The 228208-nt window shown below is 72.7% G+C and carries 204 protein-coding genes, 2 tRNA genes and 4 pseudogenes (1 of these 210 cut by a window edge); 92 read left to right on the forward strand and 118 right to left on the reverse strand.

Annotated elements, in window-relative coordinates; all coding sequences use genetic code 11:
• Both ABZ937_RS15775 and ABZ937_RS15780 read right to left on the reverse strand, forming a co-directional pair.
• Positions 1-4836: condensation domain-containing protein (locus ABZ937_RS15775; protein WP_361691658.1), on the reverse strand; the 4836-nt coding region annotated here is incomplete at its 3' end.
• 131 nt (positions 4837-4967) lie between these two features.
• Positions 4968-5183: an MbtH family protein gene (locus ABZ937_RS15780; RefSeq protein WP_361691661.1), complete on the reverse strand. Its 216-nt coding sequence runs from the start codon at positions 5181-5183 to the stop codon at positions 4968-4970.
• 319 nt (positions 5184-5502) lie between these two features.
• Between ABZ937_RS15780 and ABZ937_RS15785 the strand changes: the two genes are divergently transcribed.
• The gene (locus ABZ937_RS15785) at positions 5503-5862 is read left to right on the forward strand and encodes a hypothetical protein (protein ID WP_361691664.1); all 360 of its coding nucleotides are present in this window, start codon (positions 5503-5505) and stop codon (positions 5860-5862) included.
• Positions 5863-5950: 88 nt separating this feature from the next.
• Here the strand turns inward: ABZ937_RS15785 and ABZ937_RS15790 are convergent, their stop codons facing one another.
• The 4 genes from ABZ937_RS15790 to ABZ937_RS15805 form a co-directional block, all read right to left on the reverse strand.
• The gene (locus ABZ937_RS15790) at positions 5951-6928 is read right to left on the reverse strand and encodes a TauD/TfdA family dioxygenase (protein ID WP_361691667.1); all 978 of its coding nucleotides are present in this window, start codon (positions 6926-6928) and stop codon (positions 5951-5953) included.
• 1 nt (position 6929) lies between these two features.
• Positions 6930-9521: an amino acid adenylation domain-containing protein gene (locus ABZ937_RS15795; RefSeq protein ID WP_361691670.1), complete on the reverse strand. Its 2592-nt coding sequence runs from the start codon at positions 9519-9521 to the stop codon at positions 6930-6932.
• A 124-nt stretch (positions 9522-9645) separates the two neighbouring features.
• Positions 9646-11565, reverse strand: coding sequence for a BTAD domain-containing putative transcriptional regulator (locus ABZ937_RS15800; RefSeq protein ID WP_361691673.1), 1920 nt, complete (start codon positions 11563-11565; stop codon positions 9646-9648).
• Between the two features lie 143 nt (positions 11566-11708).
• Entirely contained in the window at positions 11709-12884 is a 1176-nt protein-coding gene (locus tag ABZ937_RS15805; RefSeq protein WP_361691676.1) for a cytochrome P450, read from the reverse strand.
• Positions 12885-13225: 341 nt separating this feature from the next.
• Between ABZ937_RS15805 and ABZ937_RS15810 the strand changes: the two genes are divergently transcribed.
• From ABZ937_RS15810 to ABZ937_RS15825, 4 genes are read left to right on the forward strand one after another with little or no spacing between them, the layout of a single operon-like run.
• Complete coding sequence (locus ABZ937_RS15810; RefSeq protein ID WP_361691679.1) at positions 13226-13474, forward strand: acyl carrier protein; 249 nt, start codon at positions 13226-13228, stop codon at positions 13472-13474.
• On the forward strand, positions 13471-14700 hold the full coding sequence (locus ABZ937_RS15815) for a beta-ketoacyl-[acyl-carrier-protein] synthase family protein (protein ID WP_361691682.1): 1230 nt from the start codon (positions 13471-13473) through the stop codon (positions 14698-14700). Before ABZ937_RS15810 ends, ABZ937_RS15815 begins: the two co-directional genes overlap by 4 nt.
• Positions 14701-14751: 51 nt before the next feature.
• A complete protein-coding gene (locus ABZ937_RS15820; RefSeq protein ID WP_361691685.1) occupies positions 14752-15600 on the forward strand; it encodes a phytanoyl-CoA dioxygenase family protein in 849 nt (282 codons plus the stop codon).
• 29 nt (positions 15601-15629) lie between these two features.
• On the forward strand, positions 15630-16832 hold the full coding sequence (locus ABZ937_RS15825; RefSeq protein ID WP_361691688.1) for a cytochrome P450: 1203 nt from the start codon (positions 15630-15632) through the stop codon (positions 16830-16832).
• Between the two features lie 319 nt (positions 16833-17151).
• Here ABZ937_RS15825 and ABZ937_RS15830 read toward each other — a convergent pair whose 3' ends face one another.
• Both ABZ937_RS15830 and ABZ937_RS15835 read right to left on the reverse strand, forming a co-directional pair.
• The gene (locus ABZ937_RS15830) at positions 17152-17910 is read right to left on the reverse strand and encodes an SDR family oxidoreductase (RefSeq protein ID WP_361691691.1); all 759 of its coding nucleotides are present in this window, start codon (positions 17908-17910) and stop codon (positions 17152-17154) included.
• A gap of 102 nt (positions 17911-18012) precedes the next feature.
• Positions 18013-18621, reverse strand: a complete 609-nt coding sequence (locus ABZ937_RS15835) for an arylmalonate decarboxylase (RefSeq protein ID WP_361691694.1) — start codon at positions 18619-18621, stop codon at positions 18013-18015.
• A gap of 353 nt (positions 18622-18974) precedes the next feature.
• On the opposite strand from ABZ937_RS15835, the gene ABZ937_RS15840 reads away from it, so the two are divergent.
• The 4 genes from ABZ937_RS15840 (at position 18975) to ABZ937_RS15855 (ending at position 23636) form a co-directional block, all read left to right on the forward strand.
• Positions 18975-20255: a pyridoxal phosphate-dependent aminotransferase gene (locus tag ABZ937_RS15840; protein ID WP_361691697.1), complete on the forward strand. Its 1281-nt coding sequence runs from the start codon at positions 18975-18977 to the stop codon at positions 20253-20255.
• 41 nt (positions 20256-20296) lie between these two features.
• Positions 20297-21538 (forward strand): MFS transporter, encoded by a 1242-nt coding sequence (locus tag ABZ937_RS15845; RefSeq protein ID WP_361691700.1) that lies wholly within the window; start codon positions 20297-20299, stop codon positions 21536-21538.
• Between the two features lie 16 nt (positions 21539-21554).
• Positions 21555-22448, forward strand: a complete 894-nt coding sequence (locus ABZ937_RS15850) for a fumarylacetoacetate (FAA) hydrolase (protein ID WP_361691703.1) — start codon at positions 21555-21557, stop codon at positions 22446-22448.
• Positions 22449-22544: 96 nt separating this feature from the next.
• Entirely contained in the window at positions 22545-23636 is a 1092-nt protein-coding gene (locus ABZ937_RS15855) for an LLM class flavin-dependent oxidoreductase (protein WP_361691706.1), read from the forward strand.
• An 80-nt stretch (positions 23637-23716) separates the two neighbouring features.
• On the opposite strand, the gene ABZ937_RS15860 is transcribed toward ABZ937_RS15855, so the two are convergent.
• From ABZ937_RS15860 to ABZ937_RS15900, 9 genes are all read right to left on the reverse strand, one after another.
• A complete protein-coding gene (locus tag ABZ937_RS15860; protein WP_361691709.1) occupies positions 23717-25384 on the reverse strand; it encodes an AMP-binding protein in 1668 nt (555 codons plus the stop codon).
• Positions 25381-26499: a Glu/Leu/Phe/Val dehydrogenase dimerization domain-containing protein gene (locus ABZ937_RS15865; protein WP_361691712.1), complete on the reverse strand. Its 1119-nt coding sequence runs from the start codon at positions 26497-26499 to the stop codon at positions 25381-25383. The genes ABZ937_RS15860 and ABZ937_RS15865 overlap by 4 nt, the downstream gene beginning before the upstream one ends.
• 73 nt (positions 26500-26572) lie before the next feature.
• The gene (locus ABZ937_RS15870; RefSeq protein ID WP_361691715.1) at positions 26573-27136 is read right to left on the reverse strand and encodes a gamma-glutamyl-gamma-aminobutyrate hydrolase family protein; all 564 of its coding nucleotides are present in this window, start codon (positions 27134-27136) and stop codon (positions 26573-26575) included.
• 11 nt (positions 27137-27147) lie between these two features.
• Complete coding sequence (locus ABZ937_RS15875; protein WP_361691718.1) at positions 27148-27945, reverse strand: acetylglutamate kinase; 798 nt, start codon at positions 27943-27945, stop codon at positions 27148-27150.
• Positions 27942-29000 carry an N-acetyl-gamma-glutamyl-phosphate reductase gene (argC, locus tag ABZ937_RS15880; protein ID WP_361691721.1) on the reverse strand — a complete coding sequence of 353 codons (1059 nt, stop codon included), beginning with the start codon at positions 28998-29000 and terminating at the stop codon, positions 27942-27944. Before argC ends, ABZ937_RS15875 begins: the two co-directional genes overlap by 4 nt.
• Entirely contained in the window at positions 28997-29845 is an 849-nt protein-coding gene (locus ABZ937_RS15885; RefSeq protein ID WP_361691724.1) for a RimK family alpha-L-glutamate ligase, read from the reverse strand. Before ABZ937_RS15885 ends, argC begins: the two co-directional genes overlap by 4 nt.
• A gap of 1 nt (position 29846) precedes the next feature.
• Positions 29847-30032 (reverse strand): lysine biosynthesis protein LysW, encoded by a 186-nt coding sequence (locus tag ABZ937_RS15890; protein WP_361691727.1) that lies wholly within the window; start codon positions 30030-30032, stop codon positions 29847-29849.
• 58 nt (positions 30033-30090) lie between these two features.
• Positions 30091-31242 (reverse strand): isopropylmalate synthase, encoded by a 1152-nt coding sequence (locus ABZ937_RS15895; protein ID WP_361691730.1) that lies wholly within the window; start codon positions 31240-31242, stop codon positions 30091-30093.
• A 285-nt stretch (positions 31243-31527) separates the two neighbouring features.
• Positions 31528-32268 carry a 3-oxoacyl-ACP reductase family protein gene (locus ABZ937_RS15900; protein ID WP_361691733.1) on the reverse strand — a complete coding sequence of 247 codons (741 nt, stop codon included), beginning with the start codon at positions 32266-32268 and terminating at the stop codon, positions 31528-31530.
• Between the two features lie 102 nt (positions 32269-32370).
• On the opposite strand from ABZ937_RS15900, the gene ABZ937_RS15905 reads away from it, so the two are divergent.
• Positions 32371-32793, forward strand: coding sequence for a MerR family transcriptional regulator (locus ABZ937_RS15905; protein ID WP_361692305.1), 423 nt, complete (start codon positions 32371-32373; stop codon positions 32791-32793).
• A 349-nt stretch (positions 32794-33142) separates the two neighbouring features.
• Here ABZ937_RS15905 and ABZ937_RS15910 read toward each other — a convergent pair whose 3' ends face one another.
• Positions 33143-36445, reverse strand: a complete 3303-nt coding sequence (locus ABZ937_RS15910; RefSeq protein ID WP_361691736.1) for a BTAD domain-containing putative transcriptional regulator — start codon at positions 36443-36445, stop codon at positions 33143-33145.
• Positions 36446-36667: 222 nt separating this feature from the next.
• On the opposite strand from ABZ937_RS15910, the gene ABZ937_RS15915 reads away from it, so the two are divergent.
• From ABZ937_RS15915 to ABZ937_RS15935, 5 genes are all read left to right on the forward strand, one after another.
• A complete protein-coding gene (locus ABZ937_RS15915) occupies positions 36668-37912 on the forward strand; it encodes an MFS transporter (protein ID WP_361691739.1) in 1245 nt (414 codons plus the stop codon).
• A gap of 396 nt (positions 37913-38308) precedes the next feature.
• Positions 38309-39568 carry a transposase gene (locus ABZ937_RS15920; RefSeq protein ID WP_361691742.1) on the forward strand — a complete coding sequence of 420 codons (1260 nt, stop codon included), beginning with the start codon at positions 38309-38311 and terminating at the stop codon, positions 39566-39568.
• Positions 39565-40254, forward strand: coding sequence for a response regulator transcription factor (locus ABZ937_RS15925; protein ID WP_361691745.1), 690 nt, complete (start codon positions 39565-39567; stop codon positions 40252-40254). Before ABZ937_RS15920 ends, ABZ937_RS15925 begins: the two co-directional genes overlap by 4 nt.
• Positions 40255-40354: 100 nt before the next feature.
• Complete coding sequence (locus ABZ937_RS15930) at positions 40355-41719, forward strand: NtaA/DmoA family FMN-dependent monooxygenase (protein ID WP_361691748.1); 1365 nt, start codon at positions 40355-40357, stop codon at positions 41717-41719.
• Positions 41716-42924 (forward strand): LLM class flavin-dependent oxidoreductase, encoded by a 1209-nt coding sequence (locus ABZ937_RS15935; RefSeq protein WP_361691751.1) that lies wholly within the window; start codon positions 41716-41718, stop codon positions 42922-42924. Before ABZ937_RS15930 ends, ABZ937_RS15935 begins: the two co-directional genes overlap by 4 nt.
• A gap of 23 nt (positions 42925-42947) precedes the next feature.
• On the opposite strand, the gene ABZ937_RS15940 is transcribed toward ABZ937_RS15935, so the two are convergent.
• A complete protein-coding gene (locus ABZ937_RS15940) occupies positions 42948-43409 on the reverse strand; it encodes a MarR family transcriptional regulator (protein WP_361691754.1) in 462 nt (153 codons plus the stop codon).
• Between the two features lie 151 nt (positions 43410-43560).
• A complete protein-coding gene (locus ABZ937_RS15945) occupies positions 43561-45030 on the reverse strand; it encodes an MFS transporter (RefSeq protein WP_361691757.1) in 1470 nt (489 codons plus the stop codon).
• 180 nt (positions 45031-45210) lie between these two features.
• On the opposite strand from ABZ937_RS15945, the gene ABZ937_RS15950 reads away from it, so the two are divergent.
• A complete protein-coding gene (locus ABZ937_RS15950; protein ID WP_361691760.1) occupies positions 45211-45534 on the forward strand; it encodes a helix-turn-helix transcriptional regulator in 324 nt (107 codons plus the stop codon).
• Here ABZ937_RS15950 and ABZ937_RS15955 read toward each other — a convergent pair.
• From ABZ937_RS15955 to ABZ937_RS16010, 12 genes are all read right to left on the reverse strand, one after another.
• Positions 45494-46450 carry a Gfo/Idh/MocA family oxidoreductase gene (locus tag ABZ937_RS15955; RefSeq protein ID WP_361691763.1) on the reverse strand — a complete coding sequence of 319 codons (957 nt, stop codon included), beginning with the start codon at positions 46448-46450 and terminating at the stop codon, positions 45494-45496. The genes ABZ937_RS15950 and ABZ937_RS15955 overlap by 41 nt on opposite strands.
• A 30-nt stretch (positions 46451-46480) precedes the next feature.
• Entirely contained in the window at positions 46481-46981 is a 501-nt protein-coding gene (locus ABZ937_RS15960) for a flavin reductase family protein (protein ID WP_361691766.1), read from the reverse strand.
• Between the two features lie 56 nt (positions 46982-47037).
• Positions 47038-47949: a UTP--glucose-1-phosphate uridylyltransferase GalU gene (gene galU / locus ABZ937_RS15965; protein ID WP_361691769.1), complete on the reverse strand. Its 912-nt coding sequence runs from the start codon at positions 47947-47949 to the stop codon at positions 47038-47040.
• Entirely contained in the window at positions 47946-49457 is a 1512-nt protein-coding gene (locus tag ABZ937_RS15970; protein WP_361691772.1) for a trehalose-6-phosphate synthase, read from the reverse strand. Before ABZ937_RS15970 ends, galU begins: the two co-directional genes overlap by 4 nt.
• Before the next feature lie 87 nt (positions 49458-49544).
• Positions 49545-50606: an alcohol dehydrogenase catalytic domain-containing protein gene (locus ABZ937_RS15975; protein WP_361692308.1), complete on the reverse strand. Its 1062-nt coding sequence runs from the start codon at positions 50604-50606 to the stop codon at positions 49545-49547.
• A gap of 60 nt (positions 50607-50666) precedes the next feature.
• Entirely contained in the window at positions 50667-51866 is a 1200-nt protein-coding gene (locus ABZ937_RS15980; protein WP_361691775.1) for an acyl-CoA dehydrogenase family protein, read from the reverse strand.
• A 348-nt stretch (positions 51867-52214) separates the two neighbouring features.
• Positions 52215-52361, reverse strand: a complete 147-nt coding sequence (locus tag ABZ937_RS15985; protein WP_361691778.1) for an LxmA leader domain family RiPP — start codon at positions 52359-52361, stop codon at positions 52215-52217.
• Between the two features lie 120 nt (positions 52362-52481).
• Complete coding sequence (locus tag ABZ937_RS15990) at positions 52482-53465, reverse strand: T3SS effector HopA1 family protein (RefSeq protein ID WP_361691781.1); 984 nt, start codon at positions 53463-53465, stop codon at positions 52482-52484.
• A 92-nt stretch (positions 53466-53557) separates the two neighbouring features.
• The gene (gene lxmK / locus ABZ937_RS15995; RefSeq protein WP_361691784.1) at positions 53558-54655 is read right to left on the reverse strand and encodes a class V lanthionine synthetase subunit LxmK; all 1098 of its coding nucleotides are present in this window, start codon (positions 54653-54655) and stop codon (positions 53558-53560) included.
• 8 nt (positions 54656-54663) lie between these two features.
• Entirely contained in the window at positions 54664-55695 is a 1032-nt protein-coding gene (locus tag ABZ937_RS16000) for a ParB/RepB/Spo0J family partition protein (protein ID WP_361691787.1), read from the reverse strand.
• Positions 55696-55749: 54 nt separating this feature from the next.
• Positions 55750-56946: a transposase gene (locus tag ABZ937_RS16005; RefSeq protein ID WP_361691790.1), complete on the reverse strand. Its 1197-nt coding sequence runs from the start codon at positions 56944-56946 to the stop codon at positions 55750-55752.
• Positions 56947-57100: 154 nt separating this feature from the next.
• Complete coding sequence (locus ABZ937_RS16010) at positions 57101-58075, reverse strand: LLM class flavin-dependent oxidoreductase (RefSeq protein WP_361691793.1); 975 nt, start codon at positions 58073-58075, stop codon at positions 57101-57103.
• A gap of 267 nt (positions 58076-58342) precedes the next feature.
• Between ABZ937_RS16010 and ABZ937_RS16015 the strand changes: the two genes are divergently transcribed.
• Positions 58343-58969: a TetR family transcriptional regulator gene (locus ABZ937_RS16015; protein ID WP_361691796.1), complete on the forward strand. Its 627-nt coding sequence runs from the start codon at positions 58343-58345 to the stop codon at positions 58967-58969.
• Here ABZ937_RS16015 and ABZ937_RS16020 read toward each other — a convergent pair.
• The 3 genes from ABZ937_RS16020 to ABZ937_RS16030 all read right to left on the reverse strand — a co-directional run bounded on the left by ABZ937_RS16020 (position 58902) and on the right by ABZ937_RS16030 (position 61953).
• Complete coding sequence (locus ABZ937_RS16020) at positions 58902-59672, reverse strand: HAD-IB family hydrolase (protein ID WP_361691799.1); 771 nt, start codon at positions 59670-59672, stop codon at positions 58902-58904. The two genes, ABZ937_RS16015 and ABZ937_RS16020, sit on opposite strands and share 68 nt — an antisense overlap.
• Positions 59669-60754, reverse strand: coding sequence for an oxidoreductase (locus ABZ937_RS16025; RefSeq protein WP_361691802.1), 1086 nt, complete (start codon positions 60752-60754; stop codon positions 59669-59671). The genes ABZ937_RS16020 and ABZ937_RS16025 overlap by 4 nt, the downstream gene beginning before the upstream one ends.
• 131 nt (positions 60755-60885) lie before the next feature.
• Complete coding sequence (locus ABZ937_RS16030) at positions 60886-61953, reverse strand: ScbA/BarX family gamma-butyrolactone biosynthesis protein (RefSeq protein WP_361691805.1); 1068 nt, start codon at positions 61951-61953, stop codon at positions 60886-60888.
• Positions 61954-62089: 136 nt separating this feature from the next.
• Here ABZ937_RS16030 and ABZ937_RS16035 point away from each other — a divergent pair, with 136 nt between their 5' ends.
• Positions 62090-62767, forward strand: coding sequence for a ScbR family autoregulator-binding transcription factor (locus ABZ937_RS16035; RefSeq protein WP_361691808.1), 678 nt, complete (start codon positions 62090-62092; stop codon positions 62765-62767).
• 139 nt (positions 62768-62906) lie between these two features.
• Here the strand turns inward: ABZ937_RS16035 and ABZ937_RS16040 are convergent, their stop codons facing one another.
• The 9 genes from ABZ937_RS16040 to ABZ937_RS16080 form a co-directional block, all read right to left on the reverse strand.
• Positions 62907-64157, reverse strand: coding sequence for a sulfite oxidase (locus tag ABZ937_RS16040; protein ID WP_361691811.1), 1251 nt, complete (start codon positions 64155-64157; stop codon positions 62907-62909).
• A 328-nt stretch (positions 64158-64485) separates the two neighbouring features.
• Positions 64486-66669 (reverse strand): SWIM zinc finger family protein, encoded by a 2184-nt coding sequence (locus tag ABZ937_RS16045; RefSeq protein ID WP_361691814.1) that lies wholly within the window; start codon positions 66667-66669, stop codon positions 64486-64488.
• Positions 66666-69521 carry an SNF2-related protein gene (locus ABZ937_RS16050; protein WP_361691817.1) on the reverse strand — a complete coding sequence of 952 codons (2856 nt, stop codon included), beginning with the start codon at positions 69519-69521 and terminating at the stop codon, positions 66666-66668. Before ABZ937_RS16050 ends, ABZ937_RS16045 begins: the two co-directional genes overlap by 4 nt.
• Before the next feature lie 97 nt (positions 69522-69618).
• A complete protein-coding gene (locus tag ABZ937_RS16055; protein ID WP_361691820.1) occupies positions 69619-70200 on the reverse strand; it encodes a sugar kinase in 582 nt (193 codons plus the stop codon).
• On the reverse strand, positions 70197-71342 hold the full coding sequence (locus ABZ937_RS16060; RefSeq protein WP_361691823.1) for an ROK family glucokinase: 1146 nt from the start codon (positions 71340-71342) through the stop codon (positions 70197-70199). The genes ABZ937_RS16055 and ABZ937_RS16060 overlap by 4 nt, the downstream gene beginning before the upstream one ends.
• Before the next feature lie 141 nt (positions 71343-71483).
• Positions 71484-72254, reverse strand: coding sequence for an ATP-binding cassette domain-containing protein (locus tag ABZ937_RS16065; RefSeq protein ID WP_361691826.1), 771 nt, complete (start codon positions 72252-72254; stop codon positions 71484-71486).
• A complete protein-coding gene (locus ABZ937_RS16070) occupies positions 72251-73291 on the reverse strand; it encodes an ABC transporter permease (RefSeq protein ID WP_361691829.1) in 1041 nt (346 codons plus the stop codon). Before ABZ937_RS16070 ends, ABZ937_RS16065 begins: the two co-directional genes overlap by 4 nt.
• A complete protein-coding gene (locus ABZ937_RS16075) occupies positions 73288-74292 on the reverse strand; it encodes a sugar ABC transporter substrate-binding protein (RefSeq protein WP_361691832.1) in 1005 nt (334 codons plus the stop codon). Before ABZ937_RS16075 ends, ABZ937_RS16070 begins: the two co-directional genes overlap by 4 nt.
• A 193-nt stretch (positions 74293-74485) precedes the next feature.
• Positions 74486-75223, reverse strand: coding sequence for a GntR family transcriptional regulator (locus ABZ937_RS16080; RefSeq protein ID WP_361692311.1), 738 nt, complete (start codon positions 75221-75223; stop codon positions 74486-74488).
• Between the two features lie 130 nt (positions 75224-75353).
• On the opposite strand from ABZ937_RS16080, the gene ABZ937_RS16085 reads away from it, so the two are divergent.
• On the forward strand, positions 75354-76376 hold the full coding sequence (locus tag ABZ937_RS16085; protein WP_361691835.1) for a Gfo/Idh/MocA family oxidoreductase: 1023 nt from the start codon (positions 75354-75356) through the stop codon (positions 76374-76376).
• A gap of 148 nt (positions 76377-76524) precedes the next feature.
• Here ABZ937_RS16085 and ABZ937_RS16090 read toward each other — a convergent pair.
• The 3 genes and pseudogenes from ABZ937_RS16090 to ABZ937_RS16100 form a co-directional block, all read right to left on the reverse strand.
• Positions 76525-77297 (reverse strand): annotated as a pseudogene (locus ABZ937_RS16090) (hypothetical protein).
• 80 nt (positions 77298-77377) lie between these two features.
• On the reverse strand, positions 77378-78061 hold the full coding sequence (locus ABZ937_RS16095) for a response regulator transcription factor (RefSeq protein WP_361691838.1): 684 nt from the start codon (positions 78059-78061) through the stop codon (positions 77378-77380).
• 61 nt (positions 78062-78122) lie between these two features.
• Entirely contained in the window at positions 78123-79385 is a 1263-nt protein-coding gene (locus ABZ937_RS16100; protein WP_361691841.1) for a histidine kinase, read from the reverse strand.
• A gap of 201 nt (positions 79386-79586) precedes the next feature.
• On the opposite strand from ABZ937_RS16100, the gene ABZ937_RS16105 reads away from it, so the two are divergent.
• The gene (locus ABZ937_RS16105) at positions 79587-79787 is read left to right on the forward strand and encodes a hypothetical protein (protein ID WP_361691844.1); all 201 of its coding nucleotides are present in this window, start codon (positions 79587-79589) and stop codon (positions 79785-79787) included.
• Between the two features lie 51 nt (positions 79788-79838).
• On the opposite strand, the gene ABZ937_RS16110 is transcribed toward ABZ937_RS16105, so the two are convergent.
• The 4 genes from ABZ937_RS16110 to allB all read right to left on the reverse strand — a co-directional run bounded on the left by ABZ937_RS16110 (position 79839) and on the right by allB (position 83771).
• On the reverse strand, positions 79839-80234 hold the full coding sequence (locus ABZ937_RS16110; protein WP_361691847.1) for a ribonuclease domain-containing protein: 396 nt from the start codon (positions 80232-80234) through the stop codon (positions 79839-79841).
• 104 nt (positions 80235-80338) lie between these two features.
• Positions 80339-81151 carry an AIM24 family protein gene (locus ABZ937_RS16115; RefSeq protein WP_361691850.1) on the reverse strand — a complete coding sequence of 271 codons (813 nt, stop codon included), beginning with the start codon at positions 81149-81151 and terminating at the stop codon, positions 80339-80341.
• A gap of 127 nt (positions 81152-81278) precedes the next feature.
• Positions 81279-82394 carry an allantoicase gene (alc, locus tag ABZ937_RS16120; RefSeq protein WP_361691853.1) on the reverse strand — a complete coding sequence of 372 codons (1116 nt, stop codon included), beginning with the start codon at positions 82392-82394 and terminating at the stop codon, positions 81279-81281.
• Between the two features lie 39 nt (positions 82395-82433).
• Entirely contained in the window at positions 82434-83771 is a 1338-nt protein-coding gene (allB, locus tag ABZ937_RS16125) for an allantoinase AllB (protein ID WP_361691856.1), read from the reverse strand.
• 272 nt (positions 83772-84043) lie between these two features.
• Between allB and ABZ937_RS16130 the strand changes: the two genes are divergently transcribed.
• Together ABZ937_RS16130 and ABZ937_RS16135 are read left to right on the forward strand one after the other, a co-directional pair.
• Positions 84044-84838 carry an IclR family transcriptional regulator gene (locus tag ABZ937_RS16130; RefSeq protein ID WP_361691859.1) on the forward strand — a complete coding sequence of 265 codons (795 nt, stop codon included), beginning with the start codon at positions 84044-84046 and terminating at the stop codon, positions 84836-84838.
• Between the two features lie 151 nt (positions 84839-84989).
• A complete protein-coding gene (locus tag ABZ937_RS16135) occupies positions 84990-85292 on the forward strand; it encodes a hypothetical protein (protein WP_361691862.1) in 303 nt (100 codons plus the stop codon).
• 109 nt (positions 85293-85401) lie between these two features.
• Here the strand turns inward: ABZ937_RS16135 and ABZ937_RS16140 are convergent, their stop codons facing one another.
• Positions 85402-85716 carry a DUF5955 family protein gene (locus ABZ937_RS16140; protein ID WP_361691865.1) on the reverse strand — a complete coding sequence of 105 codons (315 nt, stop codon included), beginning with the start codon at positions 85714-85716 and terminating at the stop codon, positions 85402-85404.
• Between the two features lie 145 nt (positions 85717-85861).
• Between ABZ937_RS16140 and ABZ937_RS16145 the strand changes: the two genes are divergently transcribed.
• Positions 85862-86470, forward strand: a complete 609-nt coding sequence (locus tag ABZ937_RS16145) for a nucleotidyltransferase family protein (RefSeq protein ID WP_361691868.1) — start codon at positions 85862-85864, stop codon at positions 86468-86470.
• A 184-nt stretch (positions 86471-86654) separates the two neighbouring features.
• Positions 86655-88280 carry a malate synthase A gene (aceB, locus tag ABZ937_RS16150; protein WP_361691871.1) on the forward strand — a complete coding sequence of 542 codons (1626 nt, stop codon included), beginning with the start codon at positions 86655-86657 and terminating at the stop codon, positions 88278-88280.
• Between the two features lie 42 nt (positions 88281-88322).
• Here aceB and ABZ937_RS16155 read toward each other — a convergent pair whose 3' ends face one another.
• Genes ABZ937_RS16155 through ABZ937_RS16170 form a run of 4 tightly spaced genes read right to left on the reverse strand, consistent with a single transcriptional unit; the run spans position 88323 to position 94636 of the window.
• A complete protein-coding gene (locus ABZ937_RS16155; RefSeq protein ID WP_361691874.1) occupies positions 88323-91898 on the reverse strand; it encodes an NACHT and WD repeat domain-containing protein in 3576 nt (1191 codons plus the stop codon).
• A 21-nt stretch (positions 91899-91919) separates the two neighbouring features.
• Complete coding sequence (locus ABZ937_RS16160; RefSeq protein ID WP_361691877.1) at positions 91920-92198, reverse strand: SelT/SelW/SelH family protein; 279 nt, start codon at positions 92196-92198, stop codon at positions 91920-91922.
• A complete protein-coding gene (locus ABZ937_RS16165; RefSeq protein ID WP_361691880.1) occupies positions 92195-93109 on the reverse strand; it encodes a HipA family kinase in 915 nt (304 codons plus the stop codon). Before ABZ937_RS16165 ends, ABZ937_RS16160 begins: the two co-directional genes overlap by 4 nt.
• Before the next feature lie 27 nt (positions 93110-93136).
• Positions 93137-94636 (reverse strand): IucA/IucC family protein, encoded by a 1500-nt coding sequence (locus tag ABZ937_RS16170; protein WP_361691883.1) that lies wholly within the window; start codon positions 94634-94636, stop codon positions 93137-93139.
• Positions 94637-94770: 134 nt separating this feature from the next.
• On the opposite strand from ABZ937_RS16170, the gene ABZ937_RS16175 reads away from it, so the two are divergent.
• Genes ABZ937_RS16175 through ABZ937_RS16185 form a run of 3 tightly spaced genes read left to right on the forward strand, consistent with a single transcriptional unit; the run spans position 94771 to position 98357 of the window.
• Positions 94771-96285 carry an IucA/IucC family protein gene (locus ABZ937_RS16175; protein WP_361691886.1) on the forward strand — a complete coding sequence of 505 codons (1515 nt, stop codon included), beginning with the start codon at positions 94771-94773 and terminating at the stop codon, positions 96283-96285.
• A gap of 9 nt (positions 96286-96294) precedes the next feature.
• Entirely contained in the window at positions 96295-97557 is a 1263-nt protein-coding gene (locus ABZ937_RS16180) for a VWA domain-containing protein (RefSeq protein WP_361691889.1), read from the forward strand.
• Complete coding sequence (locus ABZ937_RS16185; protein WP_361691892.1) at positions 97557-98357, forward strand: hypothetical protein; 801 nt, start codon at positions 97557-97559, stop codon at positions 98355-98357. Before ABZ937_RS16180 ends, ABZ937_RS16185 begins: the two co-directional genes overlap by 1 nt.
• Before the next feature lie 97 nt (positions 98358-98454).
• Here ABZ937_RS16185 and ABZ937_RS16190 read toward each other — a convergent pair whose 3' ends face one another.
• Positions 98455-99081 carry a winged helix-turn-helix transcriptional regulator gene (locus ABZ937_RS16190; protein WP_361691895.1) on the reverse strand — a complete coding sequence of 209 codons (627 nt, stop codon included), beginning with the start codon at positions 99079-99081 and terminating at the stop codon, positions 98455-98457.
• Between the two features lie 80 nt (positions 99082-99161).
• Between ABZ937_RS16190 and ABZ937_RS16195 the strand changes: the two genes are divergently transcribed.
• From ABZ937_RS16195 to ABZ937_RS16215, 5 genes are all read left to right on the forward strand, one after another.
• On the forward strand, positions 99162-100370 hold the full coding sequence (locus ABZ937_RS16195; protein WP_361691898.1) for a pyridoxal phosphate-dependent aminotransferase: 1209 nt from the start codon (positions 99162-99164) through the stop codon (positions 100368-100370).
• A 90-nt stretch (positions 100371-100460) separates the two neighbouring features.
• Positions 100461-102287: a trypsin-like serine protease gene (locus ABZ937_RS16200; protein ID WP_361691901.1), complete on the forward strand. Its 1827-nt coding sequence runs from the start codon at positions 100461-100463 to the stop codon at positions 102285-102287.
• A 93-nt stretch (positions 102288-102380) separates the two neighbouring features.
• Positions 102381-102980 (forward strand): histidine phosphatase family protein, encoded by a 600-nt coding sequence (locus ABZ937_RS16205; protein WP_361691904.1) that lies wholly within the window; start codon positions 102381-102383, stop codon positions 102978-102980.
• A gap of 135 nt (positions 102981-103115) precedes the next feature.
• On the forward strand, positions 103116-103736 hold the full coding sequence (locus ABZ937_RS16210) for a hypothetical protein (protein ID WP_361691907.1): 621 nt from the start codon (positions 103116-103118) through the stop codon (positions 103734-103736).
• A 52-nt stretch (positions 103737-103788) separates the two neighbouring features.
• Entirely contained in the window at positions 103789-104211 is a 423-nt protein-coding gene (locus tag ABZ937_RS16215; protein WP_361691910.1) for an acyl-CoA thioesterase, read from the forward strand.
• Between the two features lie 12 nt (positions 104212-104223).
• Here the strand turns inward: ABZ937_RS16215 and ABZ937_RS16220 are convergent, their stop codons facing one another.
• Complete coding sequence (locus ABZ937_RS16220) at positions 104224-104625, reverse strand: helix-turn-helix domain-containing protein (protein WP_361691913.1); 402 nt, start codon at positions 104623-104625, stop codon at positions 104224-104226.
• 101 nt (positions 104626-104726) lie between these two features.
• Here ABZ937_RS16220 and ABZ937_RS16225 point away from each other — a divergent pair, with 101 nt between their 5' ends.
• On the forward strand, positions 104727-106175 hold the full coding sequence (locus tag ABZ937_RS16225; protein ID WP_361692314.1) for an MFS transporter: 1449 nt from the start codon (positions 104727-104729) through the stop codon (positions 106173-106175).
• On the opposite strand, the gene ABZ937_RS16230 is transcribed toward ABZ937_RS16225, so the two are convergent.
• Positions 106162-107016 carry an SDR family oxidoreductase gene (locus ABZ937_RS16230; RefSeq protein ID WP_361691916.1) on the reverse strand — a complete coding sequence of 285 codons (855 nt, stop codon included), beginning with the start codon at positions 107014-107016 and terminating at the stop codon, positions 106162-106164. The two genes, ABZ937_RS16225 and ABZ937_RS16230, sit on opposite strands and share 14 nt — an antisense overlap.
• Before the next feature lie 95 nt (positions 107017-107111).
• Between ABZ937_RS16230 and ABZ937_RS16235 the strand changes: the two genes are divergently transcribed.
• Both ABZ937_RS16235 and ABZ937_RS16240 read left to right on the forward strand, forming a co-directional pair.
• Positions 107112-107909 (forward strand): helix-turn-helix domain-containing protein, encoded by a 798-nt coding sequence (locus ABZ937_RS16235; protein ID WP_361691919.1) that lies wholly within the window; start codon positions 107112-107114, stop codon positions 107907-107909.
• A 45-nt stretch (positions 107910-107954) separates the two neighbouring features.
• Positions 107955-108575, forward strand: coding sequence for an exonuclease (locus tag ABZ937_RS16240; protein ID WP_361691922.1), 621 nt, complete (start codon positions 107955-107957; stop codon positions 108573-108575).
• A gap of 16 nt (positions 108576-108591) precedes the next feature.
• Here ABZ937_RS16240 and ABZ937_RS16245 read toward each other — a convergent pair whose 3' ends face one another.
• The 8 genes from ABZ937_RS16245 to ABZ937_RS16280 form a co-directional block, all read right to left on the reverse strand.
• The gene (locus tag ABZ937_RS16245) at positions 108592-109959 is read right to left on the reverse strand and encodes a nucleobase:cation symporter-2 family protein (RefSeq protein ID WP_361691925.1); all 1368 of its coding nucleotides are present in this window, start codon (positions 109957-109959) and stop codon (positions 108592-108594) included.
• Between the two features lie 229 nt (positions 109960-110188).
• Positions 110189-111574 carry an 8-oxoguanine deaminase gene (locus ABZ937_RS16250; RefSeq protein WP_361691928.1) on the reverse strand — a complete coding sequence of 462 codons (1386 nt, stop codon included), beginning with the start codon at positions 111572-111574 and terminating at the stop codon, positions 110189-110191.
• A 78-nt stretch (positions 111575-111652) separates the two neighbouring features.
• Complete coding sequence (locus tag ABZ937_RS16255) at positions 111653-113065, reverse strand: nucleobase:cation symporter-2 family protein (RefSeq protein WP_361691931.1); 1413 nt, start codon at positions 113063-113065, stop codon at positions 111653-111655.
• A gap of 64 nt (positions 113066-113129) precedes the next feature.
• Positions 113130-114053 (reverse strand): factor-independent urate hydroxylase, encoded by a 924-nt coding sequence (gene pucL / locus ABZ937_RS16260; RefSeq protein WP_361691934.1) that lies wholly within the window; start codon positions 114051-114053, stop codon positions 113130-113132.
• A 3-nt stretch (positions 114054-114056) separates the two neighbouring features.
• Complete coding sequence (uraH, locus tag ABZ937_RS16265; protein ID WP_361691937.1) at positions 114057-114449, reverse strand: hydroxyisourate hydrolase; 393 nt, start codon at positions 114447-114449, stop codon at positions 114057-114059.
• Between the two features lie 4 nt (positions 114450-114453).
• Complete coding sequence (gene uraD, locus ABZ937_RS16270; RefSeq protein ID WP_361691940.1) at positions 114454-114966, reverse strand: 2-oxo-4-hydroxy-4-carboxy-5-ureidoimidazoline decarboxylase; 513 nt, start codon at positions 114964-114966, stop codon at positions 114454-114456.
• Between the two features lie 151 nt (positions 114967-115117).
• Positions 115118-115480, reverse strand: coding sequence for a helix-turn-helix domain-containing protein (locus ABZ937_RS16275; RefSeq protein WP_361691943.1), 363 nt, complete (start codon positions 115478-115480; stop codon positions 115118-115120).
• Positions 115477-115740: a hypothetical protein gene (locus ABZ937_RS16280; protein WP_361691946.1), complete on the reverse strand. Its 264-nt coding sequence runs from the start codon at positions 115738-115740 to the stop codon at positions 115477-115479. Before ABZ937_RS16280 ends, ABZ937_RS16275 begins: the two co-directional genes overlap by 4 nt.
• Positions 115741-115890: 150 nt before the next feature.
• Here ABZ937_RS16280 and ABZ937_RS16285 point away from each other — a divergent pair, with 150 nt between their 5' ends.
• The 5 genes from ABZ937_RS16285 (at position 115891) to ABZ937_RS16305 (ending at position 120755) form a co-directional block, all read left to right on the forward strand.
• Positions 115891-116712 (forward strand): TIM barrel protein, encoded by an 822-nt coding sequence (locus ABZ937_RS16285; RefSeq protein WP_361691949.1) that lies wholly within the window; start codon positions 115891-115893, stop codon positions 116710-116712.
• A gap of 25 nt (positions 116713-116737) precedes the next feature.
• Entirely contained in the window at positions 116738-117631 is an 894-nt protein-coding gene (locus tag ABZ937_RS16290; RefSeq protein ID WP_361691952.1) for a 2-hydroxy-3-oxopropionate reductase, read from the forward strand.
• Between the two features lie 172 nt (positions 117632-117803).
• Complete coding sequence (locus ABZ937_RS16295; protein ID WP_361691955.1) at positions 117804-119267, forward strand: catalase; 1464 nt, start codon at positions 117804-117806, stop codon at positions 119265-119267.
• A gap of 396 nt (positions 119268-119663) precedes the next feature.
• Positions 119664-119897, forward strand: a complete 234-nt coding sequence (locus ABZ937_RS16300; protein ID WP_361691958.1) for a hypothetical protein — start codon at positions 119664-119666, stop codon at positions 119895-119897.
• 162 nt (positions 119898-120059) lie between these two features.
• Positions 120060-120755 (forward strand): TIGR04222 domain-containing membrane protein, encoded by a 696-nt coding sequence (locus ABZ937_RS16305; RefSeq protein ID WP_361691961.1) that lies wholly within the window; start codon positions 120060-120062, stop codon positions 120753-120755.
• 121 nt (positions 120756-120876) lie between these two features.
• Here the strand turns inward: ABZ937_RS16305 and ABZ937_RS16310 are convergent, their stop codons facing one another.
• The 5 genes from ABZ937_RS16310 to ABZ937_RS16330 form a co-directional block, all read right to left on the reverse strand.
• On the reverse strand, positions 120877-121569 hold the full coding sequence (locus tag ABZ937_RS16310; protein WP_361691964.1) for a hypothetical protein: 693 nt from the start codon (positions 121567-121569) through the stop codon (positions 120877-120879).
• A gap of 5 nt (positions 121570-121574) precedes the next feature.
• Positions 121575-122042: a matrixin family metalloprotease gene (locus tag ABZ937_RS16315; RefSeq protein WP_361691967.1), complete on the reverse strand. Its 468-nt coding sequence runs from the start codon at positions 122040-122042 to the stop codon at positions 121575-121577.
• 190 nt (positions 122043-122232) lie between these two features.
• Positions 122233-122778 (reverse strand): hypothetical protein, encoded by a 546-nt coding sequence (locus ABZ937_RS16320; RefSeq protein ID WP_361691970.1) that lies wholly within the window; start codon positions 122776-122778, stop codon positions 122233-122235.
• 122 nt (positions 122779-122900) lie between these two features.
• Positions 122901-123848, reverse strand: a complete 948-nt coding sequence (locus ABZ937_RS16325) for a hypothetical protein (RefSeq protein WP_361691973.1) — start codon at positions 123846-123848, stop codon at positions 122901-122903.
• Between the two features lies 1 nt (position 123849).
• Positions 123850-124407, reverse strand: a complete 558-nt coding sequence (locus ABZ937_RS16330; protein ID WP_361692317.1) for a sigma-70 family RNA polymerase sigma factor — start codon at positions 124405-124407, stop codon at positions 123850-123852.
• Positions 124408-124736: 329 nt separating this feature from the next.
• On the opposite strand from ABZ937_RS16330, the gene ABZ937_RS16335 reads away from it, so the two are divergent.
• Positions 124737-125756 carry an aspartate-semialdehyde dehydrogenase gene (locus tag ABZ937_RS16335; protein ID WP_361691976.1) on the forward strand — a complete coding sequence of 340 codons (1020 nt, stop codon included), beginning with the start codon at positions 124737-124739 and terminating at the stop codon, positions 125754-125756.
• A gap of 81 nt (positions 125757-125837) precedes the next feature.
• On the opposite strand, the gene ABZ937_RS16340 is transcribed toward ABZ937_RS16335, so the two are convergent.
• Positions 125838-127025, reverse strand: coding sequence for an MFS transporter (locus ABZ937_RS16340; protein ID WP_361691979.1), 1188 nt, complete (start codon positions 127023-127025; stop codon positions 125838-125840).
• A gap of 99 nt (positions 127026-127124) precedes the next feature.
• On the opposite strand from ABZ937_RS16340, the gene ABZ937_RS16345 reads away from it, so the two are divergent.
• Together ABZ937_RS16345 and ABZ937_RS16350 are read left to right on the forward strand one after the other, a co-directional pair.
• The gene (locus ABZ937_RS16345) at positions 127125-128009 is read left to right on the forward strand and encodes a LysR family transcriptional regulator (protein WP_361691982.1); all 885 of its coding nucleotides are present in this window, start codon (positions 127125-127127) and stop codon (positions 128007-128009) included.
• A 327-nt stretch (positions 128010-128336) separates the two neighbouring features.
• Positions 128337-128573 carry a hypothetical protein gene (locus ABZ937_RS16350; protein WP_361691985.1) on the forward strand — a complete coding sequence of 79 codons (237 nt, stop codon included), beginning with the start codon at positions 128337-128339 and terminating at the stop codon, positions 128571-128573.
• Positions 128574-128653: 80 nt separating this feature from the next.
• On the opposite strand, the gene ABZ937_RS16355 is transcribed toward ABZ937_RS16350, so the two are convergent.
• The gene (locus ABZ937_RS16355) at positions 128654-129130 is read right to left on the reverse strand and encodes a DUF1203 domain-containing protein (RefSeq protein ID WP_361691988.1); all 477 of its coding nucleotides are present in this window, start codon (positions 129128-129130) and stop codon (positions 128654-128656) included.
• Positions 129131-129242: 112 nt separating this feature from the next.
• Between ABZ937_RS16355 and pepN the strand changes: the two genes are divergently transcribed.
• Positions 129243-131813 carry an aminopeptidase N gene (gene pepN, locus ABZ937_RS16360; RefSeq protein WP_361691991.1) on the forward strand — a complete coding sequence of 857 codons (2571 nt, stop codon included), beginning with the start codon at positions 129243-129245 and terminating at the stop codon, positions 131811-131813.
• 43 nt (positions 131814-131856) lie between these two features.
• Positions 131857-131943: pseudogene (locus tag ABZ937_RS16365) on the forward strand (GntR family transcriptional regulator); the annotation flags it as partial.
• Here the strand turns inward: ABZ937_RS16365 and ABZ937_RS16370 are convergent.
• Genes ABZ937_RS16370 through ABZ937_RS16380 form a run of 3 tightly spaced genes read right to left on the reverse strand, consistent with a single transcriptional unit; the run spans position 131939 to position 134783 of the window.
• The gene (locus ABZ937_RS16370) at positions 131939-132832 is read right to left on the reverse strand and encodes a LysR family transcriptional regulator (protein ID WP_361691994.1); all 894 of its coding nucleotides are present in this window, start codon (positions 132830-132832) and stop codon (positions 131939-131941) included. The pseudogene ABZ937_RS16365 and the gene ABZ937_RS16370 sit on opposite strands and share 5 nt — an antisense overlap.
• A 21-nt stretch (positions 132833-132853) precedes the next feature.
• Positions 132854-133792 (reverse strand): EamA family transporter, encoded by a 939-nt coding sequence (locus tag ABZ937_RS16375; RefSeq protein ID WP_361691997.1) that lies wholly within the window; start codon positions 133790-133792, stop codon positions 132854-132856.
• A 40-nt stretch (positions 133793-133832) separates the two neighbouring features.
• Positions 133833-134783 carry an EamA family transporter gene (locus tag ABZ937_RS16380; RefSeq protein ID WP_361692000.1) on the reverse strand — a complete coding sequence of 317 codons (951 nt, stop codon included), beginning with the start codon at positions 134781-134783 and terminating at the stop codon, positions 133833-133835.
• Between the two features lie 119 nt (positions 134784-134902).
• Between ABZ937_RS16380 and ABZ937_RS16385 the strand changes: the two genes are divergently transcribed.
• On the forward strand, positions 134903-135403 hold the full coding sequence (locus ABZ937_RS16385) for a MarR family transcriptional regulator (RefSeq protein WP_361692003.1): 501 nt from the start codon (positions 134903-134905) through the stop codon (positions 135401-135403).
• Here the strand turns inward: ABZ937_RS16385 and ABZ937_RS16390 are convergent.
• Positions 135396-136931 (reverse strand): FAD-dependent monooxygenase, encoded by a 1536-nt coding sequence (locus ABZ937_RS16390; protein WP_361692006.1) that lies wholly within the window; start codon positions 136929-136931, stop codon positions 135396-135398. The two genes, ABZ937_RS16385 and ABZ937_RS16390, sit on opposite strands and share 8 nt — an antisense overlap.
• 145 nt (positions 136932-137076) lie before the next feature.
• Between ABZ937_RS16390 and ABZ937_RS16395 the strand changes: the two genes are divergently transcribed.
• Positions 137077-137685 carry a TetR family transcriptional regulator gene (locus ABZ937_RS16395; protein ID WP_361692009.1) on the forward strand — a complete coding sequence of 203 codons (609 nt, stop codon included), beginning with the start codon at positions 137077-137079 and terminating at the stop codon, positions 137683-137685.
• A gap of 112 nt (positions 137686-137797) precedes the next feature.
• On the opposite strand, the gene ABZ937_RS16400 is transcribed toward ABZ937_RS16395, so the two are convergent.
• The 3 genes from ABZ937_RS16400 to ABZ937_RS16410 are packed head-to-tail and all read right to left on the reverse strand — an operon-like array spanning position 137798 to position 140526.
• Positions 137798-138058: a hypothetical protein gene (locus ABZ937_RS16400; RefSeq protein WP_361692012.1), complete on the reverse strand. Its 261-nt coding sequence runs from the start codon at positions 138056-138058 to the stop codon at positions 137798-137800.
• Positions 138059-138117: 59 nt separating this feature from the next.
• Positions 138118-140280 carry a 4-alpha-glucanotransferase gene (gene malQ / locus ABZ937_RS16405; RefSeq protein ID WP_361692015.1) on the reverse strand — a complete coding sequence of 721 codons (2163 nt, stop codon included), beginning with the start codon at positions 140278-140280 and terminating at the stop codon, positions 138118-138120.
• Complete coding sequence (locus ABZ937_RS16410) at positions 140281-140526, reverse strand: hypothetical protein (protein ID WP_361692018.1); 246 nt, start codon at positions 140524-140526, stop codon at positions 140281-140283.
• 157 nt (positions 140527-140683) lie between these two features.
• Here ABZ937_RS16410 and ABZ937_RS16415 point away from each other — a divergent pair, with 157 nt between their 5' ends.
• The 5 genes from ABZ937_RS16415 (at position 140684) to ABZ937_RS16435 (ending at position 145052) form a co-directional block, all read left to right on the forward strand.
• Positions 140684-141301, forward strand: coding sequence for an RNA polymerase sigma factor (locus ABZ937_RS16415; RefSeq protein ID WP_361692021.1), 618 nt, complete (start codon positions 140684-140686; stop codon positions 141299-141301).
• Positions 141298-142218, forward strand: a complete 921-nt coding sequence (locus ABZ937_RS16420; protein WP_361692024.1) for a zf-HC2 domain-containing protein — start codon at positions 141298-141300, stop codon at positions 142216-142218. The genes ABZ937_RS16415 and ABZ937_RS16420 overlap by 4 nt, the downstream gene beginning before the upstream one ends.
• Positions 142219-142339: 121 nt before the next feature.
• A complete protein-coding gene (locus ABZ937_RS16425) occupies positions 142340-143113 on the forward strand; it encodes an ABC transporter ATP-binding protein (protein ID WP_361692027.1) in 774 nt (257 codons plus the stop codon).
• A complete protein-coding gene (locus ABZ937_RS16430) occupies positions 143110-144453 on the forward strand; it encodes a hypothetical protein (RefSeq protein WP_361692030.1) in 1344 nt (447 codons plus the stop codon). The genes ABZ937_RS16425 and ABZ937_RS16430 overlap by 4 nt, the downstream gene beginning before the upstream one ends.
• On the forward strand, positions 144450-145052 hold the full coding sequence (locus tag ABZ937_RS16435; protein WP_361692033.1) for a hypothetical protein: 603 nt from the start codon (positions 144450-144452) through the stop codon (positions 145050-145052). Before ABZ937_RS16430 ends, ABZ937_RS16435 begins: the two co-directional genes overlap by 4 nt.
• Positions 145053-145097: 45 nt before the next feature.
• Here ABZ937_RS16435 and ABZ937_RS16440 read toward each other — a convergent pair whose 3' ends face one another.
• A complete protein-coding gene (locus ABZ937_RS16440; protein WP_030608086.1) occupies positions 145098-145634 on the reverse strand; it encodes an HNH endonuclease in 537 nt (178 codons plus the stop codon).
• A gap of 316 nt (positions 145635-145950) precedes the next feature.
• Here ABZ937_RS16440 and ABZ937_RS16445 point away from each other — a divergent pair, with 316 nt between their 5' ends.
• Together ABZ937_RS16445 and ABZ937_RS16450 are read left to right on the forward strand one after the other, a co-directional pair.
• Entirely contained in the window at positions 145951-147063 is a 1113-nt protein-coding gene (locus ABZ937_RS16445; protein WP_361692036.1) for a mechanosensitive ion channel family protein, read from the forward strand.
• Between the two features lie 135 nt (positions 147064-147198).
• The gene (locus tag ABZ937_RS16450) at positions 147199-147819 is read left to right on the forward strand and encodes a Uma2 family endonuclease (protein WP_361692039.1); all 621 of its coding nucleotides are present in this window, start codon (positions 147199-147201) and stop codon (positions 147817-147819) included.
• Here the strand turns inward: ABZ937_RS16450 and ABZ937_RS16455 are convergent.
• On the reverse strand, positions 147809-148408 hold the full coding sequence (locus ABZ937_RS16455; RefSeq protein ID WP_361692042.1) for a hypothetical protein: 600 nt from the start codon (positions 148406-148408) through the stop codon (positions 147809-147811). The genes ABZ937_RS16450 and ABZ937_RS16455 overlap by 11 nt on opposite strands.
• A gap of 215 nt (positions 148409-148623) precedes the next feature.
• Between ABZ937_RS16455 and ABZ937_RS16460 the strand changes: the two genes are divergently transcribed.
• The 14 genes from ABZ937_RS16460 (at position 148624) to ABZ937_RS16525 (ending at position 167299) form a co-directional block, all read left to right on the forward strand.
• Complete coding sequence (locus ABZ937_RS16460) at positions 148624-149451, forward strand: hypothetical protein (RefSeq protein WP_361692045.1); 828 nt, start codon at positions 148624-148626, stop codon at positions 149449-149451.
• Between the two features lie 207 nt (positions 149452-149658).
• The gene (locus tag ABZ937_RS16465) at positions 149659-150870 is read left to right on the forward strand and encodes an ROK family transcriptional regulator (RefSeq protein ID WP_361692048.1); all 1212 of its coding nucleotides are present in this window, start codon (positions 149659-149661) and stop codon (positions 150868-150870) included.
• Between the two features lie 44 nt (positions 150871-150914).
• Positions 150915-152261 (forward strand): ABC transporter substrate-binding protein, encoded by a 1347-nt coding sequence (locus tag ABZ937_RS16470; RefSeq protein WP_361692051.1) that lies wholly within the window; start codon positions 150915-150917, stop codon positions 152259-152261.
• A complete protein-coding gene (locus tag ABZ937_RS16475) occupies positions 152258-153199 on the forward strand; it encodes a sugar ABC transporter permease (protein ID WP_361692054.1) in 942 nt (313 codons plus the stop codon). The genes ABZ937_RS16470 and ABZ937_RS16475 overlap by 4 nt, the downstream gene beginning before the upstream one ends.
• 3 nt (positions 153200-153202) lie before the next feature.
• Positions 153203-154036: a carbohydrate ABC transporter permease gene (locus ABZ937_RS16480; RefSeq protein WP_361692057.1), complete on the forward strand. Its 834-nt coding sequence runs from the start codon at positions 153203-153205 to the stop codon at positions 154034-154036.
• A gap of 7 nt (positions 154037-154043) precedes the next feature.
• Positions 154044-155309, forward strand: coding sequence for a 6-phospho-beta-glucosidase (locus ABZ937_RS16485; protein ID WP_361692060.1), 1266 nt, complete (start codon positions 154044-154046; stop codon positions 155307-155309).
• A complete protein-coding gene (locus ABZ937_RS16490; protein ID WP_361692063.1) occupies positions 155300-156292 on the forward strand; it encodes a BadF/BadG/BcrA/BcrD ATPase family protein in 993 nt (330 codons plus the stop codon). Before ABZ937_RS16485 ends, ABZ937_RS16490 begins: the two co-directional genes overlap by 10 nt.
• 241 nt (positions 156293-156533) lie before the next feature.
• Positions 156534-157859 carry a hypothetical protein gene (locus tag ABZ937_RS16495; protein WP_361692319.1) on the forward strand — a complete coding sequence of 442 codons (1326 nt, stop codon included), beginning with the start codon at positions 156534-156536 and terminating at the stop codon, positions 157857-157859.
• A 14-nt stretch (positions 157860-157873) separates the two neighbouring features.
• On the forward strand, positions 157874-158902 hold the full coding sequence (locus ABZ937_RS16500; protein WP_361692066.1) for a glutamate ABC transporter substrate-binding protein: 1029 nt from the start codon (positions 157874-157876) through the stop codon (positions 158900-158902).
• 41 nt (positions 158903-158943) lie between these two features.
• Positions 158944-160224, forward strand: coding sequence for a hypothetical protein (locus tag ABZ937_RS16505; protein WP_361692069.1), 1281 nt, complete (start codon positions 158944-158946; stop codon positions 160222-160224).
• The gene (locus ABZ937_RS16510) at positions 160221-162695 is read left to right on the forward strand and encodes a tetratricopeptide repeat protein (RefSeq protein WP_361692072.1); all 2475 of its coding nucleotides are present in this window, start codon (positions 160221-160223) and stop codon (positions 162693-162695) included. Before ABZ937_RS16505 ends, ABZ937_RS16510 begins: the two co-directional genes overlap by 4 nt.
• 3 nt (positions 162696-162698) lie before the next feature.
• Positions 162699-164069, forward strand: coding sequence for a protein phosphatase 2C domain-containing protein (locus ABZ937_RS16515; protein WP_361692075.1), 1371 nt, complete (start codon positions 162699-162701; stop codon positions 164067-164069).
• 131 nt (positions 164070-164200) lie between these two features.
• Positions 164201-165580: a VWA domain-containing protein gene (locus ABZ937_RS16520; RefSeq protein ID WP_361692078.1), complete on the forward strand. Its 1380-nt coding sequence runs from the start codon at positions 164201-164203 to the stop codon at positions 165578-165580.
• A 57-nt stretch (positions 165581-165637) separates the two neighbouring features.
• On the forward strand, positions 165638-167299 hold the full coding sequence (locus ABZ937_RS16525; protein WP_361692081.1) for an FHA domain-containing protein: 1662 nt from the start codon (positions 165638-165640) through the stop codon (positions 167297-167299).
• A gap of 14 nt (positions 167300-167313) precedes the next feature.
• On the opposite strand, the gene ABZ937_RS16530 is transcribed toward ABZ937_RS16525, so the two are convergent.
• The gene (locus tag ABZ937_RS16530) at positions 167314-168291 is read right to left on the reverse strand and encodes a methyltransferase domain-containing protein (RefSeq protein ID WP_361692084.1); all 978 of its coding nucleotides are present in this window, start codon (positions 168289-168291) and stop codon (positions 167314-167316) included.
• 98 nt (positions 168292-168389) lie between these two features.
• Here ABZ937_RS16530 and ABZ937_RS16535 point away from each other — a divergent pair, with 98 nt between their 5' ends.
• From ABZ937_RS16535 to ABZ937_RS16550, 4 genes are all read left to right on the forward strand, one after another.
• Entirely contained in the window at positions 168390-168794 is a 405-nt protein-coding gene (locus ABZ937_RS16535; protein ID WP_361692087.1) for a globin, read from the forward strand.
• Between the two features lie 176 nt (positions 168795-168970).
• Positions 168971-172291: an ABC transporter permease gene (locus tag ABZ937_RS16540; protein ID WP_361692090.1), complete on the forward strand. Its 3321-nt coding sequence runs from the start codon at positions 168971-168973 to the stop codon at positions 172289-172291.
• Between the two features lies 1 nt (position 172292).
• On the forward strand, positions 172293-175016 hold the full coding sequence (locus ABZ937_RS16545; RefSeq protein ID WP_361692093.1) for an FtsX-like permease family protein: 2724 nt from the start codon (positions 172293-172295) through the stop codon (positions 175014-175016).
• A gap of 20 nt (positions 175017-175036) precedes the next feature.
• The gene (locus ABZ937_RS16550) at positions 175037-175987 is read left to right on the forward strand and encodes an ABC transporter ATP-binding protein (protein WP_361692096.1); all 951 of its coding nucleotides are present in this window, start codon (positions 175037-175039) and stop codon (positions 175985-175987) included.
• A gap of 28 nt (positions 175988-176015) precedes the next feature.
• Here the strand turns inward: ABZ937_RS16550 and ABZ937_RS16555 are convergent, their stop codons facing one another.
• From ABZ937_RS16555 to ABZ937_RS16575, 5 genes and pseudogenes are all read right to left on the reverse strand, one after another.
• Positions 176016-176693, reverse strand: coding sequence for a hypothetical protein (locus tag ABZ937_RS16555; protein WP_361692099.1), 678 nt, complete (start codon positions 176691-176693; stop codon positions 176016-176018).
• Positions 176690-177106 carry a thioesterase family protein gene (locus ABZ937_RS16560; RefSeq protein WP_361692102.1) on the reverse strand — a complete coding sequence of 139 codons (417 nt, stop codon included), beginning with the start codon at positions 177104-177106 and terminating at the stop codon, positions 176690-176692. Before ABZ937_RS16560 ends, ABZ937_RS16555 begins: the two co-directional genes overlap by 4 nt.
• Before the next feature lie 6 nt (positions 177107-177112).
• Positions 177113-178777 carry an energy-dependent translational throttle protein EttA gene (gene ettA / locus ABZ937_RS16565; protein WP_361692105.1) on the reverse strand — a complete coding sequence of 555 codons (1665 nt, stop codon included), beginning with the start codon at positions 178775-178777 and terminating at the stop codon, positions 177113-177115.
• Between the two features lie 172 nt (positions 178778-178949).
• The gene (locus tag ABZ937_RS16570; protein ID WP_361692321.1) at positions 178950-180338 is read right to left on the reverse strand and encodes a Cys-Gln thioester bond-forming surface protein; all 1389 of its coding nucleotides are present in this window, start codon (positions 180336-180338) and stop codon (positions 178950-178952) included.
• A gap of 301 nt (positions 180339-180639) precedes the next feature.
• Positions 180640-180945, reverse strand: a pseudogene (locus ABZ937_RS16575) (single-stranded DNA-binding protein); the annotation flags it as partial.
• 90 nt (positions 180946-181035) lie between these two features.
• On the opposite strand from ABZ937_RS16575, the gene ABZ937_RS16580 reads away from it, so the two are divergent.
• On the forward strand, positions 181036-182004 hold the full coding sequence (locus tag ABZ937_RS16580) for a helix-turn-helix domain-containing protein (protein WP_361692108.1): 969 nt from the start codon (positions 181036-181038) through the stop codon (positions 182002-182004).
• Positions 182005-182575: 571 nt separating this feature from the next.
• On the opposite strand, the gene ABZ937_RS16585 is transcribed toward ABZ937_RS16580, so the two are convergent.
• A complete protein-coding gene (locus tag ABZ937_RS16585) occupies positions 182576-182797 on the reverse strand; it encodes a hypothetical protein (protein ID WP_361692111.1) in 222 nt (73 codons plus the stop codon).
• 119 nt (positions 182798-182916) lie between these two features.
• On the opposite strand from ABZ937_RS16585, the gene ABZ937_RS16590 reads away from it, so the two are divergent.
• Positions 182917-183180 carry a winged helix-turn-helix domain-containing protein gene (locus ABZ937_RS16590; RefSeq protein WP_361692114.1) on the forward strand — a complete coding sequence of 88 codons (264 nt, stop codon included), beginning with the start codon at positions 182917-182919 and terminating at the stop codon, positions 183178-183180.
• 36 nt (positions 183181-183216) lie between these two features.
• On the opposite strand, the gene ABZ937_RS16595 is transcribed toward ABZ937_RS16590, so the two are convergent.
• The 10 genes and pseudogenes from ABZ937_RS16595 to ABZ937_RS16640 all read right to left on the reverse strand — a co-directional run bounded on the left by ABZ937_RS16595 (position 183217) and on the right by ABZ937_RS16640 (position 194531).
• On the reverse strand, positions 183217-183540 hold the full coding sequence (locus tag ABZ937_RS16595) for a hypothetical protein (protein WP_361692117.1): 324 nt from the start codon (positions 183538-183540) through the stop codon (positions 183217-183219).
• Entirely contained in the window at positions 183537-183995 is a 459-nt protein-coding gene (locus ABZ937_RS16600) for an HNH endonuclease signature motif containing protein (RefSeq protein WP_361692120.1), read from the reverse strand. Before ABZ937_RS16600 ends, ABZ937_RS16595 begins: the two co-directional genes overlap by 4 nt.
• A 167-nt stretch (positions 183996-184162) precedes the next feature.
• Positions 184163-185338: a phage major capsid protein gene (locus tag ABZ937_RS16605; RefSeq protein ID WP_361692123.1), complete on the reverse strand. Its 1176-nt coding sequence runs from the start codon at positions 185336-185338 to the stop codon at positions 184163-184165.
• 991 nt (positions 185339-186329) lie between these two features.
• Entirely contained in the window at positions 186330-186548 is a 219-nt protein-coding gene (locus ABZ937_RS16610; RefSeq protein ID WP_361692126.1) for a hypothetical protein, read from the reverse strand.
• A gap of 763 nt (positions 186549-187311) precedes the next feature.
• Positions 187312-187749 carry a hypothetical protein gene (locus ABZ937_RS16615; protein ID WP_361692129.1) on the reverse strand — a complete coding sequence of 146 codons (438 nt, stop codon included), beginning with the start codon at positions 187747-187749 and terminating at the stop codon, positions 187312-187314.
• Between the two features lie 78 nt (positions 187750-187827).
• The gene (locus ABZ937_RS16620; RefSeq protein ID WP_361692132.1) at positions 187828-188181 is read right to left on the reverse strand and encodes a hypothetical protein; all 354 of its coding nucleotides are present in this window, start codon (positions 188179-188181) and stop codon (positions 187828-187830) included.
• A gap of 201 nt (positions 188182-188382) precedes the next feature.
• The gene (locus ABZ937_RS16625) at positions 188383-190011 is read right to left on the reverse strand and encodes a recombinase family protein (RefSeq protein WP_361692135.1); all 1629 of its coding nucleotides are present in this window, start codon (positions 190009-190011) and stop codon (positions 188383-188385) included.
• Positions 190012-190042: 31 nt separating this feature from the next.
• A pseudogene (locus tag ABZ937_RS16630) lies at positions 190043-190222 on the reverse strand (single-stranded DNA-binding protein); the annotation flags it as partial.
• Positions 190223-190544: 322 nt separating this feature from the next.
• Positions 190545-192920, reverse strand: a complete 2376-nt coding sequence (locus ABZ937_RS16635) for a YfjP family GTPase (RefSeq protein ID WP_361692138.1) — start codon at positions 192918-192920, stop codon at positions 190545-190547.
• Between the two features lie 3 nt (positions 192921-192923).
• On the reverse strand, positions 192924-194531 hold the full coding sequence (locus ABZ937_RS16640) for a dynamin family protein (RefSeq protein ID WP_361692141.1): 1608 nt from the start codon (positions 194529-194531) through the stop codon (positions 192924-192926).
• A 320-nt stretch (positions 194532-194851) separates the two neighbouring features.
• On the opposite strand from ABZ937_RS16640, the gene ABZ937_RS16645 reads away from it, so the two are divergent.
• The 4 genes from ABZ937_RS16645 to ABZ937_RS16660 all read left to right on the forward strand — a co-directional run bounded on the left by ABZ937_RS16645 (position 194852) and on the right by ABZ937_RS16660 (position 198192).
• A tRNA-Arg gene (locus tag ABZ937_RS16645) sits at positions 194852-194927 on the forward strand.
• Between the two features lie 336 nt (positions 194928-195263).
• The gene (locus ABZ937_RS16650; protein ID WP_361692144.1) at positions 195264-195617 is read left to right on the forward strand and encodes a hypothetical protein; all 354 of its coding nucleotides are present in this window, start codon (positions 195264-195266) and stop codon (positions 195615-195617) included.
• Positions 195593-196411, forward strand: coding sequence for a GntR family transcriptional regulator (locus ABZ937_RS16655; protein WP_361692147.1), 819 nt, complete (start codon positions 195593-195595; stop codon positions 196409-196411). The genes ABZ937_RS16650 and ABZ937_RS16655 overlap by 25 nt, the downstream gene beginning before the upstream one ends.
• A gap of 1693 nt (positions 196412-198104) precedes the next feature.
• Positions 198105-198192: transfer RNA gene (locus tag ABZ937_RS16660), tRNA-Gly, on the forward strand.
• A gap of 147 nt (positions 198193-198339) precedes the next feature.
• Here the strand turns inward: ABZ937_RS16660 and ABZ937_RS16665 are convergent.
• Positions 198340-198540, reverse strand: a complete 201-nt coding sequence (locus ABZ937_RS16665; RefSeq protein ID WP_361692149.1) for a hypothetical protein — start codon at positions 198538-198540, stop codon at positions 198340-198342.
• A gap of 439 nt (positions 198541-198979) precedes the next feature.
• Between ABZ937_RS16665 and ABZ937_RS16670 the strand changes: the two genes are divergently transcribed.
• Positions 198980-199939 (forward strand): D-2-hydroxyacid dehydrogenase family protein, encoded by a 960-nt coding sequence (locus tag ABZ937_RS16670; RefSeq protein ID WP_361692152.1) that lies wholly within the window; start codon positions 198980-198982, stop codon positions 199937-199939.
• A 7-nt stretch (positions 199940-199946) separates the two neighbouring features.
• On the opposite strand, the gene ABZ937_RS16675 is transcribed toward ABZ937_RS16670, so the two are convergent.
• The gene (locus ABZ937_RS16675; protein WP_361692155.1) at positions 199947-200501 is read right to left on the reverse strand and encodes a DUF2087 domain-containing protein; all 555 of its coding nucleotides are present in this window, start codon (positions 200499-200501) and stop codon (positions 199947-199949) included.
• 189 nt (positions 200502-200690) lie between these two features.
• On the opposite strand from ABZ937_RS16675, the gene ABZ937_RS16680 reads away from it, so the two are divergent.
• Positions 200691-200966: a chaplin gene (locus ABZ937_RS16680; protein ID WP_361692158.1), complete on the forward strand. Its 276-nt coding sequence runs from the start codon at positions 200691-200693 to the stop codon at positions 200964-200966.
• Positions 200967-201058: 92 nt separating this feature from the next.
• On the opposite strand, the gene ABZ937_RS16685 is transcribed toward ABZ937_RS16680, so the two are convergent.
• The 8 genes from ABZ937_RS16685 to ABZ937_RS16720 all read right to left on the reverse strand — a co-directional run bounded on the left by ABZ937_RS16685 (position 201059) and on the right by ABZ937_RS16720 (position 206636).
• Positions 201059-201925: a tyrosinase family protein gene (locus tag ABZ937_RS16685; RefSeq protein ID WP_361692162.1), complete on the reverse strand. Its 867-nt coding sequence runs from the start codon at positions 201923-201925 to the stop codon at positions 201059-201061.
• Positions 201909-202394 (reverse strand): tyrosinase family oxidase copper chaperone, encoded by a 486-nt coding sequence (locus tag ABZ937_RS16690; RefSeq protein WP_361692165.1) that lies wholly within the window; start codon positions 202392-202394, stop codon positions 201909-201911. The genes ABZ937_RS16685 and ABZ937_RS16690 overlap by 17 nt, the downstream gene beginning before the upstream one ends.
• Before the next feature lie 100 nt (positions 202395-202494).
• Positions 202495-203010, reverse strand: a complete 516-nt coding sequence (locus ABZ937_RS16695; RefSeq protein WP_361692169.1) for a hypothetical protein — start codon at positions 203008-203010, stop codon at positions 202495-202497.
• A gap of 116 nt (positions 203011-203126) precedes the next feature.
• Positions 203127-203711 carry a vitamin K epoxide reductase family protein gene (locus ABZ937_RS16700; RefSeq protein WP_361692172.1) on the reverse strand — a complete coding sequence of 195 codons (585 nt, stop codon included), beginning with the start codon at positions 203709-203711 and terminating at the stop codon, positions 203127-203129.
• Positions 203711-204202, reverse strand: a complete 492-nt coding sequence (locus tag ABZ937_RS16705; protein WP_361692175.1) for a DUF5949 family protein — start codon at positions 204200-204202, stop codon at positions 203711-203713. The genes ABZ937_RS16700 and ABZ937_RS16705 overlap by 1 nt, the downstream gene beginning before the upstream one ends.
• A 236-nt stretch (positions 204203-204438) precedes the next feature.
• On the reverse strand, positions 204439-204729 hold the full coding sequence (locus tag ABZ937_RS16710) for a hypothetical protein (protein WP_361692323.1): 291 nt from the start codon (positions 204727-204729) through the stop codon (positions 204439-204441).
• Between the two features lie 132 nt (positions 204730-204861).
• Positions 204862-206226 (reverse strand): hypothetical protein, encoded by a 1365-nt coding sequence (locus ABZ937_RS16715; RefSeq protein WP_361692178.1) that lies wholly within the window; start codon positions 206224-206226, stop codon positions 204862-204864.
• 170 nt (positions 206227-206396) lie between these two features.
• A complete protein-coding gene (locus tag ABZ937_RS16720; RefSeq protein ID WP_361692181.1) occupies positions 206397-206636 on the reverse strand; it encodes a chaplin in 240 nt (79 codons plus the stop codon).
• A gap of 213 nt (positions 206637-206849) precedes the next feature.
• Here ABZ937_RS16720 and ABZ937_RS16725 point away from each other — a divergent pair, with 213 nt between their 5' ends.
• Genes ABZ937_RS16725 through ABZ937_RS16765 form a run of 9 tightly spaced genes read left to right on the forward strand, consistent with a single transcriptional unit; the run spans position 206850 to position 216776 of the window.
• Positions 206850-207269: a hypothetical protein gene (locus tag ABZ937_RS16725; protein WP_361692184.1), complete on the forward strand. Its 420-nt coding sequence runs from the start codon at positions 206850-206852 to the stop codon at positions 207267-207269.
• A gap of 53 nt (positions 207270-207322) precedes the next feature.
• Positions 207323-208492 carry a glycosyltransferase family 4 protein gene (locus ABZ937_RS16730; protein ID WP_361692187.1) on the forward strand — a complete coding sequence of 390 codons (1170 nt, stop codon included), beginning with the start codon at positions 207323-207325 and terminating at the stop codon, positions 208490-208492.
• Entirely contained in the window at positions 208489-209910 is a 1422-nt protein-coding gene (locus tag ABZ937_RS16735; RefSeq protein ID WP_361692191.1) for an exopolysaccharide biosynthesis polyprenyl glycosylphosphotransferase, read from the forward strand. Before ABZ937_RS16730 ends, ABZ937_RS16735 begins: the two co-directional genes overlap by 4 nt.
• Before the next feature lie 3 nt (positions 209911-209913).
• The gene (locus tag ABZ937_RS16740; RefSeq protein WP_361692194.1) at positions 209914-211275 is read left to right on the forward strand and encodes an O-antigen ligase family protein; all 1362 of its coding nucleotides are present in this window, start codon (positions 209914-209916) and stop codon (positions 211273-211275) included.
• A gap of 10 nt (positions 211276-211285) precedes the next feature.
• Complete coding sequence (locus tag ABZ937_RS16745; protein WP_361692196.1) at positions 211286-213088, forward strand: lipid II flippase MurJ; 1803 nt, start codon at positions 211286-211288, stop codon at positions 213086-213088.
• Positions 213072-213833, forward strand: coding sequence for a polysaccharide deacetylase family protein (locus ABZ937_RS16750; RefSeq protein WP_361692199.1), 762 nt, complete (start codon positions 213072-213074; stop codon positions 213831-213833). The genes ABZ937_RS16745 and ABZ937_RS16750 overlap by 17 nt, the downstream gene beginning before the upstream one ends.
• Positions 213830-214984: a glycosyltransferase gene (locus ABZ937_RS16755; RefSeq protein WP_361692202.1), complete on the forward strand. Its 1155-nt coding sequence runs from the start codon at positions 213830-213832 to the stop codon at positions 214982-214984. Before ABZ937_RS16750 ends, ABZ937_RS16755 begins: the two co-directional genes overlap by 4 nt.
• Positions 214981-215637 carry a lipopolysaccharide biosynthesis protein gene (locus ABZ937_RS16760; RefSeq protein WP_361692205.1) on the forward strand — a complete coding sequence of 219 codons (657 nt, stop codon included), beginning with the start codon at positions 214981-214983 and terminating at the stop codon, positions 215635-215637. The genes ABZ937_RS16755 and ABZ937_RS16760 overlap by 4 nt, the downstream gene beginning before the upstream one ends.
• Before the next feature lie 23 nt (positions 215638-215660).
• Entirely contained in the window at positions 215661-216776 is a 1116-nt protein-coding gene (locus tag ABZ937_RS16765) for a GNAT family N-acetyltransferase (RefSeq protein ID WP_361692208.1), read from the forward strand.
• On the opposite strand, the gene ABZ937_RS16770 is transcribed toward ABZ937_RS16765, so the two are convergent.
• Complete coding sequence (locus tag ABZ937_RS16770) at positions 216773-218188, reverse strand: glycosyl hydrolase (protein ID WP_361692211.1); 1416 nt, start codon at positions 218186-218188, stop codon at positions 216773-216775. The genes ABZ937_RS16765 and ABZ937_RS16770 overlap by 4 nt on opposite strands.
• Positions 218189-218358: 170 nt before the next feature.
• Here ABZ937_RS16770 and ABZ937_RS16775 point away from each other — a divergent pair, with 170 nt between their 5' ends.
• A complete protein-coding gene (locus tag ABZ937_RS16775) occupies positions 218359-219660 on the forward strand; it encodes an ATP-grasp domain-containing protein (RefSeq protein ID WP_361692214.1) in 1302 nt (433 codons plus the stop codon).
• On the forward strand, positions 219660-220916 hold the full coding sequence (locus ABZ937_RS16780; protein ID WP_361692217.1) for an FAD-dependent oxidoreductase: 1257 nt from the start codon (positions 219660-219662) through the stop codon (positions 220914-220916). The genes ABZ937_RS16775 and ABZ937_RS16780 overlap by 1 nt, the downstream gene beginning before the upstream one ends.
• Before the next feature lie 71 nt (positions 220917-220987).
• Here ABZ937_RS16780 and ABZ937_RS16785 read toward each other — a convergent pair whose 3' ends face one another.
• The 3 genes from ABZ937_RS16785 to ABZ937_RS16795 all read right to left on the reverse strand — a co-directional run bounded on the left by ABZ937_RS16785 (position 220988) and on the right by ABZ937_RS16795 (position 222926).
• Complete coding sequence (locus tag ABZ937_RS16785) at positions 220988-221926, reverse strand: chaplin family protein (protein ID WP_361692220.1); 939 nt, start codon at positions 221924-221926, stop codon at positions 220988-220990.
• Between the two features lie 122 nt (positions 221927-222048).
• Entirely contained in the window at positions 222049-222285 is a 237-nt protein-coding gene (locus ABZ937_RS16790; protein WP_361692223.1) for a chaplin, read from the reverse strand.
• Between the two features lie 242 nt (positions 222286-222527).
• Entirely contained in the window at positions 222528-222926 is a 399-nt protein-coding gene (locus ABZ937_RS16795; RefSeq protein WP_361692226.1) for a rodlin, read from the reverse strand.
• 244 nt (positions 222927-223170) lie between these two features.
• Here ABZ937_RS16795 and ABZ937_RS16800 point away from each other — a divergent pair, with 244 nt between their 5' ends.
• The gene (locus tag ABZ937_RS16800) at positions 223171-223569 is read left to right on the forward strand and encodes a rodlin (RefSeq protein ID WP_361692229.1); all 399 of its coding nucleotides are present in this window, start codon (positions 223171-223173) and stop codon (positions 223567-223569) included.
• A gap of 51 nt (positions 223570-223620) precedes the next feature.
• Here the strand turns inward: ABZ937_RS16800 and ABZ937_RS16805 are convergent, their stop codons facing one another.
• The 4 genes from ABZ937_RS16805 to ABZ937_RS16820 all read right to left on the reverse strand — a co-directional run.
• The gene (locus ABZ937_RS16805; RefSeq protein WP_361692232.1) at positions 223621-225540 is read right to left on the reverse strand and encodes an AMP-binding protein; all 1920 of its coding nucleotides are present in this window, start codon (positions 225538-225540) and stop codon (positions 223621-223623) included.
• 109 nt (positions 225541-225649) lie between these two features.
• Complete coding sequence (locus ABZ937_RS16810; RefSeq protein WP_361692235.1) at positions 225650-227140, reverse strand: von Willebrand factor type A domain-containing protein; 1491 nt, start codon at positions 227138-227140, stop codon at positions 225650-225652.
• Positions 227141-227300: 160 nt separating this feature from the next.
• Positions 227301-228155 carry an ABC transporter permease gene (locus ABZ937_RS16815; RefSeq protein ID WP_361692238.1) on the reverse strand — a complete coding sequence of 285 codons (855 nt, stop codon included), beginning with the start codon at positions 228153-228155 and terminating at the stop codon, positions 227301-227303.
• Positions 228152-228208 carry the final stretch of a CocE/NonD family hydrolase gene (locus tag ABZ937_RS16820; RefSeq protein WP_361692241.1) on the reverse strand. 2592 nt of this gene lie beyond the right edge of the window, so only the last 57 of its 2649 coding nucleotides appear in the window; the start codon falls outside the window, past its right edge — the gene reads right to left on this strand; it ends in the stop codon at positions 228152-228154. Before ABZ937_RS16820 ends, ABZ937_RS16815 begins: the two co-directional genes overlap by 4 nt.

Here is a 228208-nt window from a genome sequence, read left to right on the forward strand (position 1 = left end):
CACCGGCCGCGCGTCATCGAGCATGTAGGCGATCCGCTCCGCCGGATACTCCGGATCCACCGGCAGATACGCCGCACCCGACTTCACCACCGCCAGCAACGCCACCGGCAACCACTCCGAACGCGGCAGCATCAACGCCACCACCCTCTCAGGCCCCGCCCCACGCTCCACCAGCAACCGCGCCAACCGGTTCGCCCGAGCATTCACCTCCCCGTACGACAGCTCCACACCCTCGAACACCACGGCAGACGCCTGGGGATCGACCGCCACCCGCGCCTCGAACGACTCCGGCAACGACACCCACGGCACCACCACACCCGTGTCGTTCCAGCCGTGCAGTACCTCCCGGCGCTCCCCCTCCAGGAACACATCCAGCCGGCCGATCCGCGCATCCGGATCCGCCACCACCGCCGACAGCAGTCGGCCCAGCCGCTCCACCAGGCCCTCGACCGTCGCCCGGTCGAAGAGGTCGACGGCGTACTCCAGGAATCCCGTCAGACCGGTGGGCTCGCCGTCGGCGTCGTGCTGTTCGGTGAGGTTCAGGAGCAGGTCGAACTTCGATGCCCCGGTGTCGAGTTGCTCGATCTCGGTGGTGATGCCGGGGAGTTCGAAGCGGGGCGCTTCGTTGTTCTGGAAGGCGAGCATCACCTGGAAGAGCGGGTGCGCGGCCATGGAGCGGGCGGGGTTCAGCGTCTCCACGAGGTGCTCGAACGGCACGTCCTGGTGCGCGTAGGCGGCCAGGTCGGCCTCACGGACCCGGTCGACCAGTTCACGGAACGTCGGGTCACCCGACACGTCCGTCCGCAGCACCAGTGTGTTCACGAAGAACCCGACCAGCTCGTCCAGCGCCTCGTCCGTGCGGCCGGCCACCGGCGAACCGATCGGGATGTCCGTACCCGCACCCATGCGGGACAGCAGTGCCGCGAACGCCGCCTGGACCACCATGAAGAGGCTGGCGTCGGTCTCCTGTGCCAGCTCGGCCAGGGCCTGGTGCAGGGCGGGGCCGAGGGTCACCGGGAGGCTCTCGCCCTGGTGCGAGGCGACGGCCGGGCGCGGCCGGTCGGCCGGCAGTTCAAGCTGCTCGGGCAGTCCGTCCAGCGTCCGTGCCCAGTAGGCGAGCTGGCGGGCGAGCGGGCTGTCGTGGTCGTTCTCGTCGCCGAGGGCGCGGCGCTGCCACAAGGAGTAGTCCGCGTACTGCACGGGCAGCGGCTTCCAGTCCGGGGTGGCGCCTGCCGTGTGTGCCTCGTACGCGGTGACCAGGTCGCGCGCGAGGGGGACCATCGACCAGCCGTCGCCGGCGATGTGGTGCAGTACGACGAGCAGTACGTGCGAGGTGTCGTCGACGGTGAACAGGACGCAGCGCAGGGGCAGGTCGCGGGTCAGGTCGTAGCCGCGCCCGGCGGCCTGGCCGAGGAGCAGCGGCAGCTCGTCGGCGCTGGTGGGCACGGTGTCGAGCGGGGTGGCGGGGACCCGGTCGGCGCTGAGGATCTCCTGGTGGGGGGCGCCGTCGGGGCCTTCGGGGAAGACGGTCCGCAGCGACTCGTGCCTCTCGACGGTGTCCCGCAGGGCGGCGGCCAGGGCGTCCCGGTCCAGGGTGCCCGTGAGTCGTACGGCGAACGACATGTTGTACGCCGACGAGGTGGGCCCTTCGAGGCGGTTGAGGAACCACAGGCGGCGCTGCGCGAACGAGAGGGGGATCACCTCGGGACGCTCGGCGGGGACCAGGGCGTGGTCGGCGGCGCGCTCGGCCGCGTCGAGCCGCTGGGCGAACTGGGCCACCGTGGGCGCCTCGAACAGGGCGCGCACGGGGATCTCGGCGCCGAACTCCTTGCGGACCCGGCTCAGGAGCCGGACGGAGGTGAGGGACTGGCCGCCGAGGTCGAAGAAGCTGTCGTCGATGCCGGGGGTGTCGACGCCCAGTACCTCCGCGAAGAGGCGGCACAGCGCCGCTTCCCTGGGGTTGCGGGCGGTGCGGCGGGCCGGTGCCGCGGCCCCGGCCGGAAGGGGCAGGGCCGCGTGGTCGAGCAGGTGGTGCGGGGTGACGGGCAGCGCGTCGAGGACCACCAGTGCCGTCGGGGCCTGTGCTTCGGGCAGCCGTTCGGCGGCGTGGCGCCGGATCGTGTCCGGGTCGACGGTGGCGCCGGAGCGCGGCACCACGTACGCCACGCGGAGCGGGGTGCCCGACGCGTCCGCGCGGTCGAGGACGGCCGTCTGGGCGACGTGGGGGTGCGTCAGTACGGCGGCTTCGACGGCGGCGAGGTCCCCGCCCGGGCCGGGGACGGCGGTCCGGGCCGCGGAGCCGGCCTGTTCGAGGGTGCCGTCGGCGCGCCATCGGGCCGGCTCCCCGGTGCGCCGCAGTCGCCCGCCGGGCCGACCGTGCGGGTCGGCGACGAGGAATGCGGCGGTGCGGGCCGGCCGGGCGGGGAGGCCGAGGGCGGCCGCCTCCTCCGCCAGGTACAGCTCGCCGGTCGCGCCGGGCGGAACCGGGCGCAGCTGTGCGTCGAGTACGTAGGCGCGGGTGCCGGGCATGGGGCGGCCCAGGGGGGCGCCGCCGGTGCCGGTGTCGCTGTCGGCGGCCCAGAAGAGGGCGGGGACGCCGGCTCCGGCCGGGGTGTGGGCGGCGTACAGGGCCGCCTGGTGCAGGGTGTCGTGGAAGCGGGGCGGCAGCCAGGCCGGGAGGGGTTCGCCGGCGCAGACGACGGCGCGCAGGGAGGTGCACGCGTCCGCGTGCTCGGCGAGGAGTGCGGCCAGCACCGTGGGGGTGGTGTGCAGGGTGGTGACGCCGTGCGTCCTGATGTCCGCGGCGAGGGCGGCGGCCGTGCGCGTCGCGTCACGCTGAGGTGCGCCGGGGGTCGGGTGGGGCGCGTCCGGGTGCGGGATCACCAGGGTCGCCCCGCTGCTGAGCGCCCGGAAGAACGCCCACAGGGATGCGGTGCCGTGCAGGGCGCGGTCGCCGGGGCGTTGCGGGTGGGCGGTGCGCAGCCAGGCGAGCCGGCTGGTGAGGGCCGCGTGGGAGGTCGTCTCGCCCGCCGGGTGGCTCGTCTGCGCCGGGTGCGCGGGCAGCAGGGTGGCTGTGCGGTCCTCGTCGGTGACGTCCGTGTCCGCGTACCGGGCGAGGGCCTCGGCCGTGTCCGGTGCGTCCGGGGTGACGCGTGGCAGGGTGCGCGGGAGCGGGGTGAGGGTGTGGCCCGATGTCACCGCGCACACGGGTCGGGGGGCGTCGTCGGAGACGGCCGGTGCGTCGGGGTGCTGGAGCAGGCAGGCCGCGCCGGTCTTGGCGACCGCGAGCGCGGCCACGGCCCACTCCGGGGACCGCGGCAGGGCGAGGGCGACCGTGTGCCCCGGGCCCGCGCCGTGGTCGATCAGCAGCCGGGCCAGACGGTTCGCGCGGGCGTTCAGCTCACGGTACGAGACGTCGCCCGCGGTGCTGGTCACGGCGGGGGCGTCGGGGGTGCGCCGGACCTGCTCCTGGACCAGCTCGGGTACCGTCGTCGCGGGCGGCGTGTCGTCGGCGGGGGTGCTCCACGTGCCGAGGATCAGTTGCCGCTCGCGCGGCGGCAGCGGGTCCAGCTGGGCCACGGTCCGGCCGGGGTCGGCCAGGGCCGCGCCCAGGATGTGCTCGAATCGCTCCAGGTGTCCGCCGAGTTCCTCGGCGGTGTAGAGGGTGTCGTTGCCGTCGAGGTGGATGACGAGGCTCTCGCCGCGGGCGGTGCCGTACACGTCGAAGGCCAGGTCGTCCAGGGGCCCGTTGCCGAGGTTGACGAGTCGGGCGGGGTACTCGCCGAAGGTGAGCCCGTCGTCCACGGTCATGATGTTGACCAGCGGGCCGAAGGAGCCGGAGCCGTCGGCGGCGGTGGCGAAGTGACGCTGCAGGTCTTCCTGGCGGTAGCGCTGGTGCCGCAGCGCGTCCTGCACGACCTGGCCGGTCCGCCGGACGAGGCCGGCGAAGTCGTCGTCGGCGGAGACGGCCAGGCGCAGGGGGACGACGTTGGCGGTCATGCCGGGGGTGCGCCGGGCCGCGAGGCTGACGCGGGCGGTGACGGGGAAGCCGAGCGTGATGTCGTCGGCGCCGGTCATGCGGTGCGCGTACAGGGCGACGGCGGCGGTGAGGAGCACCGACCAGTGGGTGCGGGCGGTGCGGGCGGCGGCGATGAGCGCGTCGTTGAGCGGTGCCGCGAGGTGGGTGGTGGCGCGCAGCGAGGAGGCGCGGGATGCGGCGGTGCGCCGCGACAGGCTGAACCTGGCCGGCCGGTCGGCGAGTCGGTTCTCCCAGTAGGCGCGGTCCGTGGCGAAGTCCGCCGACGCCCGGTACTCCTGGTCCTCGGAGACGAGGGTGGCGAAGGTGCCGAACGGCGAGTCACCGAGGGGATCGCCCTGGGCGAGGGCCGTGTAGATGTCGGCGACGCGGCGGGTGAACAGGGTGGCGCCGTGGCCGTCGATGACGGCGTGATGGGCGCGGGTGTACCAGAAGAAGTGGTCCGGTGCGAGGCGGAACAGGGCCAGGTCGTACAGCCGCTCGGCGAGGAGGTCGACGGGGCGGGCGCGGTCCTCGCGCATCCGGCGCAGCGCGGTCTCGGCGGGGTCCGGGTCGGCCGACACGTCGTGGAAGGACAGGACGCCGTCGGGGACGGGCATGGGTGTCTGCCACACGCCGTCCGCGTCCTCGGTGAAGCGGACGCGCAGGGCGTCCGCCTCTTCGAGGGCCGCGCGGGTGGCCGCCGCCAGCAGCTCCGCGTCGATGGTGCCGCGGATCTCCACGCACTGGGCGAGACTGAAGTCCAGGTCCGTCACGCCCATCTGGTGGGCGAACCAGACGCCCGACTGCGCAGCGGACAACGGCCGGCGAGCGGTTCCAGTGCCAGACACCTGCTACCTACCCCATGAGTTGCGAATCCGGAAAAATGAAGGGGAAAGCAAGCCAGGGCGGGGCGTCCTCCGCGGCGGCCCGCCCTGGCTCGAAGGCTTTCTCAGACGTGTGCGTCCATGGCGTCGCGCAGCGACTTGGGGCGCATATCGGTCCAGTTCTCCTCGATGAAGTCGACGCACGCCTGCCGGTCCGTCTCCTCAACGACGACCCGCCACCCCTCGGGCACTTCGATGGAGCTGGGCCACAGCGAGTACTGCTCCTCCTCGTTGAGCAGGACGAGGAACTTTCCCTCTGTGTTCTCAAAGGGGTTCGTCACACCACAACCTCGATTTCGATAATGGGGCCGTCGGCAGCGTGAGAAGCCGATGCGTCCAGTTCATCATGGGCTTGCATCACTTCGATATCGCTGCGCCATCTGCCTTTATCGGTCGCCGAGTTGGCTCCCCTGAACGGTCTCGGCAGGCGCTATCCTTTCGCTCACCGTCACGTAAACTGCCCTGCCACCGAGGGGAGCATCAGTGGAACTGCACGACGTCCTGGAAACCTCAGACGGGTACGCAGTCGCCGATTCTTTCGCGTTGTACCGGATTGCGACCGGACACTCTTCGGCCGCGTCTTCCGTGAAAGCCGCCGTCATGTCCAAGGACATTCACCTCGTCATACCCGCCGTCACCTTCGCGGTGGCCTGTGCAATGCGCACCTGCTGGGACGACTACTGCACGAAGGAGCATCCATTCGGTACGGGCTCAGCGGTGCAGAACCTCTTCGACCGCGGGGGTGTCGACATCCTCGAACTCTCCCCGCAGGACGCCGTGGCCGCGGGCAGGCTGTACGCCCGGTGCGCGGACCAGCGCATCGAGGGCCCTGAGGTGCTCGCCGCCTGTCACGCGTCGCATGTGGCGCATGCCCGGGGCGTGCCGCTGCTCTCCGCCTCGCGTGCCGCGTACTGCTATCCGGCCGCCGTCGAGCGTGCCGGCCGGATGCGGCTGATCTGACGCTCCGTCGTTTCGTCCGGTGGATGGTGTCGGGGCGCCGCTCGCCCGGGTCCGGCGCCATCGCCACGACGACGCCGTCGTCGGCGACTCAGTCGGGCCACACGTGCCCGGGAAGGCGCACCGGGTCCCCGAACAGCGCGACGATCTCGCGCTCGCCCTGGTACGCCTCGCGGCTGTGGGCCATCCGCAGGTTGTCCAAGACCAGCACGTCGCCCGCCTGCCACGGCTCGCTGACCGTGGCCGCGGCGTACGTGTCGTTGATGGCCTGGACCGCCTGCTCCGGCACGGGCGTCCCGTCGCCGTGGAAGGTGGTGAAGGGCAACGCGTCCGGGCCGTACAGGGAGACCAGGTACTCCCTGACGGTGGCGTCCATGGTGAACTCGTTCAGGAACGCGATCTGGTTGAACCACAGGCGCTCGCCGAGGGCGGGGTGGTCGACGACCGCGGCCCGGCGCTGGAGCGTGCGCAGTGATCCGTCCGGGAGCCACCGGTGCGACACGGCGTGGTCGCGGCAGTACGCGGACACCGCCTCGCGGTCCTCGGTGCCGAAGGCTTCCGCCCAGCTCACCCCCACCTCGCCGTAGTGCCGGGCGAGCAGCCAGCCGTGTCGCGCGAACGGGTCCACGAGTTCCGCGGGCAGGGCGGCGAGGACGCGTGCCGCGTCGGCCAGGGCCGTGCCGCCACCGTGCCGTGGTGCCTTCAGACAGCCGAAGAGCGCGATGCCCGGCACCTCGTCGGCGTAGCTCAGCTCGTGGTGCATGCACATCGGCTCGTCGGCGGGCCACCGCGACGCCGAGTACACCCCCTGGCCGAAGTCGTCGCGGGCCGCGAAGCCCTCGCGTTCCGGCACGGGTGTCACCCCGAGGGTGTGTGCCGCTCTGGCCAGGTCCGCCGGGGCGGTGAGGCCGAGCCCGCGCAGGAGGACCGCGCCGTGCCGGGTGAGCAGCTGCCGTACGGCGGGCGCGGGCAGTTCCTGGTGCGGGAGCTGGAGGAGTGGGGTGCGTCCCGGCTCCAGGACGAGGCGGGAGCCGTCGGGGAGGACCTCGGACGTCGAGGTTGTCGTCACGTCAGTCACGCGTGTCAGCCGCCGTGGTCGTAGGTTCGGTGGTCACCGCCGCGGTCTTGGCGTCGACGAGCGCGGCCAGGTCCGCCAGCAGCGGGGTGTCCCGCAGCTCACGGGGTGACACCGCGCGGTCGAGCCCGATGGCCAGGCGGACGAGGGAGAGGGAGGTTCCGCCCAGGGCGAAGAAGTCGGATTCGCGGCGGATCCCGGCGGCCGGCACCTTGAGCACGTCGGCCCACAGTCCGGCCAGTCTGCGCTCGGTCTCGGTGCGCGGGGGCTCACCGCCGGGTTCCCGCGCCGGCGAGCGGCTGTCGTGGGCGGCCGGACCGTCGGCGATGCGGGCCAGTGCCTTGCGGTCGGTCTTGCCGTTGCCGGTCAGCGGAAGCTCGGGCAGGTGGTGGAAGTGATCCGGCACCATGTACGCGGGCAGTACCTCGCGCAGGGCCGCCGCGAGGCGGTCCGGGGGCACCTCGGCGCCCGTGCAGAAGGCGGCGAGCTGCCGGTGTTCCCCGGTGCCCGTCACGACGACGGCGCTGTCGCGTACGCCGTTCACCTTGAGCAGGGCGTTCTCGATCTCGCCGATCTCGATCCGGAAGCCCCGGATCTTGACCTGCGCGTCCCGGCGTCCGAGGAACTCCAGGCGCCCGTCGGGCAGCCAGCGTCCGAAGTCTCCCGAGCGGTACATCCGCTCCCCCGGTACGAGCGGATCGGGCACGAAGGCGGCACGGGTCCGCTCCTCGTCGTTGACGTAGCCGCGGCCCACGCACACCCCGGAGAAGGCGATCTCTCCCGGTGAGCCGAGCGGGACGGGCCGTAGCGCCGGGTCGAGGACGTACACCCGCACGTTGGCGACGGGCCTGCCCAGCGGCACCGCGGCCTGGTCCGGTACGTGCCGCATCACCTCGTGGTTGGTGTCGTCCGACGTCTCGGTCAGTCCGTACGCGTTGACGAGCGCCACCTCGGGGCATGTCGCGAACCAGCGCTCGACCAGTTCCTTCTTCAAGGCCTCGCCGGTCGCCGACACACAGCGCAGGTGGGGCAGGCGCCGCTGCTCGCGGTCCAGTTCGGCGAGCATCGTCTCCAGGTAGGACGGCACCACCTGCGCGACCTCGACGCGTTCCCTGGCGAGGGTGTCGACGAGCAGCGCCACGTCCTCGACGGCCGCCTGGTCCACGATGACGGTACGACCGCCGACGGCGAGGGCCGCGACGAGCTGCCACAGGGAGATGTCGAAGCACTGGGGTGCGGTCTGCGCCACCACCGTGCCGGCGGTGACACCCAGGTCCTCGATCTTGGCGAGGAGGTGGTTGAGGAAGCCCGCGTGCTCGCACACCGCGCCCTTGGGCGTGCCGGTCGAGCCGGAGGTGAAGTAGAGGTACGCGCTCTGTCCCGCCGCGACCGGCACCTTCGGATCCGTCACCGGTCCCGGCGCGGCGAGCACCTCCTCGACGTGGTCGGTGCGCACGCCGGGCAGCCGCGCCAGGGCTGTGCCGAGACCGGGAGAGACGCCACGGCGGGTGAGGACGTGCCGGCAGCCGGCGCGTCGCAGCATGTCACCGACCCGGTGGGCGGGGAACTGCGGTTCCACCGGCAGGTAGACGCCGCCCGCCTTGAGGACGGCGAGCACGGACGCGAGCCACTCCAGGTCGCGTTCCATGACGACGCCGACCACGTCCTCGGCCGCCAGTCCGGCGTCCAGCAGGGTGTGCGCCAGCCGGTTGACGCGCTGGTTGAGCTGCGCGTACGTCCACACCGTGGCGTTGTGCACGGCTGCGACGTCGTCGGGACGCAGCCGGGCCTGCTCCTCGAAGAGTTCGTGCACGCGGCGGTCGGGCAGCTCGCGCCGCGGACCGGCCAACGCGTGGGTCTGATAGCTGACTTCGTCGTCCGAGACCGGGCTCCACTCGTGGTGGAGGGCTTCCGGTGTCTCGGTGAGCGCGCGCAGCGCGGCGAGCAGGTACCCGGCGAAGCGTCCCGCCTGGTCGCCGCCCACCGCCTCCGGTCGGTGGCGGAGCACCAGCGTCAGCGCGTCACCGTCCCGGGACAGCCCCGCCGCGAGGACGGCGTCGGCCGGAAGGTCGGTGGTGAGGGGCGCGTGGCCCGCGACGAAGAGTGCGTCGAAGAAGGGACCGCGGAGGCCGGGTTCCGCTGCCGGGAGGGCTCCCAGTGCTTCGGAGCGGGCCGGGAGGTGCCGGACGAGCTCCGACTCGGCGCGAGCCACGTCGCCGAGGAGCGCGGCCCAGGAACCGTCGGCGACGGACACCGGGCAGGGCACCGGACCGTCACCGGCGGGCGAGCGATAGCCGCAGGTCACGGCCGGTTCGCCGGTGACCTGCGCCAGTACCTTGACGTACGCGGCGAGGACCGCGGTGTCCAGTGCCACCGCGGAGCGCCGGCACAGGTGCCGCAGCGCGTCCGCGGTCCGTGGTGGCACGCCGGCGTACACCGCGGCCGGCGTGCCCGGGGTTTCGGGCGGCACGCGGCGGCCGACGGCTCCGGCGGGACGCGGCGCGTTCGCCGGCCATCGGGGCAGCGGCGTGTACCTGCTGCCCGTGAGCACACGGTGCCAGAACGCTCCCGGCGGCCCAGTCTCCACACCCGTACCTTTCGTGCGCCGAGTTGTCCGGGCCCCACTGACCCCTTCAGCTGATACGCCGAACGTTAAGCGGGCGGCTTATCAGCGGAATATCGATCGGACGCCCTGCGTGATTTCCCTGTGTTCAGCAGCGGGCCAGTTGTGCGACGGAAAGGCGGGCGAGCGCGGCGTATCGTTCCTCCTCGGTCACTTCCGTGAGCGCTTTCTCCCGGGCGCACAGCCGCACCAGTTCGTGGAAGGCGTAGCGGAGCGTTCCCTCGGCCCCTACGCCGGCCACTCGCACGAGATGCATGTCGAAGAGTTGCTCCATGGCGTCCTCGGCTTCGGCCCGGTCGACAGCGAGCAGCGCGGCACCCGTGTACGCGGTGAAGTGCGCAGTGTCGAGGAGTCCCAGCATGCGGCACATGTGGGCCGCTGCGGCGGTCAGGCCGCGGTAGCCGCGCTCGAATCCGGCTCGCAGTTCCACGCCGCCGGCACCGAGTTCTTCGAGGCGCCGGTCCTCTTCGGAGATGCGGTAGACGAAGTGCCGTACGGACCAGTGGGGTTTGGCGAGGAGACGGCCCGCGGCGGCGCGCAGCGCGAGGGGCAGCCCGCCGCACAGCCGGCACAGCTCGCGCATGGCCAGCGGGTCGTCCAGGACGCGTCGCTCGCCGACCAGCCGCGTCACCAGGTCGGCGGCCTCGGGCAGGGGCAGGGCGTCCAGGTCGACGCGGACCGTTCCGCGTCCGACGGCCAACGGGTCCTGCCGTCCGTCGGTGGTGACGAGGATCCGTGAGTCGCCGTACCCGGGCAGGAACGGCTGGACGTGCGCGAGTGTCCGCGCGTTGTCGAGCACCACCAGGACGCGACGCTCGGCGAGCAGGCTGCGGTAGAACGAGACGCATTCGTCGAGCCCTTCGGGCACGTTCTCCGCGGTGACCCCGAGGACGCGCAGGAAGCGCTGGAGCAGGCAGTGCACGGTGGCCGCCTCGTCGCTCCACTCGTACTGGGAGAGGTCCGCGTAGAGCAGCCCGTCGGGGAAGGATTCCCAGGCGCGGCTCGCCCAGTGCACCACGAGGCTCGTCTTGCCCACCCCGGCGGTGCCGGCGACGACGCCCGTGCGGGCCGGCGGCCGACCGGGCGTGCGGTCCAGCAGGGCGTCCAGGGCGGCGAGCTCCTCGCCGCGTCCGGTGAAGTCGAGGACGTCGGCGGGCAGTTCCACCGGAGTGGTGCGGCGGTCCGTGGCGGGTGCCGCCTCGGCGCTCAGGGCGAGTTCCGGCGCGTCCTTGAGGATGGCGTTGTGCAGCCGGTGGATCGACGCGCTGGGCTCCATGCCGATCTCGTCGACGAACCGCCGGCGCCAGCTCCGGAAGCCCTCCGCCGCCTCCGCCCTGCGCCCGGAGCGGTACTGGGCCAGCATCAGGCTGTGCCGCAGCTTCTCGTGCAGGGGGTGGTCGTCGGCGACCGCGGACAGTTCGGGCAGCACCTCGTTGTGGCGGCCGAGGGACAGCTCCGCGTCGAACAACGCCTCGTACACGGCGAGGCGTTCGGCCTCCAGGCGGGTGGCCTCGTCCTCGACCATCTGCCCGGCGACTCCGCACAGGGCGGGCCCGGTCCACAGGTCGAGGGCCTTGCGGTACAGGCCGACGCCCTCTTCGAGGCGCCCCTGCCGGACGTTGTCGGCGGCGTCGCACGCCATGGCGGCGAAGTCACGGACATCAAAAGAGCAGGAGTCGGTCAGGAGCTGGTATCCCGGATGCGTGGTCAGAATGACCGGTTCACTGACATGAGCCGCCCGGAACGCCTTGCGCAAGGCGCCGATGCAGATGGCCACTTGCGTGCGGGCGGTGGTGGGCGGTCTGACCCCCCAGACCGCGTCGACCAGACTGTCCACGGATACGACCCTGCCCCAGGCAAGGACGAGCATCGCGAAGATGGTGCGCTGCCGCGGGCCGGCAATCGTCACCGGGCGGCCGTTGACGGTCGCCAGCAATGTCCCTAAAGCCGAAATCGCGATCCGGTCGCTGTCAGTCTCTCGTGCTTGGTCGGCATCACAAGAGGTCATGCCAGATTTCCCCCGTTATCCCGCCTGTTTTCCCCGTAGCAAGTGGAACTGTGAATCACTATAGGCACACGTCTCACCGTGTGGGCCGTTGCCGTGGCCGCCCCGTCGGGCGGGCGCGGCCGGCGTGCGGTGACCGCCGTCGTTCACCAGCGCACGCGGAGCGCGGTGAGGCCCCGGGTCGCCGCGGCTGGCTTCCAGCGCAGGCCGGCGACGTCCTCCGCGAGCGCGAGGCGAGGGAAACGGTCCAGCGTCAGGCGGATCACCGTGGCCAGCTGGAGCCGCGCCAGAGGTGCGCCGAGACAGCGGTGCACCCCGTGCCCGAACGCGAGATGGGCGCCGGCCTTCGTGCCCTCGCGCGCACGCAGCGAGCGATGGGCGCCCATGAGGAAGACCAGGACCGGCTGCCCGGGACGGATGGTCACGTCCGCCACCTGTACCGGCTCGGTCACGGCGCGGCTGAAGCAGATCGGGGCCGAGGGATTGGTCTGCAGCACCTCTTCCACCTCGGCGGGGACGAGGTCCGGGTCGGCGCGCAGGGCGTCCGCGCGCGCCGGTTCGTGCAGGAGGCTCAGGAAGGCGAGGGTGATCTGGTCCGCGGTGGAGTCGTACCCGGCCATCAGCAGCGACAGCGACAGGGTGACCAGCTCACCGTTCGTCAGCTTCCCCTCGGCGTCGGCCGCCTGGATGAGGGCGCTGATGAGGTCGTCGCCGGGCTCACGTCGCTTCTGCTCGATGAGCTTGGCCATGTAGAGGGTGATACGGAAGGCGCGGGCCCGGCTTTCGGGGCCCGCGCTGTCCAGGTCGAAGAGGACCGGCACCCACGCGCGGAAGCTCTCGTGGTCGGTGACGGGGATGCCGAGCATGTGACAGAGCACGCTCAGCGGCAGCGGCGCGGCGAGCCCGGCGACCAGATCGGCCGGCTGCTCCCCCGCCGCCAGCTCGTCCAGGAGTTCCCGCACGCGGCCTTCGATCATCGGGCGCAGCGCGTCGACACGGTGCTCCGTGAAGGCCCCGGCCACGATCCTGCGCAGCCGCGCGTGCGCCTTGCCGTCCAGGCTGATGATGGAGTCGGGTGACGGGTCGATGCTGGCGAGGCTGGGCATGTCCGGCGCCAGGGTGGCCGCGCGGCTGAAGCGCGGGTCGGCGAGGACCTGGCGGGCGAGCCGGTAGTCGGACACTGCCCAGCAGCCGGTGCCGTTCGGCATCCGCACCCAGCGGATGGGTGCCGGATCGTCGGGGTCGCAGGGGATCGGCAGCGGGCCGATCGGCAACTCCTCCGGTACGTCCGGCTCTTTGAGCGCGGCTCGCGAATTCTGCATCGGCAACTCTCCCCGTCATAATGTGCCGCGGTCCACCATGCGCATGCTGTTTATCGCTTCGTTTTCACTCATATATCGCGGTGCGCGCCGGGGAGTTGGCGCTTGCCACGGCGGAGATCCTGGCCTAGGGTCCGGATTCATCACGTACACGGCCGGGCCCCTGCCGGGCTCACCCCTCGGCCGTTCGTGCACACTATCGTCGAAAATGCCGCGAGCGGCCCGCTTTCGCCGCCGACCACGCCCGCGGCGGTCTGTTCGCGGTTCACGGTGAATTTGCTCGGATCACCGCTGCGGTAAACCGATGGCATACGCCTGACCGGTCATTCCTGGAAGGACGTCCGATGTCCGATCTTCACGACGAGGTAGCCCAGCGGCTTTCGGAGACGCTGGGCATCGACAAATCGCTCATCACCCCCGATGTGACCTTCGTCGAACTCAAGATCAACTCGCTGGCTCTTGTCGAGTTCTCGGTGGTCCTGGACGAGGAGTACGGGGTTCCGCCCCTGGAGCTGACGCCGGACAGCACCATCGGTGAGGCGGTGGCCCTCGTGGCCGCCGCCATGAACGGCCCCTCCGAGGCCACGGCGTGAGCGCCCGGCCCGCCGTGTCGGTGACCGGCCTCGGCCTGGTCTCCCCGTTGGGCATCGGCATCGAGGCCACCTGGGCCGGCCTGCTCGCGGGTGTCTCGACGGCTGCCCCGGACAGTCTGCTGGAGGGGCTGCCCGTCGACTTCTGCTGTGCCGTGCCGGGCTTCGACGGGGACGCCCTGCTGGGCCGCGGGCTGTCGTGGCGGCTCGAACCGTACGCGCAGATGGCGCTCGTCGCGGCCCGGGAGGCCGTCGCCGACGCCGGCCTCGACCCCGCCACCTGGGACGGTGCCCGGGTCGCCGTCGTGCTGGGCGTGGGCGGGACGAGCACCCGCCACTTCGACAAGCAGTTCAAGCAGTTCGCCGCGGAGCGCCACGACCGTGTCTCGCCGCTGTTCATACCGCGCTGTCTCACCAACCTGGCGGCGGGTGAGATCAGCACCGATCTGCGGGCGTTCGGCCCGAGCCTGAGCGTGAGCACGGCCTGTGCCTCCGGTGCCACGGCCATCGGTCTGGGCCGCGATCTGCTGCTCTCCGGCGGCTGCGACATCGCGGTCGTCGGCGGCGCCGAGTCGGCCCGGTCCCGGGCCACCAGCGTCGGCTTCAGCCGCATGGGGGCGCTGTCGACCCGCGTGTCGGCTCCGGCCGAGGCGTCCCGTCCCTTCGACGCCGACCGGGACGGCTTCGTGCTCGGCGAGGGCGCGGGCATCCTCGTGCTGGAGCGCGGCGAGGACGCGCGGGCGCGCGGCGCCCGCGTCCACGGCCGCGTCGCCGGCTTCGGCGCCTCCGCCGACGCCTACCACTTCACCACGCCCGATCCCGAAGGACGGGGCACGGAGCTGGCCACGCGCACGGCCCTCGCCGACGCGGGCATGGCGGCGTCCGACATCGGGCACGTCAACGCCCACGGCACCGCGACCCCGCTCGGCGACGTGGCGGAGGCGGCCATGCTCGGCCGGGTCTTCCCGCACGCTCCCGCGGTGACCGCCACCAAGAGCCTGACGGGACACGCCCTGGGTGCGTCGGGTGCCCTGGAGGCGGCCTTCACGCTCCTGGCGCTCCAGCACCAGCGGGTGCCGGCCACGGCGAACCTGGACCGCGTGGACGAGGCGGCGAGCGAGCTGGACCTGGTCGTGGAGAAGCCCCGGGACGTGGTCGCGGGAGCCGCGCTCAGCACGTCCTTCGGCTTCGGCGGCCAGAACGCGGCCCTCGTCCTGACGGCCGCCTGACCCCGCCGCCCCGACTCTTCCCGTTCCCGCCCACACAGGAGGTTCCTGTCCATGGCCAGCATCGGCGCCGCCTCGCACGTCGGCCTTGCATCCGCGTACGAGAAGGAGGGGTGGTGCGAGCCGCCCTACCGCTTCAGCGACGCGGCCGTGGCGCTGCTCCGGGAGCGGGCCCTCGCCATCAGCGGCGAGCGCAGGCCGGAGGTGGTGCACGAGAAGGGCAGCGGGATCGTCCGGGCCATCCACGGCTGTCACGCGTTCGACGAGGTGTGCGCGGCACTCGTACGCCATCCGTACCTCGTGGAACTCGCCGAGCAACTCGTCGGCGGGCCCGTGTACGTCTACCAGTTCAAGGTCAACCTGAAGCAGGCCCACGAAGGGGCGGCCTGGCCGTGGCACCAGGACTTCGCGTTCTGGCACGAGGAGGACGGCATGCCCCGCCCGGACGCCGTGAACATCGCCGTCTCCCTGGACGACGTCCACGAGGACAACGGGCCGCTCATGGCCATCCCCGGATCGCACCGCCTGGGCCTGCTCGACCTGCCGGAGGGCCGAGCGGACGGCGAGGAGTCCGACTGGCACAGCCATGTCTCCGCCGACCTCGCGTACACCGTGAACGCCGACCGGGCCCGGGCCCTCGCCGAGCAGAGCGGGCACAAGCTGTTCACGGGCCCCCAGGGCTCCATCCAGGTCTTCCACCCCAGCATCGTCCACTCGTCGTCGAACAACGTGTCGGCGGACCGCCGCGCGCTGCTGCTCATCACGTACAACGCGGTCGCCAACGCCCCGAAGTGCCCCAGCCGTCCTGCGTTCCTGGTCTCGCGCGACACCACTGCCGTCGAGCCGCGCGCCGACGCGCGTCTGGACCTCCAGGCCCTTCCCGACCCCGCCGTGTCCCTCTGAGACGCTGAGCAGAAGTGCGAGACACCCGCATGCCGACCGAGTCCGCCGAGCAGCCGCCGCTCATCAACCTGGTGGATCCCGAGCTGTACGCGAAGGGCGACCCCTTCGTCCAGTGGCGCTGGCTGCGCGCCCACCAGCCCGTGTACTGGCACGAACCGACGGAGTACCCGGGCTTCTGGGTCCTGACCCGGTACGACGACATCCGGACGGCCTACCGTGACGCGGCCGGGTTCAGCTCCGCGCAGGGCATTCTGCTGCGACCGGAGAGCCACGGCGCCGACCCCGGCGGCGGTCGTACCCTCGCCCTGACCGACGCGCCCCGGCACCGTCAGCTGCGCGGGCTGATCGACGGCTGGTTCTCCGTGCGGTCGGCCCGGGCCATGGAGCAGGACGTCCAGGATGTCGTACGGCGTGTGGTGGACGACGCGCTGGAGCGGGGCGCGTGTGACTTCGTCACGGATGTCGCCGCCCGTGTCCCGCTGTACGTGATCTGCAAGATGATGGGGATTCCCGACGCCGACTGGGAGAAGCTCTTCCTGCTCACCAGTGACGCCTTCGGCGCCGGTGACCCGCTCACCCGGCGCCTCGCGCACCTGGACATCCTCGGCTACTTCGAGGCGCTCCAGGCGGACAAGGCCAAGAACCCGGCCGACGACCTGGTCAGCGTGCTGGCGACGGCCAGCGTGGACGGTGAGCGCCTCTCGCCGGACGACGTGATCCTGAACTGTGACAACCTCCTCGTCGGCGGCAGCGAGAACACGCGTATCGCGACGGCCGGCGGCATGCTCGCGTTCCTGCGCCACCCCGACCAGTGGGAGATCCTCTCGGAACGCCCGGACCTGCTGCCGTCGGGGGTGGAGGAGGTGCTGCGGTGGACCTCGACCGCCACCCACATCATGCGCACCGCGACCCGCGAGGTGGAGATCGACGGCCGCCGGATCGCCGCCGGTGATCGCGTCACCTTCTGGCTGCCCTCGGCCAACCGGGACGAGTCGGTCTTCCAGGACCCCGACCGGTTCGACGTCCGGCGGCAGCCGAACCGGCACCTGGCGCTCGGCTTCGGCGAGCACTTCTGCGTCGGCAGCGTACTGGCCCGCGTCGAGATGCGGCTCCTGTACGGCGAGCTCCTCAGCCGGTCGATCCGGGTCACCCTGGACGACGAGCCGACGCTCCTCAGCTCCATCGTCGTCAACGGCCCCGAGCGGCTGCCCGTGCGCATGACGGCGTCCTAGGATCCGGGCCCGGGCGGCTCGGCAACGGCTACCGGGACTCCACCGAGGACGACGTACGTCTCGTGCGGGAGATCAAGGTCCTCCACCGACTGGGCACCCCCGTCGAGCGCATCGAGGCGCTGAACGCCCGCCGCTCCACGCTGATCGCCGACCCGCGGGCCGCGGCGCACCGGGGCAGCGGCGTCGTACGGTCCCACGCGGGCCGGGCGGTCCGCCTGGACGCGGTCGGGCCCCGCCGCACGGTGATCTACGTCAACCCGCTCACCGGCCGCCCCGGCACCGACCTGGCGGAAGGCTGCGCGAGAACCCCCTGTAGGGCCTACAGGCGCAGATCGTGGATGCCGCCGTCGACGGCGAGGATCGTGCCCGTGGTGCCGGAGGAGGCGGGTGTGGCCAGGAAGGCGATGGCCTCGCCGACCTCCTCGGGCCGGGCCAGACGGCCCAGCGGGTGACGGTCGTTCAGCGCGTCCCGCGCCGCGTCCGGGTCGGCGTTCCGCGCCAGCATGCGCTGGATCCACGGGGTGTCGACGGCGCCGGGGGCGACGGCGTTGACCCGGATGCCCTCCCGGACGTGGTCCGCGGCCATGGCCAGGGTCAGCGAGTGGACGGCGCCCTTGGACGTGGAGTAGAGGACACGCCCCGGCACCCCCATCGAGGCGAAGACGGAGCAGGTGTTGACGATCGCGGCGGCCGGGGACTTGCGCAGGTGGGGCAGCGCGGTGCGGGCGAGGCGCACCATGCCGATGACGTTCACGTCGAGCACGCGCCGCCACTCGTCGTCGTCGTTGTCGGCGACGGTGCCCTGTGCGGCGATGCCGGCGTTGTTGACGACGATGTCGATGCGGCCGAACCGGGCGGCGACCTCGGCGACGGCGCCGCGCACGGAGGCGTCGTCGCAGACGTCGCAGGCGATGCCGACGGCGGGGGCGGCGACCTCGTCGGGTTTCAGGTCCAGGGCGGCGACGCGCACGCCGCGGGCGGTGAGTGCGGCCGCGGCGGCCGCCCCGATTCCGGAGGCGCCGCCGCTCACCACGGCCACGAGGGGATCGGACGTCTGTGCTTCGCTGTCGGTGGCCACGGCTGGCGTCTCCTTGACGGTGGGTGCGGATCGAAGGGAGGTCGGAGAGGAGAGGAGGTCCGACTCCGGGAGGGGCGAGGTCGCCTCACGGCGCAGCGGGTCTCAGCGCCTCGCGCCGCGTTCCAGCCGCTCCAGCAGCGGGTGCGCCTCGGCGCCGGCGGCCCCCACCGCGCGCCGCGCCCACCAGGCCGACGCGAGGTTGGACGTCAGGAGCGTGGTCCGGCCGAACTCACGGTCGAGTTCGGCCAGGGCGGCCAGCGTGCCCATGCCCGTACCGGTGAACAGCACGGCCCCTTCGTCGGGGAGGCCGGCTTCCCGCACGCCCTTCAGGATGGTCCTGGTCGTCACCCGGTACGGATCGAACTCGTGCTCCTCCTCCGTCCGGCCCGGCACGGCCGGGGCGAGGACGACCTGGTCGATCGTGACGCCGGCCTCCTCCCAGAAGGAGCGGGACGTCTCCGTGAGCCACTGCCAGTAGGGCGTGACCAGCGTCATGCGGGTGATGCCGAACGCCTCGCAGACGGCGAGGATCGCCTGCGTCGACGACTGCACGGGGAACCCGAAGCGTTCCGACAGCTCGGCGACGAAGGCGCGGTCGCCTTCGGGACGCAGCAGGTAGTGCGACGCGTTGCACGCCACCACGGCGGCATCCAGACGCATACGGCCGAAAGCGCCGATGATATCGGGAAGCACGTCGTTGTAGCTCAGCATCGTTTCCTTCACTCCCATTCCGGGAGTCAGCGGGAAACGCGAGGTGTACACATTCATCTCGGAGCCGATCAGGCGATGGAACTCCGGCTCCGCTATGGGGTTTTCCGGCGGAACCACGAGCCCGAGACGGGGCAGCGGGAAAATGTCCATGGCAGCACGTTAGTGGGCGTCCGAGGCACGGGAGGCCGCATTCTTCCCAACTTGACGTTCCGCCAGGCCGATTTTGCAACTCCGCCCGGTCTTGACATTCCTTGACAATCCACTACAGAGATTTGACGGGACCGCCTTTACTCTTTCCCGCGGCTCATTGGAAGGTTGTGGATCGATACGAACCACACGAATGGAGTCGAGCCATGTCCGGTGCCGCGCCCATTCCCATGTCGGCGACGCTGGCCGCCGACGAGGCCCTGGCCCGCAGGCAACGGGCCGGAGAGCAGGTGCTGTACATGGCCGGCGGGGAGATCGGGCTGCCGGTGCTCCCCGCGCTGCGCCGGCAACTGGCCGCCGCGGCCGACCGTAACGCGTACGGCCCCGTACCCGGCAGCCACGCGCTGCGTGCCGCCGCCGCCGGGTACTGGGGGCGGCGCGGCCTCGCCGTCGATCCCGGGCTGGTCGTGGCCGGGCCGGGCAGCAAGCCCCTGCTGTTCGCGCTGCTGCTCGCCATCGGCGGGGACGTGGTCGTGCCCGTGCCCAGCTGGGTCAGCTACGTCGCACAGGCCCGGCTCGTGGGGGCCCGCCCGATCCCGGTGCCGATCGCTCCGGGCCAGGGCGGGGTGCCCGACCCGGAGCGGCTGCGCGCGGCCGTCGTCGCGGCGCGTGCCGCCGGCCGGGATCCCCGGTGCGTGGTGGTGACGCTGCCGGACAACCCGACCGGCACCGTCGCCTCGCCCGGCACGGTGCGGCGCCTCGCGGCCACGGCCCGGGAACTCGACCTCGTCATCGTCTCCGACGAGATCTACCGCGACCTCGTCTACGACACCTCGGTGCCGGCCGAGTCCCCCGCGCTGCACGCCCCGGAGCGCACCGTCGTCACCACCGGGCTCACCAAGAACCTGGCCGTCGGCGGCTGGCGCACCGGTGTGGCCGGGCTGCCCGACAGCGACACCGGGCGCGCCCTGCACGACCGTCTCGTCTCGGTGGCCAGCCAGATCTGGTCCAGTCCGCCGGCGCCCATGCAGGCCGCGGCGGCGTACGCGTTCGGCGAGCCGACGGAGATCACCGAGCATGTCGCGGCCTGCCGCAGACTGCACGAGAGCGTGGCGCGTGCGGTCGCCGACCGCTTCACCGGCGCCGGGGCGGCCCTCGCCCCGGTGCGGGCGACGTGCTACCTGTACCCCGATTTCGGGCCGCTGCGCGACCGATTGGCCCGGGACCACGGCGTGCGCGGCGGGGAGGACCTGGTCCGGTTCCTCGTCGAGCGCCATGGCATCGGACTGCTCGCGGCCGGTGCCTTCGGCGAGCCCGGCGACCCCTTGCGGATCCGGGCCGCGACCAGCCGGCTCTACGGCGAGGACGACGAGCGGCGCACCGCCGCGCTCACGGCGCCGGCCCCCCTCGAACTGCCGTGGATCCGCAAGAACCTGGAACAGATCGACACCGCGCTGACCGACCTCACCGGTGCCCCCGTCCCCTAGGCCCCGTCGTCCACCTCCCTCTCAAAGGTTCAGCAACGATCATGACAAGCGCCGAGCCGTCCACCGGCACCGCCGCCCCTTCGCCCGCCACCTCCGACGCGGCGTCAGCCGCCGGGCAGAAGCTGCCTCTTTCGGCTCTGCTCGCGCTGGCCGTCGCGGTGTTCATCACCAGTCTCACCGAGACCCTGCCGGCCGGGCTGCTGCCCGACATGAGCGCCGGCCTGCACACCAGCGAGTCGGCCACCGGGCAGACCGTGACCATCTACGCGCTGGGGACGGTGCTCACGGCCATCCCGCTGTCCGCGGCCACCGCGTCCTGGCCCCGCAAGCGGCTGCTGCTGACCGCCATGGCCGGTTTCGCCGTCGCCAACACCGTCACCGCCCTCTCGGCGAACTACCCGCTCACCCTGGCCGCCCGGTTCCTCGCCGGTGTCGCCGCCGGGCTGGCCTGGGCGCTGCTGGCCGGCTACGCCCGCCGGATGGTCGCTCCCCACCAGGAGGGCCGCGCCATAGCCATCGCCATGGCCGGCATCCCCGTCGCCCTGTCCCTGGGTGTCCCGGCCGGCACCTTCCTGGGTCAGGTGGTCTCCTGGCAGGCCGCCTTCCTCGCCATGACCGCCCTGACCGTGGTGCTGCTGGTGTGGATCACGGCCGTCGCGCCCGACCACCCCGGCCAGGAGACCGCCGGCAAGATCCCCCTGCGCCGGACGCTCCGGGTGCCGGGCGTCACCCCGGTGCTCATCGTCACCCTGGTCTTCGTCCTGGCCCACACCCTCCTCTACGCCTACATCGCCAGCTTCCTCGACGACATCGGCATGGGCGACCAGGTGGACGCGGTCCTGCTCGTCTTCGGCGTGGCCTGCCTGATCAGCATCTGGGCCGTCGGCACCTGCATCCACGGCCATCTGCGCACCCTGACCGTCGTCAGCACCCTGCTGGTCGGCGTCGCCGTCGCCGTCATGGGCGCCTTCTCCGGCGCCGACGCCCCGGTCTACGTCGCCGCAGCCCTGTGGGGGCTCGGCTGGGGCGGGGTGCCCACGCTGCTGCAGACCGCCGCCGGTCAGGCCGGCGGAGAGGCCGCCGACGCCGCGCAGGCCATCCTGGTGACCCTGTGGAACGTCGCGATGGCCGCCGGAGGCATCGCCGGCGGCGTCCTCCTGAACGCCGTCGGGGCCGACGCGTTCCCCTGGACCGTGCTGATCCTGCTGGTCCCGGTCCTCGCCATCGTGCTCGCGGCCCGCTCGCACGGCTTCCCGGCCACCCACACATCCGCCAACTCCTGAGGAGACCCTGACAGCCATGTCCATCATCTTCGAGTGCGAGTACCAGGGCCGTCGGTACGCGGGCCGCGGCATTCCGGCGACCGGCGACTCCCTCACCCTGTACCCGGTGACCGACGGGCAGCTGCGGGCGGCCCTCGTCGCCGGCGGCGGCCCCGGGAACCTGAGCGCTGCCGTGCCCGAGGGGAGCGAGCCGATCGAGGTGGAACTCGGCGACGCCGGGCTGAAGTTCCTCCCGCCGCTGCTGCCGACCGCCTCCAACAACTCCCTGATCAACGGCTTCATGGGCACGCACCGCTCCAAGTTCGACCGCGCCCCGGAGCCCGACGAGGAGTTCACCGCGCCGAACTACTACATCAAGGGCTTCGGTTCGTGGCTCCGGCTGCCCGACGAGCCGCTGACCACCCAGCCCGACCCGGTCTGGCTGCTGGAGGAGCCCGAGGTCGTCCTCGTGTACGCCAATGACGACCGGGGAGTTCCGCACTACGCCGGCTACACCTTCGGCAACGACCTGAACGACATCGGCCTGCACCTGAAGAACCCGTGGGCATGGACTCCGTACGCCAAGCTGTGCGAGACCTCCATCGCCCCGTGGCTGTTCCTCGACGCCCCGCCGGAGAAGGTGACCGGCACCGTCACCGTCGAACGCGACGGCGGCACGGCGTGGCAGGGCGGCTTCTCGTGCGGCGCCGACTCCCTCTTCCACCGGATTCCGGACATGGCGGAGTACCTGTTCTCGCACCCCCTGCTCCGTCAGCCGGGTCTGGTCAACTACCTCTTCCTGGGCGCGGACAAGGCGACCTACCACGACGGGTTCCGGATCGAGAACGGCGACCGGATGGTCCTCGACGTGTCCAGCCACGGCGTCGTCCTGGCGAACCAGGTCCGGTACGGGGACAGCATCTCGAAGTAGACCCCCGGGGGCGGGTCCGGGCCGGTTCCCGCCGGTCCGGACCCGCCCCGTGTCATGTCCCGCATACGCGTACGCGCCTACAGAGAGACAACAACCATGGTCAACCAGGCGAACGGGACGCTCCGGGGCACTGCGCGAGGCAGCGCTCCGGCCCCTCTCTCCGTGCTCGACCTGGTGGCGGTCGGCGAGGGCCACACCACGCGGGAAGCGCTGCGGACCTCCGCACGGCTCGCCCGCCTGGCCGAGGCCCGCGGCTTCCACCGGTTCTGGGTCGCCGAGCACCACTCCATGCCCGGCATCGCCAGCAGCAGTCCCGCGGTGATCCTGGCGTACCTGGCGTCGCAGACCACCCGGATCCGGCTCGGTTCCGGGGGCGTCATGCTGCCCAACCACGCCCCGCTGGTCATCGCGGAGCAGTTCCACACCCTTGAGGCGATGGCTCCGGGCCGGGTGGATCTCGGGCTCGGGCGTGCCCCCGGTACCGACCAGTTGACCGCGCGGGCCCTGCGCCGCACCGGTCGGCCCGCGAGCGGTGACTCCTTCCCCACCGAGGTGGCCGAACTCATCGGCTTCCTCCACGACGAGTTCCCGCACGGGCATCCCTACGCCCGTGTGCACGCCGTACCCGGTCCGGTCCAGGGACGCTCGCAGGGGCGGCCCGAGGTGTGGCTCCTCGGTTCCTCCGGCTTCAGCGCTCAGCTGGCCGGCCGGCTGGGGCTGCCCTTCGCCTTCGCGCACCACTTCGCGGCCCACCACACGATCCCCGCGCTGGAGCTGTACCGGCAGACGTTCCGGCCGTCCGCCGTGCTGTCCGAGCCGTACACGGTCGTGGGGGTCTTCGCGTTCGCCGCCGAGACGGAGGAGCGGGCCCGGGACCAGGCGCTCACCGGGGCGTTGACCACGGCGCGGTTCCGGAGCGGACAGCCGGGGCTGGTGCCGACCCCCGAGGAGGCCAGGTCCCATGTCTTCTCCGCGTTCGAGCGGGAGATCCTCGGCGGCTGGCTCGACCACGCCGTCCACGGCACACCGGAGACCGTACGGGAGCAGCTGGACGCGCTGCACAAGCGCACGGACGCCGACGAGATCATGCTCGCCTCCAACGCGCACGGCCTGGAGGAGCGGCTCACGTCGCTGTCCCTGATCGCGGACAGCTACGGGCTGCCGCATGCGGAGACCGAACCGGCGTAGACCGGCCGGACCCGTGCGACGGCGCGGCGGCACTGCCCTGGAGCAGTGCCGCCGCGCCGTCGTGCGAGCGGTGGGCCGGATCAGGCTCCGGCTCCGGTGAGGCGCCGCCGCAGCTCGACCTTCTTGACCTTGCCGGTCAGGGTCTTGGGCAGGGCCTCGACGAGGTCCAGCCGGTCCGGGAGGAAGCGGGAGTCCTGGCCGCGTTCGAGCAGGTGCTCCCGGATCTCCCGGAGCGTGGGCCGGGCCCCGACGCGGGGGACGACGACGGCCACGACCGGGTCGTCGGTCTGCCCGTGGGGGCCGACCAGCGCCGCCTCGGCGATCTTCGGGTGCGCGGAGAGAATCGCCTCCAGCTCGGCCATGGGGACGACGATCCCGTCCCGCAGGACGGCGTCCTTGGCCCGGCCCAGCACCCGGATGCCGCCGCGCCCGTCCTCGCGGGCCACGTCGCCGGTGTCGAACCAGCCGTCCGCGGTCAGCTCGGCGTCGAAGGCGTCCTGGTTGCGGTGGTAGCCGAGCGCCTGCGAGGCGCCGCGCACCCGCAGCCGGCCCACCTCGGCGCGCTTGTGCGGGTTGCCGCACAGGTCGATGCGGACCTCCATGGCGTCGATCGCGCGGCCGTGGCTGTGCGCGGACCAGTCCTGGTCGTAGTCGAGCCGGCTGATGGTGATCGGCCCGAACTCGGACATGCCCCACACGGAGTACGTGGCGGTGTCGAAGGTGTCGCGCAGTTCGTCCACCAGCTCCTGGAGCACCGGAGCCGCCCCGGTGACGGTGTAGCGCAGGGTGGGCACCTCGTGCCGGTCGGCCCGCTGGGCCGCCGCCACACCGAAGAGCGTGGGCGGCGGGCCGTAGAGCAGGGTGGCGCCGTACCGCTCGGCCAGGTCCAGCAGGCTGGTGTGGTTGCGGCCGTCCTGGAAGGCGACCGTCCCGCCGAGCATGACCGCGGCGAGGACGCCCTGGGCGAACCCGGAGTAGTGCACCAGGGGCGTGGTGACGATCGCCACCAGGTCGTCGCGGAGCAGGAACGTGTCCACGTAGCCGCGCACGCCCGAGTGCACGGTGTTCTGGCTGTGCACGACGCCCTTGGAGAAGCCGGTGGTGCCGGAGGTGAACAGCACCACGAAGGCTTCGTCGGGCCCGAGTTCACGGCCCTCCAGATCGGCCATGTGCTGCTCTTCCCAGGACACCGACACGAAGTGGTCGTGGAAGTCGAGCGTGCCCTCGGGGCCGTGGCCGCCGACCACCACCACGTGCTCCAGCGGCAGTTCGGGGCGCAGCGCGGTGATGCTCGCGGCGAGCGGGTGCTCCTGCCACTCGGCGACGGTGACGCAGACCCGGGCCTCGGTGAGTTCGAGGCGGTGGCGCAGCTCCTCGTCCTGGCACTCCGGCGCGATGGGGCAGATGACGGCGCCGACGGCCATGCAGGCGTACATCAGCGGCACCATCTCCCACCGGTTGGGCAGCTGGACCGCGACGACGTCCCCGCGCCGGACGCCCAGTTCGAGCAGGGCGCCGGCGAACCGGTCGGTCAGCAGGGAGAGTTCGGCGTAGTCGAGGGTGTCGGTGCGGGCCTCGTCCAGGCGGCGTCCGGCGATGGCCAGTTTGCGCGGACGTATCCGGGCCTGCCGGCGGAGGTCGTCGAGGAACGTCTCGTCCCTCCACCAGCCGCGCGACCGGTAGGCGGCCGCGCGGTCCGCGGCCGGCCCGGGGGCCGCCGCCGCGGCCGGTGGAACGGTGGTCGTCATCGCAGTTCTCCACGTCGTACCGTGAGCAGTTCGGGCAGCGGGTCGCCGGCGCGGGCGGCGGCGATCTCCAGCAGGGCCCGGGTGTTCTTCTCCACCCGGTCGCCGATCCAGTCGAAGACCCACGCCTTGCGGGCGTCGGCCGCCAGGTCGAAGGGGACGACCCGGGTGACGGCCAGGGCGGCGGCGCCGGCGCCGCCGATGTTGGCGATGACGCCCGGCACCAGGGTGGCGCCGCCCGCCCGCGCCTTCTCCCGCGCCTCGGCGTCGGAGGCGAGGTTGGCGCCCTCGACGACCAGGCCGGCGCGCAGCCGGTGGGCGTTCCCGGCGTTCAGCGCGTGCTTCTGGGCCGCAAGGATCAGCAGGTCGGCGTCGACGTCGAGCCAGGCGTCCGGGCCGTCGGCGCGGGTGACGTGCTGCGGCAGGCGGGTGCGGTCGATCCGCCCGAACCCGTCGGTGATCGCGACGAGGTCGGCCACGGGCAGCCGGTCGGCGCTGACGGTGCCCCGCTCGTCGGCGACGCCCACGACGACGTGGCCGCGGTCCTCCAGGAACCGCGCGACCGCGCGGCCCACCGCGCCGAAGCCCTGCACCACGACCCGGGCGGGCCCGGTACGTCCGCCGGCCTCCAGGGCGGTGACGGCGGCGACGCCGACGCCGTGTCCGGTGACGTCGATCAGCGGCTCGTAGTAGGTGCGCCAGTCGATCGGCATGTCCGGGGCGCCCAGGCGGTACCGCGGGTCGTAGCCGGCTTCGTCGAAGAAGACGGCCCGGTCGGCCGGGGTGACGCCCATGTCGATGCCGAGGTGGATGCCGCCGTGCAGCAGGGGCTTGACGGTGCGCCCGAAGGTGCGGAAGGTCTCCTCGCGGTCGGTGCCGTCGGAGACGATGCCGCCCTTGGCACCGCCGATGCGCAGGCCCGCGAGCGTGAACTTGTGGGTCATGTCGCGGGCGAGGCCGGCGACTTCCTCCTGGGTGACGCCGGGGGTCATCCGTACGCCGCCCATGGCCAGGCCGTCGACCAGCGTGTCGATGACCACCCAGCTCCTGATGGTGCCGCCGCTGCCGTTCAGGTGCACGACGAGCGCGGGATCCTGCGTGTTCTCGACGTCGCTCATTGCGGGGTACTCCAGTTCGTCAATGTCTCGTCCATGAGTGCGGGGAGGGCGCCGCGCCGGGGCGCGGCGGCCGTCACTGGTAGAGCTGGGCGAAGCCGCGCAGGATCTCCAGGCCGTCGCCGCGGAACTCCAGATGCGCCTGCGCGCCGTAGATCCGGCCGTCGTCGGAGCGCAGGAACTCCACGGGCGCGTGCTCGGAGCGGCCGATGGAACGGAAGCCCTTCGGGGCCTCGCGGAGGTAGAGGGTGTGCCGGTGGAAGACCGTCACCGTCGGCTTCACATGGGTGAAGAGGGGCTCTTCCTTGTCGACCTGGACCTCGTAGCCGCCGACCCGCTGCGGGCCCTCCGCCAGCTGTCCCCCGGCGGCGACCGCGAGGATCTGCATGCCGCCGCAGATGCCGAAGACGGGGACGTCGGCGTTCATGACGAGGTCGACCAGCGGCTTGTAGTACTCCTGGTCGTAGGCCCGCACCTTGGTGCCGCTCAGCACGATCGCCTGGTAGCGGCCGTCGAGCCGGGCCGGCACGGAGGCCGCGTCGACGGTGTCGGTGTCCGAGCCCAGCGTTTCGAAGCGTCCGCGGAGCTGAGGCAGCGACAGTGTCTTGTTGTTGACGACCAGCACTCGGGATTTCGCCACGGTGGTGCTCCTCAGGTTCGTGTGATGACGGTGCCGGTGCGGGCGGCGATCAGGTCCGAGACCGGCGCGCTGCCGATGACGACCCGTTCCACGCCCCGCTCCAGGGCCTCGCCGGCGGCGCGCAGCTTCTTGCGCATGCCGCCGGTGGCGCCCTTGTCGCGGAACTCGGCCGCCGCCTTCGCGGTGATCTCGCGGACCGGTTCGCCGTCGATCAGCAGGTGGGCGACGTCGGTGACGAGGATCAGGTCGGTGGCGCCGGTGGCGCCGGCGAGGGCGGCGGCGGCCCGGTCGGCGTCGGTGTTCACCTCCTGGCCCGCGCTGTTGCGGGCCAGCGGTGTGACGAGGTAGGCGTGGCCCGGCTGGAGCTTCACCAGCGGCGCCGGGTCCACCCCGGTGATCGGGCCGACCAGGTTCTCCAGCTCGACGAGCTGCTTGTCCTTCCACCACCAGCGCTCGCCCTCGCCGGCGCCCACCAGCCCGTCGCTGCCGAGCAGCCGCTCCGCGGTGATGCCGCGCTGTTCGAGGCGCCGCAGCACCTCCTCGCCCAGCTCGGCGCTGACGGTCTTGATGTCGGCGATGACCTCGGGCGTGGTCCAGCGGCTCTGGTTGCCGTACCGGTCGCGCAGGATCGCCGACGGCTCGCTGTAGCGGGGGCTGAGCGCCTTCAGCGGCTTGGACCAGCCGTGCACGAGGACCAGCGGGCGCTCCTGCCCGTGCCGGGCGAGGTCGTCCCACCAGGAGCCGTCGAGGTCGGCGAGGCAGCTGCCGCCGAGTTTGACCACGGTCGGGGGGTGCTGGATGCCGGTCATGCGGGCATCACCGGCTGCATGGTCAGGCCCGTCTCCTCGGGCAGGCCGAAGCGCTTGTTCACTGCCTGCACGGCCTGCCCGGCGGCGCCCTTGACCAGGTTGTCCAGGGCGGCGAGGACGACGATGCGGCCCCCGTCCGGGTCGTACAGGGCGGTGACGTCGCAGTAGTTGGAGCCGAGCACGGCCTGCGGGTCGGGCACCGGGATCAGCGTCTCGTTGTGCCGGCGCACCCGGACGAAGGGGTGCTCCCTGTAGAACCGGAAGTACGCCCGCTGCAGCGCGCGCTCGTCCACCGGGTCGTCGGTGTACACGTAGCAGCTGGCGAGCAGGCCGCGCACGTGCGACACCCCGTACGCCGACATGGCGAGGGAGCCGACGCTGCCGGGCTTGCTGCGCTGCAGGAAGTCGCTGACCTCGGCGGCGTGCCGGTGCCCGGTAGGGGCGTACGGTGCGATGGCGCCGTTGCGCAGCGGGTGCAGGTCCGGGACGCGCAGCTGCAGACCGCCGCCGCTGGAGCCGCTCTTGCCGTCGACCACCACCGTGCGCAGGTTCAGGCCGAGCCCGAGGGTCAGCGGGGCGAGCCCCAGGGTGATGGCGGTGGCGTAGCAGCCGGGCACGGAGATCAGCGCGGCGTCCACCAGCTGGTCGCCGACGAGTTCCGGCACTCCGTAGACGAACCGGTCGGCCAGTTCGGTGGTCCGCTCGGCCTTGGCGTACCAGCGCTGGTGCAGTTCCGGGGTGCGGATGCGGAAGGCGCCGCTGAGGTCGGTCACGCACGGGACGCGGTCGGCCAGCTCCGCGGCGAGCCGGGCGGACACCGGGGCCGGCGTCGCCAGGAACACCACGTCGCACGTCTCGGCCACGCGGTCGGCCGTGACGGGTTCGACGGTCAGGCCCAGGTCGAGGCGGAGTCCCGGGTGCAGCTCGGCGGGGCGCCGGCCTGCGCTGGCGTTGCCGCCCAGGAAGGTCAGCTCCATCTCCGGGTGCTGATTGACCAGCCTGATGAGTTCACCGCCGGCGAGTCCTGACGCGCCGGCAATTCCCACACGGATCATTCGAGAGTCTCCTGGACGTAACGGACGACGACGGACGCGATGTCGGTGCCGGTCGTCGATGCCACTCCCCGCCAGGCGGGGGCGTGGTTGACCTCGTTGACGAGGTAGCCGGTGGGGGTCCGGAACAGGTCGACCCCGTAGATGCCGCTGCCCAGGCGGTCCACGACGCCGTCCACGATCTTCTGGACGTCGGGGTCGTGCGCCAGCGCCCGGCTCTGGTTGCCCAGCGCCGCGTTGCTGCGCCAGTCGGCGCCCGCGCTCTCGAACTCGGCGGCAGCGACGATCTCCCGGCCGACGACCAGGCAGCGGATCGACCCGCCGCCGAGGTAGGGCTCCACCAGGCAGGCCTGCTCGAAGGCGTGGCCGAGGTCCTCGACGTAGTCGTAGACGGACTGCGCCAGGTCGGAGTCGCGGACCAGGGTCACGCGCTTGCCCATGCCGCCGTAGACCGGCTTGAGCACCACGGGCACGCCCAGTTCGTCGAGCGCCCGCTCGAAGTCCTTGCGCGACAGGGCGAGCCGGAAGTCCGGCACCGGAACACCGGCCTCACGCAGTACGGCGCGCAGGACCAGCTTGTTCTCGCAGGCGTGGATGGCCGCGGCGGTGTTGAGGACCTTGAAGCCGTCCGCCTCGGCGAGGGTGGCGATCAGGCCGCCCCGGGTGTAGCTGCGGCTGCGGACCATGAGCGCGTCGTAGTCCTTGACGGACACGGCGTCCCGGTGGCCGGCGCACAGGGACTCGTCGTTGACCCAGTCGACCTGGAGGCCCAGTTCGGGGGCGGTCTCGATCAGCCGGCGCTCCTCCCAGCCGACCCGGTCCGCGACGATGGCGACTCGATGGGCCATGTCACTGACCCCAGTCGCGCAGCTGGACCTCGACCATCTGCAGGGTCAGCCGGCCGTCGTCGATGCCCTCGATGCGCAGCGTGAGCATGCACTCGGGGCAGGAGAGGGTCTCGCCCTGGACCATCGGCGGGACGGTCAGGTCGGTCTCGCACTCGGGGCAGGAGCCGGTGAGAACAGCGGTGCTCATGGGAGAACTCCGATCGGGGTGATGGATGGGGTCGAACAGGGGCCGTGCGGGTCGGTGCTCAGGCGGCCTGGAAGTCGATGGCGGCCTTGCGGACCGCCTCCTGGTCCAGGACGGGGGCGCCGTTGCCCTCCTGCCGCTCGACGAGCCACGCCGTGAAGGTCTCGGCGTCGACGTCGATGTCCGAGTCGGCGAGCGCCCACCTGACCAGCGCGGGGGTGAGCCGCGTGCGGACGCGCAGCTCGCGGCTGTTGCCGACCAGCTCGGCCGGGAGCGTCTCGTACGCCTCCGGGTGGGTGAGCTGGCCCGGCAGCTCGTACGCGAAGGCGTGCGGTGTCGTGGGGCCGGACTGGAAGGCGCTGCCGAGGCCGGCGCCCTGGAGGGCGACCCGGGACAGCTCGGTGAGGTGGGTCAGGTCGAAACGGGTGTCGCCGTGGATGACGCGCAGCGAGGTGAGCAGCTCGGCCAGGGGGGCGTTGCCGCCCCGCTCGCCGATGCCGCCGACGGTGGCCGAGATCCACTGGGCTCCCGCGCGGACGGCTGCGAGGGAGTTCGCGACGGCCATGCCCAGCATGTTGTGCGAGTGGATCTCGATCTCGGAGCCGTCGATCGCGGTGAGGTCGGAGATCACTTCCTCCATCTGCCAGGGCGACAGCCAGGCGACGGTCTCGGCGAGCCGGAACCGGTCGGCCCCGGCCTCGAAGCCGGCGGTGACGTAGGGGACCAGCCGCTCCTTGGGGGTGCGGGCGCCGTCCTCACCGCTGAAGGTGACGTGGAAGCCGCGCTCCTTCGCCTGCGAGATCGCCGAACGCGCCAGCACGTTCAGGAACTTGGCGCTCGGCGAGCCGAGCTTCAGCTTGGCGTGCTGCTCGGAGGTGGGGATGGAGTACATGATGTGCCGCACGCCGAGGCGTTCGGCCTCGTCCAGGGCCTTCTTGACCTGGTCGCGGTCGCGCACCACCACGAGTGTCATGCTGCGCTCGGGGCTGATCGCCTCGTGCGTGGCGAGGACCAGGTCGGCGTCCTTGGAGTCCGGGCCGGAGACCATGCCGACCTCGACCAGGTCGACACCGGTCTTCACCAACAGTTCGGCGATGATCCGGGCGTCCTTCGGACCGAATTCCACACCGCCCATGTGGGCGGAGTCGCGCAGGGTCGCGTCGGACAGATGCGGCAGCCTCGGAAGGCTCCCCCAGTTCTCCGGTTCAGCCATTGCGTTCCCTCCCTGTTCCAGAGCCTTGCTTCTCGATCGCCGGGCTCTGCGCTGGATTTGCGCTGCCTCGAACATGCTGCGGGAGGTCGTGCAAAGATGCGCTGGGCCCTGTGTCAGAGCTGTGTCAAGGGCGGTCAGGGAATGTCACGCCGGGCAAGGTGTGCGAATGAATCGCAGGCTTGGCCGCATTCCGAAAACTGCTTGCTGATTTCAACAGAAAGGGCCCGCCGGATGATCCGGCGGGCCCTTTCGGTGTGTCGGTGGGGTGGGGGTCGGCGCTCTCCGTCAGGCGGTGTAGCCGCCGTCCACGGCGAGGGCGGTGCCGGTGATGTAGCGGCCGGCCGGTCCCGCCAGGTAGGCCACGGCGGCGGCGATGTCCTCGGCCTCGCCGTAGCGCCCCAGGGCGGTGAGGGAGCGCTGCCACTCGGCGGAGTCGCCGTCGGCCGGGTTCATGTCGGTGTCGATCGGGCCCGGGTCCACGACCGTGGCGGTGATCCCGCGCGGGCCCAGCTCCCGGGCGAGCCCCTTGGTCAGCCCGATGAGCGCGGTCTTGGCCATGGCCTGCAGAACGAAGTTCCCGCCGGGGACGCGTCCGTTGAAGCACGACCCGACGCTGATGATCCGGCCGCCGTCGGCCATGTGCCGGGCGGCGGTCTGCGCGGCCAGGAACACCGAGCGGACGTCCGCGGCGAGCACCCGGTCCAGGTGGTCGGGGGTCACCTCGTCCAGCGGTCCATAGGCGAGGAAGCCCGCGTTGTTCACCAGGATGTCGATGCCGCCCAGTTCGCGGACCGTCTGCTCCACGGCCTCGGCCGCGGCGTCGGGCTCGGCCAGGTCGGCCCGGATGACCGCGGCCTTGCCGCCGTCCGCCTCGATCCGCTTGGCGACCTCGCGTGCCTTGTCCTCGGCCTGGACGTAGGTCAGCGCCACCGCCGCCCCCGCCTCGGCCAGCCGCTTCGCGATCGCCGCGCCGATACCGCGACTGCCGCCGGTCACCAGCGCCACCTTGCCGGTCAGGTCACTCATCGATGCTTCCTCCGTAAACGACTCGTTGTGCGTCAGCCGTTACGCTAGAAGTTGACACCGGCGTCAGATTCAAGTCCTCCAGTGAAAAAGACGGGGTGGGAGATGCGGATCGGTGAACTGGCCCGGCGCAGCGGTGTGAGCGAGCGGTCGCTGCGCTACTACGAGGCGAACGGCCTGCTGCGGGCCGAGCGGACCCCCGGTGGCCATCGCGACTACGGCGAGTGGGCGGTCGACCGGGTCATCAGCATCCAGGCGCTCTACGCCGCGGGGCTGAACAGCAAGAAGATCGCCCAGCTGCTGCCCTGCATGCGGGACGGCGACGGCACACCGAGCGAGAGCGCGACCCCCCGGCTCGTGGACGAACTCACCGCCGAGCGCGGCCGTCTCGACCGGATGATCGCCGACCTGATCCGCTCCCGCGACGTCCTGGACGGCATCATCAACACCGCGTCGACGGGCCTGGAGCCCCCCACGCTCCCCGGCGCGAACGCCGGCGGGCAGCGCACGGAACCCGTCTCAGCCTGAGCGACCCGACTCACGCCGCCTTGTCCAGGAGGCCCGCCAGAGCCGCGCACGCATGACGCTCCGCCTCCGCCGGACTCAGCCACGCACCACGCTCGGCGACCGGCAACGGAGCCCCCACGCTCCCCGACACCGACGCCAGCGGGCAGACCACCGAACCCGGCTCGACCAGAGCGACCCGACTCACGCCGCCTTGCCCAGCAAGCCCGCCAGAGCCGCGCACGCATGACGCTCCGCCTCCGCCGGACCCAGCCACGCACCACGCTCGGCGACCGGCAACGGAGCCCCCCGCTCCCCGACACCGACGCCAGCGGGCAGACCACCGAACCCGGCTCGACCTGAGCAACCCGACTCACGCCGCCTTGCCCAGCAAGCCCGCCAGAGCCGCGCACGCATGACGCTCCGCCTCCGCCGGACCCAGCCACGCACCACGCTCGAACGCCTCACGGAACGCACGCATGCCCACAACGGCCTGAGCCGCCGCGGTGACGCGGTCGACGTCACCGCGCTCGGCGGGCGGCAGTGGTGCGCCCACGCTGCGCCGCGCGGTGTGGGCGGCGCCGAGCAGCAGGGCCGCGCAGGTGGCACCGGACCGGTGTCCGTACAGGGCGGCCGCGCCGGCCAGTCCCTCCAGGGAGAGGGCCAGGGCGCGCGGTTCGTCCAGGTCGCGCGCGATCCGCAGGCCGCGCAGATGGTGGGCGGCCGCCCGGGCGGCGTCGCCGCGGAGTTCGCCGATGAACCCGAGTTCGGCGTGGAGCAGATGGTCACCGGCCGGCGAGGAGACGTCGGCGTGGTCGTCGCGGATGCGCAGCAGCTGTGCCTCGGCCGCGTCGAGGTCACCGGAGCGCCGCGCGCCGAGGGCCAAGCCCATGTCGGCGTGGATCTCGCCGTACTTGTAGCCCTGTTCGACGGCGATGCGGCGCGCCTGCTCGTGCAGTTCGCGGGCGCGGTCGTAGTCCTGGGCGAGCAGCGCGAGGCGGCCGAGCCCGGACAGCCGGGCCGAGACCTCGGCCTGCAGGCACAACTCCCGGGCCATCTGGAGTCCTTCGTGCTGCTGGTGCGTGGCCTGCGCGTACTCGCCCCTGATCTCGGCGAGCGCGGCGAGCGGTGAGACGGTCTGCAGCTCGCCCCATCGGTCGCCCAGCTCGCGGAAGAGGGCACGGCTGCGCTGCCCGTCGCGGGCCAGGCCGTCCAGGTCGCCGCGGACCAGGGCGAGCGCGGCCCGCAGGCCGAGCGCGGCGGCGATGCCCCACCGCTCGCCCGCGGCCTCGAAATCGCCGAGGGCGCGCGTGTTCAGGGCGCGGCTGCCGTCCAGGTCGCCGGCGCTGAACATGCCGTAGGCGGTCAGCCACAGCGCCCGGGCGCGGCGCACCGGGTCGGGTACGGCGTCGGCGGGGCCGGGCACCGTGCGTTCCCCGGTCAGGAGCACGAACGCGCCGTGCAGGACGGCGAGTTCGGGGTCGGGGTCGCCGGCGGTGGCCGCGAGGACGGCGGCCAGGCCGCGGCGGGCCTCCGTGAGACGGCCGCGCAGCAGCCACCACCAGGTCAGGGCGGTGGCGAGCCGGACGGCTTCCGCGCCGCGCCCGGCGGCGGCCCGTCGTACCGCCTCGTCCAGGGCGGCGCGCAGATTGCCCGCCTCGGTGTCCAGGCGGGCCAGCCAGTCCCGTTGGTGCGGACCGCGCAGCCGGTGCTCGGCGCGTTCGGCGAGGGCGAGGTAGTGGTGCAGATGGCGCTCGCGGGCCGCGGCCTCGTCGGCCGTCTCGTGCAGCCGCTCGGCGGCGTACGCGGCGACCGACTCCAGGAGGCGGTAGCGGGGGCCCGCGGGGCCGTCCGCGACGACGACGAGGGACTTCTCCACGAGCCGGGTGACCAGGTCGAGCACCGCGCCGCCGGCCACGCCCTCCCCCGCGCACACCGCCTCCGCCGCCGCGAGGTCGCAGCCGTCGCTGTGTACGGCGAGCCGGCTCAGGACGGTGCGCTCGGGCGTGCTGAGCAGCTCCCAGCTCCAGTCGATCATCGCGCGCAGGGTCTGCTGTCGGGCGGGCGCGCCGCGCTGCCCGGAGGTGAGCACCCGGAACCGGTCGCCGAGGCGCGCCGCCAGCTCCCGTACGCCCAGGGCCCGTACCCGGGTCGCCGCCAGTTCCAGGGCGAGCGGGATGCCGTCCAGGCGGCGGCAGATCTCGGCCACGGCGGCGTGGTCGGAGCCCGCGCCGTCGGCGGTGCCGTCGGGGTCGCCGGAGCCGAGCCGGAAGCCGGGCGCGCAGGCGGCGGCCCGCTCGGTGAACAGGCGGACGGCGTCGGGGGTGCGGAGCGGCTCGACCAGGAACACGGTCTCACCGGCCAGGGCGAGCGGTTCCTGGCTGGTGGTGAGGATGCGCAGCCGGGGGGCGCCGCGCAGGAGCGGCCCGGCCAGTTCGGCGGCGGCTGCGACGATGTGTTCGCAGTTGTCCAGTACGAGCAGGGTGCGGCGGTCGCGCAGGGCGGCGGTCAGCCGGTGCACGGGCGAGGCGGTCCCGGTGCCGGTGGCGGGCGGGGCGGAGGGCGCGTCGTCCCGGATGCCGAGGGTCGCGGCGACGATCTCGGCGAGGTCGTCGGCGGTGGCGCTGCGGACGCCCGCGAACTCCACGAACCAGGCCTCGTCGGGCTGTCCGGCGGCCGGGCCACCGGACGCGATGTCCTGCGCGGCGGCCACGGCCAGCCGGGTCTTCCCGACGCCTCCGGGCCCGGTCAGGGTGACCAGCCGCTGCCGGGTGAGGAGCCGGGAGAGCCGGGCGAGGGCTGCTTCGCGGCCGATGAGGGCGGTGAGCGGCACGGGCAGACCGGCCGGGGCAGCGGCCGGGGCAGCGGGCGCCGGGGCGGCCTCGGGCCGCGCCGGCGACGGCAGACGGCGTGGCGCGGCGGCATCGGCCGGGGCCGGAGTGTCCAGGTGCGGGTCCTGGCGGAGCATCGCCTGGTGGAGCGCGCTCAGCGCGGGGCCGGGGCAGGCCCCCAGCTCCCCGGCGAGGCGGGTGCGCAGCTCCTCGTACGACGCGAGCGCCTCGCCCTGGTGGCCGGACCGGTACAGCGCCCGCATCTGCACGGCACGCAGGCGCTCCCGCAGCGGGTGCTCGGCCACGAGGGCGGCCAGCTCCCCGGCGAGCAGCAGGTGGTCGCCCGCCGCCAGACGGGCCTCGGCCCGCTCCTCCAGAACGGCCAGCCGCTGCTCCGTCAGGCACTGCCGGGCCGCGCGGACGAACTCCTCGTCGGCGAAGTCCGCGTACGCCGGCCCCCGCCACAGGCCGAGGGCCTCGGTGAGCAGCGCCGCCCGCGCCCGCGGGTCCGTGACGGAGCGGGCCTCGGCGACGAGCCGGCCGAACCGCTCGGCATCGACCTCGTCGGACGCGTCGAGCCGCAGCCGGTAGCCGGGCGGTTGCCGCACCAGCCGCTCCCGGCCGAGCACCCGGCGCAGCTGGGAGACCTTGGCCTGCAGGGCGCCCGCCGGACGGCCGGGGAGGTTCTCGCCCCACAGGTCGTGGATGAGCCGGTCCGCGGAGACGGGGCCGCCGTCGTGGGCGAGCAGATCCGCCAGCAGCGCCCGCACCTTGGTCTCGGGGACCTGGACCGGCTCTCCCTTGTCGTCCCATACCGCGAGTGGTCCGAGCACCCCTAACCGCATGTACACAACCGTACCTCTCCAGTAAGGCGCCCAGCTGTTCCGGCCTCGGCTCCTGAGCGTTCCCGAAGCATTTCCGAAGCATTCCCGAAGTGCCCGCGCGCACAGTCGCATGGCCGGATGGCTCTGCCGTCGGGCGTGCCCGGCGGCGGCACCGTCGTGCTCACCGCCGGCCCCCGGTCGCAGGCCCTGGCAACGGCCCCACGAGATACGGAGGACACCCCCATGAGCGCCTCACCCGACACGGCCGCCGCCGACAGGGATTCCGGTGCCGCGCCACCTGTGCGGCCACGGAGCGAGGAGCAGCGACAGCGGCTGCCGCTGGCGGCGCTTCTCGCCCTCGCCACCGCGGTGTTCATCACCAGCCTCACCGAGACGCTCCCCGCGGGTCTGCTGCCCGGGATGAGCCGTGCCCTCGGGGTGAGCGAGTCCGCGACCGGGCAGACGGTCACGGTCTACGCGCTCGGCACCGCGCTCACCGCGATCCCGCTGACGGCGGCCACCGCGGGCTGGCGGCGCAAGCGGCTGCTGCTCACCGCGGTGGCGGGCTTCGCCGTGGCCAACACGGTCACGGCCGTGTCGTCCGTCTACGCGCTGACGATGGCGGCCCGGTTCATCGCCGGTGTCGCGGCCGGCCTGGCGTGGGCCCTGCTCGCCGGCTACGCACGGCGGATGGCGCCGGTGCCGTTGCAGGGCCGGGCGATCGCGGTCGCCATGGCCGGCATTCCGGTGGCGCTCTCCCTCGGCGTGCCCGCCGGGACGTTCCTCGGCCAGGCCCTCGGCTGGCGCGTGGCGTTCCTGGCGATGACCGCGCTCACCGTGGTGCTGCTGGTGTGGATCACGGCCGCCGTGCCCGACTATCCGGGCCTGCAGCGCGGTGAACGGCCGCGCATGCTGCGGGCGCTGGGTGTCCCGGGCGTGCGCCCGGTGCTCTTCGTCACCCTTGTCTTCGTGCTGGCGCACACCGTGCTGTACGCCTACATCGCCACGTTCCTGGACGACCTGGGGATGGGCGACCGCACCGACCTGGTGCTGCTCGCCTTCGGGGCCGCCTCGCTCATCAGCATCTGGATCGTGGGCGCGCGGATCCAGCACCGGCTGCGCTCGCTGACCATCGCCGGCACCCTGTTGGTGGGTGCCGCCGCCGCCCTGCTCGCGGCACTCACCGACGGCGGCCCGCTGGTGTACGTCGCCGCGGTGCTGTGGGGGCTGGGCTGGGGCGGCCTGCCCACGCTGCTGCAGACGGCCGTCGGCGATGCGGGCGGCGACCACGCCGACGCGGCCCAGGCGATGCTCGTCACGCTGTGGAACGTGGCCATGGCCGGCGGCGGTGTGCTCGGGGGCGTGCTGCTGGACGCGAGCGGCAGCGGCTCCTTCCCCTGGACCGTACTGCTGCTCCTGCTCCCGGTGTTGGTCGTCGTACTCGCCGCCCGCCGCCACGGTTTCCCGTCCCGGCGGCCCGGGGCGTAGGTCCGCCGGGCGCCTGCTTTCCCGTTCGACGGGTCGGCCGATGTTCGGGCCGCGCAATGTGATGTTCATATGCCGTTGACTGGAAACAGACTTTTTCGCGGATCCTCGTCACCGGCGGTCGCGGTTACCGCGGGCGCACCCGGCAGATCCGCCGTGACCAGTGGAAATGGCTTCCGGCCCGCTGGTCGTCGCCGGAGGGAAACGCCTTCCCGGGACCCGGACGCCCGGCCGGTCCCAAATCCCACCCATGAGCGTTTTCACAGGTCAGCGGGCGAAATGTCAAAGTGCCCGGCCGACCGGTGAAATCAGCGAACAAGCCGGTAGTTTTGGTCCCCGTACGACTGTACGCACATCGAAACGATGAGGCGACACGACTGCGAGGGGGCGTAGTTCACCATGTCGTCATTGGGAGTGCGCGTCGAAGCCGCGGAGCGCGAGCGCATACAGAAGTTTATTGGAGAAGTATTCAACCCGCTGCACCGCGCGGAACAACGTCGTTGGGCGCGGGCATACTTGTGGGGCCTGCTCCATACGCCGGGGAAAAAGACACCGCGGCGGATGGCCCAGGCCGGCTTGATGCCGACGGGAGCCGCGCACGGTCTGCACCAGTTCATCAACAGCAGTCCCTGGACCTGGGAGCCGGTGCGCTCCGCACTCGCCCGGACGATCGCGGCGAGCAGGCCGGCCTACGCGTGGACGACCGCCGACGTCCTGATACCGAAACAGGGCGAGCACTCGGTGGGGGTGCACCGGCGCCTGGACCAAGCGACCGGACGCACCATCAACTGCCAGCGCGGCCTCGGCCTCTTCCTGGCGACGACCACGGGCGCGGGCACGGGCACCCAGTGCTTCCCGGTCGACTGGAACCTCGTCCTCGACGGGGCCTGGGACTGGGACGATCTGCGCAGGCGCCGTGCGCGGATACCGGAGGCGGAGACGGGGCGGCCCGTGGGGGCCTACGTCCTCGGCTTCGCCGCCGGTGTCGCCGCGCATTCCCGGTTGCCCGACGCGCCCTGGGTGCTCAACCTCACCCGGCGGTGCGACGACGCGAGCGGTGTCATGGCCGGACTCGCCCGCCGTGGGCTCGACTTCGTCTGCGAGGTCGACCCGGGCCAGATCGTGCTCATCGGACGCCCCTCCCCGCGGGTGATCACCGTGGGGGAGCTGATGGAGGAGCCGCATGCCCGGCAGCCGCATGTGCTGATGCGCCAGTCCGAGCAGGGCGGTTCGAAGGGGGTGCGGGTCAACGTGTACGGCGGGCCGGTGCGCCTGGCCCAGCGCGGGGCCGGCAAGGACGTGTCGCGTCCCTACCATGTCCTGGAACAGCCCTCCGCCGACGGGGCGCAATCCGCCAGGTACTGGATCACCAGCCTGCTGGACCGGGGCGTGGACGAGGTCCTGGCGCTGGCCCGGAGCCAGGCCGCCGCCCGCACGACGGTCGCCGCGCTGCGGGAGGGATTCGGCGTGCTCGACTTCGAGGGCCGCTCCTTCCCCGGCTGGCACCACCACATGACCATGGTCTCGGCCGCGTACGCCTACCGGCATCTGTACGGCGCTCCCGACGCGGTCCCCGCGCCGGCCGTACCCATGCCCAGGGCGAGCGCCGAGACCGCGAACCGCTGGGCGCAAGCCGGAGCGAAAGGCCTGGGCGCGTGAGGAAAGTGCTGGTCGTGGAGCCGGACGCCGCCGCGGCCGAGACTACGGCGGGCGATCTGCGTCGCCAGGGGTACGCCGCCCACACCGTCGACCGGGGGGCGCGGATCCTGCGCACGTACCACGACGCCGATCTGGTACTGCTCTCCCTGGACCTGCCCGACATCGACGGGCTGGAGGTGTGCCGCACCCTGCGGGCGGAGAGCGACATCCCCGTGATCGCCTGCACGCACCGCGACAACGAACTGGAGCGGGTTCTCGCGCTCAAGGCGGGAGCGGACGACTGTGTGCTGCGGACCTGGAGTCCGCGGGAGATCGGGGCACGGATCGAAGCGGTGCTGCGGCGCACCCGGCCGCAGGCCGTCGGAGCGGACAGCATCTCGCTCAGGCCGTTGCACATCGATCCGCGGACGCGCGAGGTGCGCCTGCTCGACCGGGTCGTCGACGTGACGGCCACGGAGTTCGAGCTGCTCTACACGCTGGCCGCGCGGCCGGACGCCGTCGTCTCCCGCAAGGAGCTGATGGCCAAGGTCTGGGGCAGCAACTGGGTGCGCACCAGCCGCACCATCGACACGCACGTGAGCAGCCTGCGGGCGAAGCTCGGCTCCAGCCGCTGGATCATCACGGTGCGCGGGGTCGGCTACCGCATGGGACACGTCGGGCAGATGCCCGAGGCGTCCGCGGGCTGAGCCCGCATTCCTGACATTCCTGTCCCTTGAGACTCCTAGGGAGCCCCGCCTTGGTGACTTCTGCCCGCTTCCCGTTCGCCCCGGAAGGAGTGCGCGGCGCATGACGAAGCAGATCCATCTCGCCGCTCAGCTGCCGGCCATCCACAACGTCACCGTCTGGTCGGACCCGCGCTCCACGAGCCAGATCGCCGTCGACAACTTCGTGCACCTCGCGCGGACCGTGGAGCGCGGCAGGTTCGACTTCTTCTTCCTCGCCGAGGGACTGCGGGTGCGCGAGCACAAGGGCCACTTCTACGACCTGGACGTGGTGGGCCGCCCGGACAACCTGACCATGCTCAGCGCGGTGGCCGCCGTCACCACGCGTCTCGGGGTGGCCGCCACCGTCAACGCCACGTTCAACGAGCCGTACGAGGTGGCGCGCCGGCTCGCGACCCTCGACCACCTCAGCGGCGGGCGTGCCGCCTGGAACGTGGTGACCAGCTTCGACGCCTTCACCGGCGAGAACTTCCGGCGCGGTGGCTTCCTCGCCGAGGCCGACCGCTACACCCGCGCCGCCGAGTTCCTGGCCACGACGCGTGAGCTGTGGGACAGCTGGGCCGGCGAGGACGTACCCGCCGACCCGGTGGCCGGGCGGTTCGTCCGCGCCGGGGCCGGTGAGTTCGCCCACCGCGGCGAGCACTTCGACATCGCGGGGCGCTTCACGACCCCGCGCAGCCCGCAGGGGCACCCGGTGATCATCCAGGCCGGGGAGTCCGAGGCGGGCCGCGAGTTCGCGGCGTCGGACGCCGAGGTCGTCTTCAGCAAGTACAACCGCCTCGCCGAGGCGCGCGCCTTCTACCAGGACGTCAAGGGCCGCCTCGCCCGGTACGGCCGCTCACCGGACGCGCTGCGGATCCTGCCCACCGCCACCGTCGTCGTCGCCGACACCGACGCGGAGGCCGCGGCGTACGCCGACGAGATCACCCGCGCCCAGGTGAGCCCGCAGACCGCCATCGCCCACCTGGAGGCCGTCTGGGGCCGCGACCTGTCCGCCTACGACCCGGACGGGCCGCTGCCCGACGTCGACCCGGAACCCGAGTCGCTGATGCTGAAGGGGCATTCCGTGTTCCGCACGGGCCGTGCCGAGACCGCCCGGCGCTGGCGCGCCCTCGCCGAGGAACGCGGGCTGAGCATCCGTGAGCTGGTCATCGAGGTCCACGGCGGGCAGACCTTCGTCGGCAGCCCGCGGACGGTCGCCGACACCATGGACCACTTCGTGCAGAGCGACGGCGCGGACGGCTTCGTGTTCGCCGCGCATCTGACACCCGGCGGCCTGGACGACTTCGTGGACCGGGTGGTGCCCCTGCTGCAGGAGAAGGGCGTCCTGCGCCGGGAGTACACGGGGACGACACTGCGCCACCACCTGGGTCTGCCACCGCTGCCGCGCGCCGGGCGCGGCTCCGGGAACGCGAAGGAGGCATCGTGAGCGACGGCCCGCTGCACCTCGCCGTCGCCCTGGACGGCGCCGGCTGGCATCCGGCGGCCTGGCGGTCCCAGGACGCCCCGGGCGCCCTCTTCACCCCCGCGTACTGGGCGGATCTGGTCAGGGAGGCCGAGCGCGGCCTGCTCGACTTCGTCACGTTCGAGGACTCCCTCGGCCCGCAGTCGGCCGCCCCGCACCGGCCCGACGACCGGACCGACCAGGTCAGGGGCAGCCTGGACGCCGTACTGCTCGCGGCCTTCCTCGCCCCGCTCACCACGCGCGTCGGCCTGGTCCCCACGGTCAACGTCACCCACACCGAGCCGTTCCACGTCGCCGTGGGCATCGCCACCCTCGACCATGCCGCCAAGGGCCGCGCGGGCTGGCGTCCGCAGATCGCCTCGCGCGCCGCCGACGCCGCCCACTTCGGCCGCCGTTCGACCCCGCAGCTGACCGACGACGACATCCGCGACCCCGAACTGATCGCCGCGCGGCTGCGCCCGCTGTTCGCGGAGGCCACCGAGGTGGTGGAGGTGGCCCGGCGGCTGTGGGACAGCTGGGAGGACGACGCGGAGATACGGGACACGGCCACGGGCCGCTTCATCGACCGCGACAAGCTGCACCACATCGACTTCGAGGGCGCGTACTTCAGCGTCCGGGGCCCTTCGATCACGCCCCGTCCGCCGCAGGGCCAGCCGGTGGTGGCGAGTCTCGCGCACGCCTCCACGCCGTACGAGTTCGCGGCGCGCGGCTGCGACGTCGTCTTCGTCACGCCACGGGACCGCGCGGGCGCCGAGGCGATCCTCGCGCAGGTGGACGAGGCCGCGGACCGGGTGGGCAGGGACGTACGGGACCGGCCGCTGCGCAGGTTCGCCGAGGTGGTCGTCTTCCTGGACGACGAACCCGGCGCCGCCGCCCGCCGCAAGGAGCACCTGGACCAGCTGAACGGCGCCGCGTACACCTCGGACGCCCTGGTCTTCACGGGTACCCCAGGTGAACTGGCCGACCTGCTGCTCGACTGGCGCTCGGCCGGGCTGGACGGCTTCCGGCTGCGGCCCGGCGCGTTGCCGTACGACCTCACCGCGATCACCCGGCGGCTGGTGCCGGAACTGCAACGGCGCGGTGTGTTCCGCACGGCGTACGACACCGGGACCCTCCGCGATCGGCTGGGCCTGCCGGCTCCCCGGAACAGGTACGCGCGGGGGGACTGAACGGAGAGCCGAGGGCTGCCGCCTCAGCGGGTGGCGACGCGCCGTTCCAGCTCGTCCCGCACCGCGCGGACCACGGGCGCCAGATGCGGATCGCCCGCCGCTTCGGCGAGTGCCTCCCGCAGGGCGGCGCGGTGGGTGTGCCGGGCCTGTCGCGCCAGGGCGAGGCCCGTGTCGGAGGCACGGGTGCGGATGCGGCGGGCGTCGGCGGTGCAGGGCGAACGGCGGATCAGGCCGCGGTCCTCCAGGCGGATCATGAGGCGCGTGGTGGCGCTGTGGCTGAGGCCGATGGCGTGGGCGAGGTCGCGCGTGCTCGGCCGGCCGTCGTCGTGGTGCCGGCGGCTGAGCACGTCGAGCAGGGCGAACTCGCGTGCGCTGACCCCGTGTCCGGTCCGCAGGGCACGCTCGATACGGGCCTCCGCGCTGCCGAGAAGCCTGCACAGCACCTGCCAGCGCTCTCGGGTGACGGCGGGGGGAGAAGCGGTCACGGGGGGCCTTTCGGTCCGGGCGGCGAGCCGTACCTGGGGTTGCGTACACAAAGGAAGGTGCCCCGGCGGCACAGGCCGCCGGGGCACCGAGCACATCAGCCGTCCCTTGCGTCCCGCGGGGGATGGTCGGACGCACGGTGGCCGGATGTGCTCACTGAGCCGTGAGGACGGGATCCTCGACGGCCGCTGAGGCGGCCTGCTTCTTCTTGCTGGGCAGGCCCAGGGTGATGAGCAGGCCGATCACCATGCCGACGGCGGTGAGCAGGACGACGAGGAACTCACCGTCCGCGGTGGCGGCCTTGAGCGCGTCGCCGGTCTTCCCGCCGGTGCCGGCGTCGGCGATGGCGGTGAGGACGGCCAGGCCGATGGCGTTGCCGATGTTGAGGGTGGTGGAGGCCATGCCGTTGGCGATGCCCTGCTCGTCGGCGGCGACTCCGGTGGAGGCGGCGATCCACATGGCGGTCCAGACGATGCCCTGGCCCACGCCGGAGACGATCAGGCCGGGGAGCAGCATGACGTAGGTGGCGTCCGCGTCGAAGCCCCAGGCGAGGAGCGCGGTGCCCACGGCGCCGACGAGGAAGCCGGCCAGCAGGGTCGGGCGGGTGCCCAGCTTGGTGGTCAGGCGCTCGCCCAGCTGGGTGCCGGTGGCGATGGCGACGGAGGGCACGAGGAAGGCCAGACCGGTCTGCAGCGCGCTGAAGCCGTGGACCGACTGCAGCAGCACGGTCAGGAAGTACGGCAGGGTGCCGAAGGTCGCCATGTAGAGGAAGGTGACCGTGATGCCCACGCTGAGGCTGCGGTTGCGGAACAGCCGGAACGGCATGAGCGGGTCCTGGCTGCGGGACTCGATGGCGGCGAAGGCGATCAGGAAGACGACCGCGGCGACGAAGGAGCCGATGACCTCGGGCGAGGTCCAGCCGCTCTCCGGTCCCTCCACCAGGGCGAAGACGAGCAGGGTGGCACCGGCGGTGACCGTCAGGGCGCCGGGCAGGTCGAACCGGCGGCCCGCCGTGCGCGCCTCGTCCCGCGGGATGACGGCCAGCGCGGCGATGGCGACCAGGCCGGCCAGCGGCACGTTGACGAAGAAGACCGCGGGCCAGCCGAAGCTCTCGGTCAGGATGCCGCCCAGCAGCGCGCCGACGGTCAGACCGCTCGCGCCGGCTCCGCCCCACACGGCGAGTGCCCGGTTCCGCTTGGGCCCTTCCTCGAAGAGCGTGTTGATCAGGGACAGCGTGGACGGCAGCAGGAGCGCGCCACCGATGCCCTGAACGGCGCGGGCGATGATGATGACGGCCGGGCTGCCGGCCAGCCCGCCCGCCAGGGACGACAGGGCGTAGATGGTGAGTGCGAGGACGAACATCCTGCGCCGCCCGAGCAGGTCCGCCGCTCGCCCGCCCAGCAGCAGGAAGCCGCCGGCGAAGACCACGTAGGCGCTGACGACCAGTTGCTGGGTCTGGCCGGGGAAGCCCAGGTCGTCACCGATGTCGGGCAGCGCGACGAAGACGATGTTCAGGTCGAGCGAGAAGATCAGCTGCGCCAAGGCCAGCAGCGCCAGACTCCAGCCCAGACGTTGCTGACGCGGACCGCTGTGGCCCGACTGCAGCGTGGGTGAAGTGGACATGAAAGGTCAGCCCCTTTGGGTCATGGGCTGGGCAGCCCGAACCAGTACGACTGTTCATATGCTTACGTACAATCGAACCGACGGCAACCGGGGGAGCGAGATCCGGCCACGACCGATCCGGGCCGGACAGGGAGGCCGCGTGGACGAGGGATGGTCAGACTGTCGCGGTACAGTGGAACAATGATCGCCCACCACCCCGACCGTGATCAGATCCGCATCGCCAACGTCCTCACCGCCCTCGGCAACCCCATGCGCCTGACGGTCGTACGCGTCCTCAGCGACGGCGAGGAGCACAACTGTGGCAGCATCCTGGACGGGGTCTCGAAGTCCTCGATGACGCACCACTGGCGCGTGCTGCGAGACGCCGGCATCATCTGGCAGCGCCCATCGGGCCGGGAGAACCTGCTGTCCCTGCGCCGCGAGGACCTCGACCACCGCTATCCGGGCCTGCTGGACGCGATCCTCAACGGGGCGCGGAGCGAGGCCGAGTCGCAGCCGAGCTGATCTCCTCCAGCAGTGCCGCGGCGCGCCGGATGTCGTCGCTGCCGGGGGGCTGCCAGGCCGCCCGGCCGCCGAGCCGGCGCAGGAACGCCCGGAGGACCGCCGCGGCCCGAGGCGCTTCGTACAGCCGCGTCGTGGTCCGTCCGGTCAGCACCGTGACCCGGCCGTCGTCGACGTGGATCGTCCCGCGCCGCCCCTCGAAACACGCGGAGAACCCGGCCCGCGGACTGACCCAGCTGGTGTGCAGCGTCACGGGGATCCCTCCCCAGCGCAGCAGAACGGCGCCCGCCGTCTCCAGCGGGCAGCCGGGGCTGTAGCGCGGATCCACGTCGAGGACGTCGAGCGGCCGGTGCGGGGCCAGCCACAGCAGCAGGTCGACGAGGTGGATGCCGAGGTCGCCGAGTGCTCCGGCCGCTCCCTGAGCGGGGTCCAGCATCCATGCGGTCCCGGCCGTGAACATGCCGTCCGTGAAGCCCGAGTGCGCGAAGCGCAGCCGGACGGCGGTGAGCGGCCCGATGACGTCCCGCAGCAGCAGGGCCCGCACCCGCTTGAGGCCGGGCGCGCAGCGCAGGAACATCGCGGTGGTCCCGCCCGCGCCGGCCTCCAGCAACGGCAGCAGGCGGGCGGTCTCCGCGGCCGACGCGCCGAGCGGCTTCTCGACCAGGGTCGGCACGCCGGCCAGGGCCGTGTGCGGCAGGAGTTGGGCGTGCTGCGCGGTGGTGGCGGTGATGACGGCCGCGTCCGCGGACCGCAGCGCCTCCCGCACGGGTACGGCGTCGAAGACCAGCCCGTCCCCGGGGTCCGGTGCCGCCGGAAGCACCACCGAGGACACCCCGGGGTCCCGGGCGAGCAGGTCGTGGTAGTCACGGAAGTGCACGTGGGAGGTGCCGAGCAGGACGACGTGCAGCGGTCTCACCACGGTGCTGCCCCTCGGTCGGATCCGGCGATGTCAGCGGGCTCCGACGGCGGCGGCCGCGGACACGGGACGGCCGAATGAGCGGTCGCTGTAGACCAGGGGGGCGCGGTCACCGGTGTGGGTCGCCTCCACCCGGCCGATGAGGATGCTGTGGTCCCCGCCGTCGACGACGTCGTGCAGGGTGCAGGCGACGCGTGCCGCGGCGTCGCGCAGCCCGGGGAGACCGAACTCGCAGGGCTCCATGTCTCCGTCGGCGAACCGGTCCACGCCGGACCGGGCGAAGCGCAGGGCGACGTCGCTCTGCTCCGCGGCGAGGATGTTGACCAGAAAGCGCTCCGCGGTGACGAAGGCCTGGTGGGTGCTGGCGTTCTTGTCCAGGCAGATCAGTACCAGGGGCGGCCTGAGGGACAGGGAGCTGAAGGAGCTTCCGGTGAAACCCCACCGGTCGCCGGACGCGTCCACGGTGGTGGCGATCGTCACGGGAGCCGGAACGCGGGCCATGGCACGGGTGAAATGGGCGGTTTCGACGGTCATCGGGATATCCGTTTCGCGGGGCGTGGGTGTCCGGCCGGGTGAGGGTGGTGGCCCGGTCAGGGGCTGTGCGGCAGCGACTGGGTGACGTACTGGTGGAGCCAGGTCCGGAAGTCGGCGCCGAGGTCCTCGCGTTCGCACGCGAGCCGGACGATGGCGCGCAGGTAGTCGCCCCGGTCACCGGTGTCGTAGCGGCGGCCCTTGAAGACCACGGCGTGGATCGGCTCGTCGCCGGTGGCCAGCAGCCGCTCCAGCGCGTCGGTGAGCTGGATCTCCCCTCCCCTGCCGGGCGGGGTGTCGCGCAGCGCGTCGAAGACGGCGGGCGACAGGACGTAGCGGCCGATGACGGCGAGGTTGCTGGGGGCCTGGCCGGGCTGCGGCTTCTCCACGAGGGAGGTCACCTCGACGACATCGGCGTCCTTGGTGAGGGCGACCTCGGCGCAGCCGTAGAGGTGGATCTGGGCGGGGTCGACCTCCATCAGGGCGATCACGCTGCCGCCGTGGTCCCGCTGGACCTCGGCCATGCGCGCCAGCAGGGGGTCGCGGGGATCGATGAGATCGTCCCCGAGCAGTACGGCGAAGGGTTCGTCCCCCACGTGCGGGGCGGCACACAGGACGGCGTGGCCGAGTCCCTTGGGCTCGCCCTGCCGCACGTAGTGGAGTGCGGCGAGGTCGTTGGTGGCCCGGACCTTCCGCAACCGGTCCTGGTCGCCCTTGTCCTGAAGGATGCGCTCCAGCTCCTGGTTGCGGTCGAAGTGGTCCTCCAGGGCTCTCTTGTTGCGCCCGGTGATCATGAGGATGTCGGTCAGGCCGGCGGACACGGCCTCCTCGACGACGTACTGGATGGCCGGCTTGTCCACGACGGGCAGCATTTCCTTGGGTGTTGCCTTCGTGGCGGGCAGGAACCGCGTCCCCATGCCTGCCGCGGGGACGACGGCCTTCCGCAGGGGGGCGGGCTGTGCGGGTGTCATGTCAGGGCCCATTCGGTGTCGTAGGCGAGCGGGGACGAACCGTCCGCCGCGGGGGAAGGGGAAGGTCCGGGGCGGCCGTCGGAGAGTGCGGTCAGGAACGACCGGGCCCAGAACTCGACGTCGTGGGTGAGCACTTGGCGGCGCAGCCGGCTCATGCGGTGGCGCGCCTCGTCCGGTGACAGGTCCAGCGCCTCGGCGAGGGCGTTCTTGACGCCCTGCAGGTCATGGGGGTTGACCAGGTACGCGCCGGAGAGTTCGGCCGCCGCGCCCGCGAACTCGCTGAGCACCAGGGCCCCGTCCTCGCGGTACCGGCAGGCGATGTACTCCTTGCAGACGAGGTTCATGCCGTCGCGCAGCGGGGTCACCAGCATGACGTCGGCGGCGCTGTAGAAGGCGGCGAGTTCCTCGCGGCTGACGGAGGTGTGCAGGTAGTGCACGACCGGCCGGCCGACCCGGCTGAACTCGCCGTTGACCCGTCCCACGGTGCGTTCGACGTCCTCGCGCAGCCGGACGTAGTGCTCGACCCGTTCCCGGCTCGGGATGGCTATCTGGACGAAGGCGACCCGGTCGGGACGGATCCGTCCCTCGCCGAGCATCTCGTGGACCGCGCGCAGGCGGACGTCGATGCCCTTCGTGTAGTCCAGCCGGTCGACGCCGAGGATGATCTTCTCGGGGTTGCCCAGTTCCTCGCGGATCTGCCGGGCGCGACGCTGGACGTCGGGGCGCCGGGCGAGCCGGTCCAGCTCCGCCGCGTCGATGGAGATGGGGAAGGCGCCGATACGGACGCTGCGGTCGCCGAGGTGGACGTCCCCGGGGCGGGCGCCGGGCGCGGGGCGCGGCTCGGTGGACGAGCCCGTGAGCCGGTGCGCGAGCCAGCGGAAGTTCTGGGCCCCGCCGGGCCGGTGGAAGCCGATGAGGTCGGCGCCGAGCAGACCGCGCACGATCTCGGTCCGCCAGGGCAGCTGCATGAACAGCTCCACGGGCGGGAACGGGATGTGCAGGAAGAAGCCGATGCGCAGATCCGGGCGCAACTCCCGCAGCATGGCCGGTACGAGCTGCAGCTGGTAGTCCTGGACCCACACGGTGGCCCCGGGACCGCTGGCCTCGCTGGCGGCTTCGGCGAACGTACGGTTGACGCGCACGTACGCCTCCCACCAGCTGCGGTGGTACTCGGGCGGCACGATCACATCGTGGTACAGCGGCCACAGGGTGCCGTTGGAGAAGCCCTCGTAGAAGCCGCTGACGTCGTCGGCGGAGAGCCGCACCGGGTGCAGGCGCAGGCCGTCCTCGGGGAAGGGGGGCAGGTCACGGGCCGTGGTGCCGGGCCAGCCCACCCAGACGCCCCGCCGGCCGCGCAGGAACGGTTCGAGGGCGTTGACGAGGCCACCGGGGCTGTGCTGCCAGCGCGGGCGGCCGGTGGCATCGCGTTCCAGGCTCACGGGCAGGCGGTTGGCCACGACCACGAGGCCGGCTTCCGCGCGCGGTGCCCGCGTTTCTTCGTCGTCCATCCGGAAGCTCCTTGTGCAGCGTGGTGGGGCGGGTGTGCCGCGCCGGGTGTGCCGCCGGTGGTCGCCGGCAGCACACCCGGCGGCGGGTCACTTGCGGAAGTCGACGATGGTCTTCAGGTCGGTGGTGAACCGGTAGTTGTCGAGGATGGAGACCAGGCCGTCGTAGTCGTCGAAGGGGTGCACGGTGGAGAGCAGCGCCTTGCCGTCGACGATGCCCCTGAGCAGCATCTGCATGGCCGCGGAGATGACGTTGGCGCTCTTGTGCATCGGGAAGTGGGTGACGTCGAAGGGCGCCGAGCGGACGTTGATGCCCTTGGCGAGCATCAGCCAGGTGTCGAACTTCTGCATCTCCTGGGAGGCCCCGTACAGGATGTACCGGCCGCCGGCCTTCATCTTGCGCATGGCGACCCGGCGCGGGTCCTTCTCCTCGTCGGCGACCTTCACGGTGGGCAGGGCGTCGAAGACGTAGTCGAAGGTGCCTTCCTCGACGGACTCGATCAGCTCGTCCGGCAGGTAGGCGCGGTCGGAGAACTGGCTCTCGGCGAAGGCGTTGCGGGCCGGGTTGGTGTCGACGGAGACGACGGTGTTGGCGGCCAGCAGCCGCTTGATCACGCTGCCCGCGATGACACCGATGGGGCCGGTGCCCATGACGAGCACCTTGTCGCCGATCCGCGGCGGGTTGGACAGGACCGAGCGCATGGCGCCGGTGACGGGCTCGATGAACGACGCCTCCAGGTCGCTCATCTCCTCGGGTATCTTGACGGCCGCCGCGCGCCGGTCGTCGTTGAAGTTGCGGTCGGCGGCGAAGACGTCCTCCTTGACCTGCCCCGAGAAGATGGGGCGGACCGTGCGGTACTCGGCGAAGCCGCCGAAGTCCGTCTGGCCCCAGTAGACGATGCGGTCGCCGATCTTGATGTCGACGGGGCCGCCGTCGAACTCGGGGCCGATGTCGACCACTTCGCCCAGGTACTCGTGGCCGAGGACGACGGGGTATTCGGACGGGAAGAGGTGGCCTTCGTAGAAGGAGATGTCGGTGGAGCAGATCGACACGCACCGCGTCTTCATCAGCAGGCCGTCGAAGGGGGTCGTGGGGACGGGGAGCTCGGCCAGAACGGTCTTGCGGGGGGCCAGGAGCTGCACGGCCTTCATCGTGTCCAACGTGTTTCCTCCGGAAAGTGCTGGGTTGCGTTTCTGGGATTCTTCGTGGGGTCAGCGGCGCTTCAGCAGTTCTCCGCCGAGGAGGTACTGGCCGGCCATTTCGAAGTGCGTGGGCGACAGCGTGATGTGCTTCACCGCGGAATGCACATCACGGAAACAGCGCTCCAGCCGGCTGGTGGCGTACACGGAGGTGGCGCCCGCCAGGTTGTAGGCGATGTCGACGACGGCCGAGGTGTTCTCCGCGACCGTCGCCGCGGTCAGCCGCACGAGTGCCGTCAGCGGCTTTCCTCCGGTCTCGCCGAACTCGGCGACCCGGCCGGCGGTGTCGGAAAGCAGCAGTCGCGTCGTGTGCAGGAGAATTTCGGCCCGGGCCAGTTTCTCCTGGACGACATGGCTGGTGGCGAGGGTGCTGCTCGCCCCGGTCGCGGTCTTCTTCACCGCCAGTTCCTTGAACGTGGCGACGGCGTCCTGCGCGATTCCGAGGGCGGTGGAGGCGGAGGTGAACGGCCCGAAGTCGTCGTAGCTGATCGCGTACGCGCGCGATTCCCGGGCGGCCGGCGGTCGGGTCATCTCCGCCGCGTTGACGGTGTACTCCTCCGGGACGAAGACGTCCTGGACGGTGTAGTGATTGCTGCCGGTGCCGCGCAGCCCGACCGTGTACCAGGTGTCCCGGAGTTCGACCGACTTCCGCGGCACGAACAGCATGCGCAGTTCCGGGCCGGTCTCGGTGTGGCGCTTCTGCCCGCCGTCGGTGACCCAGGCCGCGCACACCAGCCAGTCGGCGTGGGCCGACCCGCTGGCGAAGGCCCACTCACCGCTGAGCCGGTATCCGCCGGGTACGGCCTCGGCCTGGCCGGAGGGGTTGACGCCGCCCACGATCAGGCCGTCGTGGTCGCGGAACAGCTCGGTGGAGGTGGCCTCGGGCAGGTAGTCGGCGAGCCGGCCGATGGCGCCCTGCACGCCCATCTGCCAGGCGACGGAGGCGTCCAGCCGGGCGAGCGCCTGGATGACGGCGGAGCCGGTCCGGATGCCGACCTGCGAACCGCCGAACTGCCGGGAGACCCACATCCGCGGGATGCCCGCGTCGCGCAGGGCCTCGAACACCGGGCGCGGGGTCACACGTTCCCGCTCCGCCCGCTCGCGCTGCTCCTCGATGACCGGGGTGATGCGATGGACCCGGTCCAGCCACTGCTGCGTCTCCTCGTCCGGCACGAGGGAGGGCAGCGCGTGTTCGACGCTGAAATCATTCATGAGATGGCTCCGTACTGTCCCGGAATGGGCTGCGAGAGAAAACCGCAGGTCATGAACTGTGAACGAGGGCGTCCGCGTTGACGCTCGAACAGGAGAGCTTCGGCCTCACGGCAGGCGACATCGGCGCCGGTTGAGGATTCACCGTCTCAAGCGGGAATCACTGAGGCTTCTTCGCTCACTCCGCGAACAGTGCTCTCACCTCGCGGCTTCGTGCTCCATTCTGAGAAAAGCGCCGACGCCGGGCAACCCTGAACTGCCGTAAGTTGCACGCCCCGGAGCGCAAAAAGGAGCCCGGGAGAACTCGGTGAGTTCTCCCGGGCTCCGGTCCGGCGCCTACGGCGCCGTTCTTCAGTGCTGGTGGGTCAGGGTGAAGGTCGGGGTGATGGAGAATCCCGGCGTCTTGGCCTCGGTGGACGCCTCGACCGCGGCGGCGAGTTCATCGAGGTCGGTGTACGCGTCGAAACCGGTGGCCAGTTCGGCGGTCTCGTTCATCATTTTGCTACCTCCTGTTGTTTTCTCGGGCTCCGGCCGGAGACGTCTCCTTTATAGCAACTGTGATCACGGGCCTCCAGGCGCATCTTGAACAGCCCGGCGCCATTATGGGCAACGGCCGCGTTAAATACGCGATAAATCTGCTTCCGGAGTTCGGGCGGTGAGATTGCGGGCCGGGTCGGCGGGATCGACGGACGCCTCGGCCAGCCGGCGGGCGAGCAGCACGTCCAGGTCCCCCGCGTGGCCCGCCTCGGCGTGCTCGACAAGGGCCTGGGCCACGACGTGACTGCGGTGCTGGCCGAAGCTCATGCCCCGCATCCCCGGCCGGCTGTCCTCGGGCTCCGCCGCCGATGCCACGCCGGGTGCGTGCCGGCGAGCGAACAGGGACGTCTCCTCGCCCAGTGCGGGATGCCCCCGCACCTCGCGGGCCACCAGGTCGACCAGGGCGTGGTCCTCGGCGGAGACGTAGACGACCAGGGCGTCACGTCGTGGGTACTGGAGGGGAGTCGAGCCCGCCTTCGCCCGGTACGGCCGGCCGGCGGCCTCCAGCGTGCGCAGCACCTGCCCGAACAGCGCGGGCGCGGTGTCCGCGTCGCGCAGGTGCAGGTAGACGCGCAGCAGGGGGCGTCCGCCCGGCGGCGGCCCCTGTGACCCCGTGACGAAGAAGAAGCCCGGGGAGACGGCCGGGTGGGCGGCGGGCCAGGCCAGCGTGGTCCGTTGCCCGGGCTCCGCCGGTCCGGTCAGCAGGGCACCGGGCACCGTCACCGCGACCCCGTTCGTCCGCACCACGGCCAGGTCGTCGGCGCCGGACGCGGCCGGCTGTCTGTCGATCAGCTCGGCGTCCAGCGGGAAGCTGGTGTGCGGTGCCTCACGGGCCAGGGCCTCCTCCAGCTGCGGGTCGCGCAGCCGGTGGGGCGGGGCGTCCGAGTCGGGCAGACCGGCGTGCAGCGTCGCGTACAGGGCGTCGGCCAGCAGACCGGTCAGCTGCCGCGCGTCCTCGGCGGCCACGCGACGGTCGGGCAACTCGGCCTCGGTCACCGTGCCGTTGACGCGAACGGCCCGCACGGCGGACCACAACGCCGCGGGCAGACACGGGTCGGCGGTCATACGGACACCTCCCGACCAGGGTCGACGATCACGCGGACTCCTCCAAGCCGAGATTGACGATCATGCGGGCTCCTCCAAGCCGAGGTTGACCTTCACGCGGGCTCCTCCAAGCCGAGGGAGGCCGCGAAGCGCTCGGGGCCGAGCAGGATCCGGCGCCCGATTCCGGCCGCCGCGCGGTCGACGGCCCGCAGGCGGGCGGACTGGGACGCGCCGGCCAGGAGACGGTCGTACATGTGCCAGCCGGCGTACGCGGCGGAGCGCACCGCGTGCCCTGGTTCCGTCCGGTGCCGGGAGGCCAGGTAGCTCCGCCAGAAGGCGGTGATCCGCACCCGCGCCTCGTCGATGGCCTGGGCCAGCCGCGCGGTCATGTCCGCGTGCGTCGGTGCCTCTGCGACCTCGCCCCGGAACGCCCGGGTCAGCGAGCGGAACAGCCACTCGCCCGCGAGGCTTCCGACGTCCCGGGCCGGGTCGCCCAGGCAGAACTCCTCCCAGTCCGACAGGTAGATCTCCCCCGCCGAGATCAGGAACTGGTCGAGGCGCAGGTCGGCGTGGAGGGGCCGGGCGACGGCCGTGGCCGAGGCCTCCCGCAGCCGGTCGAGCGCCTGGTGGAGCTGGGTGTCGCGCTGCAGCAGAGCCCAGGCGTCCAGTTCCGCCCGTGTGGAGTTGAGATAGGTGTCCAGCGTGAGGGCCCGCAGCGACGCGTGCGGGAAGAAGGACGCGGGGGCGGCGGGCAGCGACGGGTCCGGTGCCAGGTCGTGGACGTCGGCGAGAAGTTCGCCGGCGCGCTCGCACCAGGCCGTGGAGAAGCCGTCGTCGTCCTCGGCGAGGTCACTGCCCGAGCGGGCGTCCTCCAGCAGTTCGAACGCCATGAGCAGGGCGTCCGGGTCCCAGCCCAGGCACAGCGGCCCCAGCCGGCGGGAGCCGTCGCCCGCCCCGCGCGCCTCCTCGAAGGCGATGGCCCTTTCCATCCGCCGGCCGGGAGCCTGCCCCGATCCGTCGAGCCGCTTGACGAACAGTCTGACCCCGCGGGTGGTGACGCCCGCCCAGTTGGCGTTCCTGCCGGGGTACGACGTCACGTCCGCCGCACGCAGCCGGCCGAGCCCGAGACTGTCCAGCAACTCGTTCACCTGGGGAACGCGGGACAGGTCCACGGCCCGCACCCGCCGGCGCACACTCGGTGCAGTGGGCATGGAGAAGCTCACTTCCTTTCTTCCAGGCGCTTGCTGAACTCGAGCCACAGCTGCGCGCAGTCACGTGCGGCGGCGGACAGCCCCGACAGGCTGTGCGGGGGCAGCCCGGCGATCAGCCGTTCGCTCTCCGCCTCCGACAGCAGCCGGTTGTCGAGCAACTTGAGCAGCAGGCGCCCGTTCTGGGTGTGCCGCAGGGAGGGGTCACGCATCAGGGCCGCGAGAGGCGGGCCGCCGCGCCGGCGGCCGGTCTGCCCCGGCTCCCGGGGCGTGTCGGCCGGCGCGGGCGCCCGGCCCGTCTGCCGGCGCAGGCGCGGTGGCAGCGGATCCTCCCTGCGCTCCAGGCGCCGGCGCACATCACGGGCGGTGCCCGGGGAGATTCCCGCGGCCTGCGCGACCTGGCGCAGGGAGGCGTCGGGGTGCCGGCTGAGGAAGGCCGCCGCACGCTCGCGGCCGTCCGCGCCGTCGACGGGACGGGCCCGCCCGTCCCGCCCGATCCGGGTGTGCAACTGCTCTTCCTGGCCGGTTGCACAGGTCCGCCGGATCTTGCCGATGGTGGTCGCCGAAAGTCCCGTGACATGGGCGATCGCACGGTCGGACCAGTGCGGGTGCGAATCGACGACACGTCTCGCGGCGGCCAGCCGCTCCTCCCTGGACAGCGGCAGCCCGTGCCGGACGTTCGACGCCACGGCGACGACGAAGGCGTCCCGCTCCGGTCCCTCGTAGAAGCGGGCCGGGATCGTCGTCTGCCCGCGCAGCACGGCGGCGCGCACCCGGTGCGTCCCGTCGATGACGCGCAGGGTCGCCGCGTGCACGATCACGGGCGGCAGTTCCTCGTCGCTCTCGGCGAGAACGCGGGCGTGGTCGTCGTCCTCCTGGACGCTACGGGGTGAGTCCGCGGGGAGCAGCTCGCTGACGTCGACCAGGTGGACGGTCGTGGAGACCCCCGCGAGGACGGCCTGTTCCTCGGTCGGCGGCGCGTCGGTCGGCGGTCGGTGAGTGGGCGGAGGTCCGTCGGGTCTCGACGTGCTCCGGTGGGCCATTGTCGTTCCTTCCCCCTGCCTTGCGGCTCGGATACGGCATCGGCTTCGACGTCGTCAGGACGTGAGGCGCAGCGGCGCCGCTCGGGGGGTCGGGTGATGGCCGTGCCGGCAGGTCCGGGGCGAGGCGTGGTGAAGACGGCTGAAGACGTAGGCGGCCGCGGCCATGGTCATGTGGTGGTGCCAGCCCGGGTAGGAACGCCCTTCGAAGTCCTGTACTCCGAAGTCGTCGATCAGGTCGGCGATGGCGCAGTCCGTGACCATGACGGTTTCGGCCAGTGCCGGTATCTCGTGGATCCGGTCGGCCATGTTCGTCACCCAGTACCGCCCGGCCCGGTGGAGGGGCGAGGGAGGCTCCATGACGAGCCGGTGGGAGAGCGGGGCGTGCTGCTGCCCGCCGGCGAGGTAGGCGCGTCCGATGTGCAGCAGGTAGCGCCCGGAGCCGCGACCGTCCCGGGGTACCGGCGACGCGAGGGCCGCCTGCCCCCTGCGGTGCGTCATCGCCGTGGCCGCCGGCACGGGGCGCCCGCCGAGGGCGGTCACATGCATCGGCTGGGCCGGGCCGACCTCGCACAGGAAGTCCTGGCCGTGTTCCGTCAGCGCGTCGATGACCAGGGCCGCGTCCGGCGTCCCGGTCAGGTCCAGCACCCAGGGCGAGGTGTTCCGGCCCGACAGGGCCGCTCCCGCCGCCACGAGTTCCCGCATGTGTTCGGCCACGGTCCGCGCGGTCACCGTGTCCGGGATGCGGGCCCGGCTGCGCCGCGCGGTGTCGGTGCTCCAGGTGTCGTCCAGGAGGAGCCGCCAGTCCACGGGCAGGCTGCCGGCCGGTGTGGTCGCGAACAGTCCTATGGCGAGCTGGCAGTTGACGACGCGTCCGGCGCCGGCGTCGAAACGGCGGTGGACGCCCACCGAGTGATGGCCCCGCTTGCGGATGGTGATGGTGGCGATGCTCCACGTCTGGGGCGGGCCCTGTTCGGTGACGGCCCGCGCGAGGGCCTGGCGCACCGGCGCCCAGTCCCAGGTGCTGCCGTTGATGAACTGCTGCAGGCCGTGCGCGGATCCCGCCCGGGGCGTGACGGCCTGGGCGAGGCCGCGCAGGGTCTTTCTGCCCGGCACGGTCAGCAGTGCGCTGAGATGGGCCTGCGCCCACCTGCGCTGGTCGGCGCGTGGCAGCGAGGCGTAGATCGTGTTGACGAACGCTGCGACAGCGGCGCCGTCCGGGATGGTCGAGTGCCCGTTACGCGTCGCTAACATCCGGTGTTTCCCCCTTGTTCCCCACCCCACCGCAGCGGGGGCCGGCCGCAGACCGACCGGCCGCAGCCAAAAATACCTTCCCACAGGTAGTTTTTCGGGATGTGCTGAACGACTTTGCGAATTCAGCCTCTGACCAGGGGGATTGCGACCGGGGTCAGGCCGCGAAGGCGGTCATGACGGCTTGCAGGTCGACCAGCGCGGCTCGCGCGCCTTCGGTGAGGAACACCCCGGTGACGTTGACGATGACCTCGTCGACGCCGTGGGCCAGGTACTGCCGCAACCGCGCCGCGATCTCCTCCGGATCGCCGGTGACGTAGACGCCGGCATCGACGAGCCGGCCGGCCCCCTCCCGGGGCCGGGCCGGGTCGGTGTCCAGCCCGGCCCGGCGGAGCATGTCGGTGTAGTGCGCGGAGCCCAGGTGGGCGCCCACGGCGGCGAAGGCCGCCCGCTCCAGGTCGCGGCCCGTCCGGCGCACGGCGACGTGGACGACGCTGGCCACCCGTGGCACGGGGCGGTCCGCCGCGCGGGCTCCCGCGCGCAGGGCGGGCATGAGCCGGCCGGTGAGGTAGGGCAGCGGCGCGAGCCAGGTGATGGCGACGTCGGCGGCGGCGCCGGCGGTCTTCGCCATGCCGGGGCGGAGCACCCCGAGCCCCACCTCGACGCCCGGCGACGGCAGTTCGGGCAGGGCGTAGTGCGTACGGTGTGCCGGGCCCCGGTGCTCGACGGTACGTCCGTCCAGTAACTGCCGCATGACCGTCACGTAATCGGCCATCGCCGTCAAAGGCCTGTCGTAGGGCTGTGGCAGCAGGCGCCCCTGGAGATCGACCGAGCCCGGCCCGTACCCGGCGACGTACGGCGCTTTCGACAGCACGCTCACCGTGCGGGCCTCGACCGCGGCTTGGTAGGGATGGCGCAGCGGGGCGAGGGAGACGGCGGTGCCGAGCGCGAGGCCGGGGAGGCGGGCGGCCAGTCCGGCCAGCGCCATCTGCGATTCGAGGTGGAAGGACTGTCCCAGCCACAACCGCCGGGCGCCGAGGCGTCCGGCGAAGGACGCGAAGGCCTCCATGCCGTCCAGGTCCCGGGGCGGAGCGGGGTACAGGACGGAAAGCCCTTTCGGCTCGGCAGGCATCAATTCCCCTCCTCACGGCGCCGGCACGCTCGGTCCGTACCGGTCCTGCCGCTGTATACCGAAGTCCTGAGCGCGCGGACGCGCGGGGAAACGGACCTGCCGAGATGGCGGTACGACTTCACGAAGTCGGATCCGGGCATATCCAGCGGGCGTGGGCAGCGGCGATGGTTTCGGACAGCTCGCGTCCTTCCGCTTGTCGGCCCTGTCGAGCTGGGAAAAAATTCCTTACTGATGGTTTGTTCTTCGTTTCCGAAGCTGAGGGGCGCTGTGGTCAAGCAGGACAGAGCACGAAGGACCCACGAGCTGCTGCTGGACGCGGCGGCCGCGGAGTTCGTCCGCCACGGCTACGTGGGGGCCAACCTGCAGCGCGTGGCGCAGGAGGCCCACCTGACCAAGGGGGCGCTGTACGCGCACTTCACGTCGAAGCGCCTGCTGGCGAAAGCGCTGACTACGCCCTTCGAACACACCTGGCGCGAGCTGCTCGGGCACGCGGAGCAGGCGGACGTCTCACCGTTGGAGAAGCTGCGCCTCATCGCGGACGCGCTCGCCGAGCGGCTGCAGGCCGATCTCCGGTTCCGCGCCGGGTTCCACCTCGCCAGCGAGGACGCCCGTGCGCACGGCCGGCTCCCCCGCTTCGCCCGGGACTTCAGCGGCTGCATGCTGAGGCTGGCGGGCGAGGCCCAGCAGCAGGGGCAGCTGGCGGAGTTCCAGGACCCGGAGCGGCTCGGGCAGTTGCTGCTGGTCCTCATGTACGGCGTCTACTACACGACACCCGAGTGCGGCGCGGACCGGCTCGGCGAGGCGGTGTGCGCCCTGTGGCGGCAGCTCATGCGCGGCGGGGAGGGCGCGGGCGCCGCCGGCCACTCCCTGCCGGCCCTGTGCGGTCAGGGGTAGCCGGCCGCTGCACGGCAGCCATGCGGTGCGCGTGGGGCAGTGCCCTGCGCAGCTCCGCGTCGTCCCCGACCAGCACGGGGTGCCCCACGGCCGCGAGCATCGGCAGGTCGCTGATGTGGTCGCCGTACGCGTGGCAAGCGCCGGGCTCGACGTGGGGGTAGCGGCGGAAGACCTCCTCGACGGCCCTGAGCTTGCCCTCGCCGATGACCGGTTCGCCGATCAGCTCCCCGGTGTACCGGCCGTGGCGGATCTCGGGGCGGCTGCACAGCAGATGGTCCGCGCCCACCTCCGCCGCGATCGGGGCGAGCAGCGCGGGGAACGAGCCGGACACCAGCACCACCAGGGAGCCCTGCTCGCGGTGGAGCCGGAGTGCGGCGCGGGTGCCCTCCACGTAGAAGCCTCCGCCGCGCCGCTTGTCGGCCGCCCAACGCGCCGCCGCCGCCGCGACATCGGTCGCCCGCTCTCCGCTCCACACCCGGTAGTAGAGCCGGTTGCCCGCCTCCCTGCTGCCCCCGTCGGCGAGGAGCCGCCCGATGGCCCCGCGCGTGTCCTGCGCCCGGCGTGCCCCGGGCCCGCCGGCGAAGTAGTGGTCCATGAAGTCGAACAGGCTCTTGCAGGCGATGAGCGTCTCGTCGACGTCGGCGAAGACGATGCTCGCGGGACGGCCCGCGGCTGCCGGCGGGACGGAGCGGGTCGCCGTCATGCGCCCACTCCGGCCGCGTAGGCCAAGGCCGCCGCGTCGAGTCTCAGCGCACCGTGGGTGGCGACCGTCAGCACGTCGTCCCGCCCGCGCCGGAACTCACCGGCGCCGGCGTCGGGCGCGGCCTGGGCGAGGGACGTCAGCGCGTCGGCCAGACGCTGGGCGGAGACGGCCGCGTCCCTCTGGTTGCGGGCGACGACCGCCGGTGTGACGGGCGCGGAGTCGGCACGGCGGGCGGCCGCGTCCAGCAGCAGTTCCACGGAGTCGATGTCCGCGCTCACCCGTGCCAGGCCGATGCGCCGGGACGCGTGCTCCGGTGCGTCCAGCCCGCTCCGGACGTCTCGCGTCCACGCGCGCAGCGCCGCTCCGGCGGCGCCCAGGGCGGGCGCGCACATCATGATCTGACCGGCGAGGTGGGCCGGAGCCGCGTGGCAGCGCGCCTCCGTGCGGTCGTCGCGGGCTGCGAGCAGCGCGGGCAGCGGTGTGCTCCGGTGGTCGGGGACGAACGTCTCGGTGAGCTGCACGCTGTGGCTGCCGGTGGCACGCAGCCCGGCCGCGTCCCAGGTGTCGCTCACGGTGACGGCGTCCCGGGGTACGGCGAAGACACGGGCCGGTTCCCGCTGGTGAACCGGCGCGACCAGCAGGAGCCACTCGGCGTGTTCGACGCCGCTGACCATGGGCCAGCTGCCCTCGACCAGCCAGCCCTGTCGCGTCGTCCGGGCCCGGCCGGCCGCCGGCCGCAGTCCCGCGGCGATCCGGGTGTCGGGGCCGGAGCCCCAGATCTCCTGCTGCGCGGGCTGCGGGAGACGCGCCGCGAACCGGCCGTGCGCCGCCCACAGCATCCCGCACCAGGCGGTGGAGGCGCAGCTCTCCGCCACGCGGGCGGTGGCGTGCAGCAGGTCGCGAAAGGTGCCGCTCCGGCCGCCCCAGCGGCGGGGAACGAAGTGGCGGGCGAACCCGGCCTCGTCCAGCGCGCGCAGTGTCTCCTCATGGAGGGCTCGCCGGGCGTGCGCGGCCGGGGCGAGGCCGGCGGCGACGTGCGCGGCGCGCCGGAGCGCCTCCTCCTGGAATCCACCCGGTGTCAAGGATCCTGAGACATGGGCGTCGTCGGCGTGTGGTGGTGTCCCGTCGGCGGCCGGGTGGCCAACGGGACTTCGTAAAGCGGTCCTGGATCGCGGCATGGGGGTGTCGTCGGTCCTCTGGTGATCGGTAGTCATCAGGCAGTTGTCTGTCGAGGGACGCGGGGAAGGGGAGGGGTCGCCGATGGCCCGGCAGCGGAGAGGGGCGTTTCGTCGTGGTGCCAGCGCGCCGTGACCGCGGCGACGCCACGGTCGTCCTGGACGGCGTCGATGGCCAGTTGGCGGGTGCCGCACGGAGCGGTGCGGTCCTCGGTGACCAGGAGCCGTACGGGCGAGTTGAGTTCCGCGAAGGCGAGGCAGTCGATGCTCAGGGAGGTGAGCTGGGAGGCGACGGCGGGCTGCCCTTCGCGCTCGCCGGGGCGGCTGGTCAGCACGTGGCCGAGCTGTCGCACCCCTTCCAACAGGACCATCAACGGGACATGATCCGTGGGATGGTCGAAGAGGACGGCATGGTCGAGGTCGGCGTGGAGTTCCCACTCGCCGGCCCGCCGCGTCGCGGCCAGCACGCTGTCCTTGCCGCGCAGCCGGCCCACTCGGGCGGCGGGCAGGGTGAGCGTCCGCCGTCGCTGAACGGGCACGACCGGCCCCCCGCTGCCACCCGTCCGTCGCCTCAGCACGCCGTATCGGCGTTCGTCCAGGGCGACGACGTGCAGGCTGCCCCGGCCGATCCTGCGTCCGTCCACGACGAGTTCGGCTTCCAGGCGCATGCCGTGGCGGTGCGGCGGCCGGCTGTCCACCCACTCCCAGCGGGCCTGGAGAACCACGTGCAGCGGCCGGCCGGTGACCCGCAGCGCCTGCGGTTCCGCGATGTCGAGTTCCATGCGCCGGCCGACGAAGCGACGGTCCAGCGGTATGGCGTAGTGCCAGTGTGCCAGGTACACGAGTGCCTGGCGGACGGTCTCCGCGGCGAGCAGGGGATCGCTGCGCCCGAGTGCGTCAGGATGGTAAAGAGCGTGATCACGCGGCCACTGCGCGCCGACCAGGAACCGGTCGTCGCCGAGCGCCAGCGCGTCCGTGAGGAAGACCTCGGCCACGGACGCCCGGTGAACCAGATGACGAGGGACCGTCCGCTGGAAGGTCAGTCGCTCCGCGAGCCCGTCAGGGCGGGTCCATATGCCTGCGTTACCCTGCTGCACCTCGCTCATACACACTCCCCCGGTTGAGTCCGGGACGGCTGAGCAGCCATCCCTTTGCTTCAAACCTACCTTTGGGAAGGTTTATTCCGGGTCGTATCGCGTCGACGCGTTGCGGAACAGGACGCCTAGGTATTGGAGACTCCATATGAAAGACCCACACACACTCGCCGGTCACGGGCCGATGGCGCAGCGGAAGGAGCTGAAACAGGAGCGCGCCATCCGCTCGCGGGAGAACATCCTGCTCGCCGCCGCCCAGGCGTTCGCGCAGCGCGGCTACCCGGCCGTGACCATGCTCGACGTCGCCCAGCTCTCCGGCATGACCAAGGGGGCCGTGTACTTCCACTTCACCAACAAGGAAGCGCTGGCCCTCGCGGTGACCACGGAGTTCTACCGGCGGCTGCCCGCCATCTCCGACGCCGTGGCCGAACTGGGGCTGCCTCCGGTCGCCTCGGTGGCGGAGCTGCTGCTGCGTACGGCGGCCGCGCTGCGTGACGAGCCGATGATGAAGGCGGGGGCGCGGCTCCAGATCGAGCGGGGGCTGATCGACGTCGACCTGCCGATCCCCTTCGAGGACTACACGGCGCTGATCTCGGCCTGGTTCCACACCGCGCTGGCCGCCGGAGAGCTGGAACACATGACGCCGCCCGCCACGCTGGCCCGGGTACTGGTCTCGGCGTTCTTCGGCGCGCAGCACGTGTCGTGGGTCCTGCACGACCGGGCGGACATCATCGAGCGGACCGTGGAGGTGCTGCACGCGGTGGTTCCCTGCACCCGGGACCCCCGGCACCTCAGCCCGTTCCTGCTGGGTCACCTGTCCGTCTGACCCGCACGCCGTACGGTTGGACCGGTTCCCCCGGCCGGTGCACCGTCCTCCCCGCACGCGTCGCCGTCACACCCCCGCCCCGCACCCGCCCCCCCCGGCCGAAAGGCCCACCCCCCGCCTTGAACCTGCCGAAGGCCGCTCACACCGCCCGCACCGGATGCCGGACCACCGCGTCGAAGAGATAGCCCTGAGTGTTGGGAGTCGTCGCGTCCGGCTGCGTACGGCCCGTCGTGTCGGTGGCGCGGGCCAGCAGGGTGTACGCCCCCGGAGCGGGCGGGCGCCAGTCGGTGGACCAGCGCACCCAGCCGTCGCGGCGCGGGGCGTCGTGCAGCCGGGCCCGCCGCCAGGTGGTCCCGCCGTCGGTACTGACGTCGACCCGGACCACTCCCCCGGCCCCCGACCACGACCGTCCGGTCAGCCGGTGCCCGGTGCCGGCGGCCAGGTTCGCGTCCCGGTCCAGCTCCCAGGCGCTCTTGACGGTCTGCCGGGTCAGCGGCGCGCTGCCGCCGGGCGGGTAGGCGTCGCCGAACAGCCGGTAGAAGTCGGTGTTCCACGGCGAGTACAGCGGTACGGCCGACACCTCGATGTCGCCGACCCACTTGATCGAGGAGATGCCGATCCACGACGGCACCAGCACCCGGACCGGGTGGCCGTGGTCGTACGGCAGCGGCTCGCCGTTCATCTCGTAGGCCAGCAGCACGTCGCCCAGGGCCTTGGACAGCGGCAGCGGGCGCCGGACCCGGCCGAAGTCGGTGCCGTCGGCGCCGATGTAGTCGGCGTCGAGCCCGCGCGGCATGACGTCGACCGCGCGATGGCTCACCCCGGCCCGGCGCAGGACGTCGGCCAGCCGTACGCCCGTCCACCGCGCGGCGCCGATCGCGCCGAGCGTCCACGCCGTGCCGGTGACGGTCTGGCCCTGCTGACTGGTGAAGAGGCTGCGGCCGTTGCCCGCGCACTCGACGAACGCGGAACGGGTGACGGCCGGCAGCCGCTTGAGGTCGGCGAGGGTGAACTCCACGCTCCGGCCGTCCGCGAGCCCGTCGCCCCAGAGGGTGAGTGTCCAGTCGTCGGCGTCCAGGACGGGCGTGGAGGTGTGGTTGCGGACGAAGAAGTGGTCGACGGGTGTGTGGTAGCCGGTGCCGGCGAGGGAGGCGAACTTCGTCTCGGCGTTGGTGCCGCGGATCGTGAACCACTCCTCGGGCAGCGGCTTGACGATACCGGGCGCCGCGGACGCGGGCGCGGCGAGCGCGGCCGGTACGGCACCGGCGGCGAGCCCGGCGGCGGCGAGCAGTCGCAGCAGGTCACGCCGGGACACCCCGTCGGCACGGGCGTCACCGGCCAGCCACTGACGCAGTCGGCGGCGGTCGTAGGCGGATTCGGGGGTACGCATGGGGCGGTCTGCCTTTCCTGGGCGGGAGTCGAGGCGGAGACGGCGTACGGCGGGGCGGGCACCCGCGCACGGGACATGCGGGCGATGCCGGAACTCGACGGAATTCGGCGGAACTTGGGGGAGCGGAACCTACGCGGCGACGGCGTCAGCCGCACGGCCTGAGGCCGGGAAGGGAGATCAGCGACAACAGCCCGAGACGGGCCCGCGAGGCCGCGAGAGGGCGGGGGCGCGTCGGCTGGATATCACGGATGTCATCGTACGAGGAACGGGGCGTCGTTGACAGAGGAACAGGTGTGGTGACAACAGCCGTGCGCACAGTGGGCGTTGCTCAGAGGTCGTCCGGTATGCCGAGACCGGTCAGCGCGCCCACCGGATCGAGGTCCGGGGTGCCGCGGGGCCACCAGTCGTCCTGGCCTGGCTCCGACTCGTAGGCGTACCACAGCCCGTCGCGGCCGAGGCGGAGCTGGACATGGGCGCGGGGGTGGGTGAGGCGGTTGCGCCAGGGACGGAACGCCGGCAGGTCGGCGGCGAGCAGCAGCGGGCGCGCCCGGTCGAAACGGCCGGCCGGCGGGTCCCACGGCTCCTCCAGGACGGCCAGCCCCGCCGGACCGCCCTGCCGCCAGGCCGCGACGGCGCGCGCGAGGTCGGCCGGGGTGCGGCCGGCCGCGTCGGCGAGCGTGGCGTACAGGGCGCGGGTGGCCGCGGTCAGACCGGAACCGGGGCGGGCCGCGGCGAGGCGCACCGCGTCCTGCCACAGGGACAGCTCGCCGACGGGATCGCGTCCGGTGCCGAGCAGGGCGTGGGCGCGGGCGGCGGCGTCGGTCGCCAGCTGGTCCAGCGCGAAGGGGTCCGGGCCGCCGGGCGCCGACGGATACACCGGGGGCTGTTCGGGATGCGGCGGCACCGGCAACGGCGGGGGCAGCGGCGGGAGCGGGCGGGGCGCCAGGGCGTCGGTGGCCCGTACCCCGGGCAGGGTCACCGGCTGCCGTTCCCGCGCGGCGCGGGCCGCACGGGCGGCACTGCGCCGGGACAGCGCGTCGAGCAGCTCCTTCTCACCCCGGCCGCGCAGCAGGAGCAGCACGAAGGGGTCGGCGTCGAGCAGGCGGGCCGTCTGGTAGCAGAGGGCTGCCGCGTGCTTGCAGGGGTGGCCCGAGTCGGGGCAGCTGCAGCGGGGACCGAGATCGCCGGGCCCGGGGAGCAGGGGCACACCGCAGTCGGCGAGCGTCTGGGGCAGCTCCTTGTCCAGCAGCGCCGCGATGTGCCCCGGCCGGTCGGCCGCGGCGTCCAGGAACCGCTCCCAGTCCTCGTCCTCCAGCGTCCGCACCCGCACCTGCACGCGGTACGGCCGGGGCCGGCTTCCCCGCACGTACGCCAGCACGAGTCCCGGGGTGACGGTGATGGCGTCCACATGCCCCTGATCCGCATAGCCCCGCCCCCGCACCAGCCGCTTGGGATCCAGCGCCCCCCGCTCCAGCGCCCCGACCCAGGCATTGCCCCACCAGGTACCGGCGAACGGCCCGTCCGCGCCGGCGGCCTCGCGCGGCACGAACGCCGGGAAGGTACGGCGGAGTTCGGTGTCGCGGTGCGGGGTGGCCATGGTGGAGGGCACGTGCGGGGTGGCGGGCGTGGGGTGCGCTGCGGTGCGTGGGGAGGGGGTGGCCGCGGGCCAGGAGGTGGGGTCCGGGGTCGCGGGCTCGGGTGCCGGGGGCGTGATCGCGGACGCGTCGGGCGCGGGCACCGGCGCCACGGGCCCGGACGCGGGCGCCGACGGGTCACCCCCGGCGCCCGGTGACGGGGAAGCCGACGAACGCTCGGGGCCCGAGGGCGAAGGCGCCGGCGGGGTCGGCTCGGTGGGCATGGTCGTGGTGTCGGCGGGCTCCTCCTGCTCGTCGGGGGTTTCCGCCCACGTGGGCATGCGGAAGGCGGTCGCCAGGTAGTGCCGCATGTCCTGCGCGGCCTTGGCCTTGCCGGTCCGGGCCCCCTGCCCCGCTCCCGGCGCGGTACGCGGTGCGGCGGGGCCGGAGCGCTCGGCCGCCCGGCGTTCGCGCCGGGGTTCCGCCGCCTCCGCGCGCAGCGCTTCCCGCCGGGCCGCGCGCAGTGCCTCCCGGGCGGCATCTCCCGGACGCCCGCCGGCCGGACGGGCACCGGCCGGACCGGCTTCCGGCTCGGGGTGTGCGACCTCTTCGTGGACGTCGCCCGGTGCCGCGCCGGTGTCCGTCGGCGCCGCGCCATGACCCCGGCTCGTGGACACGGCGGCCCTGAGCGCCGCGCGCGCCGCGTCCCCGGGCCGCACCGCACCGCCACCGGACAGGACCTCCGCCGCCGTCAGCTCGCCCCTGTCGTCGCCCGGCGTTCCCTCTTCGGCCGACTCCTGCGGCGCCTGGGCCGGACCGGACATCGTGCCCTCCGCCGTCCCGGCCGCGCCGTCCCGCTCGGCCTCTGCCCGCTCGCGCGCCGCTCGCAGGGCCCGGCGGGCGGCGTCGCCGGGGCGGGGGTGGCCGGTGTCCGTCATGGCGTCCTCCGCAGGGAGACGAGGTCGGACAGCTCACGGTCCGTCAGTTCGGTGAGGGCGGCCTCGCCGGAGCCGAGGATGGCGTCGGCCAGGGCGCGCTTGGCGGCGAGCATCTCGGCGATGCGGTCCTCCACCGTGCCCTCGGTGATCAGGCGGTGGACCTGGACGGGCTGGGTCTGGCCGATGCGGTAGGCGCGGTCGGTGGCCTGCTCCTCGACGGCCGGGTTCCACCAGCGGTCGAAGTGGATGACATGGCCCGCGCGGGTGAGGTTGAGGCCCGTGCCGGCCGCCTTCAGGGACAGCACCAGGACCGGGGTCTCGCCGCTCTGGAAGCGGTCGACCATCCGCTCCCGCTCCGGGACCGGTGTGCCGCCGTGCAGGAGGTCGACGGGGATGGCGCGGGCGGACAGGTGGGCCGTGATCAGGCGGGCCATGCCGACGTACTGGGTGAAGACGAGCGCCGAGCCGTCCTCGGCGAGCACGGTGTCCAACAGCTCGTCCAGGAGGGCGAGTTTGCCGGAGCGGGCCATCAGCCGGTCGGGGTGTGTGTCCTCCTTCAGGTACAGCCCCGGGTGGTCGCAGATCTGCTTGAGCGCGCCGAGCAGCTTGAGGACCAGGCCGCGGCGGGCCATGCCCTCGGCGGTCTCGATGGCCAGCATCGACTCGCGCACCACCGCCTCGTACAGCGCGGCCTGCTCCCGGGTGAGCGGCACCGGGTGGTCCGTCTCGGTCTTGGGCGGCAGCTCGGGCACGATGCCGGGGTCGGACTTCTTGCGGCGCAGGAGGAAGGGGCGGACGAGTCGGGCCAGGCGCCCCACCGCTTCCTCGTCCTCGCCGTTCTCCACCGCGCGGGCGTGCCGGGCACGGAAGGACTTGAGGGGGCCGAGGAGTCCGGGGGTGGTCCAGTCGAGCAGGGCCCACAGCTCGGAGAGGTTGTTCTCCACCGGGGTGCCGGTGAGCGCCACGCGCGCGGGGGCCGGGATGGTGCGCAGCGCCTTGGCCGTGGCCGAGTAGGGGTTCTTCACGTGCTGGGCCTCGTCGGCGACGACCATGCCCCAGGGCTGTTCGGCGAGGAGGGCGGCCGTGGAACGCATCGTGCCGTAGGTGGTGAGGACGAAGCCGCCGTCGAGGCCGTCCAGGGTGCGGCCCTGGCCGTGGAAGCGGCGGACGGGGACGCCGGGCGCGAACCGGGTGATCTCCCGCTGCCAGTTGCCGAGGAGGGAGGCCGGGCAGACGACGAGGGTGGGCTCGGTGCGGGCCCGCTTGAGGTGCAGCGCGATGAGGGTGACGGTCTTGCCGAGGCCCATGTCGTCGGCGAGGCAGCCGCCGAGGCCGAGGGAGGTCATCAGGTCGAGCCAGGCCAGGCCGCGCAGCTGGTAGTCGCGGAGGGTGGCGTTCAGGCCGGCGGGCGGGGTCGCCGGGCGCAGGCCCGCGGTGAGGCGGTCGCGGAGGGCGGCCAGCGCGCCGGCGGGGACGACGTCGACGGTCTCGCCGTCCACCTCGGCCTCGCCGGTGAGGGCGACGGACAGCGCGTCGACCGGATCGAGCAGGCCGAGCTCGCGCTTGCGGGCCTTGCGGACCAGGGCCGGGTCGACGAGCACCCAGCGGTCCCGGAGCCGTACGACCGGGCGGTGGGCCTCGGCGAGGGCGTCCATCTCGGCCTCGCTGAGCGGATCGCCGCCGAGCGCCAGCTGCCAGCGGAACCGGAGCAGGTCCTCGCTCTCGAAGAAGCCGGTGCCGTCGGTCGCCGAGCCGGGCGCCGGGCGGACCACCGCGGTGGCGGTCAGGTCGCGGGCGAGGTCCCGGGGCCAGTGCACGGCGACACCGGCGGCGGCCAGCCGGCCGGCGGCCACACCGAGCAGCTCGCCCAGCTCCTCCTCGGAGAGGGCGAGGACGTCGGGCACGTCCTGCTCGGCGAGGCGGTCCAGGGGCGGCCACACCCGGGCGGCGCGCCGGACGGCGAGGGCCGCGTCCACCCGCGCGCGGGGTCCGAACTCCGCGTCGGCCTCCCCCGCCCGCAGGGCCGCCGCGTCGGCCACCAGGGTGGGGCCGGCGAGGCTGTGCACCTGTACGACGGCTGCTCCGGCGGCGCGGGCGCCCTCGCTCGCCCCGGCGTCGAAGACGTCGTAGGCGGACAGGTCCAGGCGGAGCGAGATCCGGACGCCCGCGTCCATGCCGGCGGCGACCTCGGCCGCCCACTCGTGGGCCTCGGGCAGGGCCTGCGGCTCGCGGGCGGCGAAGGGCCGTCCGGCGGTCCAGGGGGCGGCGGGGGTGCGGGGCAGGGTGTCGGCGACCGCGTCCAGGAAGGAGCGGATCAGGGCCTCCGGCTCGGGCAGCCGGAGCGCGCCCGGACCGGGCAGGGGCACGGCGTGGCCCTCGGGAGGCAGGGCCGCGGCGATCGCGCGCAGGTGGGCGATGTCGTCGGGCTCCAGCGGGCCGGCCCGCCAGGCGTCGTGCCCGCCCGGGGTCAGGCCGGGCAGCAGCCGGCCGCGGGCGACGAGCCGCAGCGCGTGCAGGGCGGCGGCTCCCCAGCAGGCGGTGGCCGGGTGGGCGGCGGGGTCGCGCCGGGCGCGGACCAGCAGCGGCAGGGCCTCGGCGAGCGGCAGGGTCAGCGCGGGCACCTGGCGGCGGCGCACCCCGGCCCCGTGCCGTCGTACGACCGTCAGCTCCTGCGTGGTGCCGTCGGCCGGGGTGGGCAGCGGGTCGCCGTCGGGGTCCCAGAAGGCGAGGCGGCCCTCGCGCGGCAGGGGCGCGGGCAGGTAGACGGACGCGAGGCTCGCCGGGACCGGATGTCCGGTCCCCGTCTGCGGGGAACCCCCCGTGCGCTCGGCCACCGCAGCCGTGCCGTCCATACGTCCTGCCTCCTCCCGCCCGTGCATCGGATCAGACGTCTTCGACTCTACGGGCGGGGTCTGACAATCGGCTCCGAGGCCGGGTCCGGGCCCCTGCTCACGGGACCGTGCGGGAGACCACGAACACCATCGGCTGCGCGGGGTCGGACAGGTTGACGACCACGTCCTGGGTGGGCGCCGGGTTCTTCTGCTCGTGGGTCAGGCCCCACCACGGGCCGGGGCCGGTGAAGGTCCAGCCGCTGACCTTCTGGTCCCGCTCGCCGATCGCGATGTCGTCCTTCTTCAGCCGGTCCCGGCGGACGCCCATGGCCTCAAGGAAGCTGTCCAGGCCGGCGGGGTTGGTGCGGAACTGCACGTAGAGGCGGCTGGTCTTCCAGTTGTTCGTCTCGTAGTACGCGATGTCGTCGGCGGGATGCGGGACGGTCACCTGGTAGAGGCGGCGCTGCACCTTGGACGGCCAGCCGGCGGTGAGGCCCGTCGCGGAGTACTTCTCCTCCTTGTCCTTGCCGCTGTTGCGGCTCTGGTTCGCGGAGATCACCAGGTAGCCGGCCGGGACGCCGATCAGCAGGACGATGATCAGCAGGGTGAGCGCCCGGCGTCTGGCCTTGTGCCGCGGGTCCTCGGCGGGCCGCTGCGGCTCGTCCGGCGGGCCGCCCTGGTGGGGCAGCGACGGCGTCATGCGCTGTCCCGGTCGCGGCGGCCCTGGACGTACCGCTCGTACCGCTCGTAGCGCTCGACCCGGCGCCGCTTGGCGCGGCGGAACCGGCGGGCGACCAGCCGGGCCAGGTCGGCGGCGCCCACCATGCCGGCCTCGGGGCCGAGCTGGGCGCGGGTGATGCGGGCCTCGGGGCGGTAGCCGCGGCCGGTGAGGTGGCGCTTGAAGGCGTCCCGGGCGGGGCCGATGAGCAGGTCGTCGGCGGCGCTGACGCCGCCGCCGATCACGAAGCACGACGGGTCGAGGGCGGCGGCGAGGTTGGCGATGCCGACGCCGAGCCACTGGCCGATGTCCTGGAGCAGCTCCACGCACATCGCGTCGCCCTCGCGGGCCAGCTCGGTGATCATCGGGCCGGTGATGTCGTCGACGTTGCCCTTGACGTGCTCGATGATCCCGTAGGCCACCGGGGAGTCCGCCACGGCCAGCTCCTTGGCCTCCCGGACGAGCGCGTTGCCGGAGCTGTACTGCTCCCAGCAGCCGCGGTTGCCGCACGGGCAGCGGTGGCCGCCGGGCACGACCTGCATATGGCCGAACTCGCCGGCGACGCCGAACTTGCCCCGCTTGACCTGGCCGTCCTCCAGGATGGCGCCGCCGATGCCGGTGCCGAGGGTGATCATGACGAGGTGGTCCTCGCCGCGGCCGGCGCCGAAGCGCCACTCCGCCCAGGCGGCGGTGTTGGCGTCGTTGTCCACGAGGACGGGCACGGCGAGCCGGTCGGCGATGCGGTCGCGGAGGGGTTCGTTGCGCCAGGACAGGTGGGGGGCGAACAGGACGCGGTTGCGGTCGGCGTCGACCCAGCCGGCGGCGCCGATACCGACCGCGTGCACGTCGTGCCGGTCGGACAGGTCCAGGACCAGCTCGACGATGGTGTCCTCGACGACCTTGGGGCTCTTGGACTTGTCCGGGGTCTCCGTGCGGAGTTTCTCCAGGATGTTGCCGTCGGCGTCCACGACGCCCGCCATGACCTTGGTGCCGCCGATGTCGATCCCGACCGTGGGCACGCGGGGTGCGGTCAGGTGTGACCGACGCTCTCGTGTGCCTACGGTGCGCAGGACCGGGGCTCGGCGGGAGCCGATGGGGGCGGTGAGGTCGCGGTAGGTGCTCATCGTTGGTCGATTCTGCCTCACCGTGGGGGTGGGTGCTGTGCGGGGCAGAAGAGGGGCGTGCGCGAGCGTTGCCGGGTGCGGGTCCGTTTCGGTTGCTCGCGCCCCGCGGCGGAGCCGCGGATCGGCACACCCCCGCGCCCCTCAGGTGCGTTGCAGTTCGTGGACCAGAGCGTCCAGGTCGGCTCCACCCGCCATCTGCTTGGTCAGCTCGTCCAGGGTGATCTCGTCCCGTGTGTGATTGCCCACCATCGTGCCCCTCCGCAGGAGTACGAAGCGGTCGCCCACCAGGTACGCGTGATGCGGGTTGTGGGTGATCAAGACAACACCCAGGCCCTCGTCCCGTGCCGCCGCCACATATTTCAGGACCACACCGGACTGCTTCACACCCAGTGCCGCCGTCGGCTCGTCCAGGATCAGGACCTTCGCGCCGAAGTGGACCGCCCTCGCGATGGCGACACACTGGCGCTCGCCACCCGACAGCGTGCCGATGGGCTGGTCGACGTCGCGGAGGTCGATGCCCATGCGCAGCAGCGCCTCGCGGGTGGTGCGGCGCATGAGGTCGGTGTCGAGGCGCTTGAAGGGGCCGACGCCGGTGCGGGGCTCGGAACCGAGGAAGAAGTTGCGCCAGACCGGCATCAGGGGGACGACGGCCAGGTCCTGGTAGACCGTGGCGATGCCCCGGTCCAGAGCCTCGCGCGGGGAGGAGAGGGTGGTCTCCTCCCCCTCGATGCGCAGGGTGCCGCCGTCGTGCCGGTGCAGGCCCGCGATCGTCTTGATCAGCGTCGACTTGCCCGCGCCGTTGTCGCCGAGGACGCAGGTGATCTCCCCCGCGTGGACCTCCAGGGAGACCCCTTCCAGGGCGCGGACCGTGCCGTAGTGCTTGCTGACGTCGGTCAGCTCGACGAGTGTCACTTGGTGGCCTCCGCGCGCTTGCGGACCCAGGCGTTGAGCAGGGTCGCGAGGAGCAGCATCGCTCCGAGGAAGAACTTGAACCAGTCGGGGTTCCACTCGGCGAAGACGATGCCCTTGCTGGTCATGCCGAACAGGAGCGCGCCCACGGCCGAGCCGACCGCGCTGCCGTGGCCGCCGGTGATCAGGCAGCCGCCGATGACGGCCGCGATGATGTAGATCAGCTCGTTGCCGACGCCCTCGCCGGACTGGACGGCGTCGAAGGAGAAGAGCAGGTGCTGGCCGGAGATCCAGGCGCCGAACGCGACGCCCATGTAGAGGCCGATCTTGGTCTTGGCGACGGGGACGCCGACCGCGCGGGCCGCGTCCTCGTTGCCGCCGACGGCGAAGATCCAGTTGCCGGTGCGGGTGCGCAGCAGGATCCAGGAGGCGAGGGCGACCAGGCCGAGCCACCACAGGATGGTGACCTTGACGTCGACGCCGCCGAGGGTGAGCGTGGAGGCGAAGACGGCGTGGGCGCTCGGGAAGCCCTCCATGTCGGCGATGGTCTTGGTGGAGACCGTGCCGTCGATCAGCTTGGTGAAGCCGAGGTTCATGCCGGTCAGCATCAGGAAGGTGCCCAGCGTGACGATGAAGCTGGGCAGCCTGGTCCGGGTGAGCAGGAAGCCGTTGAAGGCGCCGACGGCCAGGGTGACCAGCAGCGAGACGCCCACGCCGACCCAGGTGTTCGCCGTCATCTGGTAGCTGAACATCGACGAGATCAGCGCGGACGACGTCACCATGACGCCCGCTGACAGGTCGAACTCGCCGCCGATCATCAGCAGGGCCACGGGTACGGCCATGATGCCGATCGTCGACGAGGCGTACAGGACCGTGCTGAGGCTGGAGGCGCGCAGGAAGCCGTCGGCGGCGACGGCGAAGACGACGAAGACCGCGAGGGCGCCGACGACCGAGCCCAGTTCCGGGCGGGCGAGCAGCTTCCGCAGCGGCGAGGTCTGCAGAATCCTTTCGTCAGCGGTCTTGTCCAGGGTCGCGGTCATCGGGTGCCCCGCTCGGTGTACTCCGCCAGCGCCGGCGCCTGGTCCTTGGTGATGATCTGCGGGCCGGTCAGGACCGGCCTGCCGCCGCCGAGGACGTCGCCGTTGTACTTGTACAGCCACAGCAGGTCGACGGCCTGGTAGCCCTGGAGGTACGGCTGCTGGTCCACGGCGAAGCCGAGGGTGCCGTCCTTCAGGGAGGCCGCGACCTTGGCGTTGAGGTCGAAGGTGTCGATCTCGGCCTTGCTGCCCGCGTCCGTCCTCGCCTTGACGGCGGTGTCGGCGTAGGGCGCGCCGAGGGTGACGACGGCGTCGAGGGACTTGTCCGCCTGGAGCTTGGCCTCGATCGCGGACTGCACGTCGGGCATGTTGGTGCCGTTGACGTACAGCTTGCGCAGCGTGCCGTGGAAGGTCTTGGCGACGCCGTCGCAGCGCTGCTCGTGGCCGACGTTGCCCTGCTCGTGCAGCACGCACAGGGCCTTCTTCCTGCCGCGCTTGTTCAGCTCGTCGCCGACGGCCTCGCCGGCGACGGTCTCGTCCTGGCCGATGTGGGTGAGGGCGCCGAAGGCCTTGGACTCCTCGGAACCGGAGTTCACCGTGATCACCGGGATCCCGGCCTTCTCGGCGCGGGCCACGGCGGCCTTCATGGCGTCCGGCTTGGCGAGGGTGACGATGATGGCGTCGACCTTCTTGTCGACGGCCGCGTCCACCAGCTGGGCCTGCTGCTGGGCCTCGTCGTCGTGCGAGTACAGGAAGTTGATGTTGTCCTTGACGGCGGCCTGCTTGGCGCCGCTCTGCACGATGTCCCAGAAGGTGTCGCCGTCTCCGGAGTGGGTGATCATCGCGAAGGTCCAGCGGGGGGTGTTCACCGCCGCCCGCCCCTGGGCCGCGGCGGCCTTGCGGGCGTCCTCCGCCCGCTTGCCTCCGGTGCTGCTGCACGCCGCCAGGGACACGGAGAGTGCCCCCGCCAGCGCTATGCCTACCCAGGTCCGAAACCGTGCCACGAGGCCGTGCCCTTCTTGCTGTGCTCTTGCTGACGTGCGTAAGGGGCGGGCGACCTCACCGTCGGCGTGTCCCGGCGGCGGCCTCACCTGCCCCAAACACTTCAGTATCGAACACAGGGAACACCCGTGACACGACCGGGGACCGCAGACCGGTCACATTGTCCGGACATTGAGACCAATGCCGGAGGGGCGGTCAAGGCCGGACGAGCAGCTGGAACTCGAAGGAGTAGCGGCTCGGGCGGTAGGTGTGGTCGCCGTACTCGACCGCGCGGCCGGTGTCGTCGAAGGTGGTGCGCCGCATGGTGAGCAGCGGGGCGCCCTCGGCCTCGCCGAGCCGCTCGGCCTCGGCGGCCGTGGCGCCGCGGGCGCCGATGGACTGGCGGGCGCTGTGCAGGGTGATCCCGGCGGAGCGCATCAGCCGGTACAGTCCCGTGGCCTCCAGCTGGTCGGTGTCCAGGTCGAGCAGGCCCGGCGGCAGGTGGTTGATCAGGTAGGCCATCGGTTCGCCGTGCGCGAGGCGGAGCCGCTCGATGCGGTGGACGTCGCTGCCCTCGGCGACCCCGAGCGCGGCGGCGACCTCGGCGGAGGCCGGGACGACCGTGTTGACCAGCACCTTGGTCGCGGGGCGCTGGCCGGCCGCCTCCAGGTCGTCGTAGAGGCTGCTCAGTTCCAGCGGGCGCTTGACCTGACTGTGCACGACCTGCGTGCCCACGCCCCGGCGCCGGACGAGGAGCCCCTTGTCGACCAGGGACTGGATGGCCTGGCGGACGGTCGGCCGGGACAGGCCGAGCCGTGCGGCCAGCTCGATCTCGTTGCCCAGCAGGCTGCCCGGGGTGAGACTGCCGTGCTCGATGGCGGCCTCCAGCTGCTGGGAGAGCTGGAAGTACAACGGCACCGGGGAGCTACGGTCCACACGGAGGTCGAGCGACACGGTCGGGTCCACATCTGGTTTCGGCACGGGCCCGAGCGTAGCCCTGTGCATGGTTGACGGGAAGTTGTGTAGTCCGATTGTCCGGACATACGCATTGACAGCGTACGGGGTCGGCCCTCACTTTGTTTCCATGCGCATCGGGGTCATCGGTACGGGCCGCATCGGAACCCTTCACGCGAGGACGCTCAGCCGCCATCGCGAGGTCGGGTCCCTGATCCTGACCGACTCGGACCCGGCGCGGGCGCAGGCGCTGGCGCACCGGCTGGGCGAGACGGCGGCGCCGGGCGTGGACGAGATCTTCAAGTGGGGCGTGGACGCGGTGGTGATCACCACCGCGACCTCGGCCCACGCCGAACTGATCGGCCGGGCGGCCCGCTCGGGCCTGCCGGTCTTCTGCGAGAAACCGATCGCGCTGGACCTGCCCGGCACCCTGCACGCCCTCACCGAGGTGGAGTCGGCCGGGACGGTGCTGCAGATGGGCTTCCAGCGGCGGTTCGACGCGGGCTACGCCGGCGCCCGCGAGGCCGTCCGCACGGGCCGGCTCGGCCGGCTGCACACCGTACGGGCCATGACCTGCGACCAGTCCCCTCCCCCGGCCCAGTGGCTGCCGCTGTCCGGCGGCCTGTTCCGGGACACGCTGATCCACGACTTCGACGTGCTGCGCTGGGTGACGGGCCGCGAGGTGCTCGACGTCTACGCCACCGGCTCCGACGCCGGTCCGCCGATGTTCCGCGAGGCCGGTGACGTCGACACGGGCGCGGCGCTGCTCATGCTGGACGACGGCACCCTGGCCACGGCGACGGCGACCCGGCTGAACGGCGCGGGCTACGACGTCCGCATGGAGCTGGCCGGGGAGCGCGACACGGCGGTGGTGGGCCTGGACGACCGTACGCCCCTCGCCTCCACCGAGCCGACCGGGCCACCGCCCGCGGACAAGCCGTGGACCGGCTTCCTGGAACGGTTCGGGCCCGCCTACGAGGCCGAGCTGAACGCCTTCGTGGAGCTGGTACGCGGCGAGCGCCCCAACCCCTGCGACGGCCACGAGGCCCTGCAGGCCCTGCGGATCGCCGAGGCCTGCGAGACCTCCCGCCGGGAACACCGACCGGTGCCGCTCGCGGAAATCCCGAACCGGGTCCGACCGACGCAGGGCTGAGCGGACGCCTGCGGCACTCGCACGCCGCCGCCGGCGCGCCGGCCTCGCTACCGGCACACCGGCACCCTTCTCACGCACGGCCGCCGGCGCAGGGCCCAGCGGACACCCCCGGCACTCGCCCACCCTCACCACCGGACCGCCCGCACCGCTACCAGCGCACCGGCAGGCTTCTCACGCCCCGCACGAGCAGGCCCGGCAGCCAGTCGCCCGGATCGCCGTCCAGGGCGAGGGCCGGGGCCCGGTCCAGGAGCGAGCCGACCGCGATCCTGCCCTCCAGGCGGGCCGGGGGTGCGCCCAGGCAGTACTCGCCCCGTTCGATGAGGGCGCCCCCGATCTCCAGGGGCTCGGCGGCGTACCGGAACGCGGTCGTCTCCACCGGGCCCTCCCAGCGCAGTGCCTCCTGGGCGCGACCAGCTCCGCGGACCTCCTCCGGAACTCCGCGCGGTCCGTCTCCGGGATGCCGAGCAGTTCGCTGATGACGGTGATCGGCAGCGGGTACGCGAGCGCGTCGATGAGATCGGCCCGGCCGTGCGGCAGCATCGCGTCCAGCAGGTCGTCGGTGATCCGCTGGATGCGCGGGCGCAGGTCCTCCACCCGGCGCATGGTGAACGCGCGCGCCACGAGGCCGCGCAGCCGGGTGTGCCGCGGCGGGTCGGCGACCAGCAGGTACGTGCCGATCAGCTCCTCGTCCAGGAGGCGCACGCCGATGCCGGAGCCGTCGTGGGACAGCCGGGGGTCGGCGAGCGCGGCCCGCGCCTCCTGGTACCCCACGACCAGTCAGGTGTCGCAGGTGCCGCCTGTGGCGGGCAGGCGGAGCCGGTGGACGGGGCCCCGTTCGCGCAGGCGCGCGTACACCGGGTGGGGGTCGCGGCGCAGTTGCTCGCCGTACGCGCTCAGGTCGAGCACCTGGTCAGCGCTCATGGCTCATCGCTCCCCTTTCGGACTCCCCCGAGGTCCTGCCGGGTGTCTCCCGTCACCGGGACAACGCGCACGGCGCCCGTCTAGTGCCCGTCGCCGCCGTTCTCCGGCAGTCCCGCGTCGTAGGCGAGCAGCGCGATCTGGACGCGGTTGTCGAGGTCGAGCTTGGCGAGGATCCGGGAGACGTGGGCCTTGACCGTGGCCACGCTGATGAAGAGTTCGGCGGCGATGGCGGCGTTGGCGAGTCCGCGGCCGACGGCGACCGCGACCTCGCGTTCCCGGTCGTTGAGGACGGCCAGCCGTTCCCGCGCGCGGGTCTGCCGGGTGTCGGCGGCGGTACCGGCCGCGTGCCGCATCAGCTGCCGGGTGACGGCGGGCGACAGGACCGGGTCGCCGGCGGCGACCCGGCGCACGGCGTGGACGATCTCGGCGGGCGGGGTGTCCTTCAGGACGAAGCCGGCGGCTCCGGCGCGCAGGGCGTGCAGCACCTGTTCGTCGGCGTGGAACGTGGTGAGCACGACGACCTGCGGTGCGTCCGGCCGGGCGCGCAGCCGACGCGTCGCGGTGATCCCGTCCACCGACGGCATCCGGATGTCCATCAGGACGACGTCCGGCCGGGTCCGGCGGACGAGTTCCTCGGCCTCCGCGCCGTCGGCGGCCTCCCCGACGACCTCGATGTCCTCGGCCCCTCCGATCATCAGCGCCAGGCCGGCGCGTACGAGGGGGTCGTCGTCCACGAGGAGGAGTCTGATCGGCGTCGCAGTCATGGGGTTACGTAATCACGGGCGGGGAGGGGCAGCGGAGGAACGGGCGCGGCGACGACCTCTCTCAGGCCCCCGGCCACGGCAGCCACCCCCTGACCTCGAACCCGCCGTCGGGCCGCGCGCCGTGCTCCAGGTGGCCTCCCGCCAGTGCGGCGCGTTCCGTGAGGCCGATCAGGCCCTGGCCGGAGCCGGGGACGGGAGGGACCTCGGCGGGCGGAGCGGGGTTGGTGACGGTGACCGTGAGGCCGTCGCCGGGGGTTCCGGTGAGGCGGACGGTGACCTCGGTGCCGGGGGCGTGCTTGCGGGCGTTGGTCAGGGCCTCCTGGGCGATGCGGTACGCGGTGCGGCCGACGGAGGCGGGGACGCCGGCCGGGTCGGCGACGCGATGGTCCAGGGCGACCTTCATGCCGGCCTCGCGGCACTCGGCGACGAGGGCGTCCAGCGCGGCCAGCGTCGGCTGGGGACGACCGCCGGACGACTCCTCGGACTCGCCGGCCCGGAGCACGCCGATGATCTCCCGCAGGTCCTGGAGGGCCTCGTGGGCGCTCTCCCGGATCACCCCGGCGGCCCGCGCGATCTCCTCGCGGGGCGCGTCCGGCCGGAACTCCAGGGCGCCCGCGTGCACGCTGAGCAGGGTCAGCCGGTGCGCGAGCACGTCGTGCATCTCGCGGGCGATGGCCTCGCGGGCCAGGCGCTGCGCCTGCTCCGCACGGAGCCGGGCCTCGGTCTCCGCGCGGTGCGCCCGGTCCCTGAGGCTCAGCATCAGCATGCGCTTGGAGCGGACGAACATGCCCCAGCCGATGACCGACACGGTCAGCAGCGCGGTGAACGCGACGATCCCGGCGTAGGGCAGGTCGGGGTCGGGCCGCACCCAGTAGTAGAGCGGGATCAGCGCGAGTTCGACGCCGCCGATCCAGGCCACGTACCGGAAGGGCCGGTGCACGGCGAGCGTGAACAGGGCGACCATCGCCGCGCCGCCCGAGCTGTCGGACAGCAGGCCGACCGGGATCAGCGCGACGGCGAGTCCGACCGGCCACCGGCGGCGCAGCCAGACCGCGCCGCAGGCCAGGGCGCCCAGCGTCTGGTCGAGGACGACGAGGGCGTGCGGCAGCCCGGCCTCCTTGGACAGGGACTGTGCCGCCGCCAGGCCGATGAGGACGGCCAGGAGGAAGCAGACGAAGTCGACGACCCAGTCGCGCGCCGTGCGCCGGGGCCGCCGGCCGGTGCCGCCGGCGTCCGGGTCCAGTTCGTGGATCAGGGCGGAGGGGAACAGCCACCGGCGGCCGGTGAACCCCTTCGGCGCCCGCGCCTGTTCGTCATCGCTCACGGTCGACAAATCTACGCACGGATCGCACCCCGCCGCCGCTCCCCGCCCGGGATCGCCGACCGAACGCCCGGGGAAGACCGACCAAAGTCGCACCGCCGTGGACTTTGGGTGCCGCCCGCCGGCCGAGGCGCAGCCTTTCGGCGCCGGGTACTCGCCCCGCGGCCGATGTGTGGGGGGAGGCCGCGGGGCGAGAGTCGTACCGTGAAACAGCTACTGGAACTTCTCGGGTTCATCGCCCTGGTGCAGGGCGTGCTGGGCCTGGTGCACGAGTTCACCGACTGGCACGTGGGTCTCGTGCAGCGGCTCGGCTTCCTCGACGGCTACGAGGTCTACGCGAGCGTCGCGCTCGTGGTGCTCGCGTTCGCCCTGTTCGCCGCCGCGGAGAGCCGGGGGTCCGGCTGAGCGCGGACCGGCCCCCGGCCGGACGCACCGTTCCCTCGGGCCGGGCCGGACTCAGCAGCCGTAGTCGATCAGGTCGAACGTGGCGTAGTGGTCGGCGGTGTAGTAGTCCTCCTGGTACTCCTCACCCGTGACGATGCGCCGGGCACCGCGGGTGGAGGAGCCGGGGGTCTTCACCGTGTACTCGTGGTAGTAGCCGGACGACTGCTTGGGCAGGACGCTCTCCCGGTTCTGGAAGACGATCCCGTCCTGCGAGTACGGGAAGGGGCCGCCCTGCTCGATCAGGCGCAGGGTGTCGTAGGCCTGCGACGGCAGGTCGCCGTAGCAGATGCTGCCGACCGACGCGGCTGCGGCGTCCGCCGTGGTGGCGGTGACGGTGCCGCCCACGAGGAGGGCGGACAGGAGCGCGGCTGCGGCGCCGACGCGTGTGGCACGTGGGGGGAATCTCATGCCCCATGATGACGCGCGTAGACGTTGACATGTCAACGTCAAAGTTGAAGATTTTCCCATCAAGTCCGATGAGTTTTCGGGAAGTTAACCTGCCGCGAGCCGGTTCAGCCCGTGTGCGTCGAGAACAGTCCGCCGGTCGGGCCCTGCTTGTCGCCGCCCTGGGCCTTCTTCAGGGCGTTGGCGAGGCCCTCGATGGTGAGGGACTGCAGGATCACCCGGCCGTTGCCCTCCAGGGTGGCCAGGGACAGGCCCTCGCCGCCGAAGACGGCGTTCATGATCCCCTGCCGGTTGAGGCCGCCGACGCGCTGGACGCCATACTGGATGCCCTCCTCGAAGGCGACCACGCAGCCGGTGTCGACCTCGATACGGCCGCCGAAGTCCGCCGGGTTCAGGTCGATGAAGTTGCCCGCGCCGGCGATGATCACCGTGCCGCGCCCGGTGAACTTCTCCAGGACGAAGCCCTCGCCGCCGCTCATGCCCGTACGGCCGCCCTGGAAGGCGATGCCGAACTCGACGCTGGACTCGGCGGCCACGAAGGCGTCCTTCTCGGCGAACCACGCGCGCGTGCCGTCCAGCTCCAGGGCACGCATCTCACCGGGGAGCACGCCCGCGAAGCCGACCGTGCCCTCGCCGCCCTGCGCGGTGAAGTACTGGAAGGCCAGCGACTCACCGGCGAGCACGCGCTGGCCGACCTGCATGGCGGTACCCATGGCCTGGCGCAGCAGGCCGCCCATGCCGCCCGAGCCGCCCTGCTGCTGCCCGCCGCCCGCCGACGGGCCGGACAGCCGCGTCTCCATGGTCACGTTCGCCGTCTTGAAAAGGAACTTTCCGGCCTCGCAGTACACGGTCTGGCCGGGGTGCAGGTTGACGACCGCCATCTGCATGGCGTTGCCGACGATCTCTTGCTGAAGGGTCACGTGGGAGACAACGCGAGAGGTGGACGAAAGAGTTCCGGACCGGCGGGACCAAGACTCCGTGCGGGTGAGGTGCGGGACGCCCCGGTGCTGTCCCGGCCGGGGCGTCCCACGCGCGCGTGGGCGGGGATCAGCCGCCCAGTTCCTGGTGGCGGACGGCGAGGCCGCTCGCGCCCTGCTCGGTCAGGGAGCCGAACAGGCGCAGCCGGGAGATGCCGCCGTCGGGGAAGATGTCGATCCGCGCGTGCGTGCCGACCGCCGGCTCGGGCAGCACGAAGCGGTGGTTGGTGTCGGGCTGGAGGCGGGTGCGCGGGAGGACCTCGGTCCACTCGCCGTCCTCGCCGTCCTTCACGGAGACCGACGCCCAGCCGGCGCTGTTGCCCTTCAGATAGGCGGTGTCGATCTCGATCGCGCGGATCTGGGACTGGGCGGCGAGCCGGTAGCGGATCCAGTCGTTGCCCTGGTCGCGGCGGCGCCGGGTCTCCCAGCCGTCGTCCATCTTGCGGGAGCGGCCCGGCTGGATGGTGTTGGTGGCCGGCGAGTAGAAGAGGTTGGAGGCGTCCTCGACCTGGCCGCCGTTCTCCAGGGCGACCACGTCGAAGGTGCCGAGGACCGCCAGCCACTGCGGGTCCGGGACGACCTCGCCGTACACGCGCAGACGGGCGATGCCGCCGTCCGGGTGCTGGTTGATCCGCAGGTGCGTGAAGCGCTGCTCGGCCGAGACGGCGAAGCCGTTCGCCGCGTGCCCGCCGACCGGGGTGCGCGGGACCAGGGTCGTCCACTTCACGTCGTCGCCCAGCAGCTCCTCCGGGGACGGGGAACCGGGTACGGAGGCGCCCTCGACCGAGACGGCCTGCGGGTAGTTGCCGCGGAAGTGGGCGGTGTCGACGACGATCCCGCGGATCACCCCGGGCGCGCCGAGCCGGACCAGCGCCCAGTCGTGGTCCTCGGCGGTCGGCCACGGGTGCTCGCTGGAGGCACCGCGGCGCCGGCGGGTCTCCCAGCCGTCCATGATCTTGCCCTTGTGGCCGAAGTGCTCGGGGTCGAACTCGGCCCGCTCGGGCACCAGCAGGTTCTCCCGCTGGGCGAAGAACTCGTCGTTGGCGGCGATGACACCGGCGCCGAGCTGCCGGTCGGCGAGGTTGGCGTACTGGGTGAAGGGGAAGTCGGCGGTGCGGTAGTCCGCGTACGGGTCGCCGCCTCCGTAGGGGTTCGCGTCGCCGGTGAAACTCGGTATCGCCGTCACAGTGATCAGGTCTGCCTTTCGAAGCTCGGTGGGTGGGAGTCAGTGGGTCCTGGTGAGGAGGCGCCCCTTCGGCTCGGTGAAGGTGCCGTCGGCGACGATGCGTTCGCCGCGCAGCCAGGTGGACTTGACTACGCCGTGCAGGGTCTTGCCGGCGTAGGCGGTGACCCGGTTGCGGTGCTGGAGGCCGGCCGGGTCGACGGTGAAGGTCTCGTCGGGGGCGAGGACGGCGAAGTCGGCGTCGCGGCCGGCCTCGATGGCGCCCTTCTGGCCGAGGCCGACCAGGGCGGCGGTCCGCGTGGACATCCAGCGGACGACGTCCTCCAGGGTGTGACCGCGCCTGCGGGCCTCGGTCCATACGGCGGACAGGCTCAGCTGGAGGCCGGAGATGCCGCCCCACGCGGTGGCGAAGTCGTCCGTCTTCAGGTCGGCCGTGGACGGCGAGTGGTCGGTGACCACGCAGTCGATGGTGCCGTCGGCGAGGGCCGCCCAGAGCAGGTCCCGGTTGCCGGCCTCGCGGATGGGCGGGCAGCACTTGAACTCGCTGGCGCCGTCCGGGACTTCCTCGGCGGTCAGGGTGAGGTAGTGCGGGCAGGTCTCCACGGTGATGCGGACGCCCTCGGCGCGGGCGGCGCGGATCAGCGGCAGGGCGTCGCTGGAGGACAGGTGCAGCACGTGCACGCGCGCGTTCAGCCGCCGGGCCTGCGCGATGAGGTTCGCGATGGCGGTGTCCTCGGCGTCGCGCGGGCGGGAGGCGAGGAAGTCGGCGTACCTCGGGCCGCCCTGTTGCGGGGCGGCGGCCAGGTGGTGCGGGTCCTCGGCGTGCACGATCAGCAGCCCGTCGAAGCCGGCGATCTCCGCCAGGGACTGGGCGAGCCGGTCCTGGTCGAGGTGCGGGAACTCGTCCACGCCGGACGGGGAGAGGAACGCCTTGAAGCCGAAGACCCCGGCGTCGTGCAGCGGGCTCAGGTCCTTGACGTTGTCGGGCAGGGCGCCGCCCCAGAAGCCGACGTCGATGTGCGCCTTGTCCCGGGCCACGTCCTGCTTGACGCGCAGGTTGTCGACCGTGGTCGTCGGCGGCAGGGAGTTGAGCGGCATGTCGATCAGCGTGGTGATGCCGCCGGCCGCCGCCGCGCGGGTGGCCGTCCAGAAGCCCTCCCACTCGGTGCGGCCCGGGTCGTTGACGTGCACGTGGGTGTCGACCAGGCCGGGCAGCACGACGTGGTCGCCGACGTCCTCCAGCCGGGCCGTGGCCGGGACCTCGGCGTCGTACGGCAGCACGGCCGTGATCCTGCCCGCGGACACGGTGACCGTGGCGGCCCGCGTACCTTCCGGAGTGATCACGCGCGTCGAGCGCAGCACCAGTTCAGCGTCGGACACCCGAACCCCTCTCTCCACCGCCGCTTACATCCAGGAAACGGGATGAACACCCACGAAGCGGATTTCAACGTTCTGTTGAAGGAGTCTTCACTCCCGCTTCCCCCTCGTCAAGGGGCACACTTCCGGACAGCGCGACAGAGGCGCACCCTCTGGACGTTTCCACAAAGCGGAATTAGAATTCCAGCAGGCAGAACGTAGCTATGTACAAGCAGGGAGTCAACCGGCTGCCGGGTAGGCTTCTGCCCTCCCGCCAGTCCCGAAAGGAACGCGCCGTGCCGACGTCCAGCGCCAGCACCACCGACTCCGCGAAGCCCTCCGCCGCCGGCGGGGTGCAGTCCCTGGAGCGCGCCTTCGACCTGCTTGAGCGGATGGCGGACGCGGGCGGCGAGGTGGGCCTGAGCGAGCTGTCCGCCGCCAGCGGGCTGCCCCTGCCGACCATCCACCGGCTGATGCGCACGCTGGTCGCCTGCGGCTACGTGCGCCAGCAGGCCAACCGGCGGTACGCGCTCGGCCCCCGCCTGATCCGGCTCGGCGAGTCCGCGTCCCGGCTGCTCGGCACCTGGGCGCGGCCGTATCTGGCCCGGCTGGTGGAGGAGACCGGCGAGACGGCGAACATGGCGCTGCTCGACGGGGACGAGATCGTGTACGTGGCGCAGGTGCCGTCGAAGCACTCGATGCGGATGTTCACCGAGGTGGGCCGACGGGTGCTGCCGCACTCGACCGGCGTGGGCAAGGCGCTGCTCGCCGGGGTGCCGGACGACGAGGTGCGGGCGCTGCTGGCCCGTACGGGGATGCCGGCCGCGACCGAGAAGACCATCACGACCCCCGACGGTTTCCTGGCGGCGCTGGACGACGTACGGCAGCTGGGGTACGCCGTCGACGACAACGAGCAGGAGATAGGGGTTCGGTGCCTCGCGGTGTCCGTACCCGACTCCCCGACGGCCGCGGCGATCTCCATCTCCGGGCCGGCGGGACGGGTCACCGAGGCGGCGACGGAGAAGATCGTGCCGGTGCTGCAGCAGGTGGCGAGGGAACTGTCCCAGGCGCTGGCGAGTTCGGGCGCCTGAGCCCGGGCGACGGGGACCACACCCGGGCGGTCCCGCCATACTCCGTTCGGATGTCATTCGGCACGACAAGGCATGCCGCGCCCCATGTGTCCCAATATTCCCCTTCATGATGAGTTTCACCGAATCGACCTTCTTTCGGAGGCTCATCCACGTGAAGGCTCTCATCCCCATGGCGGCCGCCGTCGCAGTGCTCGGCTCCCAGGTCCTGGCCGGGGTGGCGGTCGCCGCCCCGTCTCTGGGCACCGGCACCGGCACCAGCGCCACCGACCAGGGCATCAAGTTCGTCAACTGCCAGAACCAGTCGACGTTCAGCCTCGTCGACGTGCCCGCGACCCTGGCGGCGGTGGCCACCGTCGTCACGCCGGACTTCATCGGGGGCATCGCGATCGGCCCCGGCCCGACCCAGGTCTCCACCGCTTCCACGAACTCCCCGTCGAACAACACGTGCTCTTAGCACCGGCACATCGCCGACGGGCCGCACGCCAGCTCCTGCGTGCGGCCCGTCGGCGTGTACGGGGCGGGCGGGCGAGGGACCCGAGACCGGTCCGCGCTCCGTGCACCGCTCACCGGAACGGCGGCTCCCCGAACAGGTCCACCGCCTCACGGACCTCCCGCAGACCCCGCGCCAGCGCGCTGACCGAGCCGATCGCGCCCGCGATCAGTAACAGGGAGCCGCGCAGGCGGGGGATCTCCGGGCGGCCGCCGGTGGCCATGGCCGCGAGGGCCGCCAGCTCGTCCTCGGCGATGGCGCGGTCGGGGAAGTCGGAGGGGAGCACGGCGAGTTCGCGGCGCAGCCGGGACACCGCGGTCCGCAGTTCCGCCACTCTCCGGTCCTCGTCGCTGACGGTCACTGGCCTCTGCCCCAAGCTCCGCAACACAGCCCTCCCCCCAGGCACGCCGTCGTGCGCGGGTCAGTAAACGCCACCCCGTGCGGGAGCGCCACAGCGCGGACCGAAATTCAGCCCATGGGAATCGGCGCCGGAAAATCCGGCCGGTTCCGGCGCCGTCGGGTATGCAGGACCCATGACGGACAACCAGGGTCTTCAGGCGGATGTCGCGGGACTGCTGCTCGCCGCCGGCGGCGGCAGACGGCTCGGCGGGCGCCCCAAGGCGCTGCTGCCGCACCGGGGGCGACCCCTGGTGGAGCACGCGGTCGGGGTACTGCGGGCGGCCGGGTGCGCGCGGATCCATGTCGTGCTGGGCGCCCGGGCGGACGAGGTGAGGGACCGCGCCGAGCTGGCCGGCTGTGTGCTCGTGGACAACCCGGACTGGGCCGAGGGCATGGGGTCGTCCCTGCGCGCCGGACTGGCGTCGCTCGCCGGTACGGGCGTGCGCGCGGCCCTGGTCGGCCTGGTCGACCAGCCCGGTATCGGGCCCGCCGCGGTGGCCCGGGTGCTCGGGGCGTACGAGGGCGAGAAATCGCTGGTCTCGGCCGCCTATGACGGGGTGCGCGGGCATCCGGTGCTGTTCGGTGCCGCGCACTGGGCGGGGATCGCGGAGACGGCCACCGGGGACCGCGGGGCGCGGGCCTACCTCACGGCGCACGAGGACCGGATCCGGCTCGTGGAGTGCGCGGACGTCGCCGAGCCGTACGACATCGACACCGAGGCCGATCTGAGCCACCTTGAGTGAACGGGGTGGCACCGAGCGCCACCTTGCCTCGACTCAGAGAATCTCGACATCAACAAACCATTGAAGTTCCACAATGAGGAAACTACTATCCACTGTTCAGAAGCGTCCGACCGCACAGCGGGCGCTGTTTGCCCTATACGTGCCACTAGGCACCCGGTGCCACCGCTGAAGGAAGTGACAGCTCATGTCCGCACCAGCGCCGTCCCCGCTGGCCATCGTCGACGCCGAGCCCCTGCCCCGGCAGGAGGAGGTCCTCACGGACGCGGCGCTCGCCTTCGTGGCGGAGCTGCACCGGCGGTTCACCCCGCGCCGTGACGAACTCCTGGCCCGCCGGGCCGAGCGCCGCGCCGAGATCGCCCGCACCTCCACGCTCGACTTCCTCCCGGAGACGGCCGCCGTCCGCGCGGACGACTCCTGGAAGGTCGCCCCGGCCCCGGCCGCGCTGAACGACCGGCGCGTCGAGATCACCGGCCCCACCGACCGCAAGATGACCATCAACGCGCTCAACTCGGGCGCGAAGGTCTGGCTCGCCGACTTCGAGGACGCCTCCGCGCCCACCTGGGAGAACGTCGTCCTCGGCCAGGCCAACCTGATCGACGCCTACACCCGCAGCATCGACTTCACCGACGAGCGCACCGGCAAGTCGTACGCCCTGCGGCCGAACGAGGAGCTGGCGACCGTCGTCATGCGCCCGCGCGGCTGGCACCTGGACGAGCGGCACCTGGTCGACGCCGACGGCCGGGCCGTCCCCGGCGCCTTCGTCGACTTCGGCCTGTACTTCTTCCACAACGCGCAGCGGCTGCTCGACCTCGGCAAGGGCCCGTACTTCTACCTGCCGAAGACCGAGTCGCACCTCGAAGCCCGCCTGTGGAACGACGTGTTCGTCTTCGCCCAGGACTACGTCGGCATCCCGCAGGGCACCGTCCGCGCCACCGTCCTGATCGAGACCATCACGGCCGCGTACGAGATGGAGGAGATCCTCTACGAGCTGCGCGACCACGCCGCGGGCCTGAACGCCGGCCGCTGGGACTACCTGTTCTCCATCGTGAAGAACTTCCGTGACGGCGGGCAGAGGTTCGTCCTCCCGGACCGCAACGCCGTGACGATGACCGCCCCGTTCATGCGGGCGTACACCGAACTCCTCGTCCGCACCTGCCACAAGCGCGGCGCGCACGCCATCGGCGGCATGGCGGCCTTCATCCCGTCCCGCAAGGACGCCGAGGTCAACAAGGTCGCCTTCGAGAAGGTCCGCGCCGACAAGGACCGCGAGGCGAACGACGGTTTCGACGGCTCCTGGGTCGCCCACCCCGACCTGGTGCCGATCGCCATGGAGTCCTTCGACAAGGTCCTCGGCGACAAGCCGAACCAGAAGGACCGCCTCCGCGAGGACGTCCACGTCGAGGCGGCCGACCTGATCGCGATCGACTCGCTCGACGCCAGGCCGACGTACAACGGCCTGGTCAACGCCGTCCAGGTCGGCATCCGTTACATCGAGGCCTGGCTGCGCGGCCTCGGCGCGGTCGCCATCTTCAACCTGATGGAGGACGCGGCCACCGCCGAGATCTCCCGGTCGCAGATCTGGCAGTGGATCAACGCGGGCGTCGAGTTCGAGAACGGCGAGAAGGCCACGCCGGAGCTGGCCCGCAAGGTCGCCGCCGAGGAACTGGACGCCCTCCGCAAGGAGATCGGCGAGGAGGCCTTCGCGGCCGGCCACTGGCAGGAGGCGCACGACCTGCTGCTCCAGGTGTCCCTGGACGAGGACTACGCCGACTTCCTCACCCTGCCGGCGTACGAGCAGCTGCGCGGCTGACATCGCTGTGAACGCCCCCGCACCGAGCGGTGCCGGGGGCGTTCACGTGGGCAGGCCGTGGCGCCGGCGCTCCTCGGCGGTCAGCTCGGCCGGCTCGGCCGCGACCCGTTCCAGGAGCGCCTCGCACTGCCGGGCGTCCGTGCCGTCGGGCAGCGACCAGGTGTAGCGGCGGTGGTCCTCGCCGGTGACGACGAAGGAGCGGCCGTCGCCGGACCAGTGCGCGTCCAGCGGCAGCCGGCACGCCAGCCGGGACACGGCCTGGCACGCTCCCGTCTCCGCCCGCCAGAAGGCGACCCACCCGCCCCCCGCGGTCGCGAGCAGGCGTCCGTCGGGGGACCACAGGAGCACGGCGGCACTGCCGTAGGTGGCGGCGGAACGCGCCAGGGGTGAGCCGTCACCGGCGTCGCAGATCCGTACGGCGGACTCCCCGTCGAGGAAGGCGAGCCGGCGTCCGTCGGGCGACCAGCAGGCCGCGCCGGCGGTGGCCCCCTCGCCCACGGGGATGTCGAGCAGCCGACGCCCGGTCGAGGCGTCCCGGACGACCAGGGGTCCTTCTCTCTCCGCGGTCACCAGGTTCCGGCCGTCGGGGCTCCAGGCCAGCACATCGGTTCCGCGCTCGATGTCCTCGGTCCGGGCGACACGGCTCCCGGTCACGGGATCCCAGACCTCGACGCGGTGGGCGGCGGCGAGGAAGTCATGGCTGACGGTGCCGAGGAGCGAACCGTCCGGGGACCACAGGACGCGGTCCACCATGTCGTACGCCGTGGACATCGCGGCAGCACAGCGGCCTGAGGCGGGGTCCACGATCTCCACCCGGCCGCCGGCGAAGGAGACCGCCAGCCGGTCCGCCCCCGGCTGCCAGGCGAGCAGCACCGGCTTCGGATCGCGAGCCGTGACGACCTTCCGGGGTCCGGCGCCGGTGCCGGGCTCCGTCACGTAGACGGCATCGCCTCCCTGCACGGTGGCGGCCACCCGCCCGGCTTGCGACGACACGCTGCGCAGCAGTCCGCCCGGCAGCGGCCGGGGGCGCCACGAGCCGTGATCACCGATCCACACGCCGCTGAACCGCGACCGCCACGCGAAGCAGGCACTGTCGGCGCGCCAGGCGATCTCCTCGGCGCCCCAGGGGGCACGCAGGCGGCGCAGCAGCGTGTGGTCGGCGACCCGCCACACGGTGATCGCCGCGCTCGCTCCCCGGCCGGCGTCGGACACCGCCACGGCCACCATCTCTCCGTCAGGTGACCAGAAGACACCGCCGGCTTCCACCCCGGTGTCCCACTCGTCCAGGACGGTGCCGTCCTCGGCGGCCCTGATCCGCAGGGTACGGCCGGACACCTCGGCCGCTCGACGGCCGTCCGGGGCCCAGGCGAACCACGAGGTGGTGCCCGGGAGTTCGTCGTCGCCCCTGACGAGACGCCAGGCCGGGTCGCCGTCCGACATGCGTACGACATGCAGCTCGTTCCAGGCGAACAGGGCGAGGAAGGAGCAGTCGGGCGACCACGCCAGCGCCTTGACCGGCGGCGCCTGGTAGGAGTGACGCACCTCCGCGAGCCGTCCCCGCGGCACGGGTGTGAAGTCGATGATGTCGACGCCGGTGTCGGCCAACTGGGCGGCGGCACGCCAACCGTCCGGTGACAGCCCCAGCGCCCGGTCTCCGAAGGGACCTGCCGCGCCCGTGGCGGACCAGAACTCCGGAGCGTCGAAGCGCCTTACGGCGAGCATCTCACGGGTGTCCACCCAGTAGGCGTCCTCGCCGATGCCGGCCGCCCGCAACTCCCCCAGCCCCAAGGACTCCTGGCCGACCAGGTCACCACGAGCCGTCCAGGTGCACAGATCGCCCTCCGCCCCTATCGTCCGCAGATGCCCGCTGCCCGGATCCCAGCCGGACGCGAGCACCGTCCCCGCGTGCCCGAGTCCGAGGCCGTCGACCACCGGGTCGTGCCCGATCCCCCACAGCGTCAGCGCGACCTTCTCGGTCGCCCTGAACTCCCGTACCGCCGCGGCCACCAGCCCCAACGCCAGCCGCCGTTCCCCGCGCAGCGCGTAGGCCTGCTGCGCCCGGTCCGCGAGGTCGTCGGCGCGTTCCCCGGCGGCCGCCTCCGCCCTGGCCCCGGAGGCGGCGACCAGCTCGGCGAGGGCCGGGGAGGTGCCGTGCGCATCGACCAGCTCCCGTGCCTGCGCGAGCCGCTGCCCGAGCAGCAGGTCGTCCGCCGACCGGTCGTTCGCCAGCCAGGCCGCTGCCCGGCGTTCGAGGTCCGTGAGGCGGCGCAGTACGCCCTGGTGACGCTCCGTCAGCTCCCGTAGCCTGGGCCAGTGCCGCAGCAGCGCCTCGTGGACGAGGTCGAAGGCCTCACCCTCGTCGACGTCCGTCACCAGACGGGCCTGGCGCAGATCCTCGACGACCGCCAGTCCGGCCGCGTCCAGAGACGTTCTCCGCACGGACTGCCGGGAAAAGCCGCGTTCGTCCCAGGCGACGAACCTCAGGAGCACCGCCTCCACCCGCGCTCCGGGATGCTCGGCGACGAGCCGCGCGTAGGTACCTTCCGCGTACCGGGCGATGGCCTGGGACAGCGGGCCGGTCCGCGCCAGCAGGTCCGGCCCGATGACGTGGTCCGGGCCCGCCGCCTCGTACAGGTCGCGCAGCACCTGGCCGAGCAGGGGCAGGGCGTCGCCCTCGGTGGCCTCGACCACCAGGTCGTCCACCACCTCCTCGGCGATGTCCGCGCCCGCGGCCCGCGCCGGGCCCGCGATGACCGCCCTGGTCTGCCGCGAGGTGAGCGTGCCGAGCGGGAAGCGGGTGCGCAGGAGGTCGTCGTACGGCCGCAGCTCGGGGTCGTGCAGGAAGCCGGACGGCAGCGTGAGGACCAGGTGCAACTGCGGGTGTGACCGTACGGCAGCCCGTAACGCCCGCAGGAACAGCTCGCGTTCCGTGGGCGAGGCCATCCGGACGACGTCCTCGAACTGGTCGATCGCGAGGACGATCCGCGCCCGGTGTCCCCGGGCGGCCGCTCCCAGCGCGGCCGGAAGGACCGTCGATCCGCTTCCCGCCAAAGCCTCCTGGCGCAGCTCGCGCGCGAGGCGTACCGCCGTGTCGCCCTGCCGTTCGGCGCCGCGCGGGGTCAGGGCCTGCGCCAGGGCGAGGAAAGGGCCGGCGCCCGGTCTGAACGGGCCGAGGACCGCCCAGCGGCGGCGCCTGAGGTCCGGCAGCAGGCCCGCCGCGACGAAGGAGGACTTTCCGCAGCCGGACGGGCCGACCACGGTGAGCACGCGCTGCGCGGGCGAGCGGGCGGCGGTCAGGGCGCGCACCGCCTCCCGGGTCTCGTCCTCGCGGCCGAAGAAGACGTCCGCGCGGTCCTCGGCGAAGGCCTCCAGGCCGGGATACGGGCTGTCGGACCGCGTCCAGGGCACCCGGCGCCGCTCCCGCCACCGCTGCCCGAGTTCCCAGGCGACCGCCGCGGCGACGCCCGCCGGCAGCCACACGGCGGCGTAGCGGTTCACGGCGCGCAGCGGCGCCCACCAGCCGTCCGGATCCGCGGTGAGGAGGTTGGTACCGACACCGAAGACCAGTCCCAGAAGCAGCGACGCGAGGTCGAGGCTCGTCCTCCGGGTCCCCTTCACCGGGCGCCGGCCGGGCCGATATCACTCGGCGGCCCTGTCCGAGTGGCCCAGCGGCTTTCCCGGGGCCACCCGGTCGCGTACCAGGCGCTTGACCGCCGTGGGCTCCGGGAAGCCCTGGTCGCGGCGGTCCCAGACGACCTCGTCGTTCACGCGGACGACGAAGACACCGCCCGTGCCCGGCTTCAGCGACAGCTCGGTCAGTTCGGTCTCGAAGGTGGTGAGCAGCTCCTGCGCCAGCCAGGCCGCCCGGGGCAGCCAGCGGCACTGGGTGCAGTACTCGATCTGGACGCGGTGGGTCATCCGAGGTGCACCGACCAATCCTGTTCCGCCGCCGGCTTGCCGTGCAGGTCGGGGACCCGCTTGAGCCAGGCCGGGCGGCCCTGCTGGGTCTTCGTCGCGCGGGCGGCCTCCTCGGCCGCGAGTTCCTCGCGGCTCGGGAAGTCGGTGGGCAGCCACTCGGACGACAGCCGGACGCGGTCCAGGAGGTAGCCGACGTAGGCGTCGCGGACGTCGTCGGGCGTGGCGAACCCGGCGTCCTCGGCGAGCCAGGCGTCCGGCACCTCGGCGACGATCCGGCGCAGCAGTTCCTCCGTCACCCGGGGCGCCAGTTCGGCGTCGGCGGCGCGCACGTCGGGGCCGTAGTGGCCGAGGGCGTGGTGCCGGAAGTCGTACCTGCGGCCCGGGGCCGTGGTGTCCCAGCGGTGGTGGAAGACGAGCGCGGCACCGTGGTCGATGAGCCACAGGCGCGGGGGCACGGTGCCCAGCGTGGGCCAGACCATCAGGTTGGAGCTGTGGACCGTACGGTCGACGTTGACGGTCAGCGCGTCCAGCCAGACGATCCGGCCGGCCTCCAGCGGGTCCACCGGGAAGGTCCGGGCGATCTCCGGGGTGAAGTCCCGGGCGCCCGGCAGATAGTCCATGCCGAGATTGACGCCCGCGCTGGCGCTGTGCAGGTCGCGCACCTCCTGGTGCGGCTCGGTGTCGGCGACGGCGGGGTCGAAGTGGACGAGGACCAGCTCCGGGAAGCGCAGGCCGAGCGCGCGGGCGAGTTCGCCGACGATGATCTCGGCGACCAGTGCCTTGTGGCCCTGCGCCGAGCCGGTGAACTTGACGACGTACGTGCCGAGGTCATCGGCCTCGACGACTCCGGGGACGGAGCCGCCGGACCGCAGGGGGGTCACGTATCGAACAGCAGTCACATCGCGCAGCACACCGGCCAGCGTAAGCGCTCCGCTCGATCAGATGCCCGCCAGCGGGTTCGGCAGCGGCAGATAGCGGGCGTCCGCGCCGTCCGCTCCCGTCCAGCGCAGCAGCAGGTTGGTCTTGCCGGGCAGGGTGGGCGCGGTGAGCAAGGCGGGGATCTCGGGGAGGGCGTGCCGGGCGAGTTCACGGCGGACGGCGGGCCACGGGTCGAGGCCGGGGTGGCGGTCGGCGAGGGCGCCGGCGATCTCGATGAGGTGGTTGACGACCAGGCAGTACACCAGGCGCTCCCAGCCGGCGGCCCGCGTCACGTCCGGCAGCAGCTTGGTGCCCTCGGCGTCGCGGAACAGGGCCTGCACGGGGGTGCCGGCCGCGTCGACGGCGACGAGGGTGTTCTGCAGGTGGGCCTCCAGGACGACCCCGTGGTCGTCGAAGGCCGTCAGGGCGGGCGGGACGACCTGCCGCAGATACGCCTCCCACCAGCCGGCCGGGTCGGCGGTGGCGGCAAGCGGGCTGCCCTCGAAGCCCTCGGCGAGAGCCGCGGCCAGCAGCGGGGTGGCGCCCGGCAGCAGGTGGCCGCGCAGCCCGTCCCGGACCAGCACGGCCAGCTCCTCGAAGGCGAAGGCGGCGGTGCGGTAGCCGCGGTCGCTCAGCCAGGCCGCGGGCGGGTCCAGCGCCGCGAAGGCGCGGCAGGCGGCGGTGTCGGTACGGCGCAGTGCGCGCAGGTCGTGGCGCCACAGCCGTCGGATGTCGTTGGTGATGCGGACGTCCAGGCTGAACTTCAGGAACAGATCGCGGCCCGGCTCGTACACCGTGCGGATCGCTGCCGTGGGCCAGGTGTCGAACGGGGTCGTGCCGAGCCGCAGCAGCCGGCCGTCGGCGAACGCGGGGGCGAGGTCGCGGGCGGCGAGGTCGAGCTGCCAGGGATGGGCGGGCAGCAGCCGGTAGCCGGCCGGGGCGGTGCCCAGGGCGTCCAGGGCGGTGGTGTCGCCCTCCTCGGCCACCTGGTCCTCGCGGACGCCGAGCAGCGCCAGCGGGAAGCGGGCGTGCGCCTCGGGGGCGTACGGCAGCCAGGACGTGACCGGGCCGCCGCCGCGCGCCTTGGGGGCCGGGTGGTAGGGGTGGCCGGTGAGCAGGGACTGCTCGGAGCGCAGATACGGGTCCTCGGGCGCGGTGGCCCGGGAGCGGGCGGTGAGCAGGGCGGCGACCGCGTCCCGGCTGTCGATCATCTCGGCGGGCAGGTCGCCGCCGGGCAGCCCGGTGTGCCGGCGCAGCTCCTCGGCGACCAGTTTGACCAGCTCCGGGTGGCCGATCCGGTGCCAGGCCCCGGCCGCGTACACCTCGGGGTCGGCGGGGCGCCGCCCGGCGCGCACCCGCAGGAGGCGTCCGCCCGGCAGCCGGTGCACGCGGTGGTTCCCGGTGTCCTGGAGCGGCTCGGTCACCTCCCGCAGCAGGCAGTTGAGCAGGGGGGCCGCCGCGTACGCGTCGGCGCGGCGGCCGGCCTCGCCGGTGGGGGATGTGAGGTCCACGCGTTCCATTCGTCCGTCGTCCTGGGGCCCGGTCGTCGCTGCTCGCCGGGTGCGCTGTCCGGAAGCCGGTGTTGATCAGTATGGCCGCCGTTCCCGGCGGTCCCTGACAATCGTGCCGTGTCCGCGTACCCGAGGAGCCGACCGTGCACCGTCCCACCACCGCCGAGGCCGAGATCGCCGAGGAGCTGGCCGCTGTCCGGCCCGGCCTGCTGCCCCGGTACGCGGCGGAGCTGCCGGGCGCCCGCGCCGCGGTGCTGACCCGGCTGTGGCGGGCGCTGGCCCATGAGCCGCTGCCGTGGCTCACCGGCCGGACGCCGGGGGCGTACAGCCTCGCCCTGCGCCTGGCCGACGGCCGGACCCTGTACGGGCCGCACGCGGACCCGTACGCCACGAGCGCGTACGTCATCGCGGTCCGCCTCGACCGGGAGCGCCACGACGATCCGGCGCGTCTGATGACCGCGCTCGGGGTGCCCCACGGGTCCGCGTTCGCGGCGGAACTGGCGCACAGCGTGGCCTCGCTGGCGCTGTCCCGGGCCGGCGCCGATCACCCGAAGGAGTGGCCGGAGCAGGACTGGGCGTGGGAGCAGCGGGTGGTCGACGGGCACCCGTTCCATCCGAACTGCCGCTCCCGGCCCGGCTTCTCGGTGGCGGACCAGCTGGCGTACGGCCCGGAGCACGGTCCGGTGGTCGAGCTGGGCACGGTGCCGGTACCGGCTGCCGACTGCCTGGTCTCCGGCGACTGGCCGGCGGAACTCCGGTCGGGCGACCGCCTGTTGGTGCCGGTGCACCCCTGGCAGGCCACGCACGTGCTCAACCGGCCGTACGACACGTGGCAGCGGGCCCGCCCGCTGATGTCCCTGCGCACCCTGGCGCTGCCCGGCGGCCCGCATGTGAAGACCGCGCTGAGCGCCCGGCTCACCTCGTCGGTGCGGGACATCTCGGCCTACTCGGTGCGGGTCGCGGCGCCCCTGTCCGACTTCGCCGAGGACCTGGCGGCGCGCACCGAGGGCCTGCTGCACATCACCCGCACGCTGGGGGCGGTCACGGACCGTTCCCCCGACCTGGCCGCGCTGCTGCGGGAGTCGCCGCAGGCGTACGCGGCACCGGGCGAGCGGGTCGTGCCGGTGGCCGCGCTCGCCACCACGGCCCTGCCCGACTCCCCCGACTGGCTGGCCGCGTTCACCCGGCTGACGCTGACGGTGGGCCTGCGCCTGCTGGACCTCGGCGTGGCCCTGGAGGCCCACGGCCAGAACCTCCTGGTCGTCCTGTCGGCCGAGGGCACCCCCGTGCGCCTGGTCTACCGCGACCTCGCCGACATCCGGATCAGCCCCGCCCGCCTGGCCCGCCACGGCATCACCCCGCCCGCTCTCACGGGCCGCCTGATCACGGACGACGAAACCGCCCTGCGCCGCAAGCTGTTCGGGTCCCTGGTGGCGGGTGCGCTGGCCGCCACGGCGGGTTCGGGCCCGGCACTGGCCGGAGCCCTGACCGCCGCCGTACCGCACCTCCCGCCCGGACCCGACCTCACGTCCCTGTGCAACGGACCGGTTCCCGCGAAGGCGTTGACCCTGATGCGCCTGTCACCGCGGACCCCGGGCGACCAGTGGACGGCGCTGCCCAACCCGCTCGTTTTGAAGTGCGGCCTGTCTGATCAATAAGATCCGGCGATGATCAGAAGACAACGGCTGGCGGCGGGCGTCTGTGCTCTGCTCGCCGCCCTGACGGCCGGGATCGCGTTCCCCGCCGGCGCGGTCGCTGACGAGACGGACCAGGCCGCTCCGAAGGTCGAACTGGTGCTGGACGTCAGCGGTTCCATGCGCACCCGCGACATCGACGGCGGCACCCGGATGGCCGCGGCGAAGCAGGCGTTCAACGAGGTGCTGGACGCCACCCCGGAGGAGGTCCAGCTCGGCATCCGCACGCTCGGTGCCAACTACCGCGGCAACGACCGCAAGGAGGGCTGCAAGGACACCGCGCAGCTCTACCCGGTCGGCCCGCTGAACCGGACCGACGCGAAGACGGCCGTGGCCACGCTGGCGCCGACCGGCTGGACCCCGATCGGGCCCGCGCTGCTGAAGGCGGCGGACGACCTGAACGGCGGTTCCGGAACCCGTCGTATCGTCCTGATCAGTGACGGCGAGGACACCTGCCAGCCGCTCGACCCGTGCGAGGTGGCCCGGGAGATAGCGGCCAAGGGCATCGGGCTGACCATCGACACCCTCGGCCTGGTGCCGGACGCCAAGACCCGCGCCCAGCTCAGCTGCATCGCGGACGCCACCGGCGGCACCTACACCGATGTCCGGCACAAGGAGGAACTGAGCGACCGCGTCGGCCAGTTGGTGGACCGGGCCGCCGATCCGGTGGTGACTCCGGTGGCCACCGAGGGCGCCGACCGGTGCGAGAAGGCGCCCACCCTCAAGTCCGGGCTGTACACGGACCGTGAGGAGTTCGGGCAGCAGCGCTGGTACAAGGTGGACGTCGAACCCGGCCAGGAGCTTCGCGCCTCGGTGAGCGTGGCGGACGACCGGGCCGTCGGCCCGAACTACGGGGTGCTGCTGCGGGCGGTGACCCTGCACGGCCGGGAGATCGTGCGCGGTGAGGCCGCCGGCACCGGTCGTACGGATGTGATCTCCACCGGTCTGCGGTACCCGAAGGCGGACAGCGACGACGACGCGGCGCCCGCGGAGACCGTGTGCCTGCAGGTCACCCAGTCGTTCGCGGCGGCCTCGGGCGTGAAGACCACGCCGGGTCTGCCGCTGGAGCTGACCGTCGACGTCGTGGACGGGCCGTCGGGCCACCACGACGTGGCCGCCTTCGGTCTCGGCCGTGGCTGGTGGCTGCTCGGCGCGCTGGTGCTGGTCGGCTTCCTGGCGGGTCTGCTGTGGGGCTGGGTGTCACGCTGGCGGGTCGCGGTCTGGAGGACGAACTGATGCGGATCACACGTGTGCTGGGCGCCGCCCTGCTGGCGCTGGGGCTGGCCGCGGGACCGGCCGCCGCCGACTCCTCGCCCTCCCCGGGCGCCTCCGACGACGGCAAGGCACCCACCCAGGCGGGCACGTCCTTCCGTACGGCGACGGAGATCGAGCAGGGGCAGCAGGCCACCGCCTCCGCCTCCACCGGCGACTACCTGTACTGGTCGTTCCCCGCGGACACCGGGCAGCGCCCCACCGTCAAGGCGACGGTGAAGCTCCCGGACACGCACGGCTCGCAGACCTGGCAGCTCGATGTCTACGACGGGCTGCGGCGGCGCCAGGCGTGTCAGTACGGCGCCGCGACCCGCACCGCCGGGCAGGGCACCGCCTCGGTCGAACTGGCCTGTGTGCTGCGCACGGTGCGCGGCTGGTCGGAGCCGTGGGCCGCTGACCCGCTGCCCGGCACGTACTACGTCCGGCTGACCGTGGTGGACCTCGGCGTCTCCGACCTCGGCAAGCCGGTCGGCGCCGAGGTGCGCGTCGACTCCAAGGACATGGGCGGCGCGGCGGCGGTGGACGGCTCGCTGGGCAAGCCGCTCGTCCCGGGAATCGCCGTCAAGTCGGAGGAGGACAAGGACGGTTCGAAGACGGCCGTGCTGTCCAGCTTCGGCTCGGACGACGGCTGGTCCTCCGGCTGGTGGTCCGACCGCTGGGTGTGGACCGCGATCGGCGGTGTGCTGGCCGCGCTCGCCGGTATCGGCGGGTACGCGCTCACGCGCGGCTCGGGCCGGCCGTCCAACGTGCCGCCGGGCGTGTGATCCGTACGGCTCATGACGCTTCGTGAAGGCCCGCCGCCCCGGCGGGCCTTCACCTTTGTCACGCCCCTTTGTCACGCCCCTTTGTCACGCCCCTTTGTCACGCCTCGCGCAGTGCCTTGGCGAGCGTGCCCTCGCCGGTCACCGTGACGCGTCCGGACCGGACGGCGTCCAGCAGGGTCGACTCGCCCCGCGCCACCGCCTCGCAGGTCTCCGCGTCCAGCACGAGCCGCGCGTCCGCCTCGCCGGGCGCGGGTCCGTCGCCGTAGACCGGGCCGTCCGCCGCGCCGACGTGGAGGTGGAAGTCTCCTTCCTCCAGGTGGACTTCGACGACACCTTCCCCGTCCAGGGCCCGCAGCAGGGGCAGCGCGAACCAGTGCGCGCGCACGGCGTCGGTGGGCCTGCGCTCGCCCAGCTCTCCCTCGCCCCACTCGCCCAGCGCCTGGAGCACGGGCAGCAACTCCCGCCCGCGCGCGGTGAGTTCGTACACGAAGGCCGCTCCCGGCGGGGGCAGCCGGCGCCGGGCGGTGAGGCCGTCCCGTTCCATGTCCTTCAGCCGTGAGGCGAGTACGTCCGTGCTCACGCCGGGCAGATCCGCGTGCAGGTCCGTGTAGCGGCGGGGGCCGGCGAGCAGCTCCCGCACGATCAGCAGGGTCCAGCGGTCGCCGACGAGGTCGAGGGCGCGGGCTGCGGAACAGTACTGGTCGTAGCTTCGGCGAGGTGACATGCGACGCAGTCTAGACGCGTTGTTGGACTTTCCAAGCTTCTACTTGGTAAAACCAAGCAACACGAGTTTCGGAGGGGCGCATGGAGTTCCGGCAGTCCAACAAGCTCAGCGAGGTGTGCTACGAGATCCGCGGCCCGGTGATCGAGCACGCCAACGCGCTGGAGGAGGCGGGGCACAGCGTGCTGCGCCTGAACACCGGCAACCCCGCGGCCTTCGGCTTCGAGGCGCCGGAGGAGATCCTCCAGGACATGATCCGGATGCTGCCGCAGGCGCACGGCTACACCGACTCCCGCGGCATCCTCTCCGCCCGCCGCGCGGTCGCCCAGCGCTACCAGGCCCGGGGCCTCGAAGTCGACGTGGACGACGTCTACCTGGGCAACGGCGTCTCGGAGCTGGTCTCCATGGCCGTCCAGGCCCTGGTGGAGGACGGCGACGAGATCCTCATCCCCGCACCGGACTTCCCCCTCTGGACAGCCGTCACCACCCTGGCCGGCGGCAAGGCCGTGCACTACCTGTGCGACGAACAGGCCGACTGGAACCCGGACCTGGCCGACATGGCGTCGAAGATCACGGACCGGACGAAGGCCGTGGTCATCATCAACCCGAACAACCCGACGGGCGCCGTCTACCCGAAGGAGGTCGTCGAGGGCATCCTCGACCTGGCCCGTCGGCACGGCCTGATGGTCTTCGCCGACGAGATCTACGACCAGATCCTGTACGACGACGCCGTCCACCACTCGGCCGCCGCGCTCGCCCCCGACCTGGTCGTCCTCACCTTCTGCGGCCTGTCCAAGACCTACCGGGTGGCGGGCTTCCGCTCCGGCTGGCTGGTGGTCACCGGCCCGAAGCAGCACGCCAGGGATTACCTGGAGGGCCTGACCATGCTGGCCTCCATGCGGCTGTGCGCCAACGCGCCCGCCCAGTACGCCATCCAGGCCGCGCTCGGCGGACGCCAGTCCATCAGCGAACTCGCCGCCCCGGGCGGGCGGTTGTACGAGCAGCGGACCGTGGCCTGGGAGAAGCTGAACGAGATTCCGGGCGTGTCGTGCGTGAAGCCCAAGGGCGCGCTGTACGCGTTCCCGCGCCTCGACCCCAAGGTGCACAAGATCCACGACGACGAGAAGTTCGTCCTGGACCTGCTGCTGCGCGAGAAGATCCAGGTGGTCCAGGGCACCGGCTTCAACTGGCCCTCCCCCGACCACTTCCGCATCCTGACCCTGCCGCACGCGGACGACCTGGAGGCGGCGATCGGCCGGATCGGCAGGTTCCTCAGCGGGTACCGGCAGTAGCGTTGGCCCGATTCGCTCGTCCGTGCGAAGATCACCCCGCATGACCAGCATGATCAGGGGGGATCACCTTTGCTCTCGCACGGAAGACGCATGCTCTCGTCCGCAGGACGCACGTTCTCGTACGGCAGAGGCACGACGGCCGTCGCCGTCCTGTGCGCGCTGACGCTCGGGCTCGCCGCTCCGGCCGCCCGGGCCGGGTCGGCCTCGCCGTCGCCCTCCGCAGGGCAGGAGGCGCGGGACGCCGCCCGGTTCTGGACGGCCGAGCGCATGGCGGACGCACGGCCGCTGGACGAGGTCCGGACCGAGCCGTCCGGGACCGCGCAGCCGGGCAGCGCGGTGGCGCGCCGCCCCCAGGGCACGCTGTTCAAGGGCACCCGGCTCGTCGGCACGTTCTTCGGCTCCGACGGACCGCGCGGCACCACCTGGCACTGCACCGGCAGCGTGATCGACACCCGGGCCCGGAACGTCGTGCTCACCGCGGCCCACTGCGCGCTGAACATGAAGAGCGACTACATCTTCGTCCCGAAGTTCGTCAAAGGCGCGGCGCCCGACCAGCAGCCGTACGGCATCTTCCACATCCAGCGCGTCTTCATCGATCCCCGCTACACGCCCGACCGGGGCTCGACGACCACCAAGAAGATCTCGTCCGACCTGGACACGGCCTTCGCCCGGGTCTCGGCCAACCAGCACGGCAAGTCCCTCCAGGACGCGGTGGGCGGCGGACTGACCTTCACCCGCCCCTCCGGTTACACCCAGCGGCACGTCACCGTCGTCGGCTACCCGTCCCACCGGCACAACAGCGCCGGACGCGCCGTCAAGTGCACGGTCCCGACCAAGCAACTCCGCGGCTACCGGCAGCTGTCGATGACCTGCGGCGGCTACTACGGCGGCGTGTCCGGCAGCCCCTGGATCACCGACTACAAGGACGACGCCCGCACCGGACACGTCATCGGCAACCTCGGCGGCTACAACGGCGGCGGCAACGACGCCAACGTGGACTACATCAGCTACGCCACCGCGTTCGGCGCCGACGCCGCGAACCTCCTCGGCTACGCCGTCGCCGACCAGGCCCCGCCCGCCGACCTGCCGCCGTACCGGGGTCTGAAGGGCACCCTGCCGGGCGGCGCGGCACGCTGGCGCAAGGCCGCGCTCACGGCCTCCGGCGACTACACCGGCGACCGGCACGGCGATCTGCTCGTGGTCTGGTCCGACGGCGGGGTCACCCTGCACCCGGGCGACGGCAGGGGCGGATTCCAGGCCGAGAAGCGGCTGCGGCAGGCCAACTCCACCTGGACGCACGCCCGGACCGTCACCGGCGGCAGCTTCGCGGGCGGCAACCGGTCCGGCCTGCTGGTGCGCTGGTCCGACGGCGAGGTCACCCTCTACCCCGAACCCGGCCCCTCCGGACTGGGCCGGGAGATCCGGATGGCGACGCCGGGCTCCGCCTGGAAGAACGCCGTCCAGTTCACCGCCGGACGGTTCCGGGACGGTCAGGGCACCGACCTGCTCGTCCGCCGGTCCGACGGCGCGGTCGTCCTGTACAGCGGGGTCGGCACCGGCGGCTTCGGCACCGCCACCCAGCTCGTCGCGGCGAACGGCACCTGGACCAAGGCCTCCCTGCTGACCGGCGGCGACTTCGGGGGCGCGGCCGGGCGGGATCTGCTGGTGCGCTGGGCGGACGGCGCGCTCGACACGTACACGGACACCTCGGCCGCGGGCCTCGGCACCAAGTCCCGGATGCGCGGCCCGAACGGCATGTGGCAGCACGCGCAGGTGATGACGGCCGGCGGCTTCCGCCACGACGGCTCCGGCGACGACCTCATCGTGCGCTGGTCCGACGGGGAGACCACGCTGTACGCCGACACCGGCACGAAGGCCCTCGGCACCGAGTACACGCTGGTCCACCCGGGCACCTGACCGGCACCCCACACACGTCCCGACGTCCTCGGAGAACGCCGTCTGGCGCAGTCCGTCCTGCGGGCGGCAGCCGCCCTGTGACACCGTGCCGTCATGGGTGACCTCCTTCTCGTCCGGCACGGTGAGACCGAGTGGTCGCGGTCCGGGCGGCACACCGGCTGGACCGACGTACCGCTCACCGAGCACGGGCGGGAGGAGGCGCTCCGGCTGGTTCCGCTGGTCCGCTCGCACCGGATCGGGGCGGCCTTCGTCAGCCCCCTGCAGCGGGCCCGGGAGACCGCCCGGCTCATCGGGATCCCGGACGCGCGGGTCGACGCCGACCTGCGCGAGTGGGACTACGGCGGGTACGAGGGCGTGACCACCCCGGAGATCCAGCGGACCCGGCCCGGCTGGTTCCTCTTCACGGACGGCGTCACGCCCGGTCCGCCGGACCACCCGGGCGAGACCCCGGAGCAGGTCGGGGAGCGCGCCGACCGGATGCTGGCCAAGGCCGACGCGGCCCTCGCCGGCACCGAGGGGGCCGTCGTCCTGATCGCCCACGGCCACTTCCTCCGCGTGCTCACCGCCCGCCGCCTGGGCCTGCCGCCCCGGCACGGGGCCCTCTTCCAGCTCGCGACGGGGGCGCTCGGCCGGCTCGGCACGGAGCACGGCCGTCCCGTGGTGGCGGGGTGGAACATCCGGCCCCGGGAGTAGGGGGCGTCGGGAGCAGGGGGCGTTGTCAGACCCGGGCCGTACTCTGCGAATGGGCCGCTTTCCCGGTGGTCCCGTCCGAGAAGGGGCCGTTCTTCTGGCGGTCCCGAGGAGCCGCGGTGCCGGAAGGAGCGTCCCGTGACCCGACCGCCGACCGCCGCGCAGCGGCGGGTGATCGAGACCGCCGACCCTGTCACCGGCCGGCTGCGCGGTACGGAGACCCAGCTCGCGGCACTGGTGAAGCGGGGGCTCGCCTTCCGGCACCCCCGGCCGCCGCACGACCACTTCCTCACCTCGGCCGGCCATCGGATACGGGAGGCGGTACCCGAGGCGCCGGTGCGGCCCGCGCCGGACAGCGGGGTGTTCACGGCCCGCGTCGGCGGCGAGGAGGAACCGCCCGGGTCCGGTCCGGCCCGGCGGCGCGAGGTGCACAGCGCCTGGCAGGGGCTGCTGGAGCTGCGCCGGATGACGAATCCCGACGGCGCCGTGGACCGGCCCTGCGGGTGGGAGCGGACGCATCTGGTGCGGGCCGCGGCGCTCGCGCTGGAGGCGGCCGGGCACCGTCCGGCGGGCGGCGACACGGACGGCTACCGGGTCCGGGCGACCCCGCAGCCGGAGGCGGTCGCGGTGTACGCGCCGGACGCTCGGACGCTGGCGGACTGCGCGGCCACGCTGGAGCGGGCCGGCTGGCAGGCCGGCGAGTACACCGAGCCACGGACCAGAGCGCGCTACCTGCTGGCGTCGCCCCGCCGGGTCTGACCGGCGTGTCAAGATCGGTCGACCGGAGAATCGAACGCGAGAGGGGCTGGAAGTGGCCGAACCGTTTTCCGTCCGCGTGACCGTCCGCGGCTACGAGACCGACACCCAGGGACACCTCAACCAGGCGGTGTACCTCAACTACGCGGAGCACGCCCGCTGGTCGCTGCTCCAGGCGGCCGGGATCACCCAGGCCCGGCTGGTGGCCCAGGGAGTGGGCCCGGTGGCGCTGGAGACGAACATCCGCTACCTGCGCGAACTGCTCGCCGGTGACGAGGTCGATGTGACCTGCGCGTTCGAGTGGGGCGACGGCAAGACGTTCCGCATACGGCAGGAGGTGCGCAAGGCCGACGGCACGCCGGCGGCCGAGGTCACCGCGGTGGGCGGCATGCTGAAGCTCAAGGAGCGCAAGCTGGTCGCCGACCCGCGAGAGGTGTTCAAGGAGCTGGCGACGGACCCCGGTCTGTTCGGCCTGTAGGGCGCCGGACGCCTACGCGTCGAGCGACTCGGGCCGGTGCTCGACGTCGTAGGCCGCCCGCGCCTCGGCGATGTACACCCGGTTGCGCTCGGCCCAGTCGGTCAGCCGCTGCAGGGTGTCGTTCAACTCATGGGCTACGGGCGTCAGTTCGTACTCCACCTTGGGCGGCACCGTCGGATGGACGGTGCGGGTCACCAGGCCGTCCCGCTCCAGGTTGCGCAGGGTGAGGGTGAGCATACGGCGGCTGATGCCCTCGATGCCGCGCTCCAGTTCGGTGAACCGGATGGGCCCGTGCGCGGCGGCGACGAGGATCTGCACGCTCCACTTGCCGGCCACCCTGTCAAGAACTTCCCGGACGGGGCACGCGTGCGCGTTCACTGCCTGGACGGTAACACCGGTGTTCCTCTGGGACATCCGACTGCCTCCTTACGCCGGCTCCCATGGTCACTCACGATGATCCCCGTTACAAGTCGTGCACCAAGGTGCGTAAGAAGAACGGGGAGGCGGCACACGCGATGTCGGCCACGATCGAGAACAGTCCGTCATCGGGGACGGTGGCACCGCGTCGACGGTACTCCCGGTGGGCGTCCCTGGCCGTGTTGTGCGCGGGCACGCTGATGACGGTCCTGGACGGCACCATCGTCACGGTGGCGATGCCCGCCATCCAGAGTGACCTCGGCTTCACCGGCCCGGGTCTCGCCTGGGTCGTCAACGCCTATCTGATCGCCTTCGGCGGGCTGCTTCTCCTCGCGGGGCGGCTCGGTGATCTGGTGGGCCGCAGGCGGATGTTCACGGCGGGGCTCGCGGTGTTCACGCTGGCGTCGGTGCTGTGCGGCACGGCGACCGGGCAGGGCATGCTGATCGCGGCGCGGGCGGTGCAGGGCGCGGGCGGGGCGATGGCCTCGGCGGTGGTCCTCGGGATGCTGGTCGCCCTGTTCCCCGAGCCGCGTGAACAGGCGCGGGCCATCGCGGCGTTCAGCGCGGTCGGCGCGGCGGGCGGCGCGCTCGGCACCTTCCTCGGCGGCGCCCTCACCCAGGCGCTCAACTGGCACTGGATCTTCCTGATCAACCTGCCGATCGGGGTGGCCGCGTGGCTGGCCGCGCTGCGGGTGCTCACCCCGGAACGCGGGGCCGGCCTCGGCCGGGGTGCCGACTACCCCGGGGCCGGGCTGGTCACCGGCGCGCTGATGCTCACGGTGTACGTCATCGTCGGCGCCGGCGACCGCTCCCGCACCGTCACCCTGCTGCTCGCGGCCCTCGCGCTCGCCCTGTTCACGGCGTTCGCGCTGCGCCAGGCCCGGGCGGCGCGCCCGCTGCTGCGGCTGCGGCTGCTGCGCTCCCGGGTGCTGACCGGGGCCAACGCGGTCCAGGTGCTGATGATCGCCACGATGTACGGCTTCCAGTTCATCGGCGCGCTGTACCTGCAACGGGTGCTGGGCTACGGCGCGCTCGCGACCGGTACCGCGTTCCTTCCGGCTCCGGTCCTGATCGGTGTGCTGATGCTGGGGCTGTCCGCGCGGGCCGTGGCCCGGTTCGGCGGGTACCGGGTGCTGATGGCCGGCCTGGTGCTGATCACGGCCGGCATGGCCCTGCTGGGCCGCGCACCGGCGGACGGCTCCTACCTCACCGACGTACTGCCGGCCATGCTGCTGCTCGGCGCCGGTTTCGCGGCGGCCATGCCCGCGCTGACCGGGCTCGCGATGTCCGGGGCGCGGGCGGAGGACGCGGGACTGGCGTCCGGGCTGTTCAACACCACGCAGGTGGTGGGCGGTTCGTTGGGCCTCGCGGTCCTGTCGACCCTCGCGGCGAGCCGTACCGAGGGCCTGCTCGGCCGGGGCGAGGCCCTGGTCCCGGCCACGGCCGAGGGCTACCGGCTGGCGTTCCGGGTGGCGACGGGGATCGCCGTGGCGGCACTGCTGCTGGCGGGCGCGGTGCTGCGGCCCCGGCGGGTCAACTCGCGCTGAAGGCCGCCTTGTTGTCCACCGCCCACGCCCGGTAGGTCCGGGCCGGCCTGCCCAGCACCTCCGGTACGTCCTCGGTGACCACCTCGTTGCCGCCCCGGCGGACGTAGGTGACGCCGGCCAGGACGCTCTCCGCGCGGGGTCCGTCGAAGCCCCAGGCGGTACGGAGGAACCCGCGTGTCTCGTCGGCCGAGAGGTCGCGCGTGGGCACCGGACGGCCCAGGACCGAGGCGAGCACGGCCGCCTGCTCCGGGACGCTGATCGCCTCCGGCCCGGTCAGGGTGTACGTCCGTCCCGCGTGCCGCCCGTCGAGCAGGGCCCGCACCGCCACCGCGGCGATGTCGCGCGGGTCGATCACGCCCGAGGCCCCGTCGCCGGTCATGTTCGGCACCGGCTCGCCCGCCCGGAGCGCCGGTGCCCAGCTCAGCGTGTTGGAGGCGAACGACGAGGGCCGCAGGACCGTCCACTCGGCCCCGCTCTCCCGGACGGCCCGCTCGCCCTCCACGTGCCACCGGCCGGACGGGCCGGACTCCCGGTCGCCGGTCGCGATCGCCGAGAGCTTCACCAGCCGGCGCACGCCGGCCGCCCGCGCCGCCTCGACCGTGACGGCGTCGTGCCCCTCGTCCGGGCCGGGAGGACGGAGCAGGAACACGGCCGTCACCCCCGCCAGGGCGCCTTCCAGGGCGTCGGGGTCGCCGTAGGGGCCGCGCACCGCCTCCACCCCGTCGGGCAGCCGGGCCCCGTCCGGGTCGCGGGTCAGGGCCCGCACCTTCTCGCCGCGCGCCGCGAGCTGTCGTACCACTTCGCCGCCGATGGTGCCCGTGGCACCCGTCACCAGAATCATGGCTCCACGGTGGCTCCTCGGACCGCCCCGGTTCTTGTAGATTCCGGCACGGCCGGACCCGCCCGTGAGCCCGTCGGCGCCCTTACCGTGGAGGGATGCCGCAGCCCATCGCCGAGCAGGCCCGGAGCGCACCCGAGGTCCTGCGCCCCTGGATCACGGGGGTACGGACCTCGTCCTACGCCGACCCGCCCGAGGAGGCACTCGTGCGCCTCCCCGACGCGGTCACGAGGGTGGTGCTCCGCGTGGCGGCCGACCGGCACCGGGACGTGCTGGTCGTCGGGCCCCGGGTGCGTGCCTCCTACCACCGGGGCAAGGCGGAGCTGACCTGTGTGGAGCTGTGTCTGTCGCCGGGCACGGTCCGCCCCCTGCTGGGTGTGCCGGCCACGGAACTCGTGGGCCGGGTCGTGCCGCTGCACGCGCTGCCGGGCGAAACGCCGCGCCGGCTCGCGGACGCGCTGCGGTGGCTGGACCCGTGGGAGGCGGTGCCCCACCTGGAACGGTCGCTTCCCGGCCTGCTCGCCAGGTCCGCGGACCCGGCGCGCACGGCGCTGCTGCGGGCGGGGGTGGCGGCGCTGTCGGTCCGGACGGACCGGGCGCCCGCGCAGGTCCGTGACGTGGCCCGGGAACTCGCCGTGAGCGAGCGCCAGTTGCGGAACCTGTTCGCGGACGGCGTCGGCGTCTCCCCCAAGCAGTACGCCCGCATCGACCGTGTCCGCGCGGTCGTCACCGGGGCCCCGACCACCCCCTGGTCCCAGCTCGCCGCGGCCACCGGCTACTTCGACCAGGCGCACATGTCGACCGACTTCCGCGCCCTGATGGGCGTACCGCCCCGCTCGTACTTCACGGGCAGGCTGCCCGCCCTCACCCCGTGCCGGGCGAGCCGCCGCACCTGAATCCGGGGTGCGGAGAGGTGCCGTCGGCTGTCATGCTCCTGGACCATGTCCGCACGACGTGTGAAACCCAGCCGGTACATCTCGGTCGACGTCGAGGCCGACGGCCCGATTCCCGGCCCCTACTCCATGCTGAGCTTCGGCGCTGCCGTGGCCGGCACCCAGGATGCCGACGGCTTCGCCCCCGAGGACCCCGAGCGGCTGACGTTCTACCGGGAACTGCGGCCCATCAGCGCCGACTTCGTGCCGGAGGCACTGGCGGTGAGCGGGCTCGACCGCGAGGCGCTGCGCAGGGACGGCGCCGACCCGGCCGTGGCGCTCGCCGAGTTCAGCGCGTGGGTGCGTGAGATGAGCGCGGGCGCGCAGCCGGTGATGTGCGGGTATCCGGCGTCGTACGACTGGACGTTCCTGTACTGGTATCTGATCCGGTTCACCGGGGACAGCCCCTTCGGGCACTCCGGCTGTCTGGACATGAAGACGCTGTACGCGACGAAGGCCCGGCTGCCGCTGTGGGCGGTGGCCAAGGGGACGATGCCCCGTGAGCTGCTGTCCGGGCGCCGGCATACGCACCATGCCCTGGACGACGCGATCGAGCAGGCCGAGCTGTTCGCCAACCTCATGCGATGGCCGGGGGTCACGGAGTCGGCTCCGTCTCCCCCGGCCTCGTAAGTCCTGACCGTCGGCCTCAGTGCGCAGCGGCGATCTCCTCCCCCGCCTCCATGGGATGGGTGACGTCGTGGGCCTCACGGCCCTTGCCCAGGTGGTTGAAGAGGAGGTTCAGCACCACCGCGGTGACACAGCCCGTGGAGATGCCCGAGTCCAGGACGATCTTCGCGGTCTCCGGGAAGGCGTGGTAGAACTCCGGCGCGGTGATCGGGATGATCCCGACGGCGAGGGACACGGCGACGATCAGGACGTTGTTGTCCCTGTCCAGGCCGGCCCGGACCAGGGTCTGGATGCCGCTCGCGGCGACCGAGCCGAACAGGACGACGCCGGCGCCGCCGAGCACCGGGCGGGGTACGACCGCGATGAGCGAGGCGGCCATCGGGCACAGGCCCATCAGGACCAGGAAGCCGCCGCCGGTCGCGACGACGTACCGGCTGCGGATCCGCGTCATGGCGACGAGGCCGATGTTCTGGGCGAAGGCGCTGCACATGAAGCCGTTGAACAGCGGGCTGAGCGCGGAGCCGAGGGTGTCGGCGCGCAGGCCGGCCGCGATGGTCCTCTCGTCGGCGGGGCGTTCGACGATCTCGCCGAGCGCCAGCATGTCCGCGGTCGACTCGGTCATCGAGACCACCATCACCACGCAGAGGGAGAGGATCGCCGCCGGCTGGAACTGGGGGGCGCCGAAGTGGAACGGGGTCGGGAAGCCCACGATGCCGGCCTCACCGACGGGGCTGAAGTCCGTGACGCCGAACGGTATCGCGACGAGCGTGCCGATGATCAGGCCGAGCAGCACGGCGATCTGCTTCACGAAGCCCCGGGTGAAGCGGCGCAGCAGCAGGACGATCAGCAGGGTGAGGCCGGCGAGGGTGAGGTAGGTCGTCGAACCGTAGTCCTCGGCCCTGGGGTCGGGGCCCTGGGCCCAGCCGAAGGCGACCGGGAGGAGGGAGACCCCGATCAGGGTGATGACCGAACCGGTGACGACGGGCGGGAAGAAGCGGATCGCCTTGCTGAAGAAGGGGGCGGCGAGGAAGCCGAGCAGTCCGGCGACGATGACCGCGCCGAAGATGACCGGCAGGGCGTCGGACTTGTCCTCGGTCGAGGCGACGATCGCGGTCATGGGGGCGACACCGGCGAAGGTGACGCCGTTGACGAACGGCAGCCGGGCGCCGATCTTCCAGAAGCCGAGCGTCTGGAGGAAGGTGGCGAGGCCCGCAGTGAACAGGCAGGCGCCGGTGAGGAAGGTCAGGTCGGTGGCGGACAGGCCGATGGCCGCGCCGACGATGAGCGGTGGGGCGACGACCCCGGCGTACATGGCGGCCACGTGCTGCAGGCCACTGGTCGCCATTTTGAGGGCGGGGAGTTTCTCGTCAACTGGATGGGCGGCCACGGCGGCTCCTCCGGGCGGGTAACACGTCGTCGTCGACGTGGGTTTCATGGAGGTGGTGCGTGTGGTCGTGCGGGACCGTGACGGGGGACAGACGAGCGGTGCGGGGTGACCGTCTCCGGGGCGCGTGCGTCCACACGCGACCCGGAGACGGCGTGCCGTGGATCCCGCTCGGATCCACGGTCCCGGCCGGGAGCCGTCCCTCCCGGCCGGAGTATGTGAGGGCCCGGGGTCAGGCCTGCGCGGCGATGCGGGCCAGGCGCTGGGCCTCCGCGCGCGTGGACACGGCGATGGCGTCCTCGTCGACGGCGACGAGGCGGCCGTTCTCGACGATCTGCCGGCCGTTGACGAAGGACGCGGTGACCGGGGCCGCCGCGCCGAAGACCAGCGCGGTCACCGGGTCGGCGATGGAGGCGTGAGCGAGCGTGTCCATCTTCCAGAGCACCAGGTCGGCGAGCTTGCCGGGCTCCAGCGAGCCGATCTGCTCGGCCCGGCCGAGGACGCGGGCGCCGCCGTGGGTGCCGAGCCGCAGCGCCTGCCGGGCGTTCAGGGCGGCCTCGCGGTGGGCGCCGAGACGGTTGATCAGCAGGGCGTTGCGCAGTTCGGTGTGGAGTTCGCCGGACTCGTTGGAGGCGGTGCCGTCGACGCCGAGGCCCACGGGCACGCCCGCCTTGAGCATGTCGGGGACGCGGGCGATGCCGGCCGCGAGGCGGGCGTTGGACGACGGACAGTGGGCGACGCCGGTCCCGGTGCGGCCGAACGCGGCGATGTCGGAGTCGGTCATGTGGACGCAGTGCGCCATCCACACGTCCTCACCGAGCCAGCCGGTGGACTCGAAGTAGTCGGTCGGGCCCATGCCGAACAGCTCGTGGCAGAACTTCTCCTCCTCCACCGTCTCCGAGCCGTGGGTGTGCAGGCGTACGCCGAGGCGGCGGGCCAGCTCGGCGCCCTGGCGCATGAGTTCGGTGGAGACGGAGAACGGCGAGCAGGGGGCGACCGCCACCTGGGTCATGGCGTCGAAGGAGGCGTCGTGGTGCTTCCTGACGGTCTCCTCGGTCGCGGCGAGGGCGCCCTCCAGCGTCTCCACGGCGAAGTCCGGCGGCAGGCCGCCGTCCTTCTCGCTGCGGTCCATCGAGCCGCGGGCCAGTGTGAAGCGGACGCCCATCTCGGCGGCGGCCCGGATGATCGAGCCGGACAGGTCGCCGGAGCCGTGCGGGAAGACGTAGTGGTGGTCCATGGCGGTGGTGACACCGCCGCGGGCCATCATGGCGAGGGATCCCTGCGCGGCCGCGTACGTCATCTGCTCGTCGATGCGGGCCCAGGTGGGGTAGAGCGCGACCAGCCAGTTGAACAGGTTGTGGTCGGTGGCGAGGCCCCGGGTGATCCACTGGTAGAAGTGGTGGTGGGTGTTGACCAGGCCGGGCGTGGCCAGATGGCCGGTGGCGTCGATCCGGCGCACCACGTTCTCCAGGCCCTCGGGGGCCTTGCCCGCGCCGACCGACTCGATGCGGTTGCCGGCGAGGACGAGATACCCGGAGGCGTACTCCGTGTCGCCGGCATCCACGGTCGCGATCGCGCAGTTCTCGATGACGATGCGCTGGGCTGCCGAAGGTGCCATGGTGCTTCCTTGTCTTTCAGTGGCGGGCCCGTGGACAGGGGCTCGGGGGAGTGTCCACGGGGAGGGCACGGCAGGACCCTAGGAGGATTTGAGTGCCGGAGCCGGCCTGCGGCTCCGGGTGCCGAGGTGATGGAAGAACAGGTTCAGCAGGACGGCGGCGAGCGCGCCCGCGCTGATGCCGGAGCCGAGCACGGTCTGCGCCCAGGCCGGGAAGCCGGCGTAGAAGGTCGGCGCGGCCAGCGGGATGATGCCGGCGCCGAGGGCCACGGCGACCAGGATGATGTTCGAGCTGTCGTCCAGGCCCGCCTCCGACAGCGTACGGATGCCGCTGACGGCGATCGAGCCGAAGAGGACGATGCCCGCGCCGCCGAGGACCGGCATGGGGACCAGGGAGACGACCGCGCCGAGCACCGGGAAGGCGCCCAGGACCAGCAGGCTGCCGCCGGCGACGGCGACGACGTACCGGCTGCGCACCCGGGTGAGGGAGACGACGCCGACGTTCTGGGCGAAGGCGGAGGTGGGGAAGCCGCCGAAGACGGGGCCGAGCAGGGTGGCGATGCCGTCGGTGCGCAGGCCGCGGGTGATGGTCCTGCCGTCGGCGCGGCGGTCGCAGATCTCGCCGAGGGCGAGCATGCCGGCGCTCGACTCGGTCATCAGCACCAGCATCACGATGCACAGGGAGAGGATGGCCGCGGGCTGGAACTCGGGGGTGCCGAAGGCGAACGGGGTGGGCAGCGCGGCGACGGGCGCGGACTTGAGTCCGCTGAAGTCGGCCATGCCGAAGGGGATCGCGGCCAGGGTGCCGATGAGCAGCCCGAACAGCAGGGCGACCTGCTTGACGAAGCCCTTGCCGAAGCGCTGGACCAGCAGGATGACGGCGAGGGTGAACCCGGCGAGCGCGAGGTGCCGCATGGCGCCGAAGTCGGCGGCGGTCCTGTCGCCGCCCTGGGCCCAGGTCACCGGAACGGGCATCAGCGTGACACCGATCAGGGTGATGACCACACCGGTGACCAGGGGCGGGAAGAAGCGCAGCAGCCGGCCGAAGAACGGGCCGAGCGCCAGGCAGAAGGCGCCGGCGACCATCACCGCGCCGTAGATCGCGGGGAGTTGGTGGCCCTTTCCGTTGGTCTCGGCGATCGCGAGGATCGGGGCGATGCCTGCGGAGGAGGCGGCGTTGACGAAGGGCAGCCGGTTGCCGACGAGGCCTTTGACGCCGATGGTCTGGAGGATGGTCGCGACGCCGGCGATGAGCAGGCTCGCGGCGATGAGCCGGGTGCGGGCCGCGATGTCGAGTCCGCAGGCCTGGCCGATGATGAGCGGAGGAGTGACAACGCCCGCGTACATCGCGGCGATGTGCTGGAGCGCGGCGGGGACGAGCCGCGAGAAGTGGAGCTTCTCGTCCACCGGGTGCACGGACGTGACGGCGTCCTCGGTGTGCGCCGGCGGGGTGGAACACGGGGCTGTGGCGGGCCCCTTCGCAGGCTGTGCCATTTCGTTCCCTCCGGTGTCGCGGACCCCCGGCCCGGGTGGCGGGGCCGGGGGCGCGCGTCCCGCGTCAGAGGTTGGTCATGTCGACCGGGATACGGGCCTCACAGCCGTCCCGCAGGATGGTGGCCTCGATGAGGCCGTAGGGGCGGTCGGCGGCGAAGTAGACCTCGTTGTCGTTCTTCAGTCCGAACGGCTCCAGGTCCACCAGGAAGTGGTGCTTGTTCGGCAGCGAGAAGCGGACCTCGTCGATCTCGCTGCGGTTGTTGATGATCCGCGCGCCCATCTGGTACAGCGTCTGCTGCAGCGAGAGGGAGTACGTCTCGGCGAAGGCCTGGAGCATGTGCTTCTTGGTCTGCTCGTAGGACTTCTCCCAGTTGGGCATCTTCTGCTCGTCGTCGGTCCAGTTGAACCGCCAGCGGCCGGAGACCTGGGTGGCCAGGATGCGGTCGTACGCCTCCTGGAGGGTCGTGTACTTGTCCTTGACGTAGCCCCAGAACTCGGAGTTGGTCGAGTTCATCACGACCAGGTCCTTGAGCCCCGAGATGACCTCCCACGACGAGCCGTCGTAGGTGATCTGGGTGACGCGGACCTCCTGGCCCTTGCGGACGAAGGAGTGCTTGACCTCGTCGGCGCCGATGAACTTGGAGTTGGCGTCGGAGGTCGCGATCCGCTCCCAGGCGTACTCCTCGATGCGGATCCGCGCGGTCTTGATCGGCTCCTGCGAGGTCACGAAGTGCCGGGCGAGGTGGATGCCGAACTGCTCGGCGGACTCGATGCCGTACTCCTTGGCGAACGCGAACACCGTGTTCTTGGTGGTGTCGGTCGGCAGGACGTTGGCGTTGGAGCCGGAGTAGTGGACCTCGTCCATGTCGCCGCTCAGCGCGACCGATACGTTGAGGTCCTTGATGTGGTGGGTGGCGCCGTCCCGCGTGATCTTGACGACTCGGTTCTCGGCCTTGCCGTACTGGTTCTGTCCCAGGATGGTCGGCATTAGCTAGCTCCCTCGGTAAACGGAGTAGCCGAACGGGTTGAGCAGCAGCGGTACGTGGTAGTGCTCCCCGGGCTTCACGGCGAAGGTGATCGCCACCTCGGGGAAGAACACGGCACCGCTGTCCCGATTCGCGGGGGCGTCCTGCTGCGCATCGGCTTGCTTCTTCTCGAAATACGGCTCCACCGCGAAGTCGAGCCGTACGTGTGTCGTCCCTTCCGGCAGGTCCGGAAGGTCCTTGCACCGGCCGTCGGAGTCGGTCGCCGAGCTGCCGAGCGCCTGCCAGTCCGCGTCGCGGCCGCTCCTGGCCGAGAGCTGGATGGCGACGCCCTCGGCGGGGCGGCCGATCGAGGTGTCCAGGATGTGCGTGGACACGGAGGCGGTGGTGCTGGTGCTCATGGTGTCAGGCGTCCTCTTCGACGAGTCGGGCCAGTCGGATGCGGTTGATCTTGCCCAGCTCGGTGCGGACGATCTCCCGCTCCTGCTCCGGCGCGTTGCCGATCCGCTCCTTGACCGCGTCCCGCATCTGCTCGCCGGTCCGGCCGGTGGCGCAGATGAGGAAGACATGGCCGAACTTCTCCTGGTAGGCCAGGTTCAGTTCGAGCATCTCCGTCCTGAGTGCGTCGGAGGCGCCGGCCATGCCGCGCTGTTCGCGGGCGGAGGTCGGGTCGCCGGGCTTGGGCCGCCCGATCGGCGGGTGCCCGGCCATCGCCTCCTCGAGGTCCGCGGTGGTCAGCTCGGCCATGGCGGCGTCGCTGGCGGTGTAGAGGTCCTCCGGTGTGGCGTAGGGGCGGGCGGCGAGCAGTCGCCGGGCCCACTCGGTGGAGGCGCACGCCTCGTGGAGGGCCGCGCGGGCCGCGGGCTCGTCCAGGTCGTTGAACCGGGCCAGGCCCGGGGGCGTGGAAGTCGAAGTCACGGGAGCCTCCGTGGCCGCGATGGGCCGTCGTGCTGAACGGGCTGCCGATAGCTAACGCCCTCGGAAACATCCCGTCAACACTTTGTTGAAAATTCCGCGTAACAAGCCGGGCCCGGCCCGGGCGGTACGACGGCCCCCGCTTCCGGCCCGGTCAGGAGCCCTTCTCCCGGTTGAGGTAGTTGTAGACCGTGAAGCGGCTGACGCCGAGCGCGCTCGCCACGGTCTCCACGCCGTGCCGCACGGCGAAGGCGCCCCGCGCCTCCAGTGTGCGCACGATCTCCTGCTTGGCCTTGCGGTCCAGGTCCGCCAGCGGCCGGCCCCGCCTGCGCTCCATGGCGGCGAGGATGTGGTCCAGCGAGTCGGCGAGCTGGGGCAGGCGTACGGCGACCACGTCGACGCCCTCCCAGGCGAGGACGACGTCCTCGGGGCCGGCCTCGTCGGGCGGGAGCAGCCTGCCGCCCATGGCGTCGACCAGCGGCTTCACGGCCGTGATGAAGGGCTCGTCCCCGGTCACCTACCGCCCTCCCCGATCCCGTCGTCGATCACGTTGACCTGGAGCGAGACCCGGGTGGCACCGGCCTCCAGCGTCTTGCGCAGCAGCGCGTCCACCGCGGTGAGCACGCGGTCGGCGCCGCCCTCGGCCGTGTTGCCGAAGGGTCCGACGTCGACGGCGTCCAGCTCGGCCGTCTCGATGACCTCCCGCGCCACCAGGGCGTGCGCGGGCGCCTCGTCCAGGTCGAAGGGTTCGGTCGTGAACTCCACTCTCAATCGCACGCGCTCAACCTAACGCCCGGCAGGGCTTTTCGGGCGTCCGGCGACCTGCCCCCCTTGACAAGCGGCGACACACGGCGGCAATCTTCCATTACGCAGAAACAAACTTCCGCTATACGGAATTGCTCGACACGGAAGGGAGCGCCGGTCCACATGGGATTCGCAGAGCAGCGCTTCAACGTCAACCTGTCGATCCTCTTCACGGAACTCCCGCTCCTGGAGCGCCCCGCGGCCGCCGCCGCGGCGGGCTTCTCCGCGGTCGAGCTGTGGTGGCCCTGGATCGACTCCCCCACCCCGCCCCGGTCCGAGCTGGACGCCCTGAAGAAGGCGATCGAGGACGCGGGCGTACAGCTCACCGGGCTGAACTTCTACGCCGGACAGCTGCCGGGCCCGGACCGCGGCGCCCTGTCGGTCCCGGGCGAGGAGTCGGAGAAGTTCCGCGCCAACATCGACGTGGCCGCCGACTTCGCGCAGTCCCTCGGCTGCACGGCGCTCAACGCCCTCTACGGCAACCGCGTCGAGGGCGTGGACCCGGCCGAGCAGGACGCGCTCGCCCTGGAGAACCTGGTGCTCGCGGCGCGGGCCGCCGACCGCATCGGTGCGGTGCTGCTGATCGAGGCGCTGAACAAGCCCGAGTCGCCGCTGTACCCGCTGGTGAGCGCCCCGGCCGCCGTCGGGATCGTCGACAAGGTGAACCAGGCGACCGGCCTCGGCAACGCACGCTTCCTCATGGACCTCTACCACCTGTCCATGAACGGCGAGGACCTGCCGTCGGTGATCGAGGAGTACGCGGCGAAGACCGGCCACGTACAGATCGCCGACAACCCGGGGCGCGGTGCGCCGGGCACGGGCGCGCTGCCCCTCGAAGACCTCCTCGACCAGCTGAAGAAGGCGGGCTACGACGGCTGGGTCGGCCTCGAGTACAAGCCGGGCGACCGCCCGAGCGCCGAGGCCTTCGACTGGCTGTCCCGCTGACCCCCGTACCGAAAGGCACCTTTTCATGAGCAGCACCCTTCCCAAGATCGCGTGGATCGGCCTCGGCATCATGGGCTCCCCCATGTCCGAGAACCTGATCAAGGCGGGCTACCAGGTCACCGGCTTCACCCTGGAGCAGGACAAGCTGGACCGGCTGGCCGCCGCCGGCGGCACCGCGGCCGGCTCGATCGCCGAGGCCGTCCGCGACGCCGACGTGGTGATCACCATGGTGCCCGCGTCCCCGCAGGTCGAGGCCATCTCCTACGGCCCCGACGGCATCCTCGAGAACGCGAGGTCCGGCGCCCTGCTGATCGACATGTCCTCGATCACCCCGCAGACCTCGGTCGACCTGGCCAAGGCCGCCAAGGACAAGGGCATCCGCGTCCTGGACGCCCCCGTCTCCGGCGGTGAGGCCGGCGCCATCGAGGCCGTACTGTCGATCATGGTCGGCGGCGAGCGGGCCGACTTCGACCAGGCGAAGCCGATCTTCGACGCCCTCGGCAAGACCATCGTGCTGTGCGGTCCGCACGGCTCGGGCCAGACCGTGAAGGCCGCCAACCAGCTGATCGTCGCGGTGAACATCCAGGCGTGCGCCGAGGCCGTGGTCTTCCTGGAGAAGTCGGGCGTGGACCTGACGGCCGCGCTGGACGTCCTCAACGGCGGTCTCGCCGGCTCCACGGTGCTCACGCGGAAGAAGGACAACTTCCTGAACCGCGACTTCAAGCCGGGCTTCCGCATCGACCTGCACCACAAGGACATGGGCATCGTCACCGACGCCGCCCGCAACGTCGGCGCGGCCCTGCCGGTCGGCGCCGTGGTCGCCCAGCTGGTGGCGTCGCTGCGCGCCCAGGGCGACGGCGGCCTGGACCACTCGGCCCTGCTGCGGGCCGTGGAGCGCCTGTCCGGCGCCCAGGTCTGACAGCCCTCCCCGACTTCCGGGCCGCGGCGCCGCTGACACCTGTCCTGTCGCGCCCAGGCGGCGCCGCGGCCCGGAATCTACTTCAACAAACTGTTGACGCTCAGATCGCCCCACTTCTAGGCTCCACAAAGCGGAAACAGGTTTCCGCTGAATCCCGCACGGAAGGTCCACGATGTCGAAGCGCGTGCTCACGACAGAGTCCGGCGCCCCGGTCGCCGACAACCAGAACTCAGCCTCCGCCGGCGTCGGAGGCCCGCTCCTGATCCAGGACCAGCACCTCCTGGAGAAGCTCGCGCGCTTCAACCGCGAGCGGATCCCGGAGCGCGTGGTGCACGCCCGTGGCTCCGGCGCCTACGGCCACTTCGAGGTGACGGACGACGTCACCGGCTACACCCACGCCGACTTCCTCAGCGAGATCGGCAAGCGCACCGAGGTCTTCCTGCGCTTCTCGACGGTCGCCGACTCCCTCGGCGGCGCCGACGCGGTCCGTGACCCGCGCGGCTTCGCGGTGAAGTTCTACACCGAGGAGGGCAACTACGACCTCGTCGGCAACAACACCCCGGTGTTCTTCATCAAGGACCCGATCAAGTTCCCCGACTTCATCCACTCGCAGAAGCGGGACCCGTTCACCGGCAAGCAGGAGCCGGACAACGTCTGGGACTTCTGGGCGCACGCCCCCGAGGCCACGCACCAGGTGACCTGGCTGATGGGCGACCGCGGCATCCCGGCGTCGTACCGCCACATGAACGGCTACGGCTCGCACACCTACCAGTGGACGAATGCCGACGGCGATGCCTTCTTCGTCAAGTACCACTTCAAGACGAACCAGGGCATCCGCTGCCTGTCCGCCGAGCAGGGCGCCGAGCTGGCCGGCAAGGACCCCAACTCGCACCAGACGGACCTGCTCCAGGCCATCGAGCGCGGGGTGCACCCGTCCTGGACGCTGTACGTCCAGATCATGCCGGCGGCCGAGGCGGCGGACTACCGCTTCAACCCGTTCGACCTGACCAAGGTGTGGCCGCACAAGGACTACCCGCTGCAGCGCGTGGGCCGCCTGGTCCTCGACCGCAACCCGGACAACGTCTTCGCCGAGGTCGAGCAGGCCGCGTTCTCCCCGAACAACTTCGTGCCCGGCATCGGCCCGTCCCCGGACAAGATGCTCCAGGGCCGGCTGTTCGCCTACGCCGACGCGCACCGCTACCGCCTGGGCGTCAACCACACCCTGCTCGCCGTGAACGCCCCGAAGGCGGTCGCGGGCGGCGCCCAGAACTACGGCCGCGACGGCTTCATGGCGGTCAACGGCCAGGGCCGCGGCGCCAAGAACTACGAGCCGAACTCGTACGACGGCCCGGCCGAGACCGGCCGCCCGCTGTCGGCCCCCCTGGCGGTGTCCGGCCACACGGGCACCCACGAGGCCCCGCTGCACACCAAGGACGACGACTTCTTCCAGGCCGGCGAGCTGTACCGGCTGATGTCCGAGGAGGAGAAGTCCCGCCTGGTCGCGAACATCGCCGGCGGCCTCTCGCAGGTCTCCCGCGACGACGTGATCGAGAAGAACCTGGCCCACTTCCACGCCGCCGACCCCGAGTACGGCAAGCGCGTGGAGGAGGCGGTCCGCGCCCTGCGCGAGGACTGAGCTCCAGGAATCCACAAGCAGCGTACGGGATCTGACGGGAGGTCATGATCTCCGCACGCGGCCCGCGCAGCACGCCCGGCGGCCCGGATGAGGGGTGGCCGTCGGCACAGGGCGCGGGCAGGGCGAGGACCGCGGCGGTACGCGAGCCAGTGCGGTGGTGAAGGATCCCGGCCCCCTTCTCGACCAGAGGGAAGGGCGCCCGGCTCCGTCGCGGCCGCCGCGGTCCCACCCAGCCCCCTTCGCGGGGGCCACCCGCCCCGTCCGGCGGCGCGAACGACCTGTCGCGCCCAGCCTCGCGCCGTCGGACGGCTACCAAGCGCCCCCTGTCCAGGGGGCGCTTTGCTTGTGTACCGGCTCCGGGGTGCGCACCGGCCGCTTCCGCAGGACGCTGATGCCATGGGCAATCCGACGCACTACCCGCACATCGTGGTCCATGCCCCGGCCCTGGACGGCTCCCGGCGGGTCACCGAGGGAGAGGTGACGCTGGGGCTCGCCTCGCATCTGGACGACGTCGTGGAGATCCTGCGGCTGGCCGATCTGGACCGGATCGAGGTGGAGGAGAGCGATCTGATCGAATGGCAGGGCGGCGGCCCGGACGACTGGCCCGGGCTGTCCGAGCACGAGGTGTAGCGGCGCCGCGTACGACAGCGGCCGTAGCCGGGCTACGCAACCCTCAAATCAACCTCTGAACAGCGCGGACGACGCTTCAACGGCCCCGGGGTGCGGGCACACCAACGGCACACGGGGCCCGTCGGCACGGGGCGGCGGGCCCGGCACCGGGGGGTGTGTCTCATGGGCCGTACGACATCGATTCCGCGGGATCCGTGCGCGGTCGCCCTGCTGCGCGGGGGCGACCGCGCCGCCGTGACCGTCGCCGTGCTCGGACTGCATCTGCGCGGCGCGGTCGAGGCGGGCCGGCCGGGCACGCTGCGCAAGACCGTCGCGGGCAGTGCCGAGCCCTTCCGGAACCCGCTGGAGAAGGCGGTCCGTACCGGCCTCTACCGGCCCGCCGGACCGTGGGAGCTGCCCGCCCGCGCGGTGGTGCGCCGGGCCCTGGCCCGGCTGCGGGCCGAACTCGCGGCGCAGGGGCTGCTGCGCTCGCTGCCGCCCGGCCGCACCCGCGCCGCCCGCCGCGCGCTGGCACAGCTGCGGGAGCGCCGCCCGCTCCCCGAGGCGCCCGACGGGCTGCCGGAGGAGGAGGTGCTGCTCGCCGTCGCGCTGTACGGCGAGCGGGCCCTGACCGCTCTCGTGCCGCGTTTCGCCCGCGAGGCCGGGCTCACCGGCCGGGGCGCGCTCGCGGACGAGGGCCGCTTCCCGTTCGGCCGGGGCAACGACCTGCGCCGCCTCTACGACTACGAGGACCTGACCGGCTGGGACGGCGACGGCGACGACCATGGCCACAGCCACGGGGGCGGTACGCACGGCGGGCACGACCACGGCGGGCACGACTACGGGGGCGGATGCGGCGGTGGCGGCGGGTTCGACTGAGCGCCGGCACCCGCGGACCCGGCCGCTCGCGGACATGACGCAGGGGCGGGCCCGGCACCCGGCGGGGCGCCCCCGCCGGGGGGGGGGGGGCGGCCGGGGCCCCCCCCCGCCCCTCTGCGTGTCACTCGGCCGGGTCCGTGGGCTCCGGGGAGCCGGTCGGGACGTCGGACGGCTGCTCGGTCGGCTCGTCCGTCGGCTCCGGTCCCTCGCCGGCGCCGACGTCGGGCTGGACCTGGTCGCGCACCATCTGCTTCCAGTGGTCGGCGACCGTCGACCGCCCGTCGCCGTCCATGTCCTCCGCCGTCGGGAACGGCAGTGTGGTGCTGCCGACGGGCTGCGCGCCGTAGACCGGCACCATGGTGAACCAGGAGCGGTCGTTCATGCTGTGGGTGGAGAAGACGTAGCTCTCGCCGGGCTCCAGGGGCAGGTCGCCCTCCATCAGCATGAGGCTGTTGGTGTCGGCGTCGTAGCCGCCGGTCTGGTTCACCACCGTGGTCGAACCGGCCTGCAGCGTGCCTTCGTAGACCTCGTTGACCTTCACGGCCCACTGGGTCTCGGGGACGCCGTCGATTTCCGTCGTGCCCTTCTTGGACACGACCGTGCCGTGGAACACGAAATCGGCGAAACCGACGAGCTTTTCGTCCTCGCTGAAATCCCCAACGGTACTGGCGTGCATATACTGCACACTGAATTCAGGACGGTCGTCGGCGAATGCCTGGGCACCGCCCCAGGCGGCCACGGCGGCCACCGCCAGGCCGGCGGCCGTGAAAACGGCACTCTTGCGCAACCGGGACGCGGAACCGATCGATACCATTCTGCTTACCCCCAGAGCGCGTGGTAGTCGGCCTTGTCGTGCGACTGCGGCGTGGTCAGCGAACCCCGGTCGGGGGTGTTGTTGACCATGATCTGGCCGCGGTAGCTGTGCGCCAGGCCGAGGGCGTGGCCCAGCTCGTGGGTGGCGACGCCCCGGCGCTTCGTCGTCCCGTAGTTCTTGAGGTAGTGCACGTTCAGGTAGATGGCGTCCGCTCCGGTGCGGCCCTTCCAGAGCCCGTCCCAGGTGACGTCGGAGCGGTTGGAGTCGCGCCACTCCAGGTCGGCGATGGTGTTCCAGGCGTCCGGCGCGATGTTGATCCGGTTGAGCGAGCTGTTGTCCCAGGCGTTGATGGCGTGCTTCCGCGCGTCGTCGTACCGGGTCGAGTCCTCCCAGCGGATTTCCCGGTCGTCGACGGAGTCATTCCCCAGGAAATGCGCGGAAGCGGGCGTGGCGGCCGTGAAAGAAAGCGACATCACCACGGCCGAGACGCAAACGGCGGCGGTTTTTCTTCGGACAGATTTCACCGTACCCCCGAGCTGGTTGAATTTTTACCGGCCCAGGGATCATGGCCGAGACGGATCAGGCCGCGACAGTAATAATCCAGTCAACGGCAAGTAAGTATCCGGCCAAGCGGAATAAACCGATCCGAATTCTGCGGACAGCTCAGCCAACAGCCTCGTTTTCGGTGCATTTCATCCGCGCGGACTCCGGAATCGCCTTTTTCACCCAGGCGCGCGCCCATTCCAGCGCGTCGCCCGCTCCCTCCGGCGGGGCGTCCCCGTCCCGGTAGGCCGACGGTGCCTCGCCCTCCCGGGAGGGCACGAGCACCAGCATCCGGGCGCCCACCCGGTAGTACCCCTCGGCGTCCGGTTCCGGTGTGACGAACTCCAGCCGGCGCGTGTCGTCGCCGGCCGGCTTGTACGCGCGGTCGACGCGCAGGACGACCCGGAACCCGGATCCCGTCCCGGCCGGCCCGGCCTGGGCCACCCGGCCCTCGGCGACGGCCGAGGCGCAGGCCACCAGCCCCTCGGCGCTCAGGCTGCCCGCCTCGCCGGAGCCGACGTCCGCGTCCCCCTGCCCGGACAGGGCGTACACCGTGCCCGCGGCCGCGCCGAGCACCAGCACCGCGGCCAGGGCGACGACAAGCCGCCGGCGCCGGCGCGGGGCGCCCCGCTCCGCGGGCTCGGTCTTCCGCCGTAACGTCGTCATGGTGTCCCCTTCACGGTCGGTCATCGGTGTCCGGCGCCCCTGTGGGCGTTCCTGTGCGCCGGGTCGGTCCTGAGACGCGGGGGCAGCGTGAAACGTTCGGTGCGGACGGGCCCTTTCCCGGCTCAGGACGCGCCGTCGGAGGGGCAGGGCAGGTTCCGGGCCCCGGGCAGGGCCTCGGTGATCCAGGCGCGCTCGGCGGCCACGCGGCTGTCGCCCACGGCCCACAGACTCGCGTACCGGTCGCCCTGACCGACCCGGACCAGCACGTGCTGTCCCTCACGCGGCGCCGGCCGGGTGCCCGCGTCGAGCAGGAAGCCGACGTCGGCCGGGCCGTGCGCGGGCTTGTAGGAGCGGGTCACGGTAAGCGTGACCCGGCTCGCGGCGGAGTCCCGCCGCGGCTCCACCCGCGCCACGGTGCCCTCCACGACCAGCCGGGAACAGGCCAGTTCGCGTTCCGGGTCGGCCGGCCGCACGCCCGCCTCGGCATCCGGGGTCGCGGCCCCCGCGGCGCTCTTGGCCGACGAGCCCCCGTTGTCGTCCGCGCCGCCGGCGGCGTGCGTCAGCACCCAGCCGAAGCCCAGGACCAGGGAGAAGGCCGCGGCACCGGCGAGCGAGCCGAGCGCGATCCGCAGGGCCCGGCGGGGCCCTGAGGGGCGGCCGGGCCGCGGGGGCCGGGCCGGCCGCTCCGGTCCGGCGGGCCGGGTACGGCTGCGGGGGCGGCGGGCGGCGGGCACGGCAGGCACCACGTCGTCCTCCGAGGACCCCCCTCCCCCGGTCACCGCTTCCCCGCTCACCGCGTCACCGGCCGTCTGCTCCCCCGCCTCCTCCCCCGTCAGCGCCTCCGCCAGCCAGGCCAGTTGGTCCCGCAGCTCCTTCACGTCGGCCTCGGCCGCCCGGTGTTCGGCGCGGAGGGCGGGGTCCCGGCGGGCCTCCTCCGGCAACGGGTCACCGGTGATCGCGGCCATCAGGGCGTCCATACCGTCGTACTCCCCGTAGTCCCCGTAGTCCCCGTAGTCCCCGTGCTCCCCGGCGCTCCCGGCGCCCCGCGCGCCCTCGTGTTCGGCGGTCATGTCACACCACCTCGTCCTCGTGCAGCCGGTCGCGCAGCGCGCGGACCGCCGTGTGCAGCCTGCTCTTGACCGTGCCCTCCGGGATGCCCAGCTCCTCGGCGATGTCCCGCACCGGCAGGTCGGCGAAGAAGCGCAGCACGACCACCTGCCGCTGGGCGGCCGGCAACTCGTCCAGGCCCCGGGCGACGGCGAGGGACAGCAGGCTGGTCTCCTCGCCGGAGGGGTGCGCGGGTTCGCGCAGCGCGGCCAGCCGCTCCCCGAGCCGTTCCTGGCGCCGCTTGGCCCGGTGCCAGTCCATGGCCAGGTTGGAGGCGACCACCGCCGCCCACGCCGACACGTCCCGCGGCGCCTCGCGCCCGCTCGCGGCCCGCTCCAGCAGCCGCAGCCGGACCTGCTGCACCCCGTCCGGCAGGTCCGACTGCGGTACCCCGCCGAGCGCGAGCACCGCCCGCACCCGGCGTTCCTGGACCGCGTCCAGCGGGTCGTCGCCGGTCCGGTCCCGGTCCTCCGTACCGGAGGCGTACGCCCCCTGCTCCCGGCGCGCCTTTCCGCGCAGCACAGGCCACCCCCTCACGCGTTTGCCCCTACGACGCGGCAGCGGGCCGAAACGTTCGGTCCGCCGATGCCGGCCGCAGAGGCGTACGTCACACCTCCGTATGGCCGCGGCCCGTGCGGGCAGGGGCGGGACAGCACAGCTTCCGGCGCGGGCCCGCCGCGGAGGGAATTCCTGCAGCTCAGCGGGGTGCCCGGCGGACGTGTGGAACCATCCGCCCGGTGACCGTGTCCCATTCCTCGGGCACCCGGGGCAAAGAATTGGACAGGTGGACCGGGGTCGGCCGCATGATGGAAACGCCCCGGTCAGGCAAGAGACACATAGAGGGAGTCGCTGTGAGGGTCGGAATCGTCGGAGCCACCGGTCAGGTCGGCACGGTCATGCGCAGGATCCTCGTGGAGCGGAACTTCCCGGTCACCCAGCTGCGCCTGTTCGCCTCGGCCCGCTCGGCCGGGACCGTGCTGGACGGCGTGACGGTGGAGGACGCGGCGACCGCCGACTACTCCGGCCTCGACATCGTGATCTTCTCCGCGGGCGGCGCGACCTCCAAGGCGCTGGCCGAGAAGGTGGCCTCCCAGGGCGCCGTCGTGATCGACAACTCCTCGGCCTGGCGCAAGGACCCCGAGGTCCCGCTGGTGGTCTCCGAGGTGAACCCGCACGCGATCGCCGACCGGCCCAAGGGCATCATCGCCAACCCGAACTGCACCACGATGGCCGCCATGCCGGTCCTCAAGCCGCTGCACGAGGAGGCCGGCCTGGAGGCGCTGGTCGTCGCCACCTACCAGGCGGTGTCCGGCTCGGGTCTCGCGGGCGTGGCCGAGCTGCACGGCCAGGTGCAGAAGGTGGCCGCCGAGGCCGACAGGCTCACCCACGACGGCGCGGCGGTCGACTTCCCCGAGCCGAACGTCTACAAGCGCCCCATCGCCTTCAACGTCCTGCCCTTCGCCGGCAACCTCGTCGACGATGGTCTGAACGAGACCGACGAGGAGCAGAAGCTGCGCAACGAGTCCCGCAAGATCCTGGAGATCCCGGATCTGAAGGTCTCCGGCACCTGTGTGCGCGTCCCGGTCTTCTCCGGTCACTCCCTCCAGGTGAACGCCCGCTTCGCCCGCCCGCTGTCCCCGGAGCGCGCCACCGAGCTGCTGGCGAAGGCGCCGGGCGTCGTCCTCTCCGACATCCCGACCCCGCTGCAGGCGGCCGGCCAGGACCCGTCGTACGTCGGCCGCATCCGGCGCGACGAGACCGTGGACCACGGCCTCGCCCTGTTCATCTCCAACGACAACCTCCGCAAGGGCGCCGCGCTGAACGCGGTGCAGATCGCGGAGCTGGTGGCGGCGGAGCTGTCCGCCAAGTAGCCCGTGTCCTGGGAAGGGGCGGCCGCTCCCGGCCGCCCCTTTCGCATGCCCGCCGCCCGGCCTCAGCCCCGCCGCCCGGCCTCAGCCCGGCCGCCCCGCCACCGGCCCCGCCGCGAGCGCCGCCGCCAGGGCCAGCGCCGCGCCCACGGCGAGTACGGCGGTCGGGCCCGGTCCGTCCGCGAGCCGGCCGCCGGTCAGGGCGCCGAGCGCGATGGCCGTGTTGAACACCCCGGCGAACAGCGCGGAGGCCGCCTCCGGGGCCTGCGGTGCGGCTGCCGACAGGACGTTCTGGGCTGTGACGGACACCGCGCCGTAGGCCAGTCCCCACGCCACGAGCAGCGCCCCGGACAGGGCCGTCGAGCCGCCGGCGGGGATCAGCAGCAGGACGACGGCGCCGAGGCCCACGGCGATCAGCCGCAGGGCGCGGCGCGGGTCGCGGGCCGCGAGGGCGCCGCCCGCGAAGTTCCCGGCGACGCCCGCGAGGCCGTAGCCGAGCAGCAGGGCGCTCACCAGGGCCGCGCCGCTGCCGGGCGCCCGCTGCAGCACGGGACGGACGTAGGTGTAGGCGGCGAAGTGGCCGGTGACCAGCAGGGCGACGGTGGTCAGGGCGCGGCGGACGGGCGGGTGGCGCAGCAGTCCGGGAAAGGTGCCGAGGCGGACGGGCCGTCCGGCGGGCAGCGGCGGCAGTACGGCGGCCAGGGCGCCCGCGACGGCGAGTGCGCAGCCGGCCATCGCGGCGAAGGCCCAGCGCGGTCCCGCGACCGAGCCGAGGAGGGTGCCCGCGGGGACGCCGAGCACCGAGGCGACCGCGATGCCGCTGAAGACGACGGCGGTGGCCCGCCCGGCGGACGGCCCGGGCAGCAGCCTGGCGCCGAGCCCCGCGGCCACCGCCCACACCCCGCCGATGCACACCCCGACCAGCAGCCGGGCGGCGAGCAGCACCGGGAAGGCCGGGGCGTACGCGGTGAGCAGGTTGGCGGCGGCCAGCAGGAGCAGCAGCGCGCACAGCACCGTGCGCCGGTCGGCGCGGCGCACGGCCACCGGCAGCAGCGGGGCGGCAGCCGCGGCGACCAGCCCGGGCAGGGTGACCGCGAGGCCCGCGGTACCGGCGGAGACGCGCAGGTCGCGGGCGAGGGCCGGGAGCAGGCCGACGGGGAGCATCTCGGTGGTGACGACGGCGAAGGTGGCGGCGGCGAGGGTGAGCACGGCGGCCCAGGGACGGGCGGGGGTGCGGGCGCCCCGGGTGGGGGCGAGCTGCGTGGAGACCATGCCGACAGCCTTGGCCCGGCCCGCTCCGGGAACAACGCCGAACCGCTCACCCTTGCATGAGGGGGAGTGATCGATGCGTGTGCGACGGAGGAACGGGGCGTGTCCGGTCTGGAGATACGGGAGTTGGAGTGCTTCCTGGCGCTCGCCGAGGAGCTGCACTTCGGGCGGGCCGGGGAGCGGCTGTTCGTCTCGCAGTCCCGGGTGAGCCAGCTGCTGGCCGCGCTGGAACGCCGGGTCGGCGCCCGGCTCGTGCACCGCTCCAGCCGCCGGGTGGAGCTGACCCCGCTCGGCGAACGCTTCCTGGAACGGCTGCGCCCGGCGTACGACGCCCTGCACGCGGCCATGGCGGACGCACGGGCGGTGGCCCGGGGCGGGACGGGCCCCCTCCGGCTGGGCTTCCAGGGAACGGCGGACGCGCACCTGCTGGAGGCGGTCACGGCCTTCGAGACGGCTCACTCCGCCCGCAGCGTCGACCTGGTGGAGATCCCGTTCGCGGACCCGTTCGGGGCGGTACGGCGGGGTGCGGTGGACGCGGCGGTGGTGCTGCTGCCGATGGACGAACCGGACCTGGTGCTGGGCCCGGTCTTCTCCCGCCAACGCCAGACGGTGGCCGTCTCCCGGGCCCATCCGTTCGCCGGGCGGGACAGGGTCGACGCGGCGGAGATCGGCACCGTCCCGCTGATCGGAGCCGCGTCCCCCGCCCCCGCGTACTGGCGCGCCGCCCACGCCCCCGGCACCGTCCCCGGCCCGACGGCCACCACGCTCCAGGAGGCCCTCACCCTGGCAGCCACCGGCCGCGGCGCCCTCCTCCTCTGCCACCCCACGGCCACCCGCCACCCCCGCGCCGACGTCACCTACGTCCCCGTGGAGGGCCTCCCCGACTCCGCCCTGGGCCTGGTCTGGCACCGGGAGGCGGAGACGGGGACGGTACGGGAGTTCGCACGGGTGCTGGCGGGGGTGCGGCCGGTGCGCGAGGATCCCTGACCGCGGCTTCCCCGGCCTGGGGTGACCGTGGAGACGTGTGCTGCTCGACGTGGTCGGGCACCCGGGCCGTCCGAGATGCCGAGCCCCCGGCGGGCGGCTAGCGTGTTGGGGGAGGGCCGCGATCGGGCGGTGTGCCCGCCGTCGGCGAGTGCCCTGGCCGTCGGGGCCGGCAGCCCATGTGGCACAGGCCGTGTTCCTCGTCCCCCCCGCGGCACCACCTACGACCGCGCCGTGCCCGTTCGCACCGCGGTAGCGGCCATCGCCCCCGTACCGGAAACCTCCGACGAGGGCGTGGAAGGAAGGTAGGCCCACATGAAAGCTCAACGCGTGAGGCGTCTCTTCGCGGTATCCGTGGCCGGCGTGCTCCTGGCCGGCGGTGCCGCGATCAGCACGGCAGGCACGGCCTCGGCGGCGACTCCGGACCAGGTCTCCACCAACCGCGGCTGCTTCGACCGCGGTGGCTGGTGGTGCGGCGGCAATGGCTTCGGCTTCCGGAACAACTTCTTCGGCAATGGTTTCGGCAACGGCTTCGGTGGTGGTGTCGTGGTGATCGTGGTGAGCTGATCGCGGTCCACGGGCCGTCGATATCCGCCACGCGCAGGCCGGCCGGGCTCCATGCCCGGCCGGCCTCGGCCTTTCCCGCCCTAGGCCCCGCGCACCTCGTACAGGAAGCATCCGTACTCCACGGCCCTGACGTGCACCAGCGCCACCTCCGGGTCGCCGAGGGCGTCGGTGAGGGCCGGTTCGAAGTCCTCCGGGGCCGTCACCAGGGCACCGCCGAGGATGCGGCCGTCGGCCGAGTAGCGGCGCAGGACGCGGTGGTTGCCGGTGAAGGGCAGCGCGTCGCCGGCCGGGCCCGGGCACTCCTCGGCGTGGATGAAGACCGGGCCCTGCTCGTCGTAGGCGCCCGGGTCGGCGCCCGTCCGTGCCGCCCAGCGGCGCAGGGGCGCGTACGAGACCAGGGCGATCTCCTCGCCGGGCGCGCTGCGGCGCAGACAGCAGCGCAGCATGGCGCCGCCCTCCTCGTCCGTCACCGGGCTCATGGGGCGGCCGGCGTCGTCGGCGGTGCGCAGCTCCTTCAGGGCCGCGGGAGCGATGGGGCGTGCGGTGTGTGTCGTCATGCCGTCAGCGTCCCGCCCGGCCGACGTGCCCACCGGCGGGATACGGACATCGCGTTTCCGGTGGATCGCATGGAAGGATGACGCAACCGACACATAACGAGGAGATGACCGCGTGCCTGGCACAAACCTGACTCGCGAAGAGGCGCAGCAGCGGGCCGAGCTGCTCACCGTTGACTCGTACGAGATCGATCTCGACCTCTCCGGCGCGCAGGAGGGCGGTACCTACCGGTCCGTGACCACGGTGCGCTTCGGCGTGGCCCGCGGCGGCGCCGAGTCCTTCATCGACCTGGTGGCGCCGGCCGTGCACGAGGTGGTGCTCAACGGCGACCAGCTGGACCCCGCCGAGGTCTTCCAGGACTCGCGGATCGCCCTGCCGGGGCTGCTGGAGGGCCGTAACGTCCTGCGGGTCGTCGCGGACTGCGCCTACACCAACACCGGTGAGGGCCTGCACCGCTTCGTCGACCCGGTGGACGAGCAGGCGTACCTGTACACCCAGTTCGAGGTGCCGGACGCCCGCCGGGTCTTCGCCTCCTTCGAGCAGCCCGACCTGAAGGCCACCTTCCAGTTCACCGTGAAGGCGCCCGAGGGCTGGACCGTCATTTCCAACTCGGCGACCCCGGAGCCCAAGGACAACGTCTGGGCCTTCGAGCCGACCCCGCGGATCTCGACGTACGTCACCGCGCTGATCGTCGGCCCGTACCACTCGGTGCACAGCGTGTACGAGAAGGACGGGCAGACCGTGCCGCTCGGCATCTACTGCCGGCCGTCCCTCGCCGAGTTCCTCGACTCGGACGCCATCTTCGAGGTCACCCGGCAGGGCTTCGACTGGTTCCAGGACAAGTTCGACTACGCCTACCCCTTCGCGAAGTACGACCAGCTCTTCGTGCCCGAGTTCAACGCGGGCGCCATGGAGAACGCGGGCGCGGTGACCATCCGCGACCAGTACGTCTTCCGGTCCAAGGTGACGGACGCGGCGTACGAGGTGCGGGCGGAGACCATCCTGCACGAGCTGGCCCACATGTGGTTCGGCGACCTGGTCACCATGGAGTGGTGGAACGACCTGTGGCTGAACGAGTCGTTCGCCACCTACACCTCCATCGCCTGCCAGGCGTACGCGCCCGGCTCGAAGTGGCCCCATTCCTGGACCACGTTCGCCAACTCCATGAAGACGTGGGCGTACCGCCAGGACCAGCTCCCTTCGACCCACCCGATCATGGCGGACATCCGCGACCTGGACGACGTGCTCGTCAACTTCGACGGCATCACCTACGCCAAGGGCGCGAGCGTGCTCAAGCAGCTCGTCGCGTACGTCGGCCAGGACGAGTTCTTCAAGGGCGTGCAGGCGTACTTCAAGCGGCACGCGTTCGGCAACACGCGCCTGTCCGACCTGCTGGGCGCCCTGGAGGAGACCTCGGGGCGTGACCTGAAGACCTGGTCGAAGAAGTGGCTGGAGACCGCCGGCATCAACATCCTCCGCCCGGAGATCGCCACCGACGCGGACGGGATCATCACCTCCTTCGCGGTGCGCCAGGAGGCCCCGGCCCTGCCCGCCGGCGCCAAGGGCGAGCCGATCCTGCGCCCGCACCGCATCGCCATCGGCCTGTACGACCTCTCCGACTCCGGCAAGCTGGTGCGCACCGAGCGGGTCGAGCTGGACGTCGACGGCGAGCTGACCGCCGTACCGCAGCTGGCCGGCAAGCGCCGCCCCGCGGTGATCCTGCTCAACGACGACGACCTGTCCTACGCCAAGGTCCGCCTGGACGAGGAGTCGCTGAAGACCGTCACCGAGCACCTCGGCGACTTCGAGGCGTCCCTGCCGCGCGCCCTGTGCTGGGCGTCGGCCTGGGACATGACGCGGGACGCCGAGCTGGCCGCCCGCGACTACCTCTCCCTCGTCCTGTCCGGCATCGGCAAGGAGTCCGACATCGGCGTGGTGCAGTCCCTGCACCGCCAGGTCAAGCTGGCCATCGACCTGTATGCCGACCCGGCCGCCCGCGAGTCCCTGCTGACCCGCTGGACCGACGCCACGCTGGCCCACCTGCGCACGGCCCCGGCGGGCAGCGACCACCAGCTGGCCTGGGCCCGGGCGTTCGCGGCGACCGCGCGCACCCCGGAGCAGCTGGACCTGCTGGAGGCCCTGCTCGACGGCACCCAGACCATCGAGGGCCTGGCCGTCGACACCGAGCTGCGCTGGGCGTTCGTCCAGCGGCTCGCGGCCGTCGGCCGGTACGACGAGACGGAGATCGCGGGCGAGTACGAGCGGGACCGGACGGCGGCCGGCGAGCGCCACGCGGCCACCGCCCGCGCGGCCCGCCCGACGCCGGAGGCGAAGGCGGAGGCCTGGTCCTCGGTCATCGACTCCGACAAGCTGCCCAACGCCGTGCAGGAGGCCGTGATCGGCGGCTTCGTGCAGACCGACCAGCGGGAGCTGCTCGCGCCGTACACGGACCGGTACTTCGAGGTCGTCAAGGGCGTCTGGGAGTCCCGTTCGCACGAGATCGCCCAGCAGATCGCCGTCGGCCTGTACCCGTCGGTCCAGGTCTCCGCGGAGACCCTGGCCAAGACGGACACCTGGCTGGCCACGGCCGAGCCGAACGCGGCCCTGCGCCGCCTGGTCTCGGAGTCCCGCTCGGGCGTCGAACGCGCACTGAAGGCGCAGGCGGCGGACGCGGCGGCCGAGTAGTACGCCGGTGGGGGGCGCCCGGTGGATCACACCGGGCGCCCCCGTGGTCCACAGCGACGCCGACCGCCCCGTCGAAGCCACCGTCATGGTCACGGCAGGGCACCTCCACGAAGTGCAGTACGAGTTCACGAGGCGGCGTCCCGCACCGCCTGAAGCACCCGAGCCACCGCCGGCGCCTCCCCCGCCCCCCTGCGGACCGCTGCCACCACGTGGCGTACCGGGCGGTCCGGGCCCAGTTCCCGCAGGGCCACGCCCGTGCGTCGGCCGGTCGCCGTTCTCGGGACCAGGGCGACGCCCATTCCCGCCTCCACCATGGCCAGGATCGCGGTCCAGCCGGTGGCCGAGTGGGCCTGGTGGGGGCTGAAGCCGGCCGCCTCGCAGGCGCGGCGGGTGATGTCCGACCAGGGGCCGCTGCCGCCGAAGATCCAGGGCTCGGCGGCGAGGTCGGTGAGGGTCAGACCGGGGGCCGCGGCCAGGGGGTGGTCCTGGGGCAGGGCCACGTCCAGGGGGTCGGCGAGCAGGGGGACATGGGTGAAGCGGGGGTCGGCCGCGCTCGGGGCCTCCGCCGCGAGGGAGAGGGCGAGGTCGACGTCACCGGCGGCCAGCAGGTCGTAGGCCTCGGCGGCCTCCGCCTCCCGGACGCGGACGGTCACCCGAGGGTGCGTCGCGCGCAGGGCCCGTACGGCCGGTACGACCAGGGCGGGCACGGCGGTCGGGAAGGCGCCGACACGGACCTCGCCGGCCTCGCCGTGCGCGTACGCCGCGAGCGCCGCGTCCGCCCGCTCCAGCTGCTCGAACACCGGCTCCGTGTGGGCCAGCACCAGCCGGGCCGCGTCGGTGAGCCGGACCCGGCGGCCCTGGGCCTCCAGCAGGGGCACGCCGAGCTGGGCGGCGAGGTTGGTGAGCTGCTGGGAGACCGCGGACGGGGTCATGTGCAGGGCCTCCGCGGTCGCGGTGACCGTGCCCCGCTCGCGCAGGGTCCGCAGAATCCGCAGCTTCCTCAGATCCCACTCGGCCATGCGCGCACGGTACACGCGGCGTCAGCGGCGGGAGCCCGCGCCCAGCACGACCCCGGCCAGGATCAGCGCCAGGCACAGCAACTGTGGCAGGCCGGTGTGTTCGCCGAGCACGGCCCAGGAGAGCAGGGCCACGCAGACCGGCTGGAGGTAGTAGACGATGCCGGCGCGGGTGGCGCCGATCAGGGTGATGGCCTTGCTCCAGGCGAAGAAGGCGAGCGCCGAGGAGGCCACGCCGACGTAGAGGAGCGGCAGGACCGTGCCGGGCGCGGGGCGGAAACCGCCCTGTACGGCGAGGCTGGCGGCCTGCGCGGGCAGCAGCATGGCGGTGCCGACGAGGAACGTGGTGAACAGGAAGCCGGTGCCGCCGAGTCCGTCCGGCCGGCGGCGCAGCAGCGCGCTGTAGCCGGCGAAGCAGCAGGCGGCGGCCGTCATCCACAGGGCGCCGGCGGAGAGGTCCGCGCCGCCGCCGACGAGCAGCGCCACGCCCGCGCAGGCCAGGAGCAGCCCGGCGGTGCGCCGCGCGCCCAGCCGTACGCCGCCCAGCCGCTCGAACACCGCCATGAGCACCGGCGAGGCGGCCATGATCATGCCCATGGTGGCGGCCGGGGTGGTCAGGCCGGCCTGGTTGACGAGGGTGTTGTAGCCGGCGACACCGAGCAGGGAGACCAGGAGGACGTACCGGGCGTGGCGCCGCAGCAGGTGCCGTTGCCGCCATGCCTGCCGGGCGCCGAAGGGGGCGACGGCGAGCAGCGCGATCACCCAGCGCCAGAAGGCGTGCTGGACGGGCGGGACGCTGTCGTGCAGTCCGCGTGCGGTGACGAAGCTGCCGGACCAGACGACCGTGGCGAGCGCGGCGCAGGCGAGCCCGAGGAGCGGGGCGGCGGCCTGGCGCGGGCGGAGGGGGTAGGGGCTGCGGGGTGCCGGGGCGGTGGTGGAGGTCTGGTGCGCGACTGCGGTCACAAGGGGCCTTTCCGTGAGCGGTGGTGGGTGTGCCGTGCCCCTACCGTCGCAGCGCCGGAACTGTCAGGTCCATCGAATCTTTTCGACTGTTCTTTTCAGGAGAGCTGAACGATGAGGTGCGTCCGGCGCCGAGCTGCGCCGCCAGCGTCGCCCCGAACGCCAGCGCCATGCCCGCCACCTGCACGGGAGTGAGGGCCTGGCCGAGGGCCGCCCAGCCGACGACCGCCGCGGTCAGCGGGGACAGCGGGCCGAGGAAGCCGGCCTGGGTGGCCGTGAGCCGGCCGATCCCGCGGAACCAGAGCCAGTAGGCGACGGCCGTGTTGGCCAGGGCGAGGTAGAGGTAGCCGCCGACGGCCCGGCCGTCCAGGGCGGGCGGGGCACCCTCGGCCAGCAGGGCGATCGGCGCGATGAGCAGGCCGCCCGCGGTGAGCTGCCAGCCGGTGAGCGCCAGCGGGCCGACCCCCTCCGGGCGGCCCCAGCGCTTGGTCAGCACGGTGCCGGCGGCCATGGAGACGGTGGAGGCGACGGCCGCGAGGACGCCGACGAGGTCGAGCGCGCCGGCCCCCTTCAGCACGACCAGGCTGACGCCGAACGCGGCCACCAGCCCGGTGAGCAGGGTCCGCGGCGCCGGCCGCTGACCGAGCAGGAACGCGGAGAGCCCGACGACGAACAGCGGCCCGGCCGAGCCGACGACGGCGGCCATCCCGCCGGGCAGCCGGTACGCCGCGACGAACAGCAGCGGGAAGAAGGCGCCGATGTTCAGCGCCCCGAGCACGGCCGCCTTGGCCCACCAGGCGCCGCGCGGCAGCACGCGGGTGAGGGCGAGCAGCAACAGACCGGCGGGCAGGGCCCGCATCAGGGCCGTGAACAGGGGGCGGTCGGGCGGCAGGAACTCGGTGGTGACGGCGTAGGTGGTGCCCCAGGAGACGGGGGCGAGGGCGGTGACGCCGATGACGGCGGCGGCGGTTCTGGCCGGGCGACGGGTGGTCATGGGAGGGGCCCTTCCGGTAGCGGGGCGCGACTGGATCACTGCTAAGTAGCTTACCGCTAAGCCACTTAGCGTCAAGTGGCTTTCTTGCGGACAACCCGAATCGGCCCGATACTCTCCGCATGGAGCAACAGCCAGCGGACCCCGTCGACGCGATCATCGAGCAGTGGGCGCGGGTGCGCCCCGACCTGGACACGCGGGCGATGGAGGTGTTCGGCCGGATCTTCCGGCTCTCGCGCGCGATGGGCGACCGGATGGAGAGCGCGTACAAGCCCTACGGCATCTCCCGCGGCGAGTTCGACGTCCTGGCCACCCTGCGCCGCTCCGGCGAGCCCCACACCCTCTCGCCCCGCCAGCTGTCGGCCACCCTGATGCTCACCACCGGCGGGATGACCGGCCGGCTCGACAAGCTGGAGCGCGCCGGACTGCTGCGCCGCTCCCCCGACCCGCACGACCGCCGCGGCCTCCAGGTGACCCTCACCGACGAGGGGCTGCGGCTGATCGACGAGGCGGTCGGCGCGGGCCTCGCGGAGGAGAGTGACGCCCTGTCCGCCCTGAACGCCGAACAGGCCGGCCACCTGGCCGACCTGTTGCGGGAGCTGCTGCGCGCGACGGTCAAGTAGCCGACGCACCACGGACGGGCGGACGTCGGTCCGCCGGACCCAGGTGCCGGGCCAGGGCCGCCGCGGTCTCGGCCGGGCCGGCCGCGTCGGCGGCCCAGGCCGCGTATCCGTCGGGGCGGACGAGGACGGTCGTACGACGGTCGCTCCCCCACCGCGCCACGGCCAGCCGGTCCGCGCGTCCGTCCCCCGCCTCGTACGGCTCCGGCGTGATCAGCACGAACCGGCCGCCGCGCAGCGCCTCGTACAGCCGCCCTCCGCCGGCGAGGGCGACGTCCGGGACGCGGGCGCCGGTGAGCGGGTGGGCGCCGCGGGGCGCGGGGTAGCGGTAGCCGATGCCGGTGATCTGGGCGGCCATCCTGCGCCGGGCCGGGCCGACCGCGTCGAGGAACGCGGTGAGCGCCGCGCGTGCCGCCAGCGTCCAGGGGCGCTTGGCCATGGCGAGGCGGACGATCCCGCCGCTGCTGCGCAGCACCGCCCTGCCGACGGGGTGCCGTTCGGCGTGGTAGGTGTCGAGCAGCGCGGGGTCCGCGTGCCCGGCGGCCACCGCGGCCAGTTTCCAGCTCAGGTTCGCCGCGTCCTGCAGCCCGGTGTTCATGCCCTGGCCGCCGGCCGGGCTGTGCACGTGCGCGGCGTCCCCGGCGAGGAGGACCCGCCCGACCCGGTACGCCGGCACCTGCCGCTCGTCGCTGTGGAAGCGGGACATCCAGCGGGCGTCATGCATCCCGAAGTCCCGGCCGAGGGCGAGGCGGGTGATCTCCTTGATCTCGGCGAGGTCCAGCGGCGCGCTGTCCGGGACGTTCCGGCCCCGGTGCCAGCCGATCACCCGGTGGTAGCCGTCGCCGAAGGGCGCGAGGAAGGCGAACGCGTCGCCGGCCGCGTTGGCCGTGAGCAGCGTCGGCGGCTGCTCGGCGAGCCGGACGTCGGCGAGCACGACGGACCGGATCACCGACCGGCCCGGGAAGGGCAGGCCGACCGCCTCCCGTACGGCACTGCGCATACCGTCCGCGCCGACGACGTACGCGGCCCGCAGGTGCTCCGTCCGGCCCTCCGGCCCGCGGACCTCGACCGTCACGCCGTCCGCGTCCTGGGCGAGACCGGTCACCTCGGTCTCGTACCGGAACTCGGCCCCCGCCTCCACCGCCCGCCGCTCCAGCACCCGCTCCGCCTCGTACTGCGGCAGGACCAGGAGGTGGCGGTAGCGGGAGGGGAGGGCGGAGAGGTCGACGGTGAGCCGGCCGAAGAGCCCGATCCGGTCGAGGGGGCGGCCGATGGATTCCAGCTCGTCGGCGAGTCCGCGGCCGTCGAGCTGTTCGAGGGTGCGGGCGTGCAGGACGAAGGCACGGGAGAGGTTGCTGATCTTGTGGGGGCGCTTCTCGAGGACGGTGACCGGGAGGCCGGCGGCAGCGAGGTCGCCGGCGAGGAGCAGGCCGGTGGGGCCGGAGCCGACGATGACGAGGTGGGCCGTGACCGGGGTGCCGGCGATGCCGTTGCTTCCAGTGGTGCCGCTGTTTCCCGTGGTGCCGCTCATGGTGACCTCCTGGGTCCGGCCGACGCCTACTTGCCAACACTCGTTGGCCAACAACCGTTGGTCAACGCTCGTTGGCAGCGTAGAGCGCGCGTCGGTGCGGAGTCAACGCTTGTTGGCCTACGTGCGTTGGCCTACGATCGTTGGTATGACGGCCAGCAAGCGCGCCCAGCCCCAGACGAACCAGCCGGCGCCCCCACCCCGCCGCTCCGACGCCACCCGCGCCGCGATCCTCGCCGCCGCCCGCGAGCGGTTCGCCGCCGACGGCTATGAGCGGGCCACCATCCGCGCCATCGCCAAGGACGCGCGGATCGACCCGTCGATGGTGATGCGCTACTTCGGCACCAAGGAAGGACTGTTCGCCACGGCCGTCGCGCTCGATCTGCGGCTGCCCGACCTGGGCCCGGTCCCGCGGGACGACATCGGCCGGATGCTCGTGAGCCACTTCCTCGACCTGTGGGAGGAGAACGAGGAGCTGACGGCCGTGCTCCGGGTCGGTGCGACCAACCAGGCCGGGGCCGAGCGCATGCAGGGCGTCTTCCGGGAGCAGTTGCTGCCGGTGGCCGCCCAGGTGTGCCCCGACCCCGAGCAGGTGCCCACCCGGGCCGCCCTGTGCGCCGCCCAGCTGCTCGGCCTGGCGCTCACCCGCTACGTACTGCGCCTGCCGCCCGCCGTGGCGCTGCACCCCAGCGAGATCGTGGCGTGGCTGGCCCCCACCGTGCAGCGCTACCTGACGGCACCCAGCTGCTCGGACTGAGGGAACGGCCGGCGTCACGCACGCGGTGTCGGTCGCCGGAAACGCCGAGGGCGCCTGCCCCGTCGCATGTGTGCGTTCGGGTGGCGCCCTCGGGGAGAGAGGAGGGGGACGCTCAGGCCTTGGCCTTCTGCGTGCCCGGCTTGACCACGCGCGTCTTGGACTTGTCCAGGACCATCACCAGCCCCGCGATGACCGCGAACAGGACCAGCGGAGCCAGCACGTACAGGCCCAGCGTCTCGATGACGCTCAGGCCCTTGCCGGGGTCGTCGCCGTCGTCGCGGGTCACCGCGAGCGCGGGGGACGACATGAGCAGCATCATCAGCGTCGTACCGGAGGCCAGGGCGCCGGCGCGCAGGGCGTTCTTCTTGTCCACGGTGCCAAAGTTAGCGAACGGCCGACGAGTGCGCGCGCCCGGGGTGCCAGTAGGGGCGGTCACCTGCGGCCGGACTCCCGGAGCACGCCGAGCAGCCCCCGCAGCCGCCGCGAGGCCACCAGTTCCTCCAGCGGCACCGGCCGGCCCTCCGCGTCGGCGATCGGCAGCCGCCAGTTCGGGTACTGGTCCCACGTGCCCGGCAGGTTCTGCGGGCGGCGGTCGCCGATGCCGTCCGGGAGCCAGACGCCGATCAGCCGGGCCGGGGTGCGCAGCAGGAAGCGGTGGACGGCACGGATCTCCTCCTCCTCGTCGGAACCGGGCGGTCCGGCCGCCGGGCTGTCCAGCAGACCGAGGCTGCCGAGCAGGGCGAGCCACTCGGCGGCGTCGGCGGCGGCCTCGGCGTGCTCCTCCGGCGCCGGGCGGGTGAGCAGGCCGAGGCGGTCGCGCAGGTCGACGTGGTCGCCGGTGAGCCGGGCGGCGGTGGGCGGCAGATCGTGGGTGGTGGCGGTGGCCAGGCAGTCGGCGCGCCAGCGGTCGGGCGGCAGCGGGCGGCCGTCGCCCTCCCAGTCGCGTTCGAACCAGAGCACGGAGGTGCCGAGCACCCCGCGCCGCTGCAGCGCCTCGCGTACGCCGGGCTCGACGGTGCCGAGGTCCTCGCCGATGACGACGGCCCCGGCGCGGGTGGCCTCCAGGGCGAGGATCGCGAGCATGGCGTCGGCGTCGTAGCGGACGTAGGTGCCCTCGGTGGGCGGGCTGCCCTGGGGGACCCACCAGAGCCGGAACAGGCCCATGACGTGGTCGATGCGCAGGGCGCCGGCGTAGCGGAAGAGGGCGCGCAGGAGGTCGCGGTAGGGGGCGTATCCGAGGGCGGCGAGCCGGTCGGGGCGCCAGGGCGGCAGGCCCCAGTCCTGGCCGCGTGCGTTGAAGGCGTCCGGTGGGGCGCCGACGGACATGCCGGCGGCGAACACGTCCTGCTGGGCCCAGGCGTCGGCGCCGGCGGGGTGCACGCCCACGGCGAGGTCGTGCACGATCCCGACGGACATGCCGGCCTCGCGGGCGGCGCGCTGGGCGGCCCGGAGCTGGCCGTCGGCGAGCCAGGCGAGGCGGGCGTGGAAGTCGACGCGGTCGGCGAGTTCGGTGCGGGCGCGGGCGGTGGCGGCCGAGCGGGGGTCGCGCAGGCCGGCCGGCCAGTGGTGCCAGTCGGGGCCGTGGAGTTCGGCGAGGGCGTACCAGGTGGCGTGGTCGTCGAGGGCCTGGCCGTGGGCGGCGCGGAAGGCGTCGTACGCGGCCTGCCGGCCGGGGCCCGGCGGGACCGCCAGGACCAGTTCCAGGGCCTCCCGCTTCAGTTCCCACACGGCGTCCCGGTCGATGAGGGCGCCCTTGTCGAGGACGGCGGCGCGCAGCCGTTCCGCCCGTCGCAGCAGCCCGTCGAGCCGTTCGCGGTCGGCGACGTAGGCGAACTCGGGGACGTCCTCGACGCGCAGGTGGACGGGGTCGGGGAAGCGGCGGGAGGAGGGGCGGTAGGGGGAGGGGTCGGTGGGGGAGCCGGGTACGGCCGCGTGCAGCGGGTTGACCTGGACGAACCCGGCGCCGGCGGTGCGTCCGGCCCAGCCGGCCAGCTCGGCGAGGTCGGCGAGGTCGCCCATGCCCCAGGAGCGGCGGGAGAGCAGGGAGTACAGCTGCACGAGGAGGCCGTGGGAGCGGCCGGGCGGGGCGGGCCGCCGGTCGGGGGCGACGACGAGACACGCCTCGCCGGTCCGCCCGTCGGGGGCGGCTGCGGTCAGCCGGTGGACGCCGGGGGGAAGATCCGCGAGCGTCCCCGCGGTCCCCCGGCCCGTCAGGTCGCCCGCCGGGTCGCCCGTCAGGTCGCCCGCCGGGTCCAGGTCCAGGTCCTCGCCGTCCTCCGTCCGCACGCGCAGTCGGGTGCCGGCGGGCAGGGCGGTGAGGTGGGCGGGCGGCTCGTCGCCGGCCCACTGGACCACCGTCGGCGGCAGCAGGCGTTCGCGCAGTTCGCGTTCCCGGGCGGTGAGGGCGGCGCGTACGGCGTCGGGGCCGGCCGCGTCGACGCCGAGGGCGGCGAGGGCGGCGGTCACGGCGGAGGCGGGGACCTGGACGGTACGGTCCGGGGCCGGGCGGTAGGAGGTGGCGACCCCGTGCAGTTCGGCGAGCCGGGCGAGGTCCGCGGGGTGCGTGCCGGGGGGCTCGTCGGGCGCCGCGGCCATCTACAGCCCCGGCGCGAAGGAGTCCGGGACGGGGTCGGACTCGCTGGTCAGCGGGGCGGCCTCGGCGAGCGGGGGTTCGCTGGTCAGCGGCTCGGCGTCGGGCAGCGGCGGCTCACTGGTCAGCGGCGCCTGCGCGCACGCGCTCTCCGCGCTGAAGACGCACAGCGGCGCCGCGCCGGTCTCGGCGGACGGATCCGCCACGGGTTTGAACTGGGCCGGGAGCGTGAGTCGAGCCGGTGCGGCCACGGAGGCCTCCTTGTGGGTGTGCCGGATGCTTCGGCTTTGGACGGGTTACGGCAGGCCTACCCAGTGAGCCCGGAGCCACGCACCCCCAGAACCTGTGCCGTGGTGATCCGGCGCCGGCCCGGTGGTCGATAGAGGGAGTGTGAGACTGTTCCGCCCCATGGGGGGCCAGCGGGAGACGGACGACGGGAGCGGCGGGTCCGCCGGGGACCCAGCCCTGTTGCGGGCCGTCGCGCAGGGCGACGCTACGGCGATGGCCGCCCTGTACGACCGGCACGCCGGGTGGCTGCACGCCCGGCTGACGCGGCGGTGCGCCGATCCGGAGCTGGTGCGGGAGGTGCTGCAGGACACGTTCGTCACGGTGTGGCGGTCGGCGGCCGGGCACCGCGGGCAGGAGGCCGGCGGCTGGCTGTGGACGATCGCCGCGCGCCGGCTGGTCGACGCGCGGCGGGCGCAGGAGCGGGCGGGGCGGGTCGCGGAACCGCTGCCGGGGCCCGAGGCGCCGGGGCGGTACGAGCCCGCCGCCGCGCCGTCCGCCGAGGACCGGGTGCTGGCGGCGCTGGAGTACGGCGATGTCGGCACCGCGCTCGGCCGGATCTCCCCCGAGCTGCGCGAGGTGCTGCGGGCGACGGTCGTCGACGGGCTGAGCACCCGTGAGGCGGCCCGGCTGCTCGGCATCCCGGAGGGCACGGTCAAGTCCCGGGCCCGCCGTGCCCGCGCGGAGCTGCGGGAAGCACTGGCCCAGTTGAACCCGTCCCCGCTGGGAGGCACGGCATGACGAACCGCGACAGGCGGCACTGGCACGCCGCCGACGACCTGGTCGCCCGCTATGCCGAGGGCGTCCTGCCGGAGCCGGACGCGTGGTCCCTGGAGAAACACGTGGAGGGCTGCGCGGGCTGTGCGGCCCGGGTGTCGGCCGCGGTACGCGGTACGGCGGCGGGCGCGGCACTCGCCCAGGTACGGGCGGCGGTGCTGGCGTCGGCTCCGGCGACCGCCACGGCTCCGGCGACCGCTACGGCTCCGGCGACTGCCGTATCGGAGGAGCCGTACGCCGGGCAGCCCCCGCTGTCCCGGTTCGCCCGGCTGCTGTGGGCCGCCGGGCCCGCCGTGCGCGGGGCGTGGCTGCCGGCCGTGCTGGGGGTGGCCGTGGCCGCGCTGGGCCTGGCGTACGGGGCCGGGTTCCCGGGCGCGCGGGCGCTGCTGCTGGCGGTCGCCCCCGTGGTGCCCGTCGCCGGCGTCGCCCTGTCGTACGGCCCGCACGCGGACCCGTTGCACGAGGTCGTCGCGGCCACGCCGGGCGGCGGGCTGCGGCTGGCGCTGACCCGTACGGTCGCCGTGCTCGCGGTGAGCCTGCCGCTGCTGACCCTCACCGGGCTGCTGCTGCCCGCCTCGGGCGCCCCGGCCGCGGCGGCCTGGCTGCTGCCCGGTCTCGCGCTGGCGCTGGCCTCGCTGGCCCTGGCCTCCTTCGTGGGCTGCCGGGCGGCGGCCGCGCTGACGGGCGGCGGCTGGCTGTGCGCGGTCCTGGCACCGGCGGCCGTGGCGCCGACCGGTGCGGCGACCACGCGGCTGGCCGAGCAGCTCTCCCGCTGCCTGGACGGGGCCGCCGCGCAGGGCGGGTGGGCGGCGGCAGCCGTGCTGAGCGCCGTCCTGCTGACCGCGCGCCGTCCGGCGTACCACCGCCCGCTGCGCCCGTAACCGCGCTCGCCCGGGGGCGCCGCTCCTCTTCTTCCCTTTCTTCCTTTTCTTCCTTCCTGACGCTTCCTGACGATTCCCGGGACCTCCTCCCTCGTGGTCCCGCGCCCTCTCCTGGAGAGACATGGATTCCATACGTGTGACCGGCCTGCGGGTCCGGCACCGCAAGACCCTCGCGCTCGACTCGCTCGACCTGACGCTCGGCACCGGTGTGCACGGGCTGCTCGGGCCGAACGGCGCCGGGAAGACCTCGCTGATCCGGGTGCTGGCCACGGTGGCGCGGCCCGACGCCGGCCGGGTGGAGCTGCTCGGCGAGGACACCGCCGGGCATCGCGGCCTGGCCGGCGTGCGGCGCCGGCTGGGCTATCTGCCGCAGGAGTTCGGCTACTACCCGGGGTTCACCGTGCGGGAGTTCGTGGCGTACGTGGCCTGGCTGAAGGAGATGCCGGCCGCGCGGGTGCCGCAGGCCGTGGAGCGGGCGGTGGCCCGGGTCGGACTCGCGGACCGGATCGACGCCAAGGTCCGGACGCTGTCCGGCGGCATGGTCCGCCGGGTCGGCATCGCGCAGGCCATCGTCAACGACCCCGCCGTGCTGCTGCTGGACGAGCCGACCGCCGGTCTCGACCCGGAGCAGCGGGTGGAGTTCCGCGAGCTGCTGCGCGAGCTGGGCGGCTCGGCGACCGTGGTGGTCTCCACGCACCTGGTGGAGGACGTGGCCGCCGCCTGCACGGAGGTCACGCTGCTGGACGCGGGCCGGATCGCGTACCGGGGCACGCCGGAGGCGCTCACCCTGCTCGGCGAGGCGTCGGACGGGCCGGGCGACCATCCGATCGAGCGCGGGTACACGGCGGCGCTGCGGGCGCACCGCGCGCACAGTGCGCGGGAGACGGTGCGATGACCCTCGTCACGGACCTGAAGGGGCCGAAGGCGCCCGCGCGTGCGCCGCACCCGCTGCGGGCCGAGGCGGTCCGGGGTTTCGCGCCCTGGGCCGGGGCCGGGGTGCTGCTGACGTCCGGCGCGATGCTGGCCGGCACGGCGGACCGCTGGCAGGGCGGGTGGGCGGAGACCGCCACCGAGGTGCACACCGCCCTGCTGATCACCCTTCCGCTGGCCGCGGCGGCGGGCTGCTGGCAGGGCGGCCGGGAGCGGCGGCGCCGTACGGAGGAGCTGTGGGGGACGACCGTACGGCCGCCGCTGGCCCGGCTGCTGGTCCCGGCCCTGCCCGTCGCGTTCTGGGTGGTCGTCGGCTATCTGGTCGCGGTGGCGCTGGCGCTGCTCGCCACCTGGCCCTACGCCCAGGGGGACCGGCCCCGTCTGTCGTTGCTGCTGGGGGACGCGGTCGCCATGGCGGCGGGCGCGCTGGCCGGGCATGTGCTGGGCCGGGTCGTGCCCACACGGCTGATGGCCCCGCTGCTGGCGATGGCCGGGTACCTGGGGCTCGGCGTCCTGCAGTCCGGCGGTCCGGCCTACGCCCGCCCGCTGTCCCCGGCCGTTCCGGTCGGTGTCGGTGAGCTGCCGGTGTGGTGGCAGCCGTGGGCGATGGCGGTGTGGACCGGCTCACTCGCCTGCGCCGCCGCGCTGGCGTACGCGGCCCGGCGCCGGGTGACGGCCCTGCTGCCGCTGGCCGCCGCGCTGGCCGCGGGCACACTGCTCGCGCAGACCGGGGACGGGCTGTGGCACTCCGACCCGCTCGCCCGCCGCCAGGTGTGCGACACCTCCACCACCCCGGCGGTGTGCGTCAACGCCCGGTACGCGGGCATGCTCCCGCAGGTCAGCGAGGCTTTGTCCGGGGTCACCGGCAAGCTGGAGGGCGTGCGGAACCTGCCGGCGCGGTGGGCGGACCACACGGGCACGCTGCGCGCCGGCGAGGCCCGGCTGCCGGGCATCACGCCGCTCGGCTGGACGGCCGTACGGGGGCGGCTGACCAGTCCGGTGGAGTTCGCGTGGGAGGCCGTGGGGGCGCTGCAACTGCGCGGCGACTGCGCCGAGGAGAAGGCGGGCGCCCGGGTGCTGCGGGCGGACGACGTCGTGGCGCGCTACCTCGCGCCGAGCCCCCAGCAGAAGTACTTCGACGACCTGGACGCCCGGGGCGACGCCTCCCACCGCGCCGAGCTGCGCGAGCGCCGCGCCGCCGAGGCCCGCTTCGCGGCGCTGGGCGACAGGGAGCGCCGCGCGTGGCTGTCGGCCTACTTCGCGGCCCGCGCCGGCTGCCGCCTGAAGGAGGTGCCGGCCCTGTGACCGGACTGCTTCTGTACGCCCGCTCCCGGGCCCTGCCCGCGACCCTGGCGGCGCTCGCCGGTACGGCCGTCTTCGCGGTGTGGGCGGCCGGCCGGCTGGACGCCTACCTCGATCCGGACCGCCGGGTGCCGATCGTCGCGCTGGCTCCGCTGCTGGCGTCGGCGGCGATCGGGACGAGCCTGTACAGCGCCTCGGACGAGCTGGACCGCACGGCCGTACGAGCGTGGTGGCCGCGCCGGCTGGTGCAGCTGGCGGGGCTGGCCGCGCTGGCGGCGTTGCTGGTGGTACCGGCCGTGCTCGGCCACACGGAGAACTTCGGCCCGCCCACGGTGATCCGCAACACGCTGGGCTGTACGGGCGCCACCGCGGCCTCGGCCGTACTCCTGGGCGCCCGCCTGAGCTGGCTCCCCACGTTCGCCTACGTGACCGCGGTGTACCTGGGCTCGGGAACCCCGCACGGCCGTGCGGCCACGGTGTGGGCGTGGCCGATGCAGCCGGGCGCGGAACCGGGGGCCTGGGCGGCGGCCCTGACGGCGTTCGTCCTGGGCACGACGTGGTACGCGGTACGGGGTGCCCGCCCGGAGGGGCCACGCGGCTGACCTCCGGGGGGCGGACCCCCTGCACAACACAACGGCCCGGATCGATCAGGCAGAGACGCCGTCGATCCGGGCCAAAGCATCGTCCGCGCCGTATGGCTGCAAGTACGGCAACCAGCGCGGGTCCCTGTGTCCCGTGCCGATGATCCGCCAGGCCAGCCCGGTGGGCGGAGCCGGTTTGTGGCGCAGCCGCCAGCCCAGCTCGACGAGATGGCGGTCGGCCTTCACGTGGTTGCAGCGGCGGCAGGAGGCCACCACGTTGTCCCAGACGTGCTTGCCCCCGCGACTGCGCGGGATGACGTGGTCGACGCTGGTTGCGACGCCACCGCAGTACATGCACCGGCCCCCGTCGCGCGCGAAGAGCGCTCGGCGGGTCAGAGGAACAGGCCCCCGATAGGGGACCCGGACGAATCGCTTGAGCCGGACCACGCTGGGTGCGGGGAGGGTGACGGTTGCGCTGTGCATATAGGCGCCGGACTCCTCCAGGGAGACTGCCTTGTTCTCCAGGACGAGGACGAGCGCGCGGCGGAGCGGTACGACGCCGAGCGGCTCGTACGACGCGTTGAGGACCAGGACGTGCGGCACGGGTGCCTCCTTGGGCGTCGGCGGCGCGTGGCTCGCGCCGGGACGATCTGCAGTCAGTCTCCCCTCATGCCTGGTGGAAGCGCCACCATGTCCCGGTAACGGGCTGGGAGTGTTTTCGACCACATCCGATTCATCCCCCGGATCATGGCCTGTTCAAGCCCGCGTGAGCCGTGTCTCTCCTTCGCGCCTCCTGTGCGGATCGGCACGAGGCACACACAATGCCCCGTTAGTGTGGTGGTCCTGTCCGTCCGGTGACCTTTTCGTGACCTTGACCGCCCGCCGGTGCGGACCGCGCAGCACCTGGGAGGTACCTGCCGTGACGTCCCTGCCCGCCGCCCTCCTGGCCGCCGGGGCATCGCCGTCCCCGTCACCGTCGCCCTCGGGGTCGACGAGCCCGGCCGTGCCGACGCTCCAGGACGCCCAGGACAGCGCGACCAACGCGGCGAGCTGGGTCGAGCAGAACTGGTCGACGTGGCTCGCGATGGGTCTGCAGATCCTGCTGATCGTGGTCGTGGCGGTGGCGCTCAGAGCGGTGGTGCGGCGGGCGATCACCAAGCTGATAGACCGGATGGGCCGCACCGCCGAGGCCGGGGAAAGCACCGCGCTGGGCGGGCTGCTGGTCAACGCCGAGCGGCGCCGGCAGCGATCGGCGGCGATCGGCTCGGTGCTGCGCTCGGTGGCGAGCTTCCTCATCCTCGGTACGGCCGCGCTGATGGTGCTGTCCACCTTCAAGATCAACCTGGCGCCGCTGCTGGCGTCGGCCGGTGTCGCCGGTGTGGCGATCGGTTTCGGCGCGCGGAACCTGGTCACGGACTTCCTGTCCGGCGTGTTCATGATCCTGGAGGACCAGTACGGCGTCGGTGACGTGGTCGACGCGGGCGTGGCCACCGGTGAGGTGATCGAGGTCGGGCTGCGGGTGACCAAGCTGCGCGGCGACAACGGGGAGATCTGGTACGTCCGCAACGGCGAGGTCAAGCGGATCGGCAACCTGTCGCAGGGCTGGGCGACGGCCGGCGTCGACGTGACGGTGAAGGCGGGCGAGGACCTGGACCGGGTCAAGGCCACGCTGGACGAGGTCGCCGAGAAGATGAGCAAGGAAGAGCCCTGGAACGAGCTGCTGTGGAGCCCGATCGAGGTGCTCGGCCTGGACTCGGTGCTGATCGACTCCATGGTGGTCCGGGTCTCGGCCAGGACGATGCCCGGCAAGTCGGTCACGGTGGAGCGGGAGCTGCGCTGGCGGATCAAGCGGGCGTTCGACGCGGCGAGCATCCGCATCGTGGGCGGCGAGACGGCGGTCCTGGACCAGGAGACGGTCCCGGATCCGACGGCCACGGTCGCGGCGCCGTCGGTGTACTCCAACGCGGACTCCCCGCAGGCGACGGCGACGGCACCGATCGTCGCCCAGCGGCCTGAGTCGCCGATGAAGTAGCGGAACGGTTCAGCACACACGTTCGGGTGAACGGGGCGGGGCATCCGGCGCCAAGCGCGCGCTGATGCCCCATTGTTCTGCCGGGGCGCCCAATGCGGGCTTAGCCTGGCACCAGCGTGACGAGGAGAACCAGGGATGAGCGCCGAACCCATCACGGAGCCGGTCATGACGCAGCAGGACCCCATCGATCTGTTGAGCGCGATCGAGAAGGCGTCCGTGGCGCCGATTCGACCCGAGTACGTCGAGGGGATGGCCATCGTGCCGCCGACGCCGAATGACAACCACAATCACGGCGCCTTCGAGCTGAGCTTCCAGTTCAGGGCTGCCGGGTTCCAGCTCGTAGGCATGGGCAACGGCTACCGAGTCGCCCACAAGGACGGCAGGACCATGGCTCTGGTCATTCCGGACTTCTATCTCCGCCGCCGGAGGCCTACGGAACTCGACGAGTCGTACTACAAAGCCCACAAGGGCTGGTACCCCATCGACATGGTCGCCTTGGTCGGCGAGGTCACCTCCACCAACCTCGAAATCGACACCGGGCCGAAGCTCCGCACCTACGCCGCCGCAGGGGTTCCCGTCTACGTTCTGATCAACCGTAGGGCGAACACGGCTCACTGCTACACGACACCGACTCTCCCCGGCAACGACCCCACCAAGGCGTACTACGACACCGAGGAGAAGGTCGACCTCGGCGAACCCCTCCCCCTCCCGGCCCCCTACCCCACCCTCGACACCGCCCCCTTCGTCACCGGCTGAGCGGACCGCAGGCCAGCTGGTAGGCCTCGCGGAGCCACGCCTCCCCGCCCGGGTCGGTGCCGCAGGCCAGGGAGTCGCCCCGGGGGGTGTCGAGCCAGGTGGTGACGCTGCCGTAGTGCGTGCCGTCCGGGCAGGTCACGGCGAAGCTCGCCGCCACCACCTTCACGGCCTCGGCGGTGGCGAAGCGGCCGGCTCCGTGGAAGTCGATCCGGTCGGGGTGCCGGGGATGGTGGGCCGTGCTCTCGCCCGGTGCCATCAGGTCGCCCGTGTCGTAGCCCAGGCGCCGCGCCAGCGAGGCCATCACCCGCCGCTGGGGCACCTCCACGCCGTTCGCCTGGATCGAGGCGACGACCGTGCGCACGGGGACGTTCCGGAAGGTGGTCCATCCGTCGTCCTTGCCGAGCGTCACCACCGGGGAGACACCGGTCAGCTCAGTCTCCTGCCGCACGCCCGCCCAGCGGAGGGTGCCGAAGCCGCAGGACGGCGACGCCGAGGGCGCCGCCCGGACCGTCGCCGCCGGCTGTGCCGTACACGCCACCGAACCCAGCAGCAACGCACCCAGCACCACGGCCGCGTGGCGTCTTCCCACTTCGTCTCCCCTGTCTCGCAGGCTGCGAATGTAAGCCCTGTGACCAGCGAAGACCACCTCCGTGACGCACTCGTGACGCACCCTCGGATGCAGATCGTCTTCACAGGAACCCCGCGTTCCGTCCGCACCTGTTGATCCTCTAGGGTCGCCTCCACAGCGGACCCTTGCTCTGGAGCGCGACGTCGCCCGGGGGTCCGCCTCGAATGTGGGGAAACATGCGCAAGCTCGCCATAGGCGCCGCCCTGTCCGGTGCCCTGGCCCTGGCCGGCCTCGCCGCGCCCGCCGCGTCGGCGGCCGGTACGCCGGACCTGACGTTCTCCGGCGTGACCGTGAACAAGGGCAAGCCGGTCGTGGTCGGCGCCGCCAAGGCCGTGACCGTTCCCGTGTCGTACACCCTGACCCGGCCGAAGGACCTGGTCATCGACCAGAAGAACACCCTGCAGGCGGTGATTCTGTACCGCGGCACCCTGAGGTCGCTCGACAACGAGCTGGGCCCGGAGAAGGCCCCCGTCTGCACGACCACCGCCACGACGGACACGACCGTCACCGAGAGCTGCACCGAGACGCTCACGGCCGCTCCGGACGAGTCGCTGTACGAGGCCGCCGACGCCACCACCTGGAAGGCCGCGGGCGTCTACGCGCACAGCGACGGCAGCGCCTCGGACGACTACCTGCACAGCGAGAACGACGTCACCATGTGGGGCAACCTCGCCTCGGTGAAGGTGAAGCGCGCCGCCCAGCTGACCGCGGACGCGGCCCCGGAGCCCGTGGCGAAGGGCGGGACGCTCACCGTCAAGGGCAAGCTGACCCGCGCGGACTGGTCGGCCGGGCGCAACACCGGCTACCGGGACCAGAAGGTCGTCCTGCAGTTCAAGGCGGACGGCGGCGCGTACGCGAACGTCAAGGCGATCACCTCCGGCACCGGGGGCGCCCTGTCCACCACGGTGAAGGCCACCAAGAGCGGCACCTACCGCTTCGTCTTCGCCGGTACGGCCTCCACGGCGGCCAGGACCTCCGCCGGTGACCACGTGACCGTGAAGTAGCACCCCCTACCGCGACGCCCCCGAGGTAACGAGTCTGTTGCCTCGGGGGCGTTGTCTATTGACGCCCCCTTCGTCCTGGGCATACGTTCCTCCCACCCGAATAGGAAACTTTCCTAACAGTGATCTCCCGGCCGTCGGTGATCAAGACTGGACGGCGCGGCCAGGTCGCTGAGAAGCTGAGTGGCTGGAAGGGCAGGTGTCGACCCCATGGCAGGAACCGCCGGTACGCCGGGCACCCCGCGCGTGCTGCGCGCCATGAACGACCGCGCCGCCCTGGACCTGCTGCTGGAGCACGGGCCGCTGTCGCGCACCCGGATCGGCAAGCTCACCGGCCTGTCCAAGCCCACCGCCTCCCAGCTGCTGGCCCGCCTGGAGGCGGCCGGACTGGTCCGGGTCACCGGCACCAGCGAGGGCCGGCCGGGCCCCAGCGCCCAGCTGTACGCCGTCGATCCCGGTGCCGCGTACGCCGCCGGGCTCGATGTCACCCCGCACCGCATCCGGGCCGCGGTCGCCGACATCACCGGCCGCACGGTCGGCGAGTACGAGCTGCCCACCCCCGGCCGGCGCCCCGCGCAGCCCGTCGTCCGGCAGGTCACCGACGCCCTCGACGGCGCCGTCAAGGCCGCCGGGCTCGCCCGGTCCGACGTGCACCGGCTGGTCATCGGCACCCCCGGCGCCTTCGACCCCAACACCGGGCGGCTGCGCTACGCCTCCCACCTGCCCGGCTGGCACTCCCCCGCGCTGCTCGACGATCTCGCGGCGGCGCTCCCGATGCCGGTCGAGTACGAGAACGACGTCAACCTCGCCGCCATCGCCGAACAGCGGCTCGGCGCGGCCCGCGGCCACGCGGACTTCGTGCTGCTGTGGAACCAGGAGGGCCTCGGCGCCGCCCTGGTCCTCGGCGGCCGGCTGCACCGCGGCTGGACCGGCGGCGCCGGCGAGGTCGGCTTCCTGCCGGTGCCGGGCACCCCGCTGGTCCGCCAGGTCACCAAGGCCAACAGCGGCGGCTACCAGGAGCTGGCCGGCTCCCAGGCCATACCCGGGCTGGCCCGGGAACTCGGCGTCCCGGACGTGCCGTCGGGGCCGCACCACGAGGCCGCCGCCGCACTCGTGGCCCGCGCCGCCGACCGTACCGGCGGCCCGCACCGGGAGCTGCTCCGGACGTACGCCACCCGGCTGGCCACCGGTCTCGCCTCGCTCGTCTCCGTCCTCGACCCGGAACTCGTCGTCCTCAGCGGCTCCGTCCTGACGGCCGGCGGCGAGGTGCTGCGCGCCCTCGTCCAGGCCGAGCTGGAGGAGCTGGCCGCGGCCCGGCCCCGGCTGGTCGTCGGTGACGTCCGCGAGAACCCCGTGCTGCGCGGCGCGCTGGAGTCCGCGCTCGCCGCCACCCGCGACGAGGTCTTCGACACCTCGCGCTGAGCGCCCCTTCTTTTCCCGACCCCGTCCCCCTGGGAGACCTCGCCATGCCCACAGCCATACCCGGAGTCGCCCGAAAAGCGGCTTTTGCCGTGACTGCCTCCCTCGCCCTCCTCACCACCGCCTGTACCGGCCAGTCCGCCTCGGGTGCCACGGACGACCCCTCGAAGGACACCACGATCAACTTCTGGCACGCCTGGAGCGCGCCGAACGAGGTGAAGGCGGTCAAGTCGCTGGTCGCCGGCTTCGAGCGGGATCACCCCAACATCCACGTGAACATCGTCGGCAACATGACCGACGACAAGATCAACCAGGCGCTGCGGGCCGGCGGCGACAAGGCCCCGGACGTGATCTCGTCGTTCACCACCAACAATGTGGGCAGGTTCTGTTCCTCGGGCGCGCTGGTCGATCTGAACCCGTTCTTCGAGAAGTCCGGGATCGACCCGGAGAAGACGTTCCCGAAGCCGATGAACGAGTACACCGAGTTCGACGGTGACCGCTGCACGGTTCCGCTGCTCGGCGACGCGTACGGGCTGTACTACAACAAGACGGCGTTCAGGAAGGCGGGCATCGCCGGCCCTCCGAAGACCTGGTCCGAATTCCGGTCGGACGCAAAGAAACTGACCATCCCTCAGGGCGACGGCTACCGGCAGCTCGGATTCATGCCGAACTACCACGGCTGGGAGTCCACGACCGAGCACTACTTCGGGCAGTTCTCGCCGACGTACTTCGACAAGGACGGCAAGTCGAAGCTCGCCGAGGACCCGGCTTTCGAGAAGGGCTTCACGCTCCAGAAGAAGCTCGTCGATGAACTCGGCGGATTCGCACGGCTGGAGAAGTTCCGCGCGACCCTGGGTGACGAGTGGGGTCCCAAGCACCCCTTCCACACCGGCCAGGTCGCCATGCAGCTCGACGGCGAATGGCGGCTCGGCATGGCCGAGGAGGCGAAGCCCGGCTTCGAGATCGGGGTGGCCCCGCTGCCCGTCCCGGACGACCAGGCCGAGCAGTACGGCAAGGGCTACATCACCGGCACCATCGCGGGTATCGCCGCCACCAGCCACAAGCAGAACGCGGCCTGGGAGCTGGTGAAGTACATGACCACGGACACGGACGCGGTGGTCGGCTTCGCCAACGAGATCCACAACGTGCCCTCCACGCTGGCCGCGCTGAAATCCCCGAAGCTGAAGTACGACCCGCGGTTCAAGACCTTCCTGGACATCGCCGCGAACCCGCACTCCACCACCTCGCCCGCCTCGGTCAACGGCGGTGTGTACCTGGTGACGATCCAGCAGTTCGGCTACGACTACGAGAGCGGAAAGGCCACCGATCTCAAGGCCGGGCTGAAGAAGACGGCCGCGCAGATCGACACGGACATCGCGCAGGCACAGGGATGAGCACCGTCACCCTCGCGTCGAAACGCCGGCGCTCGGCCCTGCGCACCCTCGCCTTCATGTCGCCGTGGCTCATCGGCTTCGCGGTCTTCTTCGCCTACCCGCTGCTCTCCACGGTCTATTTCTCCTTCATGCACTACGACGGCTTCCGGCCGCCGGAATGGAGCGGCGGGAAGAACTGGGCGTACGTCTTCGAGCACTACCCGCTGTTCTGGCCGGCCCTGCGCAACACCCTGTGGCTGGTCGTGGTGATGGTGTCGCTGCGGGTCGTCTTCGGACTCGGCGTCGGGCTGCTCATCACCAGGATCAAGACGGGTACGGGTGTCTTCCGCACCCTGTTCTATCTGCCGTACCTCGCCCCGCCGGTCGCGGCGACCATGGCCTTCGCGTTCCTCCTCAACCCCGGCACCGGCCCGGTGAACTCGATCCTGGAGAAGGCCGGGCTGCCGGCGCCGGGCTGGTTCAACGACCCCGCCTGGTCCAAGCCGGCGCTGACCCTGCTGGCCCTGTGGGGCGTCGGCGACCTCATGGTCATCTTCATGGCCGCGCTGCTCGACGTGCCGACGGAGCAGTACGAGGCGGCGGAGCTGGACGGCGCCTCGGCCTGGCAGCGGTTCCGGTACGTGACCCTGCCGAACATCTCCCCCATCGTGATGTTCGCGGTCGTCACCGGCGTGATCCAGACCATGCAGTACTACACCCAGCCGCTGATCGCCGGGAAGGTCGCCTCCGGGGTGATCCAGGGCGCGGGCACCCAGTTCGAGCCCGGCTACCCGGACAGGTCCACGCTCACCCTCCCCCAGCTCGTCTACAACCTCGGCTTCCAACGCTTCGACTACGGCTCGGCCTGCGTGGTGGCGCTGGTGCTGTTCGCCCTGTCGATGGCGTTCACCGCGCTGCTGATGCGGCGCCGGGGCGGCCTGATCCAGGCAGGTGACTGACGTATGAACCGCCGTAAGACGCGTCTGGAATGGGTGGCGGTCCACTCCCTGGGGGTGGCAGCCGCGCTGTTCTTCACGCTCCCCTTCGTGTTCGTGTTCCTGACCTCGCTGATGAGCGACACCCAGGCACTGAGCCGGGACCTGGTCCCGCACACCTGGGAGTGGGGCAACTACCGGAAGGTCTTCGACACGCCCGGCTTCCTCACCTGGTGGCGGAACACGCTGATCTACGCCGGCCTGGGCACCGTCCTGACCGTGGTGTCGTCGGTCCCGGTGGCGTACGCGCTCGCCAAGTTCCGCTTCCGGGGCCGCAGTCTCTCGCTCATGCTGGTGATCTCGATGATGATGCTGCCCCCGCAGGTGGTCGTCATCCCGATGTACCTGTTCTGGGCCAAGCAGCTGGACCTGTCCGGCACCCTGTGGCCGCTGATCGTCCCGATGGCGTTCGGCGACGCGTTCTCCGTCTTCCTGCTGCGCCAGTTCCTGACGACGATCCCGAACGAGTACCTGGACGCGGCGAAGGTCGACGGCTGCGGGGACCTCAGGACCCTGCTGCGGGTCGTCCTGCCGATGGCGAAGCCGGGCATCGCGGCCGTGGCCCTCTTCCAGTTCTTCTACGCCTGGAACGACTACTTCGGCCCGCAGATCTACGCGTCCGAGAACCCCGGCGCCTGGACCCTCTCCTACGGCCTGGAGTCCTTCAAGGGCGCCCACCACACCGACTGGAACCTGACCATGGCCGCGACCGTGCTGGTCATGGCCCCCGTGATCCTCGTGTTCTTCTTCGCCCAGAAGGCGTTCGTGGAGGGCGTCACCCTCACCGGAGTAAAGGGTTGAACTGGCTATGAAACTCACCGTGGTCGGCGGCGGCTCGACCTACACCCCCGAACTCATCGACGGCTTCGCCCGCCTCAGGGACACCCTGCCCATCGAGGAACTGGTCCTGGTCGACCCGGCCGCGGACCGCCTGGAGCTGGTCGGCGGCCTGGCCCGGCGGATCTTCGCCAAGCAGGGCCACGGCGGCCGGATCGTCACCACGCCCGACCTGGACGCGGGCGTGGACGGCGCCGACGCCGTGCTGCTCCAGCTGCGCGTCGGCGGCCAGGCGGCCCGGCAGCAGGACGAGACCTGGCCGCTGGAGTGCGGCTGCATCGGCCAGGAGACCACCGGCGCCGGCGGCCTGGCGAAGGCCCTGCGCACGGTCCCGGTGGTGCTGGACATCGCCGAGCGGGTCCGCCGTGCCAACCCCCGCGCCTGGATCATCGACTTCACCAACCCCGTCGGCATCGTCACCCGCGCCCTGCTCCAGGCCGGGCACCGGGCGGTCGGCCTGTGCAACGTGGCGATCGGCTTCCAGCGGAAGTTCGCGGCCCTGCTGGGCACGGCCCCGGCGGATGTGCATCTGGCCCATGTGGGCCTGAACCACCTCACCTGGGAGACAGGTGTGCGCCTGGGCGGCCCGGAAGGCGAGAACGTCCTCCCCAAGCTGCTCGCCGAACACGGCGGGGCGATCGCCGACGACGTCCGCCTCCCCCGCCCCCTGCTGGACCGCCTCGGCGTCGTCCCCTCCTACTACCTGCGCTACTACTACGCGCACGACGAGGTCGTACGGGAACTGCGCACCAAGCCCTCGCGGGCGGCCGAAGTGGCGGCGATGGAGCGCGAGCTGCTGACCATGTACGGCGACCCGTCCCTGGACGAGAAGCCGGCGCTGCTCGCCAAGCGGGGCGGTGCCTTCTACTCGGAGGCGGCGGTGGACTTGGCGGCGGCGCTCCTGGGCGGCGAAGGCAGTCCGTACCAGGTGGTGAACACGCTCAACAGGGGCACGCTGCCCTTCCTGCCCGACGACGCCGTGATCGAGGTGCAGGCGGCGGTCGGCCCGGCGGGCCCGGTCCCGCTGCCGGTCCCGGAGCTCGACCCTCTCTTCGCGGGCCTGATCGCGAACGTGACGGCGTACGAGGACCTGGCGCTGGAGGCGGCCCTGCGCGGCGGCCGGGACCGCGTGCTGCGCGCACTGCTGGCGCACCCCCTGATCGGCCAGTACGCGTACGCCGAGACCCTCACCGACCAGCTGATCGCACACAACCGGGAGCACCTGGCGTGGGCCTGACCGCACCTGACCCCCTGACGGTCCTCGCCATCGACGCGGGCAACAGCAAGACCGACGTGGCCGTGGTCACCGCCGCCGGCGAGGTCCTGGCCACGGCCCGCGGCGGCGGCTTCCGCCCGCCCGCGGTGGGCGTACCGGCGGCGCTGGAGGCGCTGGCGGAACCGGTCGGGCGCGCCCTCGCGGACGCGGGCGTCCCGTCCGTCTCCCATGTCTCGGCCTGCCTGGCCAACGCCGATCTCCCGGTGGAGGAGGAGCGGCTGGCGACCGCGCTGCACGCGCGCGCGTGGGGCACGTCGGTGGAGGTCCGCAACGACACCTTCGCGATCCTGCGTGCGGGCGTCGCCGAGCCCCGGGGCGTGGCGGTCGTCTGCGGCGCCGGCATCAACTGCGTGGGCATGCGCCCCGACGGCCTCACCGCCCGCTTCCCGGCCCTGGGCCGCATCTCCGGTGACTGGGGCGGCGGCTGGGGCCTGGCGGAGGAGGCCCTGTGGTACGCGGCCCGCGCGGAGGACGGCCGCGGCGAGCCGACCGCCCTCGCCCGCGCCCTCCCCGCGCACTTCGGCCTGCCGTCCATGTACGCCCTCATCGAGGCCCTGCACCTGGAGCACGTCGAGCACGACCGCCGGCACGAGCTGACCCCGGTCCTCTTCGCCACGGCAGCGGACGGCGACCCGGTGGCCCGGGCGCTCGTCACCCGGCTCGCGGAGGAGGTCACGGTGATGGCCACGGTCGCCCTGACCCGCCTGGACCTCCTGGCGGAGGAGACACCGGTCCTCCTCGGCGGCAGCGTCCTCACCGCCGGCCACCCCCAGCTGAACGACGCCGTCCACGCCCTGCTGGCCAGCCGCGCCCCCAAGGCCGTCGTCCGCGTGGTCACGGCGAGCCCGGTCCTGGGCGCGGCCCTGCTGGGCCTGGACCGGCTGGCGGCGGGGGCGGGGGCGCAGGAGCGGGCGCGGAAGCACTGGGAGGCCGGAACGGCCTGACCGTCTCCGTGGAACCGATCCCCCGTCACCAGCGTGTTCTTTCACAGGGGGTGGTGCGTCCGCCGGCACGCGCCCCTGGGCACGCTGCGATCCGATCAAGATCCAGTGAAGGCCGGTGCGCAATGTCAGTGCGGGCGGTGATACTGGGCGGCGAACGGATGACCATGGGGGAGGTCGAGTGACACACCCGCCGAAGAGCAGCGCGGCGCCGCCGGCGGCGCCTGCCGTGGCCCCCTCCCCCGTGCCGCCGGCCCGCCGGACCGCTTTTGCCGAGGGTGTCGAGCGGCTGCGGGCCGCCGCGACGACCGAGCCGGGGCGGCTGCGGATCATCGGTGCCGTGCTGGCGCTGCTGGTCGTCGCGTTCGGGGCGGTCACCGCCTGGCAGACCAGCGCGCGCTCGGCCGCCGCCGACGACGTGCTGCACCACAGCCAGCCGCTCAGCTCCGGCGCGGCCGGCATCTACCGGTCGCTGGCCGACGCCAACACCGCCGCGTCCAGCGGGTTCCTGGCGGGCGGCCAGGAGAACGCGAACTCCCGGGACCGGTACGAGAAGGACATCCGGACCGCTGCCGCCGGTCTCGTCACCGCCGCCGCCAACGCCGAGCCCGGCTCGGCCTCCGAGGCGACCATCGCCAGGCTGAACCGGCTGCTGCCCGAGTACAAGGGCCTGATCGAGCGGGCCCGGACGTACAACCGGCAGGGCTATCCGGTGGGCGGCGCCTATCTGCGGTACGCGAACGAGAAGATGCAGAAGGACATGCTCCCGGCGGCGGAGGACCTCTACACGACGGAGAACCGCCGCCTGGACGCCGACTACGGGGACGCGACGCCGTACCCGTGGGTGGCGATCGCGCTCGGCGTGCTCGCCCTGGCCGGGCTCGGCTGGGCCCAGCAGCGCATGTACCGGCGCACCAACCGCGTCCTCAACCACGGCCTGGTCGCCGCCACCGCCGCGACCACCGTCGGCCTGCTGTGGCTGGTGGTGGGCCACGCCGTCGCCCGGTCCGGGCTCGACGGCTCGTACGAGCACGGCGTCCGGTCGCTCAACGTGCTGCACGACGCCCGGATCGCCTCCCTGAAGGCGCGCGGCAACGAGAACCTGAGCCTGGTGGCGCGCGGCGCGGAGACCGTCACGGTCGACGGCAAGCCGTACGACGCCTACTACTACGACTTCGACAAGGACATCGCCGTGCTCGGCAAGGGGCTGGCCGAGGCGGCGGACCTCGCCGACGACCAGGGGGGCACCGCCCCGGTCGAGGCTGCCGAAGGCAACATGGCGGTGTGGAAGCAGCGCCACGCCTCGGCCCGCGCCGAGGACGAGAACGGCAACTACCAGCAGGCGCTGGACAAGGTGATCGGCGCGAAGGGCGCGACCGGCGAGTGCTTCGACAGCGTCGACCGCAATCTCGCCCGGGCCATCGCCCATGAGCAGGCCGAGTTCAGGCAGTCGGCCGGGGACGGGCGGGACGCCCTGGCCGGGCTGCCGGTCGGCGTGGCCGTCCTCGCGGTACTGGGCGCGGCCGGCGCCGTCGCCGGCATAGGCCGCAGGCTTTCGGAGTACCGGTGACAGGGGGCAAGGCGATGGACGTGAGCCGTGCACGGGCCTCCCTGCGGGGCTGGGGCGGGGTCGCCACGATGGCGGTGCTGTGCGCGCTGGCGCTGGCGTTCGTCCTGCTGCTGCCGCGCACCACCCAGCAGCAGGAGCCGGACCGGGGCGGCCGGCGGGTCGCCACCGGCACCCAGGCCGCCGCCGACGGCTGCGACGACGGCGATGTGCACCAGCGGACGCTCGCCCCGTCCGGCGCCGACGGACCGACGATCGACGCCATCAAGGCCCGCACGGGCGCCAAGCGCAAGCTGGTCGTCGGCGTCGACCAGAACAGCTACCGCTGGGGCTACCGCAATCCGAACACCGAGGGCGCGGAGCTGGAGGGCTTCGACATCGACCTCGTGCACCGGATCGCGGAGGACATCCTCGGCGACCCGGACGCGGTGCAGTTCAAGGCGATCCCGACCAGCCAGCGCATCCCGGCGATCCAGAACGGGCGGGTCGACATGGTCGTACGGACCATGACGATCACCTGTGACCGGCTCCAGCAGGTCGCCTTCTCCGCGCCCTACTTCAAGACCGGCCAGCAGGTCCTCGCCCCCAAGTCGTCGACGATCACCGGCTACGACGGCTCGCTGGCGCACAAGAAGGTGTGCACGGCGGCCGGTTCGACCGCGTACGCCAAGCTGGACGCCGACCGGAAGACCGGCCGGCTGCCCGCCTCCACCGACATCGCCGCCACCGTCCCGAACCAGCTCGACTGCCTGGTCCGGCTGCAGCTCGGCGAGGCGGACGCGGTGGTGACCGACGGCGCCCTCGCCGCGAGCCAGGCCGCCCAGGACCCGACCGTCGAACTGAAGGGCGAGGCGTTCACGACCGAGTACTACGGCGTGGCGATGAAGAAGGGCGCCACCGATCTGGTACGCCGGGTCAATCGTGTTCTGGTGGACTATCGCGCACACGGCTGGCAGACGTCGTACGACACCTGGCTGTCGGCCACACTGGGGAAGGACCCGTCGGCGTCGAAGCCGCCCGCGCCGCAGTACCTGAGCAGCAGTTGAGCCACACCCGACCGGAACAGACAGCAAGCGAGAGGTGATCGATGGGCGTCACGGACCCCGCCGGGCCGGTGATGGACCGGGACGAGGTGGACCGTGCGCTGGCGCGGCTCGGCCAGGAGCACGAGGCGATCGAGACCTCGCTGCTGGCCCTGCAGGACCACGCGGGCCGCAGACTCCTCGAAGGTGCCGAGCTGACCGGCGTCACCAAGGAACGCTGGCAGGCCACGGAGGAGCGGATCACCCTGCTGTGGGGGTACTTCGACGCCTACACGGCCGCGCTGCGCGGCGCCCGCGAGATCCGCGCCCGACGCCGCTGGTCCAGCCGCGAGGACCTGGCGGAGCTGACCGGGCTGCTGCGCGGCGAGTCCGTGACCGTCCCCGGCGGCGGGAACGGCAGGCTGAGCGAGACGTTCTCGCTGTCCGCCCTGGTCGACCGGATGAACGAGCTGTACGCGACGAGCCTGGACATGATCGTCGCCGCCGACGCGGTCTGGTCGGCGCTGCCCGCGCGGATCGATTTACTCGCCGCGGAACTCCAGCGCACCCGGGGCCTCGCGCACTCCGTCGGGGTGCGCCCCGGCGAGCACCCGGCCGGCGACGACCTGGAGCGCATCACGCGCACGCTGACCAGGCTGCGCGAGGACGTCGTCACCGACCCGCTCGCCTTCTGGGTGCCCACCGAGGGCAGCTCGGCGCCCGGCGGCGGTCGCCCGGACACGACGGTGTACGACCGTGAGGCGCGCGCCCTGGAGGACGTACGGCGGGAGATCGACGCCGTGCTGACGGTCCGCCAGGACGCGGAGGCGCGGCTGATCCGGCTGCGGGACGTCCTCTCGCGCGCGGACCGCACCCTCGCCGAGGCCCGTACCGCGCGCGGCGAGGTGCTGGCGAAGATCGCCGCCACCGAGGTGCCGGTGGTGAGCGGGCCGCCGACCGTGCTGCAGGAGCAGCTCACGACCGCCGCCGAGTACCGCAGGCAGGCCCAGTGGCACCGGCTCTCCCCGCTGCTCGAGTCCCTGGAGCAGAAGGCGGAGGACGAACTGCTGCGCGCCCGCGAGTCGTTGACCGCGGTCACCGCGCCCCTCGCGGTCCGCGCCGAGCTGCGCGGCCGGCTCGACGCCTACAAGGCGAAGGTCGCCCGGCACGGCCTCGCCGAGGACCCGCTGCTCGTCGAGCGGTACGACGCGGCCCGCCGCATGCTGTGGAGCGCGCCCTGCGACCTGCGCGTGGCCGAGCAGGCCGTGCTGCGCTACCAGCAGGCCGCGGCCGAGGCGCTCGGCGGCGCGAGCGCGCCGGAGGACCGTAAGGGGGATCAGTCATGAGTCAGCCGGGGCAGACCTGCCAGCGGCCGGGCTGCGGGGGCTCGTACGAGGACGTCGGCGGCGGCGAGCTGTACTGCGACACGTGCGGTCTCGCGCCGGTGGTGTCCGCGACCGGCATGGTGGGCTCGCCGCCCACCGGGGTCACCAAGGGCTCGGCCGACAGCGGCAGTTCCCGTAGCTCCCGTACGTCCTCGCAGTCGTCGAAGTCGCGGCGCTCGGTCTCCGGGCGGCTCTCCCGGTCGCTGTCGGGGAAGTCCTCGGGCCGCTCGGTGTCGGTGCGCAGCTCGGGTTCCTCGTCCGGCGCCTCCTCCCGCGGGCGCCTCGGTGCGGGGCTGGTCGCCGTGCCGCAGGTGCCGCGGCCCGACCCGCGCGCGATGGTGCTGGAGAACCCGGAGGTGCCCGAGCGCAAGCGGTTCTGCTCGCGGTCGGACTGCGGGGCGCCGGTGGGCCGGGCCCGGGGCGACCGTCCGGGCCGCACGGAAGGTTTCTGCACCAAGTGCGGGCACCCGTACTCCTTCGTGCCCAAGCTGCGCGCCGGGGACATCGTGCACGGCCAGTACGAGGTCGCGGGCTGCCTCGCGCACGGCGGCCTGGGCTGGATCTACCTCGCCGTGGACCGGGCCGTCTCCGACCGCTGGGTGGTGCTCAAGGGCCTGCTGGACACCGGCGACCAGGACGCGATGGCCGCCGCGATCTCCGAGCGGCGCTTCCTCGCGGAGATCGAGCACGCCAACATCGTGCGGATCTACAACTTCGTGGAGCACCTGGACCAGCGCACCGGCTCCCTCGACGGCTACATCGTCATGGAGTACGTCGGCGGCAAGTCCCTGAAGGAGATCGCCAACGCCCGCCGGGCACCCGACGGCCGCCGCGACCCGCTGCCGGTGGAGCAGGCGTGCGCATACGGCATCGAGGCCCTGGAGGCGCTCGGCCATCTGCACAGCCGCAACCTGCTGTACTGCGACTTCAAGGTCGACAACGCCATCCAGACCGAGGACCAGCTCAAGCTGATCGACATGGGCGCGGTGCGCCGCATGGACGACGACGAGTCGGCGATCTACGGCACGGTCGGCTACCAGGCACCGGAGGTCGCCGACGTCGGCCCGTCGGTGGCCAGCGACCTCTACACGGTGGGCCGCACCCTCGCGGTGCTCACCTTCGACTTCCAGGGCTACACGACGGTCTACGCCGACTCCCTGCCCGACCCCGACACCATCGACGTCTTCCGCCGCTACGAGTCCTTCTACCGGCTCCTGGTCCGGGCCACCGACCCCGACCCGGCCCGCAGGTTCGGCTCCGCGCAGGAGATGGCCGAGCAGCTGACGGGCGTGCTGCGGGAGGTCGTCTCGCTGCAGACCGGGCAGGCGCGGCCCGCGCTGTCGACACTGTTCGGGCCCGAGGTGAAGGTCACCGACACCGAGCTGTTCCCCCGGCTGGACGGACACGTGTCGCGGCTGGGGGCGCGGGAGGCGACCGGCCGGAAGCGGCCCGCGTCCGGCCCGGCGGGCCCGGCTCCCGTGCCGCACACCCTGGTCGAGCCCGTCGACACCGGGTCCGCCGCGCTCGCCCTGCCGGTCCCGCTGGTCGACCCGAACGACCCGGGCGCCGGTTTCCTGGCGGGCCTGCTGGCCTCCGCGCCGGCCGAGCTGATGAGCGCGCTCGCCGCGGCGCCCACGCAGACCGTGGAGACCCGGCTCAGGCAGATCCGCGCCCGCCTGGAGAACGGTGACCACCAGGCCGCGCTGATGAGCCTGGCCAAGCTGGACGAGGAACGGCCCGAGGACTGGCGGGTGGTCTGGTACCGGGGCGTGACGGCCCTGGTCACCGGCGACTTCGAGGGCGCCGCGCTCGCCTTCGACGCGATCTACGACGCGTTCCCCGGCGAGGCCGCGCCCAAGCTGGCGCTCGGGCTGTGCGCGGAGGTGCTGGGCCAGCTGGACAACGCGGCCGAGTACTACCGCCTGGTGTGGACGACCGACCCGAGCTTCGTGAGCGCCGCGTTCGGTCTGGCCCGGGTGCGGCTCGCGGCCGGGGACCGGACCGGCGCCGTGCGTACGCTGGAGTCGGTGCCGGAGTCATCCATCCACTACACGGCCGCCCGGGTCGCCGCCGTCCGGGCGCGGCTCAGACAGCGCACGGCGAGCGCCGGTGACGTACCGTTCCTGAACGACCTGACGGCCGCCGCCGGGCAGGTCGAGGCACTCCAGGCGTACGGTCTGGACCCGGCGCGGCGCGAGCGGTTGTCCGCGGAAGTGCTCGGCTGCGCGCTGGACTGGATACTCTCCGGTGGTGAGGGCACCGGCCCCGCCGCCGGAGGCCGGGTGCTGCTGGGCAGCGGACTGGACGAGCGGGGTCTGCGCTTCGGCCTGGAGCGCGCCTATCGCACGCTGGCCAGGCTGGCGCCCGGCGGCGAGGAGAGGATCGAGCTGGTGGAACGGGCCAACCGTTACCGCCCCCGGACGTGGGTGTAGTCGATGTCGCAGATGCCCCAGCAGGCCGCACTGTCCAAGTGCCCGAGCTGCGCGGAGCCCGTGGAGTCGGGTGACCTGTTCTGCGGAGCGTGCGGGTACGACCTTTCGGTGGTGCCCGCCCCGCCGCAGGACGACCATCCGACGCTCACCATGACGGGTTCCGCCGGGTCCGGTTCCGCCGGGGACGGGGTGGCCTGGCCCGCTCCCGAGCCGGCCGGCTCCGCTCCCCCGTCGGCGGCGCACCTGCCGACGGACCTGCCCGCCACCGACCCGGGCGGCACGCCGCCGGCCGCGCACGCGTCCGGCCCCGGTCGGTCCACGGGTCCCGAGCAGCCCGCCGGTTCCGGGCAGCCCGCCGGTTCCGGTGTGCGGTTCGACCGGCCCGCCGAGCCCGACGAGTACCCGCTGCAGGCTCCGGACCCGCGGCTGGCCGCCGGTGCCGCCGCCCCGGCCGATCCGCCGCAGCTCTGCGTGGCCTGCCGGGCGGGCCGGGTGGACAGCGACGGCTACTGCGAGAACTGCGGGCACGCCCAGCCGCGCGAGCGCGACCACATCGAGCGGGAGACGGGCCCGGTCGCCGCCGTCAGCGACCGCGGGCTGCGCCACCACCGCAACGAGGACGCCTTCGCCGTCGGCCACACCACGCTGCCCGACGGCGCCCCGGCGGTGCTGGCCGTCGTCTGCGACGGCGTGTCCTCCGCGACCCGCCCCGACGACGCCTCCCTGGCCGCCTCCCAGGCCGCCGGCGACATCCTGCTGGCCGCGCTGCCGCGGGGCACCCACCCGCAGGCGGCGATGCACGAGGCGATCGTCGCCGCCTCGCAGGCCGTCAACGCGCTCGCCGAGGAGCCCGCCACGGCCCGCGAGCACGCCCCGCACCAGAACGCCCCGGCCTGCACGATCGTCGGCGCGGTGGTCACCTCCGGGCTGCTGGTCGTCGGCTGGGTCGGCGACAGCCGTGCCTACTGGGTGCCCACCGACCGCACCGCGCCACCGGCCCGGCTCACCGAGGACGACTCCTGGGCCGCGCAGATGGTCGCCGCGGGACTGATGAGCGAGGCCGAGGCGTACGCCGACGAGCGCGCCCACGCGATCACCGGCTGGCTCGGCGCGGACGCCTACGAACTGGAGCCGCACACCGCCTGCTTCAAACCGGACCGGCCGGGTGCGGTGGTGGTGTGCACCGACGGACTGTGGAACTACGCCGAGACGGCCGACGAGATGGGCGAGGTCGTCCCGCCGGACGCGGCCTCCCGCCCGCTGCACGCGGCCCGGGTGCTGGTCGGGCACGCCCTGGACGGCGGGGGCCACGACAACGTAACAGTGGCGGTCCTGCCGTTCCCGGCGCCGTCGCAGGGGGCAGGATCGGCCTGAGGGCCGTACAGCCGTAGACGAGTACACGGCGGGGATACGGCACGGGGAAGCCGTGGCGGACCGGAGGGGACCGGTCCGCCGACAGTCATCGCCTCGTGTGAGCGAGGTGTCCGAGGGGGATGCGATCAGGCATGGCCAATTTCGCGAAGTCGCGCGCGCCACAGTTCTCGGTGGACGTCTACCAGAACGAGTTCCTGCCCGAGGGCGGCAGCGAGGTCAACGCCGTCGTCACGGTGACCGCGACCGGCGGCGGCACCATCGGCGGCGCGGTCTCCGCGCCCGTGTACCCGCCGGGGCAGCCGCCCTCCGCCGCGGTGGCGATCATGGTCGACTGCTCGGGCTCCATGGACTACCCGCCGGCCAAGATGCGGGGCGCCCGGGACGCCACGGCCGCCGCGATCGACACCCTGCGCGACGGCACGCACTTCGCGGTGATCGGCGGCACGCACGTGGCCAAGGAGGTCTACCCGGGCGGCGGGCGGCTCGCGGTCGCCGACGCCGGCACCCGGGAGCAGGCCAAGCAGGCGCTGCGCCGGCTGAGCGCGGGCGGCGGTACGGCGATCGGCACCTGGCTGCGGCTCGCCGACCGGCTGCTGTCCTCGGCGGAGGTCACCATCCGGCACGGCATCCTGCTCACCGACGGCCGCAATGAACACGAGTCACCGGACGACCTGCGGGCCACGCTGGACGCCTGCGCGGGCCGTTTCACCTGCGACGCGCGCGGCGTGGGCACCGACTGGGAAGTGAAAGAAGTCACAGGGATCGCTTCGGCGCTGCTCGGCACCGCCGACATCGTCGCCGACCCGGCCGGACTCGCCGCGGACTTCACGCGGATGATGGAGACGGCGATGGGCAAGGAGGTCGCCGACGTCGCCCTGCGGGTGTGGACGCCGGTCGGCACGACCATCCGGTTCGTCAAGCAAGTCGCCCCGACCATGGACGACTTGACCGGCCGTCGCATCGAGGCCGGGCCCCGCGCCGGGGACTATCCGACCGGGTCCTGGGGCGACGAGTCCCGCGACTACCACCTGTGCGTGACGGTCCCGGCGGCCGGGCTCGGCCAGGAGATGCTCGCCGCACGGGTCTCCCTGGTGGTGCCGCAGCCTGGGGGCACCTCCCGCGCGAGCGAAGCCGAGCGTGGGGGAAGTACCGCGCAAAGCCTCGGCGCCCAGGGGCTGGTACGGGCCGTGTGGACGGACGACCTGGTCGCCTCCACCGCGATCAGCCCCCAAGTCGCCCACTACACCGGGCAGGCCGAACTGTCCCAAGCCATCCAGCAAGGGCTCGATCTGCGCAAAGCGGGCGATTTCGATGGAGCAACGGCCAAACTGGGGCGCGCGGTTCAGCTCGCGAGCGCCTCGGGGAACGCGGATACTGCGAAACTGCTTGCGAAGGTGGTGGACGTGGTCGACGCCGCGACAGGTACTGTGCGGTTGAAGACGAGGGTCGCGGAGGCCGACGAGATGACTCTGGAGACCCGGTCCACAAAGACTGTTCGTGTAAAGAAGTGACCCTGGAAGCCGTACGAGCGATCCAGACCGACCCTTAGGAGAAGGGGAAGCACCGACATGCCGACCTGCCCGAACGGACACCAGTCGGGTTCCGACGACTGGTGCGAGGTCTGCGGTCACCGCATGGCCGGTGCCGTACCTCCGCCCCCTCCGCCGCCGCCCGCCGGCGGCTACGGCTTCCCGCCGCCCGCCGGCCCGGGCGGTCCCGGCGGACAGGCCGGCGGGGGCCGCCCGCACCCCGCCGGCGGACCCGCGCCGGAGCCGGAGCTGTGCCCGCAGTGCCGTACGCCCCGCGAGGGCGGCGCGCCCTTCTGCGAGGAGTGCCGGTGGAACTTCCTGACCAACACGGCGACCTCGTACACCCCGGCCGCCCCGCGCCCGCAGCAGCCGCGGTTCCAGCCGCCGAGCGCGACGTACGGCGACGGTGACGCGTTCGACTACCAGGGCTCGCGCCCCTCGCAGGTGAACCGGCCCGCCGAGCCGATCCCGTCCTTCGGCAGCGAGCCGTCGGGGCCGACGCCGTTCGGCGGCGACCGTGCCCCGTCCGGCCCGCCGACCTCCCCCGGCCCCTCGGGCGCGCCGCCCTTCGCCGGTGGCAACCAGCGCCCGCCGGGACCGCCGCAGGGCTTCGGCCAGGTGCCGGGCCAGCGGCAGGGGCAAGGCCCCGGTGGCGGTGGCCCGTCCGGTCCCGCCGGCTTCGGCGGCCAGGGCACGATGCCGGGTCAGGGTGCGGGGCAGGGCCCCGGCGCCCCGTCCGGTCCGTCCGGCTTCGGCGGCGGTCCGGGACAGGGCCCTGGCGCCGGTGGCCCCTCCGGCTTCGGCGGCGGTCCGGGGCAGGGCCCCGGTGCCCCGTCCGGTCCGTCCGGCTTCGGCGGCGGTCCGGGGCAGGGCCCGGGGGCCGGTGGCCCCTCCGGGTTCGGCGGCGGTCCGGGGCAGGGCCCCGGCGGGCCGTCCGTGCCCCCGCCCTTCGGGCAGGACCCGTCCCGGCCCGGTGGCCCCACTCCGCCCGGCCCCACCGGCTTCGGCGGTGACCCCTCCCGTCAGGCACCGCCGCCCGGCGGCCCCGGTGCTGCCCCGCAGGCGTTCCCGCAGGCCGGGGCGTCGGCTCCGCCCGCGTTCCCGCGTGAGACCGGCCGGCCTCCGGCCGGTGACGACGACTGGGTGATCTCCCCGCCGTCGTCCACCGGCCCGGCCGGACCCGGCCCGGGCCAGGGTCCCGGCGGCCAGGGCGGCTACGGCTACCCGCAGCCCGGCGCCACCCAGGCCCCGACCGGACCCGGCGGCTTCCCGCAGGCGCCGCAGGCATCCGGGCCGGCCACCTGGATCGCGACCATCGGCCCGGACCGCGAGTACTTCATGGCGATGATGCAGCGCTCCGGCCCGGAGGCCGCGGGCCTGAACCTGCCCGCGTACTCGCCGGAGCAGCGGCGCACGCTCACCGGCAACCAGGTCACCATCGGCCGCCGCCGGCACTCCACCGGCGACACCCCCGACGTCGACCTGTCGGTGCCGCCGGAGGACCCGGGCGTCTCGCACCAGCACGCGGTGCTGGTGCAGCAGCAGGACGGCAGCTGGGCCGTCGTCGACCAGAACTCGACGAACGGCACCACGGTCAACATGTCCGAGGAGCCGATCCAGCCGTTCGTGCCGGTCCCGCTGCGGGACGGCGACCGGGTGCACGTGGGCGCCTGGACGACGATCACCGTCCGCCGGGGCTGACGGGCGGCCACGGCCTAGGGGAGGGGCCAGGCGTACGGCCCCTCCGGGTCGTCCAGCCATGCCCAGGCGTGCTCGCCGCCGACCGTGACGCCGTAGCGTCCGCGGCCCGGCCGGCCCTCGCGCTCCCACAGGGAGTACGCCTCCAGCGGATCGAGCGTGCCCCGGGTCAGCGCGAGCAGGAAGCGGAACGGCTCCTGCTCGCGGGCCCCGTCCGGCAGCCCGGCGAGACAGACGCCCTCGGGCTCGGCCCTGCCCTCGCCGCGCAGCGGCACGAAGAAGGCGGCCCGGGGCAGGAAGCGGCCCTCGGCGTGCTCCGCGTCCCGCACGGTCAGCGCGAGCAGTCCGGTGGCGAGCGGGGTGAGGACGCGCGCGCCGGGGCGGGACTGGGCGAGCCAGGCGCGCGGCACCGTGGGCAGTTCGCAGGTGGCGACGATCCGGTCGAAGGGGGCGCGTTCGGGTGCCCCGCGCGCGCCGTCGCCGGTGACGACGACCGGGCGGTAGCCGGCCGCGGTCAGGTGCTGCCGGGCCGACTCGGTGATCTCCGGGTCCAGGTCGATGGTGGTGACGAGGTCGTCGGCGCCGAGCCGGTGGGCGAGCAGGGCCGCGTTGTAGCCGGTGCCGGCGCCCACCTCCAGGACCCGGTTGCCGTCCTCGACGCGCAGGGCGACCAGCATCCGGGCCATCAGGGAGGGCTGGCTGCTGGAGGAGAGCAGCTCGCCGTCGCGCAGCCGGGTGGCCAGCGGTACGTCCGTGTAGGCGCCGCGCACCCAGCGTTCCCGGGCCTCGGGGTCGGGGCTCTCGCCCCAGCGGCGCTCGTAGCCGCCCGGCCCGGGGACGTAGTAGTACGGCACGAACAGATGCCGGGGCACCGCCGCGAACGCCTCCCGCCACACCGGGTCCTCGGCCCAGACCCCCTCGGCGTCGATCGCCCGCACCAGCGCGGCCCGCGCGGCGGCGGCAAGAACCTCGATCTCGGTGTCGTAGGCGCCCATATGTCCACATTAGGGCCGCGTGTCCGCCGTGGAGGCGTGGCGGCGGGGCCGGTCCTAAGCCTTGAGTCCTGGGTCACCCCGTCTGAGACGATGGACGGGTGAATGAGATTCGGCGCGGCACGCTTCAGGAGCAGACCTTCTACGAGCAGGTCGGCGGGGAGGAGACCTTCCGCCGGCTCGTCCACCGTTTCTACGAGGGAGTCGCCGAGGACCCGCTCCTGCGGCCGATGTACCCGGAGGAGGACCTGGGGCCGGCCGAGGAGCGGCTGGCGCTGTTCCTGATGCAGTACTGGGGCGGCCCCACCACCTACAGCGAGAACCGCGGCCACCCCCGGCTGCGGATGCGGCACGCCCCGTTCACCGTGGACCGGGCGGCGCACGACGCCTGGCTGCGGCACATGCGGGTGGCCGTCGACGAGCTGGGGCTGCCGGAGGAGCAGGAGCGGACGCTGTGGAACTACCTGACGTACGCCGCCGCGTCGATGGTGAACACCCCGGACTGACCGGCCCGGCTGATCACGGAAACCTGACAGGCCCTCACTGAAGGTCGGATTCCGGTCACCCGTCGCCGCATTCCGATCACAATCCGGTATAGACCGGCCGACAACCGCTTACCCCGCACCCGGCCTCTCTGCCAGCATCGCCCGAAGGTCTGGAAGTCCGGACACACGGGGGCCGGGTGACGGGGTTCGTCTTCTCACGCGCGCGTGCGCACCGCCTGCTGCTGGGCGCCGCGCTGCTGACGGTGGTGCTGACCACCGCGGTACTGGCGACGCTGACGGCGTACTCGGGCGCCATCGGCGACGCGGCCCTGCGCCATGTGCTCGCCGACCCGCGCACCGCCGCCGACACCGCGCTGATCGTCAAGGCCGACGTGCCCCCGGCCGAGCGCACCGCCGCCGACACCGCCGTCCGCGCCGGCGCCCGGCGGACCTTCGACGGGTTACCGGTGACCGTACGGACCCTGCGCCGCTCGGGACCGTACGCCCTGCCCCGCTCGCTCCAGCCGGCCACGGGCCGGTCGGGCGACCCGGACCTGACGTACTTCGCGGCCCTGGACCGCGGCCAGCTGCGGCTGTCCGCCGGCCGCCTCCCGCGCCCCGCCGCCGGCGAGGTCGAGGTGGCGCTCCCGCAGACCGCCGCCGGGGCGCTGCGGCTCAAGCCCGGCGCCCGGCTCACCCTCGCGAACCGGCTGCACGGCCCCGCGGCCCGGGTCCGGGTCGTCGGCGTGTACCGCCCCGCCTCGGTGACGGCACCGTACTGGCGGCTGGACGACCTCCTCGGCCGCGGCGTGAGGAAGTCCGGCTTCACGACGTACGGCCCGCTCCTCGCCGACCCCGCCGTCCTCACCGGCGGCCGGGTCAGCGCCGGTTCGACGGCCTGGCTGGCGTCGGCGGACTTCGCCTCGGTGCCGACGGGACGGATCGGGGAGCTGCGCGCGGCGGCCCGGGCCGGCAGCGCGGCCCTGCGCAAGCCGACCGCGCTGAGCGGGACGACGGTGTCGCAGACCGGGCTGCCCGACGTGCTGGACCGGGTGGACCGTTCGCTGCTCGTGGCCCGCTCCACGCTGCTGATCGTCGCGCTCCAGCTCGTGCTGCTCGCCGGCTACGCGCTGCTGCTGGTGGCCCGGCTGCTCAGCACCGAACGCGCCGACGAGACCCGGCTGCTCAGGGCCCGCGGCGCGTCCCGCACCCGGATCGCCGCCCTGGCCGCGGCCGAGGCCCTGCTGCTCGCGCTGCCCGCCGCCGTCTGCGCGCCGCTGCTCGCCGGCCCGCTCACCGCCCTGCTCGCCGGGCACGGCCCGCTGGCCCGGCTCGGCCTGCGCCTGGACCTCCCGGCGGCCGGGCGGCCCGTCGTCTGGCTGGTGGCGGCCGGGGTCGCGCTGGGCTGCGCGCTGGCGGTGACCGTACCGGCGGTCACCGGGGCCGGGGACGGGGTGCGCGGGCCCGGCCCCCGGCGCGGCTGGCCGCTGCCGGTGAAGCTCCGCCGCCGGAAGACGCCCCGGCCGGCCGGCGCCCGGACCGTCCCGGCCCCGCTGCGGGCCGGCGGCGATCTCGGGCTCCTCGCGATCGCCGCGGTCGCCTACTGGCAGCTGGGCCGGCAGGGTTCCGGGGCCGTGGCCGCCGACCGGTCGGGCACGCTCGGCGTCGATCCGCTGCTGGTGGCCGCGCCCGCGCTGGCCCTGCTCGCGGGGACCGTGCTCACGCTGCGGCTGCTGCCGCCCGTGGCGCGGTTCGCCGAGCGGTGGGCGGCCGGCGGGCGGGGGCTGCCGGTGGCGCTGGCCGGCTGGCAGTTCAGCCGGCGCACCGCGCGCGCGGCGGGACCGGTGCTGCTGCTCGTCCTCGCCGTCGCGCTCGGCATGCTCGCGATCGGGCAGGCCGCCTCCTGGGACCGCTCGCAGCACGACCAGGCCGACTTCCGGGCCGGGACGCAGGTGCGGGTACTGGCCGCCGGGGAGGACGGGTTCGGCCGTACGGACCTGTACGCCGGGCTGCCGCGGGTGCGGGCGGCGGCCCCGGCCGTGCGCGGCGCCCAGCCGCTGTCCGGCGACCGTACGGCGACCGTGCTGGCCCTCGACACCGCGCACGCGAAGGACGCGGTCCTCATGCGCCCCGACCTCGCGGACGAACCGGTACGGCCGCTGCTGGCCCGGCTCACCCCGAAGGGCACCCCGGCCGGGGCCCGGGTGCCGGCGGGCACCACCCGGCTGCGACTGACGGCCCGACTGCACTCCTCGACCGGGCCGGGGACCACGGCCTCGGTGACGGTGACGCTGGCGGACCGGTACGGGGTGCCGTACCAGCTGCCGCTCGGGCAGCTGCCCGCCGACGGACGCCCGCACACCCTGGCCCTCGGCCTCGGCACCGCCTCCGGCCCGGTGACCCTGACCGGTCTCCGCCTGGACCTCACCCAGCCCGCCGAGCGCGCCGAACGACACCGGCTCACCCTCGACGAGCTGACGGCGTCCGGGACGGACGGGCAGGAGCACCGGCTCGCCCTGCCCGCCCGCTGGACCACCACCGCGGAGGCCGGCGGCGCCGCCGTACCGAGCGCCGCCACCAGCCCGACCCGCCCCGAGGTCACCGGCACCCACCCGCTGACCTTCTCCTACAGCACCGGCTACCTCCCGGACGCCGGCATCTGGACGGTCGCCTCCGTCACGCTCCGGCTCCAGGCGACCCAGGCCGCGCCCGCCGAGGTGCCGGCCGTCGCGACCGACCGCTACCTGTCGGCGGCGGGCGCCCGCCCCGGGCAACGGGTCGGCCTCACGATCGGCGACCGGACCGTGCCGGTACGGATCGTCCGGGCGGTACGCGCCCTGCCCGCCACCGCCGACCCCGCGAACACCGGCGCCCGCGACGGCGGTGCCGTCCTGCTCGACCTGCGCGCCCTGAACCAGGTGCTCCAGGCCCGCTACGGCGAGAGCGCGATCCCCACCGAGTGGTGGCTCGCCACCGCACCCGGCGCCTCCGCGCACGTGGCCGCCGCCGTACGGGCGTTGCCGGACGTCGAGCCGGGCGAGGTCGTGGTGCGCGACGAGATCGCCGCCGAACTGCGCGACGACCCGTTCGGCGCCGGCCCCGAGGCCGCGTTCACGGCGGCGGCCGTGGTGGCGGCGGCGCTCGCCGCGGTCGGCTTCGCGGTCGGCGCCGCCGGCGCGCAGCGGGCCCGCGCCGCCGAGTTCGCCGTGCTGCGCGCGCTCGGCGTGCCACGCCGCCAGCTGGCCCGGACGGTCGCCGCCGAACAGGCCGTCCTGGTGGGCCTGGCGCTCGCGGTGGGCCTGGGTCTGGGCACCGTACTGGCCCGCGCCGTCCTGCCGCTGATCGTCCTCACCGGCGAGGCGACCCGCCCCGTACCGGACCTCCTGGTCCAGCTCCCCCCGGCCCACGTGGCCCTGCTCCTCGCCGCCGTCGCCGCGGCACCGCTGACGATCGCGGCGACAGCGGCCGTACGCCGGACGGATCCGGCGGGGGCACTGCGCGCCCAGGGAGGCGAGTGAGATGAGCCGTCCGGTGGTGCGCGCGGTGGCGCCCTGGGTGCGGACGCGGCTGCGGGCCGCGCCCGGTGCCGCGCTCGCGCTCGCGCTGCTCGTCGCGCTGACCGCGTGTCTGGCGGGTGCCTTCCCGCGGGCGGTGGACCGGTACGAGGACGCGGGGCTCCAGCGGGCACTGCGGCAGGCCCGGCCGGACCACACCACCGTACGGGTGTCGGCGCCCCAGCCCGACCTCGGCCTGCCTCCCGGGCGGCGCGCCGCGGCGGTGCGCCCCGGCGTGCTGAAACGGCAGTACGAGAAGGTGCTCGGCACCGTCGGCGGCCCGCTGACCGTCGACCGCGCCCAGTCCGCGTACGGCGTCGGCAGCACCGTCAGCCCGGAGGTGCCCGACCCCTGGCTGCCCCGGCCGACCGGGCTGCCCGCCCGTATGTCGCTGGCCGCGCAGAGCGGTCTCGCCGAGCACGCGCGCGTGCGCACCGGGCGGCTGCCGCGCGCCGCCCGCCCGGTGGACGGGACGACCGCCGAGGTGGAGGCCGCCGTGACCGCCGCCACCGCCAAGAGCCTGAACATCGAGGTCGGCTCGGTCCTCCACGTGCCCGCACCCGGCCGTGCCCCGCTCGCCGTCCGGGTCACCGGCATCCTCGTCCCGCGCGACCCCGACGGCGCCTACTGGTCCACCGTCCCGCTGCTGCGCACCCCGAACCTGGTGACCCTGCCCACCCCGGGACCGGACCCGGACAAGTACTGGCTCGGCGCGCTGCTGCTGGCCCCGGAGGCGGGCCCCGCCCTGCTCGGCACCAGCACCAACCCGGCCCGCTACTGGCATCTGGCGCCCGACCTGCGCGGCCTGCACGCCCACGACCTGGACCGGCTGAAGGCGGCCGTCGCCTCCCTGGAGTCCGGTCCCGCCCTGCAGCGCGCCCGCGCCCGCACCGACGACGGCGCCGAGACCAGCACCGCCCTGGACGACACCCTCGCCGCCTTCTCCCGGCTGCGCTCCGGCATCGCCCCGCTGGTCGCCGTCGCCGCCGCGGGCACCGCCACGGTCGTCGCCGTCGTCCTGCTCATGACGGGCGGTCTGGCCGCCGACCGGCGCCGCGGCGAACTCGCCCTGCTGCGCGCCCGCGGCGCCTCCCTGCCCGGTCTCGCCGGGCGGCTGCTCGCCGAGACCGCCGTGGTCGCCGTACCGGCGGGCGCGCTCGGCCTGGCCGTGGCCCTGCTCGCGGTCCCCGCCGGCCGCCTCGCCCCCGCCGTCGCCGCCGCGCTGGCCACCACCCTCACCGCCTGCGCCGCCCTCCCGCTGCGCGCCGCCCTCGCCCACCGCACGGTACGACTGACGGCCCCGCGCGAGGACCTCGCCTCGGTACGGTCCTCCCGGCGCCGCGCGGTCGCCGAGCTGACCCTGCTGGTGCTGGCCGCCGGCGCGGTGGCCACCCTGCGCCGGCGCGGCACCACCGGAGACCAGCTGGTGGCGGTGGCCCCGGTCCTGGTCGGTGTCATCGCCGCGCTGCTGCTGCTCCGGCTCTACCCGCCGCTGCTGCGCCGCCTGTCCGGCCCGGCCGGGCGCCTGCGCGGCGCGGTCAGCCATCTCTCCCTGGCCCGCGCGGGCCGCGCCCAGACCTCCGCGGTGCTCCCGCTCCTCGCCCTGCTGACCGCGCTGACCACGGCGGCGTTCGGCGGATCGGTGCTGGCGGGCGTGGCCGAGGCCCGGGACCGGGCGGCCCTGCTCACCGTCGGCGCCGACGCCCGCGCCGACGCGGGCGCCCCGCTGCCGGCGGCGGCCCCGGACCGGGTCCGCGCGCTCCCCGGGGTCCGCGCGGTGGCCCCCGTCGGCATCTCCTACCAGGCGAAGCCGGAGGACGGTCAGGACTCGGTACCGCTGGTGGGCGTCGACCCGCGCAGCTACGCCGGCCTGACCGCCCACACCGGTCTGGGCGCCTTCCCGGCCGGCTCCCTGACGGGCCGCTCCGGCACCCTCCGCGCCGTCGCCTCACCCTCCGTCGCCTCCGCGTACGGCACCCGGCGGCCCTTCCTGGTGCGGCTGGAGGACGGCAGCGCGATCACCGTGCGCATCGCCCTGGTCCGCGACCGCACCCCGGCCGTCTCCGGTCCCGACTTCCTGCTGGTGGACAGGGCGGCCCTGCCCGGCTCGGCCGCCCGCCCCACGGCCCTGCTGCTGACGGGCGAGCACCTGGACGCGGGCACACTGCGCCGGGCCCTCGGCGGTCCGGCCGCCATCCGGATCCGGGCCGACGAACGCGCCGGGTACGCGGACTCGCCCCTCCAGTCCGGTGCCGAGCACGTCTACACGGCGGCGGTCGCCGCGGGCGCCGGCTTCGCCGTCCTCGCCCTGCTGCTCGCGCTGCTCCGGGCGGCCCCGGAGCGGGCCGCGCTGCTGGCCCGTCTCCGCACGATGGGCCTCACGCGCGCGCAGGGCCGCCGCCTGCTGGTCCTGGAGTCCCTCCCCCAGTCCCTGCTGGCCGCGCTCGGCGGGACCCTGACCGGCTGGTCCGCGATCCGCCTGCTCTCCCCGGGCGTCGACCTCACGGCCATCGCCCTCCCGTCGGCCCAGGCCTCGCTGGCCGCGGCCGAGCTGCGCCCCGACGCCTGGTCCCTCACCGTCCCCGCGCTCCTGGTCCTCCTGGTGTCCCTGACGGTCGCCGCCTTGCAGGCGTGGTGGACGGGGAGGCGCGGGTCGGTGACCGAGCTGCGGGCGGGGGACGGCCGATGAGCGCCCCTGAAGGAGACCCCATGACGACCGACCCGAGCCTCACCGAGCTGGCGAACCGTGTCACCAGGGCCAAGGACGCCCCGGCCTACGGCCACGACGCGCTCATCACCTGCGACCGCCTCGTCCGGATCTTCACCACGGACGGTGTCGAGGTCCAGGCGCTCCAGGGCCTCGACCTCCTCGTCCGCGAGGGCGAGCTGATGGCCCTGGTCGGCGCGTCCGGCAGCGGCAAGTCCACGCTCATGAACATCCTCGCCGGCCTGGACACCCCCACCGCCGGCGCGGCCCGCGTCGCCGGCCGCGACCTGCTCACCATGACGGCCGCCGACCGCCTCGCCTACCGCCGCGAGGTCGTCGGCTTCGTCTGGCAGCAGACCGCCCGCAACCTCCTGCCCTACCTCACCGCGGCCCAGAACGTCGCCCTCCCCCTCCAGCTCTCCGGCACCCGCAAGGGCCGTCGCGCCCGCACCGAACGGGTCCTGGAACTCCTGGAGCTGCTTCAGGTGGCCGACTGCCGCGACCGCCGCCCGCAGCAGATGTCCGGCGGCCAGCAGCAGCGCGTCGCGATCGCCGTGGCCCTCGCGAACGGCCCCGCGGTGCTGCTCGCCGACGAACCCACCGGCGAACTCGACTCCCACACGGCCACGCAGATCTTCGACGCGTTCCGCACGGCCAACGAGACCCTCGGCACCACGATCGTCATCGTCACCCACGACCAGGCGGTGGCGAGCGAGGTCCGCCGTACGGTGGCGATCCGTGACGGCCGCACCTCCACCGAGGTGCTGCGCCGCAGCGAGATCGACGCGGCGACCGGCCATGAGACGGTCGTCGCCCGCGAGTACGCGATGCTCGACCGCGCGGGCCGCCTCCAGCTGCCCGCCGACTACCTCCGCGCCCTGGACATGCGCGACCGCGTGGCCCTGGAACTGGAGCCCGACCACATCGGAGTGTGGCCGGACGACACGCGGTGAATCCCCGTCGAAGAGGTGTCGAGCAGGTTCAGCGCACGCTGATCCCGAAGGACCCGAGGCCTGCCGGGCGCACGAGCACCGAGCCGTACGGCGTACGCAGCCGCAGCCAGGGCCCGGAGGAGAAGAGCCCGATGTCCCCCGGTCCGGTGCCCGGCCGCAGGAAACCCAGGGACTGGGCCGCGTGCACGGCCCGTACCGGCAGCCGGGTGCTCCCGATCCGCCGGGACCAGATGTCCCGCCCGATCCGGTCCAGCTCGGCGCGGGTACGCCCCTCGGGCGCCAGTTCCTCGGTGCGGGACCGGAATTCGGTCACCGCGGCGGCGACCGTGGCGCGCAGCGCGTCCGGCGCGGGCAGTGCGGGCTCGGGCTGCCAGCCGGCGCGCGGCGGCAGCACTCCGGCCCACGGCGGGCCGGTGACCGCGCCGGGGACGGCGGCGGTGGCGGCCCGCTCGTCCACGGACTCCAGGAACTCGCCGGCGGAGACGGTCACGTCGAGGGTGGCGTCGAGGCCGTCCTCGTACGGCTTCGCGAGCCGTACCGCGCGCACCGCCAGGACCTCGAAGGACGGCGGCCGGCCGAAGACGGCGAGGGCGGTGCCGGCCGCCTGCAGCCGCACCGCGGCCCCACGGTCGTAGTGGAGCAGCCGGGACAGGAAGGCGGCGAGGTCGGCCGCCTCCCTCTCGTCGGCCAGGTGCAGCACCGTCATGCGGCGACGGCCTCCTCGCCGTCGGCCGCGTCCTGGTACTCCTGCAGGAACTCGCGCTCCTCCGCGGTGATGCGCCGCGGACGCTGGGACTCGAAGTCGAACGGGACGATGACCGTCGACGCCTGGACGTACACGAGATCGTCGTCCTTCACCTCGTAGGCGAGGGTGAAGGACGCGGCCCTGATCTCGGTGACCCACAGCTCGATGTCCACCGGGTGGTGCCGGTGGACGAGCTGCCGCTTGTAGTCGATCTCGTGGCGCGCCACCACGGACCCCTGCTTGAAGTCCTTGTCCGGGCGGAACAGGAAGTCGATCCGGGCTTCCTCCAGGTAGCGGAGGAACACCACGTTGTTGACGTGGCCGTACGCGTCCATGTCCGCCCAGCGCAGCGGGCAGCGGTAGATGTGGCGCAAGACCGATCAGCCCCGGGTCAGCTTCTTGTAGGTGGCGCGGTGCGGACGCGCGGCGTCCGGGCCGAGCCGCTCGATCTTGTTCTTCTCGTACGACTCGAAGTTGCCCTCGAACCAGAACCACTTCGACTCACCCTCGTAGGCGAGGATGTGCGTCGCGACCCGGTCCAGGAACCACCGGTCGTGGGAGACGACGACGGCGCAGCCGGGGAAGTCCAGCAGGGCGTTCTCCAGGCTGGACAGCGTCTCGACGTCGAGGTCGTTGGTGGGCTCGTCGAGGAGCAGCAGGTTGCCGCCCTGCTTCAGGGTCAGCGCCAGGTTGAGGCGGTTGCGCTCACCACCGGAGAGGACACCGGCCGGCTTCTGCTGGTCCGGCCCCTTGAAGCCGAACGCGGACACGTACGCACGCGACGGCATCTCGACCTGACCGACGTTGATGTAGTCGAGCCCGTCGGACACGACCTCCCACAGCGTCTTCTTCGGGTCGATGTTCTCGCGGCTCTGGTCGACGTAGGAGATCTTGACGGTCTCGCCGACCTTGATGTCGCCGGCGTCCGGGGTCTCCAGGCCCTGGATCATCTTGAACAGCGTGGTCTTGCCGGCGCCGTTCGGGCCGATGACGCCGACGATGCCGTTGCGCGGCAGCGTGAAGCTCAGCCCGTCGACGAGGACCTTCTCGCCGAAGGCCTTGTTCAGCTTGTCGACCTCGACGACCACGTTGCCCAGGCGCGGGCCCGGCGGGATCTGGATCTCCTCGAAGTCCAGCTTCCGCATCTTCTCGGCCTCGGCGGCCATCTCCTCGTACCGCGCGAGACGGGCCTTGGACTTGGCCTGCCGCCCCTTGGCGTTGGAGCGGACCCACTCCAGCTCTTCCTTGAGCCGCTTCTGCCGCTTGGCGTCCTTCTGGCCCTCGACCTTGAGACGGGTGGCCTTGGTCTCCAGGTACGTGGAGTAGTTGCCCTCGTACGGGTAGGCGCGGCCGCGGTCCAGCTCGAGGATCCACTGGGCCACGTTGTCCAGGAAGTACCGGTCGTGGGTGATGGCCACGACGGTGCCCGGGTACTTGGCCAGGTGCTGCTCCAGCCAGTTCACCGACTCGGCGTCGAGGTGGTTGGTGGGCTCGTCGAGGAGCAGCAGGTCGGGGGCCTCCAGCAGCAGCTTGCAGAGCGCGACGCGGCGCTTCTCACCACCGGAGAGGTTGGTGACGGGCCAGTCGCCCGGGGGGCACCCGAGCGCGTCCATGGCCTGCTCCAGCTGGGCGTCGAGGTCCCAGGCGTTGGCGTGGTCCAGCTCCTCCTGGAGCTTGCCCATCTCGTCGAGCAGCGCGTCGGAGTAGTCCGTGGCCATCAGCTCGGCGATCTCGTTGAACCGGTCGAGCTTGCCCTTGACCTCGGCGACACCCTCCTGGACGTTCTCCAGGACGGTCTTCTCCTCGTTCAGCGGGGGCTCCTGCAGCAGGATGCCCACGCTGTAGCCCGGCGACAGGAACGCGTCACCGTTCGACGGCTGCTGCAGTCCCGCCATGATCTGCAGGACGGTCGACTTACCGGCGCCGTTCGGCCCGACGACGCCGATCTTCGCCCCGGGCAGGAAGCTCAGGGTGACGTCGTCGAGGATCACCTTGTCGCCGTGCGCTTTGCGCGCCTTGCGCATGGTGTAGATGTACTCAGCCAAGAGAAACCGTCCGGCAGCTTGAATCTGGCAGTGGGCAGATACACCCCATCTTGCCTGACCGCCAGCCTCTGACGGAAACCAGTATGGTTGCGGGGCTCTGACCTGGGGTTTCCCCGCTGTGGGTGGGGGTGCGGCGCCGCCGGTCGGCGGCGGTGGACGCTTTCGGGCCCCGTCAGTCGCCCGTCCGCGTCTCCTTCCTGCGCAGGACGACCAGGACCGCGCCGCCGATCACGACCAGGCCGATGGCCACCCCCGCGATCATCGGGGTGATCGCGGACCCGCCGGTCGCGGCCAGGTCGGTGCTGTCCACGGGGGTGCCGCCCACCGTGGCGGGGCTGGGCTCGTTGCGGAGCCGGGCTGTCTCCGTGGTGATCGCGCCCTGGGTCCGGCAGTCCAGGACGCCGGTGAAGCGGCGGCTGAAGCCGTGCGGGCCGGTGATCGTGAAGTCGTAGGCCTGGTCCTCCTGGAGCGGCACGGTCACCGTGCGGGTCGCGCCCGCCGGGATCGTGTGCTCGGCGCCCATCAGCCCGAAGGTGAACGGCCGGTCGCCCTTGTTGGCCGCGGTGATGTCCACACCGCTCTTGGCGCAGTTCTCGCGGGCCGAGACCGCCGGTACGGCGCCCTGGGCCGCCCAGGCCGCCGTCGCGGTCGCGGCGACCGTGGACTCGCTGGAGCCGGCCAGGATCTGCGTCTGGCTGCGGCTCTCGGCGGCGAAGGCCCGGCCCACCGGCACGGTCGTCGACGCCTGCACGGTCAGCTCTGCCGTGCCTTCCCCGCCGGCGACGGCGTGGGCGGCGCCCCCGGCCTCGTCCCCGGGAACGTCGAAGTACAGCTCGCTGCCGTCCTTCGCCGAGGTGATCACCTTGCCGGTCTTGTCGACGATCCGCACTCCGCTGGTGGCCGCGTCCGCCGGCGGGCTCACGGTGACCGCGCCCGCGTTGGTGTGCACGGTCACCGGTCCGAGCAGGCCGCCCGGCCGGCCGGAGACCGCGGGCGGGTCCAGGGTGAGCGAGGGCCGCGGCTCGGCGACGCTGCGGGCGCTCTTCTCCAGGTAGTCGGCGAGCTTCTCGGCCTGCGGGTCGACGGCGTCGACCTCGGCACCGTCGGAGTAGCGCCAGATCGCCACCTGGGTGCCGGCCGCCGCGTCCTGCTCGGTCAGCCCTCTCGTCCCCGCCTTCCGCGCGAGCGCGGCGAGATCGTTGACCTGGGGGTAGGAGTTCTGCAGGATCCAGTGGATCCGGCCCGCGTCCTTGTTGGTGCCCAGCGAGGTGCCGCTCCAGGACGTCTCCTGGTATCTGGCGTCCCGCTGGGTCGGGTTGTGCAGGTCGACGCAGTACGTCTGCAGGGTGCCGCCGCCGTCCACGGACATCTCGAACAGGCCCGCGGCCACCTGCTGGTCGCCGCCGTCCCCGTGGATCACGGCCTCGCCGTAGGTCTTCAGACCGTTGATCGTGGCCGTCGCCCCGCCCTCGGTCTGCGGTATCCCCTCGGCCACGGCCGTACCCGCGCCGGACAGCACGCCGGCCGCCACGAGGCCGGACACCGTGGCGACGGCGGCCAGGCGGCCCGTTCCGGTGGACCGGCGGAACCCAGAGAACGCAGCAAGCACAGAATTCCCCTTCGAGCAGGACCCGTTGGACGTGGGGGACGGTCCCACCAGCAGAATCGGCAGCCCCTAGGGGCACGCCCGGCATCCTATGGATCTGCCGGAGCCTCACCCGCCGGTCCGATCATCCGATGGCCGATCCGATCCGCAATCGTTATCGCCGGGACCGCCCGTGAGCTGCTCCTATCGACAAATCCACCGGTTTGCACGGCCTCACGTCACAGCGGCGACGGGCGCCGGCGGCACACGGCTGACGTCATGTCACCGCCACGGCGTCCTGCTCCTGTTGCGGTGTACGGCCGTCCTGCGGGTCCGCCGGGCGCGGTGTCTCCCAGTTCGGCTCCGGGCGGGCCGCCGTCGGTGGTCCCTCCGGTTTCGCCGCGCGCTGGAAGAGCGCCGTACCGCGCGACAGGTCATGGCCGATCGCCACGGCGTCGATGTCGGCGGAGGCCCACTGCTGCTGGCCCTCCCGCACTTCCGTGCGCACCTTCAGCCGGCCCTGGACGACGACCGGCTGGCCCACCTCCACGCACGCGGCCACGTTGACCGCGAGCTGGCGGTTACGCCGAACGGGTTAGCCACAAAGAACTAGTGACCCCCGCGACGCGCCAACGTCCGAGGGTCCGACACCGAAGAGGCTTAGGGGCCTTCAGTGCGGATTCATCGTACCCAGCACACGAGCGGCTTCGCCGTTCTCCCGAACACTGTCCTGCGTGACCGCCGACTCAGCTTCTCGGCCCGGGGCATCCTCGCGTACCTCCTGAGCCTCCCTGACGGTGCGCGGGAAGACGTGCGCACCCTGGCCGACCGGAACCCCGGCCTCGGCCGCCGTGGCGTCTCTAAGGCCGTAGACGAACTGATCGAGCACGGCTACTACGTGCGCCGCACCTGGCGGGACGCCGAGACGGGTCGGGTGCGTACCGAGACCTTCGTGTTCGACGTGCCCCAGGACGCCGCCTCCCCGCTTCCCCCCTCGTCGGGAACCGGTTGCCCTGGCGGTGGTGAGACGGGAACGCTCCCTACGGGAGTTAAGAACCCCGGTGAAGAACCCTCCCCTACCCCTGCCCCGGCTTCGTCCTCCGTCGACTCGGCCGCCGAGGGCGGGCGGGAGGAAGCTTCGCAGCAGCAGGAAGAGGCGTCTCCGGAAGTCGGCCGAGCTGCGGCCGTCCTCGGACGTCTGGGGGCCGTCGAGCCGAAGCTCAGCCTCGGGGCCGCCGAGGTTCTGAAGATCGCTCCCCTGGCCGCTGAATGGCTTCGCCGTGGCGTGTCCGAGTTGGAGCTTCGGAACGCACTCGTTTCGGGTTTGCCGGCCTCTGTGATCGCCCCCGCGCGCTTCCTGACGAACCGTCTCGAACGGAAGATGCCTGCCCCCCGCCGCGCGGTCGACCCTGCCGCCCCTGCCGTCGCTGTACGGGCCGAATGCGGCGAGTGTGGCCGTCCTCTGCCCCTCGGCCAGTCTCAGGGCATCTGCGGCCAGTGCGCGGGCGTCGATTGCGTCACCGAGGGCGAGCGGCCCTCGGTCGGCATGGCCAGTGAAGCGGCCTCTCTCATCGAGCAGATTCGGCAGCGTCGAGCCGCCGGGGCCGTAAAGGGCTCTCGTCGCGGCTTCGCCACGGCCTGACCTCACCCCTGCCTACCGAACCCCAAGGAGAGCTGCGCCGTGAGCCGCACCCTGTCTGTCCGTAAGACGCCCGCCATAGATGCCGCCCTGTCTCACATCATGCGTGTGACGGACGCTGAGACGACGACGGAAGCCGTCGCCCGCGCCCTCAACCTTTACGCCGACTGGCTGAAGCTTCAGCCCGGCACGACCGTTGTGGCGACTGGTCACACGCGACGTAGGACGCCGTAACGCCGCTCGACACAGCGTTTACACGCCCTGCCTCACATGGGCTAAGACGAAACCCCCCGGCACCCTTGGGTGTCCGGGGGGCTTTCGTCGTTCCTAGCGGCCTTCTAGCCCTTCGGCTCGGTCGTGGCGTAGTCGGTGAAGGTGCGCTGATACCGGTTGTGTCCCGTGGCGGCCGTGTGGTTGCTCATCCAACGGACGACGGGCTTGTCTCCCACCATCGGCCCCGAGAAGGCTCCACAGTCTTCCTCGTCGCCGCTGACACACTTCGCGGTCCACGTCAGTTCCCCGGTGGGGTCCTGGCGCGTGGAGTACTCGACGTATCGGAAGGTCGACCGCGGACTCACTTCGCGGCCTTCCCTTCGAGCACTTCGGCCAGGGCCTCGGCCACGTCCGCGCGGCACCCCCCTAGCTCGACCATGGCCGTTCCGCTGACAATCCATCCGCCTCCGAGGGACGGCAGGACGATTCCGTGAGCGGTGAGAGCGGCCTTCAGCCGCTCGGCGGCCTGGCGGCCCTTCTCGTACGCCTTCATGTCCGCGTCGCTGATCTTTTCGGCCCGCATGCAGCCCCCTCTTCGATGCTCGCCAACGTGACTGCACCATACCGCTACACGCTGCTCCATGCCGCTCTCTGCCGCTACCGCAAGCTGCGGGGTGCTACGTACCGACCTAGCTTCGGTTCATGGCAGAGACGCCCGTGAACCCGGAAGCCGCCGAGTACGTCTATCGGCAAGTGGCCGACCACATCGCGGCTGAAATCGCGGCGGGGAAGCTTCGGCCTGGAGCACGCTTGCCCGGTGAACGGGCCCTGGCCGAGCAGTACGGCGTAGCCATTGGCACGGCGCGGAGAGCCGTACAGGAGTTGCGGGAACGCGGGCTCGCGGTAACGCTCCCCGCGAAGGGAACGTTCATCGCTTCGCCGCCTGAGCAAACCGAGAGCGAATAAGGTGGGGCACGGCCGAAGCCGTGCCCTTGGCCGGTACTAAACGACGTGCCGACGGTTCCAGCGTTGAATACGCATGTGATCACGGTTGACGCAGCGTCGCCAGTTCTGACACTCGCGCGTGTTGAAATAGATCGGGTAAGCCTCCAGCGTGCCGCCCTCGATCGCCTTTATCGGCTCAGGCTTGTTCTCTTCGAACGGGCCCCAAAGCCACTGCCGCACATTGATCGCCCCGCGCCGGCCCGCAAACCAAGTCGGATAGCCGCTGCGCCCCAAACTCCCGTCCCAAACCCAACACCCCGTTTCCTCTTCGAGACGGCACATGTCCTCGATCAGGAAACGTCGAAATTCTTCGTCAGTCACTGGCCGGCCCCGACAGGCTCGAAGACGGAACCGCCGAGCTTCCGGGCAACGTTCAAAGCCGCTCGATTGTCTTTCATGAAAGCAACCCAGTAAGCGTTTCTCGCCCTTCGGGTGTTCTCTTCGCGAGTTACCGCGGTGAGGTGATCGGGGTTGTAGCAAGCCTTGTTCTGGCAAAGGTGATCGATAGTCCAGCCGTCAGGGATTCGACGCCCGGAAGCCTTAAAGGCTTCCCGATGGACGTAATACCGCCTCCCGCTAGCGGTGAACTGACCGTAACCGTCAGGGGTGCGGCAAGCCATCCATTCCCAACATCCGCCCTCGGAGTCGGGCCACATCAGAGAACGGGAACGCAAATAGGCGAGAACGGCGGCCTTGTCGGCCATGTCAAAAACGGGTTTCACTGATTCCCCTTCAAGGAAACGGTAAGGGTTGGGCAGGGTGAGGGTTTCGGTCATAAGCCGCAGGACTGAAGTAGGTAAAAAAAAGAGAAGCCGGAACGGGAGTGGTTGACCAAACCACTCCCGAACCTGTTCGACCCGCCTTCTCCGAAGGCATCCCCGACCGCTAACCGGGGAGAATGAGAAACGGCCAGGCTCACCGCCTGGCCGTCAACTAGAGGTCATCAGGAAGCGGAAGCCTTGATGACCTGAACAGTCGCAGCCGTATCGACCGCAATACCAGCAACACGGTAAGTCGCACGGAAGGCCGTCAGGTCCTTGTCGAAACCGAAGTCTTCCGAAACGGCAACGCGAACATCGGAACGCACACCAATGTGAATGCGAGTCGGATCGGCAACAATAACCGTCTTAGCGGGAAGGTTCGCCGAAACGTAGATCGGAAGGCCGAGACCCTTCTGAATCACCGGGTCGGTAACCTGGCCAGCCAGGTATCCGCCATTCGTGCCGTTCTCGCGCTCCTTACGAAGAGCCTTACCCATGTCAGGCGAAGCCCAGATGACAGCCGGAGTCGCACCCGCCGCCTCGATATCCGAGAAGGCGTCGATGATGTGGTCCCACTTAACCACGGTGTTGCCCGTAGTCAGGTTTACGGCGGTGCCGATGCCGGCCTTCGTCAGGCCGGAAAGGGAAGCCGTGCCGGTGCCCTGGAAAGCGTCCTTGTCGACCTGAGTTGCAATGTTGCGAACCATGACACCACTGATCAGGTTCCGCATTTCGAAAGCGGCATCATCCAGCACCTCATTCGAGGCCCGGTAAAGGTCCGCATACTTGACCGGCGCGAAGGTAAGCCCTGCGAAGGTCGCGGTGCTCTCCGGAATGGCCGCACCCTCGGCAACGACGCCCGGAGTGGTCGAGCTGGTCAGGTTCGGCAGAACGAAAGACCCGCCCTGGAAGCGATGCACGTTGATGCCGGGGACTCGCAGAAAGACGCTCGCCGCGCGAAGATGCTCGACGTACTTGTCAGCAGTCACTGTGGGCACCGCGTAGCCGCCGGACCCGGGAGAGCCCTCGGCGACAAGGGCCCGGAACTCGTTGCCGGAAGGCAGGAGAGATCGCCACTGCTCAGACTCGCCAGGAAGGTCGGAACCGCCATGCGGAGTGACGACACCCCCCGCACGCGCGGCCAGAGAGCGAACCTCGGCCTCACGCTCGCCACGCTCAACAGCGTCACGAGCCTCGGCCTCCAGGCGGTTAACGTCACGGTCGATCCGCTCGAATCGCTCACGCTTCTCGGCCGCACTCAGCTTGCTATCAGCCTCAACGGTGCGAAGCTCCGCAATAAGCTTCGATCGCTCTTCAAGCGCGGCCTTAGCCTGCCGCTCATACATGGTCTGAGACATTCAATGTCCTTCTTTGGATAGGGCCGGGTGCGGCCATGCAAAAGGCGCCCAACACCCGGATATGGGTGGGGCGCCTGGACTTAAGGGCGGTCTAGTTACCGTTCCTGGAACGGCGGATAATGAGCCGAACGTCGAAGCTCGGCCTGTTCGACGTATCTCACTCGGCGTCGAACCTTCCGCGCTAGGGCGCGGCAGTCATCTGAACAGTGCCGTGGAGGTCGACCGGGGCCATAGGCCTTAGCGAACTCACGCTCACATGTCCAACATCGCAAAGTGACAGTGTCACTCATCGTGTGTCTCCTCCCAGGAATGACGGGACGTATCCGGCAGGGGATATGCGAAGCGGCCCGGCCCATGGCCAGCATTGGAGAGATGCCATGGAACCGGGCCGCTACCGCTCGACACCGCCCCGTGCCTTACCCGCCCTCGATCACCCGCGAAGGGAACCGAAGTCTTCACCCTCTATAGAGGTGTCCGGATGGCCGATTACTGACACCGAAAAACGATGACTCGACCTTCCACTCCATATAGAGCTGTTACGAACCGGTTTTGGTCACATCGTGGCCTCGATCAACGCGGGAGGTAAGTCTCTCGACTACCGCCGAGCGACTTACGGGCCCTCCCGCCAAAGCTGAAACAGCGTGCATGCGCCTTACGGCGCTTCTCAGTCCATCGCTCAGCCTCGACGGCCTGAGCCTCCGGGCAGACGGCTGTAAGCCGCTCACAGCGGCTGCAATAGATGTCCCTCATTCAACCCCCAATGACTCGATACGTTGGAATACGAGAGCATCCGTGAGGGAAATTGCGAGGAACTGCACCATTGTTCCCACCAGTTCAAGCGAACCCCCGCGCGTTCACAGAGAGGGAAGGCGGCGGGTGCGGGGAAGCGGCCCAAAAAAGTTTTGAACCCCCCTTCCCCGAGATCGGGGCATAAAGAAGGGGCCAGAGAGAGTGTCTCTGGCCCCGAACGGCTAACGCGGCTTCGTCTTTTCTACCAGTCATCGTCACCGCCTACTTCCGTGGGCGCTGCTGTTTGTCTCGTCTTGCGCTTACGCACGTGACGAACGATGCCGACGATGGGCACGGCAACAATCGAGATAGGGAATGAGGAGATCAGTCCGACGATGGCGCCGATCAACCCGCCGATGAGCAGGACGAAGAGGTTGAATACCCAGCCGATAGGGCCAACGTTCGAGAGCGTGAAGTTCATCAGCGTATAGATAGCGAAGACAAAGAACCCAGTTACCCCACAAACGGCCCCGGTTCCGTAGACACAAAGTTCGATCCACTCAAGTGCGTCATCCTTCGCCTTCCTGTCGCTGGGCGTCCAACCGATCGACGGAGTACGCCTACCCCGGGGCGCACTCACCCGATACCCCGCGTACGGGCCACGCCGACTAGACCAACCCCCATAGAAGCCCACGATTCCTCCACCGTTCCTTACCAGTATGGGCACGGCATGATCGCATGGGCTGCACGCCTTGCGGCAGCCAGGTCCCAGCTAGCGGCCCCTCGGCCGCTCTGGGCGGAGCTGTGATCGGCCGCCGTTGCCAGCCTCTTACAGAAGGGATTCAGGGCACCCTCGGCGGTGCCAGTGGTGATGCTGTCCGCCTGGCCTACGTTCCTTCGGCCAGGTCGACAGATAGCCTCGGCCGTCCGAGAGCCGAGGCATTCAAGGAACTACGACAGCCACGGCTTCGGTAGCCGTGGCTTTACTGCTACTGGCCTTCGTCTCCTCGGCTAGGGAATAGCTGGGAGTGGAGCGCAGCGGAGCGACCAGCAGAGGGCAGCGACCGCTGCCCTTCTAAGGCCATAACTCTCCTGGCCTAGGTCGGCCAGGGCATAGCTGCGGAGCGAAGCGAAGTAGCTAACGGACTCCCGAAGGGGAGTCCTTACTAAGGCCATAAGTTCCAGCCAGGCATCCGCCCTGGCGGGCGGTGCCCTCTTACTAAGGCCATAAGTCGCAGGGCCGTTCAGGCCGCCTCGGCGAACCAATCCTCATCGTCGACCCGACTCGACCATTCCGGGGAGCGGTCACCAGGCAGCAGGCGAAACGTCGTCTTCGCCCCGCGCTTGCTCCCCACCGTCTCGACCTCCAGCCAACCAGCATCGACCAAGGTTCTTACGCCGCGCTCCGTGTAACGGCGTAGGTTGCCGGCCCGGTCCCGGACGCCGACAGCATCGGCGAGTGAACGCCACGGAATGGTCACCTGGGAGTCGTCCCCGCACAGACGCGCTATCTGCCGAGCTACGGCCTGACCACTACGCGGCACGCACTGAATCGCGCCTGTATACCAAAGGGCGGCCTGGCCGGTCGGGGGCACAGTCTCGGCGGCCAGGGCGAAGCTTCGCCTCCGGAGCTTCGCTCTGCGCGCTTCGATGGCGTCGGCGTATTCAGCAAGAATGGTCATGGATCAGATCCCGTTCAGAACGGATGGGGAACAGAAAAGGCCCCGGAGGCTCCGGGGCCGTAGCGGGTTTTGGTTTCGTCAGTCTTGCGCTATCGAGCGCAGGAAGGCCGCAGCGCGGGCGTGTTCGTCGGCAATCCGCTGTAGTTCCGCGATCGTGTATCGGCCCATGGGTATGTCTTCCGACATCTCGTATCCGCCGGAACCGTCAGCCAAGAACATTTCTTGCGCGTTGACTTCGCGGGTCTGCCCGTCCTCCAGGACGTACACGTCAGCCAAGATGCCGAGGCGGTTGATGTGCGTCGGCTTGAGGGCCATAACGCACTGTTGGTCACTCAGGGCGTCCCAGCGATACAACGTGCCTACCTCGGCCGTCCTAGGTTCGAAGGACGGGATTCCTCCGACCTCGGTGCAGGTCGGGTTGTTGTCGCCCACTCATGTTCTCCGTTCGTGTGGTGCTCGACTATGTCTACAGCCGAGCGTCTGGCGGTCGCAAGGGTGATCATCAGAACGGCGTGAAGGGGACCGTTTAAACGGACCCTGAAATGAGAAGGCCCCGGAGGCGTTTAAACGGGCCGGACATGAGTAGACCCCCGCAGGCCATTTGCGCGCGACGGGGGCTGTGCCCTGCCTCGGCTACTTGCTTCCCATTGGCGCGCCAGGATCGAGAGTGAACCGCACTGAGCCGTCTCCTCTCGGGGAAGCCGCGAGCAGAGACTTCGGAAGCTCGACCAGAACTAGAGACTCTTCGTTCGGCTCGGTGGCGCCGAGCAGCGTTTGCCGCCGTACCGTGCCGGGCGCGTAGGCCCGGAAGATGATCCCCTGAGACAACAGGAACTCCCGCCGCTCCAGACGGGTAAGAAGCTTCCATCGTTCCGCGTATGTCTCCCCGGTGCCGACCTGGCGGGTAGTTGCCGGCCTATGCGGCAGAGCCGCTAGCCGGTCCACCTTCTCCGTTTGCTTGGCATGCATGCGGTGATACCGCCGAACTGCTTCTTCCCCCTTGTACTTCCCCGCGAGGAAGTCGTCTTCCAGGGCGTCAAGGATGCTTCGAGCCTCGGCAAGCTGAGCCGAGTAATCCTCACCGGGGTCATACTCGGTACGCGTGATCTCCGCTTCGCCGAGCAGAGCCAGAAACGCGGATACGGCGTCGTCCTCGGTACGCTCCACCGGCACCCGAACCGGGGCCTCACACTCACGGCTCTTACGCCGCGACTGGCAAGCGTAATAGGCGTAAATCTTTTCCTCGCCGCCTACAGTGTGCTTCGAGCGGTGCTGATAGACATTGTGGCCACAGCTACCACACTTCAATACGCCCTGAAGCATGGACTCTGTACGCGCCATACGATCACCCTTCGAAGCGCGAGACGACAAAGCCTGCACGGCCGCTTCCCATTCAGCGCGGGTAACGATCGGCTCGGCCGTCTGCATAACACGGTTACCGTCGGCGTCCTTAACGAGATCGTGAGCCTTGAGATACCGACCGTCTTCCGACTTCAACCGGACCGTCTTGTACCCGGCAACGGCCGGATTCTTCACAACCTGCTGAATCACATCAGCGGTCCAACGCTGCCGCTTCTCGACCTTCTCGCCACGCAGAACGCGCCGCCGATCTCCCCAAGTCATCAAGCTTTGCTCGTTGAAGCGGCGGGCTATTTCGTGGGTCGAGACGCCCGCGGTAACGTCTTTTATGATCTGTCGAAGGATCTCCGCATATTCGGGTTCCTGGACCAGAGTCTTACCGCCTGAAGGCAGATTGCCGGCCACATACCCAAACGGCAGAGGTGCACCCGCATAGCGGCCGTCGCGGCGAAGTTTCTCGTGCGAAGCGTGCACCCGTTCCGTGATCACGTCCAGCTCGCCCTCGGCGAAAGCCGCAATGATCTGAGCGAACATCTTCCCCATGGACGTGGAAATGTCGAAGCCCTCGGTTACCGAGACGATCGTTTTCCCGTGCTTCTGGCACCACGCCAACAGTTCCGCGAAATGGATCGAGCGGCGGCTGAGCCGGTCGAGCTTCCAGCACGCCAACACGTCGAACCGTTCAGGGGTCTTCAGCCACTCACCGAGGCTCGGCCGCTCGAAGGGGCGCATGCCACCGGAGATATCCAAGTCTTCGGCTTCGCCCGCCAGAACGTGGCCGTTCGCCTCAGCCCAATTCAAGATCAACGCCCGCTGTCGGTCGGGGGACGTACTCTCGTCAGTCTCGTGGGACAGCCGTATGACCGCCAGGACCCGCTTCGCGGGCATCGATGCTCTCGCCATGCGGGGGATGGTATCTTGCAGTCTCGCTCGTTCGACGGTTGGCCCACACCGTGAAGAAGTTGGTGTGCCCGTCCGTCCAGGCGCTCTTCTCCCGGTCCCAGTAGCGCGCGGTCACCGCCACCCGGAACCTGGCCGACGGTCCCGCCGCCATCTCGCGGTACACCGGCTGGGTCGCCACGTTGCCCACCACACAGACGATGGTCTCGTTCACGTCCTCGCTCCCCTCCCCCGCCCGTCCCCTTCCGGCCGGGCGGACACGCGTACGGGCCCGTCCCGTACGGCTGCGTCTGCCGTGCGGGCGCCCACGACTGCCGTACGCGCCCGCACCGCACGCCGACCGCCCGCACCGCCCGCCGCGCCTGCGGCCGGACCGCCGTGCGATCGCCGTGACCTCAGACTGCCTCCGCCGGGCCGGGCCCGCTGAGCGCTGTGGACGACCACCCGCCTGTGGAGAACTCCGCCACCCGCACGAGTGATCCCACGTCCCCGTCCCCCCTCACCCACCCCTCACCAGCCCCCGGGTCGGGGCCGGCTCACCTCGCCCCGGCCCCGGTACCGGTCCGCACGACCCTCACGTACTGCTCCCGCACCTCCCGGTACCGCAGCAGCTCCGACGCCACCGGATCGAGGACCCGGGCCCGGCCGCAGCTCGCCGCCGCCTCCCGAAGCCGCCGTTCCGCGTCCTGGCCGTAGCGCCGCGCGGGCCCCCGGGCCGCCATCCGGCAGGCCCACTCCACCAGCGGCCCGCCGGTGATCCCGCACACCATCAGCAGCACCGGAACACCCAGGTTGGGCGCCATCACCCCGGCGATCTGCCCCACCAGCCAGGCGCCGCCCACGATCTGCAGCAGCGTCATCGCCGCCTGGACCAGTACCGCCACCGGCCACCAGCCCGGCCGCGGCGGGCGGCCCGGCGGCAGCCCGGCCCGCGCCGCCAGATCGTCCAGCGCCTCGGACAACCCGTGGGCGCCGCGCACGGCCGCCTCGCGCACCGCCTGCGCCCAGGGCGCCGGCAACCCGGCCGAGGCCCGGTCCGAGACCGTACGCACCGCCTGCTCCACCCGCTGACGGGCCGTCGCCTCCTCGTCCGCCTGGGCCCGCAGCTGGTGACGGCCCGTCGTGGACTCGCCGCGGCCCTGGTACCAGCGCCACAGCCGCAGCCAGGGCGTGCCGCAGGCGCGGTTGGCGTTGCGCAGCCAGGCGCGCTCCGCGGCCTCGCCCGCCGCGGTGGCGCCCACCGCGTCCGCGAGCCGCGCGGCGAACTCCTCGCGCGCCTCCTCGCTGAGCCCGGACCGCCGCCCGGTGGCGTACACGGGCCGCAGCCCGGCCGCGGCGGCGTCCACGTCGGCCGAGACCCGGCGGGCCGCCGCGCCGCGCTCCGCCACGAACTCGCCGAGCGCCTCGCGCAGTTCGCCGACGCCCTCGCCGGTGAGCGCGGACAGCGCGAGGACGGTGGCGCCCGGTTCGCCGTACTCGCCGAGCGCGATGCCGTCCTCGTCCAGCAGCCGCCGCAGATCGTCCAGGACCTGGTCGGCGGCGTCCCCGGGCAGCCGGTCCACCTGGTTGAGGACGATGAACATGATCTCGGCGTGGCCCGCCATCGGCCGCAGATAGCGCTCGTGCAGGACGGCGTCGGCGTACTTCTCCGGGTCGACCACCCAGATGACCGCGTCGACCAGCTTCAGGATCCGGTCGACCTGTTCGCGGTGCTGTACGGCGGCGGAGTCGTGGTCGGGCAGGTCGATCAGGACCAGCCCGCGCATCGGCCCCTCGGAGTCGGGGCCGTTCAGCGGACGGCGGCGCAGCCGGCCCGGGATGCCCAGCCGGTCGATGAGGCCGGCCGCTCCGTCGCTCCAGCTGCACGCGATGGGTGCGGCCGTGGTCGGACGGCGTACGCCGGTTTCCGAAATGGCCACACCGGCGAGCGCGTTGAACAGCTGCGACTTGCCGCTGCCGGTGGCACCGGCGAGGGCGACGACGGTGTGCCGGCCGGACAGCTTGCGGCGGGCGGTGGCCTCGTCCAGGACCCGGCCGGCCTCGGCGAGGGTATGGCTGTCCAGGCGGGTCCGGGAGAGCCCGACGAGTTCGCGCAGGGCGTCCAGGCGGGAGCGCAGCGGGCCGTCGTACGCCAGCGGGGCGGGGGCGTGGCTGCGGTGGGTGGGCTCCGGGGTGACGGCACGCTCGGCGGCGAGGGCGGCGGCGTTGGCCTCGGTGACGCGCCGCGCGATGAGCCCGTCGTCCCATGCCTCCGAGGAGTCGGCCTCGGCATCGGTGCCGGCGCCGGTGGCGGTCTTCGGGGGTGTGGCGTCCGCCGCGGGGCGGGACTTCGGGGAGTGGAGGTGCGGCCGGGGGACGGAGACACCGTCTTCGGCACCGCGCCCGCGCGCGGGCCGATCCCGATCGGCGCCACGGTCCCGATCGGCGCCACGGTCCCGATCGGTGGCTCGGTCCCGATCGGCCCCACGGTCGCGATCGGCGGCTCGGTCACGATCGGCGTTCTCGTCCGGCACGCGCGCGAGGCGTGGCGGCTCGGTGGTGTCGGTGGTGTCGGTGGTGTCGCCGTCCCCGCCATCCCCTCCGTCCCCGCCGCCCTCACTGCTCTCTCGGTTCTCGCGGTTCTCGTCGTTCACGCGCGCGTGAAGGACGCCGACGACGCCGTCCTTGCCCTCATCCTCATGGTCGCCCTCGTCCTCGGAGACGGCGTCGGGGCAGTCGTCACCGTGGTCCTCTTTCACGAGACTCAGGCGGACCTCCGTACGGCCACCCGCGCGCGCGACGCTGTCCACAGCGCCCTGCCCGGTGTGACTGCTGTGCTCGATGGACCCGGTGTCGCCGCTGTCGCCGTCGTGGTCTGTGCGCCTCATGTGGTCGGTGTGATCCGTGTGGTCCTGGTCAGTGACGGCGGTCACCGGTCACCTCTCCTTCTGCAGTACGGACAGCGCGGCGATGAGTTCGGCCTGGGGATCGGGATGGACGTCCAGGGCGTCGAGCGGGGCGAGGCGCCGCTCGCGTTCGGCGTGCATGACACGGTCCACGTGCTCGATGAGCAGCCGTCCGGCCCGGTCACGCAGCCGCAGCACACCGTGCGCGCCCAGCCGCTCGGCGAGCCCCTCGCCGGCGGTACGTGCCCGGCGCCCGCCGAGCACCGCCGTGGCGACGAGGGCGGCGACGACCTCCGCGTCGGGCCCACCGGTGCGCTCCAGCACCCGTACCTCGTCCTCGGCGTACTCCTCCAGCTCGCGCCGCCAGCGCCGGGCCGCGAGCCCGATGCGGTGCTCGGCGCTCTCCAGGGAGGTGTCGCGGCCGGCGAGTTCCGGGGCGCCGGCGGCGGGCTCGCGCCGCCAGGCGTCGTCGACACGCTCGTCGGCGGCGGTGACGGCGCACAACAGCAGGGCGGCCAGGCTCTCCACGAGGGCGTCCAGGAGTTCCCCGGCCGTGCAGTCCAGGGGGAAGGCACGCCAGCGCTTGAGGGCGTCCCCGGCGAGTACGGCGCCGGACTGGAGGCGGCTGCGTACGCGCGCGTGCTCGCTGTCGTAGGCGGCGTCCACGGCGGAGGTGAGCCGGAGGGCCGCCGCGTACTGGGCGGCGGCGGCGCTGGCCAGCTCGGACATGCGGGACTTGAGCGAGTCGAGGAGGCCCTGGGCCGTACGGACCATGACGTGCTGGCGGGCGGCGGCGTCGTGGGCGTGGTGGACGAGCCAGCTCTTCAGGGGCGCGACGGCGGTGCCGGGCAGCAGACCGGCGCCCCAGGCGGACTCGGGCAGCTCGGGCACGGTGAACCGGGGTACGTCGCCGAGCCCGGCCTTGGTGAGCAGCGCGGCGTACTGCCGGGAGACCTCGGAGACGACCTGGTGGGGGACCCGGTCCAGGACGGTGATGAGGGTCGCGTCGTACTCCTTGGCGGTGCGCAGCAGGTGCCAGGGGACGGCGTCGGCATAGCGGGCGGCCGTGGTGACCATGATCCAGATGTCGGCGGCGCAGATCAGTTCCGCGGCGAGGACGCGGTTGTCGGCGACGAGGGAGTCGATGTCGGGGGCGTCGAGGAGAGCGAGCCCGCGCGGGAGCGTGTCGGCGGTCTCGACGCGCAGCACGCGCGCGGGATCCCCCTCGGGGAGCAGCAGCTCGTCGGCGGGGTCCTGATGGGGCACCCACACGCGGGTCAGGTCGGGGAGTACGCGCATGCCGCTGAACCAGTGATGATCCTCCGGATGGCAGACGAGGACCGGCGTCCGGGTGGTCGGCCGGAGCACGCCCGCCTCGCTCACGCACCGGCCGACGAGGGAGTTGACGAGCGTCGACTTGCCCGCGCCGGTGGAGCCGCCGACGACGGCCAGCAGCGGCGCCTCGGGGTGCCGCAACCGGGGTACGAGATAGTCGTCGAGCTGTGCGAGGAGTTCGTCGCGGTTGGCACGCGCGCGTGGGGCCCCGGCCAGGGGCAGCGGAAAGCGTGCGGCGGCGACACGGTCGCGCAGAGCGGAGAGTGTGTCGAGCAGCTGAGGCCGTACGTCCAAGGTCACCACATGCGAAGAATGCCCAATTTTAGGGGAATTCTGAAGCATATAGACATGTCTGCGCGCCGACAGAACAGAACGGACGGAAGGGATGACCGGGACACGGGCACAGTCCAGGCATAACGAGTGCACAACACCCGGTGCGTCGGGCGCCAAAAGCGGTGCACGATTCGTACCTGCCTGCGATTATCAGGACCGCTTCACTGAACCTCCACATCGAGCCACGGAGGCGAAGCGACAGGGTCAAGGAACCGGGAGCCCTATCCTTGTCCCCGGCAACGTCACGGATCAGCCCGCACCCGGGCACCGGGTACGAGGCCACCCACCCGGCCCCCGTAGCTCAGTGGATAGAGCAGGCGCCTTCTAAGCGCTTGGCCGCAGGTTCGAGTCCTGCCGGGGGCGCCAGGCACCGCCCTCCTTCGGGAGGGCATTTTTGCTGTTCAGAGCGGGTGGCACTCGACGCAGGCCAGCCCCGGACGCCACGTGATGATCAAGGGCGGGATCCGGGGCTGCCCGGCTGTCACCGGGTTCTCGCGGGTGGCCGTGTCGAATGCGTGTCGAAGTTCCGGGCCGAGGCCGAGAGGTCAGCCGGCGGACGGCCGCTCAGGGAGATCACCGGCAGCTCCAAGCCACCGCTTGAGATCCGGCAGCTGTCCGTCGATGCAACGGGCGCAGGTGGCCAGGAGCACGGCGACGCCGTTCCCGGCCCACTCCGCCACCTGAGCGGGCGGGACTCCATCATTGAGCCACTTCGTCAGGCGCGTGTTCCGGTTGTCGTACACGCGCCGCCCGGTGGACGACTCGAAGACGTGCGGGGGGCAGCACGGCCTTACGTGCGCTGCGCCACGCCTGCCGGATGACGGAGCCGGCGAGGACGCCGCCGTACTCGCCCTGGAACAGCAGATCACCCGGCTGAAGCTGCTCGTCTGCGATGTGCTGCCGCAGGATGCGGGTCAGGGCCGGATGCCCCGGCACAGTGCGCGTCTCGCCCTCGGCTCGGCCTTCCAGGTCGCGCTGCTCGTGGATCTTCCCGTGTCGGTCCACTGCTTCCCAATCTCCGGGGTGGCCGTATGGATCAGCAGCTCGCACCACTGATCTTCGGCATCGGACTCGGGCAGGGTCACGTCCTCCACCCGCATGGCTACGGCTTCCTCGGGCCGGGGGCCGCAGTACTCCGGCGACGGATCGCGGAGCACGTATGGGAGCCCGGGGACCGTCTGCCGTCCCGCGCCCAGATCGGCCAGGAGTACGGGGTCGGCGAGAACGTGGTCCGCCGGGCTCAGGAGCTGCTGATCTCCCAAGGTGTGCTGGAGGGCCGCGCCGGTTCGGGCACGTACGTCGCCGAGCCCCGACAGCGGGTACGGGTGGTCCGTTCGTCCGCGCGTGAGCGGCCCGACGGGTCTCCGTTCCGGGCGGACATGAAGGCCGTGGGCAGGCAGGGGGATTGGGAGAGCCGGACAGAGGCCAAGGTGCCGGCTCCGGCGGACATCGCAGCGCGGCTCGGCATCGCCGAGGGTGACCTGTGCGTCCGGACGACGTACGAGTTCCTGGCCGACGGCAGGCCCGTGCAGCTGTCGACCAGTTGGGAACCGTACGACCTCACCGCCGGCACTCTCGTTGTCCTCCCGGAGGGAGGGCCGCACGCCGGGGCGGGGGGCGTGAACCGCATGGCCGCGATCGGAGTCACCGTCAGCCACGCCGTGGAGCAGCCGGAACCGCGGACGGCGACCGCCGAAGAGGCATCACTACTCGGTATCCAGAAAGCGGCACTCGTGACGCACATCCGGCGGACCTATTACAGCGACGACGGTCGGCCGGTAGAGACGGCGGACATCGTCGCACCCGCCGCTCACTGCGAGATCGTCTACGAGATCCCGATCAACCGCTAACGGACGGATCGCTGACAGCCGGTTGGATATTCGGAAGCCGCGCCCAGGCGTGCCCCCGTGAGGGCCAGTGCGCACACGACGGGACCGGTGCTGAACCGCGCTGGGGCGGACCCCACCGACGGCAAGGGTGGCCAACCAGATGACCGGTCCAGGTCCCCATCCTCGTCAGCACCCGAGTCAACAGCAGCTGGCCAAGAACGCCGCCCCGAGAGCGGGCCCTGCTGGGTGCCAAGCCGTGACCGGTCATCGGGTTGTCAGTAATGCCACCGATTGGCGCCTGCTTCATAGTCGCAGGTGATCTCGCGCCCTGCTGCGTCCGTAGTCGTCGCTCCCACGTCGACGTTCCGGCAGAACTGGCCAGCGTGGTAGCAATTACCGGCGTTGGATCGGATGCCGCACAATTCCGTCGTGTTGGAGCTGTCCGATGCGGGCGAGCTGCCAGCAGTCGGCGTGCTTCCACCCGAGCTGGAGTCAGAACTGCCCTTTGAGGACGATTCGTGATGAGAGCGAGGCCGTGGCGGCGAGGCGCACGCCTCGTTCGTCTTCAGGACCGCGAACGTGAGAGTCCCGGCGCTCTTGGCGCCAGCATCAGGAAACTGCCAGCACACTTTCCAGTTGCCGAGGTGAGACGGACTGCGGTTCAGGTCGCTGAGGTCTGTGTACGTCACCGACCTGACTTGGTGCTTGCGGGCGTCCGCCACAGCCTTCGCAAGGCTCCAGTGCTGGTAGTCGCTCAACGGTTCCGAAAGCGACGGAGTCACCGAGGATCTGCCCAAGGGAGAGGCAGTCAGGCTCGGCAACGTTGTGGGCTTGGCGGATGCGGTCCTGACGTGGTCACCGCCAGTGCGCCCCGCTCCGATGGCGAAGCAAGCCACAGTCCCTACCGCCAAGGCTCCGTAGGCCAAGAGTCGCTTCTTCGCTCTGTTCTTCGCGCTCCGAGCAGCGTTGGACTCGGTGAGCTTCCTGTCACCAACATGCTCGACAAGTCGCTCCCGTTCCACCTTCGGACGGCGTGGCGCAGGCGGCACGATGCGCTCGGGGATCTTGACCTGGATGGTCTGTTCGCTGCGTGGCACCCAGTCGAGTCGCCGCGCATCCTTCTCTGCGCGGAGTGCTTCCCAGGCCTCCTGCTTCGCCAGCTGGGCATCCGGTGCAGAGAACGGGAACCGGCGGGACCAGTCACTCTTGTGACAACGCGCGCAGTTGGAAACGCCTTCGCCGCTGACGCGCATCAACCGGCCTACGCCGTGTCCACAGTGCGGGCACGTGTGCCTCACTTCGAACATGCTCCCCCTCCCGTGGCCTGCACATATTAGGGCTGTACTTCAACGTCCTTCTGCTTGGGCGGCCAGTTGTCCGCCGAGGTGGCGATGACGAAGCACGAGACCTTTGATGGATCACCTGCGCTGGACGAGATCATCAAGATGCCGCGCGGCGCGGCCCGCCTCGGCGGGCGGGCCACCATGGCCAGCAACGCTCGTTCGCGAACCCCGGCGGACTTGGGAGGAGGCCGCTGTCGGCTGCTGCGTGGGGGGGTAAGCGGCAGGCCAGCGCAACTGCCGACGGGTTGGGAGCCGTACGCCTCACCGGTGGCACTCTCGTCGTACTGCCGGAGGGCGGAGAGCACGCCGGTGCGGAGTGCTGTCGAATGCGTGTCGAAGGACGGTAGCCAAGGCGCCAGGCGCGACAAGAGGCGCAGGTCAGCAGCGGTGCGCTGGTCGTCTTACCCGGCGCCTTCCAAGCGCTTGGCCGCAGGTTCGAGTCCTGCCAAGGGCGCGCCAGGCACCGCCCGCCCCCTCAGGAGGGGTCTTCGCTGCTCAGAGCACAAGCAAACCCCGGACACCCGCTCGGTGATCAAGGGGGCTCCGGGGTAGCTCATGGGGTCATGGGTCTGTTGCGGGCGGAGGGGTGTCCGTCCGCTTCTGGGGTCACTCGACCGGGAGGATCCGGAAGAGGCCTTCCGGGAACGTGGTGGGGCCCGCCTGGAGCAGGTTCCCGAGCGGGTTCTGGTCCGTGTCCGTTTCGCCGACCGCCGCGGGGTTCGTGGGGGGCACCGCCTGGGCGGGGGACACGGACACCATCATGCCGGCTGCCACGGCGACAACCGCCGTCAAGATCGTCTTGTTCATGGCTTGATCAACGAGACTCCACGCATTTGGTTCGGCAACCGGGACCGGAGTCCAGCCATGCGGACGCGTCACGCCTCGTCCGGCCTCAGACTCCGTCGTTCCGGCCGCCGCGCTCCCCGTGCGGAACATCGGGTCGAGGAGCATCGGGGAAGATCGGCCGAGGTGAACTGCTGAATCCCGAGGGAACCCAGGACGAGTGCCAGACGCCCAAGGGCCTTGCCGCCGTGCCAGTGGTGCGGGGCCCCGAAGACCACCCACGCGCCCAACGCGGTACCCGCGACCAGAACCGCCAGTCCGCTGACACGGCGTATGCCATGGCTCATGGGCTCGGCCTCGCCCACCGCGAACAGGCCCTCAACCCGCGCCCCGTCGAGCAGCTCCTCCCGTTGACCGTGGTGCCCGGGGTGTCGCTACAGTCCCCGTCAGGAAGGGAGAGGACGTGCGGCTTCGGTGTGCGGTGTTGGATGACTTCCAGGGGGTGGCCGTCGAGTCGGCCGACTGGGCGGTGGTCGGGGATCGGGTGGAGGTCGTCGCGCTGCGCGAGCACCTCGATGGCGAGGAGGCTCTTGCCGCGGCCCTCGCCGACTACGACATCGTCGTCACCCTGCGCGAGCGTGTCCCCTTTCCCGGTTCGCTGATCGCCCGCCTCCCCCGGCTGAAGCTCCTCATCGCCTCCGGGATGCGCAACAGCGTCATCGACTACGCCGCCGCCGAGGCGCACGGCGTCACCGTGTGCGGCACGGCGAGTTCCAGCACCCCGCCGGTGGAGCTGACCTGGGCGCTGCTGCTCGGTCTGGCGCGCGGGATCGTCCAGGAGAGCAACGCGCTGCGCGGCGACGGGCCCTGGCAGTCGACCGTCGGCGCCGATCTGCACGGGCGCCGGCTGGGGCTCCTCGGTCTCGGGAAGATCGGCAGCCGGGTGGCGCAGGTCGGGCTCGCCTTCGGGATGCGGGTGAGCGCCTGGAGCCAGAACCTCACCGGGGAGCGCGCCGAGGAGGTGGGTGTGGAACTGGCCGGCAGCAAGGAGGAGTTGCTGCGCGAAAGCGACTTCGTCTCCGTCCATCTCGCCCTCGGCGACCGCACCCGCGGCCTGCTCGGCGCCGCCGAACTCGCCCTGATGAAGCCGACCGCCTACCTGGTCAACACCTCCCGCGCCGCCCTCGTCGACCAGGACGCGCTGCTGGCCGCGCTGCGCGAGGGCCGGATCGCCGGCGCCGGCGTCGACGTCTTCGACATCGAGCCGCTGCCCGCCGGCCATCCGATGCGCACCGCGCCCCGCCTCCTCGCCACACCGCACCTCGGCTACGTCTCCCGGGCCAACTACGCGACGTACTACGGCCAGGCCGTGGAGAACATCCAGGCCTACCTGGCGGGCTCCCCGGTACGGCGGCTGCCCTGAGGCCCGCTCAGGGGGCCGTCGCCACCCGTTCGTAGAGTCCCTCGCTCCGGCGCAGCTCGTGCAGGTCCACGAGATGACGCCGGAGCGTCACATGGTCGATCTCGTCGGAGCCCTCGCACCAGGCGCGCAGCCGCTCGTTCACGACCCGTTCCGGGTAGGCGACCCCCGGCTCGAAGGTCTGCTCCGCGATGTGCCGCAGCACCTGCTGCTTGCGGGTCCACTGGGCCGGCAGCCGGACCAGCCGGCCGTCCCGGACGAAGATGTCCAGCACACCGCCCCCGGCCGGACGCGCCGGCTCCCGCGGCCGGGCCAGCTCGCGCAGGAGGTCGTAGGAGACGGCGAGCCCGTCGTCCGTCCCGCCGGTCACGGCGCCCTGCTCGCGGAGTCCGAGCAGCGCGACGGCCGTGTCCTTCGGCGGGAGACCGGCCGCCTCGGCGACCTGCCCGGGGCTGCGCGCGCCCAGCGCCACCGCGGCGAAGGCCCGCAGTCTGCTCTCGTCGGCGAGCAGACCGATCAGCCGCCGGGACCGCTCGCGCGGGTCGGGAAGTGTGTCGGGGTCCATGTCCGGAGGGTAGGGGACCGTCCCCGCCGGACGCCTGTGAATAACGCCGGGCCGGACGCGGGACAGGGCCCGCCGTTAAAAGAGTGATCCCGGAGTGATCACCGTGACCCTGCCAGCGCGGCGCCGTTGAAGGGGGAGTGCGGCGGCTGGTCTGCCGTTGTGCTTTCCGAGCTACAAAAGGAGAACGTGATGTCTCGCATCGCGAAGGCAGCCGGTGTCGCTCTCGGCACCGGCGCCGTGGTGATCGGCGGGGCCGGGCTGGCCCTGGCCGACGCGGGCGCCCAGGGCGCGGCCGTCAATTCGCCCGGCATCGTGTCCGGCAACGTGGTCCAGGTTCCGATCCACCTCCCGGCCAATGTGTGCGGGAACACCGTCAACGTGATCGCCCTGCTGAACCCGGCCTTCGGCAACACCTGCGCCAACATCGACCACGACGACAACCCCGGCTCCGGCTACGGCGGCTGAGCCGTTCGGCCCACGCGGCCAAGAGCCCCGGCACTCCGAGCGCCGGGGCTCTTCCCATGTCCGATGTCCGAAAGACATCGCGCGGCGCGCGCTCACGCGTACCGGTAGACCCGGCTCATGTCCTCCAGCTGGTCCGGCGTCTCGTCCCAGGGCGGCAGCTTCTCGTGCCGGGCGATGACCCGCTGGTGCTGGGTGTCGCCCGCGCCGGGCGGCACGGCCGGCAGGTAGCGGTGCTGCCGGTGGGCCCGCTGCCAGCGGTACCACTGGAGGTCGACGAAGGCGTGGTGCAGCCAGAACACCGGGTCGTTGACGGAGGCGCCGCCGACCATGACCCCGCCGACCCAGCGGTGCACCCGGTTGTGGTTGCGCCAGGAGGCGCTGCCGCTGCCCCTCCCCCAGCCCTCCAGCTTGTTGCGGAAGCCCTTGGTGACGGTCGAGTCCCAGGGCCACACGTCGTAGACGGGATCGGCGAGCGCCCACTGCAGTTCGCTCCGGGTGGGCAGCTGGAGGGGGGCGGCCGAGCGGCCCAGGTCCCGGGTGAGGAACCGGCCGTCGGTGACGCCCGTCCTGATGGGCCAGTGGCCCGCCGCGTAGGCGAACGGACCGGTCATCACCTGCCGGTCGGAGCGCCGCCCGTTCCCGCCGAGCAGATCCCTCGTCCAGGGCACGGACGTCGTCGTACGGTCCCGGGTCCAGTCCCAGTACGGCACCGTCACCGAGGAGTCGATCCGGCGCAGCGCCCGCTCCAGCTCCAGCAGGAACCGGCGGTGCCAGGGCAGGAAGGACGGCGACATGTGTGCGCTGCGCAGGCCGTGCTCGCCGTCTGCGGTGTAGAAGTCGATGTGCATGCGGACGAACTCGTCGTACTCACCGCGCCGTTTGAGGGCCAGCAGCGCGTTGACGAATCGCCGCCGCTCGCTCGCGGTCAGCGTACTGACGTCCTTACGCACGTACGCCATCGTGGCCCCCCGCCCCGTGCCCCAGGTGCCAGACGCCCATCGGCCCCGGCGCCAGGTCGCGCAGCCGCTGGCCGGGCCCGATCTCGTCCACGGCCGCCCGGGTCGCCTCCAGCGGCGTCCGGTACGACGTGTAGTGGTCGACCATGCTCATCCAGGACCCGTCGGCCCGGCGCATCAGGTGCAGCGGCCGGCCGTCGATGGTGATCTGCCAGGCGCGGTCGGCCGCCTTGCGCGCCGAGGCGGGCACCAGAAAGCCCTGGATACGCCGGCCCCGGTAGGTCTCGTCGAAGGCGCTGCCGTCGGACGGCTCGGCCGGGGGCAGGGGCCGGGAGGCGGCGACGACCGGGGCCAGCGTCAGCGCGGCGGCGGAGGCCAGCAGCCCCCGCGCCACCTCTCTCCGGGACGGTCTGGCCGCCGCTTCCTTGCGCTGCTCCCCACCGACCGCCACTGCGCCGACATCGACGACCATGCTCGCTCCTCGTCCGGGTTCGGATGTCCGTACCGGCTAACCGGACGAGGACGCACGGGGTCACCTCAGAAGAGCCATACGGCGGGTACGGCGGTGGCGGCTACCGTCCCGGGCCGGCGCCCAGCTCGGCGTCGGCGACCGTCTGCAGGACGGGGGCGGCGATGCCGGCCTCGGGCATCTTGAGCCTCGGCAGGCCGTAGTTGCCCGGGGTGGGCGGGGTCAGCGGGGCCTCCAGGTTGAGGCCGGGGCCGAGGGCACGCAGGTCGGAGGCGGGGGCGGCGATGCCGACGTGGTCGAACCGGTCGTCGAGGGGGTGCGGCAGGGGCGCCTGGAGGTTCACGCCGGGCAGGGCGCTGTTGATCGGCACCTGGGGCAGGGTGTGCTCGGGCAGCATCCGCCCGGTGACGAAGCGCGGCCCCTGGGGCACGCCCGGCGTGACCAGCGGCACCTGCAGGCCGGCCCTGGGCAGTTCCACGCCCAGCGCCTTGGAGGCGCCCTCCAGCGGTACGGGGATCGGGACCGTGGGGTTCGCGGCGGCGGGAGTGGCCGCCGCCCCCAGGGCGGCCGTGACGCCCGTGACGACGGTGGCAAGGGTTCGTCGGGTGGTGGACTTCATGTCAGGTACGGTCCCTTTCAGGATGTGGGGGGTTCGACGTCCGTACCGCGTAACGAGCCAAAAACGCCGTCAGCTCACAATTCCCCCGACTGCCGCAATAGTCGGCTCGTCATTGTTCAGCTCGTCCAGAAGTCCCACCAGCGGGTCAGGACGAGCATTCCGATCACTCCGATGTGCAGCACCGGGAGCACCCAGCCGAATTCGGCGAAGAAGCTCTTCAGCGGGCCGGGGGCGGGCAGGAGTCCCTCGCGGACGACCAGTGCGGTGGCGTACCAGAACATCAGGATCGTGGCGACCCAGGCCAGGCAGCACCACAGGCACAGCGCGTTGATCCGGTACAGCGACTCGAACTGCAGCCAGGTCACGAACCCGACGCCGAACAGGCATCCGGCCTCGAACAGCAGCCAGTACCAGCGGGGGAAGCGGGCGTCGGCCAGCAGGCTCATGCCGACGCAGATCACGATGCCGTAGGCCACCAGGCCCAGCATCGGGTTGGGGAACCCGAAGACCGAGGCCTGGTCGCTCTTCATCACGCTGCCGCAGGACACCACCGGGTTCAGGCTGCACCCGGGGACGAAGCCCGGGTCCTCCAGCAGCTTGAACTCGTCCAGGGTGATGACCCAGGAGGCGAGGAGTCCGGCCGCCCCGGTGAGCACGAGCAGCAGGCCGAACCCTCTGCCGCCGGTCAGGGTCCTCGGCATCAGCCGCGCAGGCCGGAAGCCGGCAGCACGACGTGCGCGGCGGCGGTCAGCGTCTCCTCGGCACCGGCGAACGCGGCCAGCGCGGCGGGCTCGACGGCCTTGCCGGGCACGCCCTCCGGCCAGGCGCGGGTGGTGAAGACGAGGTAGGCGTAGCCGCGTTCCCGGACGGCGGCCAGCCACGGGGGCGGTACGTCCGACCGGGCGACCTGCCCTGACATCCGGACGACCGCCTGGCCGGCCTCGACCAGCAGGCTGACCGGAAGGCCGGGCCGGCCGGTGCCGTCGACCAGCTCGCCGCCGACCGGCAGTCCGTTGCTCACCAGCAGCTGTTCCACCGCGGCGGCGGTGCCCTCCGGGCCGCCCTCGGTGTCGCCCAGGGAGTAGGCCAGCAGGTAGGGCATGTCGGCGCCGTCGGGAGCCTCGCCGCTCCAGGCCAGGACGACGAGCGTGCCCAGCTCGGCGGGACGGGTTTCGGTTGAGGTTGAGGTCACCGCGCGACCCTATCGACGCCGCCGCGCGCCGCCGGGCGGCTGCTCACCCTTCCGGACCAGTGCCCGGAAGGGCTCCACACGAACGAGGGAAGTGGCCTCGAACGCGCCGGAGGCCGGTGCCGCGGGTGCGGTACCGGCCCCCTGTCTTCTCCGCTTTCCGGGTGGACGTCGCTGCTCTCCGGTGTGCGGAGCCGCGGGAATTCCCGGTCTTCCGCCGCCGGCGCGGGGACGGGGCGTCAGCTCTGCAGGGGCAGGCCGCCGAGGAGCGGGGTGTGCCGGTTCAGCGTGGTGGTGGCGCCCTTGGCCGTGTGCAGCACGGAGCCCTTCTTCTCGGTGTTGAGCGCGTCCGACTGGTGCCGCAGCGGCATCGCGTCCTCAAGGGTCAGCGGACCCTTGGTGATCTTGTTGACGGCACCGTTGAGGCTGGTGGGCGCCACGTCGGCGGCGTTGCTGGCGAACGCGGGCGCGGTGACGCCGGCGAGGGCCACGGAACCGGCAACCACGGCGGCAGCCTTCAGGGACTTCATCATGTTCCTTTCTTCGGCAACTCACGTCACCCCAGGGGATTCTGACGCCGTGCCTAACGACTCCCGGCCGGGCCGGAAACCCCGCGCGGAGAAGACATATGAAATCCCTCGGACCGACGGGGACTTCCCGCGTCAGCCGGTCGGGGGCAGGCTCGGCTCGGCGCTCGTCGCGGGCTGGCTCGGCTCCGATGTCGTCGCGGGCTGGCTCGGCTCCGAGGCCGTCGCGGGCAGGGTCGAGGCCTCGGTCGTCGCGGGCAGGGTCGCGTCCTCGGTCAGGGAGGACAGCGAGGGCAGGTCGGTCAGGGTGGGCGCGGGCAGGTCGCCTGCGAGGAGGGTCCCCGACAGCAGGTCGACCAGGCCGGACACCACATCGGTGGCGGAGGACAGGATCTGGTCGAGGCCGTCGGTGACCGCTTCGACCAGCTTGTCGATCGCGGCGTCCAGGTCGTCGAGTGCGTCGCTGACGATGTCGCGCGACGAGGGCAGGCCGACGGCCGAGTGCCGCGCGACGGCCTGTCCGGCGAGGGCCAACGGGACGGCGGCCCCGGCCGGGACCGCCGCGGTCGCGGGAACGGCCGGCGACACGGAGGCGGCGGGGGCCGTGGGGGCGGTGGAGCCCGTCGGCGTGGCCGGTACCGCGGGCGCCGTCGGGGTGCTCGGCACGGCGGGCTTCGCGGGTGCGGTGGGCGAGGCGGTCGCCGCGGGCTTCGCGGGCGATGCGGTGGCCGTGGGCGCCGCCGGCTTCGTGTGCGCGGCGGGCGAAGCGGTCGCCGTGGGGGCTCCGGGCTTCGTGGGTGCGGTGGGAGTCGCCTCAGCCGCGGGCTTCACCGTGGTCGTCGGGCTGGACGACGACTGAGCCACGGGCTTCACCGTGGTCGTCGGGCTCGCGTGGACCGTGGACGACGACTGAGCCACGGGCTTCGCCGGCGCCGTCGGTGTCGCGGGCGCCGTGGGTGACGTATGGGCCACCGGCTTCGCCGCCGTCGTCGGGGTGGCGTGTGCCGTGGGTGACGACTGGGCCGCGGGCCGGGCCGGTTTCGTCGGCGTGGCCGAGGTCGTGGGCGACGACTGGGCCGCCGGCCGGGCCGGCTTCGTCGGCGTGGCCGGAGTCGTGGGCGACGACTGGGCCGGGGTCGTCGGTGCCGTGTGGGCCGCGGGATCCGGTGACGTGGCCGGCGTCGGGTCGGCGGCGGCCTTGGCGATGGCCGCTTTCGCCGCCGCGCCCAGCCTTCTGGCCTCGTCGGCGGGGAGCCGGCCCTTCTCCAGCGACTGGTTGAGCAGTTCGATGACCGGATCGAGCACGGAACTCGTGCTGCCCAGCGCGCGGACCTGGGCGAGCAGTTTCTCCTTCTCGGCCGCCGGGACAGGCGCCCGGGAAGTGCTGCGCCCGTGCTCGCCGGCCGCGTCGGCGGCGAGGGCGGCCGGGCCGGTGATGCCGACCAGGACGGCCGCGCAGAGGGCGGTGGACGCGAGACGCCGGGCAGGCAGATCACGCATGGGGGTTCCTTTCGGTGAACGGTGGGACCTGAGCCCACCGTCTGTTCACCGATCGCGCGCCGCAACCGCTCGCCCGCTCACCGTGACCCGTCCGGGGGAGCGAAAAACCGGCCGTCCGCCTCGCGATGAAGTGCGGGGCGGTCGGCCGGCCGAAGGGGTGCGTGCCGACGTCAGGCGTTGACGCAGGTGTTGCCGAACGCCGGGTTCAGCAGGGCGATGAAGTTGACGGTGTTGCCGCAGACGTTGATCGGCAGGTGGATCGGGACCTGGACGACGTTGCCCGAGGCGATACCGGGCGAGTTGGCGGCGACACCGCTCGCTTCGGAGTCGGCGGCGGCCATGCCGGCACCGCCGGCGACGGCCGCGACGGCGGCGGAGGTCAGGACCAGGCCCTTCGCGATACGCGACATGGAGAGGTGCTCCTTGGGATCGACGCAACATCCGGGCGGATACCCGGCGCTGTGTCAACGCGCTGCGCCTACAGGGGTTGTGCCGCCAATGGGGTGATGCACGAGAGGTAGCCCTTCACGTTTCCGACACACTTGTCCTGTTTCTCCGGATTAATACGGATAGCTACTAGAATTGCGAACCTCCCCAGCACGTGCGAAAGGGCACCGCCGGTCATGCGCAAGTTCCTGGGTCCGCTGCTGCGTACGACGGCGGGCGCCCTCGCCTTCACCCCGCGCCACCACGCGATGCGGCACCACGGATTCGTCCGCGCGGCCGACACCTCCCCCGATCGCCGCGCCCCCGAACGGGGGAGCCGGTGCCGGGAGGTCCGGAGCAGCGCGGGCGAGCCGCTCACGCTCTCCACCGGCCCCCGGCGCACGCCCGGCGTACCGCACTCCATGATCAGCAAACCGGGCAGCGTACCGGCCCGGCGCGTTCCGGCCCACGCCGACACGCTCGGCCACGGGCCCGATGTACCTGATCTTGGTCCGGCGCTGCTGCAAAGCGGTGACCAGCAGGGCTTCCGGCTCGTTTCCCACGCGGACGCGGCAGGGGCCGGCGCGCTCTTCGCCGCCGTGGACGCCCGGAGCTGAAGGCGCGTTCACGACCGCAGTCCGAGCGCCCCCGTGAGCGAGGTATCCCGCGAATGCACCAGTCAGCACCCGCCCTCCGGCCCCGGGTCCTGCACCTCGCGCAACCCGTCGACGGCGGTGTCGCCCGGGTCGTGCTCGACCTGGCACGAGCCCAGATCGCGGCGGGCCTGCGGGTCACGGCGGCCTGCCCGGGCGGCCAACTCGCCAGGAATCTAGGCGAGTTGGGTGTCGATGTCCGCGACTGGCAGGCGGGCCGCTCCCCGGGCCCCGGCCTGCCGGGCGAGGTACGGCGGCTCGTACGCCTGATCGACGAGGTACGGCCCGAACTGGTGCACGCGCACAGCGCCAAGGCCGGCCTGGCCGCGCGGCTCGCCGTGCGCGGGCGCATCCCGACCGTGTTCCAGCCGCACGCCTGGTCCTTCGAGGCGGTCGGCGGGCTCACCGCGACGCTCGCCCTGCACTGGGAACGATGGGGAGCGCGCTGGGCGCATCGGGTGGTGTGTGTGAGCGAGGCGGAGCGCGCGACGGGCCTGCGCGCCGGTGTGCGCGCCGCGTACACGGTCATCCCGAACGGCATCGACACCACCCACTACGCCCCGGCCGACGACGACGAGAGCACCCCGCCCGGGTCACCCCTGGTCGTCTGCGTGGGCCGCCTGTGCCGGCAGAAGGGGCAGGACGTCCTGCTGCGCGCCTGGGAGGACGTCGTCGGCGTGCTGCCTCAGGCACGGCTCGTGCTGGTCGGTGACGGACCGGACCGCGAGGTGTTACAGCGGCAGGCGCACTCCTCCGTGGAGTTCACCGGCGCGGTCACCGACGCCGTCCCCTGGTACCGGGCGGCCGACCTCGTGGTGCTGCCCTCGCGCTGGGAGGGCATGGCGCTCGCCCCGCTGGAGGCGCTCGGCTGCGGGCGGCCCGTCGTGCTCACCGATGTCGACGGCGCCCGCGAGAGCCTGCCGCCCGCGCTCGCCGCACGCTGTCTGGTCCCGCCGGAGGACCCGGGGGCGCTGGCCGGTGCGATCACCGGGCTGCTGTCCGATCCGCCGCTGCGCGCGGCGCTCGGCGGCCAGGGGCGCCGGCACGTGCTGGCCACGCACGATGTGCGGCTCACCGCAGAACGGGTCGCGGCCCTCTACCGCGAACTCCTCGGCCGCGCCCCGGCGGCGGGCCGAGAACCAGCCCAGCTCGTGCCCTCCGAGTGCAGGGAGTCCATCCACTCGTGACTGCGGAAAGTACTGTCCCCTCGCCCGGCGCGCAGCCATGGGACAACCGGATCTCGGCCGTGTCGGTCCTGCCGGCCCGCGCCGCCGGCGGCTTCCGGTTCCCGCTGCGGCGGCCGCCCGTGCGGCCCGCCTCGCCGCTGCCGCTGCTCGCCGCCGACCTGCTCGCCGCCCTGGTGGGCGCGACCACACTGGAGGAGACCTCCCACCGGCCGGTGCTGGTCGCCGCCCTGGTGTGCGGCGCCCTGCTGCTGCGCCCGCACTCCGCCCGGCCGGTGCCCGGCGTGCTCGACGAACTGCCCGCGGTGTGCGGGCGGATCGCGGTGGTCTGGCTGAGCCTGGCCGCGCTGCTCGCCGCGTACGATCCCGGGCGCGCCCTGACCGCCCGGACCCTGTTGCTGGGCTGCGCGCTGCACGCTGCGGCGGCCTGCGCGGCCCGGGGCGCGGTGCACTGGCGGCGCCGGGTCGTGCTGCTGCGCCACCCGTGTACGGCCCTGGTGATCGGGCCGGCCGCGACCGCGCAGCGGGTGTCCGCCGCGCTGCTGCGGCACCCGCGCTGCGGGGTGCGGCCGGTGGGCGTGGTCGCGGAGCACCCGGACGGCACCGGCGGGTTGCCGGTGCTCACCACCGGCGAGGAGGTGGAGCGGGCGCTCATCCAGAACGGGGTGCGGGTCGTCCTCACCGTCCATCCGGCCGTGCGCACCGAGAAGGGGCCGCTGCTGCGGGCGCTCGCCGAGTCGGGCTGCGCGCTGTGGGAGCTGGACGCGGACTGCCCGGCGTACGAGATGCGCGACCAGCTCGCCGGGTTCGCCGTGCGCCGCCTGGACCTGGGCACGCGACGGCGTGGCAACGCGGGCAAGCGGCTGCTGGACATGGCGGTGTCCGGGGCGCTGCTGGTGCTGGTCAGCCCGGTGCTGCTGGTGTGCGCGGTGGTGCTGCGGCTCACCGACGGGCCCGGGGTGGTGTTCCGGCAGGAGCGCATCGGCAAGGGGGGCCGCCCGTTCACGCTGCTGAAGTTCCGCACCCACCGCCCGGCCGACGAGCACGAGGCGGCCACCCGGTGGAGCGTGGCCGACGAGCGGAAGATGAGCCGCTTCTGCCGGTTCCTGCGGCAGACCTCGCTGGACGAGCTGCTCCAGCTGTGGAACGTCTTCTGGGGTGACATGAGCCTGGTCGGCCCGCGCCCCGAACGGCCGTACTTCGTCGGCCAGTTCAGCCAGACCTACCCGGGCTACGCGGCCCGCCACCGGATGCAGACCGGCATCACCGGGCTCGCCCAGATCAACGGGCTGCGCGGTGACACCTCCATCGAGGACCGGGCGCGCTTCGACAACGCCTACATCGACAACTGGTCGCTGTGGCAGGACGTCTGCATCCTGCTGCGCACCGCCGCCGCGCTCGTGCGTTCCACGGGGAGCTGACCGATGGCCCTCGCTCTGCCGCTCCGCCACCCCGCGCGGCTCTCCCCGGTGCTGCCGGTGGTGGCCGTCGTCGCGCTGCTCGCGCTGCCGGTCGCCCCCGGCGGCGAGGGCGGCGCGGGGCCCGCCGACGCCCTGTCCGCGCTGGTCGTCCTCTTCTGCGCGGTACGGCTGCTGCGCGCGCGCAGCCGGCCGCTCGGCCGGACCGCCGCGGTGATCCTCGGCCTGCCGGTGGCCGGCCTCGCCCTGGCCGCGCTGCACGCCGTCTCGCCGGGCGCCGGGATCACCGGTCTCGGCCGCTATCTGCAGGTGTTCGTGCTGGTCCCCTCCGCCGTCGTGCTCCTCGTCCGCGGCCGGGCCGACTTCCGGCTGCTGGCCTGGTCGTTCGTGGCCCTCGCGGGATGGCAGGGGGCGGTCGGCGTGCACCAGTACGTCACCGGGACCGGGGCCTCCTACCAGGGCGAGGACATCCGGGCGGTCGGCACCTTCGGGGCGACGGACGTGATGGGCATGGCGACGGTGGTGTCCTTCGGGCTGGTGTGCGCGGTGGGCCTGGCGCTCGGCCGGTCCGCGACCCGGGAGCGCGCCGTCGCCGCCTGCTGCGCCTTCGCCCTGTCGGTCCCGCTCGCCCTGTCCTTCAGCCGGGGCGCCTGGATCGCCACCGCGCTCACCCTCACCGTCCAGCTGGTCCTGGCCGGGCCGCGCCGGGCCGTGCGGATCGGGGCGGCCGTGGTGGCCGCGGGCGTGGTGCTGGTGGGCGGGCTGGGAGTGGGTACGGCGATGCTCCAGGAGCGGATCGACAGCATCACCCAGGTCACCGACGCGCCCGACCAGTCGGTCACCGACCGGTACACGATGTGGGCCGCGGCCACCGACATGTGGCGCGAGCGCCCGCTGACCGGCGTCGGCCTGAAGGGCTTCCCCGAGTACCGCGACGGGAACGCCTCGCTCGCGCTGTCCTCGGGCAGCGACACCGAGGGCGCGGGCGCCGCCTACCGCCGGCAGCCGCTGCTGTCCCCGCACAACATGTATCTGCTGGTGCTCTGCGAACAGGGCCTGATCGGGCTGCTCTGCCTCGCGGGCGGCTGGCTCGCCCTGCTGGTGTGCGCCCTGCGCGGCCTGTGGCGCGCCCGCGGGGCCGGCGGCCGGGGCCTGGACTGCGCGCTGGTCGCCTGCGGGCTGCTGGTGTGGCAGCTCGTGGACTTCGTGTACGCCGACATCGGCGGCCCGTCGACCGTGCTGACGGCGGTGTGCTTCGGGCTGATCGCCTGGTGGGCGCTGGTGGGCGGCGACCGGCAGGCCCCCGGCGAGCGCACCGCCGTACCGGCCGGGCGGGCGGCGCCGGCCGGAGAGGCGGCCCTGCGATGAGGCGGACGCGATGACGAGCCGTACGACCGGTGGGGCACCGGGACCGGAGACCGGGGCGGCCCACCGGCGCCCGGACCCGGGTCAGGGCCGGCCCGCCGACGCACGCGGAGTCACCCTGCCGGGGGCGCGTACCGGCGTAGCCGCCGTCACCGGCGCCGAGCAGGCAGGCCGCCCGCCCGCGCCGCCCCCGCCTCCCGAGGCAGCCTGCGGCCCGCCCGTACCGCCCCCGCCCGCGGAGCCCGCCCCGCCCGCCACCCGCCGGTCGCTCGCCCGGGCCACCCTGGTCACCGCCTCCCTCTCGGTCGCGGCGGCGCTGCTCGGGCTGGTGCGGGACCAGTCGCTGGCCCATCTGTTCGGGGCCGGGCAGGACACGGACGCTTTCCTGGTCGCCTGGACCGTGCCGGAGTTCGCGGCCACGCTGCTCATCGAGGACGGGCTGGCGTTCGCGCTGATCCCGGCGTTCAGCAGGGCCCTGGCCCGCCGTGCGCAGGGCGCCCCGGGGGATCCGGTGCGGTCGCTGGTCGCGGGCACGCTGCCCCGGCTGGCGCTGGCGTTCACGGCGGTCGGGACGCTGCTCGTGCTGGCCGCTCCGCAGTTCGTCGGGGCGCTCGCGCCGGGACTGCCCGACCCGGCGCTCGCCGTGGACTGCACCCGGCTCACCGCGACCTGTGTGCTGAGCTTCGGCCTCGCCGGGTACTGCAGCGCGGCCCTGCGGGCCCACCGCCGCTTCCTGGCGCCGGCCGCGATCTACGTCGTGTACAACGTCGGCATCGGCACGGCGATGTACACGCTCGGCGGGCGCTGGGGCGTGCGGTCGGCCGCGATCGGGGTCGCGGCGGGCGGCTGTCTGATGGTGGCGGTCCAGCTGCCGTCGCTGGTGCGGGAGTTGCGGCGCCGCCGCATCGACCGGGCGGAGGCGAAGGCCGCCGCCGAGGCGCAGCCGCTGGACGTGCCGCTGCTGGCCACCGTGCTGCTGTTCGCGCTGTGCCGGCAGTCCCAGGTGCTGATCGAGCGGTTCCTCGCCTCCGGGCTGCCCGCCGGGGCCATCTCGCACCTGAACTACGCGCAGAAGGTCGCGCAGATCCCGATGTCGCTGTCGATGATGCTGTGCACGGTCACCTTCCCGGTGGTGGCGCGGGCGCTGGCCGACGGGGACACCGAGCGGGCCCGGGGCCGGGTGGAGCGGGATCTGGCGCTGGCCGCCTGCCTGGTGCTGCTCGGCACGGCGGCGGTCGTGGCCTGCGCCCCGCAGCTGATCGAGCTGCTGTTCCAGCGGGGGGCGTTCACGGCCGAGGACACCGCGGCGACCGCCGACGTCATGCGGGTCTACGGGCTCGGTCTGCTCGGCCAGACCCTGACCGGCGTCCTGGTCCGCTCCTATTTCTCGGCGGGCCGCGCCTCCTGGTACCCGGTGGCCGCGATGGCCGCGGGGATCGTCGCCACCTCGTGGCTCGGCGCCTGGACGGTCGGCTCGTGGGGGGTCACCGGGATCGCCGCCGCCAACGCCACCGGCATCACCCTCACCGCCGCGCTGCTGCTCGCCGGCATGGGGCACCGCAGCGTGCCCATCCGGACCGGGGCCGTGCTGCACGAGCTGAGCCGGCCGCTGCGGGCGGCGGTGCCGGCCGCCGTGGCCGGCGGGCTGGTGGCGAGTCTGCCGTCGTCGCCGCTCGCCGGACTCGCCGCCGGCGGCGCCACGGTGACCGTCGTCTTCGTCCTGCTCGCCTGGGCCCTGCGCGCCCAGGGTTTCGCCCCCGCACTCCGTGCTGTCCGCACGCTCACCCGAAGGCTCGCCCATGCCGTCCTCCGTTGAGTCACCGGCGCCCGCCCGGGCGCTCGTCTGCGGCGCGCTGCCGTGGATCGCCATGTACCACTCGGTCGGCGACTGCTCCGCCGACCCGTACCGCATCACGGTCACCCCCGACCGGCTGGAGCGGCAGCTGCGCTGGCTGCGCCGGCGGCGGCTGCGCGGGGTGTCGGTGGGCGAGCTGCTCGCCGCCCTGGCCCGGGGCGACGGGCGGGACCTGGTGGGTCTCACCTTCGACGACGGGTACGCCGACTTCCTCTCCGGCGCCCTTCCGGTGCTGGCCCGCTGGGAGTGCACGGCCACCCTGTTCGTGCTGCCCGGCCGGCTCGGCGGCGACAACGCCTGGGACCCGCTGGGCCCGCGCAAGCCGCTGCTGACCGCCGAAGGCATCCGGCGGGCCGCCGCCGCGGGCATGGAGATCGGCTCGCACGGCCTCACCCACATCGACCTCACCGGGGCCGACGACGCGCTGCTGGCGGCCGAGACCGCCGGCAGCCGGGCCGCGCTGGAGGAGCTGACCGACGCCCCGGTCACCGGCTTCTGCTACCCGTACGGCACGGTCGACGGGCGCGCCGTGGCGGCCGTACGGGCGGCCGGTTACGGCTACGCCTGCGCCATCGACCCCGGTGAGCTGAACGGCCCGCACGTCCTGCCGCGGGTGCACGTCGGGCAGAACGACGGCGCTGTACGCCTGTTCCTCAAGCACCGGCTGCACCGGCTGCGCCGGCGTCCCGTCGAGGGGCTGCGGTGAAGGCCCTGCACATCATCACCGGGCTCGGGGTGGGCGGCGCCGAGCAGCAACTGCGGCTGCTGCTGCGGCACCTGCCCGTCGCGTGCGAGGTGGTGACACTCACCAACCCGGGGCCGGTGGCCGCCGGGCTCGCGGCCGACGGGGTGCGGGTGACCCACCTCGGCATGGCCGGCAACCGCGACCTGGCCGCGCTGCCCCGGCTGGCCCGGCTGATCCGGCGCGGCCGGTACGACCTCGTGCACACCCACCTCTACCGGGCCTGCCTGTACGGCCGCATCGCCGCCCGGCTGGCCGGGGTGCGGGCGGTCGTCGCCACCGAGCACTCCCTCGGCGAGACACAGCTGGAGGGCCGGCCGCTCACCGCGGGGGTCCGCGGGCTGTATCTGCTGGGCGAGCGGCTGGGCCGGTCCACCGTCGCCGTCTCCCCCACCGTCGCCGCCCGGCTCACCCGCTGGGGCGTGCCCGGGCCGCGCATCGCGGTCGTACCCAACGGCATCGACCTGGCCCGGTTCGCCTACGACCCGGACGCCCGCCGCCGCACCCGGGCCCGCCTCGGGCTGCCCGAGGACGCGTTCGTCGTCGGCGGCATCGGCCGGCTCGCCCGCGGCAAACGCTTCGACGTCCTCATCCACGCCCTCGCCGACCTGCCCGCCGACTGCAGGCTGCTGCTGGTCGGCGGCGGCCCGGAGGAGCCCGCGCTGCGCCGGGCCGCGTGGCGGGCGGGGATCGCCGAGCGGGTGCTGTTCGCCGGGGAGCGGCCGTACCTGCCCGACGGCTCGTCCGGCCCGGACCTGCCCGCGCTGGCCTCGGCGATGGACGTGCTCGCCGCCCCCTCGCAGGAGGAGGCGTTCGGCCTCGCGGTCGTGGAGGCGCTCGCGTCGGGGCTGCCGGTGCGCTACGGCTCCTGCCCGGCCCTGGAGGACCTGCCGCCCGGGGCCGCCCCGGACGCGGTGCGGGTCCCGTGCGACCCCCGCGCCTACGCCCGCGCGCTCGCCGAGGTCCGCGCCGCCGGGCCCGGCCCGCGCACCGCCCCCGAGGCGGCCCGCCACTACTGCATCACCCGCAGCGCCGCCCGGCTCATGGACGTCTACACGGCGGCGCTCCCCCCTACGGTCCCCAAGTCCCGATCCCCTCAGGGAGTCAGCCCATGACCGACAACCAGACCCGGCACCCGCACACCTCCCGCCCCTCCCGTCTCCGCGCGCTCCCGCCCTGGTCGCTGGTGGCGGCCGGCGTCCTCGCGGGCGGGCTGCTGGGCGGCGGGTACGGCGTGCTGAAGCCCCCGGAGTACACGGCGACCAGCTATGTCGTCGTCGTCCCCACCGAACGGGCCGACACCGCCGGCGCGCTCGGCTTCGCGCAGGCCTACGGCCGGGTCGCCACCCAGGTCGCGGTGCTCGGCGACGCCCAGGTGTGGGCCGGCGTGCCCGTCGCCACCCTGCGGGGCAGCGTGCGCACCGCGACCTCGCCGGACGCCCCCATGGTCGCCGTCTCCGCCACCTCGACACGCCCGGCGCGGGCCGCCGACATGGCCAACGCGGTCGCCCGCGCGCTCACCCAGCACGCCAACGCGGCCAAGGCCGACACGCACGTCGAGCTGGTGCAGTTCTCGCGTGCGGCGAAGCCGGCCGAGCCGGCGTCGGCGCCGCCCGTCGTGACCGGGCTGGTCGGGGCGAGCGCGGGCGGGCTGCTGGGCGCCCTCGCGCTGCTGGTGCGGCCGAGGCGCCGGCCCGAGGAGGACACCGTGCGCCCGGCCTCGGTGCCCGGACCGGCCGTCGCCGCCGACATGCACGGCACACGGTGACCGCCCTCTCCACGGCGCGCGCCGTGAGCCGCGCCCTGACCGCCGAACTCGTCACCGACGAGGACCGCTTCGCCGGGCTGGCCCCGGCCTGGGGACGGCTGTACGGGCGGTGCGCCGCCGCGACCCCGTTCCAGAGCCACGCCTGGCTGCACTCGTGGTGGCTGTCGTACGGCCGGCGCGGGCACCTGCGTCTGCTGGTGGTCTGGGCCGGCGGCGAACTGGTGGCCGCCGCGCCGCTGATGCTGGTCCGCCGGCCGCTGCCCGCGCTGGTGCCGCTGGGCGGGGCGATCTCCGACTACGCGGACGTGCTGCTGGACGACACCGACGACGGGCCGGCGGCCGGCGCGCTCACCGAGGCGCTGGCCGACGCGGCCCGCACGGCGCTGGTCGACTTCCGCGAGGTCCGCCCGGGCGGCGCGGTGGAGCGGGTCTACGACCGCTGGCGCGGGCCGCGCCGCACGGTCCCCGACTCGCTCTGCCTGGAACTGCCGCCCCTGCCCATGGACGGGCTGACGGCCCGGCTGTCGGCGAAGTCGGCCCAGCGGGTGCGGGCCAAGCTGCGCAAGGTGGCCGCGCTGGACGTGCGACGGCGGGCGGTGGGGCCCGAGGAGGTGGACGCGGCGCTCGGCCGGCTGCTGGAGCTGCACCGGCTGCAGTGGCAGGGGCGGAAGGTGACGTCCGAGCATCTGCAGCCCCGGTTCCGCGCGCATCTGGTGCGCGCGGTGGGTCCGATGGTGCGCTCGGGGAACGCGGTGGTCACCGAGTTCCGGATCGACGACGAGGTGGTGGCCGTCGACCTGACCCTGCTGTCGCGCGGCCTGGCCGGCGGCTACCTCTACGGCGCCCATCCGTGCCTCAGGGAGCTGAAGGCGGACGTGGCGGTGATGCTGCTGGACGCCTGCGCCGAGCACACCGGCGGCGGCCGGCGCGACACCCTGAGCCTGCTGCGCGGCGACGAGCCGTACAAGCACCACTGGCGGCCCGAACGGGTCGTCAACCAGCGGCTGCTCATGGCCCGCCGGCGCACCGCACCGCTGCTGACGGCCGCGCTGTGCGACGCGACCGCCCGGCATTGGGGCAGGGAGGTGCTGCACCGGTGGCGGGAACGCGGCCAGGATCAGCCGCCCCGGCAGGACTAGCGGTTGCGCGACCACCAGCCGAAGCGGATGCAGAGCTTTCCGCCGAGCCAGTACTCGACCCAGTCGCCCAGGTCCAGCGGCGAGCAGTCGGCCGGGGGCTTCTTGGCGGGCGTGGGCGTCGGGGTCGGGGTGGGCGTCGGGGTGGGTGTCGGGGTCGGGGTCGGGGTCGGGGTCGGGGTGGGAAGGGTGGCCGGCTGTTCGGTGCGGCCGTACAGCGCGGTCCGGAAGATCCGCGACGAGCGGGGGTTGTCCGAGCACTGCCACACGCCGTGCGGGCAGTAGTCGGTCACCGTGTTGTAGAGCGGCTTGTGCTCGTCGATCCAGGCGAGCATGCGCCGCATGTACTCGGTGTCGTCACCGTTGCGGAAGAGACCCCATTCCGGATATGAAATGGGTTTGCCGTGGGATTTCGCGAAATCCACGTGCTGCTGGAGGCCATAAGGCTCTTTCACCTGTTCGTCGAACGACAGTCCGCTCGGCTGGTCATAGGAATCCATGCCGATGATGTCGACCGTGCTGTCCCCGGGATAGCACTCGGTCCAGGGCACGGCGTCCCGGCCACGGCTCGGCGTGTAGTCGAACCGGAATTTCTGGCCCGGCACCGAGCGCATGGTGGCGACGATTCTGTTCCAGTACGTCTTCCAGGCCTGAGGGTCCGGTCCGCAGCGATGGGTGTAGGTGGTGCCGTTCATCTCCCAGCCGAGCACGATCACCGTGTCCGGCACCTTCAGCTCCACCAGCCGCTGGGCCAGGGCCCTGAAGTGATGGTCGAACGCGCCGGCCGCGCCCGCCCGCAGCAGCCACCGCACCTGGGCGTCCGGGATGTCGTCCTCGTTGCGCTCCTGCATCGGCACGTTGAGGACGAGCATCCGGTCGGCCTTCTCCCGCCGCCAGCGCGCCCACACGTCCAGGAAGCCGGGCGCGCCCTCGATGTCCCGCCAGCGTTCGCCGGGCAGATAGGTGTGGGCGACCTTCAGCTCGGTCCCGCCGAGCCAGTGGCTCAGCTGGGCCATGCGCGCGACCCCGAGGGCCCCGGAGTCGAGAAACGCCCCGAAGGGCGGGACGGCCGGGGCGGTCTTCGCCGGGGTCGCGGGGAGCGGAACCATCGGCGCCACCGGTGCGGGGGCCGTGGGCGTGACCGGGGCCGGGGGCGTGACCGTTGCCGCGGGCGTGGCGGGCGACGGGGGGACGGCAGGGGTGGACGGCAGGGCCGGGGGTGTCGAAACCGGGGGTGCCGGGACCGGGGTCATGGGGGCCGGGATCGTGGGGGCCGGAGCGGGCGGGTCGGCTGCCCGTGCCGCCGGCGGGACCACGGCGAAGCCGGGCCCGACCGCCAGGGTGCCCGACACGACGACCGACGCCGCGACGACGGCCAATCGCCCGGACCTCGCCCGGCGCCGCTGTGGACCCATACCCACTCCTTTCTCCCCCGCCCTTTCGACGCCCATGTGATGCCCGGCCTTTCCCCTCGCTGACAACCAGTCATATCAATATCCGTCATATAAATATGAACAGCGCCAGTGCGGTTGCCGCTTTCGGGTCTCCCGGAACACCCGCACGGGCGAACGGAAGGAATGAACCCGTGTCGTTGCTGGACGTCCGGGTCCCCGCGGTGCTGCTGCGGATCGACCGGAATCCCTTTCACCACGGCACGCTGGGCGCCGTGCGCTCACTCGGCAGAGCGGGGGTGGAGGTCCATGTCGTCGCCGATTCCCCGGAGAGTCCGGTGCGCGCCTCGCGATTCACGCACCGGCTGCATCCGCCGCCACCGCCCGGCGCGGCCCCCGGCGACATCGCCGCCGCGCTGCGCCGGGTCGCGTCCCGGATCGGGCGTCCCGCGGTGCTGATCCCGATGGACGACGCGAGCGCCATCGCGGCCGGCCGGCTGCGCGAGGAACTGGCGCCCGCCTATCTGCTGCCGCGGCAGCCCGGCACGCTGCCCGAGCACGTGGCCGACAAGGCCCGGCTGGCCGAGGTGTGCGCCGCCGCCGGTGTCCCGCACCCGGTGACCCTGATCCCGGACAGCGCCCGGGAAGCGGCGGCTGCGGCCTGGCGGCTGGGGCTGCCCGTGGTGGCCAAGTGGAGCCGGCCCTGGCTGGTGCCGGCCGGCAGCGGGCTGCGCTCGACCGTGCTGCTGCGCTCGGCACGCGAGGCGCGCGACCTCTTCCTGCGCACCGCGGAGGCGGGCAGCGCGCTGCTGCTCCAGGCGTTCCTGCCGCCGGGCCGGGACCTGGACTGGTTCTGCCACGGGTACGCTGACCGCACCGGCGCCCTCCGCGCCGGCGGCACCGGCCGCAAGATGCTGGCCTGGCCGCGCGGGGCCGGCCTGACCACGGTCGGCCGGTGGACGCCCAACCCGCAGGTGCGGGCGCCGGCCGAGCGGCTCACCGGCGAGCTGGGCTACCGGGGCATCCTCGACCTGGACTTCCGCCGCTGCGACCGCACCGGCCGCTACCACCTGCTCGACTTCAACCCGCGCCCCGGCGCCCAGTTCCGGCTGTTCGCCGACAGCGCCGGTCTCGACGTCGTACGCGCCCTGCACCTGGACCTGACACACCGTCCGCTGCCGGACGGGGCGCCGCTGCCCGGACGGGAGTTCGTGGTGGAGAACTACGCGCCGCTGACCGCCCTGGGGACCGCGCCCCAGGGCCGCGAACTGGCCTGGTACGCGGCGGACGACCGGGCTCCGGGCCGGGCGATGTGGGCGCTGTGGACCCGGCATGTGGCGGGCCGGCTGGCCGACCGCCTGCGCCGGCGGGTCGCCCCGGCCGCGGCGCCCACGCCGCCCGCCGCGCCCCGCCTGGTCCGCCAGCCCGGCCCCCCGGACCTCTCGCCCGGCCTGACGCACCGCCCGACCGACGACGAGAAAGCGAGCAGCTGCTGATGTACGACCTGCTGGTGGTGGGCACCGGGCCGTACGGCCTGTCCATCGCGTCGCACGCCGCGGCGGCCGGCCTGAACGTCCGGGCCTTCGGACGGCCCATGGCGTCCTGGCGCGACCACATGCCCCGCGGCATGTTCCTGAAGTCGGAGCCGTGGGCGTCCAACCTGTCCGACCCGGAAGGCCGCTGGCGGCTCGACGTCTTCTGCGCCTTCCGCGGCATGAGCGCCCGGCACGCCGAGCCGATCCCGCTGGACGTGTTCGCCGAGTACGGTCTGTGGTTCGCCCGCAACGCCGTACCCGGGATCGACGAACGGACCGTGACCCGGGTGGCGCCGTGCGCCGGCGGCTTCGACGCCGTCACCGAGGACGGGGAGACGTTCACCGCGCGGGCGGTCGCGCTGGCCGTGGGCGTGCTGCCGTTCACCCGGATCCCGGCCGCCCTGCGCGGCCTGCCGCCGGACCTGGTCTCGCACAGCAGCGATCACGCCGGCCTGGACCGGTTCCGCGACAAGGACGTCACCGTGATCGGCGGCGGCCAGGCGGCCCTGGAGACGGCCGCGCTCCTCGCCGAGCAGGGCACCCGGGTGCGGGTGCTGGTCCGCGCCGACCGGCTGCGCTGGAACGACGTGCCGCCGGTCGGGGAGCGCCCCTGGTGGCGCGCGGCCCGCTCCCCGCGGAGCGGCCTCGGGCCCGGCTGGCGGAACTGGTTCTACGCCGAGCGGCCCGGCCTGTACCGGCGGCTGCCGGAGCGCACCCGCACCAGGGTCGCGGCCGACGCGCTCGGCCCGGCCGGCGCCTGGTGGGTGCGCGAGCGGGTGGAGCGCCGGGTGGAGGTGCTGCTCGGCCGGGAGGTGGTGACGGCCCGTGAGGTGCCGGGCGGGCTGCGCCTGGAGACCGCGTCCCGGCGGGACGGATCCGCCGTCCTGGAGACCGCGCACGTCATCGCGGCGACCGGCTTCCGGGCCACCCGCGACCGGCTGCGGGTGCTCTCCCCCGAGCTGCGCGCGGTGCTGGCGACGGGTGCCGACGGGGCGCCGGAGGTGGGGCTGGAGTTCGAGTCGTCGTACCCCGGTCTGTTCCTGGCCGGACTGATCACGGCCGCGGGATTCGGCCCGGCGATGCGCTTCGTGCACGGCGCGTCGTTCACGGCGGGCACGCTGGTGCGCGGGGTGCGGCGGCGGCTGCGCACGGGCCCGGCCGGCTGGCGGATCCCGGCCGGGCGGCGTGGCGAGGTGCGGGCGACGGTACGGCCCTGAAGGATGCTCCACGGCGTGGGAGCGCGCCGTGTGCGGCGGGGTGCCGGACACCGGGTCCGGCACCCGGCGCGCTATCGACGGGAGGCGGCCCTGCCTCGCCGGTACAGCATCGTCCCGGCCCCGATCAGCACGGCACTGGCGGCCGAGGTCGCGATCATGGCCCGGGCCTCACCACCGGTGTGCGGGAGCGTGGGCCGCGACCCGTGATCGTGATGGTGCTCGCCGCCTCCGTAGGGAGGGGGCGGGTTGTCGTCGCCACCGTAGGGAGGAGGCGGATTCTCGTCGCCACCGTAAGGCGGCTCGGAGGTGGGCGGCTTGGTCTCCTCCCCACCGTAAGGCGGCTCGGAAGTCGGCGGCTTGGTCTCCTCGCCACCGTAGGGCGGGGCTTCCTCACCACCGTAAGACGGGGCTGCGGTGGGCGACTTGGTCTCCTCGCCGCCGTAAGGGGGCGGGGCGGTGGGCGACTCGGTCTCCTCGCCGCCGTAAGGGGGCGCCGAGGTGGGCGGCGTGGTCTCCTCTTCGTGGTGGGAAGCAGGCGCGGTGGGCGATGTCGTCTCCTCGCCGGCGTTGGGCCCCGGCGTGGAGTGGTCGGCCGAGCCGGCGGCCCTCTCGGATTCGTCGGAGTCGTCGGAAGCGCTGTGGCCGGATTCCTCGGATTCCTCCGATTCGTCGGAGTCGTCAGAAGCGCTGTGACCGGATTCCTCGGATTCGTCGGAGTCGGCGGAAGCGCTGTGACCGGATTCGTCGTCGGAGTGCCGGCTGTCACCCTGCCCCTTCGAACCTTCGTCGGCGGCAGCACAGTCGTCGCCGGACCGCAGGTCCGACGCCGCAGCCTCGTCGGCGGAGTCGCCGCAGGCGTCGACCGGGGCGTGCACCGGGGCCGGGGCGGAGTCCCTGGCCACCGCCCCGGGGGAATCCTGGGCGTCGGCGAGTGCGGAGCCGCCGTACAAGGCCAGCATGCCGGTCGCGGCGGCGGCCACGGCGATGCCCTTGCTGAGAGTCTGTCGCAATCTCGTGGTCTTCCTGCTCGAAGAAGTGGAAAGGCCGGCCCCGGAGCGCAGATTCGACGGATCGACGGTCCGGGGCCGGCCAGTACGCAGCCGGTGGGGCTGGTGTGTTGTATGACCGAACGTCAGTGGGTGTTGACGCAGGCGTTGGCGAGCGCCGGGTTCAGCGCTGCGATGCCGTTCACCGTGTTGCCGCAGACGTTGGCTTGCGCAAAGATCGGGATCTGGATGACGTTGCCGGAGACGATGCCGGGTGAATTCGCGGCGACGCCCGTGGCCGTGGCTCCGGAGTCGGCGAAGGCGGGGGCTGCCCCACCCAGGGCCAGGAGGGCGCCGGCGACAACAGCAACGGTCTTCTTCATGAATGTTCCCTTCTCTGGGGTCATACCCCGATGACGGCCAGAACCGTGTGCGCACGACGCGAATGGTCGCGGTATGGAACGAGGCTTAGACACAAGAGAAGGACACGGAACGCGAACCGCGCGATAATCACTCGATCGCGCCCATGTTTTCATGCGTTTCGCTCGCCTGAATTTCAAGGCATGGAAAAACCCGGGCGGTCCGCGGACGATGCGGCGGACGGCCCGGGCCGGCGAAGGTCGAGTCAGCCCTCGGTGTTGGCCGAGAGAACCGCCAGGTCCTCCAGGACGTGCGAGAGCGCACCGTCCCGCTTGACGTTCGAGGAGTTGTCGCTGCACTGCTGCTGCAGGTGGTCCGAGAGAATCGGAATGTCCTGGACCGTACCGCCGATGGCCGCGTCGACGGCGATCGGGACGTCCTGGACGGCCACGCACGGCTTGTTGAGCGTGCCCTGCACCAGCGAGAGCTGCGGGCTCCGGTCGCCCTTGGTCACCGAGTTGCCGAACGACGACACGGTGCCGTTGCCATTCACTACGGTCGGTCCCTCGTCGTTGCCGATGGCAAGCGCCTGCGGCGCGGCCGCCACCGCCATTCCCACGACAGAAGCGACGGTCGCGGCAGCGACCATTGCCTTCTTGAGCACTTCGTGTTCCTTTCCTCGTAGCGACGCATGCCCTACGGCCTCATCAACCCAGCGCATGGAGAATGGTTCCGCTGATTCACTCGGTTGGAGCGTAAGCGACCGAGGGGTGACGAAAAGTCGCCGATCCGAAAAGCACACCGCAATCCACTCCATCGGCCGACAGAGTGAACAGGAGAAACCACGGCGGCCCCGCCGAGTTGACCAGTGCGCTCCGGTACGGGGTTTCCTCAGAAAGGATTGGCCAGTGATCAAGAAGCTTGTTGCCACTGCTGCCGTCGCCGCTTCCGCCTTGGGCGCCTCCGCTGCCGCGGCACCGCAGGCGCTGGCGGTCGGGAACGACAGCGGACCGACCGTCGCGAACGGCAACGCGGGATGGCAGACCTACGGCAACTCGACCACGTACGGGAAGATGAGCCCGCAGATCGCCTTGATCCAGGGCTCCTTCAACAAGCCGTGCATCGCTGTGAACGACATTCCGGCCGCCGTCGACGCGGCCATCGGTGGCACGATCCAGGACATTCCGATCCTGTCCGACCACATGCAGCAGCAGTGCACCGAGAACTCCTCGAACGTCAAGCGCGACGGCGCGCTGGCGCACCTGCTGGAGGACGTGTCGATCCTGTCCCAGGACAGCGAGAAGTGATCCGGTGATCGAAGCGGGCCGCCGAGTGGTTCGGCGGCCCGCTTCGCCGTGTCAGCGGCGGTACAGCGCCTCGATCCGCTCGGCGTAGAGGGCCGTCACCGCGTGCCGCTTGACCTTCAGCGACGGGGTCAGCAGCCCGTTCTCCTCGGAGAACTCCCCCTCGACCAGCGCGAAGGCGCGAATCGACTCGGCGCGGGAGACGGCCTCGTTGGCGTAGTCGACCGCCCGCTGCACCTCGGCGCGCAGCCGCTCGTCGCGGACCAGCTGGGACAGCGGGGTGTCCGGCGGCAGCTTCCGTACGGACAGCCAGTGGGCGACCGCCTCCGGATCGAGGGTGATCAGGGCGGCGACGAAGGGCCGGTTGTCGCCGACGACCAGACACTGGCCGACGGGCGAACGGCTGCGCAGCCGGTCCTCCAGGACGGCCGGCGAGACGTTCTTGCCGCCGGAGGTGACGAGGATGTCCTTCTTCCGGCCGGTGATGGTGAGATAGCCGTCGTCGTCCAGCGCGCCGAGGTCACCGGAGGCGAACCAGCCGTCCCGGATCACGGCGTCCGTGGCGGCGGGGTTGTTCCAGTACGACCCGAAGACGATCCCGCCCTTGATCAGCACCTCGCCGTCGTCGGCGATGCGCACGGACACACCCGGCACCGGCCGGCCGACCGTGCCGGGGCGGGGGCTGAGCGGGGGCACGATGGTGGCGGCGGCGCTGGTCTCGGTCAGGCCGTAGCCCTCGTAGACGACGATGCCGGCCGCGTGGAAGAACAGGTTGAGGTTGCGGTCCAGCGGGGAGCCGCCGCTGATCGCGTACCGCATCCGACCGCCCAGCTCCCTGCGGATACGGCGGTAGACCAGCAGGTCGTACAGCGCCCACGCGGCGTACAGGCCCGGCCCCGGGCCCTTGCCCGTGCCGAGGAACCCGCGCAGATGGGCCTCGCCGAAGCGGACGGCGATCCGTTCGGCGCGGTCGAAGGAGGCGGCCCGGCCGATCCTCTCGGCGGTGGCCCGCCCGGTGTCGTGGATCTTCTCGAAGAGGTACGGCACCCCGACCAGGAAGGTGGGCCGGAACTCCCGGAGCACGGGCCGCAGTTCGTCGGGCTTGACGCTCGGGAAGTGGCCGGTCTCGATGCGGGCCAGCAGGCAGGCGAGTTGCAGGGTGCGGCCGAGGATGTGGGCGAGCGGCAGGAAGAGCAGCGTGGAGGCCCGCTGTCCGGTGACGGCCTGGAAGACCGGGTGCAGCAGCTCGACGGTGTTGGCGGCCTCGGCGTGCAGGTTGGCGTGGGTGAGGACACAGCCCTTGGGCCGGCCGGTGGTGCCGGAGGTGTAGCAGAGGGTGGCGATGGTGTCGGGGGTCAGCGCGGCACGCCGCTTGGCGAGTTCGTCGTCGGGGAGGTCCCGGCCGAGGGCGGTGAGGTCGGCGAGGGCGCCCGTGTCGAGTTGCCACAGGCGCGGGGGGCGGGTGTGCCCGGCCGTGCCGGCGGTGACCGTGGCCGTGTTCCCGGCGGTCTCGGTGACGGCGAACCGGGCGCCGGAGTCGCGGACGATCCACTCCAGCTGCTCGCTGGAGGAGGTCGGGTAGACCGGCACGGACTGGCCGCCGACCGCCCAGATCGCGAAGTCCAGGACGGTCCACTCGTAGCGGGTGCGGGACATGACGGCGACCCGGCCGCCCGGTTCGAGTCCGGCGGCGATCAGTCCCTTGGCCACGGCGGCCACCTCGGCGGCGAAGGCCGCCGCGGTCACCGGCCGCCAGGCGCCCCGCTCGCGGCGGCGCAGCAGCACCGCGTCCGGGGTCTCGGCCGCGTGCGCGAACGGCAGGTCGGCGAGGGAGCCGGAGGTGAGCGGGGGTGCCAGCGGCGCGGCCCGTACCTCACGGACCGTGCCCGTGTCGTCCCGGACGATCTCCACCGCGGCGCGGTCCGCGAGATCGGTGCGCTGCCGTGCCCGTTCCAGATCCCTGCGTACGCCCATGACGGCTCCCGGTGGCGGTGCGTGCCCTGCCGAAGCTCCTTGCAGATGCGCCAACTTACTCACAAGTAAGAAAAGGTCAATGGGTTGTGCGCGGACTCGGTCGCACGGCTCACTCCGCGGGCTCGATGCGGCTCGCCCGGCGGATGGCGTCGGCGAGGGCGCGTACGTCGGGGTCCTCGGTGGTGGCGGCCAGCCCGGCGGCCCTGCGGGCGAGGCCGGTCAGGCTGGCCGCGCCGGGAAGGGCCGGGGTGTCCTCGGCGCCGGCGCGCAGGGCGTCGGCGAAGTAGGCGGCGACCGCGGTGACCTGGAAGCGGGGGCCGGCCCGCCAGACGGAGCCGGTCAGGGCGCCGGTCTCCAGCGCGCCCGACGCCTCGTGCGGGTCGCGGGTCCTCGGATCGAGCCAGCGGACGGTGGCGGTGGCGAGGTGGCCGCGGGCGCCGGGCCGGGTGCGGACGGCGTACAGGGCGGTCACGGTGTGGCCGGGGCCGACCTCGCCGCCGTCGACACGGTCGTCCCGGAAGTCCCGGTCGGCGACCTTGCGGTCGTCGTAGCCGATCAGACGGAACCGGGTGACGGTGTGCGGGTCGAAGGCGACCTGCGCCTTCGCGTCCCGGGCGGTCAGCTCGATGTTCCGCGGGAGTTGCCCGGTGAACGCCTTGTCGGCCTCGCCGCGGTCGGAGACGTACACGGTGTGGCCGTCGCCCCGGTCGGCGAGGCGTTCCATGAGGGAGTCGCCGTACTCGCTGCCGACGCCGACACCGAAGAGGGTGACGCCGTGCTCGCGACGGGCGCCGTCGATCCGGCGGAGGATCGCGTCCGCGCTGGTCTCGCCCGTGTTGGCGAGGGCGTCGGAGATGAGGACGACCCGGTTGGTGGCGCCCTTGCGCAGGCCCTCGACGGCGGTGGCGTAGCCCTCCTCGACGCCCGCGCCGAGGTCGGTCGCGTTCCTCGCGGTCAGGCTGTCGACGGCGTCGTGGACCCTGCCGCGGTGGCCGCCGAGCCGGGTCATCGGCAGCACGGTCTCGGCGTTCCCGCTGAAGGTGACGAGGGCGACGGAGTCGTCGTCGCGCAGCCGGTCCGTCAGGGTGTTCAGGGCGTGCTGGGCGAGGTCGAGGCGGCCGGGTTCGTCCATGGAGCCGGAGGTGTCGATGACGAAGGTGAGCGCGGCGGGCGGGCGGCTCGCGTCCGGCGCGGCGGGCCGGGTGGCGAGACCGACCCGGACCAGGGACCAGCCGGGCCTGCCGGTGCGGGCGCCGTCGACGGTGACCGTGAAGCCGTTGCCGTCGGGCCGCCGGTAGTCCTGGCGGAAGCTGTTGACGAACTCCTCCGGACGCACGGTCCCCTGCTCGGGCCTGAGCCCGTCGGCGAGGGTGCGGCGGGCGTAGGCGTAGGAGGCGGTGTCGACGTCGAGCGCGAAGGTGGACAGATGACCGCCGGGGTCCTCCCGCACGGTGCCGGCTCCGCCGGTGCGGGCCTTGCCCTCGGCCGGCCCGGCGGCACCGCCCGCACTGCAGGCGGTCAGCAGCAGGCCGGTCGCGGCGGTGAGCGCGAGGAGCGCGGCGCGCGGCCGCCGCGCTCGGGGTGTCCGGTACCGGTCCATCTCGTCCTCCCCGTACGCCCGTTGACGTCAGACCTGGATGTGTCTGCTGCCGACTGTGACGGGGCCGGGGCCGGGAACGTGCGAACCGGGGTGTTGCGGATCGATCTCGAACCGGCCACGGCGGCGGCCCGCCGTGACCGGTGAGTGATGCCCCGGTGACCTAGGAGACGACGTCCTTGCGGGAGAACCCCCGGAAGGCCAGGGCGAACAGCACCAGGGCGTACGTTATGGAGAGCGCGGTGCCCTGGATCATGCCGGACCACTCGGGGTGCGGCTGGACGGCGTCGGCCCAGGCGAACTGCCAGTGCGCGGGCAGGAAATCGCGCCAGTCGCCGAGGGCGGTGACGGCGTCCAGGACGTTCCCGACGATGGTCAGGCCGACCGCGCCGCCGACCGCGCCGAGCGGGGCGTCCGTCCTGGTCGACAGCCAGAACGCCAGTCCGGCGGTGACCAGTTGGGACACGAAGACGTACGCCACGGCCACCAGGAGCCGCTGCGCCGCCGTGCCGGTGTCCAGCGCACCGCCGGTGGGTATCTGCAGCGGCCCCCAGCCGTAGGCGGCGGTGCCGACGGCGAGTGCGACGAGCGGCAGCAGCACCATCGCGGCGAGGCTCAGCCCGAGCGCCACGACGAGCTTGGACCACAGCAGCCGGGCCCGGGGCACGGGCGCGGCGAGCAGATAGCGCAGCGAGGACCAGCCGGCCTCTGAGGCGACCGTGTCCCCGCAGAACAGGGCGACCGGGATCACCAGCAGGAAGCCCGCCGACACGAAGAGGTTGACGGCGGCGAAGTTGGCGCCGGAGGCGGTGGCCGTGTCCATCAGGGTGATCTGGTTGTTCCGGCCGCCCGGGTCGCCGCCGATCGCGAAGGCGATCAGCAGCACGAACGGCAGCACGGCCAGTACCGAGCCCATGACCAGCGTGCGGCGCCGCTTCAGCTGGCGGGCCAGCTCGACCCGCAACGGCAGGGTGTGCCGCGCCTGATAGCCGGAGGCCACCTCGGTGAGTGTGCTCATGCGGAACCTCCGATCAGGGTGAGGAAGGCGTCTTCCAGACGGCGGTGCGGGCC

Origin of the sequence: Streptomyces sp. NPDC046727, from assembly GCF_040645635.1 — a bacterium.
Classification (GTDB): Bacteria; Actinomycetota; Actinomycetes; order Streptomycetales; family Streptomycetaceae; genus Streptomyces.

Coding starts and splice junctions, on each gene's coding strand:
- ABZ937_RS15785 (WP_361691664.1), top strand. CDS start 5,503: ATGTCCAAGGACATTCACCTCGTCATACCCGCCGTCACCTTCGCGGTG.
- ABZ937_RS15800 (WP_361691673.1), bottom strand. CDS start 11,565: ATGACCTCTTGTGATGCCGACCAAGCACGAGAGACTGACAGCGACCGG.
- ABZ937_RS15805 (WP_361691676.1), bottom strand. CDS start 12,884: ATGCAGAATTCGCGAGCCGCGCTCAAAGAGCCGGACGTACCGGAGGAG.
- ABZ937_RS15810 (WP_361691679.1), top strand. CDS start 13,226: ATGTCCGATCTTCACGACGAGGTAGCCCAGCGGCTTTCGGAGACGCTG.
- ABZ937_RS15820 (WP_361691685.1), top strand. CDS start 14,752: ATGGCCAGCATCGGCGCCGCCTCGCACGTCGGCCTTGCATCCGCGTAC.
- ABZ937_RS15825 (WP_361691688.1), top strand. CDS start 15,630: ATGCCGACCGAGTCCGCCGAGCAGCCGCCGCTCATCAACCTGGTGGAT.
- ABZ937_RS15835 (WP_361691694.1), bottom strand. CDS start 18,621: ATGCTGAGCTACAACGACGTGCTTCCCGATATCATCGGCGCTTTCGGC.
- ABZ937_RS15840 (WP_361691697.1), top strand. CDS start 18,975: ATGTCCGGTGCCGCGCCCATTCCCATGTCGGCGACGCTGGCCGCCGAC.
- ABZ937_RS15845 (WP_361691700.1), top strand. CDS start 20,297: ATGACAAGCGCCGAGCCGTCCACCGGCACCGCCGCCCCTTCGCCCGCC.
- ABZ937_RS15850 (WP_361691703.1), top strand. CDS start 21,555: ATGTCCATCATCTTCGAGTGCGAGTACCAGGGCCGTCGGTACGCGGGC.
- ABZ937_RS15855 (WP_361691706.1), top strand. CDS start 22,545: ATGGTCAACCAGGCGAACGGGACGCTCCGGGGCACTGCGCGAGGCAGC.
- ABZ937_RS15860 (WP_361691709.1), bottom strand. CDS start 25,384: ATGACGACCACCGTTCCACCGGCCGCGGCGGCGGCCCCCGGGCCGGCC.
- ABZ937_RS15865 (WP_361691712.1), bottom strand. CDS start 26,499: ATGAGCGACGTCGAGAACACGCAGGATCCCGCGCTCGTCGTGCACCTG.
- ABZ937_RS15875 (WP_361691718.1), bottom strand. CDS start 27,945: ATGACCGGCATCCAGCACCCCCCGACCGTGGTCAAACTCGGCGGCAGC.
- argC (WP_361691721.1), bottom strand. CDS start 29,000: ATGATCCGTGTGGGAATTGCCGGCGCGTCAGGACTCGCCGGCGGTGAA.
- ABZ937_RS15885 (WP_361691724.1), bottom strand. CDS start 29,845: ATGGCCCATCGAGTCGCCATCGTCGCGGACCGGGTCGGCTGGGAGGAG.
- ABZ937_RS15890 (WP_361691727.1), bottom strand. CDS start 30,032: ATGAGCACCGCTGTTCTCACCGGCTCCTGCCCCGAGTGCGAGACCGAC.
- ABZ937_RS15895 (WP_361691730.1), bottom strand. CDS start 31,242: ATGGCTGAACCGGAGAACTGGGGGAGCCTTCCGAGGCTGCCGCATCTG.
- ABZ937_RS15900 (WP_361691733.1), bottom strand. CDS start 32,268: ATGAGTGACCTGACCGGCAAGGTGGCGCTGGTGACCGGCGGCAGTCGC.
- ABZ937_RS15905 (WP_361692305.1), top strand. CDS start 32,371: ATGCGGATCGGTGAACTGGCCCGGCGCAGCGGTGTGAGCGAGCGGTCG.
- ABZ937_RS15910 (WP_361691736.1), bottom strand. CDS start 36,445: ATGCGGTTAGGGGTGCTCGGACCACTCGCGGTATGGGACGACAAGGGA.
- ABZ937_RS15915 (WP_361691739.1), top strand. CDS start 36,668: ATGAGCGCCTCACCCGACACGGCCGCCGCCGACAGGGATTCCGGTGCC.
- ABZ937_RS15920 (WP_361691742.1), top strand. CDS start 38,309: ATGTCGTCATTGGGAGTGCGCGTCGAAGCCGCGGAGCGCGAGCGCATA.
- ABZ937_RS15930 (WP_361691748.1), top strand. CDS start 40,355: ATGACGAAGCAGATCCATCTCGCCGCTCAGCTGCCGGCCATCCACAAC.
- ABZ937_RS15945 (WP_361691757.1), bottom strand. CDS start 45,030: ATGTCCACTTCACCCACGCTGCAGTCGGGCCACAGCGGTCCGCGTCAG.
- ABZ937_RS15950 (WP_361691760.1), top strand. CDS start 45,211: ATGATCGCCCACCACCCCGACCGTGATCAGATCCGCATCGCCAACGTC.
- ABZ937_RS15960 (WP_361691766.1), bottom strand. CDS start 46,981: ATGACCGTCGAAACCGCCCATTTCACCCGTGCCATGGCCCGCGTTCCG.
- galU (WP_361691769.1), bottom strand. CDS start 47,949: ATGACACCCGCACAGCCCGCCCCCCTGCGGAAGGCCGTCGTCCCCGCG.
- ABZ937_RS15970 (WP_361691772.1), bottom strand. CDS start 49,457: ATGGACGACGAAGAAACGCGGGCACCGCGCGCGGAAGCCGGCCTCGTG.
- ABZ937_RS15975 (WP_361692308.1), bottom strand. CDS start 50,606: ATGAAGGCCGTGCAGCTCCTGGCCCCCCGCAAGACCGTTCTGGCCGAG.
- ABZ937_RS15980 (WP_361691775.1), bottom strand. CDS start 51,866: ATGAATGATTTCAGCGTCGAACACGCGCTGCCCTCCCTCGTGCCGGAC.
- ABZ937_RS15985 (WP_361691778.1), bottom strand. CDS start 52,361: ATGATGAACGAGACCGCCGAACTGGCCACCGGTTTCGACGCGTACACC.
- ABZ937_RS15990 (WP_361691781.1), bottom strand. CDS start 53,465: ATGACCGCCGACCCGTGTCTGCCCGCGGCGTTGTGGTCCGCCGTGCGG.
- lxmK (WP_361691784.1), bottom strand. CDS start 54,655: ATGCCCACTGCACCGAGTGTGCGCCGGCGGGTGCGGGCCGTGGACCTG.
- ABZ937_RS16000 (WP_361691787.1), bottom strand. CDS start 55,695: ATGGCCCACCGGAGCACGTCGAGACCCGACGGACCTCCGCCCACTCAC.
- ABZ937_RS16005 (WP_361691790.1), bottom strand. CDS start 56,946: ATGTTAGCGACGCGTAACGGGCACTCGACCATCCCGGACGGCGCCGCT.
- ABZ937_RS16010 (WP_361691793.1), bottom strand. CDS start 58,075: ATGCCTGCCGAGCCGAAAGGGCTTTCCGTCCTGTACCCCGCTCCGCCC.
- ABZ937_RS16020 (WP_361691799.1), bottom strand. CDS start 59,672: ATGACGGCGACCCGCTCCGTCCCGCCGGCAGCCGCGGGCCGTCCCGCG.
- ABZ937_RS16030 (WP_361691805.1), bottom strand. CDS start 61,953: ATGAGCGAGGTGCAGCAGGGTAACGCAGGCATATGGACCCGCCCTGAC.
- ABZ937_RS16035 (WP_361691808.1), top strand. CDS start 62,090: ATGAAAGACCCACACACACTCGCCGGTCACGGGCCGATGGCGCAGCGG.
- ABZ937_RS16040 (WP_361691811.1), bottom strand. CDS start 64,157: ATGCGTACCCCCGAATCCGCCTACGACCGCCGCCGACTGCGTCAGTGG.
- ABZ937_RS16045 (WP_361691814.1), bottom strand. CDS start 66,669: ATGACGGACACCGGCCACCCCCGCCCCGGCGACGCCGCCCGCCGGGCC.
- ABZ937_RS16050 (WP_361691817.1), bottom strand. CDS start 69,521: ATGGACGGCACGGCTGCGGTGGCCGAGCGCACGGGGGGTTCCCCGCAG.
- ABZ937_RS16055 (WP_361691820.1), bottom strand. CDS start 70,200: ATGACGCCGTCGCTGCCCCACCAGGGCGGCCCGCCGGACGAGCCGCAG.
- ABZ937_RS16060 (WP_361691823.1), bottom strand. CDS start 71,342: ATGAGCACCTACCGCGACCTCACCGCCCCCATCGGCTCCCGCCGAGCC.
- ABZ937_RS16070 (WP_361691829.1), bottom strand. CDS start 73,291: ATGACCGCGACCCTGGACAAGACCGCTGACGAAAGGATTCTGCAGACC.
- ABZ937_RS16085 (WP_361691835.1), top strand. CDS start 75,354: ATGCGCATCGGGGTCATCGGTACGGGCCGCATCGGAACCCTTCACGCG.
- ABZ937_RS16095 (WP_361691838.1), bottom strand. CDS start 78,061: ATGACTGCGACGCCGATCAGACTCCTCCTCGTGGACGACGACCCCCTC.
- ABZ937_RS16110 (WP_361691847.1), bottom strand. CDS start 80,234: ATGAGATTCCCCCCACGTGCCACACGCGTCGGCGCCGCAGCCGCGCTC.
- ABZ937_RS16145 (WP_361691868.1), top strand. CDS start 85,862: ATGACGGACAACCAGGGTCTTCAGGCGGATGTCGCGGGACTGCTGCTC.
- aceB (WP_361691871.1), top strand. CDS start 86,655: ATGTCCGCACCAGCGCCGTCCCCGCTGGCCATCGTCGACGCCGAGCCC.
- ABZ937_RS16160 (WP_361691877.1), bottom strand. CDS start 92,198: ATGACCCACCGCGTCCAGATCGAGTACTGCACCCAGTGCCGCTGGCTG.
- ABZ937_RS16170 (WP_361691883.1), bottom strand. CDS start 94,636: ATGGAACGCGTGGACCTCACATCCCCCACCGGCGAGGCCGGCCGCCGC.
- ABZ937_RS16180 (WP_361691889.1), top strand. CDS start 96,295: ATGATCAGAAGACAACGGCTGGCGGCGGGCGTCTGTGCTCTGCTCGCC.
- ABZ937_RS16185 (WP_361691892.1), top strand. CDS start 97,557: ATGCGGATCACACGTGTGCTGGGCGCCGCCCTGCTGGCGCTGGGGCTG.
- ABZ937_RS16190 (WP_361691895.1), bottom strand. CDS start 99,081: ATGTCACCTCGCCGAAGCTACGACCAGTACTGTTCCGCAGCCCGCGCC.
- ABZ937_RS16195 (WP_361691898.1), top strand. CDS start 99,162: ATGGAGTTCCGGCAGTCCAACAAGCTCAGCGAGGTGTGCTACGAGATC.
- ABZ937_RS16200 (WP_361691901.1), top strand. CDS start 100,461: ATGCTCTCGTCCGCAGGACGCACGTTCTCGTACGGCAGAGGCACGACG.
- ABZ937_RS16205 (WP_361691904.1), top strand. CDS start 102,381: ATGGGTGACCTCCTTCTCGTCCGGCACGGTGAGACCGAGTGGTCGCGG.
- ABZ937_RS16220 (WP_361691913.1), bottom strand. CDS start 104,625: ATGTCCCAGAGGAACACCGGTGTTACCGTCCAGGCAGTGAACGCGCAC.
- ABZ937_RS16225 (WP_361692314.1), top strand. CDS start 104,727: ATGTCGGCCACGATCGAGAACAGTCCGTCATCGGGGACGGTGGCACCG.
- ABZ937_RS16230 (WP_361691916.1), bottom strand. CDS start 107,016: ATGATTCTGGTGACGGGTGCCACGGGCACCATCGGCGGCGAAGTGGTA.
- ABZ937_RS16235 (WP_361691919.1), top strand. CDS start 107,112: ATGCCGCAGCCCATCGCCGAGCAGGCCCGGAGCGCACCCGAGGTCCTG.
- ABZ937_RS16240 (WP_361691922.1), top strand. CDS start 107,955: ATGTCCGCACGACGTGTGAAACCCAGCCGGTACATCTCGGTCGACGTC.
- ABZ937_RS16250 (WP_361691928.1), bottom strand. CDS start 111,574: ATGGCACCTTCGGCAGCCCAGCGCATCGTCATCGAGAACTGCGCGATC.
- ABZ937_RS16255 (WP_361691931.1), bottom strand. CDS start 113,065: ATGGCACAGCCTGCGAAGGGGCCCGCCACAGCCCCGTGTTCCACCCCG.
- pucL (WP_361691934.1), bottom strand. CDS start 114,053: ATGCCGACCATCCTGGGACAGAACCAGTACGGCAAGGCCGAGAACCGA.
- uraH (WP_361691937.1), bottom strand. CDS start 114,449: ATGAGCACCAGCACCACCGCCTCCGTGTCCACGCACATCCTGGACACC.
- ABZ937_RS16285 (WP_361691949.1), top strand. CDS start 115,891: ATGGGATTCGCAGAGCAGCGCTTCAACGTCAACCTGTCGATCCTCTTC.
- ABZ937_RS16290 (WP_361691952.1), top strand. CDS start 116,738: ATGAGCAGCACCCTTCCCAAGATCGCGTGGATCGGCCTCGGCATCATG.
- ABZ937_RS16295 (WP_361691955.1), top strand. CDS start 117,804: ATGTCGAAGCGCGTGCTCACGACAGAGTCCGGCGCCCCGGTCGCCGAC.
- ABZ937_RS16300 (WP_361691958.1), top strand. CDS start 119,664: ATGGGCAATCCGACGCACTACCCGCACATCGTGGTCCATGCCCCGGCC.
- ABZ937_RS16305 (WP_361691961.1), top strand. CDS start 120,060: ATGGGCCGTACGACATCGATTCCGCGGGATCCGTGCGCGGTCGCCCTG.
- ABZ937_RS16310 (WP_361691964.1), bottom strand. CDS start 121,569: ATGGTATCGATCGGTTCCGCGTCCCGGTTGCGCAAGAGTGCCGTTTTC.
- ABZ937_RS16315 (WP_361691967.1), bottom strand. CDS start 122,042: ATGTCGCTTTCTTTCACGGCCGCCACGCCCGCTTCCGCGCATTTCCTG.
- ABZ937_RS16320 (WP_361691970.1), bottom strand. CDS start 122,778: ATGACGACGTTACGGCGGAAGACCGAGCCCGCGGAGCGGGGCGCCCCG.
- ABZ937_RS16325 (WP_361691973.1), bottom strand. CDS start 123,848: ATGACCGCCGAACACGAGGGCGCGCGGGGCGCCGGGAGCGCCGGGGAG.
- ABZ937_RS16340 (WP_361691979.1), bottom strand. CDS start 127,025: ATGGTCTCCACGCAGCTCGCCCCCACCCGGGGCGCCCGCACCCCCGCC.
- ABZ937_RS16355 (WP_361691988.1), bottom strand. CDS start 129,130: ATGACGACACACACCGCACGCCCCATCGCTCCCGCGGCCCTGAAGGAG.
- ABZ937_RS16370 (WP_361691994.1), bottom strand. CDS start 132,832: ATGGCCGAGTGGGATCTGAGGAAGCTGCGGATTCTGCGGACCCTGCGC.
- ABZ937_RS16380 (WP_361692000.1), bottom strand. CDS start 134,783: ATGACCACCCGTCGCCCGGCCAGAACCGCCGCCGCCGTCATCGGCGTC.
- ABZ937_RS16385 (WP_361692003.1), top strand. CDS start 134,903: ATGGAGCAACAGCCAGCGGACCCCGTCGACGCGATCATCGAGCAGTGG.
- ABZ937_RS16390 (WP_361692006.1), bottom strand. CDS start 136,931: ATGAGCGGCACCACGGGAAACAGCGGCACCACTGGAAGCAACGGCATC.
- ABZ937_RS16395 (WP_361692009.1), top strand. CDS start 137,077: ATGACGGCCAGCAAGCGCGCCCAGCCCCAGACGAACCAGCCGGCGCCC.
- malQ (WP_361692015.1), bottom strand. CDS start 140,280: ATGGCCGCGGCGCCCGACGAGCCCCCCGGCACGCACCCCGCGGACCTC.
- ABZ937_RS16415 (WP_361692021.1), top strand. CDS start 140,684: ATGGGGGGCCAGCGGGAGACGGACGACGGGAGCGGCGGGTCCGCCGGG.
- ABZ937_RS16420 (WP_361692024.1), top strand. CDS start 141,298: ATGACGAACCGCGACAGGCGGCACTGGCACGCCGCCGACGACCTGGTC.
- ABZ937_RS16425 (WP_361692027.1), top strand. CDS start 142,340: ATGGATTCCATACGTGTGACCGGCCTGCGGGTCCGGCACCGCAAGACC.
- ABZ937_RS16430 (WP_361692030.1), top strand. CDS start 143,110: ATGACCCTCGTCACGGACCTGAAGGGGCCGAAGGCGCCCGCGCGTGCG.
- ABZ937_RS16450 (WP_361692039.1), top strand. CDS start 147,199: ATGAGCGCCGAACCCATCACGGAGCCGGTCATGACGCAGCAGGACCCC.
- ABZ937_RS16460 (WP_361692045.1), top strand. CDS start 148,624: ATGCGCAAGCTCGCCATAGGCGCCGCCCTGTCCGGTGCCCTGGCCCTG.
- ABZ937_RS16465 (WP_361692048.1), top strand. CDS start 149,659: ATGGCAGGAACCGCCGGTACGCCGGGCACCCCGCGCGTGCTGCGCGCC.
- ABZ937_RS16470 (WP_361692051.1), top strand. CDS start 150,915: ATGCCCACAGCCATACCCGGAGTCGCCCGAAAAGCGGCTTTTGCCGTG.
- ABZ937_RS16475 (WP_361692054.1), top strand. CDS start 152,258: ATGAGCACCGTCACCCTCGCGTCGAAACGCCGGCGCTCGGCCCTGCGC.
- ABZ937_RS16480 (WP_361692057.1), top strand. CDS start 153,203: ATGAACCGCCGTAAGACGCGTCTGGAATGGGTGGCGGTCCACTCCCTG.
- ABZ937_RS16485 (WP_361692060.1), top strand. CDS start 154,044: ATGAAACTCACCGTGGTCGGCGGCGGCTCGACCTACACCCCCGAACTC.
- ABZ937_RS16500 (WP_361692066.1), top strand. CDS start 157,874: ATGGACGTGAGCCGTGCACGGGCCTCCCTGCGGGGCTGGGGCGGGGTC.
- ABZ937_RS16505 (WP_361692069.1), top strand. CDS start 158,944: ATGGGCGTCACGGACCCCGCCGGGCCGGTGATGGACCGGGACGAGGTG.
- ABZ937_RS16510 (WP_361692072.1), top strand. CDS start 160,221: ATGAGTCAGCCGGGGCAGACCTGCCAGCGGCCGGGCTGCGGGGGCTCG.
- ABZ937_RS16515 (WP_361692075.1), top strand. CDS start 162,699: ATGTCGCAGATGCCCCAGCAGGCCGCACTGTCCAAGTGCCCGAGCTGC.
- ABZ937_RS16520 (WP_361692078.1), top strand. CDS start 164,201: ATGGCCAATTTCGCGAAGTCGCGCGCGCCACAGTTCTCGGTGGACGTC.
- ABZ937_RS16525 (WP_361692081.1), top strand. CDS start 165,638: ATGCCGACCTGCCCGAACGGACACCAGTCGGGTTCCGACGACTGGTGC.
- ABZ937_RS16530 (WP_361692084.1), bottom strand. CDS start 168,291: ATGGGCGCCTACGACACCGAGATCGAGGTTCTTGCCGCCGCCGCGCGG.
- ABZ937_RS16545 (WP_361692093.1), top strand. CDS start 172,293: ATGAGCCGTCCGGTGGTGCGCGCGGTGGCGCCCTGGGTGCGGACGCGG.
- ABZ937_RS16550 (WP_361692096.1), top strand. CDS start 175,037: ATGACGACCGACCCGAGCCTCACCGAGCTGGCGAACCGTGTCACCAGG.
- ABZ937_RS16555 (WP_361692099.1), bottom strand. CDS start 176,693: ATGACGGTGCTGCACCTGGCCGACGAGAGGGAGGCGGCCGACCTCGCC.
- ABZ937_RS16585 (WP_361692111.1), bottom strand. CDS start 182,797: ATGCGGGCCGAAAAGATCAGCGACGCGGACATGAAGGCGTACGAGAAG.
- ABZ937_RS16590 (WP_361692114.1), top strand. CDS start 182,917: ATGGCAGAGACGCCCGTGAACCCGGAAGCCGCCGAGTACGTCTATCGG.
- ABZ937_RS16600 (WP_361692120.1), bottom strand. CDS start 183,995: ATGACCGAAACCCTCACCCTGCCCAACCCTTACCGTTTCCTTGAAGGG.
- ABZ937_RS16605 (WP_361692123.1), bottom strand. CDS start 185,338: ATGTCTCAGACCATGTATGAGCGGCAGGCTAAGGCCGCGCTTGAAGAG.
- ABZ937_RS16610 (WP_361692126.1), bottom strand. CDS start 186,548: ATGAACTTCACGCTCTCGAACGTTGGCCCTATCGGCTGGGTATTCAAC.
- ABZ937_RS16615 (WP_361692129.1), bottom strand. CDS start 187,749: ATGACCATTCTTGCTGAATACGCCGACGCCATCGAAGCGCGCAGAGCG.
- ABZ937_RS16625 (WP_361692135.1), bottom strand. CDS start 190,011: ATGGCGAGAGCATCGATGCCCGCGAAGCGGGTCCTGGCGGTCATACGG.
- ABZ937_RS16655 (WP_361692147.1), top strand. CDS start 195,593: ATGGATCAGCAGCTCGCACCACTGATCTTCGGCATCGGACTCGGGCAG.
- ABZ937_RS16665 (WP_361692149.1), bottom strand. CDS start 198,540: ATGAACAAGACGATCTTGACGGCGGTTGTCGCCGTGGCAGCCGGCATG.
- ABZ937_RS16675 (WP_361692155.1), bottom strand. CDS start 200,501: ATGGACCCCGACACACTTCCCGACCCGCGCGAGCGGTCCCGGCGGCTG.
- ABZ937_RS16680 (WP_361692158.1), top strand. CDS start 200,691: ATGTCTCGCATCGCGAAGGCAGCCGGTGTCGCTCTCGGCACCGGCGCC.
- ABZ937_RS16685 (WP_361692162.1), bottom strand. CDS start 201,925: ATGGCGTACGTGCGTAAGGACGTCAGTACGCTGACCGCGAGCGAGCGG.
- ABZ937_RS16690 (WP_361692165.1), bottom strand. CDS start 202,394: ATGGTCGTCGATGTCGGCGCAGTGGCGGTCGGTGGGGAGCAGCGCAAG.
- ABZ937_RS16695 (WP_361692169.1), bottom strand. CDS start 203,010: ATGAAGTCCACCACCCGACGAACCCTTGCCACCGTCGTCACGGGCGTC.
- ABZ937_RS16700 (WP_361692172.1), bottom strand. CDS start 203,711: ATGCCGAGGACCCTGACCGGCGGCAGAGGGTTCGGCCTGCTGCTCGTG.
- ABZ937_RS16710 (WP_361692323.1), bottom strand. CDS start 204,729: ATGAAGTCCCTGAAGGCTGCCGCCGTGGTTGCCGGTTCCGTGGCCCTC.
- ABZ937_RS16715 (WP_361692178.1), bottom strand. CDS start 206,226: ATGCGTGATCTGCCTGCCCGGCGTCTCGCGTCCACCGCCCTCTGCGCG.
- ABZ937_RS16720 (WP_361692181.1), bottom strand. CDS start 206,636: ATGTCGCGTATCGCGAAGGGCCTGGTCCTGACCTCCGCCGCCGTCGCG.
- ABZ937_RS16725 (WP_361692184.1), top strand. CDS start 206,850: ATGCGCAAGTTCCTGGGTCCGCTGCTGCGTACGACGGCGGGCGCCCTC.
- ABZ937_RS16730 (WP_361692187.1), top strand. CDS start 207,323: ATGCACCAGTCAGCACCCGCCCTCCGGCCCCGGGTCCTGCACCTCGCG.
- ABZ937_RS16740 (WP_361692194.1), top strand. CDS start 209,914: ATGGCCCTCGCTCTGCCGCTCCGCCACCCCGCGCGGCTCTCCCCGGTG.
- ABZ937_RS16745 (WP_361692196.1), top strand. CDS start 211,286: ATGACGAGCCGTACGACCGGTGGGGCACCGGGACCGGAGACCGGGGCG.
- ABZ937_RS16750 (WP_361692199.1), top strand. CDS start 213,072: ATGCCGTCCTCCGTTGAGTCACCGGCGCCCGCCCGGGCGCTCGTCTGC.
- ABZ937_RS16760 (WP_361692205.1), top strand. CDS start 214,981: ATGACCGACAACCAGACCCGGCACCCGCACACCTCCCGCCCCTCCCGT.
- ABZ937_RS16770 (WP_361692211.1), bottom strand. CDS start 218,188: ATGGGTCCACAGCGGCGCCGGGCGAGGTCCGGGCGATTGGCCGTCGTC.
- ABZ937_RS16780 (WP_361692217.1), top strand. CDS start 219,660: ATGTACGACCTGCTGGTGGTGGGCACCGGGCCGTACGGCCTGTCCATC.
- ABZ937_RS16790 (WP_361692223.1), bottom strand. CDS start 222,285: ATGAAGAAGACCGTTGCTGTTGTCGCCGGCGCCCTCCTGGCCCTGGGT.
- ABZ937_RS16805 (WP_361692232.1), bottom strand. CDS start 225,540: ATGGGCGTACGCAGGGATCTGGAACGGGCACGGCAGCGCACCGATCTC.
- ABZ937_RS16810 (WP_361692235.1), bottom strand. CDS start 227,140: ATGGACCGGTACCGGACACCCCGAGCGCGGCGGCCGCGCGCCGCGCTC.
- ABZ937_RS16815 (WP_361692238.1), bottom strand. CDS start 228,155: ATGAGCACACTCACCGAGGTGGCCTCCGGCTATCAGGCGCGGCACACC.